This is a genomic window from Helicobacter canadensis MIT 98-5491, assembly GCF_000162575.1.
GTDB classification, from domain to species: domain Bacteria; phylum Campylobacterota; class Campylobacteria; order Campylobacterales; family Helicobacteraceae; genus Helicobacter_D; species Helicobacter_D canadensis.
The window spans coordinates 182,292-412,977 of record NZ_CM000776.2 but is presented as its reverse complement, the minus strand read 5'-3'; the positions used below and the strand labels follow the sequence as shown (position 1 = coordinate 412,977).

Below are 230,686 nucleotides of genomic sequence, written 5' to 3'. Positions count from 1 at the left end.
CATTGGTCCCATTGTAAGATTAGGGACAAAATGCCCATCCATAACATCAATATGTATAAGATCACAACCCGCCTCACAAATCGCTTTTATCTCTTCATTAAGTTTACCAAAATCTGCAGAAAGAATGCTTGGAGCTACTAACATAATTTACCTTTGTTTAAAAATAAGTAATTTTAGCAAAAAAGTAGAAATATCTTTCTAAAATGCCGATCAATAAGCCACAAAAAACATATTTTTAGATATAATGGAGCATTATTATTTTGGAGTTTTAGAATGCAAAAACAATTGCAGCAAGATTTAGAAAGTATTTTTGCAATCATAAAAAATGCCTCATTAAAAGTGTATGAGGTGCTTAAAGAAAGTATGGGTGAATACACACAAACCACAAATAAAACAGGCGATTTACAACTGCAAGCTGATGTATTAGCCGATAAGATTTTCCAAGATTCTCTAAAAGATTTAAAAATTATCAAACAAATATGCAGCGAAGAACAAGAAGAAGCAGTAAAATTTCACGATGAGGGCATTTATAGCATTGCCTATGATCCGCTAGATGGATCTTCACTAATGGGAGCAAATTTAAGCGTTGGTAGTATTGTTGGAATCTACAAGGGAGATTTTTTACCACAAAATTTAATCGCTGCTGCCTATGTTGTCTATGGAATGGTAGTGGGGATTGGATTTGCTTCCGCACTTAAAGAAGGCGTGGATTATTATATCTTTAATGGCAAAGATTTTGAACTGCAAAAGATTCTAAAACTCAAAGAAAAAGGCAAACTCAATGCCACAGGTGGAACTCAAAAATATTGGAGCAAAGAACACAAAGCTAAAATAGAATCGCTCTTTAATCAAGGCTATCGCTTACGATATAGTGGCGGAATGGTGCCAGATTTACATCACATTTTAATCAAAGGAGGTGGGTTATTTTCCTATCCAAGCACCCAAGATTCACCCAAAGGAAAATTGCGAATGCTTTTTGAAGTTTTTCCTTTTGCTTTTATTTTTAAAAGTGCAGGTGGAGAAGCTATTGATGGAAAAAATGATCTTTTAACACTCACTCCAAAACACTTGCACGACACAACACCTTGTTTTTTAGGAAGCAAAGAGGAGATAGACTTTGTCAGAAGTTATTGAAAATGCAGAAATAGCACTAAGAGATTTAAAAGAATGCCAAACTCGGCACAATATTTCTAGTTGCGAATTTTGCAGAGAAGCGCCAAGATGTGAAAAAAAAGAAAATTTTGAACAAATGGTAATCTTAAACCTTCAAGAAAACACTAAAATATTACAAGAATGCCAAAGGGAGCAAAATTTTTCAAGTTGCTTACTCTGCCAAAAAGTTTTAAATTGTGCTATAAGAAATCGCTATGTTAATGCAGTCTATTTAAGTATGAACAAAGGAAATGGAGGAAATTTTGAATTCTAAATTTTATATAACAACCCCAATTTATTATGTTAATGATGTCCCTCATATCGGACATGCTTACACAACGATTATCGCTGATACCTTAGCACGATACCATAGAATACAAAATGAAGAAGTTTGGTTTCTAACAGGCACGGATGAACACGGACAAAAAATTCAACAATCTGCAGAAAAAAATAATAAAAATCCTAAAGAATATGTGGATGAAATTTCTGCAAAATTTAAGAATCTTTGGGATAGTTTTGGTATTAGCTATGATGCGTTTATTCGCACAACAGATTCTTACCACAAAGAGAGCGTGAGAAATGTATTCTCCAAAATGTTTAAAAAAGGAGATATTTACAAAGGCGAATACGAAGGAAATTATTGCATCTCTTGTGAATCATTTTTTGCAAAATCTCAACTCATCAATCACAAAAATTGTCCTGATTGTGGCAAGGAAACAAATCTCTTAAAAGAAGAAAGCTATTTTTTCAAATTAAGTGCTTATGAAGATAGATTATTACAATGGATTGAATCCAATCCTGATTGTATTTTGCCAAGAATGCGTCGCAATGAAGTCATTAATTTCATCAAAGAAGGTTTAGAAGATTTGTCAATCACTCGAACTAGCTTTGATTGGGGCATTAAACTACCCAGTGAAATTGAAAGCAATGATTCTAAATTTGTTATGTATGTATGGCTTGATGCATTAGTTAATTATCTTAGTGCCTTAGGCTATGAAAACTCTAAAGAAAATAAAATGGAATTTTGGCCAGCAAATTATCATCTTGTTGGCAAGGATATTTTACGATTCCACGCGGTGTATTGGCCAGCATTTTTAATGAGCCTAGAATTGCCTTTACCAAAGCATATTGCTGCACATGGTTGGTGGACTAAAGAGGGCGCAAAAATGAGCAAAAGCATCGGCAATGTCGTCAATCCAAAAGAAGTTGTTGATCTTTATGGTATAGATTGTTTTAGATATTTTGTATTGCGTGAAGTGCCTTTTGGACAAGATGGAGATTTCTCACAAAAAGCCTTAATCGAAAGATTCAATGCAGATTTAGGGAATGATTTAGGTAATCTTTTAAATCGTCTTTTAGGAATGGGGGCAAAATATTTTAACAATTCTTTACAAGTTGATTTAAAAAGCTATAAACAATCCTTTGAAGCAGAATCCACAACAATAAAAACGATCTTAGGAAGCCTTAAAAACTTTATGAATGAAGTGCAAATTCATCGCTATTTAGAGGAACTATGGAAGATTTTTAGTCTAGGTAATGGAATCATTGCTAAAAAAGAGCCGTGGAAACTTATTAAAGAACAAAAAGAGCAAGAAGTAGCAGAGCTTTTGGTGTTTATTGCTAATTTATTAATCAAAGGTGCATTGTGTTTATATCCCTGTATGCCTGATTCTGCAAAGAAAATTTTAAGTGTTTTTGGGCTTGAAGCTAGTGCGCAAAACTACTTAAATTTTATCTTAGATGACAAAATCTTAAGTCAAGTCTCTCTAAACCCTATTCCAGCACTTTTTCCAAAGATTGAAGAAACTCCTATAGAAACAAAAGAAACAAATCTCAAAACCAATAACAAACAAACTTCAAAAGAAACTCTAAAAGCCTTAACAATAGAAAATCCCATCTCAAAAGAAGATTTTGCAAAAATAGAAATCAAAATAGGAACAATCATAGAAGCAGAAGCTTTACCAAAAAGCGAAAAACTTTTAAAATTAAAAGTGGATTTAGGAGAAAGTCGCACAAGGCAAATCTTAGCAGGTATTAAAGCCTATTATGCACCACAGGATTTAATAGGCAAACAAGTCTGTGTCTTAGCGAATTTAAAACCCGCTAAATTAATGGGGGAAATTAGTGAGGGAATGATTTTAGCCGCTAAAGATAGTGAGGGATTATCCTTTATTATGCCACAAAACCCTAGAGAAAATGGAACCCAAATTAGTTAAAGGATTGTCGTGAAGAAAAAAGGAGTCCAAATTAGCGTTAATGAAATTGTTGAAGTTGCATTTGGAACACTTTTAAATCAACCTAGCATTTCATTTTTTAATCAAATCTGCGACGATGTGGAAAAAATCAAAAAGGGAGATTTATTTGTTGTCAAAGATCCAAAAGATATTCAAAAAGCTATTAATCTAGGTGCTTTTGGGATTCTCTTTAGCGGTGAAATCGCAATGGAGGATTCAGAAGTCGCTTGGATTAGTGTAGAAAATTTAGAAGAATCACTTCTACGAATCTTAAGGCATTATTTAATTATCAACAACAAAATTTTATATTCATTAAACAATGAAGAATATGAATTAAGCCATCAGATTTTAATCCCTAAAAAAAATTTTGCTTATTGTGAAGGCTCTTTAGTAGAACTCATTGCCTTTGTGCTAGAGAATGGAGAATTTGCATATATTCTCTACCATAATCAAGACAAAATAAAATTTGAAAAGCTACCACAATTTCAACAAGAAATCAAAGCTCTTGATACTCAAAAAATACCCGATGAATCATTGCCTTTTGCCACAAATTCCTTTTCACTCTTTGGAATCAAAATATTTTATCAATCCACAGATTATTCCCTACCTTTGCCAAAACTATTTATTCAACCTTTGGCAAGAGTGATAAAATTTGCAGAAGAACATTTTCTTAATGTAGATTTAGAAAAATTAGAAGGAATTTCAAGTTTTAAACCTTTATATTTGGATGAAAGAGGTTTCATCTCAAAACCTGGTGCCACCAATAAAGTAGTGCTAACTTGCGTGGAAATTCATCTTTATGAGCAATTTTTAGCATATTTTAGTATGTATGCCAAATGGGCAAAGTTAATGCTTTTTATTCCAAAAATTTACCAAGAACTTTTTACGCCTTATGCAGAAGTTAAAACTTATGAAACCAAAGAAGAACTTTTCTCTTTGGTTTTAATGCAAAAATATAATTTTGCTCTAGTATTTGGCGTTAATCTTGAAGAATTTGAAGAGCGATTTAGCGCTAAAGAAAAAGAACAAAATTTATTTGATTTACTTGATGAAACAAAAAATTAACAAAGGATAAAGAATGAAAATAGCAATACCTGTTTATGATGAAGATTTAAAAATTTTTGGAAATACCGGACATACTCCATTTTTTGCAGTTTTTGAGCAAAAGGGAAATGGAATGTTTAAACATTTTGATTTATTAGACTTGCGAAAAAACCCACGCGGAAATATCCAAGCTAGTGAAGGTTGCTCACATAAAGATGAAGAAATGAGCCAAGAAGAGCAAATAGCACACAAGCTCGAACATAATGTGTTAGGGGAGATTATCAAAGATTGCCAAGCAGTTTTAGTTAAAAAAGCTTGCAAAAACACTGCAAAAGTATTTCAAGAATACGGAATCAAAATCTGCAAAGTCGAATTAGATTGCCAAAATGCAAAGGATTCTTTTAAATACCTTAAATAACTCCGAATTTTACTTAGCCTTTAAATAATGGAACACCTTTTGCTTTTTTAGCATAAAGATTGCTAAAAAGGAATAAAATGCAAGGTGGCTATTATAGTTCAGTAGGTGGAATGGTAACGCAAATTAACCGCCTAGATGTCATTGCTAATAATATCGCAAATGCCAATACAACAGGATTTAAGCGGGATGATGTTGTGATTGGAGATTTTATGCGACTTTATGAGCAACACAAAGAGTTTTTGCCCATCAAAGATCAAACCAAAGATGCGGCGAAATTTTACAATCGATCCTTAAATCGTGTTCCACAAATTGTAGAGGAATTTACCGATAGAAGCGTAGGTGGTATCACACAAACAGATAACACTTTTGATTTTGCACTAAGCAGAGAAAATGCTTATTTTATGATTGAAACTCCCGAAGGAATAAGATTCACCCGCGATGGTTCTTTTGTTTTAAATCAAGAAGGACGACTAGTCAATAAAGAAGGCTATGCTGTTTTACCACGAGAATATATCGAATCCCCACAATATATTGAAATTATTGATGGATTTCAAATTGAAGTTGATAAAGATGGGAATCTTTACAATCGCTCCTTAAATAATGAAGAATTAAATGAGACTATCTTAACTGCCAATATTGCTGTGGTTTCTTTTGAAAATCCAAAATTCCTTCAAAAAATCGGAGATAATCTCTACAAATACCCAAATGAGAGAATGAATGAAATGGAAGTTTTAGAAAGAAGCGGAGCCGTTAGACAAGGCTATTTAGAAAAAAGCAATATTAATGTGGTTTATGAAATGACAGGATTGATTGAAACCAATCGCCTAGTAGAAGCCTATTCTAAAGTATTAAAAACCCATATGGATGATCTTAACACAGAAGCTATCACAAGAATAGCAGCAAAAGCTTAAAAGGATAAACAATGATGCGAGCACTATACACGGCAACAACAGGAATGCTAGGACAACAATTGCAAATTGATGTTACTTCAAACAATATTTCTAATGTTAATACTTTTGGCTACAGAAAAGAACGAGCGGAATTTGCAGATTTATTCCACCAAGTATTACAATACGCGGGTTCTAGCACTTCAGAGACAACACTCTCACCAACAGGTATCGAAGTAGGGCTTGGTGTGCGTCCTACTTCAGTTCAAAAAATATTCTCACAAGGTAACTTTAAAGAAACAGAAAACAACTTAGATATTGCCATCACAGGAAATGGATTCTTCCAAATTGAGCTTCCAGATGGCACCATTGCTTACACAAGAGATGGTTCTTTTAAACTCGATGATGAAGGAAATGTTGTCAATTCTCAAGGCTACTTGCTAGTGCCAAATATTACCATTCCAGATGATGCAACACAAATTAATATTGGAACAGATGGCACTGTAAGTGTAGTGCAAGGCAATGAAACAGAAGTCAATGAATTAGGGCAAATTGAAACAGTGAATTTTATCAATCCTGCTGGTTTGCATGCATTAGGAGATAATTTATATCTCAATACAAATGCATCAGGGGATCCAATCGTTGGCACACCAGGATTAAATGGGTTTGGTCAGCTAAGACAGGGATTTGTAGAAACAAGCAATGTAAAACTAGTAGAAGAAATGACAGATTTGATTGTGGGGCAAAGAGCTTATGAAGCAAACTCAAAATCAATACAAACAGCCGATTCGATGCTGCAAATAGTAAATCAGCTTAAGCGTAACTAATTAAACCAATAAAATTAGCAACGCTTAAAATATTTAAATTTGCAAGATGAAATAACCTCACTCCTACATTTGGTTATTCATCTCTACTACATAAAAGATTCCAATGATTCCTAGACTTCCCTATTTTAAATTAAATTTTTCAAGTTACCTGATAAAAAATAATTTTAACCAATTGATTCTAGAGATTTAAAACTGCAAAAGGGTAAAGTCAATAATTGGAATAATATTTGCTTTATATAGTTTAATTCACTTATTCAAGGAGTTTTAATGAGCATTTTTAATTTTAGTCAAGCTCGTGGTTTAGCCCAAGAAGCATTAGATTATCGCTCCTTAAGACGCGATATGATTGCTGGAAATATTGCTAATGTCTCTACTCCTATGTATCGCCCAAAAGATATTAATTTTGAGCAAATGATGGCAAACAAAGCCGATGAAATCTTTAATCGCAATAGAAAAATGGAATTAGATTTAGCCTTGACTAATTCTAATCATCTCCTTCCTTTAGAAGATCTAGATAAGAATCGCTCGACTTTCTTCTATCGCGATGGGCATTTAGCAAGAAACGATGGTAATAGTGTGGATTTAGATATAGAAACAAGTGAAATGGCAAAAAATGATATTATGTATCAAGCTTTGGTTGGTGCTTTAAGAAAGCAAGGTGGGATTTTCTCTAATGCTATTGATTCAACAAAGAATATATAAGGGGCAATTAAATGTTTTTATCTAGCTTTGATATTAGTGGTTATGGACTATCTGCACAACGACAAAGGGTCAATCTAATCTCAAGTAATATTGCCAATGCAAATACTACAAGAACCGATGAGGGAGGACCTTATAGAAGGCGAGAATTGATTTTAAAAGCATTTGATTTTGATAAAGTTTTGAATCAAAAGTATCAAAAAAGCAATAATTTGCTAAAATATGAAGATCCATTGGATGAAATGGATAGTTTTAATGAGCAAAGAGAGCCAAAACCTGCACTAATGAGCGTATATGTGGATAAAATCGTTAGGGATGATTCGCAGCCCAAAATGAAATACGAACCAAATCATCCAGATGCAAATTCTGAAGGATATGTGGCTTATCCCAATATCAATGCTGTTGTGGAAATGGCAGATTTAATTGAAGCTACAAAAGCTTATCAAGCCAATGTAGCGGCTTTTCAAAGTGCAAAAAATATGGCAAACAATGCGATCTCAATGTTCCAGGCATAAAGGATTATAAATGGAAATTAACAAATATGGAATAGACGCAGAAAAAATCAATTCTCAACTCAAAGATGTTCCAAATTTATCACCAAACCACAATTTAAACCCGCCAAATAAAAGCTTTGAAAATATGCTAAAAGATGCTTTTGAGGAAGTTAATGAACACCAAAAGACAACTGAACAAGCAATGGCAGATATGGCAACAGGACAAATAAAAGACATTCATCAAGCTGCTATTGCCATAGGCAAAGCCGAAAATAGTATGAAACTTATGCTTGAAGTGAGAAATAAAGCTATTAGTGCTTACAAAGAATTAATTAGAACACAAATTTAATGAATGACGCAGATTCTAAAAAAGCAGGAAAAATCCTGCTTATTTTCTTAATGATTATAAGCGGATTCTGTATTTTTTTAGGCACAATCTTTTATCATATCTTTGCAGAAAGAAAACTTCCAAATCTCCAAGCTAAACGCATTGAAAATGCCATTAGAGGTTCAATTTATAGTAACGATGGTTTTGTTTTAGCCTCTAGCAAAAAGGTTTATAAAGCTGTAGTCAATACTTACAATATTGATCCTCAAAAAAAAGATTTATTTGTTAATCTCTTTAGCATTTATAGCCAAATTCCAAAAAATGAAATCATCCATAAATTGCAAGAAAAAGGTAATGTTGTTCTTTCTTATGAAATTGATTCAAAAACAGCAAGCTATCTTAAGCAACTCAATATCAAACTCAATGCCCTTGATGTTTTTCGTGCTTATGAAAATGAGAATGGATATGTTTTTAAATATGGCTTATCAGTAGTTGAGAGTGGAGAATCACGAGATTATCTCTACAACGACACAATGGAGCCAATTTTAGGCTATATCAACAAACAAAATGAAGGGGATTTTACTCTTGTAAATGGAGTAAAAGGAATTGAAAAAAGCTTCAATGAGGAATTAGAGCCTTTAAATGATTTGCTAATGATTGGGGAACGCGATATTAGCTTTAATGTAATATTAAACAAAAATTCTACTTTTCAAGAAAGAAAAGATGGCTACAATGTTGTTTCAAGCATTCCATTAAAATTGCAAAAAAAAGTCGAGCAAATTATTGATGAAAATCAACAACAACTCAACGCCAAAGAGATTATTGTTGGAATTATGGAAAGCAAAAGTGGGAAAATTCTAAGTCTTGCAAGTAGCGCTAGATTCAACCCCAATGCCATTACCAAAGAGGATTATCCATATCTCAATGCAAGTGCCATTGAATATTCTTATGAGCCAGGCAGTATCATTAAACCAATTATTTACTCCATTTTATTAGACAAAAATCTCATTAATCCCAATGAAAAAATCTTTTTAGAAAATGGGCGTTATAAACTACGCAATTTCTATATTACAGACACACGGCGTTTAGGAGAAGCGAATCTTGAAGATATTTTATTATATTCAAGCAATATTGGTATGGCAAAAATCTCTCAACGACTTACTCCAGAGGAATATTATTCAAATTTAAAGGCTTTTGGGTTTGGCGAAAAAAGTGGCATTGATTTGCCCTATGAAAAAATTGGAACGATTCCAGAAATTAGACGCCTAAGAAGTGAGGTTTATAAAGCCACCGTGGCTTATGGATATGGCTTAAGGACGACTTTTATCCAAATGCTAAAAGCTTATAACATTATTGTAAATCAAGGGGTTGCTTACACACCTTATTTAGTGGAATATCTTTATGATTCTAAAGGAAATCGCTACAAGCTTAAACACGAAGATCCTCTTAGGGTTATCAATAACAATACAGCCAAAAAGGTCAAAGAAACACTTATTAAAGTCGTTACTCAAGGTGGAGGACGAGGTGCCCAAGTTTCGGGGGTTATTGTGGGGGGAAAAACAGGAACAGCACACATTGCACAAGGTGGGCAATATGTGCGTAAATACAATAGCTCTTTTTTTGGATTTGCAGGAGATAAGGATGGGAGAGAATATACCATTGGAATTTCCGTTTTTGAACCCAATGAAGAAAAAGCTTACTTTGCTGCTACAACTGCCATACCCCTTTTTAGACAAATCGTAGAATTATTAATTAAAGAAAATTACCTTTATGCAGAAAAGGCAAAATAATTTTACATTATTAGTCTTTTAATAAAATTGCTATAAAATAAGAATGTGAATTTCAAATCCAACAAATAATAATCTTATATCGCAAGATGAGGCAATGAAAAAAAAGATTTTTGGAACTTCTTTAGAAGCAAAAACTAGGATATTAGTTTTTAATATTGCATGTGGATTACTTTCTTTAGCAGTTGTTTCATATATATTTTTTTATAGTTTAAAATACGATTACAATACACTTTTTGCCGAACACCACCAATCTCTTGTTGAGCTTGAAGAATTACGACAGATTCTAAACAACACAGAAAACCATTCAAACGACACAGCACTTAGCCAAACTCAAATTTCAAAACTACAAGATGAAATCAAAAAATATTGGGATTCATACAAAGCAAATGAAACCAAAAACTCTCAAAGGAGTAATTTGATTTTATTGGCATTGAAAGTTTATGATTTTTTTGACAAACATGACACTATCCTAAAGGAAAAAGAAAAACTATTAAACAAACAAAAGGATTTTAACAAGCTTGATTCAAGCATTCAAACCTTTTTAAAAAATCTAAACACACTCAAAGAAAATCCATTTGAATTTAAAAATCAAATCGCAATTTTAAATCAAGACATTTCTAATATCATTTTAAGTAGCCTTAATCTTGTTGAAATTAAAAAAGACAGAAATAGCGCACTGCATAATCTCTTGCACATTTTAGTTTTGGTTATTATGTGCCTTATTATGATGATTACAATATTACTTAGCCACCTCGTTTTAAGCAATATTAAACACCTTCACAATACACTAGAAACTAAAATCAAAGAAAAAACCAAAGAATTGCAAGATTTAAATAATTCCTTGCAAGAAACTATCAAAAAAGAAGTTTTAGAGAGTCGCAAAAAAGATCAAATTATGTATCAACAAGCAAGACTTGCTAGTATGGGAGAAATGATAGGAAATATTGCCCACCAATGGCGACAACCGCTTAATGCATTAATGTTGCTAATCCAAGCCTTTAAGGTAAAATCTCAAAATGGCAAACTCACTCAAGAATTTATTAACACACAAGTTGAGGATGGCTTAAAAATTGCAAAAAAAATGTCTCAAACCATTGAAGATTTCAGAAACTTTTTTCACTCTTCTAGCCACAAAGAACCTTTTAATCTCAAAGAAAATATCAAAGATTCTGTATCTTTAGTTGAAATTTTTTTAAAACAAAATGAAATAGAACTGAACATTGAATGTCCAGAAGATATTGTAGTTTATGGATACAAAAGCTCTTTTTCTCAAGTCTTACTAAATCTCATTAAAAATTCTGAAGATATTTTAAAAGAACGCCAAATCACACCTGCTAAAATTAGAATCGCCGCTTCCATTAAAGAAACTAAAATTGCACCAAAAGATACAAAACAAGAAGAATATGTGCAAATTCTTTTTATGGATAATGGTGGTGGAATTAGATTAAAAGATATTCAAAAGATTTTTGAACCCTATTTCACTACTAAACATAAATCCGTTGGGACGGGAATTGGGCTTTATATGTCTAAACAAATTATTGAAAAACAAATGCAAGGAAGCATTGAAGTCAAAAATGCAAAATGGAATCTAGATGCCAAGCTCTCTCCCACAATAGAATGTTTGCAAGACTGCCCTACTGAAAACAATCAATGTGGAGCATTATTTATCATTACCATACCACTTAAAGGCGAAGAATAGGAGGAAAAATGCTATCAAAAAATGATGAAGCCGTGATGAAAAAAATCAAAGTTTTGTATGTTGAAGATGAAGAAGACATCTTAAAATTTGCTTCTATAGTCTTAGAAGACTATGTTGATAAACTTTTTATCGCACACAATGGCAAAGAAGCACTAGAGATTCTAAAACAAGAAGACATTGATTTAATTATTACTGATATTTTAATGCCAAAACTCAATGGAATCGATTTAATTAGAGAAATCAAAAAAAATCCTCTATGGGATATTGCAGTGATTGTAGCAACAGCCCATACTGAAACACAATATTTATTAGATTGCATTGAACTCAAAGTTGATGGCTATATTTTAAAGCCTATTGATGTAGAAGAGCTTTTAAAAACGATTCTAAAGGCGGTATTGCCAAAATTTCAAGCCAATGAATTACGAGCCAAAAATGTTCTTTTAAATGCCATTTCGGTTTTTGTAGGGGGCAAAAAAATAGAAATCATTAAATACCTCATTGAAAATAGCGATTCAGAAAATATCTTTTATGGTTCTTATGAAGATATTGTCCAAGAACTTGGAGTTAGTAAGCCAACGGTAGTGAAAACTTTTAGGCAGCTCATTGATACAGGACTTTTAATCCGCCTCAAAAATAAAATTTATAAAATTCAACCAGACATCTCTCATTATAAAGAGTAATTTAATAAGTATTAGAGGGGATTTGTTGTAGAATCATTACTTAATTTCTAAAATAGGTGGGATATGGAACACAATGAAGCTTTAGCCTTGAAATATCGTCCAATGGACTTTGATGAACTTGTTGGACAAGAATCGGTTAGCCGCACTCTTTCTTTAGCTTTAGAGAGCAAAAGATTATCCCACGCTTATTTATTTTCAGGGCTTAGAGGAAGCGGAAAAACTTCTAGTGCTAGAATCTTTGCACGCGCCCTTCAATGTGAAAAAGGACCAAAGGCAAAGCCTTGTGGTGTTTGTGCAAATTGTATTGCAGCAAACCCTCACAAAATGCGTCACATTGATATTATTGAGCTTGATGGAGCTTCTAGCCGCAAAATTGATGACATTCGAGATTTGATTGAACAAACCAAATATCATCCCAATATGGGGCGGTATAAAATCTTTATCATTGATGAAGTGCATATGCTTACCAAAGAAGCCTTTAATGCACTGCTAAAAACCTTAGAAGAGCCTCCAGAATATGTTAAATTTATCCTAGCCACCACCGATCCTTTGAAACTACCTGCAACTATTCTTAGTCGCACACAGCATTTTAGATTCAAAAGAATCTCTGAAAAAAATATTTTTGAGCATTTAAAAAATATTTTACATAAAGAGAACATCACCTATCAAGATGAGGCGCTTAATATGTTAATCCGTAGTGGATCTGGTTCTCTAAGAGATACTTTAACGCTACTAGATCAAGTGATTATCTATTCTAACTACAATATTACTGCTGATTCTTGTGCCAATATGCTTGGACTTATTAATCCTCAAAGCCTTAATATGCTTTTTGAAGAGATTTTTAAAAAAGACAAAGAATCATTGCTTAAGCACATTGAAGGGTTTTCTGAATATGAATGTGAAATGCTTTTAGATGAAATGGCAATCTTTTTAAAAGAAAAGCTTCTAAGGGGCGAGGATACACGCTATAGCGCAACAATTATTGATCGATTCTTTCGAATCATTACCCAAGCCAAAGAACTTTTATCTCTAGGAAGCGATGATAGCTTTGTGCTAACCTTATCCATCTTTAAAATGCTTGAAGCTTTAAAGATTCAAGAAATTGACAAAGCCATTGAAACACTAGAAAAAGGATTAACACTCCCTAGCAAAGAAAATCAAACCAAAGAATCAAAACAAACTTTTGAAAATACTCCAACTAATCCCACCAACACAATCAAAGAAAACCCAATCAAACCCCTTGAAGAAACCCACACAAATCACTTTACTCCAACTCCAAATGGTGCGGATTTATTTGCCCTACTTGTGCAAAAGATTTATGAAAGAAATTTTGAATTGGGGGAAATTTTTGAGAAAAATATTCATTTTGTTTCTTATGAAAATGGAATTTTAGTGTGGGAAACTACAGCTCAAGATTCTGATAAAGAACGGCTAAAAAATAGCTATACTAATATCATTAAAGGATTTGTTTTAGAAATTTTTGGGATGCAAACTCAAATCAAACCCATAGCCAAAGAACCCAAAATCTCCCAAACACCTTTAACCAACACCCAAGAATCAATACAAAAGCAAGAGATACAAAAGGCTTCTGATTCTATAAACACGCCAAATACCAAACCCCAAAATACCAATTCCACAGAATCATTAGAATTAAACACAACACTAAGCACTCCTAAAACAACCACACAATCCGCAGAAACACAACCCACTCACAAAAGCATTCAAGATGAAGTTAATGAAGCCTTAGGGCTTCCTATTTTGCAAGATGTAAGGCAACTCTTAGAAATTAAACAAATCAAAGTTCGCCCCAAAAGTGAAGAATAGATGAAAAGCTTAATGTTAGATGAAAATTCACTCCATCAATTGTGTGAGGCTTTGGATCTAAAAAACCAACGCGGTATTTATTTACTAAAAGGAGATTTAGCAAGCGGAAAAACCACTTTAGTTAAAGCAATGGTGCAATATTTGGGCAATTCTAGCGTGGTTAGTTCACCTACTTTTTTATTAGCTCAAGATTATGGGGAGGGAATCTATCATTATGACATTTATCAAAAGAATCTAGAAGAGCTTTTAGAAATTGGATTTTTAGAAGAACTTGAAAAAGAAGGTTGGCATTTTGTGGAATGGGGTGATGAAAAATTAGCTAAAATATTAAAACAAATTGGAATGGATTTTAAAAAGATTGAAATTCTTTCAAAACAACACTTAAGGGAATATAGAATTGATGCATAAGCTAGAAGCAAAAAACTTAGTTAAAATTATTAAAAAAAATAAAATTATTTCTGATATTTCTATAGAAGTAAGAAGTGGTGAAGTTGTTGGACTTCTAGGTCCCAATGGAGCAGGAAAAACAACAAGCTTTTATATTATTTGTGGGCTTTTGTTGCCAAGTAGCGGAAAAGTCTTTTTTGACAACAAAGATATTACAGCACTAAGTTTGCACAAGCGTTCTCAATTAGGGATTGGGTATTTACCTCAAGAATCAAGCGTATTTAAAGATCTAAGTGTGGAAGAAAATTTAATGATTGCTGCTGAAATTTGCTTAGATAATGAAGAAGAACGATACAAACGCACTGAAGAATTATTAGAAGAATTTAATATTGAACCTATTCGCAATCGTAAAGGTGTCAATCTAAGCGGTGGAGAACGAAGACGCGTAGAAATTGCTAGGGCACTTGTCAAAAAACCAAAATTTATTTTGCTTGATGAGCCTTTTGCGGGAGTGGATCCTATTGCTGTTTTAGACATTCAAAACATTATCAAAAAACTCTTAAAATTTGGTATTGGAGTTTTAATTACTGATCACAATGTTAGAGAAACTCTAAGCGTATGTCATCGCGCTTATGTCATTAACAAAGGAATGCTACTTGCTAGTGGAAATTCAAATGAAATCTATGAAAATGAACTTGTAAGAAGACATTATTTAGGAGATCATTTTAGAGTATGAAATTAAGAACCCAAACCTCCGCTACTCTAAAGACAAAACTTTCATCCACGCTAAAAAGTTGGCTACCTATACTTCAAAGCAGCACTTTAGAGCTTGAAGAAACGCTAGGAGAATTTGCAAAAGAAAATCCCTATGTTGAAGTCAAATCTGGAATGACAACTGATTTTTCTTCTGAAAGAAAAAAACGCAAAGAAGGTCCAAGAGGGCTTCGAAGTGCTGAAAATGATGGGATTGAAAAATTTTGCATCCAAGAAGAAAGCCTAGAAGAAGTGCTAAAATCCCAAATAGTTCCACCCCTATTTCCTACAAAAACTTCACAAGCTATTGCTGAAAAAATTATCGAAAATCTTAATGAAGAAGGCTATTTTGATGGCGATAAAGAAAAAATTGCCAAGGAATGCCAAAGCAATAGTCTAGAAGTCGAAAAGATTCGTAAGCGATTTGCGTATTTAGATCCTGCTGGAATCGCGGCTGAAAATCTCATAGAATCTTTTTATTTTCAATTAGAGAATATGGATATTGCCGATTCTGTTTATAGCGTATGCTTAAAGCTTATTGGAGATCTAGAAAATCACACAAAATACAAAGAAGATAAAAACTATACCCAAGCAATGCGTGTGATTTCTAGTTTCAAAAATCCACCCGCTTTGGATTTTTATCAAAAAGAGGCGGCTATTATTCCAGATATTTTAGTGATTCAAGAATCAAATAATATTCAAGTGCAAATCAATGAAAAATACTATCCAAGCATTGAAATTGAAACACAAAAAAAAGATTCCAAAGAAAAAATCAAAGATGAATTTATTAAAAATAAAATTAAAGATGCGAGAGATTTAGTTGATGCCCTAGAAATGCGTAAAGCCACGCTTTATAAAATTGGTTTAATGATTGTGGAATATCAATATGACTTTTTTATGGGTGGAGAGATAAAGCCAATGAAGTTAAAAGATTTGGCAGAAGAATTTGGACACGCACCAAGCACAATTTCTAGAGCCATTTCAAATAAATTTTTAGAATGTGCTAGAGGAATTTTTCCTCTAAGGAATTTCTTTGCCACAGCCCTAGATGAAGACACCGCCAACACAACCATTAAAGAATTTGTAAGTGAGCTTATCAAAAATGAAAATAAGCAAAAGCCTCTTAGCGATAATAGAATCTTAGAACTCATTGAACAAAAATTTAATCTCAAAATTGTGCGAAGGACAATCACAAAATATCGCGCACAACTCAATATAGCAAGCTCTAGCGAACGCAAAAAACTTTATAAAATGTCTCTTTAATTCACATTGACTTTAGGTTTGTGTTTTATACTTCTGTCACAAAAAAATTAAAGGAGCTTAATATGAAAGCAAAAACTATAATTTCTTTTTTAGTTGGCACCGCCTTAAGTGCTTCTGTAGCCTTAGCAGCAGATTTTTCAAAAAAGAGCAATGATGAACTCATTAATCTTTCAGGAAAAGTAACCCCTAAAGACTATCCTGATTATAAAATGGAGATTCATAAAAGAACACAAGGAATGACACTCCAAGAAGCAAGAAATTTTAGAGAACAATTAAGAGACAAAAGGCAAAGCGTTTATGATCAAATGACATTAAAAGAATATCGAGAATATCGAGATGCAATCGCCAAAGAAACAGCTAAAAGAATTGATTCAATGAGCGAAAAAGAAGCCTATGAAAGTGGGTTATTAAGAAAACATCATAAAAATAAAAACAAAGGGTATAGAGGGCAAAATAGAGGCGATTGTCCAAACAAAGGCAAAGATTGCCCAGTTGGACCAAGACCATAAAACTTGTGCAACTCTTAGTTGCACAAGCAAGGAATACTTATGAAAGCAAAAATATTATTACTAGAAGATGATATGGCATTACAAGAAATTATTGCAGAATGTCTTATTGAAGAGGGCTATGAAGTAGTTTGTTGTAATGATGGAGTAGAAGCATCTTATAAAGCATATGAAGAAAATTTTGATTGTTTATTGCTTGATGTGATGGTCCCTAATATGAATGGATTTGAAACTTTAAAAAATATTCGCGAAAGCGGCAAACAAACACCTGCAATCTTTATTACCGCTTTAAACAGCATTAAAGATTTGGAAGTGGGATTTAAAAGCGGTTGTGATGATTATTTACGCAAACCATTTGAACTTTCAGAATTGCTTTTGCGTCTAGAGGCATTACTCAAGCGAAGCAATCGAGTTAATTTATATGACTTTGAAAATGGTTATAGTTTTGATTGCAAAGAAGGAATTTTATATTTAGAGGGAAAGCCTTATAGACTATCCAACAAAGAACGAGAATTGCTAAAAATCCTTTTAATCAACGAAAATCATTTTGTTCCTTTAGAAGAAATCTTTAATACCCTTTGGAGCTATGGAGAAGAACCAAGTGAGCTTAGCTTACGCGTGTATATCAAAAATTTACGACAAATTGTAGGGAAAGATAATATTCTTACACGCAGAGGCGAAGGGTATTGCTATAGAAAGTCTATCGAATGAATGAAAGCAGAAAAATTGCCTTAAAAATTAGCTTACTTTACACCATTACAAGCTTTATTTTTTTAATCTTCGTATTTTATGGTTGGTATCAAAAAGAAAAACAATCTCTTATTGAAGAAAGGATATTGCAACTCCGAGAATCAGCCCATAATCTAGCAATATATCTACAAGAAAAATTACAAACTAGCCCTGATAATCTCTTTGAATTATTGCAAAAAAGCGCTAAAGAGCTTGATATAACTTTTTCTTTAAACAAAGAAAATGGGGAAGTAATTTTTAACGCCCTAAAAGAATCCATTCAAATAAAGGATTTCCAGAATATTTTAAAAAGAAAAGGAATTCCCATTAGCTTTAAAAAAAATCATAAACATATCGATAAAATTGTTATTATTGAAGACAATGTTTATTTAGTAACTCAAAGAGTGGGAGGGAGATTTTGGCGCTTAGTCAATTTAGAGCTTCGCAAAAAAAATCTGCTGAATTTTCCGCATCAACGCGATGATTTTTTTATGATTATCCAAGATAATGGCATCTTAAATGAGATTCACACTTTATGGCTATTTATTGGCGGAAGTTTTTTATTGGCTCTTTTTGGAATGAGTGTAATAGCTTATTTCTTAGTTCGCTTAAGCCTAAAGCCTTTAGAAGAAAAAATAGAAATCCTTAATCGCTTTATCAAAGATTCCACGCACGAAATCAACACTCCTTTAAGCATTATTCTTATGAGCATTGAAAGAATCAAGAAAGAAAATCTTAAAGAACAAGATTTGCAAAAATTACAACGCATTAAAATGGCAGCCAACACGCTAGAGCAAATTTATCAAGATTTGGTTTTTTATAATTTTTCTCATATTCAAGAAAATACTTTAGAAGAAATCTCTATGGAAAATTTATTAAAAGAAAGGATTTCTTATTTTGAACCTTTTTATAAGAAAAAAAATATCACCATCACTCTAAAATCAAATCCTAGTCAATTAAAAGCTAATAAAAATCGCATTATTCGGGTGATTGACAATTTATTAGATAACGCCCTTAAATATACCTATAATGGAGGGAAAGTTGAAGTTATAGTCGATAAAAACACTTTAACCATTAAAGACAATGGTTGTGGGATACCCAAAACGCATTTGAAACGAATTTTTGAGCGATATTATCGTTACAACAAAGATCAAGGTGGCTTTGGAATAGGATTAGCTCTTGTTAAAAAAATTTGTGATTCTTATGGGATAGAAATTCAATGTCAAAGTCTAGAAAAAAAGGGAACAACTTTTATTTTAAAATGGTAAAGAATAAAAAAATCTGTAAAGTTTGCATAAGCTAAATAAATTTTAGCTATAATCTAGGATTTAATAAAGAAGGTTGGTAGATGCTAGATAAAATCATTAAAAATGCCTTCAAACAGGCAATTGAAGATACTTTAGGCAAGACTCCACAAGTTTTAGATGAAAAAATACTTGAAGGTTTTTTGTCTGGCATTGACATTGTGTATAATGATGGAGACAAAAATACTATCACTTTCATTAGCACAAGGGAATTTTTAGAAAAATTTGGCAATGGATTGCTAGGGGAAGAAGATTTTGATGAACTAGCCCTAAAAGATTTATCTCAAGAACTCGCTAATCTCACCATTGGGTTAGCTAAAGTTTTAGCAGTAACAGAGGGGGTAAGATTCAATATCTCAACCCCTAAAGTTTATGGCTTTGGAGAATTTAAAGATTCATCTTCTAAAAGCCTTAATTTTGCTTTAGAGGGTGCAAGATGCTCCCTTTTTATCCATATTTAACCACAAAGTAGAGAAAAAATGCCAGCAGATGAATTTACTTTAGCCAAGATACAAGCACCAAAACAAGAGGATTTAGCACGCTATCTTGAAGGAATTATGAATAATTATGGTGGATTATTAGATATGAAAGTTGCCTTTCACGCTGAACTTGGTTCTGCAAAGATTCCACTCTTAGAGATCTTGCGTTTTGAAAAAGGATCTATTATTGATCTGCAAAAACCAGCAGGAGAGAGTGTGGAGATTTATATTAATGGTAGAATCGTGGGTAAAGGTGAAGTTATGGTCTATGAAAAGAATCTTGCCATTAGGGTGAATGAAATTTTAGATTCTAATGCCATTATTTATTATCTTACACGAGAAAGCATTAGTGCAGTATGAAAATATTATTTTGGATTTTATTTTGCGTAGCAATTAGCATTGCACAAGACAAAATAGAATCAACTAAAATCTTAGAAGAAAGTAGCAAAGCCTTTCCTTTTGAAATGGCTAAATCACCTTTAGAGAGCATTAATTTATTCCAATATAGCGGTGTAATTCTTATCTTAGTTGGACTTTTAGTGCTACTATGGTATGTTCGCAAAAGGGTTTATTATAAAGATTCCAACAATAACTTTTTAGATTTTTTTAAAAAAAATCCAAAGGATTTTCCCATTACAATTCTCTCTAACACTCCTTTATCGCTTAATACCAAATTGGTAGTTTTTGAGCTTTACAAAATGCGCTATATTGTGATATTAAACCAAAATGGAGCCACTTTAGTTGATAAATATCCTTTGGAAGATTTTGGGGAATTATTGAAGCAAGAAAAACACTAAATGAAAAACAATCTCATTGCGTTTTTTTTATCGCTCTTAATTCACTTCATTATTTTGCTATTGATTTTTATCAAATTACCCCAAGATGATGCCTATAAACCACCCAAACACGGAAGTAAGGAAGGGGAACGCATTAGTATTAAAAATTTTAAATTTTCCCCTCCTACACAAAATTTTACACAAAATCCCCCCAATCCTATGCAAACTCAAGAATCATCTGCTTCTGTTGCCAAAGAAGAACCCAAAATAACCAAAAATGACAAACCAACTCCCAAACTAGAAACTCAAAACAAAGAATCAAAACCCAAAACCACAAAAGATTCTAAAACAAAACAACCTACTCCCAAGCCCACTCCCCAAAAAGAAGCCCAAAAAACAAGTAAATCAACTCCAAACCCCCTTGCCTCCTCTCTTAAAAGCAATCCCACTTCAAAGCTCTCTTCACCTTCAATTTATGATTATGGCAAAAATATGGCAAATCAAGAAATTAAAGAACTATATGGTGAAGATTTGTATTCTTTAAATTATGAAGAAAGAAAATTTATAGAAGATAATCTAAGCAGTATAGGCAAAATCACACAACAATATCTCAAATACCCACAAATTGCCGGACAAATGGGGCAACAAGGCGATAATATTGTGGAATTTTATTTGCATCCAAATGGCGATATTTCTGATTTAAAACTACTCACGCCAAGTGGCTTTAGACTTTTAGATGACAATAGTCTCCATACTATTGAAATTGCCTACAAAGACTATCCCTATCCTGCAGTTAAAACTAAAATTCGAATCCGCGTAATGTATCGAATCTATTGATTTCTAAAGTCTTTATACTCCCTAGGTATCAAACAATCATTAACATCAAGAATCTGCGGACATAATTTATAATCAAATCCAAGTTTAAAAAGCATATTAATCGCTTTGAGTTGCTTATCGCTTAGCGAGACTGAATCTTCATTGGCATAAAGATTGAGATAATGCTCAAGCTTCTTTGAATCAACACGAACTAAATTTCTCTCTAAAAGCATTTTAGAAAGGAGTGATTTGTTTTTTAGCGCGACCCTAACAGCTTGAGTGAGTATTTCCTCACATTCTATGGCAACACTAAGTGGCAAGGATCGGCGAATACACATTCCCCCTAGTGGCAAAGGGAGATTTTGGCGATTTAAATCATTCCAAATATCCCAAATTTCACATTCAACTTCAAGATTAGAATCATATTGTAAAATAGATTCGTGAATTAAAACACCCGCATCAACCTCATCTTCTAAAACCGCTTTTTCAATTTCCAAAAAATTTTTATAATAGATTCTTGCTTGAGGATAGGCGATTTTAAAAATCATCGCATTAGTCGTGTGTTTGCCACTTAAAGCAACTTTAAAATTCTTTTTAAGTGTTTTACCTTTTTTTTTAATCAATTTAGGTCCATACCCCTCACCAAAGCTAACACCCGTTCTCAATAAGGCTTGTTCTTGAGCCAAAAAAGGATATACCCCAAAAGAAATAGCCGAAATATCTAATACACCCCCCAATGCCATTTCATTTAAAGTTTGTATATCTAAAGCTTGATTTTCAAACGCAATAGTATTACCTACCCAGCCAAAAGCAATGGCATAATACATAAAAAGATCATCGGCATCTGGTGAATGCCCTATTTGTATTGTCCTCATAGTCTTACTTTGTATAAAATTTAATATTAATTTTAATGGAAACTAACTTATAAGGGAATGAATTTTTTCAATCACCCATTGTGGTTTTAATTCTCGCATACAAGCGTGATAAGTAGCAGAATCTTGTGAGATAGGGCAGGAGCGTTTTTTGCAAGGTTGGCACGAAAGTGCTTTGTGAAAGGTTTGAAGAGAAAGAATATAAGAATGCTCTGCATTAAAGGGGCAAGTTTCCTCTTGGTTAGTTGGTCCAAAAAGTGCAATAGTGGGAATATTTAAAGCTGCGGCAATGTGCATAGGACCGCTATCATTGGTGATAAGAATGTGAAGTTTTGAAAAATACGCCATTAATTCTTGAAGATTGGTTTTTCCACTTAGATTTAATATTTTATTGCTTTGTTTAAGATAAGAGAGAATCTTTTCGTTAATAGGGTTTTCTGATTCTACGCCAAAGAGAATCACACAAAAATCGTGCTTTAATAAATCCTCTATCACAGCAGCAAAATATTGCTCCTCCCAACGCTTAGCACTTCCAAAAGCCGCACCCGCATTGATTCCTGCAATTTTTAAATGATTAAAATGCATAGGAAGTGTTATGGAGATTTTAGGTGGTTTTAAATAGAGTTTTGGCTCAACGCAATGATTAGGAATAATAGCTTCTACAAGTTTGGCAAACCTTAGAGATTCGTGGAGTTTTTTGGGCTTTTTTAAGGCAATATTTAAAAGTAAAGAACGCAACTCATTGGCATAACCAATGCGTTTTTTAGCACGATTAAAAAATAAGAAAAGTGCGGAGAAAAAGTTATTTTGAAAAGTCAAAGCAATCTCACAAGGAGGAATAGCTTTAGCAAGTCTATAAAGTGCTAAAATTCTAAATTTAGCTTGTTTGCTATTATCAATGATAGTCGTGATATTAGAATAATGGCTAAAAAGCGCGCAACTCACCTTACTTCCTACAAAATAAAAATGAGCATTTGGATAAGTGCGATAGAGAATCTCTAAGGCAAATGTCGCCATCACCGCATCACCTAGCCAATTTGGAAGACGAACAAGAATATTCATAATAATCTCTCAAAACTTCTAAAATACTTCAAGCACCCATCTTAATTATTTCATTGGCAAACAATCTAAAATTTCCTGCGTAATTTCTGGAATACTGCGATTGGCATTAATGCAAAAATGTGCAGAATCTTTATAAACTTGATAGCGTTTTTGATAAAGCTCTAAAGCTGCTTTTTGATTTTTAAAAAGTGGTCGTTTAAGTCTCTCTTCTTTGCTAAGACGCAAAAGAATATCTTCAAAACTAAGATCCAAAAAAAACACTTTTCCCATTTGTTTAACATCACAAAACATAGGCATTCCACCTCCTGTTGAAATAATGCAATGGCGGATATTTTGGGATACAAAAAGACAAAATGCTCTCTCAAGATCTCTAAAATATTGCTCGCCTTTTTGAGAAAAAATTTCAGGAATTGTCATGTTTTCATTATTTTCAATCATTAGATCACTATCAAGTATCAAGGAGCGAGTATGTTGATAAAGTGCTTTGGCAACGCTACTTTTTCCACTTCCCATAAATCCAATCAAGACAAGATTAGTAGAATGCAATTTCCAAACCCTCTTTTGTATTTTGCAAAGAATATTTATATTGTCCATCTAAATTGAGCGTGATTCGGTAAAAATCCAAATGAGTCTGCAACTCTACTTTATTCACAACTGGCAAATGCGTTGTCATTGAATCTTTCAAACTTTGTTTGCTATTATTTTTAAAATCAAGAATCAATCGTGTTGGAGAAGCAAGTGTAAAATCTCTTATTAACTGCAAAGGTGTTTTTAAGGTAATCTTTTTATCTTTAATATGAAAATCAAAAAGTTTATGGAAGTTAAAATCACTCATAGTAGGTAGGGTCGCATTTGCTTGCACTTCTTGACTTAACACAAGTGGAAAATGCCAATCAATATCCCCATCAAGTTCTTTCTCAATAACACTAATAGAACCATCAAGATTTTGGTAGGAAAGAGTAATTTTTTTAATCTTTCGTGCCGTAGAAGGGAGATTTAAAGCTGTTTGAGTAAATAAATCCAATTTAGGTGGATTTGAAATCTGCCCACTCTCCTTTGGTGTCATCACTGATTCAAATGGATTTCTAGTAACTTTTGTGCTATTGTTTTCACTCACTGACTGCACTTTTTGCACTTCTATAGGAGCTTGAATATTAAGTTCTGGAATCTTAGGTAATGCTTTGGGCTCATTAGCAAACACACTCAAAACAAAGATAAACAATACACTCAAAATCTTCATTGTGGCTCCAATCCTTTCAATTCAAAAAATTCTTTTTGGAATTTTGCATTTTCATCCATAAGATGCTTTACTTCTTGGGACATTTGCCTTTCTTTTTCTCTAAGTTCCAATAAAACCTTTAAAGAATTATTACCAAAGAGTAAATTCCCAAAATAAACTCCTGCGATACAAATCACCAACAAAAGGCTCAAAAAGGGAAGTAGCTTATAAAACCCTCCCTTTTGGTAGCCAAAATCTTCTTCATCCATCATTATTTTCTAAAAAGACTTTTTCCTAAATATTCTGGATAAGCCAATTCATTTTCAATTGCTAAAAGTCGATTGTATTTTGCCATTCGCTCACTCCTTGCTGTTGAACCCGTTTTGATCTCCCCTGTATTAAGTGCAACAGCAAAATCAGCTATAAAGCTATCCTCACTCTCTCCGCTACGATGACTCATAATGCAACGATAATTATTGCGTTGTGCTAGACGCACAGTTTCCATAGTTTGACTTACCGTTCCTATTTGGTTAGGTTTAATAAGCACGGCATTAGCAACATTTTGCTTGATTCCTTGAGCAAGAATCTTAGCATTTGTAACAAACAAATCATCGCCCACAAGCTGAATCTTATTTCCCAACTTTTGTGTAAGCTTTTCCCAACCACTCCAATCATCTTCGCTCAAACCATCTTCAATTGAAACAATAGGATATTTTGCAATAAGCTTTTCATAATATTCAATCAATTCTTCGCTGCTAAGTTCACGCCCTTCGCCTTTTAGGCAATAGATTCCTTTTTCATTAACAAACTCGCTACTAGCAACATCAAGCGCTATTGCAATTTGATCCCCTTCTTTATAACCTGCTTTTTTCACAGCTTCTAAAATAACTTGAATAGGTTCTTCATTAGTCTTTAAATTAGGAGCAAATCCCCCCTCATCACCGATGCTTGTAATGTGTTTAGAATCTTTTAAAATCTTTTTTAAATATTGATAAATTTCTGCACTTGCACGCATTGCTTCACCAAAAGTATCAAATCCAACAGGCATAATCATATACTCTTGAAAATCCACAGTGTTATCAGCGTGACTCCCGCCATTAATGATATTTAACATAGGCACTGGAAGCACTAAGGCATTTGCACCACCCAAATAACGATAGAGAGGAATATTTAAACTCTTTGCTGCGGCTCTAGCTACCGCCATAGAAACTCCAAGTGTAGCATTTGCACCAAGTTTAGAGAAATTTTCTGTGCCATCTAACTCAATTAGTGTCTTATCAATATCGCTTTGATCAAAAGGACTCATACCGCAAAGTGTATCAGCAATACTGGTTTGAACATTTTCACAAGCCTTTAAAACACCCTTACCTAAGAATCTCTCATCTCCATCGCGTAATTCCAAAGCCTCTCTTTTGCCCGTGCTAGCACCACTTGGGACAATCGCACTCCCCACACTTCCATCGCTCAATAAAACACTTGCTTGAATTGTAGGATTCCCACGACTATCTAAAACCTCTTGTGCTTGAATTTCATCAATATAAACCATTGTTTTCTCCCTATTCTTCTAAATTTTCATCATCATCTGCAGATAAATCATCTGTTACACTAATAGAAGCCTTGATTTTTTCCTCTATTTCCTGTGCAATTTCTGGGTTTTCTTTAAGGAATATCTTGGCGTTTTCCTTACCTTGACCCAACTTCTTATCTTCATAACTAAACCACGCTCCACTTTTATCAACAATATCAAGCTTTACACCATAATCAATTAATTCACCTTCCTTGCTAATTCCCTCACCAAACATAATATCAAATTCTGCCCCTCTAAAAGGTGGTGCAACTTTATTTTTAACAACTTTTGCCTTAACGCGATTCCCAATATTTTGCTCACCTTGTTTTAAAGTCGCAATGCGTCTTACATCAATCCTTACACTCGCATAAAATTTTAATGCATTCCCACCTGTAGTGGTTTCTGGGCTTCCATATCCCATCACTCCAATTTTCATACGAATTTGATTAATAAAAATCACCGTCGTATTCATTTTGTGAATCACACCTGTAACTTTTCTTAAAGCTTGGCTCATAAGCCTTGCTTGAAGTCCCACATGCTGATCACCCATATCCCCTTCAATTTCACTTTTTGGAGTAAGCGCAGCAACAGAATCAATAATGATCAAATCCACGCCCCCACTTCTTGTAAGCGTTTCTAGAATCTCCAAAGCTTGTTCTCCAAAATCCGGCTGAGAAACAAGAAGATTCTCCACATCAACACCAAGTCTTTTAGCATAGGTTACATCAAGAGCGTGTTCTGCATCAATAAAAGCACAAATTCCACCTTTTTTTTGACATTCTGCTACTACTTGCAAGGCAAGTGTTGTTTTACCTGAACTCTCTGGTCCATAAATCTCAATAATTCTGCCCTTTGGAATCCCACCAATTCCAAGAGCAATATCCAACCCTAAAGAACCTGTGCTAATTGCATCAATTTTTTCTACAGGTTTATCTCCAAGCCTTATTAAAGCACCTTTTCCAAAGGCTTTATCAATTTGTTTAATAGCTAATTCTATCGCCTTTTGTTTATTCTCATCTAATGCCATTCTTTCTCCTACAAGAAAATAAAAACTAAATTCTAACGAATTAAAATAAAATAGACCCTTATTCTGAATAATTTTACTATATTTTTTGCCTAATGTTTTTTTAAAATTAAAAGACTAAAATTTCAAATTCATTTCAAATATAGCCAACAAGGGAGACAATGCAATTCTTATCTAGAATCTTTTACCTTTATTATGATGGTTTTAGAAATATGACTTTAGGGAGAAGTCTTTGGCTAGTCATCATCCTTAAGCTTCTCATTATCTTTGGTTTTTTAAAAATCTTTATTTATGACAAAAGCCTAAAAACAAACTTCCAAACACAAGAAGAAAAAAGCAAATTTGTTAGCAAAAATCTCACAGAATTTTAAAGGAATAAAATGGAACAAGAATTACTACAAAGAGCAGCAAGTGTCGATTGGAGTAGAGCGCAATTTGCCTTGACAGCACTTTATCATTTTTTATTTGTGCCTTTAACTTTAGGGCTTTCTTTTATTTTAGCAATTATGGAAAGCATTTATGTTAAAACTAAAAATGAAGAATGGAAAAAAATTACACAATTTTGGCTAGGAATCTTTGCAGTTAATTTTGCTATTGGTGTAGCAACAGGCATTATTATGGAGTTTGAATTTGGGACAAACTGGGCAAATTATTCGTGGTTTGTTGGTGATATTTTTGGCGCACCATTAGCCATTGAGGGCATTATGGCTTTCTTTTTAGAAGCTACTTTTTTTGCTGTAATGTTTTTTGGATGGAATAAAGTCTCCCCTAAATTTCACTTACTTTCCACCTGGCTTGTTGCAATTGGTTCTAATTTAAGTGCCTTTTGGATTTTGGTGGCAAATGGCTGGATGCAATATCCTATTGGAACAACCTTTAATTTAGAAAGCGCTAGAAATGAAATGACAAACTTTTTTGAAGTGGCATTAAGCCCTGTAGCAATTAGTAAATTTTTGCACACCATTTCAAGTGGCTATGTTATTTCTGCTTTACTTGTAATGGGAATCTCTGCTTGGTTTCTCTTAAAAGGGCGTGATGTTATAGCGGCTAAAAAATCGCTCATTGTAGGAGCAAGTTTTGGGCTTATCACTTCAATCTTTCTCTTTGTTAGTGGTGATGAAAGTGCCTATCAAGTTACCCAAAAACAACCAATGAAACTTGCTGCAATGGAGGGAATCTACGAAGGTGAGCATCGAGCAGGACTTGTAGCCTTTGGTATTTTAAACCCCAATAAACAAATTGGAGATGATCAAAATACCTTTTTATTTAATATTACTATTCCTTATGCACTTTCAATTTTAGGAAATCGCTCTCGTAATAGCTTTGTTCCAGGAATCAATGATTTAGTGTATGGTAATGCAGAAAAAAACATTATGAGTATTGAAGAGAAAATCCAAAAAGGTCATCTAGCCCTAGAAGCCTTTAGAGAATACAAAAAAGGTAGAGAATCTGGAATTGCTGCAAATGATTTAGGACAATATTCTCAAATTGTCAAAGAAAATATGCCTTATTTTGGATATGGCTATTTAAAAGATGCTAAAGAAGCCGTGCCACCAATTGCCCTAACCTTTTACACTTTTCACTTAATGGTGGCATTAGGAAGTTGGTTTTTTGTTTTATTTATTGTAGTGCTCTATCTTGCAATGGCAAATGAAATTACAAAATTTAGAAAAATTCTATGGATTGCTTTATGGACAATTCCGCTTGGATACATTGCTGCAGAATGTGGCTGGATTGTCGCAGAAGTAGGTAGGCAACCTTGGGCGATTCAAGATTTAATGCCTGTTGGAGTGGCTGCCACCCATTTAAGCAGTGTTAATGTGCAAATTTCTTTCTTTATCTTTTTGGTTTTATTTACCGCATTGTTAATTGCTGAAATTGGCATTATTTTGCGACAAATCAAAAAAGGCTTTGCACACTAAGGAGAGAAAATGTTTTTTGGATTAGAATTACTGGGATTACAAATTTATTGGTGGGGTATTTTAAGTCTTTTGGGCGGACTTTTGGTGTTTATGTTTTTTGTCCAAGGCGGACAAGGAATGCTTTTTGAACTTACTAAAAATGAAGAAGAAAAAGCACTTATTATTAATTCTTTAGGTAGAAAATGGGAACTTGGATTTACCACTTTAGTGCTTTTTGGAGGGGCTTCATTTGCTGCTTTTCCTTTATTTTATAGCACTAGTTTTGGTGGGGCATATTGGGTTTGGCTTATTATCCTTTTTTGCTTTATTATTCAAGCTGTTAGCTATGAATACCGCAAAAAGGAAGGCAATTTACTTGGATCAAAGACTTATGAAGTTTTCTTGTTTATTAATGGAATCTTGGGAGTTTTTCTTATAGGCGTTGCGTTAAGCACCTTTTTTAGTGGAGCAAATTTTAGTTTAGATTCTTCTAATTTTGTAACTTGGCAAAATCCTGCCAAAGGCTTAGAAGCCTTACTTAATCCTTGGAACTTCCTTCTAGGTTTTGCCTTGGTTTTTTTAAGTCGAATCTTAGCTTGTGGCTATTTTTTAAACAATATTGATGATGAGACTTTAAAGCCTAGATTCCAAAAAAAGATTCTGCCAAATAGCGTTGCATTCTTGGTTTTTTTCCTTGCTTTTTTATTTTGGATTTTTACTAAAGAGGGCTTTGCTCTTTTGCCAAATGGAGATATTGGCTTACAAAAATACCTTTATTTGCAAAACTTCTTAGATTTTCCTTTTTTAATTGGAATCTTGCTAGTTGGTGTTGTATTTGTCTTATTTGGAATGCTAATGACTTATAAGGGTTGCAAAAAAGGAATCTTTGCCTTAGGCATTGGCAGCGTGTTAGCCGTTTTTGCTATTTTGCTATCCATTGGGATTGGCAAAAGCGCCTTTTATCCAAGCTTAGTTGATCTACAAAGCTCACTTACAATTCAAAATGCAAGCTCAAGCTATTACACACTAAGCGTAATGGGCTATGTAAGTTTGCTTGTTCCTTTTGTTTTGGCTTATATTATTTATGTGTGGAATCTAATGGATAAAGTCAAAATTACCAAAGAAGAATTAAGAAAAGATTCTCATCAATACTAAAGGATTAACAATGACAGAATTTTTACTCATTATGTGGCCCGTAGTAATTTACATAGCCTATAAGTTTGTATGGCTTAATATTAGCCACATTGAAAAAAGCAAAGAATCAAGTGCAAATCCAAAATAGCTTTGATTTGTTTTGTCTTTTAAAAAATCTTGGATATTTAAAAAATCCTCCCCATAACCTTTGGTGGCCCAATGCGGGAAGATTTGAAGTCATTATAGGGGCAATTTTGGTGCAAAATACGCGTTGGGAAAGTGCTTTTAATGCAATTAATCGCTTGAGGACAAAAGATTTGCTTAGCCTAGAATCCTTAGCAAACATTCCCCTAACCACTCTACAAAACCTTATAAATGATGTGGGATTTTTTCGGCAAAAATCGCAACGAATCCTTTGGTTATGTCAAAATATTTTAGTAGAATTTGGAGATTTTGAGAGTTTTTGTGAAAATGTCAGCAGAGAGTGGTTGCTTAGCCAAAAAGGCATTGGCAATGAAACTTGCGATGCAATTTTATGCTATGGTGCTTTAAGAGAAGAAATGGTAGCTGATCAATACACTTATAAACTTCTCAAAAGTTATGGTTATGAATTAGAAAATTACGACGATATTAAAGAATGGCTGGTGAGTGGAATAATAGAAAATTACGAAAAAATATGCAAACTCTATGGATACCCCATTCCACTTAATGTGCTTTATGCGAGATTTCACGGAAAAATCGTGGAATACTGCAAAGAAAATAAATTCAAATAAGGATAAACCTTGAAAGAAAATTTTGAACCCTTAGAATTATTTTTAGAAATTTGTAAGATTCCTCACCCAAGCAAAAACTGCTCTAAACTCAAAGAATGGATTATCACAAAGGCAAAAGAAAATGGAGCGACTACAAAAGAAGATAAAGCTGGAAATTTACTTTGCACAAAAGGTAATCCAAGAATCTGCTTACAAGGGCATTATGATATGGTGTATGTGGGAGAATCAAAAGATTTTAAAGTGCAGCCTAAATTTTTAGATTCCAAATGGCTTAGTGCTTTAGATTCTAGCCTTGGAGCGGATAATGGAGCAGCATTAGCTTGTATGATTCTAGCCTTAAGGGATTTTGATAATATTGAATGCTTATTTACAAGTGATGAAGAAGTGGGAATGATTGGGGCTAATCATTTGGAATTAGAAATCCATTCGCCCTATATTGTAAATTGCGATAGCGAAGACATTGATGAGGTTATTTATAGTTGTGCGGGTGGATATGATTTAGAAGCCAAGAAAGGATTTGAAATTTTAGCAATCCCTCAAGATTATAAATGTTTTGAAATCAAAACTCAAAACTTCAAAGGCGGACATAGCGGAATTGAGATTCACAAAAACATTCCTAATGCAATCTTAGAATTAGCCAAAATAGCTAGAGACTTAGAGGGAATTATCATTGAGTTTTGGGGTGGGGAAAAGCGCAACTCTATCCCTGTAAATGCAACCTTAAAAATTGCCCTTAAAGATTCTCAAGCTATTCAACTCAAATCATTATCAGAGAATTTTATCATCACCCCTCTAAAACAAGCAAAGTATGGCTATGCTTGCAAAGATCTACTCACTGCTATCTTGGGGCTAAAAAATGGCGTCATTAAAGCCAAAGATGATTCTCTACTACTTTCAAGCAATTTAGGAATCTTAAAGCAAAATAATGAGAATTTTACATTTTACGCAATGGGAAGAGGCAATCAAGAAGAATTAATGCAAGAAAATATTGCTCTAAACCAAACCTTTTTGAAATCTTTAAACTTTGAAGTAAATATATTAGATTATTATGCACCTTGGTTAGAAGAAGGAGGAAAATTACTAAAATTAGTATGGGAAATCTACCAAAAACACAACAAAAATGCAAAATTAAAAAGCATTCACGCTGGACTTGAATGCGGAATCTTAAAATCAAAATTCCCTAAAGTAGAGTTTGTCTCCATAGGACCAACCATTCTACATCCCCACTCTTTGAATGAAAAATTAGATTTGGAAAGCTTTAAGAAATTTTGGATAATTTTGCAAGAAATTTTACAGAAGAATCATAATTTTTAGAAAATACCCAAAAAGTTTTTGCTAGAATCTTAAAAAAATTGTAGTGAGAAAAAATGAAAAAATATCTTTTAACAAGTTTATTGAGTTTTGTGGTGATAAGTCATGCATTTGGTGCCCCTTCACTAGTGAATGGAATTGCTTTTTTTGTCAATGGCAATCCTGTAACCCTACTTGATGTCTATAAAGTGCAACAAAGGGATAAAGTGGAACAAAATCTTGCTGTAGATATTCTCATTAATGAAAAACTACACGAAGAAGAAATCAAAAAACATAAGATTGTTGCGACAGAATTAGAGCTAAATGATGAAATTAGTGCCATAGCAAGACAAAATCAAACCACTCCCGAGCAGCTTGAATCCTATATTCGCACCAATGGTGGAAATTGGGAGAATTACAAAGAGGAGATCAAAAAAAGAATCTTAAAAAGAAAGCTTTATCAAATTATCTCCCAAGAAAGCCTAAAAATGGTAGATGAAAACCAATTACGCAGTTATTATGACACGCATAAAGAAGAATTTTCAATCCCACAAAGCATTGATGTAACAAAGTTTTTTAGCAAAGAAGGTGCAGCATTAGAAACACTTATCAAAAGTGGGGGCAAGGATATCCCAAAAGGTATCGGACAAGAAAATGAAGTTTTACAAACTACTGCCTTAAATCCACAAATTGTTTCTGCCTTTACACAAGGAAAAATAGGCTCTTTCACCCCTATCTATCCTATTGGAGAAGACTTTGTTACTTTCTTAATTAAGGCTAAAAACAATCCAACCCTTGCACCTTTTGAAAATGTTAGAGATATTGTTTTACAAAAAATTATGTCTCAAAAAGAAGACTATTTAATTTATGAATATTTTGAAAAATTACGCTCTAACGCCAAAGTTAGTATTATTCGCTTAAACTAAAGGAGAAAAAATGAAACAAATTATCTTAGGCACCATTCTTGGAATTGCGATGTTATTAGCAGGATGCTCAAGCAAAAATCCAAATACAAAAGAAATGGCACAAGACTCTATCCATCAAACCCTACAATCCAAACAAGAATGGAAAATTCATAGCTTTAAACTCAATAATGCAACAGAAATCTTAACCTTTGAAAAAGAATACCCATTTTTCATTGGCTTTAAAGAAAAGGGGGTTTTTGGCACTTTTGGTTGCAATAATTTCTTTGGGAGCTATGACTTAAATAATGATAAATTAAAAATCTCCAATACCGGTATGACCCGCAAAATGTGCGAACCAAGAATTATGGAGCTTGAATCAAAATTGACAGAAAATGCTTTAAACAATGAAAATCGAGTAGAAGTTCTTAATGATGGGAAAATTTTGATATTCCGCAATGATTTTTATTTATTAATCCAATAGTTTAAAGATATTTTTACCTAAAATACAATAGATTTAACAAAAATTAAAAAGGTTATTTATGTGGATAACAAAAAACTATAATGAAAAATTTCAACAAGAATACAAAATTGAGAGCAAACTTTTAGAAGCAAGTGGAATTAAACACCATTTAGAAATTTTCAACTCTCAAGCATTTGAAAATATTGCTTTAATTGATGATAAAATTCTACTCAAAACTATGCTTCCCTTACAAAGTGAGCTTTTAGCGCATATTAGTGCTTGTTCTCACAAAAATCCCAAAAAGATTCTGATTGCTGGGAGTTTCAATTTAGAAATAGCTTTTGAATTTTTACGCCATAGTGATCTAAAAGTGGATTTCTTACAATTTGATCTAAAAATCCTTGAATCACTAATTAGCTTTTTCCCTCATTATCAATCAGTAATGCAAGATAAAAGATTCACCCTTATCCCTCAACAAAAAGAAGAATTTTTACAACAAAATCAAACCAAAACTAATTTCTATGATATTATTATCCTTGAAAATAAAACTGATTTTAAAGCCTATGAATCATTATTAGGGGAAGATGGAATTTTAGTAACAAAATCCCCCCACTTGATCCTTGAAACAACAGAAGTTAAAAAACAATTAGAATTACTTGATGAGAGCTTTAGGGTTAAAATGCCCTTTTATATTCCAATGTCTTTAGATATACAAGACTTCTATCTTTTTGCTTCCAAAAGATTTCATCCAACTGCCGATATTATGCTACAAAGAGCAGATATGCTAGAAAATTTAGAATATTATCACGCCAACTTGCATTTGGCTGCTTTTGTGATTCCCAAGGAAATGAGAAATACTTTATTTGGAGCTATTAGGAATTGAGTTTTAAATATGCCATTGTTTTAACCGGTGGAATTGGAAGTGGCAAAAGCACGATTGCTTCATTTTTAAAACTCTATGGATATGAAGTGGTTTGTGCTGATAGTATCGCACACACCATACTTGATCAATCCACTAAAGAAGTGGTTGAAATTTTTGGCAAAGAAATTTTAGAAAATAATAGAATCAATCGAAAAAGGCTTGGCGAAATTGTCTTTAATGATAAAAAAAAGAAAGAGATATTAGAGAAAATTTTACACCCAAAAATCAAAGAAGAAATTTTAAAACAAGCCAAAGCCTTGGAAACCAAGAAGATTCCCTATTTTTTAGATATTCCCCTTTTTTATGAAACAAAAAACTATCCTTTCAAAGAGGTTTTGCTAGTCTTTGTGCCAAGGGAAATTCAAATCCAAAGAATCCAAAAACGCGATCATCTTGAATTACAAGCCATTCAAGCACGAATCTCATCGCAAATACCCCTTGAAGAAAAAAAGCAATTAGCAAGTTATGTCATTGATAATTCAGGAGACTTAGAAAACTTACAAAAGGAAGTGGAAAAATATTTACAAGATTATCTTCCAAAGGTTTTAGAGGAAAATTAAGTTTTATTTGGTATAATTCGCTTTTTTAAGGGGTGTTAGCTCAGCTGGGAGAGCGCAACGCTGGCAGCGTTGAGGTCAGGAGTTCGATCCTCCTACACTCCACCAATATGTGCGTCCGTAGCTCAGCTGGATAGAGCAACAGGTTGCGGTCCTGTAGGTCGGGGATTCGAATTCCTCCGGGCGTACCACTTACTTTTCTTTTTGATAAATCAACTTCTCACTTAAAAGCAATCCATTATCGGTATATTTTATCCACAAAAGCTCTAATGCAAAAATCTCTCCACTAGCAAGCTTTGCAAAGGGAAATTGAGAATAATAAAGGCTTTTTTGCTCATTTGTAGCTTGTTTAAAAAGTGCTTTTATCTGCACCCCTTTGATTAAAATAAGCTTCTTACTATCCTTAGTAATAGAAATTCCAATATGAGGATTTTGAGTAGCTAATTTAATATGTTTAGAATCTAAAGCACTTTTGATTAATAAACAATAATCTTTTTCATCTAAAGCATAATAGCAGTTTGCAATATACACTCCCTCATCTTCATCTCTAACGCTAAAGGTAAGCAAATGATTCTTAGCAATGAAATTTAATATTTTCTGATCCATATTAATCCACTTCTACAATCCAAGCTTTAAAAGATTCCAAAGCTTCTCCACTTCTTCATCTTCTAAAAACTCGCCCCTAGAATCTAGCCATTGCTTGATATGTACTTTGTTAAAAACTTCTCCTTGCAAACAGCCCTTATGACCGCAAACAACTCCCCTACCCAAAACTATCTCTTCTTCCAATTCTCTCTCACAAACAAGACAACTTGAAAGCGGATTTTTTCTGCCTTCAAAATCAAGTAATCTTGCATAAAGATTTAAAATACAACGCTTAGGTTCTTCTTTTTGAAGGTATTTTGCACCTTTTTGCAAATGATCAAAATAAAAAGAATCCAAACGATTAACATCACGCAAATGTTGATTGAGTAATTTAAGATATTGTTGCCAATAATAACGCTTATTTGATTCACATTCCCATTGAAATGCCAAATGAATAGGCTCTCTTAACTTACCTATCTCCCTTAAATCTTGTTCAATCACAAAATCAATTTTATTGCCTAAATGGATAATACTATGTCTTGCACCATAGAATCGATAAAGCGTATAAAGATGAGTGCAAGAGAGGATTCTTACAATCAAATCCTCATCCCTTACCCTTTGGGTATGGAGTATAAAACCTTGCAATTTTAAACCTTAAAACTCTAAAAGCCCTTCTGTTGGAGAACTTGCAGTAGCATAGGGTTTTTTAGGAATTCTACCAGCAAGATAACTTTTTCTTCCTGCTTTGACTGCCTCACACATTGCCTCTGCCATTAAAATAGGATTCTTAGCTTGTGCAATAGCCGTGTTAGTAAGCACACCATCAGCTCCAAGCTCCATTGCAATAGCTGCATCAGAGGCACAACCTACCCCTGCATCAACAATCACAGGAATCTTAATAGCCGATTTAATAAAGGCAATATTGTAGCGATTTTGAATCCCAAGCCCACTACCAATTGGTGCTGCAAGTGGCATTACTGCACTTGCACCGGCATTTTCTAAATGCTTTGCCATAACTGGATCATCATTGCTATAAGCAAGCACTACAAAACCCTCTTTAGCAAGCACCTCGCAAGCTTTAAGCGTTTCTAGGACATCAGGATAAAGCGTTTTTTGTGTATCACCAATAATCTCTAGCTTAATAAAATCAATCCCTGTTGCTGCCTTAGTAAGTCTAAAAAGCGTAATAGCTTCATTAGCATTCACACAACCAGCAGAATTTGGAAGAAATTGCACAGAAGAATCTTTAAAATAATCCAAAAGATTCTCTTCATTAGGATTTGTGATATTCACGCGTCTCACCGCCACGGTAATCATCTCTGCTTTTGAGGCAAGAGTGGCTTCATAAGTGGTTTTAAAATCTTTATATTTCCCACTACCTACAATCAAACGACTTTCAAAAGTTTTATTACCAATGATTAAAGAATCATTCATTTTATATCCTTAATTAAATAATTTTTCTTAAAGATAGCGAATTTGAGTAATTAAATCAAGGGGGCTTAAAGAAAAATCTGCATTTTTTTGGGTAAATTTTTGTGCACAAAGGCTATGGGCTAAAACTCCTTGAATACAAGCTTCCAAGCTAGAATAATTTTGTGCCAATAACCCTGCAACAATCCCTGCTAAAACATCTCCACTTCCCCCTTTTGCTAAAGCATTGCTTCCAAGAGGATTAATATAAACTTCCCCATTTTTAGCAATAAGACTATTAGCTCCCTTTAAAATTAGCGTGGTATTAGGGTATTTACTAGAGAACTCTTGTGCTAGGGCAATACGATTTTTTTGAATCTCATCCACTGCCATTTCCTTGTTTTCTAAAACTTCCAAAATTACACTAAATTCTTTTGGGTGAGGCGTTAAAATAACTTTTGAGAAATTTTGTATCAAATCTTTAAAAACTTTGTGATAAAAAATATCCGCATCAAGCAAAATAGGCAGATCCAAAAAATTATTCAAAGATTCCAAAGAAAAAGTATTTTCTCTGCCAAAGCCCATTCCAAGTGCAATTGCCGTAGTGTTTTTGGGGATAAAGTTTGCATACATAATTTCATAAGGAAGATTAGAAGGAGCAGCACGGCTAACAAGACTAACAAGCCCTACCCCTATTCTAAGCCCTGCTAGAGCACTTAACAAACTCGCTCCACTCTTCTCACCACCCAACACACTTAAATGCCCAAAACTGCCTTTATTGCAATTTTGCAAATCGCGTTTTGGAGCTTTGAAATCACTGCTTTCTAAAAGTTTAAAATTAGAATTAGGCACAAAAACACTCTCACTAATTCCTAATTCCAAACAATAAACTTCACCCACAAAATCTTTTGCATAATCACTAAAAAGTGCGTTTTTTAATGCGCCCATTGTCAAGGTAAAATCAGCCCTAAAGGCAAAAGGAATTGCTCCAAGAAATCTTGGATTACCATAAAGATCAATTCCACTTGGAATATCACAGGCAATTTTAATAGCCCTAGTTTCATTAAGCTGTGTGATAAGATTCTGCATTTGCAAAGAAAATTCACCCCTAAAACCAATCCCAAAAAGTCCATCAACAATCACATCAAAACTAGAGAGATCAACGCCCTCAAGGTTTGAGAGAAAAACTAAAGAATCACAAGCCTCAAGTCGTTTGAGTTGGATTTGAGATAGAGTGCTTTTAACTCCCAAAGGCAAAAAAATCTTTAAATTGTATTTTCCAACAAGCATTCTAGCCAAAGCTAAGCAATCTCCACCATTATCGCCACTCCCACAAACCATAAGAATTTTACTCCCCAAAGGAAATTTCTGCGCTAAAAACTCCGCCATACCCCTTGCAGCATTTTCCATTAAAACTTCAGAAGATAGAAAAAATTCTTCCCTTGCCCGATTATCAAGCTCTCTTGTATCAAAATATAAATGGCGCATTTTACCTCCCTTAAGAATAAAACTCTTTTGTCTTATTATTTTCTTTAGAATCTTAACAAAATATGCTATAAATTCAGGATTATTTTATAAACAATGGGATTTAAACTTAAAATGAGACATTGGATTATTGCATTAAGTTTAATATTATTTTGTGGTTGCGACAAGGGAGATTCCAAAAAAGACAATCCTAGTGAAAATAACTCACCCAAAGTCACACCTAAAAAACTTGAAGATTCTACAGACAAAGAAGATGACAATCACACAAAAAATCCAATCAAAGGCAAATTAAAAAAACACCTAGAAGAACTTAATTTACAATTACAGCAAAAAAGCTTAAATAATCTGCAATTCAATCAAGGCACCAAGGAACATATTAGACACTTTGAAAGTCTTTATAATCGCCAAGATTTACCAAAGCAAAGAGATTCCACCCAACAAAATCCCAATGAGATTTTAGAAAAAGCATATGAAATCCAAAATCAACAATTAAAAAAATTGCAACAGAAAAATGATGAAATTTGGTAGAACACACCAAATCTTTACTTATTCGTAAGTATCTTTTGAATATAATTAAAAATTTCAAAAGTTTTAAAAAGGGCTTAATTAATGGCAAAAAGAGTTTTAGTAAAATTTTCTGGGGAAGCTTTGGCAGGTGAGAGTGGCTTTGGGATTGAAAGTGGGATCCTTGATTATATTGCAATGGAGCTTAAAACATTAGTCAATAGCGGGATTCAAGTTGGAATTGTTATTGGTGGGGGTAATTTTATCCGAGGTGTAAGTGCTTCACAAGGCGGAATCATTAGACGCACAAGTGGTGATCATATGGGAATGCTTGCTACCATTATCAATGGAGTAGCTATGCAAGAAGCACTAGAATACCACGGAATAAATGTAAGAGTGCAAAGTGCTTTAGAAATCAAAGAAGTATGCGAAACTTATATTAACCGACGCGCAATGCGACATTTAGAAAAAGGGCGTGTCGTTATTTTTGTTGCAGGAACAGGAAATCCCTTTTTTACAACAGATACCGCGGCTACTTTAAGAGCTGTTGAAATTGAAGCAGAAGTAATTATCAAAGCCACAAAAGTCGATGGCGTTTATGATAAAGATCCGGCAAAATACGCAGATGCAACAATGCTCAAACACATTAGTTACGAACAAGCATTAAAAGACAATATTAAAGTAATGGATGACACTGCCATTGCCCTAGCAAAAGACAATGCACTACCTATTGTGGTGTGTAATATGTTTAAAAAAGGAAATCTTTTGGCTATTTTAAAACAAGAAGAAAATGCCATTTACTCTAAAGTTTCAAATTAAAAAAGGATAAAAAATGAGAATAGAACAAATTGCATCTAAAGCATTAGAAAAAGTTAATTTTGATAGATATTTACTTTCAAATATCATTTTTGCAAGAATTGATGAATTAAGTCGTGGTGCTAAACCATTGGTCAATAAAAATCCCAAAGTTGATAAGCTCTCTGATATTGCTTTATTGGAGATTGCTGAAGGAAAAATCGGATTAGAAAGAGTAGAGGAAGCACAAAAGTAATTTTGTATTTTTAATTTTTCTAAATTTAAGGCAAAAAGTGGAATTTCTTAAAAAAGTCACTACCATCACAACACCCCAAAAGGCAATAGAATTACTCTATGGTATGCTAGAAGTTACTCCAAGCATTGAACGAGCTATTGCTTTTGCAACCGAGGCACACAAGAATCAAAAAAGACGCAGTGGAGAGCCTTATATCGTGCATCCATTGCTAGTTTCTTGCATTGTTGCACATTTTGGCGGTGATGAAGTAATGGTTTGTGCAGCACTTTTGCACGATGTAGTAGAAGACACAGACTACACTTTAGAAGATGTTAAAAAAAACTATGGCGAAGATGTGGCTTCATTAGTTGATGGGCTAACAAAAATCGTTGCCATTCGCGCAGAAGAACTGCCTGCTTCTCACTCCAATGAAAAACTAGTAGTCGCGGCTTTGAGCTTCCGCAAAATGCTAATTACTTCGGTTAAAGATGTGCGAGTTTTGGTTGTCAAGTTGTGCGATAGGCTACATAATATGCTAACTCTTGGGGCTTTACCACCCAATAAACAACGCCGAATCTCAGAAGAAACCCTAGTCGTTTATGCGCCTATTGCTCATAGACTTGGAATCTCCACACTAAAAAATGAATTAGAAGATCGAAGTTTTTATTATATTTTTCCAGAAGAATACCGAAAAATTCAAGATTATTTTCTCAATCACAAACAAGCTATTCAGCTCAAACTCAATGCTTTTATGCAAAAGGTTAAAAAAAGCTTGATTCAAAGTGGAGTGCCTGAGGGCGACTTTATCCTTCAAAGCCGAGTAAAACGCCACTATTCTATCTATCTTAAAATGCAACGCAAAGGCATTTCAATTGAAGAAGTCTTAGATTTACTTGCTATAAGAGTGATTGTTAAAAATGAGTTAGATTGCTACAAAGTGCTTGGAATCTTGCATTTAAAATTCAAACCCATTATGTCACGCTTCAAAGACTATATCGCCCTGCCTAAAGAAAATGGCTATCAAACAATCCATAGCACACTTTTTGATGATTCGGCTATTTTTGAAGTGCAAATTCGCACCGAAGATATGCATCGCAGTGCTGAATATGGGATTGCTGCTCATTGGATTTACAAAACCGGTGGAAATAGCGGACCTAGTCTTGATTGGCTTAACAAATTGCAATTCCAAAACAATTCAGTTGAAGAATTTTATGAGCTTGTTAAAAACGATCTTTATCGCGAAGACATTGTTGTTTTTTCGCCCGATGGAGACAATTACTCCTTGCCTATAGGTGCTGTTGCACTCGACTTTGCATATGCTGTGCATACAGACATTGGGAATCGCGCCAAAGAAGCCTATGTTAATAACCAAAAAACTTCGCTTTTAACCGCCCTAAAAAGTGGCGATATTGTCAAAATTATTACTGCAAAAGAAACTATTTTGCGGTGTTCTTGGATGGATGCTGTCAAAACTTCTCGTGCTAAAAATCAAATCCGCATTAATTGCGCTTCGAGAATCAAAGAAATTGAGAAAAAAAGTGCGATTAATATTATCGCGACTATTTTTGACAAAAGTGCTGAAGAAATCGAAGGATTTGTCAAAGAAAGCGGACTAGATGAATCTATTCACAAAGCAACCACCGATATTGCTTTTTTAAAAGATATTAAAAATCGTATTAAAAACTATTACACACAAAAAGCAGGGTTTTTAACACAAATTAAAATACGCATTTTAAAACTTAGAGAACTGCATTTTGATAATCTTGTGATTCAAACCAATCACACTCTCAATCAAGCGGTTTTTGATTATTGTTGTCACCCAAAATTTGGCGATGGCATTATCGCTTTTAAAAATGGATCTAAGGCATTTGTTCATCATAAACTTTGCGATAGAGCGTATTTAGAGATTCAAAAAGGCGTCAAAATGCTTTATGTCAATTGGCTTGGAGACAGACTACAAACCTATAAACTCATCGTAGCCTTAGAGAATCAAAAAGGGGTTTTGGCAAATTTCTTGCAATTTTTAGCAAAATGTGATATTAATGTTTTAGGTGTTGAGCTAGGTTCGCAAAAAAGCACTTATGCCACACATTGCGAAGTGCGTTTTGAATCGCATATTGCAGATGTCAAAGAGCTAAAAACTCTATTTGGAAATCATTATAAAATTATTGATGTTTATGCACTCAAAGATGCGTATGCAAATTAAGGAGAAAAAATGAGCGTAGAATCGCAAGTAAAAACCGCTTTAGCAGAAATCCAAAGAGGCACTCAAGAGATCATTGGATTAGAATATATTGAAAAACTCATAAGAGACTATTTTGAAAATGGAAAAACTTTCAAGGTTAAAGCAGGATTTGATCCAACTGCACCTGATTTACACTTAGGACACACCGTGCTTTTGCAAAAACTTGCCACTTTTCAAAAATATGGTGGTATTGTGTGTTTTCTTATCGGCGATTTTACAGGAATGATTGGAGATCCAACAGGCAAAAGTGAGACTAGAAAACCCCTAAACAAAGAACAAGTCTTAGCTAATGCAAAAACCTATGAAGAGCAAGTTTATAAAGTGTTAGATTCTTCAAAAATGGAGATTGCTTTTAATTCAAAATGGCTTGATAATTTAGGCACACGCGGAATGATTGAGCTTGCTGCAAAATTTTCTGTAGCTAGAATGCTCGAGAGAGATGATTTTGAAAAACGCTTTAAGAATCAAAACCCCATTAGCATTGTGGAGTTTTTCTATCCTTTGTTGCAAGGCTATGATTCTGTGGCTTTAGAATGCGATATTGAATGTGGAGGAACAGATCAAAAATTTAATTTGCTTATGGGTAGGCACTTACAAAGAGCCTATGGAATCCCAAAAGAGCAATCAGTGGTTATGGTCCCTCTTTTAGAAGGCTTAGATGGTGTGCATAAAATGAGCAAAAGCCTGGGAAATTATGTGGGAATCACACAAGAACCAAAAGAAATGTTTGGGCGATTATTAAGCATTTCAGATACCCTAATGTGGAGATATTATGAACTTTTAAGTTCCAAAAGTCTAGCAGAAATCCAAGAAATCAAAGAAAGCGTAGAAAAAGGCAATTTACATCCAAAAACAGCCAAAGAAAATCTTGCACTAGAAATCATCACACGCTACTATGATGCACAAAAAGCCAAAGAAGCCAAAGAAGAATTTGACAAAGTCTTTAGCAAAGATGAAATGCCAAGCCAAATGCCCACTTTTGAAAAAAACAGCGGAATTTGGATAGCGCAACTTATGAGCGAATGCGGTTTGTGCGTCTCAAACTCCGAAGCATTACGCCTTATTAAACAAGGTGGAGTAAAGGTCAATGGACAAAAACTAGAAGATTCTAAATTAAATTTACAAATAGGCGAATATGTCATTCAAGCTGGGAAAAGAAAATTTGCCCGCGTAATCATCAAATAAAAAGGGAATTTATGCTATCTAAACTACAATTAAAACCTTTAAAAATTGGAAAATACACAATTCCATTCCCCATTATTCAAGGAGGAATGGGAGTTGGAATTAGTTGGGATAACCTTGCAGGTAATGTTTCAAAATATGGAGCACTTGGGGTAATTTCTTGCGTAGGAAGTGGATATTACAAAAAGAGTGCTTTTGTGCAAAAAGTCATCAAACATCGTCCTTTTGATACTATTAATTTTTACTCCAAAGAATCTTTGTTTGAAATTTTTAAAAATGCACGAAAAATTTGTGGTAATAATCCGCTTGGAGCTAATGTTTTATATGCCATTAACGAATATGGGCGTGTAGTGCGTGATGCTTGTGAAGCAGGAGCAAATATGATCATCACAGGTGCAGGATTGCCGACTAATATGCCAGAATTCACAAGTAATTTCCCCAATGTAGCACTCATTCCTATTGTTTCTTCAGCTAAAGCTTTGAAAATTTTATGTAAGCGTTGGGAAGGAAGATACAAAAAAATCCCTGATGCAGTGATTGTAGAGGGACCACTTAGCGGCGGACATCAAGGTGTGAGCTATGAAGATTGCTTTAAACCCGAATATCAGCTTGAAAGCATTGTGCCTGAAGTGCTAGAAGAGAGTAAAAAATGGGGCGAGATTCCCATTATTGCTGCGGGGGGAATTTGGGATAGAAATGATATTGACAAAATAATGGCATTAGGTGCAAGTGGAGTGCAAATGGGGACAAGATTCTTAGGTTCTGAAGAATGCGATGCACTCTATTATAGAGAATTGATGCCAAAAATCAAAAAAGAAGATATTGAGCTTATTAAATCGCCTGTTGGCTACCCTGCAAGAGCCATTGTTACAGGTGTTATTAAAGGATTACGCGAGGGTAGAAAACCAAAAATTGCTTGTATTAGCAATTGTGTTTCACCTTGCAATCGCGGACAAGAAGCAAAAAAGGTTGGCTATTGCATTGCTGATGGCTTGGGTGATGGGTATCTTGGTGATCCTATCAATGGATTATACTTTACAGGAGCCAATGGATACCGAATCGAAAAAATCCAAAGCGTCAAAGAAATCCTTGATGAATTAACGCAATGCTAAAAATCATTATTTTATTTTTCTGCTTTTTTCATTTTGTTTGGGGTAATAATTTAGAGATTCATTCTATTAAGCAAACTGCAAATGGAATCACGCTTGGTTTTAACCAAACTATTGAAAAAAAAGATTTTAAAAGTTTTGTGCTAGAAAGCAAAGAAGGATTGCGTTATGTCTATGATATACCCGCAGTTCTTATGGGTAAGGCAAAATTATTAAAATTTGAAGGAGAGATTAGCCTAAGAATCGCACAAAATTCTCCAACAAAAGTGCGCTTAGTTATCCAAAGCCCAAAGAAACTAACTATCTCTTTAAATACTTCTCAAAAACAAGCGCATTTTTCCTTTCTTAAGACAATCTCTATCTCATCGTTGTTTGAAAATAACACACAACAAGAAACCTTACAAAAAAACAATAAAATCATTGTGATTGATCCTGGTCACGGCGGAAAAGATTGTGGAGCCATTGGGGTTAATAAAACTTGCGAAAAAATTATTGTTCTAAATATTGGGAAATATTTAAGAGATGTCTTACAAGCGCGTGGCTACAAAGTCTATATGACAAGAAGTAGCGATAAATTTATCAAACTACGAGAGAGGACAAGTTTTGCCAATGATAAAGAAGCAGACTTGTTTATTTCAATCCACGCTAATGCCATTGTTGATAATAAAAATTCACTAGAAGGAGTGGAGAGCTATTTTCTCTCCACTGCAAGAAGTGAAAAGGCAAAAAATGTCGCGGCACTAGAAAATAAAGATGATATTGAATCAATGAATTACTTTTCTAAACAATCTGTTTTAAACACTCTAAACACGCAAAGAATTATCGCCTCAAATCGACTTGCTATTGACATACAATATGGAATGCTACAATCTCTAAGAAAAAATTACAAAATTGTTGATGGCGGAGTGAGAGAAGGTCCTTTTTGGGTTTTAGTGGGAGCTTTGATGCCATCAGTTCTACTAGAAGTTGGTTATATCACACACCCAACAGAGGGCAAACGACTAGCACAAACCGCATTCCAAAAAAATATTGCCAAAGGGATTGCCGATGGCATTGATAATTATTTTATAAAAAATCCATAGGGGCAAAGATGCGTAAAATCACCTTACAAAATACTCTCTTTTCATCCTTATTTTTTATTTTAACTATTTTTACTCTTTTGACATTGCTATTGAGTGGAATTGTTTGGGATTTTCGGCAAATGTTTAGGTTAGTTACTCAACCTTATGGTGTGTATTATTGCGTTGGAATCACATTTCTAGCTTGTGGAATCATCATAAGCCTTTTTCATATAGCACGAATCTATTCTAGTCATTTACCAAAATTCTATAGTGCTACAATTTTAATAGCTTTATGTCTCTTTGTCTGGCTTTTGTATTATGAATTTTTTGAGCTTAAACGATTTACTTATGATATTTTTTCACTAGAAGATTCTTTAAAATTTACTAAAGAAGATATTTTCAAAAAAAACTCTTATCAGCTTTATTTAGATTATGGCATTTATTGCTTCTTTATTATCTTTCCCTTTGTGGTTTATTTCTTTCAACTCAATTTTGACAAAAGCACAAAAATTGGCAGAATCTTACAACTCACGCAACCTAATTTAAATACAATCATTATTGCTTTATTTGGCTTTACTGTTACTCCCTTTTTTAAAAATGGCGTGCTAGGCTATATAGACTTAGTGCTTATGTTAGCTGGATTAGCAATGGTAATGTTTCTTTGTTGGAAACGAAAATACCTTGTTGGCTCTTATGAATTCTTTAATCTACTCCTTTTGTGGATAGTCTGTCTTATTATGCTCTTTATCTCTCACACTTTTGTTGATGGAGAATCATACTTTGAAGTGCGAAAGGCGTTTTATTTTCTTATGCTTTTTGGGTGGTGTAATAATTGGATGACAAAGCTTACTACAAAGATTCCTGCTTAATTTAAATTGATACAGACTAAAAACAAAATTTTAAATTTGTCTTGACATTTAGATTAAATAAGTATATAATTCTGGCTTTTAATCCGGATTAGCTCAGCGGTAGAGTAGGCGGCTGTTAACCGCTTGGTCGTAGGTTCGAATCCTACATCCGGAGCCATCATTAATCTCTTTCAATAGCTTCTTTACATAATCAAAAATCAAACCTTGAATCTTTAAAAGTTTTAAAAATAAAAGAAATCAAACTATCAATTATTAGGTAAGTTACCCCCTACTTAAAAAGTAAGAGTTCCCAAACTAATGTTAGCTAACACGAAAGACTTTTTGTTTATAGGCTAATTCCTAACCCAAATAACTGCAGAGAATTTGCCATTACACCTTACTTTTATATTCTAAGTATTGAAAGAATGGATAGAATGAAGCATTAAGAAATGTAGATATTTAAATCAACTCCTACACAAGAATCTATTTAGCTTTTAAATAGATTCTCTCTTTCTTTTCTGGGTCTTTGTTTTTATTTTATATAGCAAATATAACTAAATTTAATTATAGAATGTTATATTTTAAAGTAATTTTTTATACAGCCAAAGTGGTGGTGCAACTCATCTCCTACCTAAGAGGCAAGAGTTTTCTTGCTTGTGGTTTGAAAAACCTATAAATACCCCAAAAAATTAATTATTTTATTTATTTGCTCCAAGTCCAAGTCCAAACACCTTGATTTGTGTTAATTGTAGTTTCCAAGACTGAATCCATACTGCAACCAATTGGCAATTTAATCTCTTCAGAAAATGCCATTTCTTTTGGCAAATCTTTTTCTAGGGTAAATTTGGGCAACAAACTATCAACAAGTGCAATGCCCAACATATTACCATAGCCTAAAAGCATACTCATTTCGCCTGTTAAGGCAATCTTGCAATTTCCCCTATTAACACTTACAGAATTGATAACAATATCATTTTTTGCTTGAATTTTAAGTGTAGGTTGCGAAATATTCTCATAACTTTCATATGTAAGCTCAAGTGCTAAATACTCATCTGGATTTTTTTCTCCACAACCACTTAAAAATGTAACCAACGCCAAAGCACCTAAAGCTATCTTGAAATTAATTTTTTTCATTCTTTTCCTTAAGGTTATAGCTAAAATTATCATCATTTGTGATGAGTTCAACTTGTTTAATTTCTTTGCAATTTGTCATAAATCGTACTTTTTGATTTTGATGTATTGTTTTAGGAAAGACTGCATCATAAAATGATTGTATTTTTTCACTTTCGGCTTCAAAGTCCTTTTGATTATAAAAAAATTCAGGAAATTCCTTGCCAAGTCCTGCTTCTTTTGCTATGGCTTGTTTGCTCATTAAGGCACCAATAAACAAAACTTCTGGCTTCTCTGCTTGAAGTTTATTCCAAAATTTATCTACATTAAAAACATATCTTATAGGCTGACATTCTCCACTATTAATAATAATATCATTAATCGATAATTGCCTCTTTATCGCTAATGGTTAATTCAAGCTGATTGCCTTTAATTTCCAAAATTGGTTTTTCTCCACAGCCACCTAAAAATACCACTAACGACAAAGCACCTAAAGCCATCTTAAAATTAATCTTTTTCATTTACCCTCCTTATTTTAAATTTTCTTTACCATACACCCAAAGCATATGATCCATTTGCCTATTATTAAATTCCTCCAAACCATAAAAAGTTCTAATTTCTTTAATAGCCTTTAGCAGATTCTCATAATTTTTTAAGCTATTTTGACTAAGCTTAAAAGAACAAAATTTATCTTTATTATTAAAATGAATTAAGCTCTTTTGGACAAAGCTATCAAAAATAACATATTTATCTTTATTGTGATGAAAGCAATATTTACTCGCAAAAGAATATAAAAATGCTTGTTTGCCTTTAGAGTTTGTAAAATTTGCAATTTTTTCAATAACGCCCGTATCGCCCACTTTTAAGGCTTTATCAATATTTAAATTTAGGATTTGCTCAACAACCTCATGTATTCCATAAATTTTTAAATTTGTGCTATAAAAGCTGTCCAAAACACAAACCTTTAAAAGCACAGATTTTTTATCATTATTGCTTGGATATTGTGAAAAAATATCCACAATCACTTCTTCTTGATCTCTATAATGTTCATATTCCTTAGAATTATCATATTCTGCTAAAGCTTCAAGTAAAGCTTGTTTAGCATTCTCTCTCATTTTACTCCTTTTTGCTAAAGAGAAAAATTTTACCCCCCCCCCCCCCATTAGAAAATGCTTAAATTAAAAATTTTATCAATAATATTGTGAGCGAGATTTCTATTTAATTATTTTTTATATTTCATAATAATATTTATTATCATTTTTATTTTATTTTAAACAAATTGCAAATAGAATTCAATCTCATTATTAATTTAAAAAGGAGAATCAATGATATGCAAAAAGAGTTTGGGCTACACTTCCATAACCCTATCTTTAATACTTAGCACAACTAATGCAAATGCTGCCGAACAATACTTGCTTGATACTTCAGTAGTAAGTGCTAGTGGTTTTTCTCAAGACATTAAAGATGCACCAGCAAGTATCTCAGTCATCACCAAAGAAGACTTAGAAAATCGCCCCGTTCAAGACATTGCAGATGCCATTAGCGACATTCCAGGTGTCAATATTACAAGGGGGAAAACAGGAACTTATGACTTCACTATCCGTGGATTTGGGACAGGATATACTCTTGTGCTTGTGGATGGAAAGCGTCAAAATACCGTAAATGGATTCCACGAAAATGGCTTTAGTGGTGTGGATAATAGCTATTTGCCTCCCATTTCGATGATTGAGCGTATCGAAGTTATTAAAGGACCTGCTTCCACTCTATATGGAGGAGATGCGATTGGTGGGGTAGTTAATATCATCACTAAGAAAAATCCCGATAAATTTACCGGATCAGTCTCCATTGAAACTCAAGCCCAACAACACTATAACCTTTATGGTAATTCAAGAGGTGTTACTGGCTATATGGCATTCCCACTCATTAAAGATGAGCTTTCTCTTGCCCTAAGAGGAAAATATTTTGGTAAAGATCCAAGCAATTTAAAATGGCCTGATAGAAGCTTAACTAACCAATATGCAAGCCATAGTCCGGGCGAATATAAAATAGGAAATGTAGGAGCAAGACTAAATTGGACAATTAATGATCAAAATAATCTTTATTTAGATGCCGAACATTATTACCAATATTCCGACACAATGAATACAAGCGGTAGGCAAGTTCGATCAATTTCATCCTATAATCGTGATGGAGTAGTTTTAAATCACGATGGTTACTACACTTGGGGGACAACCAATACTTATCTTCAATACCAATACACCGATCAAACTAGCAAATCAAGCACCCCAGTAGCTAATGAAAGCACCGTCTATGTAGCAGAAAGCAAAGCTACAATGCCATTTGACTTCAACTCTTTTGGAAGTGTAATGCTAACAACGGGCGCACAATATCAATGGGAGGGATTTAGAAATGATAGCGGAACCCCACAAACTAATATTTATATCGGACAAACACTAGAACAAAATATCATCGCTCCTTATGCAGAAGCTGAATATTCTATTACAGAAAATCTCATTCTCACAGGTGGTTTGCGTTACACTTATAGCGATTTATTTGAAGGAGAATTTATCCCTAGAGGCTATTTAGTTTATCATCTCACTAACTGGGTTACACTCAAAGGTGGTGTAGCAAAAGGTTACAAAACTCCACAAGCAAAACAATTAGGAGATGGAGTCTATCGCGTAGATAATGGTGATATTCACGGAAACTCTAAACTTAGCCCTGAAACTAGCACTAACTATGAAATTGGAGCAATTTTTGATGTTTGGGATTATGGGAATCTTAGCGTTACAGCTTTCCAAACAGACTTCAAAAACTCTATTGACCAAGATCCTTATGCCAATGGTGAATTAATGCCAAATGGACAAATTTGTGCTGGGGGAACTGATGGTTGCCAACTTATTGTCAATCGCGGAAAAGACAGGGCAAGGGGTGTTGAAGTCGGAATGGACACAGCTACTTGGAATGGCTTTAGTGCAAATCTCTCTTATACTTATATGGAAAAATACGATAGATCTGGAGACTATAAGAATCCTTGGGGAGGAAGCCGATATACCAATCTACCGCGTCATATTGCTGTTGTGAAGCTAAACTATACTCAAGGCAAATTTAGTTCTTTTCTCAAGGCAACAGGGCGTTATGATACCCTAGCTCAAAGCAAAGGTGGAGGAGCAAGTGCGATTCCGGGTCTAATGAAATATGAAGATTTTTATATTTTAGATTTAGGAATTAGCTACAAAATGACAAAAAACTCAACAATCAATTTTGTGATTAACAATCTTTTAGACAAAGATTTCTTTGAACCTTATCGCTATGAAAGTAGCAGAGGTATAAGCTATGCCAATAGATACCAAGATTACACAGAAGGAAGAAATTTTTGGGTGAATTATAAATTAGACTTTTAAATTCACAAAACCCTATATTACTGCGATTCTTAATAATAAATTTCATTCAAAGCTAGATTCATTTATCTAGCTTTCTCCTTAAAATTTCGCCAAAAACCATAGCCCAAAAACTCTCACTTCAACCAACAAAACAAGAATCTTTTCTTTAGCTCTATAGACTAATACCTAATTAATTATAATATTGAGTGTATTTTAATATAAAGTATAATTTATAAATATAATTTAATCAAACAAGTTATAAAATTTTTAGATAACTCTTACAAAAAGGCAAAATTATGTCAAAAAGCTCTAATTCACTGATTATGCGGGGGGGGGGGGGGCAATAACCCTTTAAACGCAAAAAAACATTTCTTAAATTACCCATCTTGCTTAGCAAGGTATTTTACAAAGTCATCTAAATCCCTTGTAAGTATTTCTATTGTTGCAAGCTTAGCATTATCACCTAGTCTATCTGCTGCAAATTTACCTACAATCAGCAATAATCAATTACCAAGTGGGGGTAAGTTTGTTAATGGGACAGGAAGTATTACCACAAATAATAATACAATGAATATCGCAGGTAATAAAACACACAATGTGATTGCTTGGGGTGGTGGATTTAATATTGGTAAAGATGCAAGTGTTAATTTCACTACAGAACAAAAAAATTATTTAAACCTAGATTATACTAATAAAGCTTCACAGATTCTAGGAAAATTAAATGGTGGAACTAATAATATTTATCTAGTAAATCCAAGTGGTGTATTAATAGGCAAAGATGCAAGTATCAATGCTAATAAATTTGGTGTTTCTACTTCACCTATGGATATGACTGCAATTAATAATTTTTCAACTAATGGTTCTTTCTCTCCTGTTTTTAAAGCTAACAAGGGTGATGTAGTTAATATGGGAGCTATTAAGGCTAATGAAGTAAGCTTGATAGCTAAAGAGGTAGGACATGGTGGCGTTATAAATGCTGATAAGATCACATTAAAAGGTAATGTGATTGCTAATGTAGGAAACTTTAGTGATGAAAATAGCAATAAACAATTTTTAGTTGGATCTTTTAACGGAATAGATGGAAATAATATCCAATCTCTAAACCTTGAAGGTGATACAATAAAATTCCAAATTGATAATACTATTGATAAAGTTAATACAATCTCAATCAATGCTTCAACTCTAGCAGAGATTAGTCAATCTACTACTGACATTAAAAACAATGGATATAAACTTAATGATTCTAAGCTTTCAAGTATATCAGCAGTCAAATTAGATAAATTTGCTTCTATTAAAGATACTACAGATTGGAGTAATTTTGCAAGTATCATCAATACTGGCAATGCTAACAACATAGATACTTTCAAACTTATTAACGATATTGATTTTAATAATACATTGATTGATCCTGTAGGAGATGATGCCAATCAATTCTCAGGTAATTTCTATGGAAACAACCACACACTTTCTAATCTACTAATTAATGCAGAGGGGAAATTCTATGTAGGATTATTTGGATATATCAATAATGGAAATGTGCAGGATTTAACCATTAATGGATTAAATTTCCAATACAACAATTCAAATCCACTATATACCGGTGGCTTTGCTGGACGGATAGATAATGGAGCTTTTTCCAATATTGTTTTAAATCATATAGGGGATATTAGCGGTGGTTCTTATACCGGTGGTTTTGGTGGGTTGATAGAGATTGGAGATTTTTCTAATATTATTTTAAATAATATAGGGGATATTAGTAGTAGCGGTGGTTATGCTGGTGGTTTTGGTGGGGATATAGAGAATGGAACTTTTTCTAATATTGTTTTAAATAACATAGGGGATATTACTGGGAATTATGCTGGTGGTTTTGCTGGACGGATAGATAACGGAGCTTTTTCTAATATTGTTTTAAATCATATAGGGGATATTAGCGGGAATGTTGCTGGTGGTTTTGGTGGGTGGATAAGAAGAGGATCTTTTTCTAATATTGTTTTAAATGATATAAGGAATATTAGTAGCAGTAATAGTTCTTATGCTGGTGGTTTTGCTGGGCGGATAGGAAGCGCATCTTTCTCTGACATCTATTTTTATGGAGCTTTAACTTCTGGTGCTAATCAAAATAATATAACCCAACATGACTCAACAGCCCTTGATCTTGCTAATGGTGGTTTAACAACAATTCAAGATCATATGCAAACAGATAGCACTCTAAAAAACCTAGAATATGTTGTAGGAACAAATGGTAATTCCTATCTTCATATGGTAAGTAATGGCAAGATAGGAGATAATGATTCTAACATTGTGTTTAATAAGGATGATAACACTTATAATCTTGAAGTTAGCAATAATCCAACCTCCCCCACACTCCCTTCAATCTCTAATGGAGACACTCTCTCATCTGTAACTTTAGATAAAAATGACTTTGCAGTAGAAATCTTACAATCTATCATTGAAGATATTTTAAGTCAAGATTTTATGTTTGATTTAAATAATTCAAGCTCCCTTGAAACTATCCTTAGTGGAATGGATTTAAATAATCTCACAACTGAAAATATTCAAACTATCTTAGAGGCTTTGTTAGATAATGTAAATGAAGCAGATAAAAAGGAGGTTTTAGAATCCATGAAACAATCTTTAGAATTCTATGCAGAATTTAATCAAGGTGAGAAAGATGGATTGAAAAGCTTGTTTAAATCTTGGTATCAAGATACTAAAGACACCTATAACACCTCTATGAATAAATACACATACTTAATTACAAAACTCCAAGAGATACCTTCTGTTATTGAAGAATTTAAAAAGATTCAAGGAAGCATTGATGATTATAATAACAAGATAGATTCAAGCAAAAAAGAACTTCAAGAAGCCATTAATGCTTATGAGACTTTATTAAAAGACTATAAGGAGCTTTTAGCTTCTTATGATAGCGATGATTCTGAATTTAAAAATAATTTTAATGCTCTTTATAATACTTTTCAAGATAATCTCAAAGCTTTTAATACTCAATTAGCAGATTATGATGCTATGCTAAAGGATTACAATAATGGAAGTGCTACTTATAATGATACTCTAAATGCCTATGAAGCACTAACAGAAAAATATGAAGCACTAATGGATTCTCACAATAGCGTTAAAAAAGCAGCACTTGCTTATCAAGATAAGAATAATATAGCCAAAGGAGAATATGCAGTCCTAGAAAATAAAATCAATGCACTCAATGAGGCTTTTAATGTAATCTCTAATAAAAACTATGATTTTACAGAAACGCATACAGAATTAACTACACAAGGGGATGAAGTTAAAAATAAATACTCTTTAGGAAATAAAACCAACTATGAAGGAATGAGTAAGGGTGGATTTACCTTTAATGGAACATTGGCTAATCTCTTAGATTCAACATCAAATATAGATATTCCCTCACAAGATGATAAGCCATTATTGGGAGATATAGAGATGCCTAATGATTTAGACTTAGCAGGATTTGATCCTAATTCTAATCTTAGTGTAAAATTACCTGAAACTCCAGAGTTTAAACCAGAACCAGAAATTCCAGAGAATCTACCAAGCTCTGATGATGGTGCTGGAGAAGTGCATATAGATATTACTAAACTTGTAAATGTTTCTAAAGAATCTATGCCTTCTTTAGGAAGTCCTGTCTTTACCCTTCCTGCTCAAGAAGAGATTAAAGAAGAAGTAATAACACAAGCAAATGAGATTAAAGAAGGATCGTGCATTGTAAGTGGTAATATAAAAACTAGCAATCCTTGTTCGCAAGCTAGAGACAATGAATAGGAAATAAGAAGAGTGAGAGTGATAAAGAAATCTAAAGAAATCAAGCAAACAAAATTTTAATAAAAAGGAAACTTGTGGAAAAACTTATTTTGAAAAATATCGTTTTAGCTTCTTGTCTTTTAACAGGAGTATTTGGAGAACAAAACAAAGAAAACGCAGAAGCTTTAGAGCAAATGATAGAGATTTCTCCTTATAAAAATGTCCCTCAAAACAAAAACATTCAAAATACTCTAAAAAATAAACAATCCCCTTTAGATATTAAAATGAATAAACAAGATTCTTTACAAAAAGATTCCAAAGAAACCCCAAATAAAGAGGGATTGGTAGCACCAAGTAATGAAGAATTTCGCTTTAAATATAAATTCATTGTAGATACTAAAGAAGATGGAAAAACACTCACTTTAGAAGATCTTGGAATTAATGAATTGCAGCTTAAAAAAGCCATTGACTCACAAAAGAAATCAAAATTAAATGTGGAAACCTTACAAGAAATTGCTAATATCGTTTCTTATTATTTTCAATATAATGGCTACCCATCAGCAACTGCCTATATCCCACAACAAGAAATCACAGATTCAATCCAAATTAATATCTTAATAGGCAAACTTGGGGAATATCAAGTTAAAAATTATTCTAAGCATCTAAAAAAGAGTGCTATTAGCTCTAAATTGAGCCAATCTTTAAAGGGAAAGGTTTTAAGAACTAAAGAATTAGAAGATGTGATTTATAAAATCAATGAAATGTCAGGAATTAAAGCAAGTGGAAGTTTGATTGCAGGAAGCAAGTATGAAACTACAGATGTGATTATTACAATAGAAGATTCTAACAAAGCCAATGCGATGCTTTTCTTTGATAATTATGGAAGCAAGGGTTCTGGTGTTTATAGAGCGGGTGTGAGTGGTGCTTTAAACAATCTCTTAGGATATGGGGATTCTCTTAATTACTTTGCACAACTTTCTGATGAAATACAAAAGAGTTATGGAGTAACTTATAATGCCTTTTTAGGAAATCTTAAAATCTCTCCTAGAGTGCTTAGGAGTAATTATGAATTAGGGGGAGAATATGAGAATTTAGATGCCTATGGAAATTCTCTAGATTTAGGAGTAGATTTATCCTATCCACTTTTTATTAACACCACTAATTCTCTATACCTTACTGGAGGTTATGTTTATAGAAAGCTTGAAGATATTTATGGAAGCTTTGAAGTTAATTTTAATAAAGAAAGTAATGCCTTTTATTTAGGAACTGAAGGAACCTTTGGTTTAATCCCCAATAATATTCTAAGCTACAATACAAAAATAACTTATGGAGAAGTTAAGCCTAGAAGCTCCTTTTTAGAATCAAGTCCTGCTATGGGAGATTTTTGGAAGTTTAATGCCTCTTTAAATAACTCTTATTATTTTAATGATAGCTTGACACAAATTCTTAATCTTAATTTGCAAAAAACATTGGGAAATTATCAATTAGATTCTAGTGAAACTGCATCTCTAGGAGGACCTTATGGCGTTAGGGCTTATCCTAATGGATTTGGAGAAGCTGATAGTATGATTTTAGCTACATTTGGATTGCGAGCAAATCTTTTAAATCCTAATTTTTATCTTACGCCTTTTTATGAATTTGCGTATGGTTGGAATGAAAACTATCAAAACAATTCAATTAATATGTTAGGCAGGGGAGATAAAAATGATGTCTTTGTGGATGCAGCAGGATTAGAACTGCTTTATCTTATGGATAATCGCTTTTATGTTAAAATGGACTTAGCTAAAGCCGTGCATAAATATGTAGCAGATGGAAAAAGAAGAGATAGACTTTATATAAGCACAGGATTCTACTTCTAATTAATTCCAACAAAACTCAAAGGATAAGAAACCTTTGGGGTGGAATTGTATATGAATATAAATGAGTAGGAAATCTTTAAACATAGCAACACTAAAAGTATAGTAGCAGGATTTCTTACAACCTTTTTTTAATTAACAAGATTTTCTCTAGGAAAAAACTCTGCAATCCAATCGCGTTGCTTATCATCATAATCTTCTAATGCCTGAATCTTGAGGCGATTGTTATCTTCTATAACTTCAAAAAATCTTGCTGGATTCTCTTTGCTAAGCAATGCTCTAAGCAAAACTTCTTCTTCATTATTATAAAACTTGAATCTAATTATTGTTTCTGCCTCTCCAATCTCTCCACAAATAACAACTTTGGCTCCTAAAATAGCCTTATCAATATTCTCTAATAGCCTTTCATTATGATAATTAATATTAACAATATCCCGATATTCTTCTAAAAGATCTTGATAATTCTTAAGTGATTTATCATATTGATCTAAAATATTTTGAAGACTTTTTGGAATAGTTTTATCTTGAAAGTCATAAACGATTTTATGCACTTTGCTTTGCATAGCAAGCAAAAAAGTATAAACCTCATCCATTCTCTTTCTTAGATGCTTAAGGCTAACTTGCAGTTTATTTTTTAACACCAAATATTCTGCCCTATCCTTTTTGCTAAAAGCAAATTTAGTAGGGTTGTATTCAAAAAGATTGTGTTCTCCTAAGATATTATCCACCACCAAAGAATGGCGGAAATAAATTTCATTATAAGAGCGGATATTTTTAACATAAACATAATCAGCGATAATCTTCCCACCAAGCATACTCTCCACATAAGCCACTTTAGCCTCTACAATGCCTTTTTCTAAAACATTAATCACTACCATATCAGCTTTAATGTTGCCTTTGTGCGATTTAATATAGGCAATTTTGGCTTCAATCCTTGAATCAGTATGTGTCAAACCATTAATTTTTAGTATTTTTAAAGAATTAGCAGTTTCTTGTTTTTTGGCATTCAATTCATCATCAATAATAAAATAAAGGGGGGCTATTTCTTTTAAAAATCCATCTTTTCTCGCACAAAATTTAATATGCGTAGAATCTTCTAAGGCAACAATACTTGAATCATTTCTAATTTGATGCGATTTAATAGGTTTAATTGACAGAATCTCTCCCTTTAAATCCCTGCCAATATGCCCTTTAATGGCTTTGGTATAGTCTAAAAGCAAATCTCCTTTATGCACAGCTTTCAAGCAAATTTTAGGAATAAATTTAGTTCTCAAATCACAAGCCGCACTTTCATCTTGCATTTTATGGTAAATTTCAAGCTTCTCGCTTTCACCCTCACAACTTGCTACTCCAGAGGCAACTTTAAAGGTAATTTTTGGGGCAATACTATGAGCTTTAAGATTCTCAATAAAAGCATCAATTTGTAAATTCAACTCATTAAACTCTCTAATTCCAATAAGATAGCCTTCTAGCATCATTGCTCGGTAAAGTTCTTGATAAATATCAGACTTCAATCTTTCATAACGCTCTATTCTAACCATCGGAATCAAAGTTGCCATTAATATTGTATCCACTTGAGGCATTAACTCAATTTTAAAGGGCAGATTTTCTCTTTCTTTCTTCTTACACACCTCAATCTTATAAAGCTGCTTAATATCAACTTTAGCAATGTAATTAGTGTCTTTATCAAAAAGATTGAGCGTGCTAATGCTTTTGAAATTATCTTCCCCTTGGCGACTACAAAGAGTGATAAAATCTAAAAGATAGAAATCCATTTCTTCTTGATGAATTTGACTTTGCTCTTTTAAAAAACTTTTAACATCTCCAATCTTTTCAAAAATCTTATAGCCTCTTGAGGCAAAAAGCATTTTACTATTCCTTATTGAAAATATTTTTTAGTGAGTGTTTCATAATATTGCTCTTCTTGCAATCTCTCATCAATTAAAACTAAAGGTTGCTTACACGCCTTGCAACGCAAAAAAGTCTGTTTTGTCTGCATCATTTCGTGCAAAGAATCACAAACTTCAAAGACTTTTGTGGGGCAGAGACAAATATAATTATGGTGTTTTTGCTCTTCAATCTTATGAATATTTTGACTAAGTGCCATAATTTTGGTTTGCTGCTCTAAAGAATAAGGAATCTCACCAGCATCTACCAAACAACTATGATATGCTTCTAGTCGCTTATCTTCTTTTAAGATATGATTAATCAACCAATTTTTTGAAAAAACATAAAATTTCTCACAACTTTTTTGAGTGTCTTTGGAATCAATTTTAAAATTTTGCAAGATATTAACTAAACCATTATGGGATCTTTTATGTTGTTCTGCAAAAGGAAAATAAACTCGCTGCATATGGTTTTCCTCATCTTTAAAATGAGTGATAGTGTATTCCAAAAAGCGATTAATAAGTGCTAATAATAATTTCTCTTTATTTTCAATAGGAGAATTTGCCAAACGATTAGCAATTGCCAAACATTGAAAAAGGTATTTATGTTCATCATCTAAAAGTAGATTTTTAATACTAAATTCTTCACTCCACTCTAGCATAGAACTACTCCCATTGGTTATTCTATAAATTCACTATAGTGCATTAATTATAATACCCAAAACTTTAATTATGTTTAAAAATTAGTTTTCCAAATTAGAATAAAATTTTTGATAGAAATCTTGAAACTCACCCTTTAAAATAGCTTCCCTAGCCTCTCTAACTAAATCCAAATAATAAGCTAGATTATGAATACTCGCAAGACGGAAATAAGTCATCTCTCCTGCTCTAAAAAGATGATGCAAATAAGCTCTTGAGAAATTTTGACAAGTGTAACAATGGCATTTAGAATCCAAAGGCATAGTATCAAGCTTAAAGCGAGGTGATTTGATAGAGAGTTTGCCAAAATGAGTAAAGATTGTGCCATTACGCGCATTTCTTGTGGGCATCACACAATCAAACATATCCACACCCCTTGCAATGGCTTCTACAATGTCTTGTGGTGTGCCAACTCCCATTAAATAACGAGGTTTATCCTTAGGCAAAAGCGGAGTGGTGAATTCTAGCGTTTCATACATTAATTCATTAGGCTCTCCCACTGCTAATCCTCCAATAGCATAACCATCAAAATCCGCCATTGAAGTCAAATCTTTTGCACTTATCTCTCTAAACTCTCTATCGGTTCCGCCTTGATTGATTGCAAAAATATGATTGGTAAATTCCCTGCCCTGCTCTCTTGCTTGAATCTTTTGAGCATTGTGAAAAGTGATTGCCTCATTAGCCCATTTACTCGTGCGATTAATAGATTTTAAAATACGCTCTTTGCTTGCTGGCAAACCCACTAAATCATCTAAAATCATCATAATATCACTATTTAAATCATATTGAATCTCCAAAACCTTTTGGGGAGTAAAAAAATGCTTACTTCCATCAATATGGCTTTTAAATAAAATTCCTTCATCAGAAACTTTAACATGATCACTCAAACTAAAAGCTTGGAATCCGCCACTATCGGTCAAAAAATTTCTTGGGAATCGGCTAAAATGATGCAATCCTCCTAACTGCTTTACAATCTCCGATCCTGGTCGCAAATAAAGATGATAAGTATTGCCTAAAATAATAGGGGCGTTAAGTGCTAATAAATCATTAAAATCCAAAGCTTTTACACAAGCTTGTGTGCCAACAGGCATAAAAATTGGTGTTTGGATTTCTCCGTGTGCAAGTTTGAGAACACCTGCTCTTGCTTTGCCATCAATTTTTTGCAAATTAAATTCCATTTTTAACCTTTTTTTGTTACATTTTTAAAAATTTATCTAGGGTTTGCTATGCGAAAAGTGCTTTTAATTTTAGATGGAATTGTAGCAAAAGAATTTGCCACCACCATTATGAATAAATATTTTGATGAAAATTATTATATTTTTGTTTCCATAGATAAAAACCTCTTGCCTAAAAACCAAACCGAATATCACGAATCCTATCAATTTGATCCTTGCTCTTCGCGAAAATTAAGAGAGATTCTAAGCCCACAAATCACAGATTGCTACATTGTAACTGAACAAAAAGAAGATAGAGAGATTATCTACAATACTTTACGCGCTTATAGCAAAAACATCCAAATCACCATACTTGGAGAACTCACTCTCACTGAAGAATCCAAAGAAGACAAACAGCTTAATTTAATCAATAAATCAAGTGTGCTAAGTGCTAAACTTTTTGAAAAATTCCCCAATGTCCCACGAACAGCTAAATATATTGGCTTGGGGCAAGGCGAAATTATGCAAATTAGTGTGCCCTTTGGCAGCCCTTATGCTTATCGCAGTGTTGGAGTTATTAAACAAAAAAAATGGAAAATTGCTGTAATTTACCGCAATAATGAAGTAATTTTGCCCAAATACTCCACAACTATTTTCCCTAATGATTCCTTGCTTTTAGTCGGAGATCCTACCACACTTTGGGATATTTATCACCGAATCAAAGAGGAAATAGGACAATTCCCAACGCCTTTTGGACGCGATGTGGTTTTATATTTTGATTTACTTAATCCAGAGAATTTAGAGATATGCCTAGATCAAACTTTATGGCTTTTTAGCAAATTTAAAAACAAACGATTGCATTTGTGTTTTTATAATCCTTCCTCACTCCAAGATCTTGAAATTATCAAAAATCATCCTAATTTAAACCAAGATAATATTTCGTGGCATATTGAATTTTATGAAACCTCACTTAAAAATATTATTCTAAGAGATAAAAATAATAAAAATATTGGGCTTATTTTGATTGACAAACATATTTTTGAAAGTCATAAAAACTTCCTTTTTGATTTAGGGATTCCATTGCTCAAATTCGGAAATTCTCCGCTTAACTCACTCACACATAGTGCTGTTATAATCCCCAAAAAAACTGAAGAAGCCGAAAAAATATCCTCGGTAGTTTTTGATTTTTCAACTCAAATAGGCTTAAAAATCTTACTTTATGATTTTGATCCTGACAAAAATTACCACGAACAAGCTATTGATTATTACTACCATATTGAAAAAGTTTTTGACAAAAAAATTGAACTTATTAAGTCTGATACGCTAAATCCTATCATTTGGCTCAATAGGCAAAAGCAAACCTTGCAAATCCTACCGCTTAAAAAAGAAACGCTCCAAAAACCTCTATGGTTTTCACTCGCAGAAATAGAAAACTTAAGCACACATCTCCCTAGTGTGCCACAACTCTTTATTCCTCTCTCTGTTTAAGAATCTGATATTTGATCTCGGCTTCTTCCCAATCTTCTAGCGTATCAATATCTTGAACTTCTCTCCTTGAGAGTAAAAAGCTCTTTGAATCTTCAAAGATATTCTCCCTATTCTGCCATACTTTTGCCCTAGCAAAGTAAAATTGCCCTGCATCGTGATAAATTTTTTCCAAATCTTGAGAACGCTTGGTGAAATGTTGAACAAAAAGCATTTTATTTTTATTTTCTTCTATTCTAAAGGCTCTAAAGGGAGAATAATCATATTCTACGGCTGATAAAAGATAACACGAATCATCACGGCATAAAAATGCCTCTTGCAATCTCTTTGCATTTAAAAGTGGTGCTGTTGCATAGAGACAACACACCCATTCATCTTGTAATTTTAGCTTTTGGATTCCCTCTATAATCACTTCTCTTGTCCCTATAAAATCTCCACTCAAAGCCTCTGCTCGCTCAAGCGGCAAAGCCCCAAACTGCTTTGCACACTCCAAAATCTCACCATCTTCGCTAGAGACATAAATTTTAGAAAAAATTCCACTATCCTTTGCATTTTCAATGCTATAAGCAAGAATTGGTTTGCCTAAAAAATTTTTAATATTTTTTCTTGGAATCCTTTTACTACCTCCACGCGCAGGAATAATGCAAATACATTCTACTTGCATACAATCCACCTCCTTAAAGCTTCAATCACTTTTTCTTGTTCTTCAAAAGTTAGTGTTGGATACAAAGGGAGTGTTAGGGTATTTTTATAATATTTTTCTGCATTTTTAAAATCACCTTTTTTAAATCCAAATCGTGCATAAAAAGGTTGTAAATGAATGGGGATATAATGCACTTGTGGAGCAATGCCCAACTCAAGCAAACGCATATAAAGTTCCCTGCGTTTGATTCCAGAATTTTTGTTTAATAAAATCACATAGAGATGAAAAGCACTATAATTGTGCGATTCCACAAAAGGCAAAGTGATTTCTAAATCTGCTAATCTTTCATTATAAAACTTAGCCAATTCATTGCGTTTTTGGACATAAGTATCTAATCTTTTTAATTGAGAGATTCCTAAACTTGCATGCAAATCACTCAAGCGATAGTTATAGCCTAGAATCTGTTGCTCATAATACCAAGGTACTACATTTTTTTTATTTTCAAACTCCTCTTTTTCTTTGGTGATTCCATGGCTTCTTAATTTTTGCATTTTTTCTGCGTATTTGAGATTATTTGTAACTGCCATTCCGCCCTCTGCAGAAGTAATAATTTTCACCGGATGGAAGCTAAAAACTACAATATCGCTAAACCTACAATTTCCAATAGGATAGGTGCGATATTTACCACCCAATGCGTGAGAAGCATCCTCCACAATTTTAAAACCATACTTTTGAGATAACTGCCAAATCCTTTCCATTTCACAACTTTGCCCTGCAAAATGAACTGCTACTAACACTTTAGGTAATTTACTTTTCTTGGTTTTTTTAAGCTTTTCTTCTAGCAAATTTACATCAAGATTATAGGTTTTTTTATCAATATCTACAAAATCCACTTTTGCCCCACAATAAAGTGCGCAATTACTTGATGCCACAAAACTAATAGGAGTAGTCCAAAGCCAATCTCCCTCACGCAAACCCAAAGCCAAAATCGCACAATGCAATGCTGAAGTAGCACTATTAACTCCCACAGCATACTTTGCACCTACCTTTGCTGCAATTTGCGATTCAAACTCTGTAACCTTTGGTCCTTGAGTGATAAAAGGCGATTGCAAAACTTCTAGCACACTTTGTATGTCTTCTTGAATAATTTCTTGTTTCCCATAAGGTATCATTTTAATCTCCTAGAAGCTTTAAAAATGCTTCTGTGTTAAGCCATTGAGTATTAGAGCCAGAATTGTATTCAAAACCTCTTTTGACTAATTTTCCCACTTCCCCTAATGCATTAGTGCTAAAATCCGTAATAAAATTAAATTGAATTGTTGGAGCAATCACAAAATGATCACTAAATTCATAAGTGATATGACTATCATCACTTGGGCACATTGTCTCATGGATTTTTTCTCCAGGGCGAATCCCAATAATCTTATGAGGTAAATTTGGAGCAAGAGCCTTAGCCACTTCAGTGATTTTCATTGAAGGAATCTTTGGAACAAAGGTCTCTCCACCTTTCATTCTCTCAAAATTTTTCAAAACAAAATCCACCCCTTGCTGCAAAGTAATCATAAACCGCGTCATCTCTGTATCTGTAATGGGTAATTCTTTAGCGCCTTGTGCAATTAATTTTTGGAAAAATGGCACAACAGAACCTCTTGAACCAATAACATTCCCATAACGCACAACAGAAAAACGAGTTTTTCGACTTCCTGTCATATTATTAGCCGCTACAAAAAGTTTATCACTAGCAAGTTTTGTGGCTCCATAAAGATTGATAGGATTGGCAGCTTTGTCTGTAGAGAGGGCAATTACTTTTTCTACTCCATTAGCCAAGGCTGCACTAATCACATTTTGCGCCCCATAAATATTTGTCTTAATACATTCTGTAGGATTGTATTCTGCAGCAGGGACTTGCTTAAGTGCTGCTGCGTGAATAATAAAGTCAATCCCATTTGTAGCTTCTTTTAATCTTGCCTCATCTCTCACATCACCTAAAAAATACCGCATACAAGAATCATTATAAACTTGTGCCATTTCATATTGCTTGAGTTCATCACGAGAGAAAATTACAATTTTTTGAGGCTTGTAACGCTCTAACAGAGTTTTGGTATATTGCTTCCCAAAACTACCCGTTCCGCCTGTAATTAAGATATTCTTACCATTAAACACAACTTCCCCTTAAGTTTAGATACCTTATTTTGCCATAAAACCCTTTAATTATTCAAAAGTATCTTTATAAAATGATTATTTAAGTAAAAAAGGTATATAATTAACCATTTTTCTAAAAAGTTTAAGGGTAAGATTATGGATATTAAATTAGTTCGCGAACACATCAATGAAAAACCTCAAAAAGTTACAATCAAAAAATTAGAAGAAATGCTAGAAACCAAAAAAATGGATATTTTTTATTGCGATAAAGAAAATTCCCACAAAGATATGATGGCATTAATGGATTACTTTGAAAAAAAAGGTAAACATGTTTATTTTAGAGAAGTTAAATATGGGCTAGATGAAGGCGATTATATGTATGAATTTCATATACTATAATTTTAAATAAAAGAGCTAAACTTGAATAAAAAACTCTATATTGAAACTTTAGGTTGTGCGATGAATGAACGCGATAGCGAACACATCATCGCTGAACTTGAAGAAAAAGAGAATTACACTCTAACAGAGGATCCAAAAGAAGCCGATTTGATTCTTATTAACACTTGTAGTGTGCGTGAAAAACCTGAAAAAAAACTTTTTTCTGAAATTGGACAATACGCAAAAATCAAAAAAGAAGATGCAAAAATCGGTGTTTGCGGCTGCACTGCAAGCCACTTAGGCAATGAAATTTTAAAAAAATCCAAAGCCGTTAATTTTGTGCTTGGTGCAAGGAATGTTTCTAAGATCTCGCAGATTCTACACAAAGATCGCGTGGCTTGGGTGGATATTGATTATGATGATAGCACCTATGTTTTTAGCTCTAAACACAATTCAACGCTCAAAGGAATGATTAACATCTCGATTGGTTGTGATAAACAATGCACCTATTGCATTGTCCCACACACACGAGGCAATGAAATCTCAATTCCTGCTGATTTAATTCTAAAAGAAGCTAAGAAGCTTGTAGATAATGGCACAAAAGAGATTTTGCTTCTAGGGCAAAATGTGAATAATTATGGTCGACGATTTTCCAATGATCATCGCAAAATTAACTTCACACAACTTTTAAATGAAATCTCACAGATTAATGGTTTAGAAAGAATTCGCTTTACTTCTCCACACCCTTTGCATATGGATGATGAATTTATCAACGAATTTGCAAATAATCCAAAAATTTGCAAAGCAATCCATATGCCCTTGCAAAGTGGTTCTACGAAAATTTTACAAAAAATGAAACGAGGATACTCTAAAGAATGGTTTTTAGATCGCGTTGCAAAAATGCGTGCTTTGATTCCTGATTTAAGTATCGGAACTGATATTATTGTAGGCTTTCCAACAGAGAGTGAAGAAGATTTTTTAGATACCTTAGATGTGTTAGAAAAAGTGCGCTTTGATACACTTTATAGCTTTATTTATTCTACACGCCCACACACACAAGCTGCGACTTGGCTTGATAATGGTGAAATCCAACTCCTTGATGAAGAAATCGCCAAAAATAGATTAATGATTCTAAAAGACAGGCACAAAGAAATCTTAGCACAAGAAAATGCTAAACAATTAGGAAAAATCCACCCTGTGTTATTTGAAAGCTATGATGAAGAAAACTTTCTCTTAGAAGGTAGAAGCGATACTAATAAACTCATAAGGGTAAAAGCAGGGAGAAATCTTATTGGAGAAATTTGCAATGTAAAAATCTCTGAAATCAAAGGCGCACAACTTATTGGAGAACTCCTCTGAAATCTTAAAAATGAAAAATCTTAAAAGAAAACTCATTCTTTTTTTTTCTCCCCCTTTGATTTTTTTTCTCATCAAATTTCTTTATAAAACCTGCAAGATTCAATATCAAATTAATCCAAAAACACTAGAATTACTCCAAAAACAGCAAAGTTTTATTTTATCCTTTTGGCACGGGAATTTACTTATGCAGCCTTGCCTTTTTGGAAAAATTCTAAAAAATAGCCCACAAAAAGCCCATGTGCTTATTAGCCAACATTTTGATGGGGATATTATTAGCCGTGCAATCAAACTTTTTGGAATTGACTCCTTGAGAGGATCTAGCTCCAAAGGAAACATTAAAGTTTTACTTCTAGCTCTAAGAAAACTTCAAGAAAATGATTTTGTAGTGATCACTCCAGATGGACCAAGGGGACCTTATCATAGCGTTGCAGATGGAATCGTATTGCTTTCTCAAAAATCAAAAAAACCTATTGTCTCTTCACAAGTTCATTATCAAAAATTTTGGGAATTCAAAAGTTGGGATAGATTCCAGATACCAAAACCTTTTAGCCGCATTACCTATATCCTAAAAGAACCTTTGTGGATTGAAAATTTAGAACTAGATGAAGCAAAAACTCAAATTCAACGCTTTATGGAAGCTTAAAATTGAAAAATATTTTTTTATATTTACTCTTAGGTCTAGCACTTTTATTGGTTTTAGGATATTTTTTCTCACCTTCATATTCTCTAAGCTCTCAAGCCAAAAAAGAATTCGCCAAGGGAAATTATCAAGAATCTTATCATCTTGCCACACTCGCACTCAAAGAAGATCCATACAATCGTTCAGCCTTTAGCATTGCTAATCAATCCAAACAACGACTAAATCTCCAAAAATTTTTACAAAAAGCACAAACTTATTATGAAAAAATCTCAAAACTTCTCCAAAATCCTTCCTTAACCCCACAAGAATTTTTAGAAATCCAGTGGATTTATGATGCTTTTAGCAAAGAATATGCAAGTCTTTATTTTTTCAATAAGCCAACACAAACCGAAAAAGAAGCCATAGAAAATTACGCACAATGGTTTAAACAACTCAAAGAAAAAATTGATCTTGCAAAAAAAACAATCATTATTAAATAAATCTTAAATTTAAGCGGATTTTTTATCAAACTTTGTTAAAATTTAAGAAAAGGTTTCATAAAAAATCAATAATAATTAAATAAGGCATTGAATGAAAATTATTCTCACTTTACTTTTATCTTTCAGTTTTGCTTTATCGCAGTTTAATTCCACCGCCTATGATCTCAAAAGCGAAGAAGTGCTAAAAACCTTTGATGTCAATCCGGACTTTTTAAACAATCCTTATTTTATTAATGTCAAAAACTCTTTTTTAGAAGAAATCAAACAAGATTATTTACTCAAAAAATTTAAAGACAATTATGAATTTATCCCGACTTTAAAAACTATGTTTTTAGAAGAAAATATCCCTCAAGAATTTCTCTATCTTGCAATGATTGAATCAGGCTTTTCACTTTCTGCAAAATCCAATAAACGCGCTGTTGGAATGTGGCAATTTATACCAAAAACCGCTCAAGCCTTAGGGCTAGACATTAATGCACAAATTGATGAACGCAAAGATCTTATCAAATCCACCAAAGCCGCTATCATTTATCTAAAAAGTTTAAAAGAGCAATTTGGGAAATGGTATCTTGCAGCTATCGCTTACAATTGCGGAGAAGGACGACTTAAAAAAGCCATCAAAGAGGCTAATAGCGATTCTCTTAGCATACTCCTAGATACAGAAAAAAAATATATTCCTCTTGAAAGCCGTATGTATATCCGAAAAATCCTTTCACTCTCACTCTTGTTTCACAATATCAATATGCTTAAAACCAATGATTATGATTATTTTTTAAACCGCGGAGCTAACTCTCTTTTAGCCACAATTCAAGTTGCACCTGCTACTCCTCTTGCAAAAATCGCAAAAGATGCCAATCTCCCTTTAAATAAACTCAAAGCGTATAATCCGCAATTTAAACGCAACATTACTCCTACATACGCTAAAATCTATTCTGTTTATTTACCCTATCAGTTCTTAGCCACTTACAAAGCAAATACGATTGATAAAGTTGCCATTCAAAATAGACCTTATCTGCTCCATCGTGTCAATAAAGGCGACACAATCTATTCCATTTCTAAACACTATGGAGTTTCCTCAAAAATCATCACACAATACAACGCTATCAAAAATGCCAACGCTCTTTCTATCAATCAAGAGATTGTGATTCCCTTGGAACAAGGATAAACTATGAAAAAAACTTTTCTCTTTAGCTTAGTATTTGCATTCTTTTTCTTTGGTTGCGGCGATAGAAGCAGCAATCTTTACTACAATAAAACTCCTCATTATGGCACAATGAATAGCAGTCAGCAAAGCCAAAAAGCCACAATGCGTCCCTATCAAATTAATGGCAAATGGTATTATCCAACAATGGTTGCCTTAGGTGAAACTTACGATGGAATAGCAAGTTGGTATGGACCAAAATTTCATGGCAAAAAAACCTCAAATGGTGAAACCTATAGCATGTATGCTCACACAGCAGCCCATAAAACTCTACCAATGAACACCATTGTGCGTGTTACAAGCAAAGAAAATGGGAAATCAACTATTGTTAGAATTAACGATCGCGGACCATTTATTAGTGGCAGAATCATTGATTTATCTAATAGTGCAGCGCGTGATATAGATATGCTCCAAAAAGGAACCGCAAATGTTAGAATCGAAGTAATTGGCTTTAATGGTGCTATTTCTAATTCTATGCCGCTTACCAAAGAAGCACTTGCTACAAGCGAATATAAAGTTGCCACAACGCAAACAAGCGTTCAACTTTCAAAATTCCTTGTGCAAATTGGAGCATTTAGAAATAAAAATGGGGCACGAAGATTCCAACAAACTCACGCAAATTCTCATGGATATAAAGCCATTATCAAAGAATATTCTCTTAATGGCTCACCTATTTATCGCGTTATGCTAAGTGGATTTAAAAGTGAAGCCGAAGCGAGAGATTTTATTTCTCTTCAAAAAATTGCTGGTGCTTTCATTACTACCGAGTAAAATGGAGTAAAATATGGAAACTTTAACAAGAAATACCAAAGAAACTCAAATCACTGCAAGTTTGGAAGTCTATGGTGCAGGTATCGCAAATATCCAAACAGGAATCGGCTTTTTTGATCATATGCTACAATCACTCTGCAAACACGCTTCTTGGAATCTAAACTTGGAATGCAAAGGGGATTTAGAAGTAGATTATCACCATAGCGTTGAAGATTGTGGAATTGTCATTGGACAGCTTCTTAAAAACTCTCTTTTTCCTATCCAAAAGGTTGAGCGCTTTGGCAATAGTGCTGTAGTAATGGATGAAGCGTGTGTAGAGTGCGATTTGGATCTTAGCAATCGCCCTTTTTTAGTTTTTGAAGTCAAAACAGAGGGTAAAGTCGGCAGTTTTGATTGTGAATTAATTGAAGAGTTTTTTAGAGCTTTAGTCTTTAATGCCGGTTTATCAGTGCATATCATACAAAAAAGAGGCAAGAATCGTCATCACCTTATTGAAGCTAGTTTCAAAGCCTTTGGTGTAGCTTTGCGTCGTGCTTGTGTCAAAAATGAAAAAATAGGAATCCCAAGCACCAAAGGCGTCTTATGATAAAATTAATCGTGCTTGATGTTGATGGCACCCTAACTGATGGCAAAATCACTTATGATAATGAGGGAAATGAACTTAAAAGTTTCAATGTCAAAGATGGACTTGGGATTGCTGCTTGGATTAAGCTTGGCAAACAAGTAGCAATTATTACAGGCAGAAAATCACAAATTGTAGAAAATCGTGCCAAAGAGCTTGGAATCACCCATATTAAACAAGGAATCTCCAACAAAGCTAAGGCACTTTATGAAATTCTAGAACAATCCCAAATCCAAATTAATGAAGTTGCTATTATTGGTGATGATTTAAATGATTTATCAATGTTTAAGATTGCTAAACACACTTTTGCTCCTAAAGATTCTGCCAAAGAAATCCAAAAAATTGCCCACACAACCCTAAGCAAAAAAGGTGGCAAAGGTGCAGTGCGAGAAATGATTGATATTCTTATTAAACAAGAAAACTTAGAGGCAAAGCTCTATGAAATTTTCTAAACTCAAAAGCCAACAAAAAATCCTTTCAAAGCCAAAAAGCGGCAGAATCGTAACAGGTTTTTTTATATGTCTTTCACTCTTTAGTATTGCAATGGTTTTTGCACTCAATAAACAACAAGAAGCCAAAAAACAAGCCCTTGCAAATATTTCACGCTTTGAAGCTTTTGACTTTGAATACTACAAAATCTCATCATTAGGTGTTGAGACTTATGCCATAGGCAAAAATGTCAAAGAAACTAGCAAAGAGAGTGGTATTTTAGAACAAATTAGTGTCAATCATTATTTATTTGAAGAGCAAAAATCTGAACTTTTGCAGTCTAGCTTGGCTTTTTTCAATAGTCAAGAGATTTTCTTTCCCAAAGGAGTAAATTACACACGCGATACCATTAAATTTTGGAGCCAAGAGGCTAACTATTCCATTCCGACAAAAGAAATTCTAGGCAAAGGAGACTTTGTGGTTTTTAATGAAAACTACAATATTAGAGGCAAAAATATCCTTTATAAAAACGGCAAAGTCTATGCCGATAATATCCATGGCACTCTCACAACGGATAAAAAATGAAAATTTTTATTTTAATACTCACCTTTTTATTCCCTTTAATTGCTGATGAAATCATTATTGATGCACAAGAGCTCATTGCTGATGAAAAAAGTAAAGTTACCCAATTAAGAGGAAATGTGCAAATTACAAGAATAAATGATAAACTTAATTGCGATGAAGCTTATATTTTCTTAGACAAAAACAATAAGCCCAATAAAATGCAGGCACTAGGAAATGTAAAGTTTTGGCTCACTTTGGAAAATAATCGCAAGATTCAAGGTAAAGCCAATGAACTTATCTATTTTCCAAATCTTCAAGAATACCAAATCATTGGCAATGCTTTTGTAGAAGAACCTGCTAAAAAAAATGAAGTCAAAGGGGAAAAAATTATTATCCGTTACAAAGAGGGCTATATTAATATTGTTGGCGACAATAAAGCTCCAGCGCGCCTAATATTCAAACTCGATAAAGAAGCAAAACAATGACTTACACTCTCTCTAAGGCTAGTTTTTTTACCTCCGCACAAAATCTCTCCCAATGCCCCCCACCACTTCTAAGTGAAATTGCCTTTTTAGGGAGAAGCAATGTAGGAAAAAGCACTTTTATCAATCTTCTTTGCAAACAAAAAAATCTAGCCAAAAGCTCTCAAACTCCAGGCAAAACGCAACTGATTAACTTTTTTTTAACACATTGGAAGCAAAAAGATAGCAATGAGATTTTACAAATTTATCTAGTTGATTTACCCGGATTTGGTTATGCCAAAGTTTCCAAATCCCAAAAAGAACTTTGGAATAAGAATCTCATTGAATTTCTAAAAAAACGCGATAGTATCCGACTTTTTGTGCATTTACGCGATAGTCGCCACCCTTATTTAGAAATTGATTCTAATCTCATTGAATTCCTAACTCCATTTTTAAGAAAAGATCAAAAAATTTTGCAAATCTTTACTAAATTTGACAAACTCAATTCCACACAAAAAACCAATCTTAAAAAAGAATTTCCCAATGCACTTTTTTCTAGCTCTTTGCAGAAAAATAACCTCCAAGAAATAAGCGATTTCATTCTTAATCATACACTTGGAATTCAAACAAAACTTGGAGAGGCAAAATGATTATTACACAACCAACACTAAAAAATATCCCGCAAATGCGCGAGATACTTAAGCCTGAAATTGAACGCGGAGTGATTTTAGAGAGACCTTTAGATGTAATGGCAAATATGATTCGATCTTATCATATTGCTTGGGAAGAAGCAGAAACCCTAAACTCCCAACAAAAACTCGCTTTAGAAAATAAAAAGCTAGAAGATTTAAAAAATCCCACAATGCTAGGCTTTTGTGCATTGCATATCCATTCTTTGGAGTTAGCAGAGATTCGCAGTCTTATTGTCGCACCTTTTGCACAAAGAAAAGGTGTGGCTAGTGCTTTGATAGTTGATTGTCTCAAAGAAGGCAAAGCTCTAGGCATTAGCAAAGTTTTAGTTTTAACCTATAAAAGGGTTTTGTTTGAAAAATTAGGTTTTAATGAGATTAGCAAAGAAAAGATTCCTAATCAAAAAATTTGGGCAGATTGTATTTTATGCAAGCATTTTCCTCTATGCGACGAAATCGCACTGATAAAAAAAATCTAAGAATCCTTTTCTTAGTTATTGGCATTGTTGTTTATATTTCTATTAGTGATATTTATTATCTTTTGCCTCCACTTTTTGGTGTTATTTATGTATTGGCACAAGAAAGATTTGAAGCCAATGATATTAATGCTTTTTATTGGTTAATCCCTCTTTTTATCTTTCTAGAGACAAGCAAAGGATTGCCTTTTTTAAGCACTCTTTTATTTATGGCTTTTTCCTTTAAAATTATCTTGCCAAAATTTAGAAAGTTTTTTGGCTTTAGCAAAATTTTTATCCCACTCTTTATTATTTATGCTTATTTTGGATATTTTATATTTTTAAATTTTATGGGATTTTTATTTGATTATGATGTGCCACCATTTTCTTGGATTCTTGGTTTTTATGCTGGAGTTGAGATTGTGTTAATTTGGTTATTTTTATGGGTATTTTAAATGCATAAGCGTCTGTATTTTGTCTTTTTTTGCTTTGTGGTGTTTTGGTTAATTTTATTAATTAGAATCTTTGATTTAAGTATTCTCAAAAACGAGCAATATCAAGAACAAGCCACAAAAAATATATTGCGTGAAGAAATCATTGCTCCTATTAGGGGAGAAATTTTTGATCGCAATGGAGAACCATTAGCCACTAACAACATAGGTTTTACAATTTCACTTCCGCCTAACTTATCTTTGCGATCTAATTTACCTATCTTAGAAAAAGAAATTGAATATCTTTTGACATTTTTTCCACAATACACTAAAGAAGAATTGATAAAAAAATATCGTCAAAAAGATTCGCCTTATAATCACGACTTTATTCCCATTATTGACTTTGTAGAACACGACTTTATTTTGAAATATTATCCACAATTTGCTCAAAATGAACTCTTAAGAATCACGCCTCTAGCAAGACGCTATTATCCTCACCACCAAAGTGCTTCGCATATTATTGGTTATGTTAGCAGGGCAAATGAAAGGGATATAGAACTTCAGCCTATTTCTAATTACACTCAAAATATTGGAAAAGAGGGATTAGAGAAGCAATATGATGACTTTTTGCAAGGAAATCTTGGCAAACGCATTATAAAAGTTGATGCACTCAATCAAGAGATTCAAACTCTCTCTCACCAAGATTCTAAAGAGGGCGATTCTTTAATCACTACTTTAGATATTAAATTACAAAAAGCAATGGATCAAGCTTTTGAAGGTAAAAATGGTGCAGCTATCATTATGGATGCCACTAATGGAGAGATTCTTGCTGCGGGAAGCTATCCTGAATACGATCTAAATCAATTCATTGGCGGAATCTCACACGATAATTGGAATGCCTTGCGTGATAGCCCTTACAAACCTCTTATTAATAAATTTGCAAATGGCTTGTATCCACCAGGATCAGTTATTAAAATGGGAATGGGATTAGCCTTTTTAGAATATGCAGACATCGATGAAAACAAAGAACTCGACACTCCGCCTTTTGTTGAATCAGGCGGACGAAAATTTCGCGATTGGAAAAAGGAAGGACACGGAAAATCCGATCTTTACAAAGCTTTAAAACGAAGTGTGGATGTGTATTTTTATCTCCTTTCTCAAAAAGTTGATTTTGAAGATATTGCCAATGTTTTAAAGCAAATGGGATTAGGCGAAAAAACCGGAGTTGATTTACCTAGTGAATCTCGAGGGATTGTCCCTTCTCCTAACCTAAAACTCAAACGCTTTAAAGACAAGTGGTATGAGGGTGATAGCATTATTAGCTCCATAGGACAAGGTATGTTTCTCACTACTCCTTTGCAAATTGCAAACTACACAGCTCTCATCGCAACAGAGAAACTCCCCACTCCTCATTTTGCCAAGCAAATTCAAAATGAAGTCCAATCTTATCCGCCCAAAGATGTCCTTAATGATTTTCAAAGAAGCAAAATGGGAGTTTTAAGAGAAGGAATGCGACAAGTTTGCAGTGAAGTTGGTGGAACCGCCTATTATGCTACACGCGCTAGTAGAGTTAAACTAGCTTGCAAAACAGGGACTGCACAAGTTGTTGGGATCTCACAACAAGATGAAGAAAGAATTAAAGAAGAAGAATTGGATTATTTTCATCGATCACAAGCTTGGATTACAGGATTTTTACCCATTGATAATCCCAAATATGTGATTACAATTATGGTAGAGCACGGCGGTAGTGGTTCTGGTGCTGGAGGACCTCTTTTAGCAGAACTCGCCAATGCCTTAATAGATTGGGGTTATGTCAAAGAGACACGCAATAAAAAGGAATAACAATGGCTTTAGATTATCTCTCAAAACTCCTTACAAACAAAAAAATCATTCTAGGAATCTGTGGTAGTATCGCCATTTATAAATCTATAGAAATTTTACGAAATCTCCAAAAACTTGGTGCAAGCGTGCGCGTTGTAATGAGTGATGATTCGCAAAAATTTATCAATCCGCTTTTATTTGAAGCACTTTGCGGTTATCAAGTGCTAACCACGCAATCCCAAAATTGGGGAGAAATTCCACACAATCACATTGAAATAGCCTCGTGGGGAGATATATTTTTAATAGCCCCCATTAGTGCTAATTCACTTAATAAAGTCGCTTATGGAATTGCAGACAATATTCTTTTGGAGAGTTTTTTGGCTTTTGAAGGTCCTAAGCTCATTGCCCCTGCTGCTAACACCAAAATGCTTAAAAATCCAGCCACCCAAAGTTCCTTAAACCTTCTTACTCAAAGAGGAATCACCATCATTCCCTCACAAAGCAAAGAACTTGCTTGTAAAACTATAGGTGATGGTGCGTTAGCCGAGCCTTTAGAAATCACTTACCAAATTATTCGCACATTCTATCAAGAAAAGTTTTGGGAAAACAAAGCTCTCTGCATCACAAGTGGAGGAAGCAAGGAAAATATCGATAATGTCCGCTATCTCTCAAACCACTCTAGCGGAAAAATGGGTGCTTCCTTGGCTTTAGCGGGTTATTTTTTAGGAGCTAAGGTTACTTATATAGGCAGTCTATGCCCCTACCCTCTTCCACTTGGTATCAATTATAACTCCGCACAAACTACACAAGATTTTCTCCAATCTATCCAAAAATGGCAAGAATCTAATGCTTTTTCTAAAGATTCTTTTTTATTAATGAGTGCAGCCATTAGCGATTATATCCCCAAAGAATCCTTTCAAGGCAAACTCAAAAAAGAAACCATAGGACAAGAATGGAATCTAAGCTTACAAAAGAATCTTGATATTTTAAGCACTATTAGCAAAAAACAAACCACAATCGGCTTTAAACTAGAAAGTCAAAATGGATTAGAAAATGCCCTCAAAGCACTACAAAATAAAAATTTAGATGCAATCTGCCTTAATGAAATCACCCCCTCTTTAAACCCTATGAATGCTACAGAAAATCAAATTATATGGATTAGCCAAAAATCTCAAAAAAATTTAGGCAAAAACGATAAACTAACCCTTGCATTCCAAATTCTCAATGAGGCAAAAAATCTATGATAAAGCAAATGGGGCAACTAAAACAAGTGCAAAATCAAATCCAAAATGCAGCAGGCAAAACCACACAATTTAATGCTGCATTGCCTATGAAACTTGAAGTAATGGAAAAATTGCAAGGAATCCGCTATATGATAAAAGTAGGCAATATTGCAATGGAGACAAAAAGCATTAAAGACTTGGAAGTTGGCGGTAAATATTGGGCAATGATGGGGAAAAATACGAGTGGTTCTATCACACTTTCAAATCTAATTAAACAACCAAAGCTTCTTAAAGATGATAATATTCCATTGAAATTAAGCAATGAAGCAATGCAACAATTTTTACAAGGAGAAAACCCCTTTGAAGTCATGCGTGGATTTTTAACCGAACGGCTTGGAAATGCCGAGAGTAAATGGGAATTTGCCTTTTTAAGCCATATGCTAATGTCACTCAAACACAAAGTTTTAACACTTCCTTTACATTATGATGATGAAAAGAAAAATGGCTTTATGCAATTGCGTAAAAAGAAAATAGCCAATCAAAATGCCTTAGAATTTTATTCAGTTTTTGCAAATCTTGGAGCAACTTGGGGCGTTTTGTATAATCTTGATTCGGGAATTAGGCTTGATATTTATGTTATGTATGAAAGTGTAGCTAGAATCCTAAAAAACAATCTTAGTGAGCTAGAATTTATCACACAAGCCCATATTAATGTGGATAGCAAAATCACTCCGCTTTATGATTTTAGTGATTCTTTATTAGATTTAGAGGGTTAAATGTTAAGGCATCTTGCAATTATTATGGATGGCAATGGAAGGTGGGCGAAAAACCGATTCAAACCTAGATTTTTTGGACACCAAGAAGGGGCAAAAACCATTCATTCTATTACTGAAACTTGTGTAAAAAAAGGTATAAAATACCTAAGTCTCTATGCTTTCTCCACAGAAAATTGGAATCGCCCTAAAAAAGAAATTGATTTTTTAATGAATTTGTTAGAAAAATATCTACACGAACAAACTCAAACTTATCTTGATTCAAATATTATCTTTAAAGTCATTGGCGATATTTCTGTTTTTAACTCAAAACTACAAGAAAAAATCCACCATTTACAATCCATTACCGCAGAATCTTGTAATGGCTTAACACAGATTCTCGCCTTAAATTATGGTGCAAAAGATGAACTAAGGCGTGCATTTTTAAAAATCCAAAATAAAAATCTCCCCATAACACAAGAATCAATCACGCAAAATCTTGATACAGCAGGAATCCCTGAAGTAGATATGCTAATTCGCACAGGTGGAGAACAAAGACTCTCAAACTTTTTGCTTTGGCAAAGTGCTTATGCTGAACTCTTTTTTACCAAAACTTTGTGGCCCGATTTTGGAAGCGATGAGCTTGAAGCAATGATAGAAAAATTTGCAACAAGGCAAAGGCGTTTTGGTGCAATTTGATAATTTTTGTCCCACTGCATAGCCTTTCACAAAAAACTTTCAAAAATATCAAATCCTAATTTGAATAATGCTTTAATATAAACTTTAAATTAAAAATTCTATAAAAAACTTCCTTTTATCAATAAATGCAATCAATAGTTGCATTTATTGAACTTTATAGCTACAAAACTCAAATTTGGAATAATATTTGCTTTATTTTTTGCAAAATACTTTTTTAAAAAGGATTGCAAATGTTACGATCTCTATGGTCAGGTGTTAGCGGTATGCAAGCTCATCAAGTCGCTCTTGATGTAGAATCAAACAATATCGCCAATGTAAATACTAATGGTTTTAAATATTCTCGTGCGGATTTTTCAACAATGGTTAGCCAAACTAAACGGGCTGCTACGATTCCTTATGCAGGTTATGGTGGGGTGAATGACTATTCTGTAGGACTTGGAACAGGGATTGAAACCACAACAAAAATCTTCTCACAAGGTTCTTTGCAAAATACTGATAGAAAAGCAGACTTAGCCTTAGAAGGCAATGGAATGTTTGTCGTGAGCAACAATGGTGGTTTTACTAATATGTATACAAGAGATGGTGCATTTAGCTTTGATGCTGTAGGTAACCTTGTAACTACAAGCGGTTATATTGTGCAAGGTTGGGTGAGAGATTTATCTAAGCTCAACTGCGATTGTGGAAGTGGAAATATAAACCGCGTTGATTCAACAGGACCTATTGGGAATATTACTATTGATCCACGCCTTACTATCCCTGCAAAGGCAACTGAAACTGTAACAGGAAATATCAACTTAACAAGCGGAACCAAAACAGAAAATACTACTTGCCCAAGCCCACTAGATAGCACTTCAGCTAACAATTACATTGCAGGTGGTTTAGATAGACTCTATGATACTGCAGATAGACAACTTGAAGTCGCTCAAGATATGGGCGTAATGTTTAATGACGCGGGAGAAGCAATGCAACTCCAAGAAGGGCAAGGGATTTGGGTTAGCTACCAAACTGCAACTACTACACCTTTACACATTAATGCCGCTGCAGTTGGAGCTTCAAGCATCACTATTAATGGTGTAACTATCACTTGGAATAATGATCCAACTGCTACTGGATCTTCTAATCTCCTTGCTGCCCAAGTTGCGATTAATAATCTCAAAGACACTACCGGAGTAGAAGCACTCACAAGAGGAGACACGCTTATTTTGCAAAACACTAACCAACTTGATGGAGATGGTAGCAATAAAAATATTCGTGTTACAGCGATGAATGGTGCTCTAGAAGGATTTGAAACACAAGCAGGGGGTGCTGCAGGTCCATTTGTTCAAACCACAACCGTTACTACTGCTTTTAAGTATAACTATACACTCCAAACCGATGCGGATTCAACTTCAGGACAATTTAGAACCACAGAAGACTTAAGAGCACTCATGCAACAAGATGCCAATAAAGTCAAAGAGTTTGGTGGGGATTCAGCAGCTGCTGCCGCAGGAATGACAGGACCTAATCCTACTTTCCTTCAAAGTAACTACACCGTGAGCGTGAAGCTCAATAGCAATGGACAATTTGAAATCAATAACCGCGATGATGGGGTCAATGTCGCAAATAACCAACAAGGTGCTGCTTATGATAACCTTAATATCTTTGTTTCAGCCTATAATGATACTCTCACTACTACCAATGTGCTTTTCAAAAATCAAATGAAAGCAATGAATACAGGAGTGTTAGTAGAAGGAGGAAATATCACAAGCACCGCAGGTTTAAGAATGGCAACTTATTCTCAAACACTTGATATTTATGATAGTCTTGGTAATAAACACGATTTCACCATACAATTTACCAAAGTTGCTGGAAATCAATGGAATTGGCGTATCATCGTGCCAGAACCTGCTGAACTCATCGGTGGAACTGCACAAAGACCTAATATCCTAGAAGGTGGAAGCGTAACTTTTGGAGAACAAGGTGAGATTCTAGGCTTTAACCCCTCAACTATTCAATTTAAGCCAAACAATGGTGCTGCATTCCCACAAAGTATTGACTTAGATTTCGGAACAAGCGGAGGATATGATGGACTAACAAGCACTGCTGCTGAATCACAAGCCAATAATATTGATGGTGATGGTTACACTGCTGGAATGCTCCAAGACTTCTACTTTGATGCCACAGGAACAATGATAGGTAAATTTGATAATGGACAAACTCTTGCCTTAGCACAAGTTGCTGTAGCAAGTTTTGCCAACTATGAGGGCTTACAAGAATCAGGTAGCAATCTCTTTGCCGAATCTCCAAACTCTGGAGGACCTACAATCGGAACTGCTGGATCAGGCGGAAGAGCAAGTATTCAAGCCTCTAAACTAGAAATGAGTAATTCTGACTTAAGTCGTGGTTTAACTCAACTTATCGTTGTGCAAAGGGGATTCCAAGCAAGCTCAAAATCTATTACCACTTCCGATCAAATCCTCAATACACTCCTTGGATTAAAACAATAATTCTCCCACTTTGGGGGAATTTTCTCCTTAAGATTAAAATTGCTTAGAAATTTTCTCCTTGTAAATTTAAAATAAACTCACCAAACCCTATCACAACAAATCACAAACTCCTTGTCTTATTATTCTATAAATTAATATTAACAATTTTACCTTTTTGTGTTTTAATCAAGCCTTCCTCTTTGAATTCTCTCAAAACTCTAGAGAGCGATTCAGGGCTTGTGTTAAGCTTTTGAGCGATTTGCCTTTGAGTGAAATTTGACAAATCTTCTTTATTTTCCACTAAAAACTCTTTAACTCTTTCCTTAAGACTTTGCGAATACCTTGAAATATGATTCTCTAAGATTCTAATCTTTTGACACAAGGAAGCAATAAAAGAAAAGCAAAAGTCTGCATTTCCCACACAATGCTTTTTAAATATTTCTAAATCAATCTCCAAAATCTCACATTCCCCAACACAAACCGCACTTGCAGGATAAGGAAGTTTCAGAAAACTAGGCATTTCAGCAATAAAACTCGGAGCAAGGATATAATGAAAAGTTTCCTCTTTATTTTGATTAGTTTTATAAATTCTCACTTTTCCACTCAAAAGCACCAAGATTTTCTTAGGAATCTCCCCTTCAAAAAATAAAAATTCATTTGCATTATAAAAACGCTTATAGCCAACCGAATAAAGCATTTTAATGTAATCTTGCATAATCTCTCCAAAATTTTTTAACAAGTATAGCAAACTTAACCCATATCAATTTTTATTTTTTAAAGATTTGCTATGATTTTATTAAAATCAAAGGAGTATTTATGGAAGCACTTTATCCTTATTTTTTATTAATTCACCTTATTTGTGCGATTATTTTTCTAGGCTTTATTTTCACTGATGTAGTGCTACTTACGCCCATTAGAAAAATTTTAGGCGATGAGTTTGCCAACAAAATGTTTAGCATTATCGGCAAAAGAGGTGGTAAAATAATGCCTTTATGTCTGCTTCTTTTGGTTCTTAGCGGAGGAGCAATGATTAGCCAATACATTGGAAGTGATATAGGATATTTTAGCACTCACTTACAACAATTTTTAGTTTTAAAGACCTTTTTAGCGCTTATTATTGTCCTTGCAGTCATCACTTCACTCACTTTCCACTATATCCTAAAAAAGCCAAATCCACTTGCTAAAATCATTCATCCTTTGGCTTTGATTTTAGGGTTATTCATTGTTATCTTAGCAAAATTTGCTTTTTATTTCTAAGGAGTTTTTATGCGATACCAAACAATTTGCGTCGAAGGAATCAATCAGCTAATGGATATTTTTTATGCCAAGATTCGAGCCGATAAAAATGGCGTGGGGGATGTCTTTAATAAAGCTATTGGCACAAGCGATGCACAATGGGAAGCCCACAAAAAGAAGATTTCAAATTTTTGGCAAGGAATGCTTTTGGGGATTGGAGATTATAGGGGACAACCAATGAAAGCACATTTGGATTTGCCCCCATTTCCTAGAGAATTTTTTAATATTTGGCTTGGACTTTTTGAAGAAAGCCTTCACAAAGTCTTTAGTCCTGAAATTTCTATGCAAATTTTACAAAGAGCTCAAATGATTGCTGGGAGATTCCAATATATGCTTTACGAAAGTGGGCATTAAACTTTTTGTAGTTTTATTATTTATAAGCAATTGGATCGCACTCTCCTGCGAGTTTAAATCCCCTCAAACGCAGCTTACAGCTCTCACACACGCCACAAGCTTTGTCTTCATTTTGATAACAACTCCAAGTTAAATGCAATGGGGCTTTAAGCAAAATACCTTGATGAACAATCTCTGCCTTATTTAAATGAATAAGTGGCGTGAGAATCTCTACATTGTTTTGCGGAAGCAGGGCAACTTTTAATAATTCATTAAATTTCTCATAAAAAATTTCCATACAATCTGGATACCCACTTGAATCTTCCTCCACTGCCCCCACATAGATTTTTTTAGCACCAATGACTTCTGCCCAACTCACTGCAATAGAAATCATATTGGCATTTCTAAAAGGCACATAAGTCATAGGAATCTGCCCTGTAGAGCTTGGAATCGTCTCTTGCTCAATAGGTATTGAAGAATCCACAAGCGAAGAACCACCAATTTGCCGCAAATAATCAATATCAACAATTAATTTATTTTGGATTCCATAGTAATTTGCAATATCATTAAAGGCTTGATTCTCACGCTTTTGGGTTCTTTGCCCATAGTTAATATGCAAAAGGCAAACTTCATAACCATCCTTAATAGCACAAGCAACACTCACGCAACTATCAAGCCCACCACTTGCTAAAACTATTGCTTTATCCATTTTTAAAAAGCCCTATTTTAGTATAGCACCACATACACTACGCGTGGTCCATGCACACCAAACACTGTTTGTAATTCAATATCAGCGGTGCGTGAAGGACCTGCGACAAAGATAATATTTGTTGGCAAAATCTCGCTTCCACTGCGATTTTTCTCATATGCTTTGATACATTCAATACCAGCATAGAGATTTTCCACTATATGCTCTTTTTTGAGTAGATAAATGCAATTATTAGTGATAAGTGAAGAAAGTCTAGGGGCTTGTGGATTAGCGCTTAGCCCCACAATGCCTAGATTTGCTACACCACATCGCGCTTCCACGATAGAAGTATCAATCCCAAATAATTCCCCACGCATAGAATCTACACTTTGTGTGTATGGGATAAATTTGGCTTCCATACCCTTAAAGTCTAATGACACATCAGTGTTATACAGCACTTCTTTAGCCTTGACTTCTCCAAGGATTTCTGCGATTGTAGATTCTAGAGTATCAAGACTAGATTCACGCACGATAGCCTTATTATTGCTTTGATTGAGTTTGTATTCTTCCAAAAGTTCCTTATGCGTGTAATTCATAGGGTTAGCATACTGCACCTTTGGGTTTGGAATATGTGTATTAACTTTAAGAGAATCTCGCACACGCCCTAAAATATCTGCCTTACTCATAAATTACTCCTTGCATTTGAGATACTTTTTTGTGGAGATTGCCATTGATTTTTGGGAATTCACGATACTTCACCCAATTTTTTAGCAATGGCGTAAAGGGCGCAAATATCTTGCCAAGCGGTGCAAAGATATTTGCCATAGTAAGCGCAAATCGCCATTTATTAGGGCTTGTTGCCAAAGTGGCAAATTGACTCATTGCCTTGATTTCAGCAGGATTTTGTGTGCTTGAATCTGTGCCTACCACACTTTTTCGCCCTTGCCCTACGCGCTCACTTCGCAAATCTCTAATAAGCTCTGCAAGAGGGATTTTCACAGGGCATACTTCAGAGCAGCGCCCACACAATGAGCATAAATCTAGCATAGGACTAAATTTGTTTAATCCAAAAAGTTGGGGTGAAATCACCTCACCAATAGGACCAGGATAGGTGCTAAGATAAGCGTGTCCGCCGATTTTGTCATACACAGGGCAGTGATTAAGGCAAGTGCCACATCGAATGCAGCTTAATGCGCGGTAATAATGCGAATCGCTAAGCATTTGTGAGCGATTGTTGTCAAGCAAAATAATATGCACTTCCTTTGGTCCATCAAGTTCGCCTTCTTTGCGAGGGGAAGTGATGATATTGTTATAGCAAGTTACTGCCGCACCTGTAGCAGAAGGAATAAGCAAGGCATTAAGTGTAGAGGCATCTTCAAAGCTTTCAATCACTTTTTCAATCCCACAAAACGCAATATGAATATCACAAGCCGTGGTGCTCATACGCCCATTTCCCTCATTTTCTAAAAGCCAAATTGCTCCCTCATTGGCGATGGCAAAATTCACGCCACTAAGACCGAGTTTGAATTCTTGGAATTCTCTGCGTAAATGCGTGCGTGCAATTTCGTTAAGTTTTTCAGGCTCAGATTCAAGTGGCGCACCGAGTTTTTGATGAAAAATTTCGCCAATTTGATAGCGGTTTTTGTGGATAGCAGGTGCGACGATATGCACAGGTGGCTCATCAATGAGTTGGATAATAATCTCACCCAAATCTGTTTCAATAGGTTCTAATCCTTTGGCTTTGAGAAAAGCATTAAGGTGGGTTTCCTCACTCGCCATAGATTTACCTTTAAGAATCTTGGTGATATGATTTTTTTGCATTACCTCAAGCACGATGTTGTTAGCTTCCTCACTATTTTTTGCCCAATGCACAATAAAGCCATTTTTACGCGCATTAGATTCAAAAGTTTCTAACAATACATCAAGCTTGGAGAGATTTTTTTGTTTAATTTCTTTGCCTTTTTCTCGCAATACTTCCCAATCCAAAAAACGCGTAGAAATAAGCTTTTTGCGATTGCCTTTTAGCGTATCCATAACGCTTAGAAGGTTTTTGCGTAATTGTGCATCTTCAAGTTTAGTATGTATCACATCATGGTATTGCTGTTTGATATTTGCACTCATTTTTATCTCCTTATAATAATCCGATTCGTTGTGCAAGGAAGTCATATAAGTGCATTGGCTTGACATCTACGCCTTGCTTTTTCATCGCACCAGAGATATTGAGCAAACACCCAGAATCTGCACTTAAAAGGTATTCTACACCTCTTGATGTGATATCTTGCACTTTTTGGGTAACCATGGCATTAGAAATTTCAGGTTCTTTAACGCTAAAAGTTCCACCAAATCCGCAACACTCTTCCTCACGCTCTAGCTCGATTAATTCCACATTGCTAAGGCTTCTTATAAGATTTTTTGCAGAATTAATACATTTTGCTACGCGCAATGCGTGGCAGTTGCTATGCCAAGTTACTTTAGTAGGCACTCCCTTGTCTTCATAGCGCACCTTTAAGACATTATCTAAAAACTCGCTTAGCTCATAGATTCTGCTACTAAAATCTCTTGCTTGAGATTCATAGGGTGTGCCTTCAAAAAGCTCGATATAATCTACTTTCATCATTCCTGCACACGATCCACTTGGTAGAATAATAGGCTCACTACCTTTAAATAGATTCATATTATATAGGGCAACTTTTTTGGTTTCCTCATAATATCCGGAGTTAAAGCTGGGTTGCCCACAACAGGTTTGATCTTTTTTGAAGACTACTTCAACGCCTTCTTTTTGTAAGAGTTTTATGCTATTGACACAAGTGTCAGCAAAAGCTGCTGCACCAATACAAGTCGAGAAAAAATATACTTTCAAGATTTGCTCCTAAACTTTTATAAAAATTCATTTGAAAATCTATCACAAAAAAGTTTTTTTCAAAATTAAAACTAAAGCGGTATGAATTATTTTCTTCTGTATAGAATGAAAATTTGTAACATATTTAGTTAAAAATATCTTGCATTTTTTATAAAACTCTACAAAATTTTTAAAATATTTTTTATAATTTAGTCTAATTCATTTTTAATATTTATTTTAGGAGTTTATATGGAATGGACGCAAGTTTATGATCCACTAAACAATCTTTGGTTAAGTGCCTTAGTAGCATTCTTACCAATTGCTCTCTTTTTTCTTTCATTGGTTGTTTTTAAAACCAAAGGACATACCGCAGGATTTTTAACGGTAGTTTTAGCGGCTATCATCGCCGTATTTGTATATGGTATGCCATTTAATAAAATGCTTTTTAGTTTTGTTTATGGCGCTGTATATGGAATTTGGCCCATTGCTTGGATTATTGTCGCAGCGATTTTCCTCTACAAGCTCACAGTAAAATCAGGTTACTTTGATATTTTGCGTGAATCTATTATTTCTATCACGCCTGATCAAAGATTACAAGTAATTTTGATTGGTTTTTGTTTTGGTGCATTCTTGGAGGGTGCGATTGGTTTTGGAGGTCCTGTGGCTATTACTGCAGCATTGCTTGTGGGTATGGGCTTAAGACCACTATATGCAGCAGGATTGTGTCTAATTGCAAACACAGCACCTGTAGCTTTTGGTGCAGTAGGGATTCCAATTATCGCTATGGCGGGTGTTGTTGGCGTTCCTGCCATTGAAATTTCTTCTGTTGCTGGACATATGCTTCCACCACTCTCACTTTTTGTTCCATTTTTCTTGGTATTCTTAATGGATGGCTTCAAAGGTATCAAAGAAACTTGGCCAGCACTTTTTGTTGCAGGCTTTAGCTTTGCTCTTGTGCAATATCTCACTGCTACACATCTTGGACCAGAATTACCAGATATTGCTTCAGCAGTTGTTTCAATTGCGGCTACAACAATCTTTTTAAAATTTTGGAAACCAAAAAACACTTTCAAATTTGATTCAGAAGTAGGTGGCAAACAGACACTTGAAGCCAAACAATATTCAGCATCTCAAATTACACTTGCTTGGACACCCTTTGTTATCTTAATTATAATGATTATTATTTGGACACAAGGTTGGTTCAAAGAAGCTCTAGCCTTTACAACTTTGAAGTTCAATTTTGATAGTCTCAATGGATTATTCCAAACACCTCCAGCTGTCAATGAAACAAAAGCAGTCAATTCTGTTTTCTCATTACCCCTTGTCTTAAATGCAGGGACTTCAATTTTCATTACTGCCTTAATCACAATGGCACTTTTAAAAGTCAAAGTCTCTACTGCTATAACAACTTTTGGCGAAACCTTAAATGAGATGAAATTCGCACTTTTAACGATTGCTCTAGTTGTTGGGTTTGCATACATTTCAAATTACAGCGGTTTATCTGCTACTCTTGCTCTTGCTTTAGCAGAAACAGGCGATGCTTTTGCATTCTTCTCACCTATTGTAGGTTGGCTTGGTGTATTCCTTACAGGTAGTGATACAAGCTCAAATCTTCTCTTTGGGACACTACAACAACTCACTGCTAGACAACTTGATATACCAGAAGTCTTATTCCTTGCAGCAAACTCTGTGGGTGGTGTCGTAGGGAAAATGATTTCTCCACAAAGCATTGCTATTGCATGTGCAGCGGTAGGATTGGTAGGTAAAGAATCTGATCTCTTTAGATTCACCGTTAAATATTCAATTATCTTTGTTATTATCATTGGGATCTTCACTTACGCATTAGCTTTTATCTTCCCTGATGCAATCCCAATGTCAAGATAACTTCGCTCTCCCTTTAAGGGGAGTGTTGCAATTTAACTTTACTTTTAAAATCTCATAAGCCAATAAGGAATATTTTCTTTCTCTTGTTTAAAAGTTGTCTCTCTGCCGTGTCCAGGAAAAATTAATATATCTTCTTTTGATTGTATAAAAGTCTCTAAACTCGCTTTCATTGTTGCACTATCTGAATAAGGAAAATCACTGCGTCCAATAGATCGATAAAACACAAAATCTCCACTAAACATTACTTTTTGATTGGGAATTTTTTTGTGGTTTAATACAATCACACTGCAACCTGGAGTATGTCCAGGATAACAAATAAACTCTATTTCAAAATCTCCATAATTAAATTGATTTTTTCTACCCAAATTAGAAACATTAGAATGAAACTCTACAATAACAGAATCACAATCAGCACCCACTAAAATATTTGGCTTAGATTCTTGCAATCCTGTATTAAAAAAATCTTTTTGCAACATAAAAGCATCTTCAAAAGGACATAATAAAGGAACATTTGGTAATTTCTCCTGCAATGCAGCATTACTCCAAACATGATCAAAATGTCCGTGCGTGTTTAAAATAGCGAGTGGATTTTTGGCATTTTCCAAAACCCAATTAGTCGCTCCAATCCCAGGATCAATCACTAACGATTCAGTTTCATCTTGCGAAATTGCAAGATAACAATTTGTTTGATATTCCCCAAAAGGCTTCCTTAAAATCTTAAAAAAATCATTTTCAAAAACAACCATTACCATTTCCTTAAATTTTTTGCAAATCTTAGCACAAGATGATAAAATAACAAAAGCATTAAATTATTTTTAGGCTTATTATGAATCCACATCACCGCTTTTTTCCAGTCAATCCCGATTTTAGAAATCCCTTTAGAAGAGATAGAGATAGAATCTTGCATAGCTCATATTTTAGACGCTTAGAATACAAAACACAAGTCTTTTTGAATCAAAGTGGAGATTATTTCCGCACGCGTCTCACGCATTCACTAGAAGTTAGCCAAATTGCAAGAACACTTGCAGAATATTTAAAGCTCGATGAAAACTTAGCTGAAGCCATCGCTCTAGCTCACGATTTGGGACATACACCTTTTGGACACGCAGGAGGAGATGAACTTGATAAAATAATGCGACATTACGGATATCATTGCGGCTTTGATCATAATTTTCAATCCTTTAGAGTAGTGACTAGCCTAGAGAAACGCTATAAAGAATTTGATGGCTTAAATCTCACTTTTGCTACTTTAGAAGGCATCTTAAAACATTCCTATCCCTATGAAAAATCATTTTTAAATCCGTGGCATAAAGAAACTTTTAAGCCCGAATTTCATCCAAGCCTAGAAGCGATCATTGTTGATTTATCTGATGAGATTGCTTATATTAGTCACGATATAGATGATGGTGTCAAATATGGACTACTCCACTTTGAAGACCTACAAGATAGCAAACTTGTAAGCGATTCAATCCATTATGTCAAAACAATTGAAAAAATTTCCCAAAATGATCCGATTTTCCGCTATCGATTCACTTCAAAACTCATTACACTACTTGTTTATGACATTATAGAAAACAATAAGCCTTGTATGCAAGACAAAGTGCAACACTTTATCTACAACGCTCAAGAATCACTCCCCATTAGTCATACACCAGCCATACAAAAAGAAATCAAGATTCTAAAAAAGATTCTCTTTAAAAAACTCTATCGACACGAGGAAATTTCAAGAAAAATGTTTATGGGCAAACGATGTGTGAGAAAACTTTATGAATGTTTTAATAATGATATCAATCTTTTACCCAACCAAATGCGTAATAAAATTGAAAAAGGTGCTAAGATTCACCGCGTATGTGCTGATTATATTGCCTCTATGACTGACCGATACGCTATGGCGCTTTATCACGAATTAGGATTCTAGCACCACCTAGCAAAAGCTCTATACAAAGCCTTTGCTTTAGTAGCTTAATGCTAAAAGATTCCGCTAATTTGAGTTGCTATTTTATCCTCTAAAACAGGAATTGCCTCTTCTAGCTTAAGATTCAACTTGGTAGCTTCCGCAAAAAGAGTAGTTTGTTTTTCGGAATAATCGCTAGTATAAACTTGCTCATTATAATTGGCTCTGTTGTCATTGAGTTTGCCTGTTTTTTGAGTGCTTGCCACATCTCCTGCAAAACTATTTAAAAAACCTGCCCTTCTTTGATCATTCACTGAAGCCTGTCTTGAAGAACTTGCATTGGTATTGATTGTCCCACCAGTGATTTTTTGACGAATATTGATATCTACTTGCATTTGAAAAATCGTGTCTTCTGTGAGTTTTCCTGCTATTCCACCAACTGCTGCGCCAATTAATCCACCTACAACACCACCAGTTGCTGAAGAGTGGTTATAAAGTCCTACTCCAGCTCCCGTAACTGCTCCTACTCCAGCTGCCGGAGCCGCATTATTTTCTTGTTTAATATCACAATACAAAACATTGGCTTGTAAAATAAAAGTTGCTTCTTTTGGATCATCAACAATTCTATAACCCTTGCCTTGAAGCAAACTAGTTACTTTAGGCGATAAATTAATATTCTGTCCGCTAGTGTTTCGCATCGCAACAAAAATAGTTTGTTCAGATTTTGCCACCGGATCAATAAAAATGCTTTGAGACATTGTTGTGGTGGTTTGCAATGAAGTTGTTACACAACCACTTAATAAAAAAGCTGAAACCAAGGGTATCAATAAACATTTTTTCACAAATTCTCCTTAAAATTAATCAATTAGCTTGGATTTTAAATCAAATTGGTATTGAGCAGAATCAATAAGAGACATATTGAATATAATATTAATGTATCTATGTTGCATTTATTTAATCATCAAAAAGTAAATTTATTTTCATAACTTTGATTCCCAAAAAGGAATCAAGACTTTTTATGCAAGCTGTGCTTTTATCATCCAAATTGCTTTTTCTAAACTTGCGATTTTTTCATCAGCCAATGCAGTAGTCGCCTTATCATTAGCTTCACTAGCTGTGTCAGAAAGCTCTCTAAAAGCCTTTAAAAAATACTCATATTCAGGCAAAATCGCTTGGATGATTGTTTTAGAATCAAAGCTTGTGCCACTCTCTTCTTTGATTTTACTAGCTGCTAACATATCCTTAATAGTTACATATGGTTTTTGCCCGATTTGCAAAACGCGTTCTGCCATATCATCCATTAAATCCGCCATTTCATCATACATACTTTCTAACGCCGCATGAACGGGATGAAAATCCATTCCCTTAACATTCCAATGATAGTTATGTAATTTAATATAAAAAACTGCACTATCTGCTTGAATTTGTTTAAGTTGTTGAACGATCTTTTCCATAATCTTCTCCTTTAAAAATTAATATTTAGTGAATTATACACTTTTGCTTCCAAAAAAGCTAATGGAATTATATATAATTATTCTTAAAAGAAAATTATTATTATTTAATAATTTATCCACCTGTTTTGTAAAAAGCTCTCGTTGAAATCTCATTTAGATTCCAATCATTCTTTTCAGGCTTATTTTGGATACAGAGATTAAGCCTACGCAAAATCTCACTAGTATCCCCATAAAGCATTGCTTCTTTAATATCCACGGCATTTTCATGATAAAGGCAAGGTATTAACTTCCCTTCACTACTTAAGCGGATTCGATTGCAAGTTTTACAAAAATCATCATTATGGGGAGCAATAATACCAAAAAGATAAGAATCTCTTTGTGGTATTTCAAACAAAGTTGCTGGTCCAAATATTTCTTTTTTCAGAAGTCTAAACTCAAATTTTTCACCAATCCTTTGTAAAATCTCCTCACTTCTAAGACCAATAGTCCCACCTTTAGCGTGTGTATTTTCCATATATTCTATAAATCGCACACCCACACCAAGATTCATTCCATATTCTAAAATATCCACTACCTCATCATCATTAATTCCCTTTAGGGGCACCATATTTAGCTTAACAATCAAGCCTTCATCGGCAGCTTTCTTAATACCTGCTAAGATTTTTTCTAAGCCATCGCGTTTAGAAATGCAAACAATTCTCTCTTTTTTAAGCGAATCAAGAGAAATATTAATTCTCTTTAAACCTGCCTCTTTTAAATCTTTCACAAGGGGTTCTAAAAGATAAGCATTGGTGGTTAATGCAATATCAATGTTAGGATTATAGCGATAAATCTCTCCTATAAATCCAGCAATACCTCGCCTAAGCAATGGCTCTCCACCTGTGATTCGGATTTTTTTTACCCCCTCATCAATCACAACTTTAATAAAATTCAATACACTCTCTAAAGGCACATCATCTTCCTCTCTACCTATATCCATAGGAGTATTTGGCATACAATAAAGGCAACGAAAATTACATCTCTCTGTAACACTTACGCGAATATAATCAATCACACGCCCAAAACTATCAATCAACAAAAGCTCTCCTTTTGGGGCAAAATTTTTGCAATCATACCCAAGCTAAGCAAAAAAAGCTATAATTTCACTCTAACTTTAAAGGTTTATATATGGAGAGTTGTGTAATTTTGTGTGGTGGCAAAAGCTCAAGAATGGGTCAAAAAAAAGAAAATTTAGATTTTTTGGGTGAAAGCTTGGCGGATTTTCAAGCTAAAAAAATGCAAAAAATCTTCTCTCAAGTCTATTTTTCTAGCAAAAAGCCTATATCTAACTCAAGTCATCTCCAAACCCTTTTGGATTTGAATGCAGAATTTGCTCCTATTTTTGGTTTAGAGAGCGTTTTAAAAACACTAAAAAAAGATATTTTCATCCTTAGCATTGACACTCCCTTTTTAAGTGAAGAAAGCATTAAAAAACTCATCGCTTCCTACCAAAAAGCTAAAAAGCCAACCTTTGCAAAGAATCAAAAAATTCACCCACTTCTTGGAATTTACACTTATGAAGCCCTAGCCCACATTCAACACCAAATTGCACAAAAAAATTATCGCCTGATGGATTTATTAGGGCGTTTAAATGTTGATTTTGTGGAAATTCCAGAATCCCAAACTCAAAATCTCAACACCCCCAAAGAATACCAAAATGCCTTACAAGGATATTTAAATGGCTGATGAAGAAGAAAAGACCGAAGCCCCTTCTGCACGCAAAATAGAAAAAGCTCGTGAGGAAGGGAATGTCATAAAAAGCCCTGATGTTAATGCTTTTTTGGGATTAGTTGTAGGACTTGTTTTAATCTTTTTATGCTTTAATTTTTGGGTGGATGGCTTAAGTGCGATCTTCTTTGAAGTCTATCACATTTTTAACCAAGATCTCACACGCTCTAATGCCATTTCTCTGACAATTTCTTTAGTTTTTAAAATCCTTTATTTACTTGCACCCATTTTTGGCGCCTTAATGCTTATAGGGATTGTTGCCAACATTTCCCAAAGTGGTTTTTTATTAACCACAAAAGCCATCCAACCCAAACTCCAAAAACTCAATTTCATTAGTGGCTTAAAAAATATCATTTCTCTTAAAAAATTACTTGATGGATTCTTGATTACTTTTAAAGTTTTAACGGCTTTTATCATTGCTTTTTTTGTATTTTTAGGCTTTATGAAAGAGCTAACTACCGTCTCACTTTTTCCTATTGGTGATCAAATGATTTGGTTAAAAGACAAGGCTCTCATTCTCATTGCCATATTATTAGCCTTTTTTTTAGTGATGGCAATTACTGATTATCTTATCAAGCGTTATCAATATTTCAAATCCTTGCGTATGAGCAAACAAGAAGTCAAAGATGAATTTAAAAATCAAGAAGGGGACCAACAAGTCAAAGGAAAAATACGCTCCTTGATGTTTCAAGCCGCCAAAAAACGAATGATGCAGAATATCCCTAATGCGGATGTTGTGGTTACCAACCCAACTCACTATGCTGTAGCTTTGCGTTATGATTCCACTAAAGAAAGAGCGCCAAGAGTTTTAGCTAAGGGAGTGGATTTTCTTGCTCAAAGAATCAAAGAAATTGCTAAAGAAAATGAAATTCCAATCATTGAAAACCCTCCTCTAGCAAGAGCGCTTTATAAAGATGTTGATATTGACAAAGAAATTCCTGAAACTCTCTACCAAGCTATGGTAGAAATCCTTATTAAAGTCCAACAAATTAATGAGGAACGCAAAAAAAGCATCAATTTCTAATCTATGTATATCAAGAGAATTTAAGTAAAAATTCGTTAAATTGACAAATTTACTTCTTTAATTTTATGCAAAACAATTGGAGGGTATATGTCGCTGGTGGGCATCGTGGGCTTCAAACCCATTTGAGTGGATAGGTGTCTATTTGCTGGGGAGTTCGATTCTCTCACCCTCTCGCCATTTATTGAATATTTTTTAAGGAATCAACATTAAAACAAATTTTTTAAAAATTAATCAAAAAATATTACTCGTAGAAATTTTAGCATTGTTGGGAATTTTATCCATTGTTGGAGAATTTGGTCTATTAGGTGCCATAGGAAAAGCTTATGCTCATCTTCACTTTAATCTTTTTGGCTACTTTGGGTATATTTGGCTTTTAATACTTGCTTACTTATTTTACAAAAATACCGCCGACACCAAAGAACGCATTATTGAAAAAACACTTGGAATTGTTATTATAGGATTGGCTCTCTTAATTTTACAAGGGCTTTTTATTAGCGATGCAGGATTCTTTAGCAACGCATTTAGCAGTATTTTAAAGTCTTTTATCAATCCACTTGGTATCTTTGGGCTTACTCTTATTTTAATCCTACTTGGCATTATGCTCTACACTGGAAAATCAGCAAAAACATTGCTACATAGTTTCATTAAAGGGCTTAAAGATGATTTACAAAAAACCCCAAAAGAAGAATCAAAGCAATCCAAAAAAGAGAGTTTTTTTCTACGCTTAAAAGCTTTTTTCACTCCTCCCAATAAAATATCTCAAAGAAGGAATCCGCATTCCCTAACACTAGAGGAATTAGCCAGTCTTAGCAAAAATGCCCCTAGCACACCAAATATCATACAAGAAACACAAGAAACAAAGCGAGAATCAGAACTTGATGATTTAAGCTCAACAAAGCCAACTGAAGAAAAGTCATTAGAAGAAACTCCCAATCCATTAGAAATCAAAGAAATAGAATCTTCATCTCTTCCTTATCCAACAGATATTCCAAAAATTGAAAATGAGCTTCAATATACGCCAAATTCTACAGCCAATGAAGAATCAAAGATCAGACTCATTCCCACACAAGAAGCCCAAGGACCAAAAAACCATAATTTAAAGCAATTCCAAATGGAATCTATAATGAGTTTAGAGCGGTTTAAAAACTTTGAAAAAAGTATTTTTCTACAAGAAGAAAAGGAAGAAAAAGACGAACCCATTAAATTAATCAAAAAAGACCAAACTGAAAATTCTACTTCACAATCCACGCAAGATACATACAAATTTCCCATACCACAAGAATCACAAAATCTGCAAGAGCCTAACCCTGAAGTGCTTAGCTCCAAAGAAGATTTATCACCCAAAGAATCACCCAAGCCTATCAAAGCCTATCCTAAAAAACTTTACTCTGCCACACCCTTTAGCGCTTATTACGACAAAGATCCAACCGATGCAACGCGTAATTGTCTTGTCCCTAATAATCCAGAATCTTCGCAAAATCAAGCTCCAGCAGTCAATGAAGTTGAAGCCATAACCAAAAATGAAGCCCAACAAGCTTCAGAAGATGAAGATATAAAAGCCATTCAAACTGCCATCAAAGAAGAGCTACAAAAAGCACAAGATTTCTTACATTATCAAACCCAAGAATCATCACCTCAATTTGTAGAAGTAGAAAATGAAATTGTTCAACAAGAAACACAAGCAGCGATAGAAGAGAAATCTGAGGACAAAAAGGACATAACACCAAATTTAGATCACTTAGCAAAAACAAATCCGCAAACAACCTTTGAAGAATCCTCTCTACAAGAATCGCCAATTAATCCCATTCCACAAGAAGCTCCTCTTTTGAAAAATATTAACTTTCCCGTTTATGGCTATGGAAATACCTTTAATCAAGCACCACAAGAAATAAATCCAAACTCTACCCTGCAAGAATTACCACAACAAAAATCGCAAGAAAATGCACCTACACCTATCACTCCGCAATCCCAACAAGAAACTTTAGAAATTTTACAAAATGCCATTAGGGAAAAGAGAGATTTAACCCTACAATTTAAAGAAGAAATCACCCTAACCCCCACAAAGATTCCTCTAGAATCTAACCAAAACCAACAAAACCAATCCACTCCAAATGCCCAAGAATCTATAACCCAAACAACTCCCCAAACGCCACAACCTCAAACCAATACCACCCAAGTTAAAATCCTTGAAGAAAATCAAAATCTCCTCAAAGAAATTGAAACAAACACAGAATTAAAGCCTATTCAAACCGATTTTATTTTGCCTAAGCTTGATTTTCTACAAACTCCCCAAGAAGAGAGAATCGAGATTGATGAAGATGAAATTGATAAAAAAATTAATGATTTACTCAACAAACTTCGTATGTTTAAGATTGAAGGCGATATTGTTCGCACTTATTCAGGACCTATTGTTACAACTTTTGAGTTTAGACCAAGCCCCAATGTTAAAGTCTCGAGAATCCAAACACTTCAAGATGACCTAGCAATGGCTTTAAGGGCAAAAACCATTAGGATTCAAGCTCCAGTCCCAGGGAAAGATGTTGTCGGCATTGAAATTCCAAATAGTCAAATCCAAACCATTTATTTGCGTGAAATCCTAGAAAATGAAATTTTTCAAAATGCAGCTTCTCCGCTTACCTTGGCTTTGGGCAAAGACATTGTGGGGAATCCTTTCGTTACCGACCTTAAAAAACTCCCCCACTTACTCATCGCAGGAACAACAGGAAGTGGAAAAAGCGTGGGAATTAATGCAATGATTCTCTCCTTGCTTTATAAAAACTCTCCTGATACGCTAAGATTACTTATGATTGATCCAAAAATGCTTGAATTTAGCATCTACAATGATATTCCACATTTACTCACCCCAGTGATCACGCAACCCAAAAAAGCAATCATCGCACTTGATAATGCAGTCAAAGAAATGGAAAGACGCTACACACTAATGAGTGAAGCACGAATTAAAAATATCGAAAGTTACAACAAAAAAGCTGAAATCGAAGGCTTTGAACCTTTCCCTTATATTGTAATTGTAATTGATGAGTTAGCAGATTTAATGATGAGTGGGGGCAAAGAAGCCGAACTTTCTATCGCACGCTTAGCACAAATGGCGCGTGCTAGCGGCATTCATCTTATTGTTGCCACACAAAGACCAAGTGTTGATGTTGTTACAGGCACCATTAAAGCCAATCTACCCTCACGCATTAGCTATAAAGTGGGGCAAAAAATTGATTCTAAAGTGATTTTAGATAGTTTTGGTGCTGAATCACTTCTAGGGCGTGGCGATATGCTTTTCACACCACCAGGTGGAGGAATAGTAAGACTTCACGCACCATGGAGCACAGAAGAAGAAATCGAAAAAATTGTAGAATTTATCAAATCGCAACGACCTGTGCAATACAATGAAAACTTTATGCCTAATGAAGATGAAACTTTAGGGCTAAATTATGAAGGCGAGACAGATGAACTCTATGAAGAAGCCAAAAGAATTATGTTAGCTGACAACAAAACTTCTATTAGCTATATTCAAAGGCGATTAGGAATTGGCTACAATAAAGCGGCCAACATTGTAGAGCAAATGACTGCTAGAGGCTTTTTAAGTCAGCCAAATTCTAAGGGAGCACGTGAAATCATTGGCGAATAATGATTAATCTACTCTAAAAATATGTAATTTTAAGTAAATTTTTGATAGACTTATTTACTTTAAGTATTTTTATTTTTGGAGTAGAGAAAGTATGAATCCGAGTTTAAAGGTCAATAAAATCAATAGTGCAAATGCAAATGCACAAGCTACTATCGCACTTAGCGAACTAGATAAAAAAATCGATCAAGTTACTAAAGCTGCCGGCAAGAATCTCAAGATTGATGGTTTTAGAAAAGGAAAAATTCCAGCAGCAGTTATCAAATCGCGTTATGGCAAACAACTAGAAACAGATGCGCAAAGAGAATGTGTGCAGGATTTATTACAAGAAATCCTAAAAGAACTCAATATTAAACCCAATGCTCTTATAGGTGATCCAAGAATTACAAAATTTGAAAAAAAAGAGAATGGAATTGAACTAGAAATTGAATTAAGTTTAGCACCAGACATTCCATTAAATGATGTAGAAAGCTGTATCCCAGAAGTCAAGATTCCAGAAGTTACTGAGGAAGAAATCAATCAACGATTAGAAGAAATTGCTGATGCAAGAGCTCCACTTGTAGGCATAGAGGATGCCAGAAGAAAACTCAAAGATGGCGAATATGCAAAAATTGATTTTGAAGGCTTTATTGATGGAAAACCTTTTGAAGGCGGCAAAGCAGAAAATTATCTTTTGAAAATCGGTAGTAAATCTTTCATTGAAGGCTTTGAAGATCAACTCATTGGAATGAAAAAAGATGAAGAAAGAGAAATACAAGTCACTTTCCCAGAAAATTACCACGCTGCAAATTTAGCAGGAAAACCAGCAACTTTCAAAGTCAAACTCAATGAAATCCAAACTAAGGGCAAAATAGAAATTGATGATAATTTTGCCAAAACACTCTTACCTGAAGAAAAAGAAGCCAATGTAGCATTACTCAAAGAAAAAATCAAAGATCAAATTGCCGCAGAAAAAAAACAAGCACTTTATAACAACGAATTAAAAGCAGTTTTAATTGAAAATCTCCATAAAGCTATTGATTTTGATTTGCCTAATCTCATTGTTGAACAAGAAATGGATTTACTCTTAAAAAACGAATTCGCGAAACTTCCAAAAGAAGAGCAAGAGAAACTCGCTAAGGATACCGAAGCACTTAAAGCCAAACGCGAAGAACAAAGAGATGCAGCACAAAAAAGTGTCAAATCTACTTTTATTATTGATGCAATCGCAAAGCGTGATAATATTGATATTAATGAAAATGAAATCCTTAATACTATCTATTATGAGGCAATGGCAATGCGTCAAGATCCAAAAATGGTTTTAGAATACTACAAAAATAACAACCTTATTCCTGCTATCAAAATGGCAATGCTAGAAGACAGAATCTTAACTAATCTACTCAATAAGAACGCCAAATGAGTTATTATGTCCCTATTGTCATAGAAAAAACTGGGCGTGGTGAAAGAAGCTATGATATTTATTCAAGACTTCTTAAAGATCGAATTATTATGCTAAGTGGGCAAATTGATGATGGAGTTGCAGCTTCCATTGTCTCTCAACTCCTTTTTCTAGAGGCAGAAGATCCACAAAAAGATATTTACCTTTATATTAACTCTCCAGGCGGAGTCGTTACAAGCGGACTTAGCATTTATGATACTATGAATTACATTAAACCTGATATTTGTACAATTTGTATCGGACAGGCAGCTAGTATGGGTGCATTTTTGCTAAGCTGTGGGACAAAAGGAAAGCGATATTCTTTGCCTAATTCAAGAATTATGATTCACCAACCTTTAGGCGGTGCACAAGGACAGGCTACAGATATTGAAATCCAAGCAAAAGAAATCTTACGCCTAAAAGCAACTTTAAATGAAATTCTAGCAGATAACACTAATCAATCTTTAGAAAAGATTGCTAAAGATACGGATAGAGATTTCTTTATGAGTGCCAAAGAAGCCAAAGATTACGGCTTAATTGATAATATCTTAACAAAAAGTTTAAAATAGGGCTTTAACAATGAAAGAAGATTTAGAGGGTGCGAATTTACCTAATTTTGAATCTAATGGAATTGAAGAAAAACCTTCTAGCTTTGATTCCATTCCTTCTTTTGATTCAACTGATTCGAATAGTAGCATTCAAAGTCAAGAAGAATTAAAACCCGCAAATGATGATTCTATAGAATCTTATGGAACACAGGTAATTCAAGCACTTCTCTCTAATGGCATTCCCCCCACACCTTGTAATTATAAAATCTATTTTGAAAAACTCTTAGAAGACAAGCCTCAAGACTTCAAAAACAATGCTATGCAATTCCTTCAAGCCGAATTCATCCCTTCTGAAAAACAAGCATTACTTGAAAATAAAGTGCTTAAAGCTCAAAATTATATGGTTAGCACTCTACGACTTGTCGGTGCTCTTTTTAGCAATTTTCAATTACTTCAAAATATCCTCAAAAAACACGAAAGAGAAATTGATTCTGTTCAAAATGCTAATATTCTACAGAATGTCATTACCCTTTTTGAAAAAGAACTCAAAAAGATTGGTGAAATCTCAACCAAGCAACTCAAAGATATCAAAATGTCATATGATAAAACTGCTATGGCAATCGACAATATCACTCAAGAGATTATTTGTGATAGTCGTTATAATATTTACAATCAACGCTTCTTAGAAACCAAAGTCCAAATGGAATGTCAAGAATCAGCTATCGACAAACATAAATCCTCTCTGCTTTTACTCAAAATTACAAAAAATCTAGAAAAGAAAGTAACCTCGGAAAAAAATGCAATTTTAATTAATAAAACCATCACTAAAATACTTCAAAAAATAGCCAATCGCAGCGATATACTTGCCTATTATGGAGAAGGCATATTTGGTCTTTTGCTTAATCACAGAGACAAAGAGAGTGCTAAACGTTTTGCTAACAACCTTTCTGAAAAAGTTGTAGAGACTAACATTTATCTTGGAGATGAAGAATTATCTTTAAGTATTTGTAGTGGAATCTGCGAAATCAATGAAAAATCAAAATCCAAAGAAATTCTTAAAAATACTCTTGAAGCCCTCAAAAAAGCTTCAAGCAATAATCTTTCCTTTGTTGTTTATGGAGAAAAATAATGTTAGAAGTCATCACTTATCCAAACCCCATTTTACGACAGATTTCTCAGCCTATTGAAGTGTTTAATGAATCATTGCACGAACTTTTAGATTCGATGTATGAAGTTATGCTTCAAAAAAATGGAGTTGGTATCTCTGCAATCCAAGTTGCCAAACCCATTCGTGCATTACTCATTTGTCTGCCTGATGAAGAAGGAAATCAACATAAAGAAGATTTATTAGAAATTATCAATCCACAAATTTTAGAAAAAGATGGTGAAATAATCTTCAATGAAGGTTGCTTAAGTGTCCCCGAATTTTACGAAGAAGTCAAACGTGCTTCTTCTTTAAAAGTAGCCTATCAAGATCGCTATGGAAACCCAAAAGAAATGGAAGCTAAGGATTATTTAGCAGTTGCCTTGCAACACGAAATTGATCATTTAAATGGTATTTTATTTATCGATAAACTCTCTATTCTCAAACGCAAGAAATTTGAAAAAGAACTTAAACAAAAAAGGAAAGGGTGAAAAATGGCACTAAACCTTCTGTATTGTGCCGCACAAGAAGGTTTAGAAGCTAAAAAAGTGGAGGTGGAAGTAAGCTTTACAAAAGCACTTCCCTCTTTTCAGATCACTGGATTAGCAGGTAATGCAATCCAAGAATCACGCCAAAGAGTCCAATCTTCCCTACTTTCTAATGATTTTAAATTTCCTCCTTTAAAAATAAGTGTTAATCTCTCACCATCAGACTTGCCCAAACAAGGTAGTTTTTATGATTTACCCATTGCACTTTTGATAGCACTTTATGGACATTGCGATTTCACATTTGATGACAAAAAACCCCAAAAATATTTTGCCTTTGGAGAGTTAGGACTTGATGGAAGGGTTAAAGACACCCCTTCTATTTATCCTTTACTCTTTTCTCTTTTAAGCCAACAAGAAAACCAAGATAGCATTTTTATACTTCCAAAAAGCGCAAAAGATTTTTACTCCACATTACCTAATTTAAGAGCCTATTTTGTAGAAACACTCAAAGAAGCCATTGAAATTTTAAAATGCCCACCACCTTTAGAATCCACAACAACTAATCTGCCCTTTGATTATGAAACAATTGGTGATGAAAAATATTACTTAAACACCCACTTTCCATTAGATTTTAAAGACATTATTGGGCAAGAAAGAGCTAAAAGAGCAGCACTCATAGCCGCTTGTGGCTTCCATAATATTTTATTTGAAGGCAGTGCAGGAAGTGGAAAAAGTATGATTGCCTCTAGAATCCCTTATATCCTACCTCCACTTACCCTATCTGAAATCTTACAACTTGCCTCAACCACCTTAAAAATCTCCGCACAACGCCCCTTTAGAAATCCCCATAATAGTGCCACAAAAGCAGCGATTCTAGGAAGTGCTGTTGGTCAAAATGTCAAATATGGAGAAATTAGTCTCGCACACCTTGGAGTTTTATTTTTTGATGAGTTACCCCATTTTCCAAAAAATCTCTTAGAATCACTAAGGGAGCCCTTAGAAAACCATCATTTCACTATCTCACGCCTTCAAGCAAAAATCACCTGTCCTACAGATTTTATGTTTGTTGGCGCAATGAATCCCTGTCCTTGTGGAAATTTGCTAAGCGTCTCAAAAGAATGCCGTTGCAACCAAAAAGAAATCAATGCTTATAAAAATAAAATTTCCGATCCCTTTTGGGATAGATTAGATTTATTTGTATCCATGCAAGAAGGTATGCAAACTAGGCACACCATCACTTCAAAAGAAATGCACACTCAAATCTTAAATGCTTTTAGATTCCAAAAAACACGCAATCAAAAATGCTTTAATGCGAGATTAGAAGGGGAAAATCTAAAAAGTTTCTGTATTTTAGGTGATCAAGAAAAAGAAATCTTAAAATTAGCAAAAGAACGCTTTTCTCTCTCTTCTAGAGGAGTAGATAAAATATTAAGAACTGCAAGAAGTATTGCTGATTTGGCTCTAAGTGAAAAAATTTCCAAGGAACATTTACTAGAAGCTTTGAGCTATCGTAAAGTTTCCTAATTTGTTACCAAAATTCACAAAAATTACAAACTCATAATATTTTCCAATAAAAATATATTTAACTTTTCTGTTAATATTAAAACACATTTCAAATATTAGGAGAAAAAATGAAATTACTTGTTGCACTTTTTTTGGCTCTATCTTTTTTATTTGGAGCTGTTGATTTAAATAAAGCAAACAAAGAGGAACTTATGAGCATCAAAGGAATCGGAGAAGCAAAGGCACAAGCTATTATTGACTACCGCGAGAAAACACCTTTTAAATCTATTGATGACTTAAAAAATGTAAAGGGATTTGGCTCAAAGAGTATTCAAAAAATTCGCAAGGATCTTGTAGTAGAAACACCCAAAGAATAATAATTCAAAAGGCTTTGATTAAGATTATTTATCAAAGTTTCTACTAAGTTTGCAAAGAATATAATTTTAAATTCTTAATTTATATTTAACGAGGTTGGAAATGGCATTACAAGTGTATTACGACAAAGATTGTGATTTAGGGTTAATCCAAAAGAAAAAGGTGGCAATTATCGGTTTTGGGTCTCAAGGACACGCACACGCGGAAAACTTACGAGATTCTGGAGTAGAAGTTGTTATTGGGCTTTATAAAGGTGGCAAAAGCTGGGCAAAAGCAGAAGCAAAAAACTTCAAAGTCCTTGAAGTAAGTGAAGCCACAAAGTGGGCTGATGTAGTGATGATTCTAATCCCTGATGAATTACAAGCCGATGTGTTTGAACGCGACATAAAAGCAAATTTGAGTGAAGATAAAATCATTGCTTTTGGGCACGGATTTAATATCCATTTTGGACAAATCAAAGCACCAAAAGGCGTAGGCGTGATTATGGTAGCACCAAAAGCACCCGGACACACAGTGCGAAGCGAATTTGTAAAAGGTGGCGGAATCCCTGATCTCATCGCGGTAGAGCAAGACACAAGCAAAGGCGATGCAAAGGCGATTGCACTAAGCTATGCGAGTGCGATTGGCGGTGGTAGAAGTGGGATTATTGAAACGACTTTTAAAGATGAAACTGAAACCGATCTTTTTGGTGAGCAAGCCGTGCTTTGCGGTGGTGTAAGTAGTCTTGTTAAAGCAGGATTTGAAACACTTGTAGAGGCTGGATACCCTGAAGAAATGGCGTATTTTGAATGTTTGCATGAGCTTAAGCTAATCGTGGATTTAATCTATGAAGGTGGCTTGGCAAATATGCGATATTCTATCTCAAATACCGCAGAATACGGCGATATGGTAAGCGGTCCTAGAGTGATTAATGCTGAATCTAAAAAAGCGATGAAAGAGATTTTGAGCGACATTCAAGAAGGACGCTTTGCAAAAGACTTTATTTTAGAGCGTAAAGCAGGTTATGCGAGAATGAATGCAGAACGCAAAAATCTAGCCAACCATAAAATCGAGCAAGTGGGCGAAAAACTTCGCGCTATGATGCCTTGGATTGGCGCAAACAAGCTTGTCGATCAAAACAAAAACTAATTTTTATAAACTCCCAAATTTCTAATTGGGAGTTTTGTATTTCAAGCAAACAAACTCTAGCTTTTTACATACATTCCACAAAAGCCCCTAAATTTTACAATGTTAGAAGCTTTCTGTAGTGATTAATTTATTTTTGTGCTTTATACATTTCTTCTTCTATATGGATATAAAAATCTGCAACTTCTCCATAAGCTTTTCCCCAAGCCTCAATTACCTCATCATTAGCTGCATCACCTAACACTTCTTTGATAGCTACAAGCAGACATTCCCCTACAAGTGGATAATGTTCAGGCAAAACATTCAAACTTACATGAGTTTTTCCAATGGATTCTACAGAGCGGCGAATCTTTTCTAGATCATCAATATTATTAGCCGCATTTAAAATCGCCATTGCTAAGGCTTTTGGCTGTTTTCCATTTTTTTGTTTTTCCATATCGAACATTCCTTGCACTTGTGGGTAACGACCAAAAAGCTCACGATAAAAAACTTTTGTAATATCCTCTCCATATTGTTTGAGCGCTGGAATCGTGCTTTTTACAATCTCTTTAGTGTGTGAATCTAACATTACTTATCCTTTTATTTTAAATTAAAACCGATATTGTAAGAAAAAATCAAAATAAAAAAATTGATTCAAGTTAATTTTACGCCATAAAAAATACTTTTTTTTAGCTAAACACTCAAAAGAATAAAGACAATCAAAGTTTTAAGGTTTTTTGTGTAGAATTTCAAGCAGTTAATCTTTATTTTTGGAGTGAAATATCAAAAAATTCTTGTTTTATTTTCTAAAATTTCTGCCATTTTTACTGCTTTCGCCACTTTTTGGGCGTGAAATCACAAGTGCTTGGGCGATGAATGCTGGAAATCTCAATCCTCATCTTTATTCACCCAACCAAATGTATGCTCAAATGATGCTCTATCAATCTTTGGTGCGTTTTGATGGTAAAAAATTTGTAGGCGAAATTGCTAAGTCTTGGAAAATCTCCAAAGATGGTAAAACTTACACTTTTTTTCTCAAAGACAATCTTGCATTTTCTGATAGAAGCCCACTTGATGCTTATGCTATAGAGGCAAATTTTAATGCTATTTTAGATAACAAAGCACGGCATTTGTGGCTTGGAATCACACAAAAAATTGCCTATGCCAAAGCACTTGATTCCAAAACCTTTGAACTCAAACTCACAACTCCCTATATTGCTACTCTTAATGAGCTTAGTCTCCCACGCCCTTTTAGATTTATCGCACCAAGTGCAATGATCAACAATTCAACTAAAAATGGCATAAAAGCCCCCATTGGAAGTGGCGCTTGGATATTAAAAGAAAGCAAACTAGGTTCTTATGATATTTTTATTCCAAACCCAAATTATCAAGGCAAAAAATCTGAAATTTCAAAACTCACAATGAAAATCCTACCCGATCCAAACTCTAGAATCTTAGCTTTTGAAAGTGGATCATTGGATATTTTAGTAGGCAAAGATTCACTCTCACGAGAAAACTTTTTACGCCTTAGCAAAAATCCTAAATACCAAACCATCACTTCTAGCCCACAAGGCACTTTTCACCTTGTTATTAATGCTAACAATCAACGCCCCACTCACGATATTAATTTACGCCAAGCTCTATTAGAATCAATTAATCGCCAAGCCATTTGGGAGAAGATTCTACTCCAAATTGACAAACCAGCCCATAGCCTTTTTAACCCTCAATTAGAATTTTGTAGCACACAGCCACAAGCTCCTGCCTTTAACCCAAAAAATGCTCAAAACTATCTCCTAAAAAGCACTTACAAGCAAGAAGCTCTTAATCTTGTGTATATTGCAAATAATCCCATTCAAAAAACAATTGCCGAAGCCATCCAAAATGATTTAAGTAAAATTGGTATCAAAATTAAACTCAATGCCACAGAGCCAATTTATTTCTTTCAAAGGCAGAAAAATGGCGATTTTGACTTGATCTTTAATGAAACTTGGGGGAATCCTTATGATCCACATTCCTTTATTGCTTCAATGCTAACCCCCTCTCACGCCGATTTTGCCGCACAAAAAGATTTAGATTCTCGCAAAGAAATAGAAACACTTATCCACACTATCCTTAGCCAAACTAATCCTGATATTCTCCAAGCAAACTACACAAAATTACTCAATCTCCTCAATGAAAGTGCAATTTATCTTCCTTTTAGCTATGGAGTGGTGCTTGGAATTTACAACAAAGAACGCATCAAATCCTATCAAATGGGCGTTATGGAAACAGAATTTCTCTTTGAGAATATGGAATTTTAATGCTTCTATTTCTTTGTAAAAGAATCCTACTTTTAATTCCTATTTTATTAGCCGTTTCTTTTATCGTCTTTGGAATCTTACGCCTAAGCCCTATTGATCCTGCTTTTGCCTACCTTACACAATCCCAGATTCCACCCACCAAAGAAGCCCTAGAAGCCACTCGAATCGAGCTTGGTTTGAATCTACCTTTTTTTGAGCAATATTTTCTTTGGCTAAAAAATCTCTTGAGCTTAGATTTTGGAATCTCCTATGTTACCAAACGCCCCGTGCTAGAAGATATTCTATATTATCTCCCCACTACTCTAAATTTGGCTTTGCTTTCTATGCTTGTTGTAATATTTTTTGGGGTTTTCTTAGGCATACTTGGCGCAGTCAAAAAAGGAAGTTGGGTAGATAAAAGCTTGAATGCTTTTGCTTTTTTTGGTGTATCAATACCAAGCTTTTGGTTTGGATTTTTGCTAATCTATCTCTTTACTTTAAAACTAGGGATTCTCTCTCCCTATGAGGATTTTTCACTCAAGAGCTATATCCTCCCTGTCATTACCCTAAGCCTAATGTCTATTGCCATTAATATGAAATTAGTGCGAGTAAGCTATCTAGAGCATCAAAGTCAAAGAAGTGTGTTATATGCCTATGCGAGAAATCTACCTAAACAAACCATTCAAAAACACATCTTAAAAAATTCTCTACTCCCTATTGTTACTTCCTTGGGTATGCACTTTGGAGAGATTTTAGGCGGAGCAGTAGTTGTAGAAATTCTCTTTGGCTTACCTGGCTTTGGAAGATATGCAGTGAATGCAATTTATAGCCACGATTACCCTGTCATTCAAGCCTTTATGATGATTATGGTTGTTATTTTTGTGTCTTTAAATCTCTTAGTAGATATTCTTCTCGCTTATCTTAACCCAAAAATCCGCTATGAGAATGCCTAATGCGTTTAAAAATTGCTCTTTTTCTTGCTTTGTGTTTGATTTTTATCGCACTCTTTGCACCTTGGATTTTTCCTTATGATCCCACCCTTGGAGATTTAGAACAAAAATTCTTACCCCCTTCAATGCAACATTGGTTAGGCACAGATCACTTAGGCAGGGATGTTTTAAGCCGTTTGGGTTATGGAGCTAGAATCTCCCTTTTTAGCGTTTTTGTCATTTCCCTATTAATCGCTCTAAGCTCTTTTTTGATTGGAATTATTGCGGGATACAAAGGCGGTTTCCTTGATAGTATTTTAATGCGAATTTGTGATGTATTTTTGACTTTTCCTACTTTTATTTTGGCACTTTTTTTCATTGCCATTTTTGGGGTTGGAATCACCAATGTTATTTTAGCCATTGTGCTTACGCATTGGGCTTGGTATGCTCGAATGATAAGAAGCATCACGCTTGAAATAAAAACTCAAAACCATATTCAAGCTGCTAAAATGCTTGGAGGAAATGATTTTATGATTATCATAAGACATATTTTGCCTGTTGTTTTTCTACAAATGATTATTCTTATTACACTTGATTTTGGGCATATGCTTTTACACATTTCGGGGCTTTCTTTTCTAGGGCTTGGTGTGCAAGCACCTATGCCAGAATGGGGAGTGATGATTCAAGATTCCGCACCTTATATTATGGAACATCCTATTTTAATGCTTTATCCAGGGCTTTGCATTTTTATTTCTGTGGCTATTTTTAACACCCTAGGGGAAGCCTTAAGAGATAAATATTCACTACCAATGGAAAAACAATGATAAGCCTTCAAGACTTTAGCCTTTTTGCTCACAAGAAACAAATATTGCACCACCTAAACCTAAATCTCAAAAGCAACCAAAGAGTCGCCCTTTTAGGTGAGAGCGGAAGTGGAAAAAGTCTTTTAGCAAGGGCTATTTTGGGGCTTTTACCCCAAGATTTTACAAGCTCTGGCACTCTCCAAAGTGATGAAAGATTCGGAGTAATCTTGCAAAATCCTGCAAGTTGCTTTGATTCAATCTTTACTTTAAGGCAACATTTCCTAGAAACACTCAAAGCTCATCATCTAAACACCCTAAAAGAAGATTCTTGGGGACTAAAGGAAGTGGGATTAAACCCTAACATTTTAGATTCTTATCCTTTTGAGCTAAGTGGTGGAACACTTCAGCGATTAATGATTGCCCTTAGCATTTGCATTCAGCCTAGCTTTATTATCGCAGATGAAATGACAAGCAATCTAGATTGCTTAGGCACACTTCAAATCTCCAATCTCTTGCTTTCCTTGCAGAAAAAAATGGGCTTTGGATTGCTTTTTATTACCCACGATCTCTCATTAGCAGCCAAAATGGCAGAAACAATCATCGTGCTTCATCAAGGGATAATTATCGAGCAAGGCGATAAAAATCAAATTTTAACCAATCCAAAACACCCTAAAACACAAGAATTACTAAGAGAAAATCAAAAACTTCTAAACACACCTTGGGGGGATTTCCGTGGAAAAATTACTTGAAGTCAAGCAGCTTACTCAAAGCTACAAAAAGGGGAGTTTTTTTTCTCAATCAAAAGAAGAGGTGATTCTAGAAAATATTAGCTTTTCGCTAACACAAGGCAAGAATCTAGGCATATTAGGTGAAAATGGTGCTGGAAAATCAAGCTTGGTAAGAATCTTACTTGGATTGAAAAAAGCTAAGAGTGGAGAAGTTATCATTATGGGTAAAAGGTATTTTAAAGGATCAGATCAAGAGATTCGCCAAAATATACAAGGAATCTTCCAAGATCCTCAAAGCTCTCTCAATCCTAGATGGAGTGCAAGAGAATGTATTTTGGAAGGATTAGAAAATTACCATTGCATCACCAACAAAAAACAACAGAGTGAAGAATTGGCAAAATTTGTAGGAATAAACCCCCTTGATCTTGATAAAAAAAGTCTCCATTTTAGCGGTGGGGAACAACAAAGAATCGCTATTGCACGCACCATAGCCTTAAAACCTAAAATTCTCATTTTAGATGAAGCATTTTCCAATCTTGATGTGCATTTACAAATGCAAATGATAGAGAATCTCAAAAAAATCCAACAAGAACTCACCCTAACGCTTATTGTCATTTCTCACGATTTAAGGGTTATTTTGCAATTATGTCAAGAAATTATTTTGCTCAAAAAAGGAAAAATTGTCTTCCAAACCTCCAAGCAAGAGGGCATTGAAAAAGCAATGTTACGCGATAAAACAGGAGTTTTTAAAGAGTTTTTAGAAGCAAGTTTTCAAAATACCTTTTTGCAAGTGGAATTATGATATAATGAACTTTATTTTCTAAAAGCAAAGGACTAAAATGGGACCAAGTGTTCAGCAATTATTAATCATTTTATTAATTATTATTGTGTTGTTTGGGGCTAAAAAGATTCCAGATTTGGCAAAAGGTTTGGGTTCAGGAATTAAGAACTTCAAAAAAGCAATCAAAGATGATGAAGAAAATACAGATATTCACACCACAGAAGCCAAACCCGATAAAATCCAAAATGATTCTAATACAAAAGAAACAACCGCTTCCACAAATAATAACGAAACTACAAAAGTTTAACAATGTATTATAAAATCAAAAAAATTGTTGATGAAACACTTGGAATCACAAGTGTTTTAGAACAACCTCGCGATAAGAAGTTTGGGCATTTTGCCCTGCCGACTTTTAGTTTTGCAAAAAGCTTTAAAAAATCTCCCCAAGATATTGCACAAGATTTTGCAAAAAAGCTCGAATCCCTACCAGAAATTTCTAGTCTCAATGTTGTTGGTGGTTATGTTAATTTTTTCTTAAGTGATCTATTTTTAGAACAATGCACACAAGATTTCTTAAAACCACATCAAAAAAATGGAGAAAAAATTCTCCTAGAATATGTGAGTGCTAACCCCACAGGACCTTTGCATATTGGACACGCAAGAGGGGCAATTTTAGGTGATAGTCTATGTAGAATCGGGCGACATCTGGGTTACTCCATCACAACAGAATATTACATCAATGATGCAGGCTCACAAATTGAAAATTTAGGCAAATCCATTTATTATGCTGGAAGGCATTTGTTTTTTGATGATTCTTATGATTTACCAGAGGGCTGCTACAAGGGCGAATACATTTTAGATTTAGCCAAGGAAGCGAAAGATTGCTTTGGAATAGAATGTTTTGAAAATGAAAAATTCATCGAAAAACTAAGTCTTTTTGGCAAAGATAAAATGCTAGAAGAAATCAAAAGCAATCTTGCGGAAGCAGGAATCGTATTTGATAATTTTGTGAGCGAAAAAGAGCTTTATAAACAATGGGATGGCACACTAAAATCTCTAGAATCACACAATGGGATTTACAAACAAGAAGGTAAAATTTGGATTAAATCTACAGAATTTGGCGATGAGAAAAATCGCGTTGTTGTGCGTGAAAATGGTGAGCCAACTTATCTAGCTGGAGATATTATCTACCATAAAAATAAATTTGAACGCAAATTTGATAGATATATCAATATTTGGGGAGCTGACCACCACGGATATATTCAGCGAGTAAAAGCTGCCATTGAGTTTTTAGGCTATGATAGCAATCAATTAGAAATTTTACTCTCTCAAATGGTTGCCTTATTAAAAGGCGGAGAATCTTATAAAATGAGCAAAAGAGCGGGTAATTTTATCTTAATGAAAGATATTATAGAAGATGTAGGATCAGATGCATTGCGTTTGATTTTTTTAAGCAAAAGAGCCGATACGCATTTGGAATTTGATATTGAAGATCTAAAAAAACAAGATTCTTCTAATCCTGTTTATTATATTAATTATGCACACGCTAGAATTCACACACTTTTTTCAAAATCCAATTACACGCTAGAAACGCTGCAAAAAGACTTTAGCAATCTTAGCGAATCTTTGCGAGATTTACTTGTTTTAGCACTTAATCTCTCAAAAACACTTGAAGATTCTTTTATCCAAAGAAATCCTCAAAAAGTCGTAGAATATTTACGCACTCTCTCAAGTGAATTTCATCGATTCTATAATGAAGAAAAAATTCTCAACACTCCCAATGAAAAGACAATTCTAAGCGTCTTAAGTATGGTTGCACAATCGCTTAATGCCGGATTAGATTTGCTTGGAGTTAAAGCCAAAAAAAGTATGTAAAGGAAAACAATGAATAAAGCCGTTATATTCCCTGGACAAGGTTGTCAAAGCATCGGAATGGGAAAAAGCCTTTTTGAAAATAGTCAAGAAGTTAGAGAACTTTTCGAAAAAGCAAGCGATCTTTTAAAAGAAGATATGCAAAAACTCTGTTTTGAAGAAAATGATAAACTTAATCTTACACGCTATACACAACCTGCTATTTTACTTGTAAGCTATAGCGTTTTCCATCTCATTAAACCCAAAATTAATGGAGAAATCAATTTAGCATTAGGACATTCTTTGGGAGAATTTAGCGCACTTTGCGCAAGTGGAACTCTAAGCTTTGAAGAAGCCATAAAGCTAGTAAGCCAACGCGGAAGCCTTATGGAAGAATCTTGCAAAAAACAACAAGCAGGAATGATGGTGGTTTTAGGTTTAGAAGATTCTATGCTTGAAGAACTTTGTGAAAAAAAACGCAATGTAGGCTTAAAAGTTTGGTGTGCTAACTACAATGGCGATGGACAAATGGTTTTAGCAGGCAGCAAAGAAGATTTATCTGAACTTGAAGTGGAACTAAAGGGGCTTGGTGCTAAAAGAGCTTTAATGCTACCAATGTCTGTTGCAAGTCATTGCCCTATTTTAGAAAACATGTGCAAGGAATTTGAAATGCTTTTAGAAAAATCCTTACAAGAATCATTTGCATTCCCAATTGTTTCCAATGTTACTGCACGCCCTTATAATACTAAAACACAAGCCCTAGAACTACTCTCTAAGCAATTAATCTCGCCTGTGCTTTACAAACAATCCATTAGAGAAAACGATTCTAAAGTAGAACTCTTTATTGAATGTGGAGGAAATGTTCTCAAAGGCTTAAATAAACGCTTAACACAAAAAGAAACACTTTCTTTACAAACTTATGATGAAATCCAAAATTTCTTACAAAAGGACTAACAAATGACCATTGGTATTTTAGGTGCTATGCAAGAGGAAATCTCTCCTCTTTTAGATCATTACAAAACTTATGAAACTATTGCTTTTGGAGGCAATACTTTCTACAAAGTCTCTCTTGGTGATAAAACACTCATTATTGCGTGCAGTCGCATTGGTAAAGTGCATTCTAGCTTGAGTGCAGCCACAATGATTCTTTATTTTGGTTGCAATAAAATAATTTTTAATGGCGTGGCAGGCGGAATCAATCCAAACTACAAAATTGGCGATTTAGTCATTGGCGAAAAACTCTGCCAACACGATGTAGATATTACGATTTTTGGGCATCCTTTTGGGTATTTTTCTGAGGGCAAAATTTTTACACAAACCAATGAAGCACTCAACAAACTCGCTAAAGAAGTCGCCAAAGAATCAAACATTACCATTCACCAAGGAACAATTGCCACTGGCGATCAATTTGTGAGCAGCAAAGAAAGAAAAGAATGGATAAAAAAAGAATTTAACGCTGATGCAATTGAAATGGAAGGAGCAAGTGTGGCTGTAGTTTGCGATAATCTCAATACGCCTCTTTGTGTGATTCGCGCTATTTCTGATAATGCTGGTGATGAAGCACTTATTAGCTATGAAGAATTTTTAGAACATTCTGCCAAACAAAGTGCAGCACTTGTAATTAAAATGATTGAAAAAATCAATTAAGGGGAAATTATGCGTCTTATTTTGGTGCGTCACGCAAAAGCAGAGGATAGAAAACAATGGGAAGGGGAAGATGATTTAAAGCGACCACTTACCCTAAAAGGCAAAAAACAAGCCAAAAAAATCGCAAAATATCTCCATAAACGCTACCCAGAAGTGGATGCCATTATCTCCTCTTTAGCCCTACGTGCTTGTGACACTGCAAAATACATTGCCAAACTTCAAAAACACAGTACTTTTTTTCTAAGCCCATATTTGAATCCAGAAGTTGGTATTGATGGCTACAATAAACACCAAGATGAAATTGAGGAAGATTGGCAAACTCTTGTAATCGTTGGACACGAACCTACTATTAGCGAATTTGTCAAAAATATTTGCTCTAAAGGCGAACTAAACATCAAAATTCACAAAGGCTGTGTGATAGAACTAGAGCGTGAGGGCAATGAAAATTGGGCTTTAATTGGGCTAAGAAATTTTTAGGGAGGCGGATAAATGTTTGTAGGTTATCTTCCAGATATCATCAATAAATTCAAAAAAAATGAAGTTTTAACAAAGGTTTTTGGCTATCTTTGGGAAGCAATTGATGAAGAAAGTGAAGTCTTTGCAAGAATCTCCAATCTAAAAGCAGGTGAAAGCTTTGAAGTATTTTTTGATGGGGGAGCCAAAGCCATAGAACAAGCTTATCTCACCAAAACCCCACAAGAAGCCTTTTATGAAAGCCACCAAGCAATGGTTGATTTCCAAATGCTAGTTAATGGAAAAGAAATCTTTTTTGTCTCTCCACATAGCCTTTGTGAAGTCAAAACACCTCTAGATTCTACAAAAGATCTTATTGAATATCACAAAAGCCCTTATACCTCAAGCATCTTGCTTTTTAGGGGAAATCTAGCTGTTTTTGAAAGTATTGATGTCCATGCAGGAGGAATTGCTGTCAATACAAGCGAACTTGTTCAAAAAGTTGTTGTTAAAATCCCCAAAGAACTCATTAAATTGAATTTTTAGCGGATTGAAATATATTCAATCCACTATTTCCCATACTGCTTTATTACTACCTAACAAACTCACTCCCAATACCCGCACTAGTAAAAAGCTCTAAAAGCAATGAATGTGGGATTCTTCCATCAATAATATGGGCTTTTTCCACACCATTTGTAATACACTCCAAACAAGCCTCCACCTTAGGTATCATTCCCCCACTAATCACACCCTCATTGATTAGCTGCTTTGTTTCTTGCAGATTCAAGCTTTCAATAATATTTTTATTTGCGTCCAAAACACCTTGGGTATCTGTTAAAAAAATAGCCTTTTTAGCTTTTGTAGCAATAGCAATCGCACTTGCCGCACTATCAGCATTAATATTAAACCCAGGATGTCCTGATTCTTCCCCATAAGCAATGGGGGCAATCACTGGAATCAAATTTTGTGCTAAGAGATTGTCAATCACTTCACCTTTTGTTGCGATAATCTCTCCCGTGTAACCATATTTCCCATTCTCTTTTGGCTTAGCTAAAAAAAGTGAAGCATCTTTCCCACTCATACCCAAAGCACTCACTCCGTGATGATTTAAAAATGCGGTAATTTCTTTATTTATCTCTCCGCTTAATACCATTTCAACCACTTTTAAAGCATCCGCACTTGTTACTCTAACACCATTGACAAATTCACTCTCTATATTTAATGCCCCTAGTAATTCATTAATCCTTTTTCCCCCACCATGCACAATAATAGGCTTAATGCCAAGCATATAAAGCAACACAATATCCATAGCAAACTGCTCTTTTAACTCCGGATTAATCTGTGCAGCCCCCCCATATTTAATCACAATCTTTGAACCACGAAAAATTTTAATATAAGGAAGCGCATCAAGCAAAATAGAAACAATTTTTGAATAATTATGCATTATTTTCCTTTTTTCTTGTAAAATGTTTATGAAATTATAACTCAAAAAAGGAATTCAAAAATGCAAAATAACATTGTTTTTTTAGATGCTTTAAGTCTTGGCGAAAATAACATCAAAGAAAGCTTACAAAGCATCGGACATTATACAGAATACCCTACTACAAGCCCCAATGAAACTCTCAATCGTTGCAAAGGAGCTAACATTATCTTAACCAATAAAGTAGTTTTAAATAAAGAAATCTTAATGGCTCTAAAAGATACTTTAAAATTAGTTTGTATCACTGCTACAGGAACCAATAATGTTGATTTACAAACTGCTAAAGATTTAGGAATCGAAGTAAAAAATGTCGCGGGCTATTCTACAAAAGGTGTTGCCCAACACACTTTAATGATGGCATTAGCTTTGAGTGCAAAATTACCCTTTTATGATTCTTATTGCAAAAGTGGCGCTTATGCTAAAAGCCCGATTTTCACAAACTTATCCACACCACTAGAACTACTGGATAACAAAAAATGGGGAATCATTGGACTTGGAACTATCGGCTTAGAAGTAGCAAGACTAGCTAGTGCATTTGGCACTCAAGTGAGCTATTATTCCACAAGTGGCAAGAATCAAAACCCAAATTACCCTTGCATTACTTTAGAATCGCTTCTTAAAGAAAGTGATGTTATCTCCATTCACGCACCGCTAAATCCCTCCACGCAAAATCTATTAAACAAAAACAATTTATCTCTTATTAAAGAGGGCGGAATCCTCATTAATGTAGGCAGAGGCGGAATCGTGAATGAACTTGAATTAGCAGAAGAAATGCAAAAGCGTAAAATTTATGCTGGATTTGATGTTTTTAGTCAAGAACCTATGGTAGAAAATCATCCATTTTTAAACCCCAAAATTGCCGATCAATTTATTCTCACTCCACACAATGCTTGGGGCTATGAAAGCAGCAAAGAACTCCTTATAAAAGGCGTGTTAGAAAATATCCAAAACTTCCTAAAGGCTTGATACCGCCTTTAGATAAGCCCCATTTTCTCTTTGGCTTCTTGATAGGTTTTTTGAGCGATTTCTCTAGCTGTCTCTGATCCCTTTTGCAAGATCTCTTGCAAATAAGCAAAATCGCTAAAAAGCCTTTCATATGATTCTCGAATAGGGCGTAATCCCTCAATCACAACTTCTGCCACTTTTGTTTTTAATTCCCCATAGCCTTTCCCTACAAAGAACTTTTCAATCTCTTCTTTTGATTCTTTACTAAAACATTGATAAATATTCAAAAGATTATAAACTCCCGCACGATTCTCATCAAACGCAATAATGCCTTCTGAATCAGTTGTTGCTTTTTTGAATTTTCTCATAATTTCATCGGGGCTGTCTAAAAGCGCGATTAAATGGTTTGGCTTGTCTCCTGAACTCTTACTCATCTTTTTTGTTGGATCATCTAATCCCATAATTCTTGCACCCTCTTTTTGAATCAAAGGCTGGGGAACAACAAAAATCTCACCATAATCACGATTAAACCGCATTGCTGTATCGCGCGCTAATTCAATGTGTTGTTTTTGATCCTCACCTACAGGCACAAACTCGCTTTTATAAAGCAAAATATCTGCACTCATCAAATTTGGATAATTAAAAAGTCCTGCAAAAATACTTTTTGGATTCTTTTGGCTTTTATCCTTAAACTGCGTCATACGACTTAAATCGCCCATTGGCGTAATACAAGTTAAAAGCCACGCCAAAGAAGTATGCTCTTGAATCTCTGATTGAATAAAAAGCGTAGATTTCTGTGGATCAATACCGCAAGCAAGTAGCATCGCACAAAGCTCAAAAGTTTTTTCACGCAAAATCTTTGGATTCTGTGGAATCGTAATAGCGTGCGAATTAACCACACAAAAAATATTTTCATACTCTTCTTGGCGATCCACCCAATTTTTCACTGCACCCAAATAATTCCCCAAATGAATATCTCCTGTTGGCTGAATCCCAGAAAAAACGCGTGGTTGCTTTGTGGTTATTTTGGTTTGCATAGCAATCAATCCTTCAAAAAGTGTAATTTAAAGTGCGAATTATAACAAAACTTAAACTTTTTTGTTAAAATTTTACCCAAAGAATCTCACAAAAGGAGCACGATTGGATTTAGCCAAACCAACACTCACAAAGCGAATCATTCCCTGCCTTGATATTAAAGATGGACGCGTAGTCAAAGGTGTTAATTTCGTTGGTTTGCAAGATGCCGGAGATCCCATAGAAGTAGCAAAACGCTATAATGATGAAGGAGCGGATGAAATCACCTTTTTAGACATTACTGCCACCCACGAAGGGCGAAACACCACCATAGAAATGGTAAAGCGTGTCGCCAAAGAAATCTTTATCCCTCTAGCTGTGGGAGGTGGGATCTCTAGTCTAGAAGATATTTACAAACTGCTTAATGCTGGGTGTGATAAGGTTAGCTTAAACTCTTCTGCCATTGCAAATCCTAACTTCATCACACAAAGTGCAAAACGCTTTGGCTCACAATGTATTATCGTTGCCATAGATGCTAAGAAAAAAGCCACAGGAAAGGGCTGGGAAGTCTATACGCACGGCGGTAGAAAAAACACTGGAATCGACTTAGAAGAATGGGCACTAGAAGCTTACAATAGAGGTGCGGGAGAGATTTTACTCACTAGTATGGATTGTGATGGCACCAAAAATGGCTATGATTTAGTCCAACTCCAAAAAATCTCAAAATTAGTCCATATTCCACTTATTGCAAGTGGTGGCGCAGGAAGCAAGGAGCATATTTTAGAAGCCTTTTTGAATGGAGCTGATGCAGCACTAGCTGCTTCAATTTTTCATTATCAAGAAATCCAAATAGCAGACTTAAAGCACTTCCTTAAATCCAAAGGCATTCCTGTAAGAATCTAGCACAAAAACCAATGCAAACTTTAGAATCACTTGGCTTATTTGGGCTTTTTTGCATTTGCTTTATTTCAAGCAGCCTTTATCCTTTGGGCTCTGAAGTTTTTGTTAGCTTTTTTACCACTTTAGATTACCCCTTGTTTCTTGTGTGGAGCGTTGCTACTATTGGCAATACTCTAGGCTCTCTTAGCACTTATGCCATTGGCTATTGGGGAGAAAACTTTATTTTAGCTAAGCACTTCACAAAACCAAGAAATCTTGAAAAATATCTCATTTTTATCAATAAATATGGTTTTATAGGGGCATTTTTTAGCTTTTTGCCCTTTTTGGGAGATATTTTTGCATTTGTTTTGGGAGCTACTCGCTACCCTTTTTTAAAAGCCACCTTTTTTATTTTTCTTGGCAAAGGCTTACGATATTATCTGCTAATCTACCTAACCAAACTTTTCTATTTTTAACTATGTCAGAGTAAAGTAAGAATTCTTTATGTAAAATTTAAACATAAGCAAAAAATCCAAGATTTCTTTTGATAATGTATAGCATTATCTCTAGGCTACCAAGCAAGACAAAGCTAAGAATAGAAAGCAATATGCCACTTATAAACTATTGTTATTTTTTTACAAGGGAGGTTAAGATGCAATTTGAATCCAAAAAAGAATATGTAGCAAAACTACTTGGCGAAGAAGATACGATATTTATTATACCTGATTATCAGCGTCCTTATAGTTGGGGACAAGATGAATGTGAGCAGCTTTGGACTGATATAGTTAATGTATTTGGAGATGGAGAAAATATTGATGAGTATTTTTTGGGTTCTATTGTAACTTACAAAAATGATCAAAAGTTGCTTGAAATTATCGATGGGTAACAAAGAATTACTACATTGACTTTGCTTTTTAGAGCATTTTATGAGCACTTTAAAAATGAGGGCAAAAATGTTAAACAAGGTTATTTAAATGGTTTTGGAAGGTGTATTTGGAAATTTGATAGTGCTGATGAAGAATTATATTTTGATGAAATGCATTTGCGTAGTGAAGTGGAGTTTGATGACAACAAAGAAGAATTTGCAAAGCTTTTAAGCCAAGATATAGAGAATCTTGGGGATTTAAAATCAAAATATGCTAAAAATTATACTTTTTTCTATGACAAAATTTCTTCTTTCAAACAAGATACCGCCACCCAATGGGAACCATTTTGTAAAATGCTTTTAGGTAAAAAGCTTTTTGTATTGTTTATTACATGTGATAGTCAAGAATCGGCTATGACTATTTTTAATACTCTAAATTCTCGCGGTATGCCTTTATCTAATGCAGATATTTTAAAGGGTTATATTTATAAACACAAAAAGACAGACAAGGATAAAAAAGAGTTTGCTCAAAGCTGGAAAAATTTATATTCTAAAGTTGATGATGACAAAGAAATCAAAAGCTTAGATTTTTTATTTTTGCAATTTATGCATATTATTCGCGCTCAACACGAAGATTTTGATACAACAACCCAAAGCGTTTTAAACTTTTTTACAAAAAAAGATAAAAAAGTGTATTATGGAGCTTTTGGGAATTGGTTATATAAAGATGAAACTATGCCTTTTATTTTACATTTGGCTGACTTTTGGCTTAATCCGCAAGATTATCTTAGTAGGAAATCAACAAACTACCTAAAAATCTTAAATCTTTTTCAAAATGATGCTTGGAAAAGCTTTGTAAGTTGCTTGGTATGGAAAAATCATCATAAATTTAATCAGGATGATTTTAATATCGCAAAATTTAGCGAAGATTTTGATAAATACTTACCAAAATTAACAACAATATCAAGCTTATTGCTTTTGAATAATAATGCCACCATTAATACCACTAAAGAGATAATCTTTAAAATGAATGTAGCCCTAAAAACTAATGATTGGAGTAATATTCAAATCAAGCAACAAATGCCAAATTTTGAAACCTTTTTGCAAAACCTAGAAAATATGGATAGCAGAAAAATAAAATTCATACTCTTTTTATATGCGAATATTTACGCTGATTTTACTGAAAATGTCAATACAGCTAAGCTTCAAATAGAGCATATTTTGCCAAAACAATGGCAAAATGCAAATTTCAATGGTTGGAATGAGAATCTACACAACCAATATTTAGAACAAATTGGTAATAAGATTCTACTTCCTGATAAAATCAACATCAAATGCTCCGATCACTTTTTTGCAAAAAAGCAAGATGGGTATAAAAAAAATCACAGACTTAAAAGAAGTTTATGACTTAAGCACAAGAGAGAAAAAAGAGTGGCTAAAAGAAGATATTGAATCTAGAAATAAAGAAATTTATCAAAGATTATATGAGTTTTTCACCAAGCATATCTAAACGCATTCACTTAAAATAAAAGGCAAAATCTAGCTTTACGCTTCTCTGCCTTTTATCACTAAACCTTATTCAGTCTTTTACTTATAAGCTGCTTGCAAAGCTCTTTTCTTAGCAAATCCAAACGCTATCTCCTTCTATCTTTATTTCTTTCTATATTTCTATATTTATTCCACCCAAATACCTTAAAACATTTCAACCCATTCCTTTCTTAATCCTATTAGCTTTCTTACTTCATAGTCATTCTTTAATTTATTTATTAACTTAACTTCATTAATTTTATTTACTTCACATTATAAAATTCTTTAACGATAATTATCTTATTCTATCTTTATTTCTTTCTATATTTCTATATTTATTCCACCCAAATACCTTAAAACATTTCAACCCATTCCTTTCTTAATCCTATTAGCTTTCTTACTTCATAGTCATTCTTTAATTTATTTATTAACTTAACTTCATTAATTTTATTTACTTCACATTATAAAATTCTTTAACGATAATTATCTTATCTACAATAAACACAATCAACTACTTTAAATCTCTAAAATATTAAAAAATAGAATAAATTAAAAAAATTTAAACCAAGTAACAAAGTATAAAAACCAACAAACAAAGATTACAAAAAACTATATAATACTCTTTATAAATAAAATACACCAAATTTACTTACTCTAGCAACTCTTTATTATCCCACCCTTTCCCTTTTACACTAGAATTTCTATCTTTTATTTTTTCAGTTTCTCCCCAACAATCCTAATGTTAAAAATTACAAAGCTCATCATCAAACACCCACAAACCTATACAAAAACCTATACAAACCTTAAATTTACCATTTTAAAATATTTATATTTTATTCTATTACCTTCCAATACACAACTCACACATTATTGATTAAGCAACCTATTTGCATATAATAAGACTATTTAAAAATATAAAATAATATTATTATCTTTAAACCAAATACTATTTCTCTTTTTTAAGACAAATTTACCGCTAACAATAAGCAATATCTCTTATATTAAAATAACTTTTTTCTTTAATAGTTTTCAAGTATTTTTATTTTTATTATCTAAATCTTATATTTCTTATATCCATTCACACACTTATTATCTATATTATCTTATAATTCTTTTCTATCTATTCAATGATTTAGTTAATATAAGTTTTACAAGGGAGAAATAAAAAGCAGTTTAACTCATTTTCTTTTACACTCTCATCTCCGCACCGTCCTACTTTACCACATCTGAAAGTTGCAGTATCATCAGCGAAGAAGAGCTTAACTTCTAGGTTCGGAATGGAGCTAGGTGGAACCTCTTCTCTATTAGCACGAAGATGACAATGTAAAAAAAGCCTATTAGTATCAATCACTAACTAAGATTTAAGAGTGCTTTACACTCATTAAGGCAGTGGCTTAAAGTCTTTATATTAAGCCAATCGGTCTATTAGTAGTAGTCAGCTAAACATATTACTATGCTTACACCCCTACCCTATCAAGCAGGTAGTCTTCCTGCGACCTTCAGGGATTGTTCATCTTGGAGTTGGCTTCACGCTTAGATGCTTTCAGCGTTTATCACATCCATACGTAGCTACGCTGCGATGCCCATAGCAGGACAACAGCTACACCAGTGGTATGTCCATCCCGGTCCTCTCGTACTAGGGACAGATCTCCTCAACAATCCTACGCCCACGGCAGATAGGGACCGAACTGTCTCACGACGTTCTGAACCCAGCTCGCGTACCGCTTTAAATGGCGAACAGCCATACCCTTGGGACCTGCTCCAGCCCCAGGATGCGATGAGCCGACATCGAGGTGCCAAACCTCCCCGTCGATGTGAGCTCTTGGGGGAGATCAGCCTGTTATCCCCGGGGTACCTTTTATCCTTTGAGCGATGACCCTTCCACACAGAATCACCGGATCACTATGACCGACTTTCGTCTCTGCTTGACTTGTTTGTCTTACAGTCAGGCTGGCTTATGCCATTACACTCTACAAATGATTTCCAACCATTTTGAGCCAACCTTTGCAAGCCTCCGTTACTTTTTAGGAGGCGACCGCCCCAGTCAAACTACCCACCAGGCATTGTCCTACTAGAGGATAACTCTAGCTAGTTAGCAGACAGAAACATTAAGGGTGGTATCTCAACGATGGCTCCATCTCTACCAGAGTAAAGATTTCATAGCCTCCCACCTATGCTGCGCATAATGCTCCCATCGGCAGTGCCAAGCTGTAGTAAAGGTCCACGGGGTCTTTCCGTCTTGCCGCGGGTAGGAGGAATTTTCACCTCCACTACAATTTCACTGAATCACTCTTTGAGACAGCTCCCATCTCGTTACGCCATTCATGCAGGTCGGTATTTAACCGACAAGGAATTTCGCTACCTTAGGACCGTTATAGTTACGGCCGCCGTTTACTCGGGCTTCAATTCAAAGCTTCGCCTTGCGGCTGACTAATCCTCTTAACCTTCGAGCACCGGGCAGGCGTCACACCTTATACTTCCTCTTACGAGTTGGCAAAGTGCTGTGTTTTTGGTAAACAGTCGGGAGGGACTCTTTGCTGAGACCTAATTGCTTAGGCACACCTTATCGCGAACTTACGGTGTTAGTTTGCAGAGTTCCTTAAAGAGAGTTCTTTCACGCGCCTTAGAATACTCATCTCATCTACCTGTGTCGGTTTGCGGTACGGGCAACATTAGCTAAACTTAGAAGCTTTTCTTGGCACGACGATCTTAACAATTCTCTCATCCATCCGAAGACTTCAGAAAGCCTGTTGGGTTTGGGATACGGGAGCGGATTTGCCAATCTCCTAACTTGCACCCTTCGGCTAGCATTTCTATCGGCTAGCTTGTCTTGACCCTATGCGTCCCTCCATCGCACACTAATGTTGGTATTGGAATATTAACCAATTTTCCATCGACTACCCCTTTCGGACTTGTCTTAGGACCCGACTAACCCTACGATGACGAGCATAGCGTAGGAAACCTTAGATTTACGGCGAAGTGGATTCTCACCACTTTTATCGCTACTCATTCCTGCATGCTCACTTCACACCGCTCCACCACTCCTTACCGGTATGGCTTCAACGCTGATGTGAACGCTCTTCTACCACTGTGCATCAGCACAATCTACAACTTCGGTGTCTATCTTAGCCCCGTTATATTTTCAGCGCAAAATCACTAGACCAGTGAGCTGTTACGCTATCTTTAAAGGATGGCTGCTTCTAAGCCAACCTCCTGGTTGTCTAAGTAACTTCACATCTTTTTCCACTTAGAATAGAACTTTGGGACCTTAGTTGGTAGTCTGGGTTGTTCCCCTTTAGACGATTGATTTTATCACCCACCGCCTGACTCCCAAGATACGGTAATAGGTATTCGTAGTTTGACAGGGGTTGGTACCGCGGTGAGCAGCCCTAGCCCAATCAGAGCTCTACCCCCTATTACTATCACTTGAGGCTATACCTAAATATATTTCGAAGAGAACCAGCTATCACTGAGTTTGATTGGCCTTTCACCCCTATCCACAGCTCATCCCAACCCGTTTCAATGGGTACGAGTTCAGTCCTCCGGTGGGTGTTACCCCACTTTCAACTTGGCCATGGATAGATCACTCAGCTTCGGGTCTGCAGCATCTGACTTAAGCGCCCTTTCAGACTCGCTTTCGCTACGGCTTCACATTAGTTTAACCTTGCCAGATACCACAACTCGCAGGATCATTATGCAAAAGGCAGTCCATCACCCTGATAAATCATAGGGCTCTGAATGATTGTAGGCAAATGGTTTCAGGTTCTATTTCACTCCGCTCACTGCGGTTCTTTTCACCTTTCCCTCACGGTACTGGTTCGCTATCGGTGTAGTAGTAGTATTTAGGGTTGGAGGGTGGTCCCCCCAGCTTCAGCCCGGATTTCACGTGTCCTGACCTACTCTGGATCCTGCTACCTAAAAATACTCTTTCATATACGGGACTATCACCCTCTATGGCTATCCTTTCCAGAATGTTCTATTAGAGTATTTTAGTGGATATTGCAGTCCTCAACCCCGAATGCAAGCATTCGGTTTGCCCTATTCCCCTTTCGCTCGCCGCTACTAAGAGAATCTCGTTTGATTTCTTTTCCTCTAGTTACTGAGATGTTTCACTTCACTAGGTTCGCTCCATTTAAGGTAATATGTATTGCTACATATTGGGTTGCCCCATTCGGAAATCTAGGGATCAAAGTTTCTTGACAACTCCCCCTAGCTTATCGCAGTCTAGTACGTCCTTCATCGCCTCTACTACCCAAGGCATCCACCATTTGCCCTTCACAAGCTTAACTGACTTTATTCTAACGCCACTGCCTTAAAGAATGTAAATCTCTAAGATTAACAATCTTTAGGCAAATCTTTAGTTATTTGTTTGCGTGATTGTAGTTATTTACTTATATAGGCTTTAACAATGAGTTTTTAAATAACTTTTAGACTTAAAAAGTCTAATGTGAATCTTAAGATTAAAAAAACTCACATTAAACCTTTTAATGGTGGAGAATAGCGGGATCGAACCGCTGACCTCCTGCGTGCAAAGCAGGCGCTCTCCCAGCTGAGCTAATTCCCCAATGGTGGGCTTAGGAGGACTTGAACCTCCGACCTCACCCTTATCAGGGGTGCGCTCTAACCACCTGAGCTATAAGCCCCTACTCTAAAGCTTGGATGATCTCTGAAAACTAAGCAGGAAAAAAGACTTCCTTATTCAACTAAATAAATGAATATTTAGTGATGTCTCTTGAAAGGAGGTGATCCAACCGCAGGTTCACCTACGGTTACCTTGTTACGACTTCACCCCAGTCGCTGCATCCGCCGTGGGCGGTAACTAGTTTAGTATTCCGACTTAAGGCGAATACAACTCCCATGGTGTGACGGGCGGTGAGTACAAGACCCGGGAACGTATTCACCGTGACATGGCTGATTCACGATTACTAGCGATTCCAGCTTCATGTAGTCGAGTTGCAGACTACAATCCGAACTGAGAGATGTTTTAGAGATTGGCTCCACTTCGCAGTATTGCTTCTCTTTGTGCACCCCATTGTAGCACGTGTGTAGCCCTAGGCGTAAGGGCCATGATGACTTGACGTCATCCTCACCTTCCTCCTCCTTACGAAGGCAGTCTCCTTAGAGTGCTCAGCCAAACTGCTAGCAACTAAGGACGAGGGTTGCGCTCGTTGCGGGACTTAACCCAACATCTCACGACACGAGCTGACGACAGCCGTGCAGCACCTGTTTTCAAGCTCCCTAAAAGGGCACTCCACTATCTCTAGTAGATTCTATCAATGTCAAGCCTAGGTAAGGTTCTTCGCGTATCTTCGAATTAAACCACATGCTCCACCGCTTGTGCGGGTCCCCGTCTATTCCTTTGAGTTTTAATCTTGCGACCGTACTCCCCAGGCGGAATGCTTAATGCGTTAGCTGCATTACTGCAAGGACAAGCCTCACAACAACTAGCATTCATCGTTTAGGGCGTGGACTACCAGGGTATCTAATCCTGTTTGCTCCCCACGCTTTCGCGCATCAGCGTCAGTAATGTTCCAGCAGGTCGCCTTCGCAATGAGTATTCCTCTTGATCTCTACGGATTTTACCCCTACACCAAGAATTCCACCTACCTCTCCCATACTCTAGAGTAACAGTTTCAAATGCAGTTCTATGGTTAAGCCATAGGATTTCACATCTGACTTGCTACCCCGCCTACGCGCTCTTTACGCCCAGTGATTCCGAGTAACGCTTGCACCCTCCGTATTACCGCGGCTGCTGGCACGGAGTTAGCCGGTGCTTATTCGTTAGATACCGTCATAATCTTCTCTAACAAAAGGAGTTTACAATCCGAAAACCTTCATCCTCCACGCGGCGTTGCTGCTTCAGGGTTTCCCCCATTGAGCAATATTCCCTACTGCTGCCTCCCGTAGGAGTCTGGACCGTGTCTCAGTTCCAGTGTGTCCGATCACCCTCTCAGGCCGGATACCCGTCATAGCCTTGGTGAGCCATTACCTCACCAACAAGCTGATAGGACATAGGCTGATCCTTTAGCGAAAAACTTTCCCCCGTAGGGAGTATCTAGTATTAATCACCGTTTCCAGTGGCTATCCCAGACTAAAGGGCACATAACCTATGCATTACTCACCCGTGCGCCACTAATCCACTTCTAGCAAGCTAGAAGCTTCATCGTTCGACTTGCATGTATTAGGCACGCCGCCAGCGTTCACTCTGAGCCAGGATCAAACTCTCCATAGAAAATGGGGAGTTAAAAATCTTAATAAAAAGACTTAAACTCTCCATAAAAATAAATTGGATTGTTTGTCCTAAAATCTCAAAATCTCTGTTTTATAGATTTGTGGTTATAAAACTACAAAGTCATAAATGAGTTTATGTTGTATGATTTTAGAAATATAAAAAGAATAGAAATAATTTCTAGGTTGTCTTTTTTATATTCCTGCTTAGTTGTCAAAGATCATTTTAACTTTAAATCAATGTTTATGTATATAAAGCCAAAAGAACACTTTTTTTATGCAAAAAAGGAAGTGGAATTATAGCAGCTTAAGCTTAAGGGGAGATTAAAGGGGGAGATTATATATTATTTTTTGGTGAGTGAAAGCATATACTAAAGTAGAGAGCTCCAAATAATTCTAAAAATAAATCCAAACCAACAACCAATGATTTTGCCATTATTTTTAGTATTTTATGCTAAAATTCAAACCAATACTATAAAAATTAAAGTCAATCTATGCTATTAAAACTTAAAAATTTACTACATAACGAAGCTTTTGGGGGCATTTTACTTATTGTTTGCATATATTATTTTTTGGTGAGTGAAAGCATATACTAAAGTAGAGAGCTCCAAATAATTCTAAAAATAAATCCAAACCAACAACCAATGATTTTGCCATTATTTTTAGTATTTTATGCTAAAATTCAAACCAATACTATAAAAATTAAAGTCAATCTATGCTATTAAAACTTAAAAATTTACTACATAACGAAGCTTTTGGGGGCATTTTACTTATTGTTTGCACCGCACTTGCTTTGCTTATTCAAAATGGTCCTTATAGCTCACATTATAGAGCCTTTTTAAATCTTGACGTGGGCTTTAATATAGGAAATTTTGTGCTTAATAAGCCTTTTTTATTGTGGGTTAATGATGGTTTAATTTCTATTTTTTTCTTTGCAATCGGTTTAGAATTAAAAAAAGAATTCACCCAAGGAGATTTTAAAAATCCCAAAAATATCACACTTCCTTTTATAGCAGCATTAGGCGGAATCATTGTTCCTGCTTTAATATTTGCTTTTATTAATTTTAACGATTCTTATGTCTTAAAAGGATGGGCTATCCCAACTGCGACTGACACTGCCTTTGCTTTAGCTATTTTAATAATGTGCGGCAAACATATTCCAAGTAGCCTCAAGGTTTTTTTGCTCTCTTTGGCGATTTTTGATGATGTAGGAGCAATTTTGATTATTGCGCTTTTTTATACCACTAAACTTTCTTTAGCTGCTTTAATTGTTGCAAGTATTGCTATTTTATTAATGTTGTTACTCAATATTTTTGGTATCGCTAAAAAATCTTTTTATTTTATTTGCTCAGTGATTTTATGGGTTAGTGTGCTAAAAAGTGGAGTGCATGCAACTTTGGCTGGAATCATCACTGCTTTTTTGATTCCAATGAATACCAAAGAAGGCAATCCCTTTTTAGAAGAAATTCACGAAAGTTTAAGATTCTGGATCACCTTTGTAATCCTACCTCTTTTTGCCTTTGCAAATGCTGGAGTTAATCTCTCTAGAATCACACCTGAAATGCTCTTTTCTGGCGTAAGTATAGGCATATTTTTGGGACTTTTCATAGGCAAACAAATTGGGGTATTTTCTTTTGCTTATCTAGCCATCAAATTAAAACTAGCCAAACTCCCACAAAAAGCAAACTTCAAACAACTTTATGGAGTTTGTATTCTTACCGGAATTGGCTTTACAATGAGTTTATTTATCGATGGTCTAGCCTATGAAGTGAGTGATATTTTTGACTATGCAGATAATCTATCCATTCTACTTGCTTCCTTTTGTTCTGGCATTTGTGGCTTTATTTTCTTACGCTTTTTTGCCAAGTCCTAAACTTCCCAATCCCCAAAACTTAGCGGCTCTCCCCTCTTTAAATCTTTACTTGCTTTTTTACCTATTACTTGCGTTTTCATCTTAGGAGGAATTCCAAAACCTGGTCGAATCGAACGAATTTGATTAGGCTTAATAATTTCTCCTTTTGCAATATCTTCTACTACAAAAAGTGATCGCATAAATACTCTACCTTCTTTGGATTTTTTACTTAATTCATAAGTTTCTTCACCCAATAATTCTTCAACTTCCCTAATCGCTTTTGCCATAATACTAAACTCTTTTGGCTCCATACTAAAGGCACTATCTGGACCACCTAGATTCTTATCTAAAATAAAATGCTTCTCAATAACACTAGCACCAAGACTTGCAGCAACAATAGCGGCTGTTATCCCTAAAGTATGATCAGATAATCCAACTTTCACTTTAAAATCCCTTGCCATTTTGGGAATTAAAGATAAATTTGCTTCATTAAGTGGTGCAGGATAAGAACTGGTGCATTGCAACAAAGTAATATCTTGAGCTCCATTTTCTCTGCACACCTGAATAGCTTCTTCTATTTCCTCTTTGCTTGCAATGCCTTTAGAGAGAATCATTGGCTTTTTTTGTTTAGCCATATAGGCTATAAGTTCTAAATCCACGATTTCAAATGAAGCTACCTTATAAATAGGGTTCTCCAAAGTTTCCAAAAAATCAACTGCTTCTTTGCTAAAAGGGCTTGAAAAACATATCATCCCCAATTCACGCACATAAGAAAAAAGCTCTCTATGCCATTCCCAAGGTGTCATAGCCTCTTTATAGAGTTGATAGAAATTTTTTCCTTCCCATAAAGTCCCTTGAATCTTAAAGTATTTCAAATGACTATCTAAAGTCAAACATTCTGGCGTATAAGTCTGCAATTTTATCGCATCTGCACCACTTTCTTTGGCAGCTTTTATAGTTTTTAGAGCAATTTCTTTGTTTTGATTATGGTTTGCAGAAAGCTCTGCAACTAACAACACTTTATTTTTATGCATTTAATTTTCCATTTAAAAATTTTTGCTAAGATTATAGCTAAAAATACACAATTAAGGCTGCAAAATGAAAAAATCTATTTTTAATATTCTTTGTCTTTTATTGCTTTGTGGCTGCGATGAAATCGCCCAAAAGGGTTCGCAAACATTACAAGAAACATTAGAGAATTCTGGATTAAAAGATACCTTAATTGATAAAAGTGAAAAACTAAATGATTTCAACAATCAAGCAAAAGATTTTCTCCAAGAGCAAGGCGAAATTCTCCAAAAAGAAATAGAAAAAGCTTTGGAAGATAATAAAACAAAAGAACTCTTGGAAGAACAAATGAAAAGTCTCAATAATCTATTAGAAGGTAAATCTAAAAACAAAACCCAAGATCAGAAATCCGATACGCCCAATGAAAAAGAATTCTCTCCTTCTAATACCACAGAAGAAATTTTTAGGCTATAGCTACATATCTTCTTCTTTGAGCATTGCACGAGATTCTTCACGCACTCTATCCATACCAATATAAAATTCTTTCATCATTGATAAAAAAAGATATTTACCCTGTGTTGTTGGATAATAATCCCCATCTTTTTTATAAATATTGCCGGTTAATTTCAAAAATGCTAACTCTTTAAACAAATCCCACTCTAAATTTGCATTATATTTTTGCTTAAAATCCTTAGCACTAGCTTTACCACCAAAAAGCTCCACCATTAAGCGATATTGCAATTGTGCCTTTTTAGAATATTTTCTCTCTCTTGCAACTCCCATATTACCGCTATTAATTTTATGTGCATATTCTTTGAGTGAAAAAGTATTCACATATAAAGTGCCATTTAAAAAACTAAAAGAACCCGAACCAATCCCCACATACTCATCATTATCCACGACATATTCATCAAAAATTGCACTGCCTTTATGCGAAAAAGCCCAACTTGATAAAGGAGAAAAATCATCTTTTAAGGTTTCTAGAATCTGCCAATAAAGCTGTGCTTCATTCTTTAAACTAACCTCCCCAATAGAACGCTTTAAAATACTTTTAACCGATGGAGAAGACATTAAAGGATAAAGTGTAACTTGTTCAGGTTTTAACTCTTTAATGATCTCTAAATCTTTTGCCAACATTTCTTTAGTTTGATTAGGAAAATTAAAAATCAAATCTACATTTAAAATAGGTAACACTCCAATAGCTTTTTGCAATTTTTTAATCACTTCTTCGCCACTACCAAATTTCTCATAACGCCCCACTTTTCTTAAGATTCCATCATCAAAACTCTGCACTCCAACAGAAAGTCTATCAATGCGACCTTTAAACATTTCTAACTCTTCTAAATGAAGATGGTTAGGATCTGATTCGCACGATACTTCTTTAATGCTAAAAAGACTCTTTGCTAAATCCAAAGTTTCACACAACTCTTTTGGCATAATCGAAGTTGTCCCACCACCCACATAAATAGCATTAAAATCATATCCCAATTCTTTAACCATTAACATTTCTTTACGCAATGATTTAAAATAGGCTTTTGCCTTGTCTTCTTGAAACAAAAAACGATTAAAAGAACAATAAGTGCAAAGCGTCATACAAAAAGGTATGTGGATATATAACAAATAAGATTTTTCCTTCACTTTATTAGGGTTTGGAGGGGGCAATTGAGTAAGATGTGAAGGCTTTAAGGTAAGGTATTTATTGGTTGCATAACGCATAATCAAATTAACTATTTTAGTAGAAAAATTTTGCTGTATCATTGCTCTTCCATTTTATTTTTAAAGATTTTAAAGAAATGGAATTGTAAAGAAAAATATTTAAAGCTAGAATAAATTGTAAAAATTTAAATCTTAAGCACCCAAATGGTGCTCTAAGATTAAGCCATAATATCCAATTTAGAACTTGATTGGCTTGGAGTAGCTGGAGCAGATTGAGTAGGAGCTTGAGAAGTTTGCATTGTTGTTTGCACACCTTGCATTCCATTAATAATAGAACTCATCAAAGCTTCTTCTGTATCCATTGCTTTTTTAAGCACATTTAGGTTTCCACTTACTGCTACTGAACTACTATTGATACTTGAGATCATAACAGACTCCTTTCTGTTTTGTAAATTCTTTTAATTTCAAAAAAAGAATTTCAAAATTTTATATCGGATTTTTTTATAAAGTCTTAAATTATAAAATTTTTATTCTTTTTTGGTATCCCATATCTTTTTAAGAATTTATATTCTTTTAACTTAAATCAAATTAAAATTTCAATATATGATTTCTAAAAACACTCATCACAAAACAAGGAATATCGTGTGAAAAAATTTTTTAAATACCTTGGAATCTTCATTGTTGTCATTGTTCTTGTTGTTATTGGAATTGCAATGTGGCTCTTTTCTGCAAGCGGAAATGAATTTCTTAAAAATAAAATCACTCAAATTGCTAATGAAAAAGCTCCCATTGGAATCGAATTTACATACTTTAAGCTTGATTCTAGCTCTTATGCCTTTGGAATCACTGATAAACAAAAATCACAAATAGCCATCAACGGAAAATATTCCCTTTTAACTCTTAACACGGAAGCTCAAATCAATGGAATCATTAAGGATCTAAGTCCCTATGAAAACCTTATTGGAATCAAACTAAATGGGGGAGTAAGTCTTAATGGTAATGTCATCAAAGATTCAAGTAATCTTGCTATTAAAGCAGATATTACTGCTTTTAATAGTGCGATTCACACTGATATAACCTTACAAAACTTCAACCCCAAAAGATTATTTGTCTCTAGCAAAGAAGGTGTTGATATTGCCTCACTCCTACATTTTCTAAACCAACCAAATTATGCCAATGGAAAAATTCTCCTCAATGCTGATTTGGATATTTCTAATCTTACTGCTCCCAAAGGTGGTTTCAAAATTGCCTCTAATGCAATCTCACCAAACACCACCCTTTTAACCAATGATTACAATCTCATTCTCCCTACAGATCCCATCAAACTTGCTATTAATGGAGAAGCTAAGGGTGAGAACATTCTAGCAACAATCCTTGCAACCTCTAGCTACCTAAATCTTAATTCCAACAACCTTGCCTTAAATCTCAAAGACTATTCAAGCAATGGAGATTTAAAACTAACTTTACAAAATATTGTCGCAAGTGGCTTTTCTCTAAAAAAACCTATCAATGCTAATCTAAATTTAAAATCCACGCATATTGCCAACCAAGAAGCCAACTTGATTTTAAATATCATTGCAAATCCAATCCTAGCAAACTTATCCCTTCCAAACTATACACCCAAAAATCTTACGCTTAATGCCAAAGAACTTAATTTAAAAGAGATTCTAGAATTTGCTTCTTTGCCTTATGATGCCAAAGGCACACTCAATCTTGATGCTAAAGTCAATGAAATTGATCTTGCAAACCTTAGCTACAAACTCACTGCAAACCTTAATAGCAATATCCAATCTATCGTTTTTAATAATCTTAATCTTGCAAATAACAATACTTTAAATGCCAACATTAAGGGCGATTCTAAAACACTAGAGATTCTTGCTAATAGTGATTTATTTGATTCTAAACTCAAGGCTAATGCACTCTTAGAAAATTATGCTCCACAAACGATTTCGCTAGATTTACAAAACCTCAACCTCCAAAAACTTGCCAAACTTTTCCAATACAATGCCGATGGTTTTTTAAATGCTAAAATCAATCTTAAAAACTTCAAAGATTCCAACTTTGATGGCAACTTTAACTTATACTCTCAAAATATCACTATTGCCAAAAATACCCTTAATGCCCTTAGTGGAATGACTTTTAAAAAAGATATTGCATTTTCACTCAATGGGGATGGCAAATTTAGCAATGGTGCTGGACAAGCCGAACTAAAAGCTAATGGACAAGACATTAATATAGAAATCACAAATACAAAAATCAATCTTAAAGACAATGCCTATAGCACTGACTTTTTTATCAATACTCAAAATATTGCCAACATTAATCCCATTGCTATGGAATTACAAGGTCCATTAACACTCAAAGGCAAAGCAGCTTTAGAAAATAATATCCCGACTTTCTATCTACAAAACCAAGATTTTGGAAATCTCACTATAGATCTTGCTAACGAAAAGCTTAAGCTTACTGGCGAAAATCTTGATATTAAAAAGATTGCTAACTTTACAGGTAATGGCAAAATTATCAAAGGCGGAATCATCAATACAAATGCCAATCTAACTTTCAAAGGAATGGATGCACCAACGATTCTTAGCAATCTCAATGGACCATTCTCTCTAAGCGGGAATAACATTGAAATTTATAGCATTGACATTGATGCCCTTGCAAAAAATCTTGAAAAAAGCAATGAAATTAATCTTTTAGATATTGGAGCATTTGTGCTTGCAGGACCTATTGGAATTGCAGCCACTAAAGGGAGTAATGTAGGAATGCTTGGGTTAAATACACTCATAGATACTAAAACGGCTATCAAACAATTAGAAATGCAACTTGATATTCAAAAGGGAATTGCTTATGCCAAAGATGTTGCCTTTGCTACAGGCAAAACTAGAATTGCCGCTATTGGAGCTATCAATCTCAATAACAATGCCTTTGAAAATTTCTCTATTGGAGTTTTAGATTCACAAAATTGCGCCAAATATTCTCAAGCTATCAAAGGAACTCTCACAGATCCTAAAATAGAAGTTACCAAGACTGCTATTTCTACTGCGGTAAATCTTGCAACTTCCTTACTTGGAAAATTTAAAAAAGGCGCTGAAAAAATTATTAACACTCAAGACAAGTGCAAACCTTTTTACAATGGCGTTGTTAAACAACCCTAAATACTTAAGATTCTTATTGGAATCTTAAAATAAATTATTTGGAGTATTAATGAAACTTATTTCGTGGAATGTCAATGGGCTTAGAGCCTGTATGAATAAGGGCTTTATGGATTTTTTTGAAACAGTTAATGCTGATGTATTTTGTATCCAAGAATCCAAAATGCAGCGCGAACAAGCCACCTTTGATTTTCCTAATTATGAAGAATATTGGAATAGTGCCGAAAAAAAGGGGTATTCTGGAGTAGCAATTTTTAGCAAAACTAAGCCCTTAAGTGTCGCGTATGATATGGGCATAGCACACCACGACAAAGAAGGGCGCATTATTTGTGCAGAATATAAGGATTTTTATCTTGTCAATGTCTATACGCCAAACTCTAAACGCGAACTAGAGAGATTGTCATATCGTATGGAATGGGAAGATGATTTTCGCGCCTATCTCAAAAATCTCGAAAAAACAAAGCCTGTGATTGTGTGCGGAGATCTCAATGTCGCTCACCAAGAAATTGATCTTAAAAATCCAAAAACAAACCGCAGGAATGCCGGTTTTACTGATGAAGAGCGTGAAAAAATGACACAGCTTTTAGATTCTGGATTCACTGATACATTTAGGCATTTTTATCCCACACTAGAGGGAGCGTATAGCTGGTGGAGCTATATGGGCAAAGCGCGAGAGAATAACACAGGGTGGCGGATTGATTATTTTCTCTGCTCTAAGGCTTTAGATTCAAAACTCTTAGATGCTAAGATTTATCCTGAAGTTTTTGGTAGCGATCATTGCCCTGTAGGCTTAGAAATCAATGCACAATAAAATTGATTTTGACAACCAAACTGATTTTAAAATCAGCGATGATCTGTTTTTATTTTTAGAAAAGGTTTTTGATAAGATTCTACTGGATTTAGGGCTTAAAAATAAACAATGCGAATTGCTCTTGGTAGATAATCCAACCATTCAAAACTTAAATAAAATCCACCGCAATAAAGACAAGCCCACTGATGTGCTATCATTCCCATTAGAATCAGATTTTTCTCCTTTACTTGGAAGCATAGTTATTTCGCTTGATTTTATTAAACAAAATAGCGAAAAATACCATCACACACCTAATGACGAAATGGCTTTATTATTTATTCATGGAATCTTACATTTACTTGGCTTTGATCACGAAAAAGACAGGGGAGAGCAAAGGCAAAAAGAAAAAGAATTGATTGACTTTTTTCATCTACCACCAAGCCTCATTATTCGGAATCAAGAATGCTAGGAAAAACCCATTTAGCTTTTGGGCTTGGCGTAGCTTCTTGCGGAATCTATGCGATTAATTTTCTAGGACAAACACAACTATCCTCGCAAGATTTAATTCTTTTTTATAGTGCCATTGGCATTGGTGTGTTATTGCCCGATATTGATGAACCTCAATCTCTCATCGGCAGAAAAACTCTTGGAATCTCTAATCTCATTAAATTTTTCTTTGGGCATCGCGGATTCACACATAGCCTTTTATTTATCCTTTTACTAGCCATAGCATTAGGGGCTTTAAATTATTTTAAGATTCTACCTTTGATTTTAGCAATAGGCTTAGTTTTAGGCTGTATTTTGCATCTAATAGGCGATATGATGACACCTAGTGGAGTGCCACTACTCATGCCTTTTAACCTCAAAAACTACCACATTTTACCCAAAGCCTTACAATTTAAAACAGGTGGAATCTTTGATTATTTAATTGGAATTATTAGTTCAAGTGCCTTTATTTATTGCAATGCTAAGCCATTGCAAAAATATTTTTTGATATAATCTAAATCATTCAAAAATCTTAGGATAATTAATGCTAAACCAACTCAAAACCCTAGAACCAAAACGCCTATACACTGCATTTTTTATGCTCATTGCGGTTGTTTTAATCATTTTTTTTCACAATCCTTTCTTGCTTTGGAGTGTTTTGGGGATTGCTTATGTAGTTGCTTTTTATGAAGCTTATAAACTCTATAACAAAGAATCTCCCAAGTGGTTTTTTTTACTCTTTTGTGTTTTGATTTGGATTAGCATCTTTTTCTACCCCTCTTTAAATGGGCTCTTTGTTGTTTTAGTTCTCTTAGCATCCTATCAAGCCTACACCAAAAAGGGTAAAATCGAGCAAATGATGCCCTTTATCTACCCTACCATTCCCTTTATTTTGCTTTATTTTCTTTATTTGGAATACACCATTAATGCCATTGTTTGGCTAATCTTTATTGTCGCCCTAACCGATAGCTTTGCCTATTTTGGAGGGAAACTTTTGGGAGGGAAACTCTTTAGTAATAGCACTTTTTGTGTTACTTCTCCTAATAAAACCAAAGAAGGTGTTTTGATTGGAATGAGTTGTGCGGTTATTGTTGGCACTCTTGTAGGGCTTGGGGTATGCGAGTTTTTCACCTCTTTTATCTTTAGCGTTTGCGTTAGCATAGCAAGTGTTTTTGGCGATCTTTATGAAAGCTATCTCAAAAGAAAAGCGGAAGTCAAAGATAGTGGAAATATTTTTCCTGGGCATGGCGGAATGTTAGATAGACTTGATGGGTATTTCTTTGGCTCAATCATTCTTTATACGCTTCTTACAACTATTCAAAGGTAATTTTATGATTATTTTAGGCTCCACAGGATCTATTGGAATCAACGCTTTAGCCATTGCCAAACGCTTTTCATTAGAAATAGAAACACTAAGTGCGGGTAAAAACATCTCCCTTCTTAATGAACAAATCCTTGAATTTAACCCTAAAAACATTGTTATTGCCAACAAACAAGATATTCCTAAAATCACAAAAAAATTTAGTGGAAAAATCTATTATGGCAAAGAGGGAATCTTAGAAGCCATTTCAACCTCTAAAAGTAGCCTAGTTATCAATGCTCTTGTTGGATTTTTAGGTTTAGAACCTACATTACATTCCCTAAAAGAAGGCAAAAAAGTTGCTTTAGCCAATAAAGAAAGTCTTGTTGTTGGGGGTGATTTTATCGACACTTCCAAAATTATTCCTATTGATAGCGAACATTTTAGTCTTGCTTATCTTATGAATTTTAATTCTCAAATCCGCCCATTTAAGAATCTTTATATCACTGCAAGCGGTGGTGCTTTTAGAGATACTCCTTTAGAGGAAATCCCCTTACAAAATGCCACCAACGCGCTCAAACATCCCAATTGGAAAATGGGCAAAAAAATCACCATTGATTCAGCAACTATGGTTAATAAACTCTTTGAAGTTCTAGAAGCTCATTGGCTTTTAAAAACTCAAAATATTGATGCATATATTGAGCGAAATTCACAAATTCACGCACTAGTAGAGTTTTGGGATGGAAGTATAGTGGCACATTTTGCTAATGCTAATATGCAACTCCCTATTGCTTATGCCATTACCTATGGACTTGGCTTAAAAGAAGAGTTTTTACAATCTTTCTCTCACTCACCCCTTATTCCAAGTATTAATTTTGTAAATCAACACTATACCCTAGAACCTATCTGCACCAAACGCTATCCCCTATGGAATCTCAAAAATTCTCTCTTAGAAAATCCTAAATTAGGTGTAATTTTAAACGCCGCTAATGAAGTTGCTGTTGAAGCTTTTTTATGTCATACAATTCCTTTTGGAGAGATTGTAACAATCATCCAAAAAACCCTAGACTATTTTCATCAAACACTACCAAATTCCCTAAATGAAGTCTTTGTGCTTGATTTTGAAGTGCGAAAATTTGCTCAAAACCTTCTTTAACCAAAAAAATAAACTTTACTTATTTCCTGTAATTATGCTATTATCTCTAAAATAATTATTATTATAAGGAGTTTTCAATGCTTAAAAATTTCAAAAAAGTTTTAACAATTTGTGCTAGCACTTGTTTGCTTGGAACTTTCGTTAATGCTCAAGAAACCATTTATGATCCAGACAAAATTGCAGAAATTTTCTACAGACTCAATGGTGATCCAAATGATAGCAAAGCAAGGGTGAATCACAAAAAAGGATTTTGTGCCAATGCGACTTTTATCGCTGATAAAAATTTCAATCTTTCTAATTTAAATATTCCACTTTTTAATCAAGCAACCATTCCTGTTCAAGTTCGATATTCTTTAGGAGGTGCTATCCAAGATGACAGAAGCAAACAAAGAGGTATGGCACTTAAATTTATGGGAAATGAAGATTCTTGGACTATGGTAATGCTTAATACAGAAATTAACTTTGCCAAAAATCCGAAAGAATTTGGACAATTCTTTGAAATGAAAATTCCAAATCTTATGGATCAAAAAACCATTGATGATCTCAATAATAATGTAGATTCTTATAAAAATTTTAGTGCATATTTAGATAAAATTGGCATTTCAAGTCTAGAACACACTCCTTTTTATAGTATTCACACTTTTTGGTTCAAAGAAAAAGGAAAAGACAAAACTATTCCTGCTAGATGGAAATTTATTCCCAAAGATGGCATTAGCTATTTAAGCCAAAGTGAGCTTAAGAGTGCTTCTAAAGATTTTTTAAAAGAAGATTTCATTGCTTACACGAAAAACAAACCCATTGAATATCAAATGTATCTTGAATTCCCAAATAAAGGGGATGCAGTTGATGATACAACCGCTTTATGGACAGGAGATCACAAGACTTTATTAGTTGGAACACTTAAAGTAGAAAAATATGATGGTGAAGCGTGTAATCAAGATGTTTATTTCCCATCAGAACTTCCAAGTGGAGTAGAAGCACCTATAGATCCTCTTTTTGATCTTAGAACACCCACTTATGCAATCACTTTTGGAAAAAGGCAATAAATATTGCCTCTTCTAATCCACTTAAATTTTAAGTGGATTATTCCACTAAAGCCATTTTTTCTTTTTAAAGTAGAGCAGTGGTAAAATAGTTGAAACAATCATTACCGCAAGCACAATTGGATAAGAATAAGCCCATTCTAACTCCGGCATATGTTTAAAATTCATTCCATAGATTGTTGCAATAAGCGTTGGAGGCATCATAGCCACAGTTACCACGGTGAAAATTTTGATAATTTTATTTTGCTCAATATTAATTTGACTAGCAAAAAGTGTTTGAATATTATCTAAAATATTCATATTGACATTAGTAAATTCTACCAATGAATTAATATCTTTTAAAACAATTCCCAAATCCTTTTTAACTTCGCTATCAGCTTTATTAGTCCTAAGCAATGCCGTAATTGCAAGTCTCTTATCAAACAAACTATCTCTCAAACTCAAATGCATTTCTTGCAAAATAGAAAGCTTCTCTAAAACCTCATCACCTAGCTGCTTATCAAAAACAACCAAACGCCTCAATAACCTTGTCTCTTTTGCAATTCCCTCAAGCATATCTGCATCTTTTTCAACACGCAATTCAAAAATTTTTGAAATTAAATCAAAGCCATCTTCAAAATGTTTTGGACTTGCCAAAACACGCTGTTGAATTTCATCAAAAACTTTAAATTCACTATAACGCACCGTAAAAAGAATGTTGTGCGTAATGAGAAAAGTAATAGTTTCATTATGAAAAATTTTTTCTTCATTAGGGCGTGTAAGGAAGTAAGTATTAATCGTAACTGTTTCACTATCTTCCCAATACCTTGCTGATTCTTCAATTTCTTCTCTTTCTTCTTTGGTAGGTATGTCTAAAAGATAAGTTTTAGAAATATAAGCGATCTCTTCTGCATTGGGATGCAAAAGATCGATCCATAAAATATCTGCATCAATTTCAATATTTTTTACAGATGCAATGGTTTCTCGAACAACCATTCCATTGCGTTTAGTAAAAAGATTCAGCATTACAACCCCTCTAAATGAAACTTCAGCAACCTTTCTTATCTAACACTTCAAAAGCCGGTAAGACTACACCCTCTAATAACTCTAAACTAGCTCCTCCACCTGTGGAAGTGAAACTCATACTATCTTTATTTCCTGCTTTATCAACTGCATCTGCGGTGTCTCCACCACCAATCACGCTATAAGCATAAGTATCAGCAATAGTGTGTGCAATGCTAAAAGTTCCTCTTGAAAATTTTTGTTGCTCATAAACCCCCAAAGGTCCATTCCAAATAATAGTCTCACTCACTCGTATGACTTCATTAAAAAGCTTCACCGTAGCAGGACCAATATCTACTACCATTAATCCATCTGGAATATCTTGAGCTGGAGTGATTTTTATCTCTTTAGGATCTTTTACATTATCTGTTGCCACAACATCCACAGGCAAATAAACTTTAACACCCTTTTCTTTTGCACTTCTTAAAATATCTTTTGCCTCTTCTAGCAAATCATTTTCTACTAAAGAACTTTTAGTGTCATAGCCAATTGCCTTTAAAAAAGTGTTGCTCATCGCTCCACCAATAATAATTTTATCAACCACTTCCAAAATAGATTTTAATAGCGTTAATTTTGAAGAAACCTTAGAACCTCCAACAATTAACAACAAAGGACGCAAAGGATTAGACAAAGCAACCGCAAAAGAATCGATTTCTTTTTTAAGTAACAATCCCGCTACTTTTTCTTTGGCATATTCAGCAATTCCATAAGTTGAAGAATGTTTTCTATGTGAAGTTCCAAAGGCATCATTCACATACACATCACATAAATTAGCTAATTTTTGAGAAAGCACTGAATCATTTTTCTCTTCACCCTCATAGAAACGGATATTTTCCAATAACACAATGCTTCCATCAACCAAAGTATTTAAAGTTACTTGTGCGTTTTCTAAACTCTCCACAAAAACAACATCTTTAGCAAGTAGCCTTTCTAGTCTTTTTAGAACATGCTTCAATGAAAACTCATCACTCTTGCCTTTTGGTCTGCCAAGATGACTTACAAGAATAATGGATTTTGCACCATTATCAATGCAATAATTAATAGTTGGAATCGCTTCTCTAATTCTTGAATCATCGCTAATATTCAATTCATCATCCATAGGCACATTAAAATCCACGCGAATCAAAACTCGCTTGCCTTTAATATCAACTTCGCGAATACTCTTTACATTTTGCATTAATTGGATATTTTTACTCATATTTAATCCTTTTTATGTTTTAGTAATACTAACAAAAAACGACTTAATCTTTAATGTAATTCAATACCCTTTAAACACTTTGTGGCAAAATAATCTCAAAACCTTTTTTATTTCCTGCTAATAATTCAATGCTGCCTTCGTGTGCTTGAATAATCTGCAAAGACAAAGCAAGTCCTAAGCCATTCCCCTTAAGTTTAGTGCTTTTAAAAGGCTCAAAGAGTATTTGCGGATTCTCTATGGGTTTGCCATTATCAAAGATTCTAAAGACTGCTTCCTTGTCTGTTTTTTGATAACTTATTTCCACCACTCCTTCTTCCTCTTCACCCTCTTCAATGGCATCAATGGCATTAAAAAGAAAATTTTGCAAGACAATACAAAGTAAATCAAAATCCGCCTCAAAAAATTCTCCATTCAAATCAAAAGCAAAATGAATATTTTTAGAATAAGTATAGTAATTCAAAGATTCTTGCAATTCATCTTGCAATTTTTGGGGATCAATTTCACTTTTTTGGATATGCACCCCTTTTGAAAAAAGTAAAGTTGCTTTAATGATTCTCTCCACTCTCCAAATTGATTTTTTAATTTCCAAAACCAAAGTTTTATTTTTAATATCTACTCGCTTTAAGAGTGTGGAAGCAAGTAGTGCTACAGAACCAACAGGATTGCGAATTTCGTGTGCTAGATGCGCAGAAATCTGCCCCATAGAAGCTAATCTTTCGCGTCGCTTTTCACTTGTAATATCGGTAGCAGAAATAATAATCTTATTTAGTTTTTGGTTGGTTTGCACCAAATAAACTTTTGAATCTAGCTCAATTTCTTGACGCTTAGTCTTCTGCAAATCAAATGCCTCTAAAAGCTCTGGGATTTCTGATGCAAGACTATTTTGATAAAAAATCTCACCCCCCTGCTCCAAAACCCAAACAGCAGTTGGCAAAATATCAAGGACTTCTTCAAAAAGTGCTTTGAGCTCAACAAATTCTTTTTCAACTTCATAAGTTTGAGTGATAAGCTCCTTTAAACCCTTAGCAAACGATTCTTTATCGCTACTGCTTAGCGATTCAAGTAAATTTTGATCAATCACTTGCTTCCTTGTTTGCTTTGTAAATCTTTTAAATAATCAAAAAGTAAATCACTAAAACCAAAGCTCCCACTTAAACTCTCTGATAAAGTATCGCGATACATTGATTCATAAATATCGTGTCCTGGGGCTTTTGGATACAAAGAATCATCCATTTTTAAAGCCGTATCAAGCATATTTTTAATAATCAATGCTTCAAAAGCATCCGTTTGTTCCCTCAATCGCGTATCATCATCGGTTTTTTGGATAGTCGGAGCCTGCTTTGCTGCATCTAAAATATCCTTAGAGTATCCATTTAAATGATTAAAATTGATTTCCATAATTTACCCCCTTAGATAATCTCTAAATCCGCATTAAAAGCACCGGCTTTTTTCATTGTCTCAATAATAGCAATCATATCTTTTGGGGTAGCACCCATTCTTTGCAATGCTCTTGTAACACTTGAAATTGTTGGATTATTAGGGCTTGTAACCATTGCTTGTTGTGGGCTAAAGACTGCTCCTGATCCCATATCCACTGCTTCTGGATCATTGGTGGCTTCATTAGAAACTTTAATAGTAATATTATTGTGTGTTACCACCACAGGAGAAACTTCAACTCCCATTCCCGCAATAACCGTCCCAGTTTTTTCATTAATAATAATTTTATCCTCCCTAACATAATCCACATCAATTTCTTGAACGCGTGCCAAAAATTCCACCATACTTAAATTTTCCGGTCTTTGGAGTTTGATAGTTCGTGGATCAATGGCTGTAGCAATAGGCTTATTTTCAGGATTAGCACCAAAAGTCTCATTAATTCGTGTTTGAATCCGCATAGCATTTTGGAAATTAGCTTCTTTTAGACTTAAAGTTGCATTGACTTTGTTATACAAGTCATACACGACTTCTCTCTCAACAATCCCTCCATTTGGCATTGTTGCTGCAAGAGAATGATTAGCACTTCCTCCCCTTTCATTTTTTCCTCCAATCCCTACTGCTCCTTGAGCTACTGCATAGATTCTACCATCTAATCCACTTAGTGGAGTTAAAAGCAAAGTCCCCCCTTCAAGCGATTTGGCATCGCCAATACTAGAGACTAAAATATCAATTGTATCCCCCTGTCTAGCAAAAGGAGGTAGCTTAGCGGTTACCATTACTGCTGCGACATTTTTGGATTGTATATCATTAGGATCAATTTTAACATTCACACTCTCTAACATATTTGAAATAGATTGCATCGTAAAAGTAGAAGTCGTTTTATCCCCACTTCCATTTAATCCAACTACCAAACCATAACCAATAAGCTGATTATCCCTTACACCAACTATATTTACTAAATCACTCACTTTGGCAGCAAAAATCGGAGTAACCAAAAAAAGACTAAAAAGAAGAGGTATTATTTTTTTCATAGCTGCTATATCCTTATTTTCGCTAAAATATTTAGATTTCAAAAAAGCAAAAAGTATTCCAAAAATATTTTTGTGGTTTCAATATTATTTTAATCATTTTTTGATACAATCCCACTTTCAAATTATACTACATTTTCGGAGTATAGCGCAGCCTGGCTAGCGCACACCCTTGGGGTGGGTGAGGTCGTGGGTTCAAATCCCGCTACTCCGACCATTGCTTCTCTTTAATAACCAAATATTTCAAACTTATCAACCGCTTAAAATTTAATTTAAAAACTTAAATGTTACTAAAATCCAAAAACTAAGCATAATCTAAAAGATTTTTTGGATAGAATTCTATTTATAAGAATTGTTTTTATTTTCTTAAAAATTAAAATTTTAGGCATTTTATGAAAGATTACTCAAAAATTATCACAAAGCTAGTAGAATTCTTACAAACAGAAGTGCAAAAAAGAGGATTTAAATCTGTCGTCTTTGGGCTAAGCGGAGGGATTGATTCTGCAGTCGTTGCTGTTTTGTGCAAACAAGCTTTTGGTTTAAATCATCACGCGATTTTAATGCCCTCTTTACAATCTTCCAAAAGCAGTCTTGAAGATGCACTAGAACTTTGCAAAACCTTTGATATTTCTCACTCCATTCTCCCCCTAGAAAAACCCCAAAAGGGCTTTTTAGATACACTAGAAGGGCTTGAAAACAATCCAGCTAGAATGGGAAATTTGTGTGCTAGAATCCGTATGATTTATTTGTATGATTATGCTTTTGCCAAGAACGCTTTAGTTATTGGAACAAGCAATAAAAGTGAGATTTTGCTTGGGTATGGGACGATTTTTGGAGATTTAGCTTGTGCGATTAATCCCATTGGCAATCTCTATAAAACAGAAATTTTTGAAATTGCCAAGCTTTTAAATCTTCCCCAAAGCATTCAAACCAAAGCCCCTAGTGCAGATTTATATGAAGGACAAAGTGATGAAAAAGAACTTGGATTTTCTTATCAAATTTTAGATAATATTATGCAACTCTTAGAGCAAGGATTTTCTAAACAAGAAATCCTAGATAAAAACTTACCAAAAAAGGCAGTTGATATAGTTATACAAAGAATAAAAACAATGGAATTTAAAAGAAAAATTCCAGAAATTGCACCCTTATAAAAGGATTATAAATGCTAAAGATTCCCTATTTTATCCCTGATATCACTGAAAGTGAGAAAAAGCTAATTAACCATGTGCTTGAAAATCCAAGCTACAACATCACTCAAGATTTAGAGGAAGCCTTTAAAAACTACACTGGAATCAAATATGCAATCTCTGCAAATAGCGGGACAGCGGCTTTTCATCTTTGTCTTTTTGCTATGGATATTAAACGCGGCGACAAGATTCTTTGTTCTGTGAATTGCCACCCAAGCTTCCCAGAAATCATTCGACATTTTGATGCTGAACCCATTTTTGTAGATATTATGGAAGATACTTTTGAAATTTCTTATGAAAAATGCAAAGAAACATTAGAAAAAAACAATCTTAAAAAAACTCGTGCAATTATTGTTAGCCACATTGCAGGACAATTTTGCGATACAGAACCCTTTTATAAGCTTGCAGAACATTATAATCTTAAAATTATCGAAGATGCAACAATGGCACTTGGATTAACTCATAATGACATAAAAATAGGGAATCAAAAAAGTTATGCTACAATCTTTAGCATTGTCCTTGATTCTTCTAGTCCCGTAGCACAAGCTGGAATCCTTGCTACACACGATGAAAAACTAGCTAATCAAGCCACTTTATTACGCTATCACGGAATCGTAAGCGAAAAGGTTACAAGTGTTCGCCCACAATATCTCTATGATGTCGTAGGCGTTGGTAATAAATACAATTTAAGTTATTTAGACGCAGCCCTCTGTCTTAGCCAATTACAAAGAATGGATTATATTATCAAAAGACGCAAAGAAATCGCTTCTTATTATATGCAAAACCTAGCAAACACTCCCCATATTTCTATGCCTGTGGTTAAAAATGAGCATATCTTTTTTCACTTTATCATTAAAATTGACAAGAATCGCGATCACTTTGCCAAAGAACTTAAAGAAAGCGGAATTGAAACTGCCCTGCATTTCGTGCCTCTACATCTTTTAACTTATTACAAAAGTAAATATAAATTCAAAATTAGTGATTTTCCTATCGCTCTTAAAAATTACCAACAAATCTTAAGTTTGCCTATTTATAGTGCGATGAAAAAAGAAGATATTGATTATATTTGCAAAGAAATTTCAAGACTTGCAACTCACAGGGTATAAAATGAGAACTTTAGAAAAATACTTTTTTGCACCAAGTTTACCTCAAAAAATTTTAGCTTACTGCCTCTTGCCCATTAGCTTGATTTATTGCTTTATCGCAACACTAAAGCGAAAAATATCCCTCCAACAAGACTTTCAAATTCCCATTATTAGCGTCGGGAATCTCATTTTGGGCGGAAGTGGCAAAAGCCCTTTTGTCGCTGAAATTGCAAAAGATTATGAACTAAGCTGTGTCATTCTAAGAGGTTATGGGCGTAAAAGTAAGGGATTAAAAGTCATTAGTCAAAATGGCAATATTCTTGAAACTCCAGAAGTTGCCGGCGATGAAGCAATTATGCTTGCCAAATTACTTCCCAATGCTTCAGTGATTGTTAGCAAAAATCGCACAAAAGCTATCCTAAAAGCCAAAGAAATGGGAGCAAGAATCATCTTTTTAGATGATGGTTTCCGTTTTAATTTCAAAAAACTCAATATTTTATTAAAGCCAAAATTGGAGCCTTATTTTAGCTTTTGTATTCCAAGTGGCGGCTATCGCGAATCCAAAAGAGCCTACAAAGAAGCTGATATTATCGCCAAAGAAGGACAAGATTATACTAGAAAAGTGGAACTCCTCTACCCTACCCAAAGAATGCTTTTGCTAACAGCCATCGCAAATCCATCTAGGCTTGATTCATACTTACCCAATGTAGTGGGAAAAATTATTCTCAAAGATCATTCTTATTTTGACAAAACAAAGATTTTAGAATCTTATGCCAATCTTAATGCCACTTCACTACTTATTACTCAAAAAGATGCGGTTAAACTAGAGGATTTTGGATTGCCACTTTCAATTTTACATCTTGAATTAAGTATCTCGCCTAATATCAAAGAAAAAATACAAAAATACATCCAAAGTTATTCTTAATGAATAACTTTAACAAACAATCTCGCAATCTTAAGTTAAAACATATTGGATAGGAATTTGAATAATCACATCATTTTTAGGTGTTGGGAAATCTCGCCCAGCGCTTAGAATTGTTTTAATAGCCGATTCATCCAAAAGCGTATGCTTAGAAGGCTGAATCACTTTTACATTACCCAACTCCCCATTTTTAAAAAGTTTAAACTCCACCATTACAATCCCTGTCATTCTTAACATTCTTGCTTTTCTTGGATATTGGAGATTCTTATCAATTGCTTGCTTCACAGAAAGCAAAAAGGGATCATTTACCTTGCCAAATGTCAAAGTAGATGAAGCCTGATTAGCTTGAGTATTAGAAATATTAGGAGTATTAGTTGGCGGTTGTGTCTTAGCCATTTGATTGGTAGTAGGCTTAGGTTTTGGCTTTGATATCGGCTTTGAATTTTGGACAATCTTTTCTTTAATAGGCTCTATTTTTTTAATCTCCTTTGGTTTCTCCATTACTTTAGGCTTTTGAGGAGTTTTAATTTCTTCTTGCATTGGAGGTGGAGCACTCTTTTGCACCGCAGGACTTTGTGTGAAATGCGTAAGAGAAATTGCCATAGTTTGAGTTTGCAAACCTATGTCTTTTGGAAGAAAATAAGATGAACCATAAAAAAGACTTAAAAAAATTATGGCATAGATTCCACTTGCAACCAAAAAAGATTGTAAGGTGCTATTGTTTAGCTTGTGTTGCGATGCTAAAGTTTTCATGTGCCTTTCCTTTTAAAATATCAATAATTTGAATAAAAGTTTCAAATTTTGCATCCTTATCACTACGCAATTCTACTAGTGTTTTAGAATCCAGCTTTTCTAACTCCACTTTCAAAGCTTCCAAGCTAATTGCCTTCTCATCTAAATAGATTTGATTATCCTTATCTACGACAATTTGCACCTTTTTTTCATCTTTTTGTTGTTCTTGATTGGTGCTTTGTGGAAGCTCGATTTGAATTTTACCTTGTGCGATAAAAGTTGAAACACTTAGCACAATGGCTAAGAGAACCAACATAATATCAATAAAAGGAACGATATTGAGCGATTCATTTTTAGGAATCTTGACCATAAGTTTCCTTTGTTTTATAAAGGTTGCTTAAAAGAGTAATTTTTCGATACAAAGCGTTATAAGCAATCAAAGTTGGAATCGCCACTGCAAGCCCTAAAGCCGTTGCTTTTAGTGCAAGGGATAAACCTGTCATAATCTCTTTGGTATCAATGCTACCACTCATTCCCATATCATAAAAAGTAATCATAATCCCAATCACCGTTCCCAAAAGCCCGACATAAGGTGCATTGGAATAAATAATATAAAGCGTAGTGAGATGTTTGGTAATTGCATCATCAAAAGATTCTTGTGTTTTGTAATCACTAAACTTAATTTTAGAAAAAAAGATCACTCGTTCTATCGTAAGCCACAAAGCTATAAAACCCATAATTCCTAAGATTCCAAAGATAATATAATCAATTGTTTCTTTAAGAATTTCCATTGTTTTCCTTTGATATTGAAAATAATTATCAAAATTGTATCATAAACAAATTAATCTATTTTTAAATAGAAAAACGGATAGCCAAAACATTTGGTAGTTTTGTAAAGCTTAGCTAACCCGACCAAAATCTAATTTATGGATACAAATAGCATTAAAAACAAGAATTAAAAATACCCAAAGACGCCAAAACAACAAGGCTCTAAATTAGATAAAGATTATCTTCATTAGGCTTAAAAATATTGCTCAATATTTTAGCTCTTAGTTTAATCGTAAAAGAATTATAGTAGCGGCTAATCTACCTATAAATTTATTGTTTTTCTATTCTTTTAATTCTTTACTCTTTTATATTATGCTCCTTAGCATAAGCTTGTATCTTAGCTCTTAAATCTTCAGGGAAGTTAGCCCTACAAATAGCAGGTATTCTTGGATCAAGGAGTCTATCAAGTTTATGTCTTTTATAATACCATTCTAGGTTTTCAGGGGTAAAATAATAAGGAGCATTAGGATAGCTTTAAGGAGAAGTTAGGGCTGCGAGTTTGGCATGTAGTATTAAAGTATCATTAAAGAGTTGTTCCTTTTCTTCGCTCCAATCATTGGGTGTATCGGTTCCATAACCTTGTGCCATACCCTTTCTATATCCAACCATATAATAATCAAATTTCCTTCTGCTTTCATCTCTGCAACATGAGCCACACCACTTGTAATATTTTCTAATATTCTTACATCAACACCAGCTTTTCTAAATTATTCGAATCTTGCTTTGCTTTCAATGACTTACCACATTCTAGCATCATAGATTCTTTTAATTGCATATCTAAATTTTTTTACTCTAAAATCCTATGGATCCCTTTTGTTCGGCACTTCTATATACAATATTTATCTTGCCTATTATTTATTTTTTTAAATGGTGGGAACTATGGCTTGTAATTGGGTTTATTTTTTATCATATTACTATGGAAGCTTTTAAAAACAAGTTTCTCTTAAAAGACTTACTATAATATGCCTTTTTAATAGAAAATAAAATAGATAAGATAAAATATTGTAATGGTGACTATAACAAATAATAAAAGATATCAAAATGAGATTCTACACCTTTACTTTACAAAAATCTTGTCTTTCTTTTCATTTTTTTACTTTAGAATCACTAAGTTTGTTTTACTTAAAAAGTAGTTTTGTCAAAGTATTTATATCATCTCTTTGAAGTAGAATCTTTAATACCTATCACTAAAAAATAAGATTAAAAGATTCGGTTTTAAAAGGAATTTTAATCCTGCGTGGCTTACCGAAAACCACTTATTTTAGTCCCTTTTTAAATTTCTCTAGAAAGATTTTAGCATATTTTTTACTAATTTTTCTACTTAAATCCCTAAATTTCTTGGTTTTTTAGGTATCTATTTTACCATAAAGAAATTTAAGAAGGGACTAAAACTGTTATGGAATTTGCCCCAAAGTTTCTATAATTTTACCATAAAGAAATTTAAGAAGGGACTAAAACTTGCTTGAGTTCTAACAAAAAAGGGCGAAAATTTTACCATAAAGAAATTTAAGAAGGGACTAAAACATAGGGAACGATCAAGACGAATTCAATTTGTGTTCTTGCATATCAGCATAGCCTCTTAGGCGAGTTTGTAAAAAAAGCTAAAATTACAAAGAATTTTCCAAATATAAATGGTTTGCTTGTGAATTACAACTCATTTGTATATTGTTGCTTGTAGTTGTATTTTAGATTAATGCCTGTTGAAATCTCACCAATCTCAATGACATCTTCCAAACAATAATCTAAACGCAAAAGCAGTATTTCTAATTCTTTGCGGAATTTCATTTTTGTAGATTTATTATGAAAAATTTCATTTCTTGCCTGTCTAATTTGACTAAGTTTAGTTAGTAGATGTTCTTTTGTGCCATAACATGGCAATTCTTTCCCTTTATAATTTTTTTATCTTTAAAAATAGGTGCAAAAATATCCCAATGAGAGCTAATAATATCTTCCAAATCCCTAAGGTAAAAACAATCAAAAATTTCCCATGAATTTTTAGCTTTTTTATTTTTTAGATGTTTTCTTCTTATTTGAATAAGCTTGACAACGACTTTTGAGCTACTAGAGTTTGAAGTTTGGTCTATAAACCACGAATCGCCATTATCTTTGTTGTAAAAATTTGCAATTTTAACGCACAATGTGCTACGCAATGCATTTTCAAAATAATGCAAGAGCAAAAAATTAGCCTGATGTGTTTTGATTCTTTTTATATACAATTGCATAATAAATTCATACAAGTCATCTTTTTCATATTTTGCTAAAGCTTTTTCTGCTTCCCTGCAAGCACCCCATAAATAAGCAAAGTGCAATACACTTAGCGCTTTTTTCATACGAACTTCAAAGTTTTTATTTAATAAATTTGGAAAATCACAAAACAAAGCCTTAATCTTTTCATATTCAAGATTCTGCAAAGAAAAACCCATTTTGCACCTTTATTTAATTTTATTTAATGTTTTGTCTGCTATAATTTAGCTAGTTTAGAGGGCTAACCTGCCGATAGCTGTGGGGTACTCCTAGCGAGAGGCTGCTCTAAATTCCCTTATTATAGCTTTCATTACTTATTTTATCCAAGAATTTGAACATTACGCAAAAGCATTAAATAGAAATTTTCATCAATCTTTTACTTCAGCAAACCAAGTATTTTGCAATTTCTATGGATTTAAAAATCCATAGAATCTATATAGTTTATAATTCCGTTTTTAGCACTGCGCCATTTGCAGCATTGCTAACAAGCAATGAATAACGCTTAAGCCATTTGCTTGTGATATTTTTGTTAGTCATAATTGTCTTTGCGACACCTTGTTGTTGCCATTTTGCCTTTCTAGATTCTAATTCTTTAGAATCTACAAGCAGATTTAACTCTCCCCTTGCAACAGAAATTTCTATTTCATCGCCATCTTCAATAAGCGCGATAAGCCCTCCCTCTGCTGCTTCTGGGCTCACATGTCCTATACATGCACCACGAGTTGCCCCGCTAAATCGCCCATCAGTGATAAGCGCCACGCATTCGCCTAGTCCCATTCCCATAATCAAACTTGTAGGGCTTAGCATTTCTTGCATTCCTGGTCCTCCCTTTGGACCCTCATAGCGGATCACAACTACATTTCCTGCCTTGACTTTACCACCTGCTATACCTTTAATCGCTTCAGCTTGGGAATTAAAACAAATCGCTTTGCCCTTAAATTCTTTCATAGATTCTGCCACGGCTGCCACTTTAAGCACCGCACCTTGCTCTGCGAGATTCCCAAAGAGAATCTTTAGCCCACCAACTTGTGAATAAGCATTTTCGTTGGTATGGATAATATGCGTATCAGTGATTTCTTTGCCCTTAATTCTTTCGCCTAAAGTCTCTCCTGTAATCGTTAGAGCGTCTAAAAATAAAGTTTGTGTATCTCGTTTGGCTACTTCATTCATCACCGCACTTACGCCACCTGCGCGATTAATATCTTCCATATGCACACTGCTAAGTGCTGGAGCAATTTTGGCGATATGAGCGACATTTTTGGCAATCTCATTGATATTTTGGAGGTTAAACTCTACCTCTGCTTCTTTGGCAATAGCAAGCATATGTAATACCGTATTTGTGCTTCCCCCCATTGCCATATCCACAACAAAGGCATTATGCACGGCTTTGTGATTGAGGATATTACGGAATCTAAACTGCTCACTCTTTTGAGAATCTAGGGCAATTTCTACTATGCGTCTTGCAGCCTTTCGCAACAATTCCTCGCGTTCTTTTGTAAGCGCTGGGATTGTTCCATTACCCATCAAGGCTACCCCCATAGCCTCACAAAGTGTATTCATAGAATTTGCCGTAAACATACCGCTACAACTTCCGCCACCAGGACAGGCGTTGCATTCTATTTCGTGCAAGCGTTTTTCATCGATTTTGCCACTTTCAAACGCACCCACTGCCTCAAAAGCAGAATTTAGATCTAGCACGCTTCCATCGCTTAGCTTCCCTGCCATCATCGGTCCGCCACTTACAAAAATCGTTGGCACATTGACACGCAATGCCCCCATAAGCATACCAGGCACGATCTTATCGCAATTTGGAATACAAATCATCGCATCTAGGCTATGCGCATTCATCACCGTTTCGATACAATCAGCGATTAACTCACGACTAGGGAGGGAATACAGCATACCATTATGCCCCATAGCAATACCATCATCCACGCCAATAGTATTAAACTCAAATGGCACACCACCAGCTTTGCGGATTTCCTCCTTGATAATCTCTGCGTATTTGTTTAAGAAAAAATGTCCGGGGATAATGTCTATATAACTATTTGCCACACCAATAAAGGGCTTATTAAAATCCTCATCTTTAAGCCCTGTAGCACGCAACAAACTCCTATGTGGAGCCCTTTGATAGCCTTGTTTGATAATATCACTTCGCATTAAATCCTCCTTTAATTGTTGATTAATATACTAGAATCTTTGGATGAATAATAAACATCTAATCGAAAAGAAAAAACAAGCATTCCATTTTCCTTTTCAATATGAATAGGAAAATTAAACCGCATAATTGCATTGAAATTTTGTGTCAAGTTTAACGCGTTCTTTAAAGTTTCTATTGTTTTAACTTTTCCACTTACCACATAACGCTGCTTGAAATATTCACCCTCTTTTATTGGCTCTCCATCTTGCACAACTCCAGAAGTATCAAAGATAATTTTTAACTTCTCTTCAATCTCTTGCAATGTGGTAGGCGTTTCAAAGGCTCTTAAAATTTCAATATTTTGCTTCTGATAATCCAATAATTCTTGCTTTTGAGAATCGTGTTGGCTTTGAATTTGATTTAAAGCAAAAACTTCTTTTCGGTAATTAGCATTTGTCTTTTTAAAAACATCTAATTGGGGTTTAATGATTGCTATAAAAATAACCATCACCAAGAAAAAATAAAATACGAAAAAGAAAGTATTTCTTACCCAATCAATTTGCGCAAAAAAAGCTTTCATTTCGTTTGCTCCTCTTTATTTAGCTTACTCACTGAAACAAAATTATACCATCCATTAGGCAATAAATAAAAATCCGCCCTGCTTTGATGAAAGATAGAACGCAAAGGAACTTCAAGCAAAAAAGTATAAATTTGTTTTGAAGGAGTTGCACCATATAAAACAAGCTGATATTGTTCCATTTGAATCTTATTTAGTGTAATTTGCTCTGGAATCAAATCAAATAGATTCTCTACGCTTTCTTTTAACATTACATTTTGATTAGCAATAAACTTTCCAAATTCCACTCTTTGTTCTTCTTGAAGTTGAATTTCTTGAAATTTTTTAATCTCATCTAAAGCTATTTTTTGTGCTTCTAGTGCTTCTGTTGTTTTCATTTCCATAAAATACCCTTGAATCTTCAAAGTAACAACAAAGCCAAAAAAGATAAAAAGTGTTAAAAAAATATAACCCCACCAAATGCGAGAAACTTTTTTTAGTAATGTTTTTTTATTAGGCGAGATAAAACTATAATTCATCACACTTCTCCCCTTGCTTCAAAAAATTGATAAGATTCAAAACCCAAATCAACAAGTGTTTCTGCAATATTACAAGGCATAATTTTGACTTCTAACATTGTAAAATTTTGAATTTGTTTAAGTGTCTCTGTTGAAATATTATTTGGATTAAAAAGCACAATTTCAGTAATAAATTCACTCTTATAAATATCATTACTATAAAATTCACTCATCGCAGATTGAATAAATTTAGTCGCCATATTCACTCTTGAAAAATCATCTAAATCATCATTATCTTGCTCCAAATTTTCATCCTTTATTTCCTCCTCTTGTTTGTCCTCACCTTTTAAGATTTCAATGAGTGCATCATCTCCTTCTTCATTGTCTAAATCTACATCGCCAATTTCACTAAGTTCTTGCTGAATATCCTTTGTAATATCTGCACTCTCTTCCTCTTCTTCTTGATTGAATGAATTTTTAACAATTTTTAATTCTGAATCAATCTCACTCTCTAAGGCATAATAACCGCCAAATAAAACTCCGCTATTTGATTTTGTTACAATCATCGTCATATTAGAACGCTGAAATAAAATATAAAGCTTACAATGATTTTCTTGGAAAGTATCTTTAGCTAAATGATAAAGCACCAAAAAAGGAGAAATGATAAAATCCACACCCAATTTCAAAAATCTCTTCTTAGTTTCTGCTATACCTTCTTTAGAGACATATACAGACCATCCATCGCTAAAACTTTTCTTCACAACCTCATCGGCATTGATGCCATATTGACTAAAATCTTCTTTGCGATTAGTGTTAATTGCACCTTGAATAATGGAAGAAGAAAGTGCCACAATGTAAGTAAATGGATTTTTTGCATAGATTTTTCTAATAAACCACACGGCTTGTGCGGGTAATTCTCCAGGAATAGTTTTAAATGTTTTTGTTTGTGTGCGAATATGCTTACCACCGCGATAAAATTTGACAACTACATTACAATTTTTGTTGTCAATTTCAATTCCAACAATTGCTGTTGAAAAAAAATGGTGGATAATTTTTGTAAGATTCATTGTTCTTTTAACCTTAACGCTTCTTTTATTTTTTATATAGTATGCAATTTTGTCTTAAACAATAGACTTATTCTTATAAAATTTGATATTTTAAAACACAAGTCCCCCTGAACCCTTCCAAAATTTGCCATAAACCTAGCTTATTTAAAATCTCCTAATATCAACATACTCATATGCATTTTATGTCCCATATTTGGATTCTGCAAAAACTTGACACCTTTTTGCACCATTAAACCACCAAAAATTATAATGGCAATTGCAGCAAGATTCATCAAAATTTTTCTAAAATTTGGCTTATAAAAAAGAGTGTTAGCCAATACCCCAAAGAAAAATAAAGGGAAAATAGTCGCAATCCCAAAAACCAACATCACAAGCATAGCACTTACCATATTGGCACTTCCAGCAGCACTAAACAAAAATGCATACACAAATCCACAAGGCAAAAGTCCATTTAATAATCCTAGTAAATAAATACTTTGCGGAGTCCTTAAATTCAAAGCAGTTTGAAAACTTTTTTGATACCATTTGGCATTTTGTAGTGAATGCTCTAATTTTGTCAAAAATCGCATTTTACCAAAAAGAGACAATCCTGCTAAAATCATAGCAATCCCTGCGATTAAAAACAAGATTCCACGCAAAGTAGCATTCAAATTAAACATACTGCCTAAAGCCCCCACAATCGCCCCTAAAATCACATAAATAGTTACACGCCCCAAACCATACAAAATATGATAAAGTGCCAAAGTGCTTTTATTGGTTATCCCATTATTTGTTAGCCTTCCACTATAAGCCAAAACAATACCACCACACATTCCAATGCAATGCCCAAAACTACCAATTAATGCAATAACAAAGAGACTAAACAAACTCGTATATTCCATAAATCTCCTTTTTAAGCTAAAAGACTTAAAATTTCTCCCACACGCAACCCTCAAAAGTATCCATAATCTCAATTCCCATTTTGCGTAATTCCTCTCGAATCTTATCGGCTTCTGCGTAATCTTTTTGTTTTTTGGCTTCATTTCTTTTTGCAATCAAAGTTTCAATCTCATTTTTCTGTTCTTCACTCACTCCAAGTTGAAAATATGCAAAAGGATTCTTACTTCCAATCCCCAAAAGTCGCTCTATTATCACTAAATTTCCAGCAATCATTGGTGCCTTATCTTTTTGCTTTTTATCCAAAAGCTCATTTGCCTTTGCTACAAACTCATCTACTACGCTCAAAGCCTTTGAGACATTTAAATCATCATTCAAAGCTTCCAAAAATGCTTCTCTAAACTCGCAACATTCCCCCTCATCAATTTTTTGAATTGGATAAATACGCTTCTTTAAACGATAGATTCTATCCAAGCGTTTCTTAGCTGTTAGCAAATCTTCTTCTGCAAAGTTTAATCCAGCACGATAATGTGTCCCCAAAAGATAGAATCGTAAAATTTCGCCATCATAATTTTTTAATGCATCTTTAATAAAAAAGCTATTCCCCAAAGATTTTGCCATTTTTTCGCCATTGATGGTTACAAATCCATTGTGAATCCAATATTTTGCAATAGTTTGATTATCCGCACAACGCGTTTGAGAAGCTTCATTTTCGTGGTGAGGGAAGAGCAAGTCTGCTCCACCTCCATGAATATCAATCGCATATTCTCCACTATAAGCAAGGTGTTTTTTAATCATCGCTGAACATTCAATATGCCACCCAGGACGCCCTTTCCCAAAGGGAGAATCATAACCAATATCACCTATTCCTTTATAGCTTTTCCATAGTGCAAAATCTCTTGCATCTCTTTTTTGTTCGCTATTTTGGATTCTGCTTTGTGTTTCAAGCTCGGCAACTCTCCCACTTAAAGAACCATATTGCGGATCTTTCTCTACTGAGAGATAAATATCTCCATTGGGCGTTTGATAAGCAAAACCTTTCTCTAGCAACTTTTCAATCATCGCACAAATACTCTCCAAACTCTCTGTAGCTTTAGGCTCAATATCGGCTCTCTCTACCCCTAAAGCTGCCATTTCATCAAGATATTTTTGCGTATAAGTCTGTGTAATTTCTGCAACACTCAAACCACTTTGCAAAGATTTATTAATAATCTTATCATCAATATCGGTGAAATTTTTTGCAAAAAGCACTTCATAGCCATTCTCTCTTAAGATTCGGCGCAATAAATCAAAAACAATCGCACTCCTTGCGTGCCCCAAATGTGAATCATCATACACTGTTGGACCGCAAACATAAAGTCTTACTTTTGGAGGATTAATGGGGAAAAAATCTACTTTTTCTTTTTTGATGCTATCATAAATTTTAAGCTGCATTCATTTCTCTTTCGTCTAGAATGTAATTTTGGATTTAAACTTATAAGTATAGCAAATTTACTCTATAATTATTGTAAATTTACAACCCTAAGATATCTTTAATAATTTTAAAAAATGTAGATTCTGCAGCGCTTTATGAAGATAAAAAGAAACAAAGAAATCCAATCTAGGATTCTTTGTTATTTAAGAAGATTATTGTAATGTATAAAGGATATTTGAACCATCTTGATAACTTTGAATTCTAATATCCCCTTTTTCATTAATAAGTAAGCTTCTAGCATTTTTGATTGTTTCTGGATAAGCAATAGTTTTTGTAACTTGTTCTGCTTTAGGATCAATCACCACAATCACATTATGATTTTTGCTAAGTGCATAAAGCTCACCATTATAATAAACCATAGAAGTTATATAAAGATCGCCTAGAGTTTTACCTTCTTTAAGATTTGCAGATGGGATAAACTCTCCTGATAATTTTCTATCACTCAATAAAAATTTACTAATTATAAGAGTTTCAGCACGTTTATTGTTTGGAGTTGTAGCTAAATAAAAATATTTTCCATCTGTTGCCATACTTGCAACATGATAAAACTTAGATCTTACGCTAACCAAACGCCCTCTTCCTAAGCCCTCACCTTGCCCTTCAAATTTATCTGCACCTTCAATAAAATCTGCATATTGCTTTGCATCATCTGCATTTGGATTTTGTTTAAATCGCAAGAAAGATTTATTAGAGCCCATTAAAAGATATTTATCTTCCATATAAGGAATAATACCGATGATAGGATCAATAGTTGCAGAAAAATAAGGGTCAAGCTTAAAGCTAGATTTTACTTGGAAATTATCATCCATCACAGCTACATCATGTTTCGAACTTGCTAAATACTCTCCACGAATATAACTTAGGGTATTAATAGGCAATGGGAAATCAATTTTTTGCTCATTAACAATTTCAAGAGTCTCATCAACATTCAAAGGTGCATTGGTGCTATCATTATCAAAGGTAACTCCAAGTTTTGGACTTGCTGGTGCAAAAGCATAATCAGGCGCTTTTACATCTCTTGGTCCCAAGAAAGAGAAGCCATTAAATTTACCTTTCCAATAATCTGTGCTCCAAATAATATATTTTGGATTAAGGCTAAATCTAACTGGATCTCCTTGTCCTGCATATGGTGGAACACCTGTGCTAACAAAGGCTTGAAAAACATTTGAAGCAATGATTAAAGTTACAACAACAACAGATGCAAAAGAAAGTTTAGTCCATTCTCTTACCTTTTTTCCTGCCATTTCTACTTCAAATTCACTGAATTTTGGTGCAAATGCAAAGATAACTCCTAGTAACAACACAACTGCCCAAAATACAATTTCTGCCCAAAAATAAGTGTGAAGCCCAAATACTGCTAGACCAAATCCTTGATCTAAATCGCGCATTGCGTGCATTCCATATTGTGCAAAAGATTGATACAATCCAAATGCAGCCATTACTAAAATAGCAGCAACATATTTGCCTTTAAAGCCATAACGAACAATAAATAACGCCATTACACCAATAAAAATCATAGCCTCTCTTTGCCCCCAGCATAGTGTGCAAGGGCTATCGCCTAAAATATACCCAAAAACAACATTAGCAATACCAACAGGCAATAAAATAATCAACAATCCTGCTAAACACATCAATGTGTAGAAATTTTTTACTTTTGTATTTTCATTCATTTCACAAGCCTTTTACAGATTCATATTTGTGAGAATTCCACCTGCCTTATGCCACACATAAAGCACAATCATAATCACCCACGAAATCATTACAAGATTAAAAGCCAATTTTTCTTTTTCTGGTTTTTTAATGATTAAAATCATTGCAATTAAAACCATTAGAAGCTCTAAAAACTCCATATTCTCTCCTTCATTTCAAACTTAGATTGCAAAATTACTAGATTTTTGCAAACAGCGAGCGGAATGCTACCAAAAAAATATTTTCATAAAACTTAATTAATTATACACGCTTGTTTTAATTTTTAAAAATAACAAAAATTGTTACGACAAGACACATCATAGCTCAATAATATATTATTTTAAGTTGAAAGACAAATCATTTGATCCTAAAAAATTTCCAAAATATGCCATAATTTTAAGAAAATTAAATGTATAATTAAGCCTTTATTTTTCACTTATATTTTACATTTAAGGTGCTTTATCCAATGAAATGCCTAAAGATTAAGCTTTTTATTTTTACTTTATTTTTTAGTATTACAACATTTGCTTCACCTTTTGGTAACAAACTCATCGTTCCTATCATTGAACTTGATACCGATTCTGAACATTTTGCTTATGTCCCTGCGTTTGATTTAAAAGTTGGAGAAAGCGGAGAAATTGTGCGTTGGTTTGACAAAGATCATTCTGGAATCATAGCAATGGCTGCAGTCGTAGAAATAAATGATAATAGAGCAAAAATTGCCTTTGAACCTTTTGTAGCACTAGAACAAAAGGCTTTCCCTACTCCACTTTTAAAACCACAAAAAAACGATGAAGTTATTTTCCGCAGCTTTAATGATCGAGCCTTTTTAATCGCGCCCACTCAAGATATCTATGATAAAGTCAAAAATGCTTATCCTGAAGTCACTTGGCTTCATCCTGATTTATTTGCTGCTTATTTAATGGAAGTTGGGCATACTGCACCTGTTAAAGCGGACTTTAGAAAGATTTGCTCTCAATATGCCGCAGGGATTGTTTATATTGTTAATCTCAATGAAGGACAAGCTTTAGATTGCCAAACTTTTAGCCTTATCAAAAAGGATTATATTACAGGAAGAGCCCCTATTGAAGAGAGAATGTTGCCCTTTTTCTCGCGTATTGGTTCTATTAACCAAGAATGGTTTTTTTACTTAATTAATGACCAAAGAACACAAGATTACTATCTCTATTTTGATGCCTTACTCAAAGGAGAAATCAAAGATAGCGATGCAACCTTCTTTGGCAGAGTTACCAACTATTTTACCCAAAGCCTCAAAAATATTTTTTAAGGAATTCATAAAATGACAGAACAAAATATTCGCGACTTAAAAGAGATTGTTGGAAACGAAGATTGTTATAATGATAAGGCACACTTAAGTGCTTACTGCTATGATGCTACCAAAGATCGCAAATATCCCGAATGTGTCGTATTTCCTCATAACGAAGAAGAAGTAAGCAAGATTCTAAAATATTGTAACACACATAAAATACCAATCGTCCCACGCGGTGCAGGGAGTGGATTTACAGGGGGCGCTTTACCAATAGAAGGCGGAGTGGTATTGGCTCTAGAAAAACATATGAATCAAATTTTAGAAATTGATATGGAAAATATGGTGGCTAGAGTCCAACCTGGAGTTGTCAATATGCAACTTCAAAAAGCTGTCGAGGCTGTTGGCTTATTTTATCCACCCGATCCTGCAAGTGAGCATTACTCCACATTAGGTGGGAATGTTAGTGAAAATGCCGGTGGAATGCGTGCAGCCAAATATGGAATCACTAAAGATTTTGTAATGGCTTTACGCGCTGTTTTGCCTAATGGCGACATTATCTGTGCGGGCAAAAAAACCATCAAAGATGTTGCGGGTTATAATATCGCAGGGATCTTGATTGCTAGTGAGGGGACTTTGGCAGTCATCACTGAAATCACCTTAAAACTACTTAGCAAGCCAAAATACAAACAAAGTGCAATGGGTATTTTTCCAAGTATCCAAACTGCAATGAATGCAGTTTATAAAACTATGGCAAGTGGAATCACACCTGTAGCAATGGAGTTTTTAGACAACCTTAGCATTAAAGCCGTTGAAGAAAAATTTCACAAAGGATTACCCACTGATGCTGGAGCGATTCTTATCACAGAAGTCGATGGAAATTTACCTGAAGAAATTCAATACCAAATTGCCAAAGTTGAAGAAAAATTCTATGAAAATGGTGCAACTCAATTCATTAAAGCAACTAATGAGCAAGAAGCGGCTGATTTATGGTTTGCTAGAAAAAATGCGAGTCCAAGCATCACAATTTATGGTAGCAAAAAACTCAATGAAGACATTACCGTGCCACGCTCCAAACTCCCAGAATTATTAGAAAAAATCCAACAAGTCTCTCAAAAATATGGTGTTATAATCCCTTGCTTTGGACATACAGGCGATGGAAATGTGCATACCAATGTTATGGTTGATGGCTCCAAAGCCGAAGAATTAGAGAAAGGACACAAAGCCATTGAAGAGATTTTTAAAATCACCATTGAACTTGGCGGCACCCTAAGCGGAGAACACGGAATTGGCATTTCTAAAGCCCCTTTTATGAAACTTGCATTCACCCAAGAAGAAATGAATCTCTTTAGATCAATCAAAAAAGCCTTTGATCCAAACAACATTTTAAATCCGGGCAAAATGGCATTATGAAAAAGAATTTTAATTTATGCTACAATACGAAATTTCAATAATTAAAGGTATCTTATGATTTATGATGTGCAAAAAATACGCGAGATTCTACCTCATCGCTATCCTTTATTGCTTGTAGATAGAATCACCTCAATCACTCCCAACCAGACCATTGAAGCTTATAAAAATATTACCATTAATGAAGAAGTTTTTAATGGGCATTTTCCCGTGCAACCCATTTATCCTGGAGTTTATATTATTGAAGGAATGGCACAAGCAGGTGGAGTGTTAGCCTTTATGAGTATGTTTGGCGAGGATTCAAGCAATAATGGTGATAAAATCGTATATTTTATGAGTATTGACAAAGCCAAATTTAGAAATCCCGTAACTCCTGGCGATAAGCTAACCTATAAACTTGAAGTTATCAAGCAAAAAGGTGGTATTTGGGTTTTGCAAGGCTATGCCTATGTAGAAGAAAAATTGGTAGCAGAAGCTGAACTAAAGGCAATGATAGTTGATAAAAATAAAGAAGGGACAAACAAGTGAATATCGCAAAAACCGCTAAAATCGCTCCAAGTGCAATCATAGAAGAAGGGGCAATTATTGGGGAAAATGTTGAAATTGGGCATTATTGCATCATTGGTAAAAATGTCAAAATAGGTGATAATTCAAAGCTATATAACCATGTAACAATCCTAGGCAACACAACTTTAGGAAAAAGCAACACGATTTTTCCTAATGCAACCTTAGGCACAGAACCTCAAGATCTCAAATATCATGGCGAACCCAATGAGCTTATTTTTGGCGATAATAATAAGATTCGTGAATTTACAATGATTAATCCTGGAACTGAAGGTGGCGGAAGCAAAACCATTATTGGAAGCAATAATCTACTAATGGCTTATGTGCATGTAGCTCACGATTGCACTATCGGAAATCATTGTATTTTGGCTAATGGAGCTACACTTGGTGGGCATATTGTTATGGGAGATTATATTAATATTGGCGGATTAACCCCTATACATCAATTTGTCAAAATTGGAGATTATGCAATGATTGCTGGTGCAAGCGCACTCTCTCAAGATATTCCTCCCTTTTGTATGGCAGAAGGGAATCGTGCAGTGATTCGGGGACTTAACCTTCACCGCTTAAGAAAAAATTTCGAACATTATCAAGTAGATAAAATTCATTCTACCTATAAACGACTTTTTTTTGGTAATCAGCCTATTAAAGAAATTGCCCAAGAAATTTTAGATGAAAACCCAAATGATGAAAATGTCACAAAAATGTGCCATTTTATTCTTAATTCCACAAGAGGAATCCCATTTATAAGGAAAAGTCTATGAACGAAAGAATCTGCGATTTTTGCAAATCAAAGGAAACTCACAAGAATCCTTTAATCACTGGAAATAATGTCTGCATTTGTAAAAATTGTATCATTGCTTCTTATAATCTACTTTTTGGGACAGAAAAACATTTTGAAGAAGCTGAAGCTACTCAAGAAATGGATTTAAAAATCATACCCCCCAAAGAATTAAAAGCAATTCTTGATGATTATGTGATTGGTCAAGAAAAAGCCAAAAAAGTTTTTAGCGTTGCAGTGTATAACCATTACAAACGCATTTTACAAAATCCTAAAGAAGACGAGACAGAGATCTCTAAATCCAACATATTGCTTATTGGACCAACAGGAAGTGGAAAAACACTTATGGCACAAACATTAGCTAAAGCACTTAATATCCCCATTGCAATCTGCGATGCAACAAGCTTAACAGAAGCAGGATATGTAGGGGAAGATGTAGAAAATATCCTAACAAGACTCCTGCAAGAAGCCAATGGCGATGTTACAAAGGCACAAAAAGGAATTATTTTTATTGATGAGATTGACAAAATTTCAAGACTCTCTGAAAATCGCTCAATCACGCGTGATGTTTCTGGCGAGGGTGTGCAACAAGCACTTTTAAAAATCATTGAAGGAAGTGTCGTTAATATTCCACCAAAAGGAGGCAGAAAGCACCCCAATCAAGATTTCATTCAAATCAACACCAAAGATATTCTTTTTATCTGCGGTGGTGCTTTTGATGGATTAAACGAAATCATTGAAAGACGCATTGGGGGCAATGTCCTTGGATTCCACCACACAAAAAATGCCAAAACAGAATCAAAAAATCTACTTGATGAAGTGGAACCTGATGATTTAGTAAGCTTTGGGTTAATTCCCGAACTCATTGGGCGTTTGCATATGATTGCCACTTTAGATGAAATTACTAAAGAAGCGATGATAACTATTCTCCAAAAACCAAAAAATGCGCTCACCAAGCAATATCAAAAACTTTTTGAACTTGATGATGTTATATTGACCTTTAAGCCAGAAGCTCTAGAAGCCATTGCCGAACTTGCAATTCAAAGAAAAACTGGCGCAAGAGGATTGCGTTCAATTATGGAAGAAATTATGCTAGATATTATGTATGAATTGCCTGAGCTTAAAGGGTATGAAGTTATCATTACTCAAGAATCAGTAACCAAAAAAGAAAAACCTATACTCATCAAACAAAAGAAAAGCAATAAAAAAAGTGCTTAAAATTTTACTAAAAAGAGGGAGAAATGCTATTAGATAGAATAATTGGTTGGTTTTCACATGATATTTCAATTGACTTAGGAACTGCAAATACAATTGTAATTGTAAAAGGGCAAGGTGTCATCATCAATGAACCCTCTGTAGTAGCTGTAAGGAATGATAGATACGGCAGAAATAAGATTCTAGCAGTGGGACATGAAGCCAAAGAGATGGTAGGAAAAACTCCAGGCAGTATCCTAGCCGTGCGACCTATGAAAGATGGTGTTATTGCAGATTTTGATATGACTGAAAAAATGATTCGACATTTTATTGAAAAAGCTCACCGAAGAAAGGCTTTAATGCGTCCTAGAATTATCGTTTGCGTGCCTTATGGTCTTACAGGAGTTGAACGCAAAGCCGTTAGAGAATCTGCTATGAGTGCTGGGGCTAGAGAAGTATTTTTAATCGAAGAGCCAATGGCTGCTGCTATTGGAGCTGGATTGCCTGTCAAAGAGCCTAAAGGTAGCTTGGTAGTTGATATTGGTGGTGGAACAACGGAAATTGGCGTAATTTCATTAGGAGGTTTGGTTATTTCAAAATCCCTAAGAACCGCTGGAGATAAACTTGATAACGCGGTTGTAGAATATGTAAGGCGTAAATATAGCTTATTAATTGGAGAGCGAACTGGTGAAATCATTAAAATAGAAATTGGTTCTGCTGTTAGCCTTGATGAACCTTTAAGTATGCAAGTTAAAGGGCGTGATCAAGTAAGTGGATTACTTAACACAATCGAACTTACAAGCGAAGATGTTAGAGAAGCAATGAAAGAACCCCTAAAAGAAATTTCTAATGCCCTAAAAGATGTGCTAGAGCAAATGCCACCTGATTTAGCCGGAGACATTGTTGAAAATGGTATCGTTCTAACCGGAGGTGGTGCGCTTATTAGAGGGCTTGATAAATATTTATCCGAAATTGTAAAACTCCCTGTATATGTGGGTGAAGAACCACTTTTGTGCGTTGCAAAAGGAACAGGTAAGGCATTAGAGGAAATTGATATTCTTCAGCAACTTTCTTATGAGTAAAAAATGAAAAAACTCTTTCTTTGGATTCTTTTTATTGTGATAGTTTTCTTTCTATCCATACAAATTTCCAAAGAAATACACTCTAAATTTCTCTATCTTAGCGATAGTATTAAAATTGGAATCTTAAATCTTAATCAAAACATCACTAACGCTATCACAAGACATTTCAATCAAGCCCAACAAATCAAACATTTAACCAATGAACTAAAAGAAAAAGAAAGCTTACAATATGCCCTTGAATCTTTAAAATACGAACACAATGAGCTTTTAAACTTACTTCAAAACAATGATTTTGGATCACCTAATTTTCATCTTGTCCGCACAATTTCTTATGCACACATCAATGATCACACAAAAATTTGGCTTAAAGGCAATGATGAGACTATCTCTCAAAGTGAAAAAAATAAAATTTTTGGACTTGTCACTAATAATCAAGTAGCTGGGATTGCAATTTTTAGAAATAACCGCCTAATGGGCTTTTTAAATGGCGATGAGCAATGCAATTATAGTGTTATTGTGGGAGAAAATAAATCTCCAGGAATCGCAAAATACGATATCAATAAAGGTTTTATTGTAGATTACATTCCATTCTACCCAAAAATCAAAGCAGGAGATAAGATTCAAACAAGTGGATATGATGGTATTTTTTACCCAGAGATTCCTGTAGGAGAAGTCCAATCTGTTGAAGAAAGACAAGGTTATCAAATCGCTATCATCAAGCCCTTTTTAAATAAAATATCACAATTTTATTGGATCATTAATACCAATCAAATCAAAAATGACCAAAAACAAAGCGATGATTCTTTCAATTTCGATTAATTTTCTTGCATTTTAAGAAATAATCTGCAAAAAAGTGATAAAATAACGAACTTTAAAAGTCAATTTTTTCTTAAACTTACTAAGATTGACTCTTTAAAAGTTTTTTAGAGGTTAAAAATAGTTTTATTTTTAATACATTTCTTCAAGGAGGATTAAGTTGGAAAGAGAAGAACTTTTACTTCAAAAAGCACAAAAAAGACTAAAAGAGATTAGCAAATTCCCAGCCTTAAAAGAAGGAAATAGCATTAAAAAAATGTTGCAAGAAAAGGGAGTTTCAAGAAGAGATTTTCTAAAATGGGCAGGTGCAATGACTGCAATGCTTTCACTTCCTGCAAGTTTCGCACCGCTAACTGCAAAGGCTGCTGAAGTAGCAGATCGCTTACCAGTTATTTGGCTCCATTTAGCAGAATGCACCGGTTGCAGTGAAAGCTTACTTAGAAGCGATGGACCTGGTATTGCGAGTTTAATTTTTGATTATATCTCTTTAGAATATCACGAAACCATTATGGCAGCATCTGGCTTCCAAGCCGAGCACAATCTTGAATCAGCTATGCAAAAATACAAAGGACGCTATGTTTTAATGGTAGAAGGCGGTGTCCCAACTGCACTAGAAGGACAATATTTAACCATTGGAGCACACGGCAAAACAGGCTTAGAAACTGCTAAAGAAGCAAGTGAAAATGCAGCCGCTATCTTTGCAATTGGAACCTGTTCTAGCTTTGGCGGGATTCAAGCAGCTAATCCAAATCCAACTGCTGCTAAACCACTTAGTGCAGTTACCAATAAGCCTGTTATTAATGTCCCAGGCTGTCCTCCAAGTGAAAAAAATATTGTTGGAAATGTGATTTATTTTATTCTTTTTGGAACTTTACCAAGTCTTGATGCTTTTAATCGTCCAAAATGGGCTTATGGACTTAGAATCCACGACCTATGCGAAAGAAGAGGACATTTTGATGCAGGAGAATTTGTCCAAAGCTTTGGCGATGAGGGTGCTAAAAGTGGATATTGTCTCTACAAAGTTGGTTGCAAAGGACCTTATACTTTTAATAACTGCTCCAAACTCCGCTTTAATTCCCATACAAGTTGGCCTATCCAAGCAGGGCACGGCTGCATTGGTTGTAGCGAACCAAATTTTTGGGATACTATGGGACCTTTTGAAGAGCCACTTGGAAACAAAGTCTATAATGTTCCTTTCTTTAGTGGCAAAGATAGGACAGCCGATAATATCGGTATCACGCTATTAGGGGTTGCAGCTATTGGTATGGCAGCACACGCCGTTTTATCTAGTATGAAAAAAAACAAAGACTAATTCACAAGGAAGAATAAATGACAAAAAGAATTATTGTTGATCCTATTACAAGAATCGAAGGACATTTAAGAATCGAAGTCATTGTGGATGAAAATAATGTCATCACCGATGCTTATTCAAGCTCAACTTTGTGGAGAGGTATTGAAGTGATTGTCAAAAACCGCGATCCACGCGATGTTGGTTTTATGGTGCAAAGGATTTGTGGGGTTTGCACCTATTCTCATTACAAAGCAGGAATTACAGCGGTTGAAGATGCCTTAGGTATTCAAATCCCTTTTAATGCACAAATGGTGCGTAGTCTTATGAATGTCTCTCTTGTGCTACACGATCACTTAGTGCATTTCTATCACCTACACGGATTAGATTGGTGCGATATTACTAGTGCCCTTAAAGCTGATCCAAAAAAAGCTTCTGAACTTGCCTTTAAATATGTTAAAAATCCTATTGCAACAGGCGAAGATGAACTTAGATCCGTGCAAGAAAGAGTTGCCAAATTTGCAAGCGCCAAACAAGGCTTAGGACCTTTTGCAAATGCTTATTGGGGACATAAAACTTACCGATTCTCACCTGAACAAAATCTCATCGTGCTTTCCCACTATCTAAAAGCACTTGAAGTGCAAAGAGTAGCTGCACAAATTATGGCGATTTTTGGTGCAAAACAACCACACCCACAAAGCTTAACCGTTGGTGGAGTAACTTGTGTAGCCGATATTTTGGATCCTTCAAGACTTGGAGATTGGCTCACCAAATACAAAGAAGTTGCTGATTTTGTTAATCGTGCTTATTATGCTGATGTAGTAATGGCAGCAGAAGTCTATAGAAATGAACCCAGTGTGCTTAAAGGTTGCGGAGTAAGAAATTTCCTAAGCCACGCAGAGATTCCTGTTAATCGCAATGAAACACTCTATAGCAGCGGAATCGTTCGCAATGGAGATATTTCAAAACTCATTGAAATCAATGAAGAATTAATTACCGAAGAAGCTACCCATTCATGGTATAAAAACGACAAAGCTCTTCATCCTTACGATGGAGACACAACACCTAATTACACCGGATTTGTTGATGCCGATACAATTGGACCTGATGGAACTCCAATCAAAACAAAAGCTCTAAACTTAGATGGAAAATATAGCTGGATAAAATCTCCTCGCTACAATGGCGAACCTATGGAAGTTGGACCTCTAGCTGCTATCGTTGTGGGATTAGCAGCTAAAAATCCAAGAATCACAAAAATTGCTACACAATTCTTAAAAGATACAGGATTGCCTGTTGAAGCACTTTTCACAACTTTAGGTAGAACAGCAGCGAGAGTTTTAGAGTGCAAACTTTCTGCGGATTATGGAATCGAAGCCTTTAACTCTCTCATTGAAAATCTAAAAACCGGCGACCAATCCACTTGTGCTCCTTACAAAATAGATAATACCAAAGAATACAAAGGACGCTACATCGGAAATGTTCCACGAGGTATGCTAAGCCACTGGGTTAGAATCAAAGATGGAGTGGTTTCAAACTACCAAGCAGTAGTCCCAAGCACTTGGAATGCAGGACCAAAAGATTCTAAAAACCAAATGGGACCTTATGAAGCTTCTTTAGTGGGCATTAAGATTCAAGACACTACTCAACCTTTAGAAATTATCCGCACAATCCACTCTTTTGACCCTTGTATTGCTTGTGCGGTGCATTTAATGGACACTAAAGGTAATGAAATTGGACAATACAAAATTGACCCAATCGCGATGAATTGCAATATCTAAAAGGGGAAACTATGGAAACAAAATACAAACCCGTCTTTGAGTTTTCAAAATTAACAAGGATATTCCATTGGATTAGAGCCATTACGATTTTTGCACTGATTGCAACTGGATTCTACCTTGCCTACCCTTTTTTGAGTGCTAATCCAAATTACAATGTTTATTCTCTATCAAGAATTTGGCATGTATCCATTGGATTTTTGCTCATCGCAGTTTCAATTTTTAGAATCTACCTTTTTATTTGCACGAAAGAATGCCAAGTAGAACGCCGATCATTCTTAGATTTTATTAATCCTATTGTATGGTTTCAGATTCTAAGAACTTACCTTTTGCTTGGAGGACATCCACACAATAAAGGCGCTTACAATCCCTTACAGCTTGTAACTTATATTGGTGTAATGCTTCTTATTGTTCTTATCTCGCTTACAGGGCTTATTCTCTATACACATGTTTATCACGAAGGACTTGGGGGATTCCTTATGCCAATTATGAAACCCCTAGAAGTGCTTTGTGGTGGGATTGCAAATGTTCGCTTATTTCACCATATCTTGACTTGGGCATTTATCATCTTTATCCCTATTCATATTTATATGGCTAGTTGGAATGCTATAAAATTCCCTGGATCTGGAATCGACACAATCGTAAGCGGATTAAAATTTGAAAAAGATGAACAATCTTAATGAAGATTCTTATCTTAGGCATTGGAAATATTCTTTTTGGCGATGAGGGGATTGGAGTGCATCTCTCCAATTTTCTCAAAGTCAATTACACTTTTAGCGGCGAACATTCGCTTGATATTGTTGATGGTGGGACAATGGCACAACACCTAATCCCTATTATCACCCAATATGATCGCGTTTTGATTCTTGATTGCATTGATGCAGATGATGCCAAAATCGGAGATGTGTATTTTTTTGACTTCAGTGCTATTCCAAATAATATTACTTGGGCAGGTAGTGCGCACGAAGTAGAAATGCTACAAACCCTAAAGATGATTGAAATGTTAGGCGACTTGCCACCCACCAAAATCTTAGGTGTGAAGCCTGTCATTATCGGAAGCGATCCAACATTTGAATTATCTCCTGAGATCTTAAAAGCTGCAAAAATTATGGAAGCACAAGCCATTAAATACCTCCAAGAACTAGGGATTAAAGCAGACAAAAAAGATCAAAAAGATTTACAAAAAATCGCCAATCTCTCTTACAAAGGTTTTTAATTTGCTACTTGCACTTGACTTTTTGCTTATCCAAGATTTACAAAACGCACCCAAAATCAAAAACTTTCTTTGCAAAACACTCACTCAAACCGCTCATACTTTTGAGCTTGAAACACAAATTCTCCAAACTAATACAAGCTTCACCCTAGAAGCCAAAGGCGAAGAGCAAAACCTACTAGATTTTACAAACGCTCTGTCTAAAAATCTCCCACTCTCTTTGCAATGGACTTTTAAAGAGCTAAGAATCCTAGAATCACTCTCCCCTACCCACTCTCTCCCAAACCCACAAGAATCTTCAAACCTACTCACCCCCCTTGAACTAGAAAAAATTAGCCAAAAAGATTCAAGCGCTTTTTGCGACCTATGGGGAAGCTTCATCGACTTCACACCCCAAAAAATCACTTTTTTAAAAGACAATCAAAAGCTCCCCCTAAACAGCAAAAAAGAACTCCAAGAAGCACTCCAATATCTAAGCACACTTCTCAAAAATCAGCAAAGCATTTTTCTAAAAACCCCCCTAGGCAAAAAAGAAATTATTCTCTTTGATGAAAACAATCCACCAAAAATTCAATCCCCCTATATTTTTATGCCATTTTGCCTAAACAATGCCCAATCTCTTTTTAGAATTAGCGCTGAAGAATGTCAAGCATTAGCCACATTAGAAAAGCCCCTCATCACACTCAAGCCCAAATCCATTCTAAAAGCACTTTTTCCAACGCACGAAGTGCCTTGCATTCTCCCCTTTGATCCTATTTTGCTACTACTAAGCAAATTCTTGGAATCCCACAGCGGCTTTTATCTCCTAGAACCTACAAAAAAGCTAAATAACGGAATCTGCCAATTTTTCAAAACCGATGACACTCCCTTAGAAATTAGCGTTGGCAAAAACTCTCTCATCTTAAAACATCACTTTGAAACCACTCCCGCCACAGCCACTTATCCAGAGCTTCTAGCCTTTAAAAATACAATAAAATCCCAAAACCTAACCCAAACAAACGCACTCTACCTAGGCAACCACCCCACGCATTTTATGCTCTATTTTAACCAAAGCTTTAAAACCCCTATAGAATTCATTTTCCAAAGCAATCTAACCCAAATCCTAGAGATTCTAAAAGTCCAAAACACCACCACCAAGTCTCTACTAAAAAACTTCACCAAAAGCAACGAATCCCTTATCGAACAACTACAATCTTTTCCTACTCACGATAGATTTTCAAGCAATCTTTTAGACTTATTAGGCTTATGCGGAATCTTACTTGATTTGCACGCACCATTTCCCCTTACACTAGACTTTGATTCAAATCTCAAAGCCGCCACAAAAGCAGTCTTACAAAAAGCAGGGGAGTTTGTCGGCGCTAAAGGACCGCGAATCGACTTTAGATTAGAAAAAGACAAAGAAGGCAAAATCTACCTTGACACTCTACGCACCTTGCGATCGGTAATGAGCTTCAAACTTGCAGGAGTAGAGAGTGAATTGCTTTGCTTTGGCATTTTAGATTCGATGGCAGAATTCTTTGCCAACCTAAGTCGCGATATGGAGGAAAACTATAGCACAAAAGGCATCATCATCTGCGGAGAAATGTTTTTAAACAAACAATTCCTAGATCAATTCATCCACTATCTCCCAAAAGATTCTGAAGTGCTTGGCTGTGAAATAATGGACTTCATCTAAGCCCACGCATTCCAAAGCTACCATTTAACTTCCTACCTTACTCCAAGCACTTCAAATCCACTCAAAAAATAATTTAAATCATAAAACATAAATATTTTTTAATTTAAGCAAAAAATAAGGGGGGGGGGGGGGCATAATAATATCTCATTTTATTATTTTAAGGAGAATGAATGAAAATTTCAATCGCAGCAAGTCGAGTTTTGACAAGCTTAGGTGTAGTCGCTGCTTTATCAAGCAGTGCTATAGCAGCCGCAGATACTGCTGGTAACACAGACTTTACTACAAAGTTTAAAGAAAATACAACAGGAAATTGGGAATACAAAAACACAGCTAATGATTTAACTCTTAATGTTGATCCAACATCGGTAACCACAGGCGAAGGGGTAGATATTAAGCCAATAGAACTTAATAATCTCACTATTGATGCCAATTCATTTACTGGAGATACTGCTGTAACGCTAGGTGGAACTAAAAATCAATTCAATCCAACAGATCCACTTGCAAACACTTATTCTTTTAATATCAATACTAAAAATGGTGTTACACAAAATGGTGCAACCAATGTTTATCACAACTCTAGCATCAAAAGCAGTGAAGGAGCAGTAACTTTTGGTGATGCAGTAAGAGTTGATGGTGCAAACCTAGATGTTACAAGTAAAACAGGGACTGCTTTTAATGGTGCGCTTAATGCATTAACTATTAGCAACAAAGGAAATGTAAATGTTACAGGTGATGCTAATCTTGGATCAGGTGCTATAGCAGTAGAATCTGGTAAATTAAATGTTACAGGAAAGCTAACTTCAAATGGTAATGCTTTCACTTTTGGATCATTGAATAATAGCTGGAATAATAACAATCAAGGAATCTACGCAAAAGGAGATGTAACACTTAACAATGGCACATTAAATATCCAAAGCAGTGATTTGCCACTTGGACAACTCAATCTCATCACTTCTGGTGGAAAAATCACCAATACAGGAGCTACATTAGGCAGTGTTAGTTTTGCACAAGATGTTTCTGAATATCTAAGCAACCAAAGCCTTCTAACTCCATACCTTAATACTGGAGATTATGACTTCGCTATTGATGCCAATGCCGTTGGAAGTCATTATAAAGATTACATTGCTTATGATGTTAAACTTTCTACAGACAACAAAACCCTTTATGTAGATGGGCAATTAAAAGATACTTTCAAAAATATTTTCAATGAAAAACAAACTTTTGCTAGTCTTCAAGGTTTTGCAAACAAACTTGTAGCTACAGAGCAAACAAATATTGATAGTGCACTTAAAATATTAACTGATACTACAACAACTCCTGGACAAGATATTGGTGTAAAAGGACAAGTTACTACTCAAATTACAACATTCACACAAAACAAAACTGCTACTGAGAGTGCAATCAAAACAGCAGAAGAACAAGTAAAAACACTTAACGATCAACTCGCAGCAGAAACAGATGTGACAAAAAAAGAACAATTACAACAACAAATTGATGCTTTAGACACTCAAATTACTGCATCCAAAGAAACACTTAACCAAATCACAAGCGATCTTAACGCAGCTAATGCTGAACTTAAAGCTATTGAAGCCGCCATTAAAGATTTAACAGCTAGAAACAATGCATTTGCAACCCTTCAAACTGAAATTCAAAATTTACAAGATGGAACTACTGATGCTGAAAAATCACAAAAACTTAATGAGCTTAAAAACCTTATGTTAGAAGCTCTTGCACCTAGCATTAATACAGGGGATTATTCATTAGCTAACAGCATTCTAGAAGCAGTAAAAACTCGCACAGATTATACTCTATTAGGTGGAATTGTGCTTGGTGGTATGAATGATACACTCACCCCAATCGTTTCTGCAGCAAAAGCTTCAGGAAATACAGGTGAATCACTTGGAATCTTATCTAGTATTGCAGGCTCTAACATTCATAATCAACAAGTAATGCAAGTAATTACTAACCAAAGATTCTTTAAAGACACAAGAGATGCTGCTAGAAGTGCTACAAGCTTTGCAGATGCTTCTTCATCAGCAATGACTGCGGTTAATGTTTCTAATGATATGGCAATTGGTTCTAGAATCGCAAGAGCTAACAATCCTTTCCAATCACTTTCTAAAGAAAGATTTGCTTCTATCCAAAGCGATGCACCTTATAAATACTATGAAACTTACAATGCAGCAGTATGGGCAAATGCTTTTGGTGGTGCTAATATCATTGATGGAGAATCAGGTGGCGTATATGGAATTAGCGTAGGTGCTGATAAAAATATCACTGATGATATTTTAGTGGGTGTTTATTTCACTTATGCAAATGCAGAATTACAAGACAAACTCTTAAAACAAGATTCTGATAACTTCCAATTGGGTATTTACTCTCAAATTAAAATTGCTCCAACTTGGGAATTAAACTTAAAAGCTTATGGACAACTAGGTAAAACTGATCAAGATGTTACAAGCATTGCTGGTATCAACACTTCAGACTTTGATCAAAAATTCTTTGGATTAAGTGCAAATGTAGGTAAAGTATTTGATCTTAGCAATAGCTGGTTCTTAAAACCATTTGCAGGAGCAAATTACTATTATTCTTATACACCTGATTATACAGAGAAAGGAAGTATTTTAGCTCAACATGTTCGATCTAATACTAACAACTCTGTAAGCTTAGAAGTAGGTTTAGAAAGTAGAAAATACTTCAGTGAATCATCTTACTTGTTTATCACTCCAAAAATTGAACAATATGTAATCAATAATGGAGATGATTATGTAGGTAGATTTGCTGGTTCAACTACAAGCTTTAGAATCGCTTCTGCTGAGAAAAAGAAAACTTATGGACAACTTATCGTTGGTGGTAACATCGCTATCAATGATTCTTTATCTTTAAATGCAGGAATTGGTGCTAAACAAATCTTAGCAGGTAAAGTAGATTCTAAAAATGAAACTTATCTCAATGGTAACATTGGAGTAAAATATAGATTCTAATCAACTACCAAGTAAGTTTTAGTTTGGAGATAGCTACTTAAGCTTCTCCAAAAAATCTAAATAGTTTTAAACATATAGTTAATGCAACGCAATAAAAGAAGAATTAAAAAAAACTTCATTCCTTCTATGTAGAATTAATTTAAAATTTCATTTTTATCTCTAGCTTAGGCTAGGGATAACTCCGCTGGTTAATACATAGTTAATCTTAAAAATACTACAATTACAGCTTTAAACGCAAATTACAATCGAGGTTGATATGGGAAGAGCATTTGAATATCGAAGAGCAAGTAAAGAGAAGCGTTGGGATAAAATGTCCAAACTTTTCCCCAAATTAGGCAAAGCAATTAGCATTGCTGTCAAAGAGGGCGGAAGTGGCGATCCTGATATGAACTCCAAACTCCGCACCGCCATTATGGCAGCAAAAGCCCAAAATATGCCAAAAGACAACATTGAAGCAGCTATCAAAAGAGCCTTGGGCAAAGATGGGATTCAAATCACTGAAGTGAATTATGAAATCAAAGCACCACATGGTGCGTTATTTTTTGTTGAATGTGCCACAGACAACACCACGCGCACGGTGGCAAATCTCAAAAGCTATGTCAATAAACTAGGCGGACAAATGCTAACTAACAATTCACTAGAATTTATGTTTTCACGCAAAGCGCATTTTGAAGTGAATAAAGAAGGCTTAGGGGATTTAGAAGAGCTAGAGCTTAATCTCATTGATGCAGGGCTTGAATCGCTAGAAGTTGAAGAAGATATAGTGCATATTTATGGAGATTACACAAGCTTTGGAAGTCTTGCAAATGCCTTAGAAACAATCAAAGCCGATGTCAAAAAAGCCGCACTAGAAAGGATTGCCAATAATCCTGTAGAATTTAGCGAAGAGGAGCTTGCAGATATAGAAAAGCTACTTGATAGAATCGAAGATGATGATGATGTCCAAGCAGTTTTTACCAATATCGCCTAAAAGTGACAAAATCACTCAATAGATGATAACTTTTGATTTTTTAAGCTAAATTATTTCAAAATTTCTAATGTAAATTTTACTAAAAGGATTTCAAATGATGAATCAATTAACTAAAGAATCTTTTGCTAACGAAACAAAAGAAGGAGTTTGCCTTGTAGCTGTGGGTGCACCTTGGTGTCCTGACTGCAAAAAAATCGAACCTATTATGGGAATGCTTATGCAAGAGTATGTTGGGAAAGTAAAATTCTGTATGGTAATGGCAGATGAACAAGAAGCACTAAAAGATGAGCTTAATGTTCGCCGAATCCCAACTTTGATTTTCTTTAAAAATGGTGTTGAAGTGGGTGAGAGACTAGTTGAGCCAAACTCTAAACCAATGATTGAAGATGCACTTAAAAAAGCCATTGAAGCTTAAATAACCTTGCCTTTAAGGCAGGGTTTATCAAAAAACTCTCATAATTTTAACATAAGCACTTTTTAGCTAGAATCTCCACATTATTAATTTTACTTAAGGCTATAGCAATGCAAAATCCACATTCTAAAGGCGGTTTTATTAAAATTTTAGGTTTGATTCTAATCATTGTATTTGTGGGAGCAGGTATTTTTATGCTTACTTCTGAATCTTTTGAAAAAGAATCTCCACAAATTAGCCTAAGAGATACTCCTGCGTGGAATCTTAAAGATTTTTTCCCAATTCAAATTCAAGATAACGCAGGAATTAGCAAATATAGTGTTACTTTATTACAAAATCAAGAAAAGATTCCGCTCCAAACCAAAATCCTTACTTCTCAAAATTGCCTTAGCCCCGATGCAGAATTAAGCGAATCTCAAGAAATCCCGACCAATCCAAAAATACTCTGTATTGGTATCCAAAAACCAAATAATATTAAAAATTCTACTCCTGAGCTAGAGTTAGAAATCTCTGCTACAGATACAAGCCATTGGAATCTCTTCAATGGAAACACCACAACAAAAACTTTAAAAATCCCTATTGATACCAAGAAACCTCAACTAACCATTCTTTCGCATTCTTACAAAATCACGCAAGGTGGCAGTGCACTTGTCATCTTTCGTGCAACCGATGATAATCTAAAAAACATTCGCATTAGCAATGGCACTTATGATTTCTATCCACAACCTTTCTACAAAGAAGGCTTTTACATTTCGCTGATTGCGTGGAATAAAACTAATCCTAATTTTAGTGCTAAAATCTATGCGAGTGATTTGGCTGGTAATATTAGTATTATGCCTATTAATTTTTATCTTCAAAAAAAGCAATATCGCGATTCAACCATTCCACTTAAAGATTCATTTATTGATGGCAAAATTTCTACTCTTGTGCAAGAAATTGGAGAAAAAAATTTAGAAGATTTCCCCAATAAACTTGCTATTTTTAAATACATTAACGAAGATGTGCGAAAACAAAGTGCTAATCGTGTCTTTGAAGTGGCTTCACAATTTGATAGAGAAACTTTGGTAAAAGACTTCCCTATTCACGCTTTCTCTCCACTTAAAAATGGTGCTGTAATGGCAAATTTTGGAGATCATAGAACTTTTAGCTATCAAGGCGAAAATGTTAGCGAATCAAATCATATGGGACTTGACTTAGCAAGTATTAAACAAGCTCCTGTTTCACTTGGCAATCCAGGAGTTGTTACTCTAAGTGAATTTGTTGGCATTAATGGAAATACCATCATAGTTTATCACGGACTTGGTCTCTCTACACTCTATGCACACCTAACAACACAAAAAGTTAGTGTGGGTGATTCACTTAATACAGGAGATATTATTGCTAATACCGGAAATACAGGCTTAGCTTTGGGAGATCATTTACATTTTAGCGTTTTAGTCCAAGGGCACGAAGTTTGGACAACAGAATGGCTTGATTCTGCTTGGATTAAAACCAATATTGATGAAGTTATCAATGAAGCCAAGCTCATAATGGATAGATTATAGGAAAAATAATGGTAGAAGCACGACAAAGAAGTCTTAGGTCATTTATCTTTGTAACAGGTCAAGAGGAAGAAACCATTGCCTATATCCAAAAACATTTCATCTTAATAAAAGATTTTTTGCTTGTCTTTGCCTATCCTATCACGAACAAACTTTTAGAATTCTTGCAATCACAAGATCTTACTTTTATCGAACAAAAAAATTCTCAAAAAATTCTCTCTAAACTACCTGAAACTCAAAAATCACAAGAAACTTCTATAAAAACAGAATCCACACAAATACTCCCTAAAGACAATCAACCCACAAATCAAACGCTAATTCTCCACAGAACAATCCGTAGTGGAGAAGAAATTATCACAAAAGGCGACATTACTATTTTTGGTCGCGTTAATAGCGGGGCTATGATTCATGCACAAGGTAATGTCCAAATCTTTGGCGAAATTAGCGGCAATGTTTTTTGCAATGGTAATTATATGATTCTAGGTCCTATTAAAGAGGGAAATATTCTTTTTGATGGCGAAATTATAGAAAAAGATAAGCTTTTGCAAAACTATCAAAAAATCTATAAAAAGAATAATGAAATCATTATCGAGGATTTATTATGAGACAACAAACACTCACTAAACCAATCGAATTAGTTGGAATTGGACTACACAAAGGTGTCCCTGTAAAAATGCGTTTAGAACCTTTAGAAGAAAATAGCGGAATCCATTTCTTTAGAAGTGATGTTGGAGTAAATATCCCACTAAAACCAGACAATGTCGTGGATACCACAATGGCAACAGTGATTGCCAAAGAAGGACATAAGGTTTCTACTATCGAACATTTACTCTCTGCAGTCCATGCCTATGGAATCGATAATCTACGAATCGTGCTTGATAATGAAGAAGTGCCTATTATGGATGGGAGCAGCATCGGATATTGTATGCTACTTGAAGAAGCAGGAATCACGCAACAAAATGCACCCAAAAAAATTCTCAAAATCAAATCACCCATTGAAGTCAAAGAGGGAGATAAATTCGTAAGGCTAGAGCCAAGTAAAGAATGTATTTTCGATTTCTCCATTCATTTTCCTCACCCTGTTATTGGCACACAAAATTATAAATTCACTTTTTCTACCCATAATTATAAAGAAGAAATTGCCCGTGCAAGAACTTTTGGGTTTTTAAGTGAAGTCCAATATCTCCGCTCAAAAGGACTTGCATTAGGTGGATCTTTGGATAATGCAATTGTGCTTGATGAAACAACGATTTTAAATAAAGATGGATTGCGCTACAAAGAAGAATTTGTCCGACATAAAATCTTAGATGCTATTGGCGATATGTGCTTACTTGGTATTCCCTTGCTTGGAACTTATGTTTCTTATGCCGGAAGTCACAAGCTCAATCATCTCTTAACTAAAAAAATTTTTGAAGAAAATAGTGCTTATGAGATTATCCAATCATTCCAAGAAAATGATGATTACGCATTAGCCTATCAAAACGCCTAAAATGTATCAAATTTTTATTATTCCCACTAGCCAACCTATTCTTATTGGGATTTATAAGGATTATGAATTAGAATCTAGCCATTCATTGCCCTCACAACTCTCTGAATCGCTTATCCCCTTTTTTGTCAAACTCAAAGCACAAGGAATCGCTGCAAATAATCTCTATTTTGTCCGCGGTCCAGGAAGCTTTATGGCATTAAAACTTATTTATTTATTCGCTAAAACTATGCAAATTACGCACAATTCAAATCTCTTTGCCACTCATGGTTTTTACTTTAATTCCAATTCGCCCATTAAAGCTTATGGAAACTCTTATTTTGTGCTAGAAAATAATGAAATTACACTAAAAACCTACCCTACCCCGCCCAAAATTGCACCCTATACCCTACCCCAAAGACTTAATAAAAGTCTTTTTACAGAAACAATTAACCCACTTTATCTCTTACCGCCGGTGTAAAATGACTATTCAGAAAAAAGCAACTCTCATTTCTAGCCTTGTCGCCTCTCTTTTAATTTGTGTTAAATTTATTATAGGAATCTTAAGTGGTTCAGTGGCTATCTTGGCTTCTGCCATTGATTCTTTATTGGATTTATGCATTTCTCTTTTTAATCTCTATGCTATCACCAAATCCGAACAACCCGCTAATTCATCTTTTAACTATGGCAAAGGAAAGATTGAATCCCTAGCAGCAGTTATTGAGGGCAGCATTATTTCTGCTTCAGGGGCTTTTATCCTCTATGAATCCTTTAAAAAACTTCTCTTTGGTAGTGAGTTAAATTATCTCACTTATTCTGTATGGGTGATGGTATTTTCTATTGTAGTTACGACTTCACTTGTCCTTTATCTTAATTTTGTAGCCAAAAAAAGCAATAATCTTGTTATCAAGGCAGATGCCTTACACTATAAAACCGATATTTTAAGCAATATGGCTGTTCTTATTGCTTTAGTCTTGGTTTATTTTACAGGTTTTAATGAGCTTGATGCACTCTTTGGAATTGGGATTGGAATCTACATTATCTATTCAGCTTGGACTCTCTTAAAAAGCGGTGTTTTAATCCTCTTAGATAGAGCATTAGATGCTAACATTATCCAATCTATCGAAAAAATACTCAATGAAGCACCCATTAATAGTTATCACGATTTAAAGACAAGACAAAGTGGAGAGATTTATTTCCTTGAAGTGCATTTGGTTTTTAATCCCGAAATTTCTCTATTAGAAGCCCACGCCATTGCTGATTCCATAGAAAACAAAATCAAAGCCTTAGAGGGCAATTGGATTGTTATCACTCACTTAGATCCTAATGATGATGAAGGTCACTAATGCAATATTTACTTGATTTTTTACAAACAACTCCTATTACCAAAACAAAAATTTATCCTTTTTTGCGATGTAGTGAGGAAGAAGCACTTATCTTACATTATTTTTGCCGAGAAATTTTAAAAGGCAATGAAGAGATTCTCTGTCTTGATACCATTAATGCTCTTTTTATGCCAACAAACGATGAAACGATTTTAAAATTTCTCCCCTTGTTTAAAAATCTCCTTGATTTGGGCTGGTTAAGTCAGAATCTTTTTTTAAAAAATTTAAATAATGAAGTGCTTTATTTAAAGCTACTTAACTCTCCTTTTTCTTTAAGTAATAATTTTTTAAAACTCATTCAAGAAGGTGGGATCTATCCTAAACTCCCAAAAATCTCTGCCTATTCTGATCATTTAGATTATCTTAAAGATCAATTTTTAGTGATTGACATTCTCTCTAGTTTGCTTCCTTATAAAAAAGACAATCTTTCTTCACCCTTTCTTGCTAAAGGCGAACAAAAAATCAAAGCCTTGCAAGATAGAATCAAACAAAGATTAAATCTCACCAAAGAAAAGCCAAGTTTAGAAAAGCTTTTTGAAGAATATAGCCTTAATGCACAAGAAAAAATTATTTTTCTAGCGCTTTTAAAAGAAGAATATTCAGGTAGAGAATCACAAGCAAGGGAACTCAATACCCTCATTAATCTTGTGAGCTTAAATGATTATGAGAGAATTAAAAATCGTGCCTTATTAGATGACAGAAGCAAACTTGTCCAAAAAGGTTTGGTGGATTATGATGAAATTTTAAGCACTTTTGAAGGAATCAACCGCACTTTTTTTATCCCTGATGAGATTTTAAAAAAAATCACACACCCTAACAATGAAGAAAAAAAACAAAAAATTAGCCTCCAAACTTTAATTGATAATCAAGATATTTTTGAATTTATCCAACCAAAAACTTCCCTCAATAATGTCGTGCTAAACCCACGCACAAAAGAAACTTTAGAGACACTTTTAAAACAAATGGATTCAAAAGTTCTCCAAAATCTTAAAAATTGGGGCATCAAAGATAAAAAACGCGGCATTGATGCAAAAATTATCTTTTATGGAGCTGCTGGGACAGGCAAAACAATGACTGCATTAGCTCTAGCCAAATCCCTTAAAAAAAGCATTTTAAGCTTTGATTGCTCCAAGATTCTCTCTATGTATGTAGGCGAGAGTGAAAAAAATGTCCGAAAAATCTTTGATACTTACAAAGAGCTTTGTAAAGAAAGTAAAGAAAGCCCTATTTTACTCCTTGATGAAGCCGATCAATTCCTTAGTATGCGAAGCACAAGTGCAAGTGGTGCAGACAAAATGCACAACCAAATGCAAAATATTTTTTTAGAACAAATTGAAAAATTCGATGGAATCTTAATTGCTACAACCAATCTTTTAGAAACTATTGACACAGCATTTTCAAGACGCTTTAATTATAAAATTGAATTTAAAAAACCTAATTTAGAAGAAAGGCTTCTATTGTGGGAAAAACTCTTGCCCAAAAACGCCCCTTATGAAAAGGCATTTAACCTACAATCTCTCGCGGAATTTTCTCTTACTGGAGGACAAATTTCTCTTGTTATTAAAAACGCTGCTTTTTTAGTTGCCGCACAAAAATCCCCTCTTTTTACCACACAAATTTTCATTGAAGAGATCAAAAGAGAATTAAATTCAAACTTTGATGGACAACGCGAAATGGGATTCCACACTTAAGCTTTGCAATTTCAAAGTTTTTTGTTAAGATATAATTTTTTGTTTATAAGGTAATATAATGAATCGTTTTTCAAAAATCGGCTTTATTTTGGCAACCGCAGGAAGTGCCATTGGATTAGGTGGCATTTGGAAATTTCCTTATATGGCGGGGCAAAATGGTGGCGGTGCCTTTGTGCTAATGTTTATTGTAACATTTTTGGTATTTGGACTGAGTGTTTTTATTGTTGAAATGATCTTAGGTCGAGCAAGTGAGCGCGATTGTTTTAGCACCTTTGAAACTCTCGCACCCAAAGGACACAAATACCTTAAATACGGCGGAATAATGGTCTTTACAGGCTTAGTAATTTTCTCATTTTATGCAGTTGTATTAGGATGGCTTATGCATTATATGGTGCTAAGCCTTATAGGCTTACCCAAAACGCTTGAAGCCACGCAAAACTTTTGGGGAAATTTTATAAGTAATCAAGTGGGCTATCAACTTCTGTGGCATTTTGTTATTATCGCACTTTGTGCTTATGTCTTAAACCAAGGAATAAAAAAGGGTATTGAAAAACTCAATCTCATCCTTATGCCTTTATTGTTAATTATATTTATTGGGCTTTTAGTGTATGCAATATGCCAAGATTCTTTTTGGGCTTCTTTTAGCTTTTTGTTTGCTCCAGATTTTAGCAAACTCACCCCTAAAGTAATCGTTGATGCAATCGGACAAGCATTTTTTGCTCTCTCTTTAGGCGTTGGCGTGATTCTCACTTACTCTAACTCTCTACCTAAAAAAGGTAACTTTATCCGATCTGCTCTCATCATAGCTTTGCTTAATTTTGTTTTTTGCATTGTCGCAGGACTTGTAATCTTTACTTTTATCTTTGGCTATGGAGCAACGCCTGATAGCGGACCTGGATTGGTCTTTATCTCGCTACCACTTATTTTTGCTAATATGGGCTTAAGCGGACAAATTATTGCATTTCTCTTTTTTATTGCTTTAATTTTTGCAGGGATTACTTCAGCTGTCTCTATGCTTGAACCCCTTAATACCTATCTTATCGATCGCTTTTCGTTCTCACGCACTAAAGCAAATCTTACAACTATTGGCATCACCTATTTTCTAGGGGTAATACTGCTATTTAGCAATATCGCAATATATCAAGAGGATTTAAGCTTTTTTGGCAAAAATCTCTTTGGTTGGTTTGATTACATTAGTGCATCTTATATGCTACCTCTAGCAGGAGTATTTTTGTGTATTTTTGTAGGCTGGATACTTCCAAAATCACAAGTCTATGCAATGTGTGAGGGAAATCTCACAGGAAAGATTTTTCAAATATGGTATTTTATTATTAGATACATCGCACCAATTGGTATCATAGTCTCTATGATTACCCTAGCTATTGAAGGTTTAAAATAAATTATTCTGCTTCAAAGATTCCATTTTGGATACTTCTTTGAAGCTCTTGGGCTTTTTTAAGTAATTCTTGCTGATCTTTTTTGGAATCATTTTCTTTTTGCATATCTATTTCTTTTGTTTGCGAATGGGTTGAATTTTTGCTTGGATTTTTATCAATAATCCCCATTTTTACAAAGGTATCTTCATAATTTTTGCCACCCTTTTTTACGCGAATATAAACTTGTCCGCTTGCTTGATCATACAAATAAGTATCATCTAAATCATTAAACATTACCCAAGGTTGTGCTTTTAAACTATAAGCCATAAGAAGAATTAAAAATATTTTCATACTATTCCTTTTGTGCTTGGAATTGTATCCAAAACAAACCCATTTTATAGCAACTTTATTTCATATTCTATCTTAGAAACATCAAGCTTTTCTTGTAAAATTGCAGTGCTTTCTACCTCAAAATAGATTGCAATCCCACAATCACTAGAAAATTCCCTTGGAGTAGGTACAAGTTTAAAATGTATCTTTGTAGTTTTTAGTAACATTTCTGATTCAAATGCACTTGCTGTGGTAAAAAAAATCAAATAACCGCGTAACATTCTAAATACTCTTAACTTTTAGCGATTTTACCAAGAGCTTCAAGGCAAGATTCTATCTCGCTATGTGTATTAAACACCCCAGCACTCACTCTCACACTGCCACCCTGCTCAAAACTCCCTAGTATTTTGTGTGTCGCTGGATTACAATGCAATCCAATACGCACACAAATTCCAAATTCTCTATCAAACCTCAAACCCACTTCTGAAACACTTTTACCCTCAATACTTAATGAAAGTGTTGCATTAGCCCCTAGCTTCCCTAAGCTCTCACTAACCCCATAAAGTTTCACACCCTTTATATTTTTAAGCCCTTCTATAAGGTGATTGCGCAAATTTAACTCGTGTGCGTGGATCTCTGCTACACCTTTAGCATTAATCCATTCTATCCCTGCATACATTCCTGCAATCCCATGCATATTTGGCGTGCCACTCTCAAATCTATCGGGCAAAAATAGCGGCTGAATCTCCTCTTCACTTGCACTTCCGGTACCACCAAAAACAAGTGGTTCTAACCGCTGCATTTCAAAGCTATCATTTACAAGTAATGCTCCTACGCCCATAGGAGATAAAAGCCCTTTGTGCGCACTCAAAGCCAAAAAATCAACCTGCTCCATCACATCAAACATTTCTACACACCCAACACTCTGTGCTCCATCAAGCAAAAATGCTACACCTTCACTTCGTGCTAATGCACTAAGTTCTCTAATGGGTATCATTATACCGCTGACATTATTAATATGCGCACACGCTAAAAGATCAGCACCTTTTAATAATTCTCTAGCTGCTTCTAAATCCAACTCACAAAATGGTGTGCATGGAATCTGTCGTATTTCAAGATTCAAACGCTCTTTTAAAGCATTAAGAGGACGCATTAAAGCATTATGCTCCATTTGTGTAGTTACCACTACACTATTAGGGCGCAAAAACCCTTGCAAGACGACATTAATTGCCATTGTGGTATTGTGAGTAAAAAACACTCTTTTGCAATCTTTTAACCCTAATAAATCTGCTAAAAGTCGCCGTGATTGGTATAAAATTCTTCCTGATTGTATAGAAAGCGTATGGGCACTACGCCCAGGACTAGCCCCTATATCTTCCATAAAAGCACATACAGCTTCCTTGACTCCTGGAGCCTTAGGAAAACTTGTAGCCGCATTGTCTAAATAGATTCTATGATTCACACCCTCATCCAAGCTTTTTGTGTAATTCATAGACAATCTCACCTTGATCTTCAGAGATTTTTTTCACCTCATAACCATAATGACTTGCCATTCGCTGAATATTATCACTCGCAGCACCACAGCTACAAAGCACCTTAATAAATTCTTCACCTTGTTCGCACAAAGGCTTTAAGTTTAGCACAGGCTCTGGACAACTAAGCCCTCTAACATCAAGCTCCTTCATTTTATCTCCTCTCTTTTGCAAAAATCGCAACAAGCAAACAAAATGCAATTCCTACAAAAACCGCAACAGGGGCATTTACTCCAATTCCATTTGCCGAACTTGCAAGACCAAAATTATGTGCAAATGCTGCTCCCATAAGCAATCCAAACACAAACACACCTGCATCACTATCGCCCTCACCACTTAGCACAAGCTGCCTACCTGGACAACCACCTGCCAAACTAAAAGCAAATCCAGAGAGTAACATTCCAAGGAAATTCCACACCCAATCATTATGAGCAATAGGTTGCCCACTAAATCCTGGATTAAAATACCCCAATGCTAAATTAGTTAAAAACGCAGCCACGACAAGTGCAATCACACCCTGTAAGATATGCGTGTCTTTTAATAACACACTATCACGCACTGCAGCAATCATACAAAATCGGCTTTTTTGGAATATTGCACCCAAAAACAATCCGGCTATAAGCGAAATAACAAGTGGTGCGTGTTGTGAACCAGGACCTTTTTGGGAAAATTTCACTGGAGCTTCTGCATCTAACATACCCCAAATTAATAACCCAAAGAGCCCTATCACAAAAAGAGGAAAAATAAAACCTACAATTTTACTAGTAGCATAAGATCGCCCAAGCGAAAAACCCCGCTTAAGAAAAAAAATGCCTATTAATATCCCACACACAAGACCAAAAATACCTGCTATGGCAGTAAAATCCCCTGCACTAAATCTAAGCCACATTCTCCAAGGACAGCCCAAAAACACTAATGCCCCAATCATAGCAAAAACACCAAGCATAAAACGCACCACAGGCGCACTCCCAGCACGCGGACGAAACTCTCCAAATACAAAAGATGCCACAAGAGCACCAATCACAAGTCCAATAATTTCAGGGCGAATATACTGCACAATTGAAGCTTGATGAAGATTTAATCCTCCTGCAATATCACGCGTAAAACACGCTGCACACACACCCATATTGCCCGGATTCCCTAAAGAAACCAAAAGAGGGGCTATCACACCCAATGCTATACCTGCCAAAATAGGCCAAATTGCTAATCGCATACAAACTCCTAAAAACAATAAACTTGACAGCTTTATGAATAATAAAGAAGAGCTGTGTGCTTAATCCTTAAGCCAAAGTAGGGCGTAATCGTAATGTAAAATGACTTAAAAAGATATAAAATAAAAACTGCAAAACTTTACTATTTTCTCTTAAATACTGCTTCTTAAGATAACATCATCTTTTGCAATTCCAATACTCTTATACATTAGATTCTATTTTATAAAAAATATAAACCAAAAGACTTTCATAAATATTTTGAGTAATTCTAAAAAAGTAATACGCTCATTAAGCTATCAAAAGATAAAACCTATTGAATCAAAGATAAAGGCTCTCAAGGTTATTTAAGTTAGCTTATTTTTTATAGTGCTTTAAAAATTTTGGAAAGATTCTAAAAATTTTAATTAAATTAGCAGACTTTTAATTTGAAGAAATTATTGTATATTTTTTTAATTTAGCTAAGCTTTTAAAGCTTAGCCATTTCTTTTTTCCATAATTTCTTTAGAAATATTACTTGGCACTTCACCATAGTGATCAAATTCCATTGTATAAGTTCCACGCCCTTGAGTAGCTGAACGCAAATCTGTAGAATAACCAAACATCTCTGCTAATGGAACAAAAGCATTAACGATTTTCAATCCCATTCTATCATCCATTGAGTTAATTTGACCTCTTCTGCGGTTTAAGTCACCAATAACATCACCCATATATTCTTCAGGCACTTCAACTTCTACTTTCATCATTGGCTCTAATAAAACCGCTCCAGCCTTACGACAAGCATCTTTAAATGCCATAGAACCTGCGATTTTAAACGCCATTTCTGAAGAATCCACATCATGGTAACTACCATCATAAAGAGTAACTTTAAAATCCACCACTGGATAACCTGCTAAAACACCATTTTGCATAGCTTCTTGAATACCTTTATCAACAGCAGGAATATATTCTTTAGGAATCACACCACCTGAAATGTTATTTACAAATTCATAACCTTTGCCTGGCTCTTGTGGTTCTAAACGAATAAAGACATGTCCGTATTGTCCTCTACCACCAGATTGTTTAGCGTATTTGCATTCTTGTTCAACACTTTGGCGGATTGTTTCACGGAATGCAACTTGAGGTTGTCCTACTTCTGCTTCAACTTTAAATTCACGCTTTAATCTATCAACAATAATCTCTAAGTGCAATTCTCCCATACCCGAAATGATAGTTTGCCCTGATTCTTCATCTGTATGCACTCTAAAACTTGGATCTTCTTCTGCAAGTTTTGCTAAGGCTAAAGCCATTTTTTCTTGATCTGCTTTTGTTTTTGGCTCTACTGCGATAGAAATAACTGGATCTGGGAATTCCATTCTCTCTAGAATCACAGGCTCTTTTTCAGAACAAAGTGTATCCCCTGTCAAAGTTTCTTTCAAACCAACAAAGGCACAAATTTCCCCTGCATAGACTTCTTTGATATCTTCACGCTTGTTAGAGTGCATTTTTAACAATCGCCCTACGCGTTCTTTTTTACCTTTTGTAGAGTTAAGCACATAGCTTCCTGATTCTAAACTTCCACGATAAACACGAACGAAAGTTAGTTGTCCCACAAATGGGTCTGTCATAATTTTAAATGCCAATCCTGCAAATTCACCATCATCGGTTGATTTTACGCTCACTTCTTTTTCTTCATCTTTTGCATCAACACCGCGAATATCTGCCACTTCAGTTGGTGCTGGGAGATAATCAATTACAGCATCTAGCAAGGTTTGAACCCCTTTGTTTTTAAAACTAGAACCACATAGCATAGGAATAATTTCCATTGCCAAACAACCTTTTTTAATCGCCGCTTTAATCTCTTCAACGCTTAACTCTTCACCACCAAGGTATTTTTCCATCAAAGCTTCATCTTGTTCAGCGGCAAATTCCACCATTTTTTCACGATATTCATTAGCTTTCTCTACTAAATCTGCAGGAATTTCTTCAATATCATATTTCGCACCCATTGATTCATCATTCCACACAATCGCTTTCATTTGGATAAGATCAACGACCCCTTTAAAAGTATCTTCTGCACCAATTGGAATCACAAGTGGAACTGGACGAGCTTTAAGTCTTGTTGCAATTTGTGATTCTACATTATAGAAGTTTGCACCAATTCTGTCCATTTTATTAACAAAAACAATTCTTGGGACACCATACTTGTTGGCTTGTCTCCATACAGTCTCACTTTGTGGTTGCACACCACCCACTGAACAAAACACTGCCACAGCACCATCTAATACACGCATTGATCTTTCTACTTCAATAGTAAAATCCACATGTCCGGGAGTGTCAATTAGGTTAATTTGGTGATCTTTCCAAAAACAAGTTGTCGCAGCAGAAGTAATTGTAATACCTCTTTCTTTCTCTTGTTCCATCCAATCCATTGTAGCAGCACCATCATGCACCTCACCAATCTTGTGGCTAACTCCAGTATAAAACAAAATTCTCTCTGAAGTTGTTGTTTTACCTGCATCAATGTGAGCTGCAATACCAATGTTTCTAATTCTATTTAATGGGGTTTTTCTTGCCATTTTATAATCCTTTGGGATAACATATTTTTATAAAGAAATTGCAGAAATCTTAGAAGGAAGTTCCCTTCTAGATATTAAACTACCAACGATAATGAGCAAATGCCTTATTAGCCTCTGCCATTTTATGCACATCTTCTTTTTTCTTAAAAGCCGCTCCTCTCTCATTAGCAGCATCAATAAGTTCGTTTGCCAAACGCTCAATCATTGTTCTTTCATTTCTTTTACGCGCTGAATCAAGTAACCAACGAATTGATAAAGATTGTTGTCTTGCTGGTCTTACTTCTACAGGCACTTGATAAGTAGCACCACCTACACGACGACTTCTTACTTCTACCAAAGGCTTAACTTTTTCTAACGCTTTTTCAAAAGTCTCAATGCCTTTTTCTTTTGTTTTTTCTTCAATTTTATCAAAAGTTGCATAAATGATTTTTTCTGCAACACTTTTCTTACCATCATACATCATTTTGTTAATGAATTTTGTTACAACGATATTATTATAAATTGGATCGCCTAAAACTTCTCTTTGAGGAGCTTTTCTTCTTCTCATTTTTTACCTCACTTATTTTTTAGAATCGCCAGATTTAGCTTTTTTAGCACCATACTTACTGCGTGAAACGGTTCGTTTTGCTACACCTGCAGTATCTAATGCACCACGGATAATGTGATACTTCACACCCGGTAAGTCTTTTACCCTACCACCACGAATTAGCACAATAGAGTGCTCTTGAAGATTGTGTCCTTCTCCAGGAATATAACTAATCACTTCAAAACCACTTGTTAATCTAACTTTAGCTACTTTTCTTAAAGCTGAGTTAGGCTTTTTAGGTGTTGTAGTATAAACACGGGTGCAAACTCCTCTTCTTTGAGGACAAACTACCAAAGCTGGAGACTTTGATTTCTTAATAACTTTCTTTCGTTCTTTTCTAATCAACTGGTTAATAGTTGGCACTTTGCATTCCTTCTTTAATAAATAATTTCAATAGAGAAAATGAAGCGGATTATATTCAAATCACACTTTACTTTCGCTTAAATCAAGGTTACAATAACCTTAATTCTCCTTAATTCTAACCTTCTTGCCTTTATAGATTCCTGTTCCAACAGGTATCATACGACCCAATACGATGTTTTCTTTTAAATCCTCTAAATAATCGATTTTAGCTGCAATACTTGCTTCAGTTAAGACTTTAGTTGTCTCTTGGAAAGAAGCTGCTGAAATTACCGAATCACTTCCAATTGCTGCTCTTGTGATTCCTAACAACACCGGCTCTGCAATGGCAGGGATACCACCCATTTTAATAATTCTTGCATTTTCTTCCCTAAAATGACGCTTACTAACTAAATCACCTTCAATAAACTTCGTATTTCCACTATCATAGATTCGCACTTGCCTTAACATTTGTGAAACAATAATTTCAATATGTTTATCGGCAATGCTTACCCCTTGGCGTCGATACACTTGTTGCACTTCACTTACAATATATTTGTAAAGTTCTTTTTCTCCACCAATTCGTAAAATATCTTGACTTGCAATCACACCATCAGTAATTGCTTCTCCTGCATGCACAAATTCGCCTTCATGCACCAAAATTTGCTTAGATTTATCAATGAGATACTCCACCATTCTTCCATCATTAGCAGTAATAACAATTCGTTCCTTACCTCTTACTGGCTTACCAAAACTTACAATACCATCGATTTCTGCTAAAACAGCTGGATCTTTTGGTTTTCTTGCTTCAAAGAGTTCAGAAACTCTTGGAAGACCTCCAGTAATATCTTTTGATTTAACCAAGGCTTTTGGAGTTTTAGCTAAAACATCCGCCATTTCCACCTTTGCTCCATCTGCGACAAAAATAGCAGTTTTTGGATCTAATGAATAACGAATCAATCCACCTTTTGCTGTTGATAAAACCAAAGTCGGCTTATACGCACTAGAGATATATTCATTAACTACCAATCTTGTTTGCCCTGTTAATTCATCGGTTTGCTCTGAAACGGTAAGTCCAGGAATAATATCCTCAAACTTAATAGTTCCTGCTTCTTCTGAAATAATTGGATTAGAATAAGGATCCCAATCTGCAATTACAACTTGCTCATCACTTTCTGGACTTGCAATGAGTGTATTTTTTCCAACTTTTTGATTGTCTTCTATCTCAATAATTGAATCCCTTGCAATATAATGCCGTGCTGCCTCTTGATCATATTCATCAGCAATCACAGCAAATACACCTTTTTCGGTAATCTTTTCACCTTTTTTTAAGGCTCTATAGCGTTCTAAATGATCACCTTGCAAGTAGTAATACTTCACAATTCCTTCTTCTTTAGCATAAATTTTTTGAGTAATAGGTGCGTTATCTTCAACTTTTAATTCACTAGCATAAGCGATTCGATTAGGAATATTCCAACTATCTTTAATAATATCTACAATACTTCCCTCATCTCTCACATAGTGCCCACTTGGATAAGGAATATAGAATTTCCCTTCAATTTTTCCTGTTACCCCTGCTAATTCGTTTGGTTTTGCTACATCACTTTTTCGGAGTGTGAATTTTGCTGTTTCTTCTTTGCCCACAACAGAAATAATCACTTCATCATGCACAATATCAACTTTTAATTCACCCTCAAAAGGAGCTTTGATTTTTGGCTCCACTAGCAAAATCGCTGCATTTCTTCGGTTAGAAATGATTCGCTTCCCTTCCCTGTTTTTATAAGTTTTAACATTATAATAGCGAATAAATCCTTCTTTATCAGCCACAACTTGACGCTCTTCTTGGCTTCTACTTGCTGTTCCACCAATATGGAATGTCCTTAGTGTAAGCTGTGTTCCAGGCTCACCAATAGATTGTGCTGCCACAACACCTACAGCCTCTCCCATTTTGGAGATTCTTGATTCACCAAGATTAAGCCCATAACATTTAGCACACACACCTTTTTCAGCCTTACAAGTTACAGGGGTTCGGATAATTACAGATTTGACACCTGCTTCCTTAACTTTTCTAGCCTTTTCTTCATCAATTAATGTGCCCTCACTAATTAAAACTTCATTAGTAATTGGATCAATGATATTCTCAGCTATCACACGCCCAAAGATTCTTTCATCAAGCGACTCGATAAGCTCACTACCTACAGTAATATCGGTAATCTCAACACCTTCATTAGTTCCACAATCATCCATTACAATTTTGACATTTTGGCTCACATCAATGAGTTTTCTTGTAAGGTATCCAGCATTAGCTGTTTTAAGTGCAGTATCTGCAAGACCCTTTCTTGCTCCGTGTGTTGAAATAAAATATTCTAACACATTCAAACCTTCTTTGAAGTTTGAAGTAATTGGAGTTTCAATAATTGTTCCATCAGGTTTTGCCATCAAACCACGCATAGCTGAGAGCTGTCTAATCTGTCCTGCACTACCTCTAGCACCCGAATCAGCCATCATATAAATCGAGTTAAATCCAGATTTATCACTCTCAATGAGCTTCATCATTTCATTTCCTAGTGCATTGTTGGTATCTGTCCAAACGTCAATAATCTTGTTATAACGCTCTTGTTCAGTCAATAAACCTGCTCCAAATTGCGCTTGAATGTCTTTAACCTTTTTCTTCGCACCCTCAATAACTTTGTTTTTATTGTTTGGCACGATAATATCATCAGCGGAAATAGAAATACCTGCTCTAGTTGCGTATTTAAATCCTAGATTTTTAAGATTATCTAAGAAACTAGCCGTTACTCCAACTCCACCTTCTTTATAAACATAATCAATCAAGGCTGCAATGTCTTTCTTCTTTAAGATTTTATTCCACAAATGCATTGGCACAAAATCCGGTAAAATAGACTTAAGAATCATTCTACCAATAGTTGTATTAATGATTCTATCCTCTACAAACACCCTTACTTTAGAGCTAATCTCTACCACTCCAGATTCTAATGCGATATGGATTTGATCAATATTAGAGAATAGCTTATGCTCTCCTTTAGATCCATCTTTCTCCAAAGAAAGATAATAAAGCCCTAAAACCATATCTTGGCTAGGCACGGTTACAGCTTTACCACTTGCAGGAAGCAAGATATTCATTGAACTAAGCATTAAAAGCTTACATTCTGTAATAGCTTCTTGAGAAAGTGGCACATGCACCGCCATTTGATCCCCATCAAAATCCGCATTAAAAGCGGCACAAACTAAAGGATGCAATTGAATTGCTTTACCATCAATTAACTTAGGATGGAAAGCTTGAATGGATTGCTTATGCAAAGTTGGCGCACGATTGAGCATCACTGGATAATCCTGAACAATTTCTTGCAAACACTCCCATACTTCGTTACTTTTACGCTCAATCATCTTTTTGGCTTGTTTAAGCGTTGTAGCATAACCCTTTTCTTCAAGTTTTGCCAAAATATGCGGTTTAAACAATTCCAAAGCCATATTTTTAGGCAATCCACATTGATCCATTCGTAAATTTGGACCCACAACAATAACAGATCGTCCTGAAAAATCCACACGCTTTCCAAGTAAATTTTGACGGAATCGCCCTTGCTTTCCTTTAATAATCTCAGAAAGTGATTTAAGTGGGCGTTTATTAGCCCCCTTAACTGCATTGGCATTGCGACCATTATCAAAGAGTGCATCAACTGCTTCTTGCAACATTCTTTTTTCATTACGCACAATAATTTCTGGCGCATCAAGCTCAATTAAGCGTTTCAAGCGTTGATTACGATTAATCACTCTGCGATACAAGTCATTCACATCGCTTACTGCAAATTTACCACCATCAAGTGCTACTAAAGGACGCAAATCTGGAGGCAATACTGGTAGAACGGTTAGCATCATCCATTCTGGGCGATTCTGACCACCAGAAACCACAAAACTTTCTACCACTTTTAAACGCTTAATGATTGTTTTCTTTTTGGCTTCAGAATTGGTAGTTTTAATTGCTTCTTTTAATTCTGCAATTAAATCCACCAAATCAATCCCTTCTAAAAGCTCTTTTACAGCCTCTCCACCCATCTGTGCAACAAATCCTGTATGTTCAAATCTTTGTGAAAGATTTTGGAATTGCTCCTCATTTAAGACATCATATTTAGCAACAGGCTTTGTGCCTTCATTGTCATAATAAGCTTCTCCTGGTTGTTTAACAATATAAGCCTCATAATACAAAACGCGTTCTAAATCTTTCATCTTCACACCCAAAAGCGTTCCGATTCTGCTTGGCAAGGAATTAACATACCAAATATGTGCTACAGGTGTTACTAGCTCAATATGCCCCATTCGAGATCGACGCACTTTAGAGCTTGTTACTTCTACACCACATTTTTCACACACAATTCCTTTGTAACGCATTTTTTTGTATTTACCACAAAGGCATTCATAATCCCTCACCGGACCAAAAATCTTAGCACAGAATAAACCATCGCGCTCTGGCTTTAATGTGCGGTAGTTAATGGTTTCAGGCTTTTTGACTTCTCCATAACTCCAACTACGAATCTTCTCTGGACTAGCTAAAAGAAGCTGGAAAGCATTGAAATCGCTTGGGCGATTATCTTCTTTAATCACAATTGGCTCACTCATACCCTCTTGATTATCCGCAAACACATTCACATCTAAAGCCAAACTTTGCAATTCTTTGGTTAAAACATAAAAAGTTTCTGGAATCTCAGATTCTTTAACTGCTTCACCTCTTGTAATAGCTTTATAAGCTTTCACACGCCCTTCTACATCATCTGATTTAATAGTTAGCATTTCTTTAAGTGTATGTGCTGCACCATAGGCTTCCAATGCCCACACTTCCATTTCCCCGAATCTTTGCCCACCAAAGAGTGCTTTACCGCCTACTGGTTGTTGCGTTACAAGACTATAAGGTCCTGTGCTTCTTGCATGCACCTTTTCATCAACAAGATGGTGGAGTTTGAGCATATACATATATCCCACATTCACTCTCTCCATCATTTTTTCACCAGTTCTACCATCATAAAGCTCAGTTTTTCCATCGGTATCAATCTTAGCTAAATTGAACAATTTTTCAAACTCTTGAGCATTCACCCCTTCAAAAACTGGTGTGGCAAACTTCACTCCCTTGCTCCAATCTCTCGCATAAGCAAGTAATGCCTCATCATTTAATGAAGCTAAGAACTCTTTAGTTTCTTTCATTCCTGAAACTTCTGCAATCTCTTGCATTTTTTCTCTTAGTTGGCTTATCCATTGGCTTTTTTCTTGCTCAAAAACAAATGCAATTTGCTCACCTAATTTTTTACCCACTAAGCCCAAATGCACTTCTAAAATCTGCCCTATATTCATACGGCTAGGCACACCAAGTGGATTAAGCACGATTTCCACAGGACGCCCATCTTTGGTATAAGGCATATCCACTTCTGGAACAATATTTGAAACAATCCCTTTGTTTCCGTGTCTTCCTGCCATTTTATCGCCCACTTTTAATTTGCGTTTAGTGGCAACATAAATTTTAACAAGCTTCACAACTCCACTTGGTAAAATATCATCTTTTTCAATAATGGAAAGTTTTTCTTCGTGTTCTTCACTAAGGCTTTTCTTTTGCTCTAAAAAGTTAGCTTTAAGCAGATCATATTGACTTTGAATCTCTTTAGAATAGCCCTTGATGATTGTTCCCATTACAAAGCGATTAACATTTTCTAGCTCTTCTTTAGGAATCACGCTACCTTTTTTATATTCTTTATCACCCACTTTGACATTGGCAATAAGTTTTTCTTTAGCAAGAATGGATCCGATTCTCAAGCTTTCTTCACGATCAAGCATTAACAATTTATCGTGGTGTTCTAAATCTAAACGCGCCTTTTCTTCTTCATAAGCTATCACAGCACGTCTATCTTTATCATAACCTTTTTTAGTAAAAATCTTAACATCAATAACCGTTCCTTCCAAGCTTGGAGGACAATAAAGGGATTTATTGACAACATGTCCTGCTTTTTCCCCAAAGATTGCTCTTAATAATCTTTCTTCTGGAGTTGGCTTCACTTCACCTTTTGGAGAAGCTTTTCCTACAAGAATCATACCGCCTGTTACATAAGTCCCAATTTTAACAATTCCACTCTCATCAAGATGAGCTAATTCTTCTTCGCGAATATTTGGAATATCACGAGTAATCTCTTCAACTCCGTGTTTTAGCTCTCTAGCTTCAATCTCTTTTTCATAGATATGGATTGATGTAAAGGCATCATTGCGAATAAGTTTTTCACTTACAACAATTGCATCTTCAAAGTTATAACCATTCCAAGGCATAAAAGCAACGCGGATATTTTTACCCAATGCAAGCTCACCTTGATCCATATTAGGACCATCTGCAATCACATCTCCACTCTCAATCACATCCCCTGCTTTTACAATTGGCTTTTGAGAAAAAGAAGTGTTTTGGTTAGTTCTTAGATTTTTTTGAAGAGAATAATGATCAATAAAAGCACCATTTTCATCTTCACCTAAGATATAAATATTTTTTGCATCCACTTTTTCTACAATACCGCCGCGTGTAGCCTTAAGAGATTCCCATGAATCGCGTGAAACAATCTTTTCAATTCCTGTTCCAACCACTGGAGCATCAGGGCAAAGTAAAGGCACTGCTTGGCGTTGCATATTTGAACCCATCAAGGCGCGGTTAGCATCATCGTGCTCTAAGAATGGAATCAAACTTGCTGCAACCCCTACTACCATTCTTGGGCTAAGGTCAATTAGCTCAACTTTGGAAGATTCCATAAGGATAATCTCTCCATCTTTTCGCACCTCAATAATATCTTCTTTAATCATATTGTCATTAGTTAAAATCGTGCTTGCAGGTGCGATCACTGCCCCTTCTTCTTGCGTAGCAGTCAAATACACAATTTCATCGGTAACTTTTTTATCCACAACTTTACGATAAGGTGCTTCAATGAATCCTAAATCATTAACTTTAGCATAAGTAGAGAGTGTATTAATCAAACCAATATTTTGACCTTCTGGAGTTTCAATTGGACAAATCCTACCATAGTGTGTTGGATGCACATCACGCACTTCAAACCCTGCACGCTCTTTCACTAAACCGCCTTCTCCAAGTGCAGATAGGCGTCTTTTGTGAGTCACTTCAGAGAGCGGATTGGTTTGATCCATAAATTGAGAGAGTTGTCCGCCTGTAAAAAACTCTAAAATAGTGCTTGTAATCATTTTAGAATTTACTAAATCGTGTGGCATAAGCTCTTCTAAACCGCTACTAATCGTTGAAAGCTTATCGCGAATAGCTTTTTGCATTTTAACTAATCCTGTATGCAATTCATTAGCTAAAAGCTCTCCAATAGCACGGATTCTACGATTTCCTAAATGATCTCTATCATCAATTCTACCTTGCCCATTTTTCACATGGATAAGGTAACGCACAGTTTTAATAATGTCTTCGTGAGTTAGAATCGTAACATAATCAGGAACAGAAATATCAAGCTTATGATTCATTTTCATACGCCCAACTCGTGTTAAATCATATCTCTCTGGATCAAAAAACAATTGTTGCACAAATTGTTTAGCAGCTTCTTTAGTAACAGGTTCTCCTGGACGCATTACTTTATAGATACGAATAGTTGCCAAATCATTTTCATTATCAATTTTTTCAGTTTGTTTAAGAAGCTTTAGCGATTCAGCATCAGCAATAAAAGCATTAATAATAGAAGAATCTACACCATTAGCTAAATCATTAGCGATTACAAACTCATTAATACCCATTTCTGCAAGCTTTTTAAGTTTGGAATCATCCATTAAAGTTAAAGTATCAAAAATAACTTCACCACTCTCTTTATCAATGATAGGCTCTGCCAAATAGCGATTCACTAAAGTTTCAACAGGATATTCAATCATATTGATTTTTTCTTCTTTTAACGCTTTAGCTTTTTTAGCAGTCAATCGTTTCCCAGCAGCAAGAATCAATTTTCCTTTAGAATCTTTAATGTCAAAATCCACACGACCAATAAATTCCTCAGGATCAAAAGCGATAAAATATTTTCCACTCTTAGCTTTAACGCTTAAAGAAGGGTAGAACATTTTTAAAATATCTTGCTTAGAATACCCCAAAGCTCTAAAAAGAATCGTTACAGGAATTTTTCTTCTCTTATTAACACGCACAAAAAGTGTATCTTTTGCATCATATTCAAAATACAACCAAGAACCTCTATCGGGAATAATTTGACCTGTATAAACAAGCTTGTTGGAAGTTGTTGATGATTCTTCTTCTTTAAAAATAACTCCAGGACTTCTATGGAGTTGATTAACCACTACCCTTTCTACTCCATTAATAATAAAGCTTGTTCTTTCTGTCATCAATGGAATCTCGCGAACAAAAATATTTTGCTCTTTAATATCTTTAATACCTAACTTTTCGCCTGTCTTTTCATCTCTCTCCCAAAGCACCAAGCGGATTTTTATTTTCAAAGGAATTGAATAAGTCAAACCTCTCTCCATAGCCTCTCTTACGGTATATCGTGGCTTTCCATATTCACAACCTGCGTATTCAAGACTAATTCTATTTTGAGTATCATGAATAGGAAAAATAGACTTAAAAACTTTTTCAATACCAGATTCATTGTTTTCTTTTGATTGCAAAAAAGCTTCATAACTACTTCTTTGTAATTGAAGTAAATTTGGAACGGCTATATTTTGCGGAATCTTAGTAAAATCAACTCTTAATCTATTTCCGGATTTTAAATTTACTGGCATAATCATTACCTTTTATTAATGTAGAATTTTGGAAGAAAAATGAAAATTTCGGAGGGTTAAAAAAACCCTCCTCTTAAATTACTTAATTTCGACTTTAGCACCAGCCTCTTCAAATTTTGCTTTCATAGCTTCAGCGTCTTCTTTTTTCACACCTTCTTTAACGGTGAATGGAGTTTTCTCAACTGCATCTTTTGCTTCTTTTAAGCCAAGACCTGTTACTTCCCTTACAACTTTGATAACATTGATTTTCTTATCACCGCTATCTGCAAGAATAACATCAAATTCTGTTTTTTCTTCTGCAGCAGCACCAGCACCTCCAGCAACTGCACCTGCAACAACAGTTGGCGCAGCAGAAACGCCGAATTTTTCTTCAAACGCTTTTACAAGCTCTGAAAGCTCCATAACAGAAAGATTGCCAATATACTCTAATACATCTTCTTTTGAAATTGCCATAATTTATCTCCTTAAATTTATTAATTATTCACTTTCTTTTTGTTTGCGTAAGTTATCCAATCCTGTAACGAAATATCTCGCAGGTGCAGTCCAAACAGACAACAACATACCAATAAGCTCTTCTTTTGAAGGTAGTTTTGAAACTGCTTCGATATGTTTTGAATCAACCAACTCTCCTTCAAAGTAACCAGATTTGATCACTAATTTTCCGCCCACAGAATTTGAAAATTTACAAACTACTTTTGATAAAGAAATTTGATCTTCGCTCCAAAGAAAAATATTATTTTCTTTTAATTCTAAACCTTCAATATTAGAATTTTTTAATGCAATAGAAGCTAGAGTATTCTTAACAACTTGCACTTTTGCACTTTGAGCTCTCATTTCTGCTCTTAGAGTTTCTAATTCCTTAACTGTAAGCCCTTTGTAATCACAAACTACAATTGCTTTTGAAGCTTGAAATTCAGCACTCAAACTTTCAATTAAAGCGTTTTTTTCTACTTTTGTCATTTTAACCTCCTTTCCGACGAAAGACTTATATAGGGTAAATTTTAAGCAAAGCCCCTATAGTCATTAGTCTAAGATAAAAACAAGAATAAATTATTTCATATCAATGAGTTCTTGTGCATCAAGTTTAAGTGATGGACTCATTGTTAGCGATAAAGTTGCATTTTTAATATACTTACCCTTAGCAGTTGCCGGCTTTTGCTTGTTGATATTTCTAACAAGTGCGATGATATTTTCTTCTAATTTTTTTGCATCAAAGCTAACTTTTCCAACGGGTGCGTGGATAATCCCTTTTTTATCTACACGATAATTAACTTGTCCGCTCTTAGCATTGCTCACTGCTTTTGAAACTTCCATAGTTACTGTTCCAGTTTTTGGGTTTGGCATTAATCCTTTTGGACCTAAGATTCGACCCACTTTTCCTACCAAAGCCATCATATCTGGAGTAGCAATCACCATATCAAAATTGATTTCTCCACCTTTGATTTGTTCTGCTAAATCTTCATCACCCACAACATCAGCTCCTGCTGCTTTTGCTTCATCAGCTTTTACACCTTTTGCAAAAACCGCTACACGAACATTCTTTCCTGTTCCATTAGGCAATACAACAGCACCACGAATCATTTGATCGGCATGTCTAGGATCAACTCCCAAACTCAACGCAATCTCAACGGTTTCATCAAATTTAGCAGATGCTAAAGATTTCACTGTTGCAGAAGCGGTTGTAATATCGTATATCTTTTTACAATCTACCTTTTCTAGTAGTTTTTGCATTCTTTTAGTAATTTTTTTTGCCATATTTTATACTCCAACGCGTCTATTTAATCTACAACTTCAATGCCCATACTTCGAGCACTTCCCTCAACAATTTTAATTGCTGCTTCTTCTGAATTTGCATTCAAATCATCCATCTTTGTTTTAACAATTTCTAAAACTTGCGCTTTAGTTAATTTTCCCACTTTATTTTTCAATGGATTGTCAGAACCTTTTTGGATTCCTGCTGCTTTTTTAATAAGATCTGTAACAGGTGGTTTTTTAGTTACAAATGTAAAGCTTTTATCTTGATAAACAGTGATTAATACAGGAATATTAAAATCGCCCATATCTTTTGTTTTTTCGTTGAATGCTTTACAAAATTCCATAATATTAACACCACGCTGCCCTAGAGCTGGACCAACAGGAGGAGATGGATTAGCTTTGCCCGCAGGGATTTGAAGCTTAAGTTCGCCAATGATTTTCTTTGCCATAACTTATCCTTGTCTTTAGTAATTAAACTATTTTTTCCACTTGTGAATAAAGTATTTCAATAGGAGTGCTTCTACCAAAAATAGAAACATTTAATTTGAGCTTTCTGTGTTCCATATCATATTCTTCAACCGTCCCAGTAAAATTCGCAAAAGGACCCTCAATAATTCGAACAACTTCTCCTGTTTCAAAAATCACTTTTGGTTTAGGAGCAGCACGATTTTGAACTTTTTCAATAATATGATTAATGTCTGCTTCACTCAATGGAGTTGGCTTTTTAGCCTCACCAATAAAACGACTAACTTTCGGTAAAGATTGGATTTTATGCCATAATGCTGTATCAAGATCAACTTTAATAAAAACATATCCTGGATAAAGGCTTCTTTCGCTTATCTTTTTTTTGTTATTTTTCACTTCAATAATATCTTCTGTTGGAACAACAATATCTGTGATTCTTTCTTCTAAGTGATGTTCTCTTACAAGATTTTCAATCCCACGCTTTACTGCTTGCTCACTACCAAAATATGTTTGAATCGCATACCAATACAACGCCATAGATAAATCCTAAAAATTATAAAATACTTGAAACAAAACTACCAAGAATGAAATCAACCAATGCCAAGAATAAAGCAATTATTGTTACAACGATAACCACAGAAATAAATGCATTTCTCACTTGTTCTTTTGTGGGGAAAATAACCTTTGATAATTCTTCTCTTGATAATCTATAATAACTTATTAGTTTTTTCATCTCTTTGCTTGTCTCTCTTTATTACAAAATGGCAGGCCAGGAGGGACTCGAACCCCCAACACTCGGTTTTGGAGACCGACGCTCTACCATTGGAGCTACTGACCTACAAAAAGCAAAAAGCCAAGAGGAGGAATCTTAGCTTTTTAGTTTTACTTCTTTATGAATTGTGTGTTTATTTAATCTTGGGCAGAACTTTTTTAGCTCCAGTTTTTCTGTTTGGGTTTTTGCATTTTTTACAGTGCTGTAATTAATGTCACCACACTCAGAACATTTGAGTCCAATTTTTACGCGATTACCTTTAGCCATTTTTTAAAGCCTATTCGATAATCTTTGTAACAACACCCGCACCTACAGTTCTACCACCTTCACGGATAGCAAATCTTGTTCCCTCTTCAAGTGCGATAGGGTTGATTAATTCAACGGTGATTTTAATGTTATCACCAGGCATTACCATTTCTACTCCTTCTGGCAACGCAATAGAACCTGTAATATCTGTTGTTCTTACATAGAATTGTGGTCTATATCCATTAAAGAATGGAGTGTGTCTTCCACCTTCTTCTTTTGAGAGAACATAAATTTCACCTTCAAATTTTTTGTGAGGAGTGATTGAGCCAGGCTTACAGAGAACCATACCTCTTTCTACTTCTTCTTTTTTAGTTCCTCTTAAAAGCACCCCAACATTATCACCGGCTTCACCTTGATCTAACTCTTTTCTAAACATTTCAACGCCAGTTACGGTTGTTTTTTGAGTTGGTCTAATACCTACGATTTCAATTTCATCACCAACTTTTACAACACCTCTTTCAATTCTTCCTGTTACAACTGTTCCACGACCTGCAATTGAGAAAACATCTTCAATTGGCATAAGGAAAGTTTTATCAGTTTCACGAACAGGAGTTGGAATGTATTCATCTACCGCATCCATAAGCTTCATGATTTTCTCACTCCACTCACCTAGATTTCCAGATTTTGCTTCTTCAAGTGCTTTTAATGCAGAACCAGCAATAATTGGAGTATCATCCCCTGGGAATTCATAGCTTGATAAAAGCTCTCTAATTTCCATTTCAACTAATTCTAACAATTCTGGATCATCTACCATATCTTGTTTATTCATAAATACTACAATGTAAGGAACACCTACTTGGCGAGATAACAAAATGTGTTCTCTAGTTTGTGGCATAGGACCATCTGCAGCAGAAACAACCAAAATCGCTCCATCCATTTGCGCAGCACCTGTGATCATGTTTTTAACATAGTCAGCGTGTCCAGGACAATCTACGTGTGCATAGTGTCTTTTTTCTGTTTCATATTCAATGTGTGAAGTTGCAATAGTGATACCACGCTCTTTTTCTTCTGGAGCATTATCAATATTGTCATAGTCCTTCATTTCTGCTAAACCTTTAGTTGATAGAACAGCAGAAATCGCAGCACTTAAAGTTGTCTTACCATGGTCAACATGCCCGATAGTTCCAATATTTACATGGGGTTTTGATTTGACATATTTTTCCTTAGCCATAAGCTTCTCCTAAAATTTAAAGTTTAAAATAGCTGTAATTTTACACTATTTTTACCAATTTTAAAATTAAGAATCGTAACATTTTCTACAATTCCATCATAAACTCTGAAAAACTGGAGCCCATAAGCGGGATTGAACCGCCGACCTCTTCCTTACCAAGGAAGTGCTCTGCCACTGAGCTATATGGGCAAAAATAACAATACATAAGTGTTGGGCTGATTTAAAAAAACTACAAGTAGAATCAGCTCCCAGTATATGGAGCGGGAAACGGGGCTCGAACCCGCGACCCTCAGCTTGGAAGGCTGATGCTCTAGCCAACTGAGCTACTCCCGCAAATAGCTATTAATGGTGGTGAGACGTGGATTCGAACCACGGAAGGTAGAACCAGCAGATTTACAGTCTGCCCTCGTTGGCCACTTGAGTATCTCACCCCAATTATAAACTGGTCAAACACTGAAATAAAAATTTAAATGGAGCTGGTAAAGGGACTCGAACCCCCGGCCTGCTGCTTACAAGGCAGCTGCTCTACCAACTGAGCTACACCAGCAAAATTTAAAAATGAGATGAAATTCTACTCTCTTTTTTAAAAAATGTCAATACTTTACAAAATTATTGTAAAATTCTTTTTGGCTTCTTAAAATCTCTAGCAATGCTCACTTTAATTTTATTCAAAGTATTAATTGCTGAATTTTAAAAATGCCAAATCTCAAATTAATTTAGGAAAACTTAGAATGCAAAAACACAAAAACCTACAACCCAAGGGATTTAGAAAAAAATATTTTTCTTTGGCTGCAATTTTAGCTTTAAATAGCACTTTACTTGCACAAAGTCAAAATATTGCTTTGAATGAAAAATCTTCACAATCTCAAGATTCTCAATCTTTAAAGCTTTCTATTATCCATGCAAATGAGTTTGTAGAGAATGCAGACTTCAAAGAAGAATTTAGTGCAGAGGAAATTTCACAATCCAATGCTCAAAATGTCTATGAATTCTTAAATCTTCATTCTCTGCTTAAAACCACTTCCAGTTATGGCAATCCTTATACACAAAACATTGATTTACGCGGTTTTGGACAAAATGCACATAAAAATCTTGCGATTATTGTTGATGGGGTTAGAATAAACAATATTGATTCAGCGCCTGTTTCACTAAGCTCTATTCCACTTGATTCAATTCAAAAAATTGAAATTATCCGCGGCAAAGGTATGACAAAATATGGTAATGGTGCAGTGAGTGGAATCTTGAAAATCACCACCACACGCAAAGAAGGTGGAACTATTAATCTAGGCTATTCAAGCTATGACACGCTCAATTCACAAATGACTGCGCGTTATGTTGGAGACACTTTGAATATTGGATTTTATGGTCAATATCAACATTCTCAAGGTGCTAGAAAAATCACACAAGGATCTGATGAAAAAGATGGAAATTACAACAAAAATAGCGGAATCTCACTTTTTTATTACCCCAATGATTCTTTAATCTTAAAAGCTAGTGCTAATTATTCCAAATATGGAATCAAATACGCTGATCCACTTACCAAAGAGCAGTTTGACAAAGATCCAAGCCAAGCGGGAGATTCCTTTAGTCATCAAAAGCGATGGGATTTGTATCATAATATTGGCTTAACCTATTTTGCACAAAATGGCGTTACCACTGATATAAATTTTGGTGGGAATCGCAACGAAAGCAACTATGTCAATTCTCCCAATGCACTTTATGTCGGAAAAGGTTTATATGGTAATTTTAATACTGCTTACAAAAATGATTCCTATCTTGCAGAAATAGGGGGAGAGATCAAACAAAATCAACGCACAAATAACAATGTCAAAGCTGAAGTGAGTGAAATGTTGCTTTATCTTAGTGGAGAAAAATATCTAGGAAACTCCACACTCAATCTTGGAATCAACACACAAAGAGTCATCAACAAACAAACTAATTCTTATAGCAGGGATGAAAATCTTATTGGTGGAGAACTTGGCTATCATTACCAAATCCACCCACAAATTAGCGTTTTTACTTCCTATTCTCGCACCTTTGTTACTCCAAATGTTGATTGGCTACTCCGCATATTTGCCCCTTTGCCTAACACACTCATTGAACCAGCCACTTTTGATACTTTTCAAATTGGAACAGATATGATTGTGGGGATTCACAAGCTTAGTGGAAGTGTGTTTTATATCCAAGGGCACGATGAAAACTATTTTGGACTAAACAAAATCACAGGCATTTATGATAACCAAACTCTAGGAAAAACAAGAAGAATCGGTGGTGAGGTTAAATTAACTACTTATTTTTTACAAAATCTCTATTCAACTTTAAGTTATGCTTATGTTGATGCGGCAATGCAAAGCGATGAAGGCTATAAAGGCAATACAATTCCCGGTGTCTCTAAGCACACTTTTGTAACAAGCCTTAATTATCTCCCTATTCCTAATCTTAATCTTGGAATCTCTTATAAATATGGCTCTAGGGCTTATGATTATAATGATTATGATAATGTGCTTACAAAAATGCCAAACTATCAAAGTCTCAATGCCACATTAAGCTACACACTTAAAGATTTTGAAATTTATGCCTTTGCAAACAATCTTACAAATCATAAAAATGCTTTAGTTGTCAGTGAGGCTTATTATCCTTATGAATTTGAAACAACCTTTGGTGGAGGAGTGAAATATAAATTCTAATGCAAAACTTTTCACTTCGCAACTATCTCATTTATAAATTTTTAAACTCCCTTTTTGGGGGAGTTGCTTTGGGAACAATCTTTACTATTTATGCACTTTTACCCCCCAAAACTTTCTCCATTGGCGGAATCATTTTGGCACTTGGAGCTTGGATTCTAAGCTTTTTTTACACACAACTTCTCCAAACCAAACCTTATAAAATCATTCTTATTTTTATAGAGATTCTACCCTTTGGCTATTTACTCTCTTATTTACTTTTTCCACAAACTTTCTATGGTGCGCTTTTAGTCTATGGGCTGTATCAAATAGGCTTTATTTTTGGAGATTATCTTGTGCGTAATGAAACCTTGATATTCCATTCAAAAAGTTTTCTTTCCAAGATTGATAAAACAAGACAAATTGGGTATTTAGGTGGTTTAGTCTTGAGTTTTATTTTTTATTTTGGATTAGAGCAGTTTGGAATCTTGCTTAAAGAATTACAAGTCTATTACATTCATTTTCTTTTACTTTTGCTACAATGCTTAGTGTTTATTACTCTTATCTTTTCATTCAAAGGAACTCCTTGCAAAACCTAAAAGAATCCTATCGCCAACGCTACAAAGCTAATCTCAAAAAAATCCAAGATTCTAAACACTCTAGATTCTTGGATTATCGCTTAGAAAAACGACTTGATAAACTCCTAAAAAGCCTAATTTATGCTCACAAAAAAACTTCTAAAGCACCTATTTCTATTTTATTTTATTATCCTTTAAAAAGCGAATTTGATTGCAGGAAGCTACTTAATTCTTACCGCAAATCTAGAAATATTCAAATTTTTATCCCTTTTATGTGTGGTATCAGCTTTAAAATTGTAAAATATCGCTTACCATTGCAAAAAAAGGCATTTGGTATTTATGAAGCCAAAAATTCAGCATTTTATTTTAAAAAAATTAATATTGCAATCATTCCCACACTTGGAATGGATAAAAATTTCAAACGCATAGGATTTGGCAAGGGTATGTATGATAGATTTTTTGATACTTTAAAACACAAACCTACTAATATTTTTATTTGTCGTGGCATTCATTACACTCATCAAACTATCACAGAAAAACACGATGTGCAATCAAATTTCTTCATCACGCCCTTTGCTAGTCTCAAATTAGAGGATCAAAAATATGATAACTTGGATTATTGTCAGTTCCGCTTTATCAGCCTTAGTCGCTGGCGGAGGAAGCTACCTTATTTCACGCAGACTTTCTAGGGCTAATGTAGAGATTCTGCTTGAACAATCAAAGGCTAAGGCAAAGGCTATTGAATACGAAGCAGAAAAAGCACTTCAAGAATCAAAAATCAAAGCCAAAGAAATAGAGCTAGAATCAAAGCAAAAATACGAAAGAGAAACAGCTAAAATTGTAAAAGAATATGAAAACAATCTCTTAGAATTTGAAAAAGTAAAGCTAAGAGAGAATCAAAAGCTAGAACATAAGCAATGCGCACTTGATCACGAAAGACAACTCATCAACCGAGATAAAAATATTTTACTCCAAGAGCAAGAATCACTTAAAAAACTCAAAGCAAACTACCAAGAAAAGCTCAAGGAACTAACTCAAGAATTAGCCACTATTAGCACTATCACAAAGAGCGAAGCCAAAAAACTTCTTTTTGAAAAAATGCAAGAAGAATCAAGCCAAGAAATTGCACAGATTCTAAGAAAACAAGAAAAAGAGCTTAGAGAAGAAGCCAAAGCCAAAGCCGCTTATATTCTAGCCCAAGCCGCTTCTCGCTTTGCTGGAGAATTCGCCGCTGAGAGACTTATTCACACAATCATTCTCCCTAATGATGAAATGAAAGCTAGAATCATCGGCAAAGATGGACGCAATATCAAAGCACTTGAAATGATTTGTGGGGTAGATATTATTATTGATGACACGCCCGGTGTGATTGTTGTTAGCTCACACAATCTCTACCGCCGATCCATTGCCGTTCAGACTATCCAAAGATTAATCGAAGATGGTAGAATCCAACCCGCTAGAATCGAAGAAATTTATCAAAAGTGCTTTGAAGAATTTGAACAAAATATTTTTGATGAGGGGGATAAAGTTACTCTTGATTTGGGTCTTGGAAATATCCACCCTGAAATCAAAAAACTCATTGGAAAATTACGCTATCGTGCAAGTTATGGACAAAATGCACTAGCCCATAGCCTAGAAGTAGCCAACCTTGCTGGAATCATTGCCGCAGAATTAGGCGGAGATTGCTTGCTTGCAACAAGAGCGGGACTCTTGCACGATATAGGAAAGGCAAGGACGCACGAATTCAAAGGCACTCATGTGGAGCTTGGAGCAGAAATCATACGGCGATACAATGAGCACCCTGTGGTTTTAAATGCGATTCTCTCTCATCACGGCGATGAAGAAGCCAAAAGCATAGAAGCCGCGGCTGTGTGTGCAGCCGATGCACTCTCTGCTGCACGCCCTGGAGCAAGACGAGAAGTGCTAGAAAACTACCTAAGACGCGTGAGTGAAATAGAAAAAATTGCACTCTCAAAAATGGGCGTTTTACACGCCTATGCGATTAACGCAGGGCGGGAAGTGCGAGTGATTGTCAAAGCAGAAGAAATTGATGATGATGAATCCTATCTACTTGCCAAAGAAATCGCTCAAGAAATACAATCTAATGTCCAATACCCCGGTGAAATCAAAGTAAGTGTAATACGCGAAACAAGAGCTTGTGCAATAGCGGAATAAAAGCGAAACAAAACAAGTTTAAAATTCATTCAAAATCTGCGCAATATAAAAAGCTTCTTCTTTATTCATTACTGGCGAAATAGGTAGAGATAGCACTTCTTTGTGAATCTTCTCTGTAATAGGAAAACTAAGATTATTCCACTCCTTATAAGCATTCTGCTTATGTGGTGGAATAGGATAGTGAATTAGTGTTTGAATGCCTTTAATCTTTAAGTATTCTTGCAATTTATCCCTATCTTTCGTGCGTATAACAAACAAATGCCAAACATGCGATTCTTCCTCATATGGTTTTGGCAAAATAATTTTCTCATTTTTAATATTTTCTCTATAAATTTTAGCGATTTCTCTTCTTTGCTGATTGTCTGCATCTAAAAATTGCAATTTAAGATCCAATATAGCAGCTTGAATCTCATCAAGCCTAGAATTTAAACCTTTATAAATATTTTCATATTTTATTAAAGAACCATAATTTGCTATTGCCCTAATCTTTGTTGCCATTTCTTCATCATTGGTAGTAATGCACCCACCATCACCTAATGCCCCTAAGTTTTTACCAGGATAAAAAGAAAAACACCCTATATCCCCTAGATTCCCAACTTTTTTACCTTGGTATATTGCTCCATGAGCTTGTGCGCAATCCTCAATAATTTTTAAATTATATTTTTTAGCAAGTTCCCAAATTTTCTCCATTTCAACTGCTTGACCATACAAATGAACAACCACAATAGCTTTTGTCTTCTCTGTAATTTTAGCTTCAATCAAATCCGCATCAATATTATAAGTCTCTAAATTTGGCTCTACCAAAATAGGCTTCAACCCACAATTGCTAATTGCCAAAATTGAGGCAATGTAAGTGTTAGCTGGTACTATTATCTCCGAATCTTTGGGGAAGTCATAAGCTCGGATAGCTAAGTGTAATGCATCAAGACCATTTGCGCATCCCACACTAAATTTTGTCTCACAATATTTAGCAAAGTTTTCTTCAAAGGCTTTATTTTTCTCTCCCAAAAGATACCAACCGCTCTCCAAAACCTCCCTAATGGCTAAGTCAATTTCACTCTTAAAACGCTGATTAATTTTATGTAAATCCAAAAATTTAATCAAGATCTACCTCCACAAAATAATTCCAACAATTACCATTATTAAAATACCACAAAATACAAGACTACCTTTAAATAGCTTCCTGTATTTCCTGTATTTTTTAATCATCATATCACTATCACATAGCTCCGCTAATCCTAACAAGTCTTTGAAATTAAAATTATATCTTGTCTTTAGAATATTGGAGTTATTACTCTTATTATAAAACTCTAAAATTTTATGATAACCCCAATATTTTCTCACTCTTTGAGAAGAATACATAGCCATTCTTCCTAAGAAAAATTCAATTGTATCTTCATAAGGCATAATCCCTGTATTTTGAATCTCGTTTTTAAAAATTTTTTTCAAAAGTTCAATATCTTTAACGCGCAAAAAACTATCCATTAAAGATTCTATTTCAAGGTTTTCTCTAGTGAGAGTAACATTTTTTCGCGCACTAATGCTTGTTTGATCACCTGCCATTCTATACAAAATCACCTCATCTTGTAAAAATAAAATCTTTGCTCCATTAAGCAATAAATTAATGTGCATAAAGGTATCTTGATGATTACAAAGCCCAAGTGGCAAGGGATAAATATCTCTAAATGCTTGCCTTTTTATAGACATTCCAACAGACATCAAGCAATTACCCTCAAAAAACATATAATTAAGAATTTCCAGAGGCTCTTTATATCGCATTTCTATCTTTTTTGATTGCGAAATCATATTGTTTTCATCTATCACTTTAACGCCAGGATAAACTACATCAACATGTGTCTCTTCAAAAGCTTGATAAATCTTTTCTAAAGCATCTCTCTCTAGCATATCATCACTAGCACAGAAAACCAAAATTTCACCACTAGAATTTTCAAAAGCAGTATTTAAGGCAGCATTGATTCCTTTATTATAATCATGCCTAATGAGCTTTATTCTTTCATCTTTAAACTTTTTAATTTCTTCTAAATTTTTATCCCAAGAACAATCATCCACAATAATAAGTTCAAAGTTTTGAAAAGTTTGCCCTAAAACACTCTGCAAGAAGAATCCAATGTATTTCTCGTGATTAAAAGAAGGTGTTAGAATAGAAATTTTAGGATTCATTAACTGCCTTAATTATAATAAATTTTAAATACATCAAACAAAATCCAAGCTTTATAGCCTCTTCCCCTTTCTCTTCTTAATATAGAGTCTATCCAAAATGCTTTATAAGGCTTTAATAATTCTTCGTATTTATCAAATTTTGCTTCAATACTTTTTTGTTCTTCATTAGTAAAAATATTTTTATTTTCAAGATATTCCTGCCATAGATTATGAATTTGTTGGTATCTCTCTCTATTTATCTTTTTTATCAAAGATTTTTTCAGCTGATTTCTTTTAGCTACTTCTTCTAACTTTAAAAAAACAAGAAATATATCAAACTTTTTGGGACTCATTTTCTTAGTAACACTTGTAGGTACTTGATGATATAAATACTTACCTTTTTTAGAAAATGCTACCTTTTTAGAATTTAGAAAAAAAATTCTTACGGCATACTCATCTCCATTCATGCAATCCTCTAAAAATTTATGTTGCTTAACAATGTCAGCTCTAAAGAGAGCAAATCCAGCTATATTCCAAAATATGCTAAATTCAAAAGCCTCAATACCGCTCAATATCCTATTTTTACTTTTTAGATCATTTGAAATACCTATAATACTTTTTCCACTTGTATTGTCTGGATACACAAAATAACAATCAGGTATAATAGCATCAAGCTCTTCCCCAACTTCATAATATCTATCTACGCAACCTTGCAAGCAATCTCTGCTTATCTCATCATCATGTCCTAGCACAAATATAAAATCACCACTACATTGCTCTAAAGAAACATTCAAAGAAGCGGCACATCCTCCATTTATCTCTCTTTTAATAGCTTTTATGCGAGTGTCTTTGCTAACATATTCTTGTAATTTCTTATAAGTATCATCTTTTGAACAATCATCTACACAAATTAATTCCCAATTTTCATATTCCTGTTGAAGCACAGAATTTATACTTCTTTGCAAAAATTCCTCCGAATTATAACAAGGCATTAAAATTGAAATTTTTAACATCTCTAAAAACCTTTTATATTTTAGAATAATAAGTTACATGTGATAATACATCTTTTGTGACAATAGCCCCAGCCCCTATCATAGCATTTTCTCCTATAGTGATACCCAGCAATATAGTCGCATTTGCCCCTATACTCGCACCTTTTTTAATAATTGTTTTAGAGAATTCTTTAGGATATTGCTTAGATCTTGGGTATTTATCATTGCAAAAAGTTACATTAGGACCTATAAAAACATCATCCTCTATTTCTATCCCATCCCAAATTTGAACTCCGCATTTAATTGTAACATTATTTCCAATTTTTACATCATTTTCTATAAAACAATGCGAACAAATATTGTAATTTTCATCTATAATCGCTTTGAACAAAACTGTACAAAAACTTTACTCTGCATTATATTTTTGCGCTATAATTTTAAATCCATCAATTCCTGAAATCATAAAATATTCCTCAAATTCTTCAAACATATTATATCCTATAAATTCATTTGTTAAAGTTGATTTGATAATTTTTGTTTTATTTATACTTGGAAGTTGGTACTCTTTAAAAATAAAAGCCCTAATTTGATTGTGTATTTCAAAGCTTGTTTTTTTAAAGTTAATTTTATGATTTATATTTATATCTTGTCTTGAAAAGTAACTTGAGCTTATATTATTTTGTTTGAAATTCTCATAAGTATTATTTATTATTCTTTGAATATTTTTCTTAAAAAGGTATTCTCCATAACTCAAATAATTAAAATAAAGATCCCTTGCTGTGTCGTTTATATTTATCGGAAAAATATACTGATCTATTATATTTCCCGTATCAATTCCATTGTCTATACAGTGCAATGTAACACCAGATTCAACTTCATTATTTAAAATTGGCGTAATAGAAGTAAAAACACCTTTGTATTTAGGAAGGGCAGAAAAATGCATATTAAACAATTTATCTGATTTAAATTTTTCCACTTTAACTATTCGATCAAATTCCAAAGAAAAAAATATTATTTGTTTTAATTCATATGCTTCTTCTAGAGTTATAACTTTTATATGATTATTAAAAGCATAATGCAATAGTGACTTTTGCCATGAATCAACACCAAAATCATTTTTGTTTGGTATGACCGCAACTTGATCTGGCTTAAAATGATTTTTCAGAATATATTCCAGTGAATTAACTGCAATGTTATTTTTTCCTGCTATACACAATTTAATCATTTACATAACTCTTTAAAACAATTAATTAATTTTAATAATACTTTGGATTTACTAGAATGCGAACAAATATTGCAATTTTCACCTATAATCGCATTAGGCAAAACTACGCAAAATTGCCAAATTCTTGTGCCACTCCCTATATTTTTACTCTGAACATCTGCTAACTTATGTATCATTTACCATCCTCAAAAATTCATCATAATCCCTAATATATTCATTCTCATTGTAAAAATCACTTGCCAAAACTAAAAGTTTAGCCCCATAAGAAAAATTTCTCATCTCACGCCACATATTCTTACCTATAAAAAGCCCTATATTTGGACGATTCAAAATTATGCTTTTGTCATTTCTCCCATCATTTAAGACAATCTCACAACTTCCATCCATCATAATTAAAACTTGCTCCAATTCTTTATGAGCGTGAGCTCCTCTTGGAAAATCAGGCTTGGTATCATAAATATAATAAATCCTTTTAATCTCAAAGGGAATTTCTTTTAAATTTTCTAATGCTATCAAACTTCCTCTATTGTCATTTTTTGCATCAAAATTTAATATTTTATAATCCATAAACTAAACCTTCATACTCCCTAAGATACCAATCGATGGTCTTCAAAATCCCACTCTCAAAACTTTCTTGAGGTTGCCAATTGAATACTTTGTAAATCTTACTTGAATCAATAGCATATCGCCTATCATGCCCCGCTCTATCTTGGACAAAACCTATCTGTTCTTTATAACTTCTATTTTGCGGTTTCTTTTTGTCGAGAATATCACAGATCAAAGTCGCAATTTCTAAATTATTCTTTTCATTATTTCCCCCTATATTAAAGCTCTCTCCAAAAAATCTAGAATGAAAAACAAGATCAATAGCCCTACAATGATCTTCCACATAAAGCCAATCTCTAATATTCTTACCATCTCCATAAATTGGAATCTCACTCCCCCTCAAAGCATTTCTAATAATTGTCGGAATAAGCTTCTCATCGTGTTGTTTAGGACCATAATTATTAGAACAATTAGTAATGAAAGTATTAAGCCCATAGGTGTGATGATAGCTACGCACTAACATATCACTAGAAGCCTTAGAAGCACTATAAGGAGAATTGGGTGCATAAGGAGTGGTTTCGCTAAAATATCCGCTCTCTCCCAAACTTCCAAAAACCTCATCGGTGCTAATATGATGAAACACGCAATCTTCTTTGCCCGTTTTTGGTTTATTAGGAGAATCAAACCAATTTAAATATGAATGATGCAAAAGGTTAAAAGTCCCATTAACATTTGTTTGAATAAATGCTTGAGGATTAAGAATAGAATTATCCACATGCGATTCAGCTGCAAAATGAATCACATCTGTAATTTCATATTCACTAAAAATTCTTGCCACAAGCTCACTATCGCAAATATCGCCTTGGATAAAGGTATAATTCTCATTACACCCAATTTCTTTTAGATTCTCTAGTTTTCCAGCGTAAGTCAATAAATCTAAATTAATGATTTTATAATAAGGATATTTACCAAGAAAATAAATAATAAAATTGCTTCCTATAAATCCAGCACCACCTGTTATTAAAATATTTCGCCTCAAATATCCTGCTCCAAAATCTTATTCAAATAATCTCCATAGCCACTTTTTTTCAAAAGACTTGCTCTCTCTAAAAGTAGCTGCTCTCCAATCCAGCCATTATGATAAGCAATCTCCTCCAAACAAGCCACCTTATAACCCTGCCTAAGCTCAATAGTCTGCACAAAACTAGAAGCTTCAATAAGATTATCATGCGTTCCAGTATCAAGCCAAGCAAATCCTCTACCCAAACTTTGTGCATACAATTTACCCTGCTTCAAATAGACATTATTAACATCCGTAATTTCTAATTCCCCACGCGATGAAGGCTTTAGACTTTTTGCAATACTAATAGCTTCATTATCATAAAAATAAAGTCCTGTAACTGCAAAATTACTTTTAGGATTCTGTGGTTTTTCTTCTATGTTTAATACCTTGCCTTTAGAATCAAACTCTACAACTCCAAAACTCTTAGGATTTTTAACACGATAAGGGAAAATAGTTGCCATTCCTTCCTTTGTTCTTTGTTTTGCTTCTAAAAGCATAGGTGAAAACCCTTGCCCATAAAACACATTATCACCCAAAATCAAAGCTATTTCATCTTTTTGAATAAAATCTTCTGCCAAAATTAACCCTTGTGCTAAACCATCTGGAGATTTTTGCACACAATAGCTAATCTTCATCCCAAGCCAACTTCCATCCCCAAATATTTCTTCAAAACGCGGAGTGTCTTTTGGGGTAGAAATAATCAAAACTTCCTGAATCTGTGCTAACATTAAAACAGACAATGGATAATAAATCATTGGCTTATCATAAATAGGAAGAAGTTGCTTTGAAACTCCTAAAGTTGCTGGATACAACCGAGTCCCACTTCCTCCTGCTAAAACAATACCTTTCATAATGCCCACCATTATTCAAAACATTTAATAGATACAAATTTCATTTAACTTTAATTGTAATTCTACCATAACATATTTTACCCATAATTATACGCTATAATTCCTTATTTAAAGGTTGAATATGTTTCATATTTTCTTTAGCGCTGATAAAAACTACATTCCCTACACTGCCGTTTTAATTACAAGCATTATTAAAAACACCAATCCACAAAAAAGCTTCAAAGATTTTTGCACCACCCCAAGCGATTCTTTGCCAAGCTTAGATTATCCAAGATTACAATACGACAACTTAGATAAACTAGACAAAAGCGAAGGTTATGTCTTTCATATTTTAAGCGATTCAATCCCCAAAGATTTACAAACCAAACTTCAAAACTTCATTCAAGAGCTTAGTGCCTTTTACCCCTGCACTCTTCAAATTCACATTATTAATGACATAGATTTTGCTCACTTCCCTATTTCAGGTGCTGCCCATAGTAGCCACCTACCCTATTACCGCCTAAAATGGCAAGATTACATCAAACCCGCTCCGCAAAAATGCCTTTATTTAGATTCAGATATGCTTGTTTTGTGTGATTTAAGGGAATTATTTGCCCTAGATTTGAAAGATAATATCGCTGGAATCATCGGCGATTGTGGTTCCAAGAATCGAAAAATCAAATACCAAGAAAATAACTATAAAAAAACTTTTTATTTTGATGAAAATTACTTTAATTCTGGATTTTTACTGATAAACTCCAAGCAATATATTAAAGAACAAATTTGGGAGAAATGTGAGAATCTAGCCAAAAAATGCACCTATATTAAAGCCGCCGATCAAGATTTACTTAACTTCACAATCCCTATAAACAAACGCTTGAAACTCCCCTTTGCATACAATTTTCAATGCATTACCCTGCTTTATGTCCTTTGCAAAGATGAATGCAAGAATCGCCTAAACTACACAAGAGAAGCCTTTAATAAAAGTTTTAAAAACCCAAAAATATTGCATTATGGAGAGAAGCCTTGGCGATATCTCCAAAGCTATCAAGATTACAAAGGAAACAATATTAATGATATTTGGTGGGAATATGCCCAACAAACCCCTATTTTTGGAGACAAACTGCTTAAACAAAAATCACAAATAAGCGATTATAAACTCTTTGCTATTTTAGGCTATTATGCACTGCTATACACCACTAACTTTTTAGGTTATTTTAATCTCTCCAAACTCCTAAAAAGCGATAATGATTCTAAACTTTTACAAGAAGTCTCCAAGATACCTGATTCGCAATTTGGGCTTTGTTGTGTGCTTGGGGAAGTGATTTTATATGCTAGAAAACACAATAAAAATCTCTTAAACATCATCCCAAAAATCTATAAAATCAAGAAACACTACAAAAAATATGCCACCCACAAACAAGCAATAAAATCCTAACTTAAGGATTTTTGTTTTTTGGCTTTTATTTTTCAAGCGATTCTATTTTTATTTTTTAAAACTTTAAATAATTCTTCCCATTGCTCCAAAACTTTGCGTTTAGAGAATTTTTCCTCCACGATTTCTTTAGCCTTAGATCCCATTTTGTGCCTTAGCTCTTCATTTTCCATAAGCTTCTGCATTGCTCTTGCATAGCCTTGTAAATCTCCATCTTGCACCAAAAATCCACTCACCCGATTTTCAATAATATCACTTGGTCCTGTATTAATATCAAAAGCAATGCAAGGTAGCCCACAACTACTTGCCTCCACAAGCACCATAGGGAGACCTTCTGCATAGCTTGTCATAGCATAAAAACTTGCTTGTAAGTATTCTTTGTAAATCTCATTGCTAAAGGGCTTAAGAATCACAGAATTTTGCAAGTTTTTTTGAATAATTTTACGCTCTAGCTTTTCTTTAAAAGGCTCTTCTTTTGGTGATTCGACTCCTGCGATGATACACAACTTCCATTCTTTGTTTTTAGAGTTTTGTTGCACAATCTCCCAAATATCTACAAGTCGCAAAAATCCTTTTTCATCATTTGGGGTAATCCTACCAACACACAACACTCTCTTTTGATTTAAATCTGAAGTTTGATCTAAAAATGCTTTAATAAAATTTGGAATCACCACAACATTTTGATGATATTTTTTCCAAATCTCAATTTGTCTGCCACTCAAAACCACCAAAGCATCAAAAGAATTAAATCGCTTCAAAAAACGCTTAAATGCAGAATGCACAAATTTAATATAGCAAGTTTTAGGATTTTTAAAAAAAGGAAAATGGGGAGAATTGTTAAAAATAATCACATCAGCATTAGGATACATTTTATTTAAAAGATAGCTTTCATAAATCTTATAATAAAGTTTATATAATGGCTTTTTTCGCATAGAATCTTGTGATTTTTTATGCATAAAGCTAACTTTAATCTGCGGTGAAATCGCATAGGGCAATGTTTCATTAGAACGATAAAAACTCAAAATCTCAACCCTATGTCCATTCTCATAAAGTGTCTCAGCGAAATTCACCACCACGCGTTCTGCACCACCTCGTATGCTAAGATCCCCAATTGTCAAAACAATCTTCATTTTTGCTATCTCACTTTCAATTTCTCCCAACCCATTACCATAGAATCTTTTTTTCTTTGATAGTTTGCAAATAAATTTTATGGTTAGATTCTAGCATATCACGCGTATTTTCAGGGTGATAAATATGATAAGCCACTGCGGCAAACTTCAATCGTCTAAACACTCCACCATTAAATAAAAATCGGGCAACAAACTCACTATCCTCACGCCCCCAACCCACAAAATTTTCATTAAAGCCCTTAATGGCTTCACAATCGGATTTATAAAAGCTCATATTGCATCCTCGGATACCCTTAATAAAATCTTTTTTATCAAAAAACTTCGAATCTAAATGCGAAAATTCAAAAATAATTCGTGCTAGAATCCTACATCGCTTTGCTTTGAATCCTCCCAAATTAAAAGCACTTTCATAAGCCTTTATTTGATTATTTTGTCTTGCTTCTAGCATTGCTTGTGAAGCAGGAGAATCCAAAATCACGCGCGAGCCTTGCAAAAATACCTTTGGTGTAGCAAAAGCCAAATGATCTGCAACAAATAATGGATGAAGAATCATATCACCATCAATGATAATGATATACTCCCCTTTTGCTGCCTTTATGGCTTGGTTACGAATCGCACTTAACATAAAACCCCTATCTTCTTGCCAAATATGCCTAAGCGGACAAGGAAAGGTGCGTGCATAGGATTCTATTAGCTCTCTTGTGTCTTCTTTGCTACCATCATCGGCAATCAGCACTTCTGTGGGCAACACAGACAAATCCCTTACAGAATCTAAAACTAATGCTAACTTTTCTTTTTGATTATAAGTAGTGATGATGAGCGAAACGCTTTTGGGTTTTTGAATAGTATTTTCATAAAGTTTCATATATTTAAAAAAAGCACCAAGTCCATTACACACCGAAATCACAAAGCCTTTGTAACCATATAAAAAGCCTTTTTTAAAGATATAATTCCTAAAGAATGTCCAACTTCCATGAATGATTGCTTTTAATGGGCTTGAAGCTTTGTTGGCATTTTGCTGTGCCCAAAGAGTCGAATAACGCTGCATTTTCTCAAGCAAATGGGAAATGCCATTAAAAGCATAATGCTTAAGTCCAGAATCTAGCTTAAGCACTTTTGCATCCTTAGGTATCACAATACTTTCATGCACAATATTATCATTAAAACGCGTGTAATTCTTGCAAAACACGCGTGTTACAAAATCAGGATACCACCCACAAGCCTTAATCCACTCGCCATTATAGAGATTTTTGCGTGGCATTGCAATAAGAGTGCAAGAAGGAGGAAAATCCTCTAAATTACTAAAAAGTTTTGCAAGTAACTCAAAGGTATTAGATTCTAAGACCTCATCTGAATCAATGCTAAAAATCCAATCATTACTCGCATAACTCACAGCAAGATTTTTCAACGCACCAAACCCAATAAATTCACTTGTATAAATCTTAAGATTCTTATGCAATACATTAAAATCTTGTGCGATTTTTTGTGTATTATCGCTACTACCATTATCAAGCAAAATAATTTCATCAAAGTTTTGCAAAGAATCTAGGCATTCTTGTAGTGTCGCTTCTGCATTTTTGACAATCAAAACCGCACTAATTTTTATTTTTTTCATCTCTTTTAATCATCTCTACTTATTACCTCTAACACTGCTAAAGGATACAAATAATGCTCCAAGCAGTGAATTGCTGCTTCATACGCCTCCAAACTCTCAAGCTTAGCTATCACCCCTTGTGCGATTATCTCTCCGCTATCTAGCTCCTCACTCACCCAATGCACGCTAACCCCACCTAACTTCATCTCCGAATCAAAACTTTCTTTGATTCCATTAGCCCCTTTAAAGAGTGGCAAAAGCGATGGATGAATATTAATAGCCCTTATAGCAGAAGTAAAAACTGGAGTTAAAATGCGCATAAATCCTGCCAAAACGCATAAATCCAACTCATATTCTCTTAAAATCCCAACAAGTTCTTTATCAAAATCTTCACGCTTAGCAAAATTCTTGCTCTCTAGCACCCGTGTTTTGACACCCAATCTCTTGGCACGCTCCAAACCATAAGCTTCTGCCTTATTACTTAGAGCTAATACAACTTCAACCCTAAATGCACCTTGATCCTCTTTTGTTGCCTCTACAAACTCAAACTCTAATCCCCCAATCAAAAATCCTTGCGAATCTTTGGGAGTAAATTTTCCCTGCTTTTTGAAATATTTCCCATTCAAGCTACGAATTAAAGCTTCTAAATTGCTTCCATTTCCACTAAAGAGAATCGCAATTCTTTTGATTCTAGATTCTAAAACCACACCATTTTTTGTAACTTTTGAATCTAGCATTACTTTTTTCCAAAAAATTCTGGCTTATTTTTTTTAAGCTTTTCAATATTTTCTAAAATTTCCTTCACTCCATATTCCAAGCTCTCCTCATCAAGCCCATCAATATAAGCATCTAACGCTTCTTGCATTTTGGCTTCAACCACACCTGAGAGCTTAAGTGCCACACAAAGCATATCACTAAGTTGAATAGAAAGCTCTTCAATCTCTTCTTCTAATTCCTTAATTCTCTCTTTGCTCATTATCTTCTCCCTTTTGCTTGGCTATTTTTGATAGCCTTAGTGCTTATTTCTCTAATATTTTTGAATCTTTTACAATATTAATTAGCGGCGTTAAATCATAATCTTGGATTTTTTGCTCAAAAATATCAAAATAAGATTCTATATTATCAGGCGTTAAAATATGCTTTTTATTTTGTATTGAATCAAGCTCCAAAGAATTCATATCATTCTTATAATGAATAGTATCTCCTGCATAATTTCCTATATCATCTGCGTAATCTAAAGTATCAAATCCATAGATTGTAACATTTTTTAAATCTTTTGTTTGCTCAAGCAACCAATAAGTAATTTTTTTTCGCTCTATAAACGCTTTAGGATTAATTTTAAAATGAAGTCTTGAATAAGGGGGTAAAATCAAATGAAATTGGGTATTAGGATATTTTTTTATAAAAGAAAGGAGAAAAGTTTCTAATAGCTCTTGCTCCTTACTTACATCAATGCGATTAAGATCAAATTCTACAGGCTTACTTTGCGGAAGGCTTTTTAATGACTCTTGCTTAAAAATATCTGGATTGTATTTGATCCAATTCTCAAAACCACCCAATCTTTTTTGGTGCTTCTCTTCCCTAATCCATTGCAAAAGCGTTTCTAGGTTTTCTTTTCCAATGCATTTTTCTTTTTTGCTAAAAGTTAAAGTGCAGATGATAAATCTATCATTCAAATAAGCCTCAAAGTCATTTAAAAAGGATTCATCATAAAGAAGTCGAAAATTTGGCTTAGTTGAAACTTCATCACCAAAAGCATCCAAAGAATAAATAAGAGTCTTAGGGTTTTGATACCTAAATAAATAATTCAAAATAATTCCTCTCTCTTTGGTAGTGCTAGCAGCAGGAGAAATATTAACCCAATTACCTCCTAATTTCCTATTAGCTTCTTTTGCAGAGGTATTTTGGAGCATTGAAGTTCCCAAAATATAAGAATCAAAATCATAATGCTTAATAATAGCCCTAGCTCCTAATCGCATCTCACCAAAAAATCTTTCTTCCTTTAAAAAACTCTTATGGAAGATTTGCATAGGATCATAAAAATAAATTAACCCCAAAGATAAAAAAGACAATAAAATAAAAAATGCAAACGAATAAACAATAAATCTAAAATAACTCATAAAATCCCTAAAAATTAAAATAGATAAACTCTACATAAGGAGTTATACTAAGCGTAACAATAGAAACATAAAATAAAATTCCCGCAAAAAGAACATTCTTCCATGAGGGCTTAAAATCCTCTAAAAGCTCAATGCTATTTTTTGCACATAAAATCACAATAAACCCAATGATTAAATAAAATAATGTTTCATTTCTTCCCTCAATCTGTGCTAGAAGTTTGGGGATATGTCTTGCTTTTTCTGGTAATTCTACCCATACAATTCCAAACATTCCTTGCAATAAATTCAAAGCACCTTGTAAATTCTCTGCTCTAAAGAATATCCAAGTGAGATTAAGAAAATTAAAAGTAAGAAACCAACAGAGAATCTTATAAAAACGGCTTTGCAAAAATGCGCTTTTTTGCCAATTAAAAGATTCTAACAAATATCCATAAGCTCTATGCAAACACATTGCAATCCCATGCAATGCACCCCAAATCACAAACCCAAAACCAGCCCCATGCCAAATTCCACTTAAAAAAGCAACAATAAAAAGATTCCTAAGCGTAAGAATCTTTGAGCCCTTATTCCCTCCTAGCGGGATATAAAGATAATCTTTTAAAAACTTGCCCAAAGTGATATGCCATTTTCTCCAAAACTCCGTAATATTGAGTGATTTATAAGGCGAATTAAAGTTAATTGGTAAAAAGATTCCAAAAAACAATCCCAAACCTATTGCCATATCGCAATATCCACTAAAGTCAAAATAAAGCTGAAAGGTATAAGAAAGCGAAGTTACCCAAGATTCTGCCATATTTAAAAATCCGCCATTTTCTACTATGCTAAATCCATTATTCGCCCATTTTGCAAAGCTATCTGCAATAAAAACTTTTTTAAACAAACCTATAGAAAAGATAAACACACCTTTTGCAATCTTATCCCACTCTATCCAAGTATTGCAAAAAAGCGTTTGGAATTGCGGCATCATTTCTTTATGATGCACGATAGGACCTGCAATAAGTTGCGGAAAAAAACTAACAAACAAACAATAATCTAAAAAATCAATCCTAGAATCGCCTAAAAAAGTATCTTCTTCTAAATCTTTAACATCAATTTTCTTGTAACAATCCACCAAAAAAGCAATCTGCTGAAAAGTAAAAAACGAAATGGCAAGTGGCAAAAGAATGTGAGGCAAAGGAATACTAAAATCTAATTGAAAAATTTTAGAAAATAAATTAAAGTTTTCTAAGAAAAAGTCTGTGTATTTAAAAAATCCAAGCAATGCAAGATTAAAAAAGATTCCAAAATAAAGATAAAATTTAGCTTGATTATTCTTTTTAGAGTTATTTTTAGAAAGGCTCTTTAGGATTAATAAAGCAATTCCATAGTTTGCAAAAATTGAAAACAAAAGAATTCCAAGATATTTTATCTCCCAAAAAGCATAGAAAAACAAGCTACCAAGCACCAAAAAAAGTTTTGCCAAAAAATTTTGATTAAAATATTTTAAGCCATAGAATCCTGCAAGCATTACAGGCAAAAAAGCAAAAATAAAAATATAAGAACTAAATACCATCAAACATTCCTAGCATTTTTAACAATCTTTAAAGACCTGCTCAACAGAATCTTTAATATCCTCATAAATAAAGCTCTCTTTAAAATCCTCAATTTTTCCTCCACTTGCGTTTGGATGTCCGCCTCCATTGAAATATTTCTTAGCTATTGCACTCACATCACAATTCCCATTGGCTCTCAAACTCACATTTCCCCTTGCACTCACATCAAGAAAAAAATCAAAATCTGCGTGTGTTTTTAAAAATAAATTTGCCAAAACTGAAATATTACCAATCCCATAACTTAAAAACCCTCGATATTTCCCACAATACAAACTGCATTTATCAGCCTTTTGCCCTAAAAGCTCATTTTGAAAACGCGAGACAAGATTATCTAGTGTATCACTAAGCAAACTCCCTTTTAAATAGCATTTTTTCATCTCCAAAATCGCATTATCTAGTAAAATATGCCCTCTCTCATCTCCCAAAAAACGGCTTGATTCTCGCAAAAGGGCAAGTTTATATGCTCTATCCTCATCATCAAACATAAAACGATTGACTTCCTTGCATTCCACGATTAACCGCATTGCAACCTTACCAAACTCAAAGGCAAAACCCTCTTCATTCCACAAATCAATGCTATTAATCATCTCCACCATAGGCTCTAGCCATACCCTCACACTCTCATCAATCCCAAATCTCTCCAATAATGTCTCATAAACTATTTTTGTGGCACAACGCTTCGTATCTAGCACATACCACTCAAATTTATTCGCACACTCTTGCCCACTTTTATGATGATCAAGTAATTCATAACTCACTTGATAACCATTTAAATTAAGCTCCAAAATCTCTTTTTTTAACTCTTCACATTCATTCAAAGTCAAGTTTAAATCACTAATTAAAATATGTGATTCAACCTTATTTTTCCTAATATCTCTAAAAATCTGCTCCAATCTTGCCAAAACTTCCTTGCCATAATTAGCATTATAAAAAAAGATTTGACTAGCTTTGTTTTTATAAAATTCATTGCTCACAAGCTGACAACCATAGCCATCTAAATCAATATGTGAGAGGTGAAAAAAGTGCATTTCTTTCCTTTAAACTGGAAAATCAATACTTCCCAAAATTTCAAATTTGCTTTGATAATCAATCTCTGCAGTGCTTAAAACTACGATATTACGCCCAAAACCATATTGCTCCAAAAAGATTGCCAAAGGCTTTCTAAGCACCATAGGCACACCGCCAATAATAGTTGGCACAGCCCCCATAGAAACGCCTTTTTGATAAGCCACATTAATTGCATCTAAAAGGCTTTGTGATTCAGTAGGACTCAAACGCAATCTTTGACCGATTTTTTGTTGATCGGGCAATTTTTCTAACAAAAACTGCTCCATAGTAGGTGAAAGCACAAAATACCGCAAGATTCCATCATCACTTTGAAAATTATGCGTAATTAGGCGTTTTAGACACGCCCTTACATATTCGCTCAAAGTCGGCAAATCCGCCTTATATGCTGGATAACCATCGGCAATAGCTTCAGCAATACTTAGCATATCTTTAATAGGAATCTGCTCGTGTAATAATTCTTTTAAAATATGCTGGATGCTCCCAATTCCTACGCCTTTAATCTCTTCTGCCAAAATCGGATAATCTTGCCCAAGCTTACTAATGAGATTAGCAACTTCTTGACGCGTGAGTAATTCTTCGGCATATTGTTTAATTAGCTCTTGAATGTGCGTTGAAATCACCGTGGCACCATCGATGATTGTATATCCTTCAATGATTGCATCTTCTTTTTTGTCTTCATCAATCCAATAAGCATCTAACCCAAAAACTGGCTCTTTGGTAGGAATCCCATCGGGCAATTCTCCCACAAATCCACTTGAAGCAATCGCTAAATATTTATCAACCATAATCTTACCCTTACCGATTTCAATCTCTTTAAGCAAAATTTGGTATTCATCAGGTGCAAGATTCAAATCATCTCTTAAATGAACCATAGGCACTAAGATTCCATACTCTGTTGCCATAGTTTTACGAATTGCTCGAATCTTATTGACTAATTCTCCACCTTGTGCAGGATCAGCAAATTTAATTAGTTGATAACCAAGCCCTACACGCAAGATTTTTACTTTCAATGCTTTATCAATTTCGGCTTCTTCTCTTTTTTTGCGTTCTTCTTCACTTTCTTGGGGTTGTGGTTTTGGTGCTGCTTGTTGTGCATTTTGAGGAGTTTGCCCTCCTCTTTTAGCCTGTCTTTGAGGGAGTGTAGTTTGCTCACTTGGAGTTTCTTTTTTACGCACTTTTTGGAAAAGTGATTCAACATATTTCCACACTTCTCCATCTTTTTGTTTATTTAAAAGCAACGCTAAAGATAAAAATATCAACCCAACAAAACCCAAAGAAAGCGTAGGCAATCCAGGAACAAGAGCAAACATTAATAAAATACAACCTACAATCATTAGAGTTTTTGATTCATTAATGAGCTGATCAATGATTCCAGAGGCGAAATTTTCTCCCTCTTTGCTAAAACGCGTTACAATAATACCTGTTGCTGTAGAGACAATTAAAGCAGGAAGTTGAGAAACCAATCCATCTCCAATCGTCAAAATAGTAAAAGTGGAGGCTGCATCTGCTACACTCATATCACGCTGAAATACCCCAATTAAAAAACCACCAATAATATTAATAAGCGTGATGATGATTCCTGCAATAGCATCACCCTTTACAAATTTATTAGCACCATCCATAGAACCATAAAAATCCGCTTCCGCTGCCAATTCATCACGCCTTGCTTTAGCTTCCTCTTGCCCAATTAATCCTGTATTTAAATCCGCATCAATTGCCATCTGCTTCCCTGGCATTGCATCAAGCGTAAAACGAGCTTTAACTTCTGAAACCCTTGTAGAACCATTGGTAACAACCATAAAGTTAATAATTACCAAAATGATAAACAAAATGATTCCAATAACATAATTTCCACCCACAACAAACTGCCCAAAAGCCGTAATAATATCACTCACCGCCTCTGGTCCTAAATGCCCATTACTTAAAATCATTCTTGTTGTGGCAATGTTCAATGAAAGCCTAAAAAGCGTAACAATCAAAAGTAAAGTAGGAAAAGCCGAAAAATCCGTAGGTTTTTTAACATAAAGGGCTATAAGGATAATCAAAGCAGAAAGTGCAATGGAGATTGCTAAGAAAAAATCAAGTAATGCACTTGGAAGTGGAACAATAATAATCGCCAAAATTGCCACAATAAAGAAAACAACGGTTAAATCTTTAGAACCTGTTAATTGTGATAAAAAAGGCGAGATTTTACTAAAAAAAGATGCTTTTTGTCCTGCTTGTGCCAAACCCACTCCAAACTTAATCTAATAAAAATAATAAGTCTGTAATTTTAATCGTTTTTACCCAATAAAATCAATATAAATTTAAAAAATTTTATCTTTTTTCAAAAAAATTATGCTAGAATCACAGCTTTTAAAATTACCAATCAGGAGGTCTTATTATGGCTCAAGATTCGGCGAAAAAAAGAGAAATTACTTCTGCTTTTGCTAGAAATCCTAAAGATACAGGTTCAGTTGAAGTGCAAGTCGCACTTTTAAGCGATAGAATCAAAACCCTAACAGAACATTTAAAAGTGAATAAAAAAGATCACTCTAGTCGTTTAGGTTTAAGAAAAATCGTTTCTCATAGAAAAAGATTGCTTAGCTACCTTAAAGGAAAAGATTTCAAACGCTATGCAACCCTTATTGAAAAACTAGGACTAAAAGACAGAGGTTAATTTCTCTGTCTATTTTCTTGATTCATCTTTTTTAACGCTACTTTAGCAAGTTCAATCACTTTTTCATCACTCCCCAAATTAATCCACTCAAATTGTTTGCCACTTTGTTGTTCTCCACTTAGCAAATCACCACTATTGCGATACTCTAAATCCATTTGAGCCACTTCAAATCCGCTTTGTATTTGACAAAATCGCTTTAAACGCTCATTGTTAGCTTGATTAGAATATAAAAAACAATACCCCTTTAATCCATTCCTACTCACTCTCCCACGCAATTGATGCAATGTCGCCAATCCCAAGCGTTCTGCTCCAACAATCACAATCGTAGAAAGTTTTGGCAAAGAAATTCCAACTTCCACCACCGTGGTTGCTAACAAAATATTTCCTTTATCTCTAAATTCTTCTAATACCTCTTCTTTGAGCTTGTCTTTGCCGTGAGTTACATAAACTCCACTAAAATGACGCCTCCAAAACTCTTCACCTTCTTTTAGTGAAACATAATCCATTGCTTTACTCTCTTCTACCAAAGGATAAATAATCAAAACTTGATGTTGAAGGGAAATTTCTCTTTGAATATGTGCTATAAGCTCTTTAAAATCCGCTTTAGCTATCACCCTTGAAGTAATGTCTTTTTTAAAAGGTAAATCCAAAATAAAGCTAAAATCCAAGAATTCTGATTCAATCATTGCCAAAGTTCTAGGAATTGGAGTTGCAGAAAATTGTAAAATATGAGGTCTTTTTTGATTTTTCTCAAACATTCTCTCCAAAGTATTCCGCTGTGCCGTCCCAAATCGATGCTGCTCATCAATCATCACTAAAGCAAAATTTTGTATTTTTTGATAAAGCAATGCGTGTGTGCCTATCACAAAATCACTTTGCTCCAAATCCCCCTTTTTAGCCCCTTGTGTCCATAATGCCACCTTAAGATTTTTGGGCAGATATTTTTGACTTTCATTATAGATTTGCTTGGCTAAAATCGAAGTTGGAACCATTAACACACTTCTTTTGGGGTAAGCTATAAGCACACTAGCAAAAATCACCATCGTCTTGCCACAACCCACATCACCCACAATAACTCGTCTTGCAGATTTTTGAGAATTCAATGAACTAGCAATCTCCAAAATCGCTTTCTCCTGTCCCTTAGTAAGCTTAAAAGGCAAACTATCTTGCCATTGCCTAAAATCTCCTCTCAAAGCACAAATACTTGGAAATTCAACTTTCTTAGTCTGCAATTGCCGCATATATTCATAAATTTCTACAAACTTCAATGCTTCTAAATTTTTTCCAAAAAATCCACGATTCTTGCTATACTCTACAAAAAATTCTAAATTAGGTTGAAAAATCAGCAGTAATGCTTCTAAAATCTCTAAGGGAATATTAGGATAAACTTGAGAAAGCAAGTCTAAATCCAAACTCCCCACAAACTCTTGTAATAACAAAACTCTAGCACCCTTAGCATGAAAATTTGGCAGAATCTTTCCTGTTTGCTTAAGCACTTTTGGCTGAATCACACTAATAAAACTACCTTGAATCTGCACTTTTCCACTTACAATAAGTCTCTCACCAACTCTAAAAATAGACTTATGATAAGTTTTAGCATTAAATATCATCAACTCAATCTCTTTATCGAGTAATGGGGCATAACACAATACTCTTGCATTTTTAAAACTAGAATATCTTAAAACTTCAACTTCTAAGACTGCTTGAGCATTGGCGATTAATTTAGGCGATAAAATTGTATTGGAATAATCTTTTGGGGTAAATTTTAAACAAAAATCAAAAAAGTTTTTTACACCAAGTTTTTGAATATTTAGCGGAAGCAGGGTTGGCAGATTCAATCTGCACTCACCACACTAAAAGTAAGTTTTGTAATTTCTTTATGGGATTTAATATAATCATTCACTTCTTTTAAAGTAAGATTTTGAATTTCTTGCAAAACCTGTGCGTTAAAATCCAAAGGAAGACCTTTATAATAATTATTAAATGCACTTCCTAATCTTTGAGAAAGCGTTTCATTGCGCAAAGGCTCACTGCCTAGCAAATATTGCTTTGCTTCTTGCAATTCTTGCTCACTAATCCCTTTTTCCACAAATTCATTAACCACTTCTTGCACAAGTTTTTGGGCTTCTTTTTCATTTTTTAAACTCGTTTGCAAATATCCTCTTGCATAAGAAAATGTTTTCCCTGCTTCTAATCGCATTACTGCAGAATAAGCTAAACCTCTTTTTACACGCACCTCTTCCATCATACGACTCCCAAAGCCACTACCCCCAAGCACAAAAGAAGCCACCTTAATTAACGCACTTTCTTTTTGAAGATTCTCCACATTAAGCGGCGATCCAAAATAAATATAAGCTTGCTTAGTTTCCTTAATCTGACGCTTTGTTTGAGGCTTATCATTAGCACTAAATGGCTTAATCTCTACAGAATCTCCTACTGGAAGAATTGCTAAAAGATCTGCTAAACTTCGAGTTATTTTAGCATAATCCACATCACCGCCCACAATCACAATAGCAGACTTCAAATTTACATATTTATGATAAAACTGCTCTATTTCTTCTAAAGACATTTGCGCTAAAGTTTCCTTAGTCCCACTTAATGGATTTTCTAGCACACTGCCTTTAAACAACATAGCACTCAAAGCACGATTAGCTTGATAATCAAAGTCATTTTCTTTCTCTAAGATTCCAATGAGTGAATTTTCTTTTACTTTTTGTAAAGCCTTGGGAGTAAAATTTGGATCTTGCATTAAATCTTTTAAATATTTTAATCCACTTTCTTGCTCTTTGCTCATTCCACTTAATGTAAAACTCATTGTCTCTAGCCCACTTCCCACACTTAAACTTAAGGCTTTCTCCTCTAACTTTTGTGCAAACTTAGTTACACCAAGCTTTTGTGTCCCTTCATTTAAAAGTGAGCTTACCACATCAGATAATCCATAATTTTTTTGATTGCTAACTCCACCTGCACCCTTAAAAACAATTTGAATAAAAAATAAAGGAAGTTGTGAATTTTTCTCACATAAAATAGGAATCTCCACCCCTTTAACTTCCATTTTTTTTAATTCCACTGCCATTAAAAATCCTTTGAGAAATAATAAATTTAAAAAAATCACTAAAATTTTCTTCATTGCTAAAAAGTCTCCAAAATATCATAAGCTGTATTGCGTTTAGCTGGAATCTCGCCCACATCTTTAATCAAAGCAATCATTTCGGCTTGATTCATTGAGTTTCTAGCACCTGCTGCAGCGACAACATTTTCTTCCATCATCGTGCTACCCAAATCATTAGCCCCAAAAAGCAATGCAAGTTGCCCAATATAAGAACCCTGTGTTACCCAACTACTTTGAATATTTTGAAAATTATCCAAAAAGATTCGACTACAAGCTAAAAGCCTCAAATAACGATTTGATGAAGCTTTATGAATTGTTGGAAATTCCTTTTGTAAAGGCGTGAAAGCAGGTTGAAAACTCCATAAAATAAATGCTCTAAAACCATTAGTCTCATCTTGAATATTACGGATTCTCTCCCAATGCTCAATAATATCTAAATCATTCTCCACACTTCCAAACATCATTGTAGCAGTGCTTCTCATTCCAATTTTGTGGGCTTCTCTATGCACCTCTATCCATTCATCGCTATCTAGCTTTTTAGGTGCTATGACATCACGCACTCTATCGCTTAAAATCTCTGCTCCTGCACCAGGAATTGAAGCTAATCCACATTTTTGAAGTCTTTTCAATACTTCACTAATAGGAATTTTAGAGATTTTTGCAATGTAATTAATCTCAATAGCAGAAAACCCATGCACCGTGATTTGAGGGTATTTTTGCGAAATATGTGAAACCAAATCTTCATACCATTCTATTTTAAGACTTGGATGCACCCCACCTTGAAAAAGTATTTGTGTCCCACCAATGGCAAGCAATTCTTCAATTTTCTTATCAATTTCTTCAAAACTAAGGATATAAGTCTCACTTTCATTAATTTTACGCTTAAAAGCACAAAACTTACAATCCACCCAACAAATATTAGTGTAGTTAATATTTCTATCCACCACAAAAGTTGTAATATTATCTGGGTGCAAAACCTGCTTTACTCTA

General features: G+C 34.6%; 222 protein-coding genes, 12 tRNA genes, 3 rRNA genes and 6 pseudogenes (2 of these 243 only partly in view). 138 read left to right on the top strand and 105 right to left on the bottom strand.

The window, feature by feature from the left end; all coding sequences use genetic code 11:
* Positions 1-144, bottom strand: the 5' portion of a protein-coding gene (gene rpe, locus HCAN_RS02135) for a ribulose-phosphate 3-epimerase (protein WP_006655089.1). It extends 492 nt beyond the left edge of the window; only the first 144 of its 636 coding nucleotides appear in the window; it begins with the start codon at positions 142-144; its stop codon lies beyond the left edge, outside the window.
* A 129-nt stretch (positions 145-273) separates the two neighbouring features.
* Here rpe and HCAN_RS02130 point away from each other — a divergent pair, with 129 nt between their 5' ends.
* The 24 genes from HCAN_RS02130 (at position 274) to HCAN_RS02015 (ending at position 21,110) form a co-directional block, all read left to right on the top strand.
* Entirely contained in the window at positions 274-1,134 is an 861-nt protein-coding gene (locus HCAN_RS02130; protein WP_006656750.1) for a class 1 fructose-bisphosphatase, read from the top strand.
* Positions 1,118-1,426, top strand: coding sequence for a hypothetical protein (locus HCAN_RS02125; RefSeq protein ID WP_006656749.1), 309 nt, complete (start codon positions 1,118-1,120; stop codon positions 1,424-1,426). Before HCAN_RS02130 ends, HCAN_RS02125 begins: the two co-directional genes overlap by 17 nt.
* Complete coding sequence (metG, locus tag HCAN_RS02120; RefSeq protein WP_006656748.1) at positions 1,404-3,368, top strand: methionine--tRNA ligase; 1,965 nt, start codon at positions 1,404-1,406, stop codon at positions 3,366-3,368. The genes HCAN_RS02125 and metG overlap by 23 nt, the downstream gene beginning before the upstream one ends.
* Positions 3,369-3,377: 9 nt before the next feature.
* Positions 3,378-4,451 carry a hypothetical protein gene (locus tag HCAN_RS02115; RefSeq protein WP_006655085.1) on the top strand — a complete coding sequence of 358 codons (1,074 nt, stop codon included), beginning with the start codon at positions 3,378-3,380 and terminating at the stop codon, positions 4,449-4,451.
* Between the two features lie 13 nt (positions 4,452-4,464).
* On the top strand, positions 4,465-4,848 hold the full coding sequence (locus HCAN_RS02110; protein WP_006655084.1) for a NifB/NifX family molybdenum-iron cluster-binding protein: 384 nt from the start codon (positions 4,465-4,467) through the stop codon (positions 4,846-4,848).
* Between the two features lie 77 nt (positions 4,849-4,925).
* Positions 4,926-5,759 (top strand): flagellar hook-basal body protein, encoded by an 834-nt coding sequence (locus tag HCAN_RS02105; protein WP_006655083.1) that lies wholly within the window; start codon positions 4,926-4,928, stop codon positions 5,757-5,759.
* A gap of 11 nt (positions 5,760-5,770) precedes the next feature.
* Positions 5,771-6,562 (top strand): flagellar basal-body rod protein FlgG, encoded by a 792-nt coding sequence (gene flgG / locus HCAN_RS02100; protein WP_006656747.1) that lies wholly within the window; start codon positions 5,771-5,773, stop codon positions 6,560-6,562.
* A 267-nt stretch (positions 6,563-6,829) separates the two neighbouring features.
* Positions 6,830-7,264 carry a flagellar basal body rod protein FlgB gene (gene flgB / locus HCAN_RS02095; protein ID WP_006655081.1) on the top strand — a complete coding sequence of 145 codons (435 nt, stop codon included), beginning with the start codon at positions 6,830-6,832 and terminating at the stop codon, positions 7,262-7,264.
* Between the two features lie 11 nt (positions 7,265-7,275).
* Positions 7,276-7,776: a flagellar basal body rod protein FlgC gene (gene flgC / locus HCAN_RS02090; RefSeq protein ID WP_006655080.1), complete on the top strand. Its 501-nt coding sequence runs from the start codon at positions 7,276-7,278 to the stop codon at positions 7,774-7,776.
* A gap of 10 nt (positions 7,777-7,786) precedes the next feature.
* Positions 7,787-8,104, top strand: coding sequence for a flagellar hook-basal body complex protein FliE (gene fliE, locus HCAN_RS02085; RefSeq protein WP_006655079.1), 318 nt, complete (start codon positions 7,787-7,789; stop codon positions 8,102-8,104).
* A complete protein-coding gene (locus HCAN_RS02080; protein WP_006655078.1) occupies positions 8,104-9,873 on the top strand; it encodes a peptidoglycan D,D-transpeptidase FtsI family protein in 1,770 nt (589 codons plus the stop codon). The genes fliE and HCAN_RS02080 overlap by 1 nt, the downstream gene beginning before the upstream one ends.
* Positions 9,874-9,967: 94 nt before the next feature.
* Positions 9,968-11,572, top strand: coding sequence for a sensor histidine kinase (locus HCAN_RS02075; protein WP_006655077.1), 1,605 nt, complete (start codon positions 9,968-9,970; stop codon positions 11,570-11,572).
* A gap of 8 nt (positions 11,573-11,580) precedes the next feature.
* Entirely contained in the window at positions 11,581-12,252 is a 672-nt protein-coding gene (locus HCAN_RS02070; protein WP_006655076.1) for a response regulator, read from the top strand.
* 63 nt (positions 12,253-12,315) lie between these two features.
* Positions 12,316-14,076 carry a DNA polymerase III subunit gamma/tau gene (locus HCAN_RS02065; protein ID WP_006656746.1) on the top strand — a complete coding sequence of 587 codons (1,761 nt, stop codon included), beginning with the start codon at positions 12,316-12,318 and terminating at the stop codon, positions 14,074-14,076.
* Positions 14,077-14,484 (top strand): tRNA (adenosine(37)-N6)-threonylcarbamoyltransferase complex ATPase subunit type 1 TsaE, encoded by a 408-nt coding sequence (gene tsaE, locus HCAN_RS02060; protein ID WP_006655074.1) that lies wholly within the window; start codon positions 14,077-14,079, stop codon positions 14,482-14,484.
* Positions 14,477-15,199, top strand: a complete 723-nt coding sequence (lptB, locus tag HCAN_RS02055) for an LPS export ABC transporter ATP-binding protein (protein WP_006655073.1) — start codon at positions 14,477-14,479, stop codon at positions 15,197-15,199. The genes tsaE and lptB overlap by 8 nt, the downstream gene beginning before the upstream one ends.
* A complete protein-coding gene (locus HCAN_RS02050; RefSeq protein WP_006655072.1) occupies positions 15,196-16,479 on the top strand; it encodes an RNA polymerase factor sigma-54 in 1,284 nt (427 codons plus the stop codon). Before lptB ends, HCAN_RS02050 begins: the two co-directional genes overlap by 4 nt.
* Positions 16,480-16,541: 62 nt before the next feature.
* Positions 16,542-16,988: a DUF1104 domain-containing protein gene (locus HCAN_RS02045; protein WP_006655071.1), complete on the top strand. Its 447-nt coding sequence runs from the start codon at positions 16,542-16,544 to the stop codon at positions 16,986-16,988.
* Between the two features lie 39 nt (positions 16,989-17,027).
* Positions 17,028-17,696 carry a response regulator transcription factor gene (locus HCAN_RS02040; RefSeq protein WP_006655070.1) on the top strand — a complete coding sequence of 223 codons (669 nt, stop codon included), beginning with the start codon at positions 17,028-17,030 and terminating at the stop codon, positions 17,694-17,696.
* Positions 17,693-18,982 carry a sensor histidine kinase gene (locus HCAN_RS02035; protein ID WP_006656745.1) on the top strand — a complete coding sequence of 430 codons (1,290 nt, stop codon included), beginning with the start codon at positions 17,693-17,695 and terminating at the stop codon, positions 18,980-18,982. Before HCAN_RS02040 ends, HCAN_RS02035 begins: the two co-directional genes overlap by 4 nt.
* A gap of 80 nt (positions 18,983-19,062) precedes the next feature.
* The gene (locus HCAN_RS02030) at positions 19,063-19,479 is read left to right on the top strand and encodes a hypothetical protein (RefSeq protein ID WP_006655068.1); all 417 of its coding nucleotides are present in this window, start codon (positions 19,063-19,065) and stop codon (positions 19,477-19,479) included.
* A gap of 18 nt (positions 19,480-19,497) precedes the next feature.
* Positions 19,498-19,857, top strand: a complete 360-nt coding sequence (fliN, locus tag HCAN_RS02025) for a flagellar motor switch protein FliN (protein WP_006655067.1) — start codon at positions 19,498-19,500, stop codon at positions 19,855-19,857.
* The gene (locus HCAN_RS02020) at positions 19,854-20,294 is read left to right on the top strand and encodes a hypothetical protein (protein ID WP_006655066.1); all 441 of its coding nucleotides are present in this window, start codon (positions 19,854-19,856) and stop codon (positions 20,292-20,294) included. The genes fliN and HCAN_RS02020 overlap by 4 nt, the downstream gene beginning before the upstream one ends.
* On the top strand, positions 20,295-21,110 hold the full coding sequence (locus HCAN_RS02015; RefSeq protein ID WP_006655065.1) for an energy transducer TonB: 816 nt from the start codon (positions 20,295-20,297) through the stop codon (positions 21,108-21,110).
* On the opposite strand, the gene HCAN_RS02010 is transcribed toward HCAN_RS02015, so the two are convergent.
* Genes HCAN_RS02010 through recA form a run of 7 tightly spaced genes read right to left on the bottom strand, consistent with a single transcriptional unit; the run spans position 21,104 to position 26,836 of the window.
* Positions 21,104-21,964 (bottom strand): menaquinone biosynthesis family protein, encoded by an 861-nt coding sequence (locus HCAN_RS02010; RefSeq protein ID WP_006655064.1) that lies wholly within the window; start codon positions 21,962-21,964, stop codon positions 21,104-21,106. The genes HCAN_RS02015 and HCAN_RS02010 overlap by 7 nt on opposite strands.
* Before the next feature lie 42 nt (positions 21,965-22,006).
* Positions 22,007-23,023, bottom strand: coding sequence for a lipopolysaccharide heptosyltransferase II (gene waaF, locus HCAN_RS02005; RefSeq protein WP_006655063.1), 1,017 nt, complete (start codon positions 23,021-23,023; stop codon positions 22,007-22,009).
* Between the two features lie 45 nt (positions 23,024-23,068).
* On the bottom strand, positions 23,069-23,569 hold the full coding sequence (locus HCAN_RS02000; protein WP_006655062.1) for a shikimate kinase: 501 nt from the start codon (positions 23,567-23,569) through the stop codon (positions 23,069-23,071).
* Positions 23,556-24,263, bottom strand: a complete 708-nt coding sequence (locus tag HCAN_RS01995) for an AMIN domain-containing protein (protein ID WP_006656743.1) — start codon at positions 24,261-24,263, stop codon at positions 23,556-23,558. The genes HCAN_RS02000 and HCAN_RS01995 overlap by 14 nt, the downstream gene beginning before the upstream one ends.
* The gene (locus tag HCAN_RS01990) at positions 24,260-24,511 is read right to left on the bottom strand and encodes a hypothetical protein (RefSeq protein WP_232049077.1); all 252 of its coding nucleotides are present in this window, start codon (positions 24,509-24,511) and stop codon (positions 24,260-24,262) included. The genes HCAN_RS01995 and HCAN_RS01990 overlap by 4 nt, the downstream gene beginning before the upstream one ends.
* A 2-nt stretch (positions 24,512-24,513) precedes the next feature.
* Complete coding sequence (gene eno, locus HCAN_RS01985; protein ID WP_006655059.1) at positions 24,514-25,788, bottom strand: phosphopyruvate hydratase; 1,275 nt, start codon at positions 25,786-25,788, stop codon at positions 24,514-24,516.
* Positions 25,789-25,798: 10 nt separating this feature from the next.
* Positions 25,799-26,836, bottom strand: a complete 1,038-nt coding sequence (gene recA / locus HCAN_RS01980; RefSeq protein WP_006655058.1) for a recombinase RecA — start codon at positions 26,834-26,836, stop codon at positions 25,799-25,801.
* Between the two features lie 158 nt (positions 26,837-26,994).
* Here recA and HCAN_RS01975 point away from each other — a divergent pair, with 158 nt between their 5' ends.
* The 11 genes from HCAN_RS01975 to HCAN_RS01925 all read left to right on the top strand — a co-directional run bounded on the left by HCAN_RS01975 (position 26,995) and on the right by HCAN_RS01925 (position 34,966).
* The gene (locus HCAN_RS01975; RefSeq protein WP_006655057.1) at positions 26,995-27,204 is read left to right on the top strand and encodes a DUF4492 domain-containing protein; all 210 of its coding nucleotides are present in this window, start codon (positions 26,995-26,997) and stop codon (positions 27,202-27,204) included.
* 9 nt (positions 27,205-27,213) lie between these two features.
* Positions 27,214-28,755: a cytochrome ubiquinol oxidase subunit I gene (locus tag HCAN_RS01970; RefSeq protein WP_006655056.1), complete on the top strand. Its 1,542-nt coding sequence runs from the start codon at positions 27,214-27,216 to the stop codon at positions 28,753-28,755.
* Positions 28,756-28,764: 9 nt separating this feature from the next.
* The gene (cydB, locus tag HCAN_RS01965) at positions 28,765-29,889 is read left to right on the top strand and encodes a cytochrome d ubiquinol oxidase subunit II (protein ID WP_006655055.1); all 1,125 of its coding nucleotides are present in this window, start codon (positions 28,765-28,767) and stop codon (positions 29,887-29,889) included.
* 110 nt (positions 29,890-29,999) lie between these two features.
* Positions 30,000-30,641, top strand: coding sequence for a 3-methyladenine DNA glycosylase (locus HCAN_RS01960; RefSeq protein ID WP_006655054.1), 642 nt, complete (start codon positions 30,000-30,002; stop codon positions 30,639-30,641).
* Between the two features lie 9 nt (positions 30,642-30,650).
* The gene (locus HCAN_RS01955) at positions 30,651-31,955 is read left to right on the top strand and encodes a M20/M25/M40 family metallo-hydrolase (RefSeq protein WP_006655053.1); all 1,305 of its coding nucleotides are present in this window, start codon (positions 30,651-30,653) and stop codon (positions 31,953-31,955) included.
* A 53-nt stretch (positions 31,956-32,008) separates the two neighbouring features.
* Positions 32,009-32,857, top strand: a complete 849-nt coding sequence (locus HCAN_RS01950) for a peptidyl-prolyl cis-trans isomerase (RefSeq protein ID WP_006655052.1) — start codon at positions 32,009-32,011, stop codon at positions 32,855-32,857.
* A gap of 10 nt (positions 32,858-32,867) precedes the next feature.
* The gene (locus HCAN_RS01945; RefSeq protein ID WP_006655051.1) at positions 32,868-33,317 is read left to right on the top strand and encodes an META domain-containing protein; all 450 of its coding nucleotides are present in this window, start codon (positions 32,868-32,870) and stop codon (positions 33,315-33,317) included.
* Positions 33,318-33,375: 58 nt separating this feature from the next.
* The gene (locus HCAN_RS01940) at positions 33,376-34,179 is read left to right on the top strand and encodes a spermine/spermidine synthase domain-containing protein (protein ID WP_006655050.1); all 804 of its coding nucleotides are present in this window, start codon (positions 33,376-33,378) and stop codon (positions 34,177-34,179) included.
* On the top strand, positions 34,176-34,778 hold the full coding sequence (coaE, locus tag HCAN_RS01935; protein WP_006655049.1) for a dephospho-CoA kinase: 603 nt from the start codon (positions 34,176-34,178) through the stop codon (positions 34,776-34,778). Before HCAN_RS01940 ends, coaE begins: the two co-directional genes overlap by 4 nt.
* Before the next feature lie 29 nt (positions 34,779-34,807).
* Positions 34,808-34,883: transfer RNA gene (locus HCAN_RS01930), tRNA-Ala, on the top strand.
* A gap of 6 nt (positions 34,884-34,889) precedes the next feature.
* Positions 34,890-34,966, top strand: a tRNA-Arg gene (locus HCAN_RS01925).
* A gap of 1 nt (position 34,967) precedes the next feature.
* Here HCAN_RS01925 and HCAN_RS01920 read toward each other — a convergent pair.
* Genes HCAN_RS01920 through HCAN_RS01905 form a run of 4 tightly spaced genes read right to left on the bottom strand, consistent with a single transcriptional unit; the run spans position 34,968 to position 38,258 of the window.
* Positions 34,968-35,381 carry a hypothetical protein gene (locus tag HCAN_RS01920; RefSeq protein WP_006655048.1) on the bottom strand — a complete coding sequence of 138 codons (414 nt, stop codon included), beginning with the start codon at positions 35,379-35,381 and terminating at the stop codon, positions 34,968-34,970.
* A 12-nt stretch (positions 35,382-35,393) separates the two neighbouring features.
* Positions 35,394-36,005, bottom strand: coding sequence for a recombination protein RecO (gene recO / locus HCAN_RS01915; protein ID WP_006655047.1), 612 nt, complete (start codon positions 36,003-36,005; stop codon positions 35,394-35,396).
* A 9-nt stretch (positions 36,006-36,014) separates the two neighbouring features.
* On the bottom strand, positions 36,015-36,794 hold the full coding sequence (locus HCAN_RS01910) for a thiazole synthase (protein WP_006655046.1): 780 nt from the start codon (positions 36,792-36,794) through the stop codon (positions 36,015-36,017).
* A 27-nt stretch (positions 36,795-36,821) separates the two neighbouring features.
* Positions 36,822-38,258 carry an NAD(P)H-hydrate dehydratase gene (locus HCAN_RS01905; protein WP_006655045.1) on the bottom strand — a complete coding sequence of 479 codons (1,437 nt, stop codon included), beginning with the start codon at positions 38,256-38,258 and terminating at the stop codon, positions 36,822-36,824.
* 93 nt (positions 38,259-38,351) lie between these two features.
* On the opposite strand from HCAN_RS01905, the gene HCAN_RS01900 reads away from it, so the two are divergent.
* The 9 genes from HCAN_RS01900 (at position 38,352) to HCAN_RS01860 (ending at position 46,412) form a co-directional block, all read left to right on the top strand.
* Positions 38,352-38,783, top strand: coding sequence for a hypothetical protein (locus HCAN_RS01900; RefSeq protein ID WP_006655044.1), 432 nt, complete (start codon positions 38,352-38,354; stop codon positions 38,781-38,783).
* 81 nt (positions 38,784-38,864) lie between these two features.
* Positions 38,865-39,578, top strand: coding sequence for a UMP kinase (gene pyrH / locus HCAN_RS01895; RefSeq protein ID WP_006655043.1), 714 nt, complete (start codon positions 38,865-38,867; stop codon positions 39,576-39,578).
* 13 nt (positions 39,579-39,591) lie between these two features.
* On the top strand, positions 39,592-39,810 hold the full coding sequence (locus HCAN_RS01890; RefSeq protein ID WP_006655042.1) for a DNA-directed RNA polymerase subunit omega: 219 nt from the start codon (positions 39,592-39,594) through the stop codon (positions 39,808-39,810).
* A gap of 37 nt (positions 39,811-39,847) precedes the next feature.
* Positions 39,848-41,995: a RelA/SpoT family protein gene (locus tag HCAN_RS01885; RefSeq protein ID WP_006656741.1), complete on the top strand. Its 2,148-nt coding sequence runs from the start codon at positions 39,848-39,850 to the stop codon at positions 41,993-41,995.
* Positions 41,996-42,004: 9 nt separating this feature from the next.
* Positions 42,005-43,219 carry a tyrosine--tRNA ligase gene (tyrS, locus tag HCAN_RS01880; protein ID WP_006655040.1) on the top strand — a complete coding sequence of 405 codons (1,215 nt, stop codon included), beginning with the start codon at positions 42,005-42,007 and terminating at the stop codon, positions 43,217-43,219.
* An 11-nt stretch (positions 43,220-43,230) separates the two neighbouring features.
* Positions 43,231-44,328, top strand: a complete 1,098-nt coding sequence (locus tag HCAN_RS01875) for a nitronate monooxygenase (RefSeq protein ID WP_006655039.1) — start codon at positions 43,231-43,233, stop codon at positions 44,326-44,328.
* Entirely contained in the window at positions 44,322-45,407 is a 1,086-nt protein-coding gene (locus tag HCAN_RS01870) for an N-acetylmuramoyl-L-alanine amidase family protein (RefSeq protein WP_006655038.1), read from the top strand. The genes HCAN_RS01875 and HCAN_RS01870 overlap by 7 nt, the downstream gene beginning before the upstream one ends.
* A gap of 8 nt (positions 45,408-45,415) precedes the next feature.
* Positions 45,416-46,255 carry a hypothetical protein gene (locus HCAN_RS01865; RefSeq protein WP_006655037.1) on the top strand — a complete coding sequence of 280 codons (840 nt, stop codon included), beginning with the start codon at positions 45,416-45,418 and terminating at the stop codon, positions 46,253-46,255.
* An 82-nt stretch (positions 46,256-46,337) separates the two neighbouring features.
* Positions 46,338-46,412: transfer RNA gene (locus HCAN_RS01860), tRNA-Asn, on the top strand.
* 524 nt (positions 46,413-46,936) lie between these two features.
* Here HCAN_RS01860 and HCAN_RS01855 read toward each other — a convergent pair.
* The 4 genes from HCAN_RS01855 to HCAN_RS01845 form a co-directional block, all read right to left on the bottom strand.
* Positions 46,937-47,368: a hypothetical protein gene (locus tag HCAN_RS01855; protein WP_006656740.1), complete on the bottom strand. Its 432-nt coding sequence runs from the start codon at positions 47,366-47,368 to the stop codon at positions 46,937-46,939.
* A complete protein-coding gene (locus HCAN_RS01850; protein ID WP_006656739.1) occupies positions 47,355-47,606 on the bottom strand; it encodes a hypothetical protein in 252 nt (83 codons plus the stop codon). The genes HCAN_RS01855 and HCAN_RS01850 overlap by 14 nt, the downstream gene beginning before the upstream one ends.
* A 115-nt stretch (positions 47,607-47,721) precedes the next feature.
* Positions 47,722-47,865, bottom strand: coding sequence for a hypothetical protein (locus HCAN_RS08200; RefSeq protein WP_006655034.1), 144 nt, complete (start codon positions 47,863-47,865; stop codon positions 47,722-47,724).
* A 9-nt stretch (positions 47,866-47,874) separates the two neighbouring features.
* On the bottom strand, positions 47,875-48,459 hold the full coding sequence (locus tag HCAN_RS01845) for a hypothetical protein (protein WP_006655033.1): 585 nt from the start codon (positions 48,457-48,459) through the stop codon (positions 47,875-47,877).
* A gap of 210 nt (positions 48,460-48,669) precedes the next feature.
* Here HCAN_RS01845 and HCAN_RS01840 point away from each other — a divergent pair, with 210 nt between their 5' ends.
* Entirely contained in the window at positions 48,670-50,748 is a 2,079-nt protein-coding gene (locus HCAN_RS01840; protein WP_006656737.1) for a TonB-dependent receptor domain-containing protein, read from the top strand.
* A gap of 356 nt (positions 50,749-51,104) precedes the next feature.
* Here the strand turns inward: HCAN_RS01840 and HCAN_RS08395 are convergent, their stop codons facing one another.
* Positions 51,105-51,227, bottom strand: a complete 123-nt coding sequence (locus HCAN_RS08395) for a hypothetical protein (protein ID WP_006655031.1) — start codon at positions 51,225-51,227, stop codon at positions 51,105-51,107.
* A 40-nt stretch (positions 51,228-51,267) separates the two neighbouring features.
* Between HCAN_RS08395 and HCAN_RS08375 the strand changes: the two are divergent.
* Positions 51,268-51,735, top strand: a pseudogene (locus HCAN_RS08375) (filamentous hemagglutinin N-terminal domain-containing protein); the annotation flags it as partial.
* A gap of 2,858 nt (positions 51,736-54,593) precedes the next feature.
* Positions 54,594-56,357, top strand: a complete 1,764-nt coding sequence (locus HCAN_RS01830) for a ShlB/FhaC/HecB family hemolysin secretion/activation protein (protein WP_006656736.1) — start codon at positions 54,594-54,596, stop codon at positions 56,355-56,357.
* A 128-nt stretch (positions 56,358-56,485) separates the two neighbouring features.
* Here HCAN_RS01830 and HCAN_RS01825 read toward each other — a convergent pair whose 3' ends face one another.
* The 3 genes from HCAN_RS01825 to tgt all read right to left on the bottom strand — a co-directional run bounded on the left by HCAN_RS01825 (position 56,486) and on the right by tgt (position 60,117).
* On the bottom strand, positions 56,486-58,222 hold the full coding sequence (locus HCAN_RS01825; RefSeq protein ID WP_006655028.1) for a flagellar assembly protein A: 1,737 nt from the start codon (positions 58,220-58,222) through the stop codon (positions 56,486-56,488).
* An 11-nt stretch (positions 58,223-58,233) separates the two neighbouring features.
* Positions 58,234-58,902 (bottom strand): bacteriohemerythrin, encoded by a 669-nt coding sequence (locus tag HCAN_RS01820; RefSeq protein WP_006655027.1) that lies wholly within the window; start codon positions 58,900-58,902, stop codon positions 58,234-58,236.
* 81 nt (positions 58,903-58,983) lie between these two features.
* A complete protein-coding gene (tgt, locus tag HCAN_RS01815) occupies positions 58,984-60,117 on the bottom strand; it encodes a tRNA guanosine(34) transglycosylase Tgt (RefSeq protein ID WP_006655026.1) in 1,134 nt (377 codons plus the stop codon).
* 48 nt (positions 60,118-60,165) lie between these two features.
* Here tgt and HCAN_RS01810 point away from each other — a divergent pair, with 48 nt between their 5' ends.
* On the top strand, positions 60,166-61,581 hold the full coding sequence (locus HCAN_RS01810; protein WP_006655025.1) for a hypothetical protein: 1,416 nt from the start codon (positions 60,166-60,168) through the stop codon (positions 61,579-61,581).
* Here the strand turns inward: HCAN_RS01810 and pseF are convergent.
* From pseF to pseB, 3 genes are read right to left on the bottom strand one after another with little or no spacing between them, the layout of a single operon-like run.
* Positions 61,562-62,242, bottom strand: coding sequence for a pseudaminic acid cytidylyltransferase (gene pseF, locus HCAN_RS01805; protein WP_006655024.1), 681 nt, complete (start codon positions 62,240-62,242; stop codon positions 61,562-61,564). The two genes, HCAN_RS01810 and pseF, sit on opposite strands and share 20 nt — an antisense overlap.
* Complete coding sequence (gene pseC, locus HCAN_RS01800; RefSeq protein ID WP_006655023.1) at positions 62,233-63,393, bottom strand: UDP-4-amino-4,6-dideoxy-N-acetyl-beta-L-altrosamine transaminase; 1,161 nt, start codon at positions 63,391-63,393, stop codon at positions 62,233-62,235. Before pseC ends, pseF begins: the two co-directional genes overlap by 10 nt.
* 1 nt (position 63,394) lies before the next feature.
* Entirely contained in the window at positions 63,395-64,384 is a 990-nt protein-coding gene (gene pseB, locus HCAN_RS01795; protein ID WP_006655022.1) for a UDP-N-acetylglucosamine 4,6-dehydratase (inverting), read from the bottom strand.
* Positions 64,385-64,519: 135 nt separating this feature from the next.
* Here pseB and HCAN_RS01790 point away from each other — a divergent pair, with 135 nt between their 5' ends.
* The 18 genes from HCAN_RS01790 (at position 64,520) to flgE (ending at position 79,823) form a co-directional block, all read left to right on the top strand.
* Positions 64,520-64,762, top strand: coding sequence for an HP0268 family nuclease (locus HCAN_RS01790; RefSeq protein ID WP_006655021.1), 243 nt, complete (start codon positions 64,520-64,522; stop codon positions 64,760-64,762).
* 21 nt (positions 64,763-64,783) lie between these two features.
* Positions 64,784-66,100: a tRNA (N6-isopentenyl adenosine(37)-C2)-methylthiotransferase MiaB gene (miaB, locus tag HCAN_RS01785; protein WP_034556387.1), complete on the top strand. Its 1,317-nt coding sequence runs from the start codon at positions 64,784-64,786 to the stop codon at positions 66,098-66,100.
* Positions 66,084-66,743 carry a lysophospholipid acyltransferase family protein gene (locus HCAN_RS01780; protein WP_232049075.1) on the top strand — a complete coding sequence of 220 codons (660 nt, stop codon included), beginning with the start codon at positions 66,084-66,086 and terminating at the stop codon, positions 66,741-66,743. Before miaB ends, HCAN_RS01780 begins: the two co-directional genes overlap by 17 nt.
* Positions 66,744-66,745: 2 nt before the next feature.
* Positions 66,746-67,219: a hypothetical protein gene (locus HCAN_RS01775; RefSeq protein ID WP_006656617.1), complete on the top strand. Its 474-nt coding sequence runs from the start codon at positions 66,746-66,748 to the stop codon at positions 67,217-67,219.
* 91 nt (positions 67,220-67,310) lie between these two features.
* Positions 67,311-68,384, top strand: a complete 1,074-nt coding sequence (locus HCAN_RS01770; RefSeq protein ID WP_006656616.1) for a lytic transglycosylase domain-containing protein — start codon at positions 67,311-67,313, stop codon at positions 68,382-68,384.
* A 108-nt stretch (positions 68,385-68,492) separates the two neighbouring features.
* Positions 68,493-69,191: a septal ring lytic transglycosylase RlpA family protein gene (locus tag HCAN_RS01765; protein WP_373973609.1), complete on the top strand. Its 699-nt coding sequence runs from the start codon at positions 68,493-68,495 to the stop codon at positions 69,189-69,191.
* 13 nt (positions 69,192-69,204) lie between these two features.
* A complete protein-coding gene (hisB, locus tag HCAN_RS01760; protein WP_006656614.1) occupies positions 69,205-69,777 on the top strand; it encodes an imidazoleglycerol-phosphate dehydratase HisB in 573 nt (190 codons plus the stop codon).
* Entirely contained in the window at positions 69,774-70,265 is a 492-nt protein-coding gene (locus HCAN_RS01755; protein WP_006656612.1) for a KdsC family phosphatase, read from the top strand. The genes hisB and HCAN_RS01755 overlap by 4 nt, the downstream gene beginning before the upstream one ends.
* A complete protein-coding gene (locus HCAN_RS01750) occupies positions 70,252-70,827 on the top strand; it encodes a hypothetical protein (RefSeq protein WP_006656611.1) in 576 nt (191 codons plus the stop codon). The genes HCAN_RS01755 and HCAN_RS01750 overlap by 14 nt, the downstream gene beginning before the upstream one ends.
* Positions 70,824-71,291: a lipopolysaccharide transport periplasmic protein LptA gene (gene lptA / locus HCAN_RS01745; RefSeq protein ID WP_006656610.1), complete on the top strand. Its 468-nt coding sequence runs from the start codon at positions 70,824-70,826 to the stop codon at positions 71,289-71,291. Before HCAN_RS01750 ends, lptA begins: the two co-directional genes overlap by 4 nt.
* Entirely contained in the window at positions 71,288-71,917 is a 630-nt protein-coding gene (gene yihA, locus HCAN_RS01740; RefSeq protein WP_006656609.1) for a ribosome biogenesis GTP-binding protein YihA/YsxC, read from the top strand. Before lptA ends, yihA begins: the two co-directional genes overlap by 4 nt.
* Entirely contained in the window at positions 71,914-72,435 is a 522-nt protein-coding gene (locus tag HCAN_RS01735) for a GNAT family N-acetyltransferase (RefSeq protein WP_006656608.1), read from the top strand. Before yihA ends, HCAN_RS01735 begins: the two co-directional genes overlap by 4 nt.
* On the top strand, positions 72,402-72,866 hold the full coding sequence (locus HCAN_RS01730; protein ID WP_231232596.1) for a hypothetical protein: 465 nt from the start codon (positions 72,402-72,404) through the stop codon (positions 72,864-72,866). Before HCAN_RS01735 ends, HCAN_RS01730 begins: the two co-directional genes overlap by 34 nt.
* Positions 72,867-74,684 carry a penicillin-binding protein 2 gene (mrdA, locus tag HCAN_RS01725; RefSeq protein WP_006656606.1) on the top strand — a complete coding sequence of 606 codons (1,818 nt, stop codon included), beginning with the start codon at positions 72,867-72,869 and terminating at the stop codon, positions 74,682-74,684. It begins immediately after the preceding gene.
* 2 nt (positions 74,685-74,686) lie between these two features.
* The gene (gene coaBC / locus HCAN_RS01720) at positions 74,687-75,907 is read left to right on the top strand and encodes a bifunctional phosphopantothenoylcysteine decarboxylase/phosphopantothenate--cysteine ligase CoaBC (protein WP_006656605.1); all 1,221 of its coding nucleotides are present in this window, start codon (positions 74,687-74,689) and stop codon (positions 75,905-75,907) included.
* Entirely contained in the window at positions 75,904-76,662 is a 759-nt protein-coding gene (locus HCAN_RS01715) for a hypothetical protein (protein ID WP_006656604.1), read from the top strand. The genes coaBC and HCAN_RS01715 overlap by 4 nt, the downstream gene beginning before the upstream one ends.
* Entirely contained in the window at positions 76,663-77,337 is a 675-nt protein-coding gene (uppS, locus tag HCAN_RS01710) for a polyprenyl diphosphate synthase (RefSeq protein WP_006656603.1), read from the top strand.
* 230 nt (positions 77,338-77,567) lie between these two features.
* Positions 77,568-79,823 carry a flagellar hook protein FlgE gene (gene flgE / locus HCAN_RS01705; RefSeq protein ID WP_006656602.1) on the top strand — a complete coding sequence of 752 codons (2,256 nt, stop codon included), beginning with the start codon at positions 77,568-77,570 and terminating at the stop codon, positions 79,821-79,823.
* Positions 79,824-79,947: 124 nt separating this feature from the next.
* On the opposite strand, the gene HCAN_RS01700 is transcribed toward flgE, so the two are convergent.
* Positions 79,948-80,517, bottom strand: coding sequence for a Crp/Fnr family transcriptional regulator (locus HCAN_RS01700; protein WP_006656732.1), 570 nt, complete (start codon positions 80,515-80,517; stop codon positions 79,948-79,950).
* Between the two features lie 101 nt (positions 80,518-80,618).
* Here HCAN_RS01700 and HCAN_RS01695 point away from each other — a divergent pair, with 101 nt between their 5' ends.
* Both HCAN_RS01695 and HCAN_RS01690 read left to right on the top strand, forming a co-directional pair.
* Positions 80,619-81,059: a hypothetical protein gene (locus tag HCAN_RS01695; protein WP_006656600.1), complete on the top strand. Its 441-nt coding sequence runs from the start codon at positions 80,619-80,621 to the stop codon at positions 81,057-81,059.
* 9 nt (positions 81,060-81,068) lie between these two features.
* On the top strand, positions 81,069-81,452 hold the full coding sequence (locus tag HCAN_RS01690) for a group III truncated hemoglobin (protein ID WP_006656599.1): 384 nt from the start codon (positions 81,069-81,071) through the stop codon (positions 81,450-81,452).
* Between the two features lie 16 nt (positions 81,453-81,468).
* On the opposite strand, the gene queC is transcribed toward HCAN_RS01690, so the two are convergent.
* The 4 genes from queC to HCAN_RS01670 are packed head-to-tail and all read right to left on the bottom strand — an operon-like array spanning position 81,469 to position 84,979.
* Entirely contained in the window at positions 81,469-82,140 is a 672-nt protein-coding gene (queC, locus tag HCAN_RS01685; RefSeq protein WP_006656598.1) for a 7-cyano-7-deazaguanine synthase QueC, read from the bottom strand.
* Positions 82,141-82,157: 17 nt separating this feature from the next.
* Entirely contained in the window at positions 82,158-82,805 is a 648-nt protein-coding gene (locus HCAN_RS01680) for a LutC/YkgG family protein (RefSeq protein WP_006656597.1), read from the bottom strand.
* The gene (locus tag HCAN_RS01675; RefSeq protein WP_006656596.1) at positions 82,798-84,240 is read right to left on the bottom strand and encodes a LutB/LldF family L-lactate oxidation iron-sulfur protein; all 1,443 of its coding nucleotides are present in this window, start codon (positions 84,238-84,240) and stop codon (positions 82,798-82,800) included. The genes HCAN_RS01680 and HCAN_RS01675 overlap by 8 nt, the downstream gene beginning before the upstream one ends.
* Before the next feature lie 10 nt (positions 84,241-84,250).
* On the bottom strand, positions 84,251-84,979 hold the full coding sequence (locus HCAN_RS01670) for a (Fe-S)-binding protein (protein ID WP_006656595.1): 729 nt from the start codon (positions 84,977-84,979) through the stop codon (positions 84,251-84,253).
* A gap of 228 nt (positions 84,980-85,207) precedes the next feature.
* Here HCAN_RS01670 and HCAN_RS01665 point away from each other — a divergent pair, with 228 nt between their 5' ends.
* Complete coding sequence (locus HCAN_RS01665) at positions 85,208-86,842, top strand: L-lactate permease (protein ID WP_006656731.1); 1,635 nt, start codon at positions 85,208-85,210, stop codon at positions 86,840-86,842.
* Positions 86,843-86,886: 44 nt separating this feature from the next.
* Here the strand turns inward: HCAN_RS01665 and HCAN_RS01660 are convergent, their stop codons facing one another.
* Positions 86,887-87,588, bottom strand: a complete 702-nt coding sequence (locus HCAN_RS01660; protein WP_006656592.1) for an MBL fold metallo-hydrolase — start codon at positions 87,586-87,588, stop codon at positions 86,887-86,889.
* Positions 87,589-87,668: 80 nt separating this feature from the next.
* On the opposite strand from HCAN_RS01660, the gene HCAN_RS01655 reads away from it, so the two are divergent.
* Entirely contained in the window at positions 87,669-88,760 is a 1,092-nt protein-coding gene (locus HCAN_RS01655) for a deoxyguanosinetriphosphate triphosphohydrolase family protein (protein WP_006656589.1), read from the top strand.
* 50 nt (positions 88,761-88,810) lie between these two features.
* On the opposite strand, the gene HCAN_RS01650 is transcribed toward HCAN_RS01655, so the two are convergent.
* The 3 genes from HCAN_RS01650 to moaA form a co-directional block, all read right to left on the bottom strand.
* Positions 88,811-89,578: a complement resistance protein TraT gene (locus HCAN_RS01650; RefSeq protein WP_006656588.1), complete on the bottom strand. Its 768-nt coding sequence runs from the start codon at positions 89,576-89,578 to the stop codon at positions 88,811-88,813.
* Between the two features lie 174 nt (positions 89,579-89,752).
* Complete coding sequence (locus HCAN_RS01645) at positions 89,753-90,190, bottom strand: Dps family protein (RefSeq protein WP_006656587.1); 438 nt, start codon at positions 90,188-90,190, stop codon at positions 89,753-89,755.
* A 112-nt stretch (positions 90,191-90,302) separates the two neighbouring features.
* Positions 90,303-91,268, bottom strand: a complete 966-nt coding sequence (gene moaA, locus HCAN_RS01640; protein ID WP_006656585.1) for a GTP 3',8-cyclase MoaA — start codon at positions 91,266-91,268, stop codon at positions 90,303-90,305.
* Between the two features lie 89 nt (positions 91,269-91,357).
* Here moaA and HCAN_RS01635 point away from each other — a divergent pair, with 89 nt between their 5' ends.
* The 11 genes from HCAN_RS01635 to ilvC all read left to right on the top strand — a co-directional run bounded on the left by HCAN_RS01635 (position 91,358) and on the right by ilvC (position 103,221).
* Positions 91,358-91,915 carry a molybdenum cofactor guanylyltransferase gene (locus tag HCAN_RS01635; RefSeq protein WP_006656584.1) on the top strand — a complete coding sequence of 186 codons (558 nt, stop codon included), beginning with the start codon at positions 91,358-91,360 and terminating at the stop codon, positions 91,913-91,915.
* On the top strand, positions 91,908-92,981 hold the full coding sequence (gene flhB, locus HCAN_RS01630) for a flagellar biosynthesis protein FlhB (RefSeq protein WP_006656583.1): 1,074 nt from the start codon (positions 91,908-91,910) through the stop codon (positions 92,979-92,981). Before HCAN_RS01635 ends, flhB begins: the two co-directional genes overlap by 8 nt.
* A gap of 78 nt (positions 92,982-93,059) precedes the next feature.
* Positions 93,060-93,158 (top strand) — tRNA-Sec (locus HCAN_RS08155).
* A 1,114-nt stretch (positions 93,159-94,272) separates the two neighbouring features.
* On the top strand, positions 94,273-96,621 hold the full coding sequence (locus tag HCAN_RS01625; protein ID WP_006656582.1) for a DNA translocase FtsK: 2,349 nt from the start codon (positions 94,273-94,275) through the stop codon (positions 96,619-96,621).
* Between the two features lie 91 nt (positions 96,622-96,712).
* Complete coding sequence (tig, locus tag HCAN_RS01620) at positions 96,713-98,017, top strand: trigger factor (protein ID WP_006656581.1); 1,305 nt, start codon at positions 96,713-96,715, stop codon at positions 98,015-98,017.
* Positions 98,014-98,604: an ATP-dependent Clp endopeptidase proteolytic subunit ClpP gene (clpP, locus tag HCAN_RS01615; protein WP_006656580.1), complete on the top strand. Its 591-nt coding sequence runs from the start codon at positions 98,014-98,016 to the stop codon at positions 98,602-98,604. The genes tig and clpP overlap by 4 nt, the downstream gene beginning before the upstream one ends.
* Before the next feature lie 10 nt (positions 98,605-98,614).
* Positions 98,615-99,712: a GGDEF domain-containing protein gene (locus tag HCAN_RS01610; RefSeq protein WP_006656729.1), complete on the top strand. Its 1,098-nt coding sequence runs from the start codon at positions 98,615-98,617 to the stop codon at positions 99,710-99,712.
* Positions 99,712-100,218: a peptide deformylase gene (gene def, locus HCAN_RS01605; protein WP_006656578.1), complete on the top strand. Its 507-nt coding sequence runs from the start codon at positions 99,712-99,714 to the stop codon at positions 100,216-100,218. The genes HCAN_RS01610 and def overlap by 1 nt, the downstream gene beginning before the upstream one ends.
* A 3-nt stretch (positions 100,219-100,221) precedes the next feature.
* The gene (locus HCAN_RS01600; protein ID WP_006656577.1) at positions 100,222-101,739 is read left to right on the top strand and encodes a YifB family Mg chelatase-like AAA ATPase; all 1,518 of its coding nucleotides are present in this window, start codon (positions 100,222-100,224) and stop codon (positions 101,737-101,739) included.
* A gap of 107 nt (positions 101,740-101,846) precedes the next feature.
* Positions 101,847-102,095, top strand: coding sequence for a ComEA family DNA-binding protein (locus tag HCAN_RS01595; protein ID WP_006656728.1), 249 nt, complete (start codon positions 101,847-101,849; stop codon positions 102,093-102,095).
* Positions 102,096-102,195: 100 nt separating this feature from the next.
* Positions 102,196-103,221 carry a ketol-acid reductoisomerase gene (gene ilvC, locus HCAN_RS01590; RefSeq protein ID WP_006656576.1) on the top strand — a complete coding sequence of 342 codons (1,026 nt, stop codon included), beginning with the start codon at positions 102,196-102,198 and terminating at the stop codon, positions 103,219-103,221.
* 127 nt (positions 103,222-103,348) lie between these two features.
* Here the strand turns inward: ilvC and HCAN_RS01585 are convergent, their stop codons facing one another.
* Entirely contained in the window at positions 103,349-103,786 is a 438-nt protein-coding gene (locus HCAN_RS01585; protein WP_006656573.1) for a globin domain-containing protein, read from the bottom strand.
* 205 nt (positions 103,787-103,991) lie between these two features.
* Between HCAN_RS01585 and nikA the strand changes: the two genes are divergently transcribed.
* Genes nikA through HCAN_RS01530 form a run of 11 tightly spaced genes read left to right on the top strand, consistent with a single transcriptional unit; the run spans position 103,992 to position 113,214 of the window.
* A complete protein-coding gene (gene nikA / locus HCAN_RS01580) occupies positions 103,992-105,497 on the top strand; it encodes a nickel ABC transporter substrate-binding protein (RefSeq protein ID WP_006656572.1) in 1,506 nt (501 codons plus the stop codon).
* Positions 105,497-106,429, top strand: a complete 933-nt coding sequence (locus HCAN_RS01575; RefSeq protein WP_006656571.1) for an ABC transporter permease subunit — start codon at positions 105,497-105,499, stop codon at positions 106,427-106,429. Before nikA ends, HCAN_RS01575 begins: the two co-directional genes overlap by 1 nt.
* A complete protein-coding gene (gene nikC / locus HCAN_RS01570) occupies positions 106,429-107,229 on the top strand; it encodes a nickel ABC transporter permease subunit NikC (protein WP_006656570.1) in 801 nt (266 codons plus the stop codon). The genes HCAN_RS01575 and nikC overlap by 1 nt, the downstream gene beginning before the upstream one ends.
* Complete coding sequence (locus HCAN_RS01565) at positions 107,226-107,957, top strand: ATP-binding cassette domain-containing protein (RefSeq protein WP_006656727.1); 732 nt, start codon at positions 107,226-107,228, stop codon at positions 107,955-107,957. Before nikC ends, HCAN_RS01565 begins: the two co-directional genes overlap by 4 nt.
* On the top strand, positions 107,941-108,738 hold the full coding sequence (locus HCAN_RS01560; protein WP_006656569.1) for an ATP-binding cassette domain-containing protein: 798 nt from the start codon (positions 107,941-107,943) through the stop codon (positions 108,736-108,738). Before HCAN_RS01565 ends, HCAN_RS01560 begins: the two co-directional genes overlap by 17 nt.
* A gap of 37 nt (positions 108,739-108,775) precedes the next feature.
* A complete protein-coding gene (locus HCAN_RS01555; RefSeq protein WP_006656568.1) occupies positions 108,776-109,024 on the top strand; it encodes a twin-arginine translocase TatA/TatE family subunit in 249 nt (82 codons plus the stop codon).
* Positions 109,025-109,026: 2 nt separating this feature from the next.
* Positions 109,027-110,592, top strand: coding sequence for an arginine--tRNA ligase (gene argS / locus HCAN_RS01550; RefSeq protein WP_006656567.1), 1,566 nt, complete (start codon positions 109,027-109,029; stop codon positions 110,590-110,592).
* A 9-nt stretch (positions 110,593-110,601) separates the two neighbouring features.
* Complete coding sequence (gene fabD / locus HCAN_RS01545; protein ID WP_006656566.1) at positions 110,602-111,522, top strand: ACP S-malonyltransferase; 921 nt, start codon at positions 110,602-110,604, stop codon at positions 111,520-111,522.
* Positions 111,523-111,525: 3 nt separating this feature from the next.
* The gene (locus tag HCAN_RS01540) at positions 111,526-112,215 is read left to right on the top strand and encodes a 5'-methylthioadenosine/adenosylhomocysteine nucleosidase (RefSeq protein WP_006656565.1); all 690 of its coding nucleotides are present in this window, start codon (positions 111,526-111,528) and stop codon (positions 112,213-112,215) included.
* Between the two features lie 9 nt (positions 112,216-112,224).
* Positions 112,225-112,692, top strand: coding sequence for a phosphohistidine phosphatase SixA (gene sixA / locus HCAN_RS01535; RefSeq protein ID WP_006656726.1), 468 nt, complete (start codon positions 112,225-112,227; stop codon positions 112,690-112,692).
* Positions 112,693-112,704: 12 nt separating this feature from the next.
* Entirely contained in the window at positions 112,705-113,214 is a 510-nt protein-coding gene (locus HCAN_RS01530; protein ID WP_006656634.1) for a YhcH/YjgK/YiaL family protein, read from the top strand.
* Between the two features lie 46 nt (positions 113,215-113,260).
* Here the strand turns inward: HCAN_RS01530 and argB are convergent, their stop codons facing one another.
* On the bottom strand, positions 113,261-114,112 hold the full coding sequence (gene argB / locus HCAN_RS01525) for an acetylglutamate kinase (protein WP_006656725.1): 852 nt from the start codon (positions 114,110-114,112) through the stop codon (positions 113,261-113,263).
* Positions 114,113-114,172: 60 nt separating this feature from the next.
* Here argB and HCAN_RS01520 point away from each other — a divergent pair, with 60 nt between their 5' ends.
* A complete protein-coding gene (locus tag HCAN_RS01520) occupies positions 114,173-115,114 on the top strand; it encodes a D-2-hydroxyacid dehydrogenase (RefSeq protein WP_006656564.1) in 942 nt (313 codons plus the stop codon).
* A gap of 8 nt (positions 115,115-115,122) precedes the next feature.
* Here the strand turns inward: HCAN_RS01520 and trpS are convergent, their stop codons facing one another.
* Positions 115,123-116,130, bottom strand: a complete 1,008-nt coding sequence (gene trpS, locus HCAN_RS01515; RefSeq protein WP_006656563.1) for a tryptophan--tRNA ligase — start codon at positions 116,128-116,130, stop codon at positions 115,123-115,125.
* Between the two features lie 103 nt (positions 116,131-116,233).
* Between trpS and hisF the strand changes: the two genes are divergently transcribed.
* From hisF to HCAN_RS08355, 4 genes and pseudogenes are all read left to right on the top strand, one after another.
* A complete protein-coding gene (gene hisF, locus HCAN_RS01510) occupies positions 116,234-117,010 on the top strand; it encodes an imidazole glycerol phosphate synthase subunit HisF (protein WP_006656562.1) in 777 nt (258 codons plus the stop codon).
* A gap of 11 nt (positions 117,011-117,021) precedes the next feature.
* Positions 117,022-117,462: a YqaA family protein gene (locus HCAN_RS01505; RefSeq protein ID WP_006656561.1), complete on the top strand. Its 441-nt coding sequence runs from the start codon at positions 117,022-117,024 to the stop codon at positions 117,460-117,462.
* Positions 117,463-117,536: 74 nt separating this feature from the next.
* Positions 117,537-118,277 (top strand): annotated as a pseudogene (locus HCAN_RS08240) (DUF262 domain-containing protein); the annotation flags it as partial.
* Positions 118,266-119,258 (top strand): GmrSD restriction endonuclease domain-containing protein, encoded by a 993-nt coding sequence (locus tag HCAN_RS08355; RefSeq protein ID WP_309473208.1) that lies wholly within the window; start codon positions 118,266-118,268, stop codon positions 119,256-119,258. The pseudogene HCAN_RS08240 and the gene HCAN_RS08355, both read left to right, overlap by 12 nt.
* Positions 119,259-120,577: 1,319 nt before the next feature.
* Here HCAN_RS08355 and rrf read toward each other — a convergent pair.
* The 5 genes from rrf to HCAN_RS01475 form a co-directional block, all read right to left on the bottom strand.
* Positions 120,578-120,693 (bottom strand): 5S ribosomal RNA (gene rrf / locus HCAN_RS01495).
* 90 nt (positions 120,694-120,783) lie between these two features.
* Positions 120,784-123,666, bottom strand: a 23S ribosomal RNA gene (locus HCAN_RS01490).
* 200 nt (positions 123,667-123,866) lie between these two features.
* Positions 123,867-123,942 (bottom strand) — tRNA-Ala (locus tag HCAN_RS01485).
* Positions 123,943-123,944: 2 nt separating this feature from the next.
* Positions 123,945-124,021: transfer RNA gene (locus HCAN_RS01480), tRNA-Ile, on the bottom strand.
* A gap of 92 nt (positions 124,022-124,113) precedes the next feature.
* A 16S ribosomal RNA gene (locus HCAN_RS01475) occupies positions 124,114-125,610 on the bottom strand.
* The 16S, 23S and 5S rRNA genes sit together here with 2 tRNA genes alongside, the layout of an rRNA operon.
* Positions 125,611-126,321: 711 nt before the next feature.
* Here HCAN_RS01475 and nhaA point away from each other — a divergent pair.
* Positions 126,322-127,479: a Na+/H+ antiporter NhaA gene (nhaA, locus tag HCAN_RS01470; protein WP_006656724.1), complete on the top strand. Its 1,158-nt coding sequence runs from the start codon at positions 126,322-126,324 to the stop codon at positions 127,477-127,479.
* Here the strand turns inward: nhaA and pseI are convergent.
* On the bottom strand, positions 127,476-128,492 hold the full coding sequence (pseI, locus tag HCAN_RS01465) for a pseudaminic acid synthase (RefSeq protein ID WP_006655886.1): 1,017 nt from the start codon (positions 128,490-128,492) through the stop codon (positions 127,476-127,478). The two genes, nhaA and pseI, sit on opposite strands and share 4 nt — an antisense overlap.
* Positions 128,493-128,556: 64 nt before the next feature.
* Between pseI and HCAN_RS01460 the strand changes: the two genes are divergently transcribed.
* The gene (locus HCAN_RS01460) at positions 128,557-128,940 is read left to right on the top strand and encodes a hypothetical protein (protein WP_006655887.1); all 384 of its coding nucleotides are present in this window, start codon (positions 128,557-128,559) and stop codon (positions 128,938-128,940) included.
* Here HCAN_RS01460 and HCAN_RS01455 read toward each other — a convergent pair whose 3' ends face one another.
* Positions 128,941-130,224, bottom strand: a complete 1,284-nt coding sequence (locus HCAN_RS01455; RefSeq protein ID WP_006656723.1) for a coproporphyrinogen III oxidase family protein — start codon at positions 130,222-130,224, stop codon at positions 128,941-128,943.
* Positions 130,225-130,340: 116 nt separating this feature from the next.
* On the bottom strand, positions 130,341-130,550 hold the full coding sequence (locus tag HCAN_RS01450) for a hypothetical protein (RefSeq protein WP_006656624.1): 210 nt from the start codon (positions 130,548-130,550) through the stop codon (positions 130,341-130,343).
* 216 nt (positions 130,551-130,766) lie between these two features.
* On the opposite strand from HCAN_RS01450, the gene HCAN_RS01445 reads away from it, so the two are divergent.
* From HCAN_RS01445 to HCAN_RS01415, 7 genes are all read left to right on the top strand, one after another.
* Positions 130,767-133,280 (top strand): hypothetical protein, encoded by a 2,514-nt coding sequence (locus HCAN_RS01445; protein WP_034556385.1) that lies wholly within the window; start codon positions 130,767-130,769, stop codon positions 133,278-133,280.
* 49 nt (positions 133,281-133,329) lie between these two features.
* On the top strand, positions 133,330-134,088 hold the full coding sequence (locus HCAN_RS01440) for an exodeoxyribonuclease III (RefSeq protein WP_006655889.1): 759 nt from the start codon (positions 133,330-133,332) through the stop codon (positions 134,086-134,088).
* Positions 134,078-134,536: an rRNA maturation RNase YbeY gene (gene ybeY / locus HCAN_RS01435; RefSeq protein ID WP_006655890.1), complete on the top strand. Its 459-nt coding sequence runs from the start codon at positions 134,078-134,080 to the stop codon at positions 134,534-134,536. Before HCAN_RS01440 ends, ybeY begins: the two co-directional genes overlap by 11 nt.
* Positions 134,530-135,066 carry a metal-dependent hydrolase gene (locus HCAN_RS01430; protein WP_006655891.1) on the top strand — a complete coding sequence of 179 codons (537 nt, stop codon included), beginning with the start codon at positions 134,530-134,532 and terminating at the stop codon, positions 135,064-135,066. The genes ybeY and HCAN_RS01430 overlap by 7 nt, the downstream gene beginning before the upstream one ends.
* Positions 135,067-135,097: 31 nt before the next feature.
* Positions 135,098-135,880, top strand: coding sequence for a phosphatidate cytidylyltransferase (locus tag HCAN_RS01425; protein ID WP_006655892.1), 783 nt, complete (start codon positions 135,098-135,100; stop codon positions 135,878-135,880).
* Between the two features lie 4 nt (positions 135,881-135,884).
* Positions 135,885-137,009, top strand: coding sequence for a 1-deoxy-D-xylulose-5-phosphate reductoisomerase (dxr, locus tag HCAN_RS01420; RefSeq protein ID WP_006655893.1), 1,125 nt, complete (start codon positions 135,885-135,887; stop codon positions 137,007-137,009).
* Between the two features lie 77 nt (positions 137,010-137,086).
* Positions 137,087-138,055, top strand: coding sequence for a catalase (locus tag HCAN_RS01415; RefSeq protein WP_006655894.1), 969 nt, complete (start codon positions 137,087-137,089; stop codon positions 138,053-138,055).
* A 45-nt stretch (positions 138,056-138,100) separates the two neighbouring features.
* On the opposite strand, the gene corA is transcribed toward HCAN_RS01415, so the two are convergent.
* The 5 genes from corA to HCAN_RS01390 all read right to left on the bottom strand — a co-directional run bounded on the left by corA (position 138,101) and on the right by HCAN_RS01390 (position 142,759).
* Complete coding sequence (gene corA, locus HCAN_RS01410) at positions 138,101-139,057, bottom strand: magnesium/cobalt transporter CorA (RefSeq protein WP_006655895.1); 957 nt, start codon at positions 139,055-139,057, stop codon at positions 138,101-138,103.
* Positions 139,058-139,079: 22 nt separating this feature from the next.
* Positions 139,080-140,291, bottom strand: a complete 1,212-nt coding sequence (locus HCAN_RS01405) for a phosphoglycerate kinase (RefSeq protein WP_006655896.1) — start codon at positions 140,289-140,291, stop codon at positions 139,080-139,082.
* 70 nt (positions 140,292-140,361) lie between these two features.
* The gene (locus tag HCAN_RS01400; RefSeq protein WP_006656721.1) at positions 140,362-141,372 is read right to left on the bottom strand and encodes a sensor histidine kinase; all 1,011 of its coding nucleotides are present in this window, start codon (positions 141,370-141,372) and stop codon (positions 140,362-140,364) included.
* Complete coding sequence (locus HCAN_RS01395) at positions 141,369-141,689, bottom strand: rod-binding protein (protein ID WP_006655898.1); 321 nt, start codon at positions 141,687-141,689, stop codon at positions 141,369-141,371. Before HCAN_RS01395 ends, HCAN_RS01400 begins: the two co-directional genes overlap by 4 nt.
* An 11-nt stretch (positions 141,690-141,700) precedes the next feature.
* A complete protein-coding gene (locus HCAN_RS01390; protein ID WP_006655899.1) occupies positions 141,701-142,759 on the bottom strand; it encodes a flagellar basal body P-ring protein FlgI in 1,059 nt (352 codons plus the stop codon).
* Positions 142,760-142,895: 136 nt separating this feature from the next.
* On the opposite strand from HCAN_RS01390, the gene HCAN_RS01385 reads away from it, so the two are divergent.
* The 4 genes from HCAN_RS01385 to HCAN_RS01370 all read left to right on the top strand — a co-directional run bounded on the left by HCAN_RS01385 (position 142,896) and on the right by HCAN_RS01370 (position 145,953).
* Positions 142,896-142,973: transfer RNA gene (locus HCAN_RS01385), tRNA-Pro, on the top strand.
* 175 nt (positions 142,974-143,148) lie between these two features.
* Positions 143,149-143,907 carry an NAD+ synthase gene (locus HCAN_RS01380; RefSeq protein ID WP_006655900.1) on the top strand — a complete coding sequence of 253 codons (759 nt, stop codon included), beginning with the start codon at positions 143,149-143,151 and terminating at the stop codon, positions 143,905-143,907.
* 11 nt (positions 143,908-143,918) lie between these two features.
* Positions 143,919-145,049, top strand: coding sequence for a DegT/DnrJ/EryC1/StrS family aminotransferase (locus tag HCAN_RS01375; RefSeq protein ID WP_006655901.1), 1,131 nt, complete (start codon positions 143,919-143,921; stop codon positions 145,047-145,049).
* 1 nt (position 145,050) lies between these two features.
* Positions 145,051-145,953, top strand: a complete 903-nt coding sequence (locus HCAN_RS01370) for a tetraacyldisaccharide 4'-kinase (protein ID WP_006656720.1) — start codon at positions 145,051-145,053, stop codon at positions 145,951-145,953.
* A gap of 30 nt (positions 145,954-145,983) precedes the next feature.
* Here the strand turns inward: HCAN_RS01370 and HCAN_RS01365 are convergent, their stop codons facing one another.
* The 15 genes and pseudogenes from HCAN_RS01365 to dba all read right to left on the bottom strand — a co-directional run bounded on the left by HCAN_RS01365 (position 145,984) and on the right by dba (position 158,235).
* Positions 145,984-146,703, bottom strand: coding sequence for an energy transducer TonB (locus HCAN_RS01365; protein WP_006655903.1), 720 nt, complete (start codon positions 146,701-146,703; stop codon positions 145,984-145,986).
* The gene (gene exbD, locus HCAN_RS01360) at positions 146,666-147,052 is read right to left on the bottom strand and encodes a TonB system transport protein ExbD (protein ID WP_006655904.1); all 387 of its coding nucleotides are present in this window, start codon (positions 147,050-147,052) and stop codon (positions 146,666-146,668) included. Before exbD ends, HCAN_RS01365 begins: the two co-directional genes overlap by 38 nt.
* Positions 147,036-147,473: a TonB-system energizer ExbB gene (gene exbB, locus HCAN_RS01355; protein ID WP_006655905.1), complete on the bottom strand. Its 438-nt coding sequence runs from the start codon at positions 147,471-147,473 to the stop codon at positions 147,036-147,038. The genes exbD and exbB overlap by 17 nt, the downstream gene beginning before the upstream one ends.
* A 334-nt stretch (positions 147,474-147,807) precedes the next feature.
* Positions 147,808-148,146, bottom strand: a pseudogene (locus tag HCAN_RS01350) (hypothetical protein); the annotation flags it as partial.
* Positions 148,119-148,310 (bottom strand): annotated as a pseudogene (locus HCAN_RS08370) (hypothetical protein); the annotation flags it as partial. The pseudogenes HCAN_RS08370 and HCAN_RS01350, both read right to left, overlap by 28 nt.
* 847 nt (positions 148,311-149,157) lie before the next feature.
* Positions 149,158-149,388: a hypothetical protein gene (locus tag HCAN_RS08060; protein ID WP_050748910.1), complete on the bottom strand. Its 231-nt coding sequence runs from the start codon at positions 149,386-149,388 to the stop codon at positions 149,158-149,160.
* A complete protein-coding gene (locus tag HCAN_RS01345) occupies positions 149,355-149,933 on the bottom strand; it encodes a hypothetical protein (protein ID WP_006655908.1) in 579 nt (192 codons plus the stop codon). Before HCAN_RS01345 ends, HCAN_RS08060 begins: the two co-directional genes overlap by 34 nt.
* Before the next feature lie 262 nt (positions 149,934-150,195).
* Positions 150,196-151,914 carry a dihydroxy-acid dehydratase gene (ilvD, locus tag HCAN_RS01340; RefSeq protein WP_006655909.1) on the bottom strand — a complete coding sequence of 573 codons (1,719 nt, stop codon included), beginning with the start codon at positions 151,912-151,914 and terminating at the stop codon, positions 150,196-150,198.
* Positions 151,915-151,925: 11 nt separating this feature from the next.
* A complete protein-coding gene (locus tag HCAN_RS01335) occupies positions 151,926-152,474 on the bottom strand; it encodes a hypothetical protein (protein ID WP_006655910.1) in 549 nt (182 codons plus the stop codon).
* A complete protein-coding gene (locus HCAN_RS01330) occupies positions 152,471-152,989 on the bottom strand; it encodes a hypothetical protein (protein WP_006656719.1) in 519 nt (172 codons plus the stop codon). The genes HCAN_RS01335 and HCAN_RS01330 overlap by 4 nt, the downstream gene beginning before the upstream one ends.
* Positions 152,989-154,035 carry a hypothetical protein gene (locus HCAN_RS01325; protein WP_006655912.1) on the bottom strand — a complete coding sequence of 349 codons (1,047 nt, stop codon included), beginning with the start codon at positions 154,033-154,035 and terminating at the stop codon, positions 152,989-152,991. Before HCAN_RS01325 ends, HCAN_RS01330 begins: the two co-directional genes overlap by 1 nt.
* 140 nt (positions 154,036-154,175) lie before the next feature.
* Entirely contained in the window at positions 154,176-154,916 is a 741-nt protein-coding gene (locus HCAN_RS01320; RefSeq protein ID WP_006655913.1) for a sulfite exporter TauE/SafE family protein, read from the bottom strand.
* A 25-nt stretch (positions 154,917-154,941) separates the two neighbouring features.
* The gene (gene cysS, locus HCAN_RS01315; RefSeq protein ID WP_006655914.1) at positions 154,942-156,345 is read right to left on the bottom strand and encodes a cysteine--tRNA ligase; all 1,404 of its coding nucleotides are present in this window, start codon (positions 156,343-156,345) and stop codon (positions 154,942-154,944) included.
* Positions 156,346-156,537: 192 nt separating this feature from the next.
* Positions 156,538-158,055 carry a disulfide bond formation protein DsbI gene (gene dsbI, locus HCAN_RS01310; RefSeq protein ID WP_006655915.1) on the bottom strand — a complete coding sequence of 506 codons (1,518 nt, stop codon included), beginning with the start codon at positions 158,053-158,055 and terminating at the stop codon, positions 156,538-156,540.
* Between the two features lie 12 nt (positions 158,056-158,067).
* Positions 158,068-158,235 carry a disulfide bond formation protein Dba gene (gene dba / locus HCAN_RS01305; protein ID WP_006655916.1) on the bottom strand — a complete coding sequence of 56 codons (168 nt, stop codon included), beginning with the start codon at positions 158,233-158,235 and terminating at the stop codon, positions 158,068-158,070.
* 305 nt (positions 158,236-158,540) lie between these two features.
* Between dba and HCAN_RS01300 the strand changes: the two genes are divergently transcribed.
* The 22 genes from HCAN_RS01300 (at position 158,541) to HCAN_RS01195 (ending at position 182,986) form a co-directional block, all read left to right on the top strand.
* Positions 158,541-159,362: a plasminogen-binding N-terminal domain-containing protein gene (locus HCAN_RS01300; RefSeq protein ID WP_006656718.1), complete on the top strand. Its 822-nt coding sequence runs from the start codon at positions 158,541-158,543 to the stop codon at positions 159,360-159,362.
* Between the two features lie 12 nt (positions 159,363-159,374).
* Entirely contained in the window at positions 159,375-160,754 is a 1,380-nt protein-coding gene (gene glcD / locus HCAN_RS01295) for a glycolate oxidase subunit GlcD (RefSeq protein ID WP_006655918.1), read from the top strand.
* Between the two features lie 54 nt (positions 160,755-160,808).
* On the top strand, positions 160,809-161,279 hold the full coding sequence (gene fabZ / locus HCAN_RS01290) for a 3-hydroxyacyl-ACP dehydratase FabZ (protein ID WP_006655919.1): 471 nt from the start codon (positions 160,809-160,811) through the stop codon (positions 161,277-161,279).
* The gene (gene lpxA / locus HCAN_RS01285) at positions 161,276-162,079 is read left to right on the top strand and encodes an acyl-ACP--UDP-N-acetylglucosamine O-acyltransferase (RefSeq protein ID WP_006655920.1); all 804 of its coding nucleotides are present in this window, start codon (positions 161,276-161,278) and stop codon (positions 162,077-162,079) included. The genes fabZ and lpxA overlap by 4 nt, the downstream gene beginning before the upstream one ends.
* Positions 162,076-163,314: an ATP-dependent protease ATP-binding subunit ClpX gene (gene clpX, locus HCAN_RS01280; protein WP_006655921.1), complete on the top strand. Its 1,239-nt coding sequence runs from the start codon at positions 162,076-162,078 to the stop codon at positions 163,312-163,314. The genes lpxA and clpX overlap by 4 nt, the downstream gene beginning before the upstream one ends.
* Before the next feature lie 23 nt (positions 163,315-163,337).
* Positions 163,338-164,372, top strand: a complete 1,035-nt coding sequence (locus tag HCAN_RS01275; protein WP_006655922.1) for a rod shape-determining protein — start codon at positions 163,338-163,340, stop codon at positions 164,370-164,372.
* A gap of 3 nt (positions 164,373-164,375) precedes the next feature.
* The gene (gene mreC, locus HCAN_RS01270) at positions 164,376-165,191 is read left to right on the top strand and encodes a rod shape-determining protein MreC (protein WP_006655923.1); all 816 of its coding nucleotides are present in this window, start codon (positions 164,376-164,378) and stop codon (positions 165,189-165,191) included.
* A 157-nt stretch (positions 165,192-165,348) separates the two neighbouring features.
* Positions 165,349-166,500 carry a hydrogenase small subunit gene (locus tag HCAN_RS01265; RefSeq protein WP_006655924.1) on the top strand — a complete coding sequence of 384 codons (1,152 nt, stop codon included), beginning with the start codon at positions 165,349-165,351 and terminating at the stop codon, positions 166,498-166,500.
* Positions 166,501-166,517: 17 nt separating this feature from the next.
* Positions 166,518-168,254 carry a nickel-dependent hydrogenase large subunit gene (locus tag HCAN_RS01260; protein ID WP_006655925.1) on the top strand — a complete coding sequence of 579 codons (1,737 nt, stop codon included), beginning with the start codon at positions 166,518-166,520 and terminating at the stop codon, positions 168,252-168,254.
* An 11-nt stretch (positions 168,255-168,265) separates the two neighbouring features.
* A complete protein-coding gene (gene cybH / locus HCAN_RS01255) occupies positions 168,266-168,931 on the top strand; it encodes a Ni/Fe-hydrogenase, b-type cytochrome subunit (RefSeq protein ID WP_006656717.1) in 666 nt (221 codons plus the stop codon).
* Complete coding sequence (locus HCAN_RS01250; RefSeq protein ID WP_006655927.1) at positions 168,931-169,467, top strand: HyaD/HybD family hydrogenase maturation endopeptidase; 537 nt, start codon at positions 168,931-168,933, stop codon at positions 169,465-169,467. Before cybH ends, HCAN_RS01250 begins: the two co-directional genes overlap by 1 nt.
* 1 nt (position 169,468) lies before the next feature.
* Positions 169,469-171,139 (top strand): hypothetical protein, encoded by a 1,671-nt coding sequence (locus HCAN_RS01245; RefSeq protein ID WP_006656716.1) that lies wholly within the window; start codon positions 169,469-169,471, stop codon positions 171,137-171,139.
* Positions 171,140-171,309: 170 nt separating this feature from the next.
* Positions 171,310-174,123: an autotransporter family protein gene (locus HCAN_RS01240; RefSeq protein ID WP_006656715.1), complete on the top strand. Its 2,814-nt coding sequence runs from the start codon at positions 171,310-171,312 to the stop codon at positions 174,121-174,123.
* Between the two features lie 256 nt (positions 174,124-174,379).
* Entirely contained in the window at positions 174,380-175,093 is a 714-nt protein-coding gene (locus tag HCAN_RS01235; protein WP_006655930.1) for a YebC/PmpR family DNA-binding transcriptional regulator, read from the top strand.
* Between the two features lie 94 nt (positions 175,094-175,187).
* Positions 175,188-175,508: a thioredoxin family protein gene (locus HCAN_RS01230; protein WP_006656714.1), complete on the top strand. Its 321-nt coding sequence runs from the start codon at positions 175,188-175,190 to the stop codon at positions 175,506-175,508.
* Positions 175,509-175,615: 107 nt separating this feature from the next.
* Positions 175,616-177,049, top strand: a complete 1,434-nt coding sequence (locus HCAN_RS01225) for a M23 family metallopeptidase (RefSeq protein WP_006656713.1) — start codon at positions 175,616-175,618, stop codon at positions 177,047-177,049.
* A gap of 8 nt (positions 177,050-177,057) precedes the next feature.
* On the top strand, positions 177,058-177,651 hold the full coding sequence (locus tag HCAN_RS01220) for a septum site-determining protein MinC (protein ID WP_006655933.1): 594 nt from the start codon (positions 177,058-177,060) through the stop codon (positions 177,649-177,651).
* Positions 177,648-178,535, top strand: a complete 888-nt coding sequence (gene lpxC / locus HCAN_RS01215; protein ID WP_006655934.1) for a UDP-3-O-acyl-N-acetylglucosamine deacetylase — start codon at positions 177,648-177,650, stop codon at positions 178,533-178,535. The genes HCAN_RS01220 and lpxC overlap by 4 nt, the downstream gene beginning before the upstream one ends.
* Position 178,536: 1 nt before the next feature.
* A complete protein-coding gene (locus HCAN_RS01210) occupies positions 178,537-178,992 on the top strand; it encodes a hypothetical protein (RefSeq protein WP_006656712.1) in 456 nt (151 codons plus the stop codon).
* Between the two features lies 1 nt (position 178,993).
* A complete protein-coding gene (locus tag HCAN_RS01205) occupies positions 178,994-179,857 on the top strand; it encodes a cation diffusion facilitator family transporter (RefSeq protein WP_006655936.1) in 864 nt (287 codons plus the stop codon).
* Complete coding sequence (locus tag HCAN_RS01200) at positions 179,857-181,587, top strand: ATP-binding protein (protein WP_006655937.1); 1,731 nt, start codon at positions 179,857-179,859, stop codon at positions 181,585-181,587. The genes HCAN_RS01205 and HCAN_RS01200 overlap by 1 nt, the downstream gene beginning before the upstream one ends.
* Positions 181,588-181,645: 58 nt before the next feature.
* Positions 181,646-182,986: a sodium-dependent transporter gene (locus HCAN_RS01195; RefSeq protein ID WP_006655938.1), complete on the top strand. Its 1,341-nt coding sequence runs from the start codon at positions 181,646-181,648 to the stop codon at positions 182,984-182,986.
* Between the two features lies 1 nt (position 182,987).
* Here the strand turns inward: HCAN_RS01195 and HCAN_RS01190 are convergent, their stop codons facing one another.
* The 22 genes from HCAN_RS01190 to HCAN_RS01085 all read right to left on the bottom strand — a co-directional run bounded on the left by HCAN_RS01190 (position 182,988) and on the right by HCAN_RS01085 (position 203,301).
* Complete coding sequence (locus tag HCAN_RS01190; protein WP_006655939.1) at positions 182,988-183,314, bottom strand: hypothetical protein; 327 nt, start codon at positions 183,312-183,314, stop codon at positions 182,988-182,990.
* A 44-nt stretch (positions 183,315-183,358) separates the two neighbouring features.
* Entirely contained in the window at positions 183,359-183,574 is a 216-nt protein-coding gene (locus tag HCAN_RS01185) for a putative Se/S carrier protein (protein WP_006655940.1), read from the bottom strand.
* An 11-nt stretch (positions 183,575-183,585) separates the two neighbouring features.
* A complete protein-coding gene (locus HCAN_RS01180; RefSeq protein WP_006656711.1) occupies positions 183,586-184,785 on the bottom strand; it encodes an aminotransferase class V-fold PLP-dependent enzyme in 1,200 nt (399 codons plus the stop codon).
* Entirely contained in the window at positions 184,760-184,978 is a 219-nt protein-coding gene (locus HCAN_RS01175) for a sulfurtransferase TusA family protein (protein WP_006655942.1), read from the bottom strand. The genes HCAN_RS01180 and HCAN_RS01175 overlap by 26 nt, the downstream gene beginning before the upstream one ends.
* Before the next feature lies 1 nt (position 184,979).
* On the bottom strand, positions 184,980-186,038 hold the full coding sequence (gene yedE, locus HCAN_RS01170) for a YedE family putative selenium transporter (RefSeq protein WP_006656710.1): 1,059 nt from the start codon (positions 186,036-186,038) through the stop codon (positions 184,980-184,982).
* Between the two features lie 471 nt (positions 186,039-186,509).
* On the bottom strand, positions 186,510-188,591 hold the full coding sequence (gene fusA / locus HCAN_RS01165) for an elongation factor G (RefSeq protein WP_006656709.1): 2,082 nt from the start codon (positions 188,589-188,591) through the stop codon (positions 186,510-186,512).
* Between the two features lie 79 nt (positions 188,592-188,670).
* A complete protein-coding gene (gene rpsG / locus HCAN_RS01160; protein ID WP_006655945.1) occupies positions 188,671-189,138 on the bottom strand; it encodes a 30S ribosomal protein S7 in 468 nt (155 codons plus the stop codon).
* 12 nt (positions 189,139-189,150) lie between these two features.
* Complete coding sequence (rpsL, locus tag HCAN_RS01155; RefSeq protein WP_005021361.1) at positions 189,151-189,540, bottom strand: 30S ribosomal protein S12; 390 nt, start codon at positions 189,538-189,540, stop codon at positions 189,151-189,153.
* Positions 189,541-189,639: 99 nt separating this feature from the next.
* Positions 189,640-198,291 (bottom strand): DNA-directed RNA polymerase subunit beta/beta', encoded by an 8,652-nt coding sequence (locus HCAN_RS01150; RefSeq protein WP_006655947.1) that lies wholly within the window; start codon positions 198,289-198,291, stop codon positions 189,640-189,642.
* Between the two features lie 72 nt (positions 198,292-198,363).
* Positions 198,364-198,738: a 50S ribosomal protein L7/L12 gene (rplL, locus tag HCAN_RS01145; RefSeq protein ID WP_006655948.1), complete on the bottom strand. Its 375-nt coding sequence runs from the start codon at positions 198,736-198,738 to the stop codon at positions 198,364-198,366.
* A 24-nt stretch (positions 198,739-198,762) separates the two neighbouring features.
* Entirely contained in the window at positions 198,763-199,245 is a 483-nt protein-coding gene (gene rplJ / locus HCAN_RS01140) for a 50S ribosomal protein L10 (RefSeq protein ID WP_006655949.1), read from the bottom strand.
* A gap of 90 nt (positions 199,246-199,335) precedes the next feature.
* Positions 199,336-200,040: a 50S ribosomal protein L1 gene (gene rplA / locus HCAN_RS01135; protein WP_006655950.1), complete on the bottom strand. Its 705-nt coding sequence runs from the start codon at positions 200,038-200,040 to the stop codon at positions 199,336-199,338.
* A gap of 23 nt (positions 200,041-200,063) precedes the next feature.
* Positions 200,064-200,489: a 50S ribosomal protein L11 gene (gene rplK, locus HCAN_RS01130; RefSeq protein ID WP_006655951.1), complete on the bottom strand. Its 426-nt coding sequence runs from the start codon at positions 200,487-200,489 to the stop codon at positions 200,064-200,066.
* Between the two features lie 22 nt (positions 200,490-200,511).
* Positions 200,512-201,036, bottom strand: coding sequence for a transcription termination/antitermination protein NusG (nusG, locus tag HCAN_RS01125; RefSeq protein ID WP_172617264.1), 525 nt, complete (start codon positions 201,034-201,036; stop codon positions 200,512-200,514).
* A gap of 22 nt (positions 201,037-201,058) precedes the next feature.
* Complete coding sequence (secE, locus tag HCAN_RS01120) at positions 201,059-201,238, bottom strand: preprotein translocase subunit SecE (protein WP_006655953.1); 180 nt, start codon at positions 201,236-201,238, stop codon at positions 201,059-201,061.
* 29 nt (positions 201,239-201,267) lie between these two features.
* A tRNA-Trp gene (locus HCAN_RS01115) sits at positions 201,268-201,343 on the bottom strand.
* 30 nt (positions 201,344-201,373) lie between these two features.
* A complete protein-coding gene (gene rpmG / locus HCAN_RS01110) occupies positions 201,374-201,544 on the bottom strand; it encodes a 50S ribosomal protein L33 (protein WP_005021381.1) in 171 nt (56 codons plus the stop codon).
* A gap of 10 nt (positions 201,545-201,554) precedes the next feature.
* Positions 201,555-202,754 carry an elongation factor Tu gene (gene tuf, locus HCAN_RS01105; RefSeq protein WP_006655954.1) on the bottom strand — a complete coding sequence of 400 codons (1,200 nt, stop codon included), beginning with the start codon at positions 202,752-202,754 and terminating at the stop codon, positions 201,555-201,557.
* 114 nt (positions 202,755-202,868) lie between these two features.
* Positions 202,869-202,943, bottom strand: a tRNA-Thr gene (locus HCAN_RS01100).
* A 67-nt stretch (positions 202,944-203,010) separates the two neighbouring features.
* A tRNA-Gly gene (locus tag HCAN_RS01095) sits at positions 203,011-203,087 on the bottom strand.
* 13 nt (positions 203,088-203,100) lie between these two features.
* Positions 203,101-203,185, bottom strand: a tRNA-Tyr gene (locus HCAN_RS01090).
* A 40-nt stretch (positions 203,186-203,225) separates the two neighbouring features.
* A tRNA-Thr gene (locus HCAN_RS01085) sits at positions 203,226-203,301 on the bottom strand.
* Between the two features lie 184 nt (positions 203,302-203,485).
* Here HCAN_RS01085 and HCAN_RS01080 point away from each other — a divergent pair.
* The 4 genes from HCAN_RS01080 (at position 203,486) to rny (ending at position 208,170) form a co-directional block, all read left to right on the top strand.
* Positions 203,486-205,441, top strand: coding sequence for a TonB-dependent receptor (locus HCAN_RS01080; RefSeq protein ID WP_006655955.1), 1,956 nt, complete (start codon positions 203,486-203,488; stop codon positions 205,439-205,441).
* Between the two features lie 68 nt (positions 205,442-205,509).
* Complete coding sequence (locus tag HCAN_RS01075) at positions 205,510-206,016, top strand: hypothetical protein (RefSeq protein WP_232049073.1); 507 nt, start codon at positions 205,510-205,512, stop codon at positions 206,014-206,016.
* Positions 206,004-206,684 carry a 5-formyltetrahydrofolate cyclo-ligase gene (locus HCAN_RS01070; protein WP_006655957.1) on the top strand — a complete coding sequence of 227 codons (681 nt, stop codon included), beginning with the start codon at positions 206,004-206,006 and terminating at the stop codon, positions 206,682-206,684. Before HCAN_RS01075 ends, HCAN_RS01070 begins: the two co-directional genes overlap by 13 nt.
* Positions 206,599-208,170 (top strand): ribonuclease Y, encoded by a 1,572-nt coding sequence (gene rny, locus HCAN_RS01065; RefSeq protein ID WP_006656707.1) that lies wholly within the window; start codon positions 206,599-206,601, stop codon positions 208,168-208,170. The genes HCAN_RS01070 and rny overlap by 86 nt, the downstream gene beginning before the upstream one ends.
* An 18-nt stretch (positions 208,171-208,188) precedes the next feature.
* Here rny and HCAN_RS01060 read toward each other — a convergent pair whose 3' ends face one another.
* The 9 genes and pseudogenes from HCAN_RS01060 to rfbA form a co-directional block, all read right to left on the bottom strand.
* The gene (locus HCAN_RS01060) at positions 208,189-209,274 is read right to left on the bottom strand and encodes a DegT/DnrJ/EryC1/StrS family aminotransferase (RefSeq protein WP_006655959.1); all 1,086 of its coding nucleotides are present in this window, start codon (positions 209,272-209,274) and stop codon (positions 208,189-208,191) included.
* Between the two features lie 3 nt (positions 209,275-209,277).
* A complete protein-coding gene (locus HCAN_RS01055) occupies positions 209,278-210,351 on the bottom strand; it encodes a glycosyltransferase family 2 protein (RefSeq protein WP_006656706.1) in 1,074 nt (357 codons plus the stop codon).
* 8 nt (positions 210,352-210,359) lie between these two features.
* Positions 210,360-211,343 carry a glycosyltransferase family 2 protein gene (locus tag HCAN_RS01050; RefSeq protein WP_006655961.1) on the bottom strand — a complete coding sequence of 328 codons (984 nt, stop codon included), beginning with the start codon at positions 211,341-211,343 and terminating at the stop codon, positions 210,360-210,362.
* A gap of 13 nt (positions 211,344-211,356) precedes the next feature.
* Positions 211,357-211,725: pseudogene (locus HCAN_RS01045) on the bottom strand (acyltransferase); the annotation flags it as partial.
* Positions 211,726-211,728: 3 nt separating this feature from the next.
* Entirely contained in the window at positions 211,729-212,547 is an 819-nt protein-coding gene (gene wlaRD / locus HCAN_RS01040) for a dTDP-3,6-dideoxy-3-amino-D-glucose N-formyltransferase WlaRD (protein WP_006655963.1), read from the bottom strand.
* A gap of 56 nt (positions 212,548-212,603) precedes the next feature.
* Positions 212,604-212,723 (bottom strand): annotated as a pseudogene (locus HCAN_RS01035) (hypothetical protein); the annotation flags it as partial.
* The gene (locus HCAN_RS01030; protein ID WP_006655965.1) at positions 212,713-213,114 is read right to left on the bottom strand and encodes a sugar 3,4-ketoisomerase; all 402 of its coding nucleotides are present in this window, start codon (positions 213,112-213,114) and stop codon (positions 212,713-212,715) included. The gene HCAN_RS01030 and the pseudogene HCAN_RS01035, both read right to left, overlap by 11 nt.
* Entirely contained in the window at positions 213,104-214,132 is a 1,029-nt protein-coding gene (rfbB, locus tag HCAN_RS01025) for a dTDP-glucose 4,6-dehydratase (RefSeq protein ID WP_006655966.1), read from the bottom strand. Before rfbB ends, HCAN_RS01030 begins: the two co-directional genes overlap by 11 nt.
* The gene (rfbA, locus tag HCAN_RS01020) at positions 214,129-215,007 is read right to left on the bottom strand and encodes a glucose-1-phosphate thymidylyltransferase RfbA (RefSeq protein WP_006656705.1); all 879 of its coding nucleotides are present in this window, start codon (positions 215,005-215,007) and stop codon (positions 214,129-214,131) included. The genes rfbB and rfbA overlap by 4 nt, the downstream gene beginning before the upstream one ends.
* A gap of 121 nt (positions 215,008-215,128) precedes the next feature.
* Between rfbA and HCAN_RS01015 the strand changes: the two genes are divergently transcribed.
* The gene (locus HCAN_RS01015; protein ID WP_006655968.1) at positions 215,129-216,424 is read left to right on the top strand and encodes a glycosyltransferase family 8 protein; all 1,296 of its coding nucleotides are present in this window, start codon (positions 215,129-215,131) and stop codon (positions 216,422-216,424) included.
* A gap of 32 nt (positions 216,425-216,456) precedes the next feature.
* Here the strand turns inward: HCAN_RS01015 and HCAN_RS01010 are convergent, their stop codons facing one another.
* Genes HCAN_RS01010 through flhA form a run of 8 tightly spaced genes read right to left on the bottom strand, consistent with a single transcriptional unit; the run spans position 216,457 to position 226,153 of the window.
* A complete protein-coding gene (locus HCAN_RS01010; protein ID WP_006655969.1) occupies positions 216,457-217,551 on the bottom strand; it encodes a glycosyltransferase family 4 protein in 1,095 nt (364 codons plus the stop codon).
* Positions 217,552-217,585: 34 nt separating this feature from the next.
* On the bottom strand, positions 217,586-219,166 hold the full coding sequence (locus tag HCAN_RS01005; protein WP_006655970.1) for a glycosyltransferase family 2 protein: 1,581 nt from the start codon (positions 219,164-219,166) through the stop codon (positions 217,586-217,588).
* Positions 219,167-219,171: 5 nt separating this feature from the next.
* A complete protein-coding gene (gene purN / locus HCAN_RS01000; protein ID WP_006656704.1) occupies positions 219,172-219,882 on the bottom strand; it encodes a phosphoribosylglycinamide formyltransferase in 711 nt (236 codons plus the stop codon).
* The gene (locus HCAN_RS00995; RefSeq protein ID WP_006655972.1) at positions 219,882-220,121 is read right to left on the bottom strand and encodes a hypothetical protein; all 240 of its coding nucleotides are present in this window, start codon (positions 220,119-220,121) and stop codon (positions 219,882-219,884) included. Before HCAN_RS00995 ends, purN begins: the two co-directional genes overlap by 1 nt.
* Before the next feature lie 43 nt (positions 220,122-220,164).
* Positions 220,165-221,265, bottom strand: a complete 1,101-nt coding sequence (locus HCAN_RS00990) for a hypothetical protein (RefSeq protein ID WP_006655973.1) — start codon at positions 221,263-221,265, stop codon at positions 220,165-220,167.
* Between the two features lie 7 nt (positions 221,266-221,272).
* Complete coding sequence (locus HCAN_RS00985; protein ID WP_006655974.1) at positions 221,273-222,817, bottom strand: MBOAT family O-acyltransferase; 1,545 nt, start codon at positions 222,815-222,817, stop codon at positions 221,273-221,275.
* A gap of 18 nt (positions 222,818-222,835) precedes the next feature.
* Complete coding sequence (locus HCAN_RS00980) at positions 222,836-223,885, bottom strand: DHH family phosphoesterase (RefSeq protein WP_006655975.1); 1,050 nt, start codon at positions 223,883-223,885, stop codon at positions 222,836-222,838.
* A gap of 9 nt (positions 223,886-223,894) precedes the next feature.
* Positions 223,895-226,153: a flagellar biosynthesis protein FlhA gene (flhA, locus tag HCAN_RS00975; RefSeq protein WP_006655976.1), complete on the bottom strand. Its 2,259-nt coding sequence runs from the start codon at positions 226,151-226,153 to the stop codon at positions 223,895-223,897.
* Between the two features lie 155 nt (positions 226,154-226,308).
* Between flhA and rpsO the strand changes: the two genes are divergently transcribed.
* Entirely contained in the window at positions 226,309-226,584 is a 276-nt protein-coding gene (gene rpsO / locus HCAN_RS00970) for a 30S ribosomal protein S15 (protein WP_006655977.1), read from the top strand.
* Here the strand turns inward: rpsO and recG are convergent.
* The 3 genes in view from recG to HCAN_RS00955 are tightly spaced (at most 56 nt apart) and all read right to left on the bottom strand, a layout consistent with a single transcriptional unit that may run on beyond the window.
* Positions 226,581-228,422, bottom strand: coding sequence for an ATP-dependent DNA helicase RecG (gene recG, locus HCAN_RS00965; RefSeq protein WP_006655978.1), 1,842 nt, complete (start codon positions 228,420-228,422; stop codon positions 226,581-226,583). The genes rpsO and recG overlap by 4 nt on opposite strands.
* The gene (locus HCAN_RS00960; protein ID WP_006655979.1) at positions 228,419-229,660 is read right to left on the bottom strand and encodes a M16 family metallopeptidase; all 1,242 of its coding nucleotides are present in this window, start codon (positions 229,658-229,660) and stop codon (positions 228,419-228,421) included. Before HCAN_RS00960 ends, recG begins: the two co-directional genes overlap by 4 nt.
* Before the next feature lie 56 nt (positions 229,661-229,716).
* A protein-coding gene (locus tag HCAN_RS00955) for a dehypoxanthine futalosine cyclase (RefSeq protein ID WP_373973608.1) crosses the window boundary here: on the bottom strand, positions 229,717-230,686 show its 3' portion. The gene runs 152 nt beyond the window's last position; the window shows 970 of its 1,122 coding nt (coding positions 153-1,122); its start codon lies off the right edge, out of view — the gene reads right to left on this strand; the stop codon is at positions 229,717-229,719.

What these genes read in the sequence shown, in the direction of transcription:
- HCAN_RS02130 (WP_006656750.1), top strand. Translation starts at nt 274, where the DNA reads ATGCAAAAACAATTGCAGCAAGATTTAGAAAGTATTTTTGCAATCATA.
- metG (WP_006656748.1), top strand. Translation starts at nt 1,404, where the DNA reads ATGGAGGAAATTTTGAATTCTAAATTTTATATAACAACCCCAATTTAT.
- HCAN_RS02110 (WP_006655084.1), top strand. Translation starts at nt 4,465, where the DNA reads ATGAAAATAGCAATACCTGTTTATGATGAAGATTTAAAAATTTTTGGA.
- HCAN_RS02105 (WP_006655083.1), top strand. Translation starts at nt 4,926, where the DNA reads ATGCAAGGTGGCTATTATAGTTCAGTAGGTGGAATGGTAACGCAAATT.
- flgG (WP_006656747.1), top strand. Translation starts at nt 5,771, where the DNA reads ATGATGCGAGCACTATACACGGCAACAACAGGAATGCTAGGACAACAA.
- flgB (WP_006655081.1), top strand. Translation starts at nt 6,830, where the DNA reads ATGAGCATTTTTAATTTTAGTCAAGCTCGTGGTTTAGCCCAAGAAGCA.
- flgC (WP_006655080.1), top strand. Translation starts at nt 7,276, where the DNA reads ATGTTTTTATCTAGCTTTGATATTAGTGGTTATGGACTATCTGCACAA.
- fliE (WP_006655079.1), top strand. Translation starts at nt 7,787, where the DNA reads ATGGAAATTAACAAATATGGAATAGACGCAGAAAAAATCAATTCTCAA.
- HCAN_RS02080 (WP_006655078.1), top strand. Translation starts at nt 8,104, where the DNA reads ATGAATGACGCAGATTCTAAAAAAGCAGGAAAAATCCTGCTTATTTTC.
- HCAN_RS02075 (WP_006655077.1), top strand. Translation starts at nt 9,968, where the DNA reads ATGAAAAAAAAGATTTTTGGAACTTCTTTAGAAGCAAAAACTAGGATA.
- HCAN_RS02070 (WP_006655076.1), top strand. Translation starts at nt 11,581, where the DNA reads ATGCTATCAAAAAATGATGAAGCCGTGATGAAAAAAATCAAAGTTTTG.
- HCAN_RS02065 (WP_006656746.1), top strand. Translation starts at nt 12,316, where the DNA reads ATGGAACACAATGAAGCTTTAGCCTTGAAATATCGTCCAATGGACTTT.
- tsaE (WP_006655074.1), top strand. Translation starts at nt 14,077, where the DNA reads ATGAAAAGCTTAATGTTAGATGAAAATTCACTCCATCAATTGTGTGAG.
- lptB (WP_006655073.1), top strand. Translation starts at nt 14,477, where the DNA reads ATGCATAAGCTAGAAGCAAAAAACTTAGTTAAAATTATTAAAAAAAAT.
- HCAN_RS02050 (WP_006655072.1), top strand. Translation starts at nt 15,196, where the DNA reads ATGAAATTAAGAACCCAAACCTCCGCTACTCTAAAGACAAAACTTTCA.
- HCAN_RS02045 (WP_006655071.1), top strand. Translation starts at nt 16,542, where the DNA reads ATGAAAGCAAAAACTATAATTTCTTTTTTAGTTGGCACCGCCTTAAGT.
- HCAN_RS02040 (WP_006655070.1), top strand. Translation starts at nt 17,028, where the DNA reads ATGAAAGCAAAAATATTATTACTAGAAGATGATATGGCATTACAAGAA.
- HCAN_RS02035 (WP_006656745.1), top strand. Translation starts at nt 17,693, where the DNA reads ATGAATGAAAGCAGAAAAATTGCCTTAAAAATTAGCTTACTTTACACC.
- HCAN_RS02030 (WP_006655068.1), top strand. Translation starts at nt 19,063, where the DNA reads ATGCTAGATAAAATCATTAAAAATGCCTTCAAACAGGCAATTGAAGAT.
- fliN (WP_006655067.1), top strand. Translation starts at nt 19,498, where the DNA reads ATGCCAGCAGATGAATTTACTTTAGCCAAGATACAAGCACCAAAACAA.
- HCAN_RS02020 (WP_006655066.1), top strand. Translation starts at nt 19,854, where the DNA reads ATGAAAATATTATTTTGGATTTTATTTTGCGTAGCAATTAGCATTGCA.
- HCAN_RS02015 (WP_006655065.1), top strand. Translation starts at nt 20,295, where the DNA reads ATGAAAAACAATCTCATTGCGTTTTTTTTATCGCTCTTAATTCACTTC.
- HCAN_RS02010 (WP_006655064.1), bottom strand. Translation starts at nt 21,964, where the DNA reads ATGAGGACAATACAAATAGGGCATTCACCAGATGCCGATGATCTTTTT.
- waaF (WP_006655063.1), bottom strand. Translation starts at nt 23,023, where the DNA reads ATGAATATTCTTGTTCGTCTTCCAAATTGGCTAGGTGATGCGGTGATG.
- HCAN_RS01995 (WP_006656743.1), bottom strand. Translation starts at nt 24,263, where the DNA reads ATGAAGATTTTGAGTGTATTGTTTATCTTTGTTTTGAGTGTGTTTGCT.
- HCAN_RS01990 (WP_232049077.1), bottom strand. Translation starts at nt 24,511, where the DNA reads ATGGATGAAGAAGATTTTGGCTACCAAAAGGGAGGGTTTTATAAGCTA.
- eno (WP_006655059.1), bottom strand. Translation starts at nt 25,788, where the DNA reads ATGGTTTATATTGATGAAATTCAAGCACAAGAGGTTTTAGATAGTCGT.
- recA (WP_006655058.1), bottom strand. Translation starts at nt 26,836, where the DNA reads ATGGCATTAGATGAGAATAAACAAAAGGCGATAGAATTAGCTATTAAA.
- HCAN_RS01975 (WP_006655057.1), top strand. Translation starts at nt 26,995, where the DNA reads ATGCAATTCTTATCTAGAATCTTTTACCTTTATTATGATGGTTTTAGA.
- HCAN_RS01970 (WP_006655056.1), top strand. Translation starts at nt 27,214, where the DNA reads ATGGAACAAGAATTACTACAAAGAGCAGCAAGTGTCGATTGGAGTAGA.
- cydB (WP_006655055.1), top strand. Translation starts at nt 28,765, where the DNA reads ATGTTTTTTGGATTAGAATTACTGGGATTACAAATTTATTGGTGGGGT.
- HCAN_RS01950 (WP_006655052.1), top strand. Translation starts at nt 32,009, where the DNA reads ATGAAAAAATATCTTTTAACAAGTTTATTGAGTTTTGTGGTGATAAGT.
- HCAN_RS01945 (WP_006655051.1), top strand. Translation starts at nt 32,868, where the DNA reads ATGAAACAAATTATCTTAGGCACCATTCTTGGAATTGCGATGTTATTA.
- HCAN_RS01940 (WP_006655050.1), top strand. Translation starts at nt 33,376, where the DNA reads ATGTGGATAACAAAAAACTATAATGAAAAATTTCAACAAGAATACAAA.
- HCAN_RS01920 (WP_006655048.1), bottom strand. Translation starts at nt 35,381, where the DNA reads ATGGATCAGAAAATATTAAATTTCATTGCTAAGAATCATTTGCTTACC.
- HCAN_RS01910 (WP_006655046.1), bottom strand. Translation starts at nt 36,794, where the DNA reads ATGAATGATTCTTTAATCATTGGTAATAAAACTTTTGAAAGTCGTTTG.
- HCAN_RS01905 (WP_006655045.1), bottom strand. Translation starts at nt 38,258, where the DNA reads ATGCGCCATTTATATTTTGATACAAGAGAGCTTGATAATCGGGCAAGG.
- HCAN_RS01900 (WP_006655044.1), top strand. Translation starts at nt 38,352, where the DNA reads ATGGGATTTAAACTTAAAATGAGACATTGGATTATTGCATTAAGTTTA.
- pyrH (WP_006655043.1), top strand. Translation starts at nt 38,865, where the DNA reads ATGGCAAAAAGAGTTTTAGTAAAATTTTCTGGGGAAGCTTTGGCAGGT.
- HCAN_RS01890 (WP_006655042.1), top strand. Translation starts at nt 39,592, where the DNA reads ATGAGAATAGAACAAATTGCATCTAAAGCATTAGAAAAAGTTAATTTT.
- tyrS (WP_006655040.1), top strand. Translation starts at nt 42,005, where the DNA reads ATGAGCGTAGAATCGCAAGTAAAAACCGCTTTAGCAGAAATCCAAAGA.
- HCAN_RS01875 (WP_006655039.1), top strand. Translation starts at nt 43,231, where the DNA reads ATGCTATCTAAACTACAATTAAAACCTTTAAAAATTGGAAAATACACA.
- HCAN_RS01870 (WP_006655038.1), top strand. Translation starts at nt 44,322, where the DNA reads ATGCTAAAAATCATTATTTTATTTTTCTGCTTTTTTCATTTTGTTTGG.
- HCAN_RS01865 (WP_006655037.1), top strand. Translation starts at nt 45,416, where the DNA reads ATGCGTAAAATCACCTTACAAAATACTCTCTTTTCATCCTTATTTTTT.
- HCAN_RS01855 (WP_006656740.1), bottom strand. Translation starts at nt 47,368, where the DNA reads ATGAAAAAAATTAATTTCAAGATAGCTTTAGGTGCTTTGGCGTTGGTT.
- HCAN_RS01850 (WP_006656739.1), bottom strand. Translation starts at nt 47,606, where the DNA reads ATGAGCAAACAAGCCATAGCAAAAGAAGCAGGACTTGGCAAGGAATTT.
- HCAN_RS08200 (WP_006655034.1), bottom strand. Translation starts at nt 47,865, where the DNA reads ATGAAAAAGATTAATTTTAAGATGGCTTTAGGTGCTTTGTCGTTAGTG.
- HCAN_RS01845 (WP_006655033.1), bottom strand. Translation starts at nt 48,459, where the DNA reads ATGAGAGAGAATGCTAAACAAGCTTTACTTGAAGCTTTAGCAGAATAT.
- HCAN_RS01840 (WP_006656737.1), top strand. Translation starts at nt 48,670, where the DNA reads ATGATATGCAAAAAGAGTTTGGGCTACACTTCCATAACCCTATCTTTA.
- HCAN_RS01825 (WP_006655028.1), bottom strand. Translation starts at nt 58,222, where the DNA reads ATGCTTTTTGCCTCAAGAGGCTATAAGATTTTTGAAAAGATTGGAGAT.
- HCAN_RS01820 (WP_006655027.1), bottom strand. Translation starts at nt 58,902, where the DNA reads ATGCTAGAGTGGAGTGAAGAATTTAGTATTAAAAATCTACTTTTAGAT.
- tgt (WP_006655026.1), bottom strand. Translation starts at nt 60,117, where the DNA reads ATGGAATTTAATTTGCAAAAAATTGATGGCAAAGCAAGAGCAGGTGTT.
- HCAN_RS01810 (WP_006655025.1), top strand. Translation starts at nt 60,166, where the DNA reads ATGCGAAAAGTGCTTTTAATTTTAGATGGAATTGTAGCAAAAGAATTT.
- pseF (WP_006655024.1), bottom strand. Translation starts at nt 62,242, where the DNA reads ATGCAAGTAGAATGTATTTGCATTATTCCTGCGCGTGGAGGTAGTAAA.
- pseC (WP_006655023.1), bottom strand. Translation starts at nt 63,393, where the DNA reads ATGATACCTTATGGGAAACAAGAAATTATTCAAGAAGACATACAAAGT.
- HCAN_RS01790 (WP_006655021.1), top strand. Translation starts at nt 64,520, where the DNA reads ATGGATATTAAATTAGTTCGCGAACACATCAATGAAAAACCTCAAAAA.
- HCAN_RS01770 (WP_006656616.1), top strand. Translation starts at nt 67,311, where the DNA reads ATGAAAATTATTCTCACTTTACTTTTATCTTTCAGTTTTGCTTTATCG.
- HCAN_RS01765 (WP_373973609.1), top strand. Translation starts at nt 68,493, where the DNA reads ATGAATAGCAGTCAGCAAAGCCAAAAAGCCACAATGCGTCCCTATCAA.
- hisB (WP_006656614.1), top strand. Translation starts at nt 69,205, where the DNA reads ATGGAAACTTTAACAAGAAATACCAAAGAAACTCAAATCACTGCAAGT.
- HCAN_RS01755 (WP_006656612.1), top strand. Translation starts at nt 69,774, where the DNA reads ATGATAAAATTAATCGTGCTTGATGTTGATGGCACCCTAACTGATGGC.
- HCAN_RS01750 (WP_006656611.1), top strand. Translation starts at nt 70,252, where the DNA reads ATGAAATTTTCTAAACTCAAAAGCCAACAAAAAATCCTTTCAAAGCCA.
- lptA (WP_006656610.1), top strand. Translation starts at nt 70,824, where the DNA reads ATGAAAATTTTTATTTTAATACTCACCTTTTTATTCCCTTTAATTGCT.
- yihA (WP_006656609.1), top strand. Translation starts at nt 71,288, where the DNA reads ATGACTTACACTCTCTCTAAGGCTAGTTTTTTTACCTCCGCACAAAAT.
- HCAN_RS01735 (WP_006656608.1), top strand. Translation starts at nt 71,914, where the DNA reads ATGATTATTACACAACCAACACTAAAAAATATCCCGCAAATGCGCGAG.
- HCAN_RS01730 (WP_231232596.1), top strand. Translation starts at nt 72,402, where the DNA reads ATGCGACGAAATCGCACTGATAAAAAAAATCTAAGAATCCTTTTCTTA.
- mrdA (WP_006656606.1), top strand. Translation starts at nt 72,867, where the DNA reads ATGCATAAGCGTCTGTATTTTGTCTTTTTTTGCTTTGTGGTGTTTTGG.
- coaBC (WP_006656605.1), top strand. Translation starts at nt 74,687, where the DNA reads ATGGCTTTAGATTATCTCTCAAAACTCCTTACAAACAAAAAAATCATT.
- HCAN_RS01715 (WP_006656604.1), top strand. Translation starts at nt 75,904, where the DNA reads ATGATAAAGCAAATGGGGCAACTAAAACAAGTGCAAAATCAAATCCAA.
- uppS (WP_006656603.1), top strand. Translation starts at nt 76,663, where the DNA reads ATGTTAAGGCATCTTGCAATTATTATGGATGGCAATGGAAGGTGGGCG.
- flgE (WP_006656602.1), top strand. Translation starts at nt 77,568, where the DNA reads ATGTTACGATCTCTATGGTCAGGTGTTAGCGGTATGCAAGCTCATCAA.
- HCAN_RS01700 (WP_006656732.1), bottom strand. Translation starts at nt 80,517, where the DNA reads ATGCAAGATTACATTAAAATGCTTTATTCGGTTGGCTATAAGCGTTTT.
- HCAN_RS01695 (WP_006656600.1), top strand. Translation starts at nt 80,619, where the DNA reads ATGGAAGCACTTTATCCTTATTTTTTATTAATTCACCTTATTTGTGCG.
- HCAN_RS01690 (WP_006656599.1), top strand. Translation starts at nt 81,069, where the DNA reads ATGCGATACCAAACAATTTGCGTCGAAGGAATCAATCAGCTAATGGAT.
- queC (WP_006656598.1), bottom strand. Translation starts at nt 82,140, where the DNA reads ATGGATAAAGCAATAGTTTTAGCAAGTGGTGGGCTTGATAGTTGCGTG.
- HCAN_RS01680 (WP_006656597.1), bottom strand. Translation starts at nt 82,805, where the DNA reads ATGAGTAAGGCAGATATTTTAGGGCGTGTGCGAGATTCTCTTAAAGTT.
- HCAN_RS01675 (WP_006656596.1), bottom strand. Translation starts at nt 84,240, where the DNA reads ATGAGTGCAAATATCAAACAGCAATACCATGATGTGATACATACTAAA.
- HCAN_RS01665 (WP_006656731.1), top strand. Translation starts at nt 85,208, where the DNA reads ATGGAATGGACGCAAGTTTATGATCCACTAAACAATCTTTGGTTAAGT.
- HCAN_RS01660 (WP_006656592.1), bottom strand. Translation starts at nt 87,588, where the DNA reads ATGGTTGTTTTTGAAAATGATTTTTTTAAGATTTTAAGGAAGCCTTTT.
- HCAN_RS01655 (WP_006656589.1), top strand. Translation starts at nt 87,669, where the DNA reads ATGAATCCACATCACCGCTTTTTTCCAGTCAATCCCGATTTTAGAAAT.
- HCAN_RS01645 (WP_006656587.1), bottom strand. Translation starts at nt 90,190, where the DNA reads ATGGAAAAGATCGTTCAACAACTTAAACAAATTCAAGCAGATAGTGCA.
- HCAN_RS01635 (WP_006656584.1), top strand. Translation starts at nt 91,358, where the DNA reads ATGGAGAGTTGTGTAATTTTGTGTGGTGGCAAAAGCTCAAGAATGGGT.
- flhB (WP_006656583.1), top strand. Translation starts at nt 91,908, where the DNA reads ATGGCTGATGAAGAAGAAAAGACCGAAGCCCCTTCTGCACGCAAAATA.
- tig (WP_006656581.1), top strand. Translation starts at nt 96,713, where the DNA reads ATGAATCCGAGTTTAAAGGTCAATAAAATCAATAGTGCAAATGCAAAT.
- clpP (WP_006656580.1), top strand. Translation starts at nt 98,014, where the DNA reads ATGAGTTATTATGTCCCTATTGTCATAGAAAAAACTGGGCGTGGTGAA.
- HCAN_RS01610 (WP_006656729.1), top strand. Translation starts at nt 98,615, where the DNA reads ATGAAAGAAGATTTAGAGGGTGCGAATTTACCTAATTTTGAATCTAAT.
- def (WP_006656578.1), top strand. Translation starts at nt 99,712, where the DNA reads ATGTTAGAAGTCATCACTTATCCAAACCCCATTTTACGACAGATTTCT.
- HCAN_RS01600 (WP_006656577.1), top strand. Translation starts at nt 100,222, where the DNA reads ATGGCACTAAACCTTCTGTATTGTGCCGCACAAGAAGGTTTAGAAGCT.
- HCAN_RS01595 (WP_006656728.1), top strand. Translation starts at nt 101,847, where the DNA reads ATGAAATTACTTGTTGCACTTTTTTTGGCTCTATCTTTTTTATTTGGA.
- ilvC (WP_006656576.1), top strand. Translation starts at nt 102,196, where the DNA reads ATGGCATTACAAGTGTATTACGACAAAGATTGTGATTTAGGGTTAATC.
- HCAN_RS01585 (WP_006656573.1), bottom strand. Translation starts at nt 103,786, where the DNA reads ATGTTAGATTCACACACTAAAGAGATTGTAAAAAGCACGATTCCAGCG.
- HCAN_RS01575 (WP_006656571.1), top strand. Translation starts at nt 105,497, where the DNA reads ATGCTTCTATTTCTTTGTAAAAGAATCCTACTTTTAATTCCTATTTTA.
- nikC (WP_006656570.1), top strand. Translation starts at nt 106,429, where the DNA reads ATGCGTTTAAAAATTGCTCTTTTTCTTGCTTTGTGTTTGATTTTTATC.
- HCAN_RS01565 (WP_006656727.1), top strand. Translation starts at nt 107,226, where the DNA reads ATGATAAGCCTTCAAGACTTTAGCCTTTTTGCTCACAAGAAACAAATA.
- HCAN_RS01555 (WP_006656568.1), top strand. Translation starts at nt 108,776, where the DNA reads ATGGGACCAAGTGTTCAGCAATTATTAATCATTTTATTAATTATTATT.
- argS (WP_006656567.1), top strand. Translation starts at nt 109,027, where the DNA reads ATGTATTATAAAATCAAAAAAATTGTTGATGAAACACTTGGAATCACA.
- fabD (WP_006656566.1), top strand. Translation starts at nt 110,602, where the DNA reads ATGAATAAAGCCGTTATATTCCCTGGACAAGGTTGTCAAAGCATCGGA.
- HCAN_RS01540 (WP_006656565.1), top strand. Translation starts at nt 111,526, where the DNA reads ATGACCATTGGTATTTTAGGTGCTATGCAAGAGGAAATCTCTCCTCTT.
- sixA (WP_006656726.1), top strand. Translation starts at nt 112,225, where the DNA reads ATGCGTCTTATTTTGGTGCGTCACGCAAAAGCAGAGGATAGAAAACAA.
- HCAN_RS01530 (WP_006656634.1), top strand. Translation starts at nt 112,705, where the DNA reads ATGTTTGTAGGTTATCTTCCAGATATCATCAATAAATTCAAAAAAAAT.
- argB (WP_006656725.1), bottom strand. Translation starts at nt 114,112, where the DNA reads ATGCATAATTATTCAAAAATTGTTTCTATTTTGCTTGATGCGCTTCCT.
- HCAN_RS01520 (WP_006656564.1), top strand. Translation starts at nt 114,173, where the DNA reads ATGCAAAATAACATTGTTTTTTTAGATGCTTTAAGTCTTGGCGAAAAT.
- trpS (WP_006656563.1), bottom strand. Translation starts at nt 116,130, where the DNA reads ATGCAAACCAAAATAACCACAAAGCAACCACGCGTTTTTTCTGGGATT.
- HCAN_RS01505 (WP_006656561.1), top strand. Translation starts at nt 117,022, where the DNA reads ATGCAAACTTTAGAATCACTTGGCTTATTTGGGCTTTTTTGCATTTGC.
- HCAN_RS08355 (WP_309473208.1), top strand. Translation starts at nt 118,266, where the DNA reads ATGACTATTTTTAATACTCTAAATTCTCGCGGTATGCCTTTATCTAAT.
- nhaA (WP_006656724.1), top strand. Translation starts at nt 126,322, where the DNA reads ATGCTATTAAAACTTAAAAATTTACTACATAACGAAGCTTTTGGGGGC.
- pseI (WP_006655886.1), bottom strand. Translation starts at nt 128,492, where the DNA reads ATGCATAAAAATAAAGTGTTGTTAGTTGCAGAGCTTTCTGCAAACCAT.
- HCAN_RS01460 (WP_006655887.1), top strand. Translation starts at nt 128,557, where the DNA reads ATGAAAAAATCTATTTTTAATATTCTTTGTCTTTTATTGCTTTGTGGC.
- HCAN_RS01455 (WP_006656723.1), bottom strand. Translation starts at nt 130,224, where the DNA reads ATGATACAGCAAAATTTTTCTACTAAAATAGTTAATTTGATTATGCGT.
- HCAN_RS01450 (WP_006656624.1), bottom strand. Translation starts at nt 130,550, where the DNA reads ATGATCTCAAGTATCAATAGTAGTTCAGTAGCAGTAAGTGGAAACCTA.
- HCAN_RS01440 (WP_006655889.1), top strand. Translation starts at nt 133,330, where the DNA reads ATGAAACTTATTTCGTGGAATGTCAATGGGCTTAGAGCCTGTATGAAT.
- ybeY (WP_006655890.1), top strand. Translation starts at nt 134,078, where the DNA reads ATGCACAATAAAATTGATTTTGACAACCAAACTGATTTTAAAATCAGC.
- HCAN_RS01430 (WP_006655891.1), top strand. Translation starts at nt 134,530, where the DNA reads ATGCTAGGAAAAACCCATTTAGCTTTTGGGCTTGGCGTAGCTTCTTGC.
- HCAN_RS01425 (WP_006655892.1), top strand. Translation starts at nt 135,098, where the DNA reads ATGCTAAACCAACTCAAAACCCTAGAACCAAAACGCCTATACACTGCA.
- dxr (WP_006655893.1), top strand. Translation starts at nt 135,885, where the DNA reads ATGATTATTTTAGGCTCCACAGGATCTATTGGAATCAACGCTTTAGCC.
- HCAN_RS01415 (WP_006655894.1), top strand. Translation starts at nt 137,087, where the DNA reads ATGCTTAAAAATTTCAAAAAAGTTTTAACAATTTGTGCTAGCACTTGT.
- corA (WP_006655895.1), bottom strand. Translation starts at nt 139,057, where the DNA reads ATGCTGAATCTTTTTACTAAACGCAATGGAATGGTTGTTCGAGAAACC.
- HCAN_RS01405 (WP_006655896.1), bottom strand. Translation starts at nt 140,291, where the DNA reads ATGAGTAAAAATATCCAATTAATGCAAAATGTAAAGAGTATTCGCGAA.
- HCAN_RS01395 (WP_006655898.1), bottom strand. Translation starts at nt 141,689, where the DNA reads ATGGAAATCAATTTTAATCATTTAAATGGATACTCTAAGGATATTTTA.
- HCAN_RS01390 (WP_006655899.1), bottom strand. Translation starts at nt 142,759, where the DNA reads ATGAAAAAAATAATACCTCTTCTTTTTAGTCTTTTTTTGGTTACTCCG.
- HCAN_RS01380 (WP_006655900.1), top strand. Translation starts at nt 143,149, where the DNA reads ATGAAAGATTACTCAAAAATTATCACAAAGCTAGTAGAATTCTTACAA.
- HCAN_RS01375 (WP_006655901.1), top strand. Translation starts at nt 143,919, where the DNA reads ATGCTAAAGATTCCCTATTTTATCCCTGATATCACTGAAAGTGAGAAA.
- HCAN_RS01370 (WP_006656720.1), top strand. Translation starts at nt 145,051, where the DNA reads ATGAGAACTTTAGAAAAATACTTTTTTGCACCAAGTTTACCTCAAAAA.
- HCAN_RS01365 (WP_006655903.1), bottom strand. Translation starts at nt 146,703, where the DNA reads ATGAAAACTTTAGCATCGCAACACAAGCTAAACAATAGCACCTTACAA.
- exbD (WP_006655904.1), bottom strand. Translation starts at nt 147,052, where the DNA reads ATGGTCAAGATTCCTAAAAATGAATCGCTCAATATCGTTCCTTTTATT.
- exbB (WP_006655905.1), bottom strand. Translation starts at nt 147,473, where the DNA reads ATGGAAATTCTTAAAGAAACAATTGATTATATTATCTTTGGAATCTTA.
- HCAN_RS01345 (WP_006655908.1), bottom strand. Translation starts at nt 149,933, where the DNA reads ATGGGTTTTTCTTTGCAGAATCTTGAATATGAAAAGATTAAGGCTTTG.
- ilvD (WP_006655909.1), bottom strand. Translation starts at nt 151,914, where the DNA reads ATGCGAAGTGATATTATCAAACAAGGCTATCAAAGGGCTCCACATAGG.
- HCAN_RS01335 (WP_006655910.1), bottom strand. Translation starts at nt 152,474, where the DNA reads ATGAAAGCTTTTTTTGCGCAAATTGATTGGGTAAGAAATACTTTCTTT.
- HCAN_RS01330 (WP_006656719.1), bottom strand. Translation starts at nt 152,989, where the DNA reads ATGAATTATAGTTTTATCTCGCCTAATAAAAAAACATTACTAAAAAAA.
- HCAN_RS01325 (WP_006655912.1), bottom strand. Translation starts at nt 154,035, where the DNA reads ATGAATCTTACAAAAATTATCCACCATTTTTTTTCAACAGCAATTGTT.
- HCAN_RS01320 (WP_006655913.1), bottom strand. Translation starts at nt 154,916, where the DNA reads ATGGAATATACGAGTTTGTTTAGTCTCTTTGTTATTGCATTAATTGGT.
- cysS (WP_006655914.1), bottom strand. Translation starts at nt 156,345, where the DNA reads ATGCAGCTTAAAATTTATGATAGCATCAAAAAAGAAAAAGTAGATTTT.
- dsbI (WP_006655915.1), bottom strand. Translation starts at nt 158,055, where the DNA reads ATGAATGAAAATACAAAAGTAAAAAATTTCTACACATTGATGTGTTTA.
- dba (WP_006655916.1), bottom strand. Translation starts at nt 158,235, where the DNA reads ATGGAGTTTTTAGAGCTTCTAATGGTTTTAATTGCAATGATTTTAATC.
- HCAN_RS01300 (WP_006656718.1), top strand. Translation starts at nt 158,541, where the DNA reads ATGAAATGCCTAAAGATTAAGCTTTTTATTTTTACTTTATTTTTTAGT.
- glcD (WP_006655918.1), top strand. Translation starts at nt 159,375, where the DNA reads ATGACAGAACAAAATATTCGCGACTTAAAAGAGATTGTTGGAAACGAA.
- fabZ (WP_006655919.1), top strand. Translation starts at nt 160,809, where the DNA reads ATGATTTATGATGTGCAAAAAATACGCGAGATTCTACCTCATCGCTAT.
- clpX (WP_006655921.1), top strand. Translation starts at nt 162,076, where the DNA reads ATGAACGAAAGAATCTGCGATTTTTGCAAATCAAAGGAAACTCACAAG.
- HCAN_RS01275 (WP_006655922.1), top strand. Translation starts at nt 163,338, where the DNA reads ATGCTATTAGATAGAATAATTGGTTGGTTTTCACATGATATTTCAATT.
- mreC (WP_006655923.1), top strand. Translation starts at nt 164,376, where the DNA reads ATGAAAAAACTCTTTCTTTGGATTCTTTTTATTGTGATAGTTTTCTTT.
- HCAN_RS01260 (WP_006655925.1), top strand. Translation starts at nt 166,518, where the DNA reads ATGACAAAAAGAATTATTGTTGATCCTATTACAAGAATCGAAGGACAT.
- cybH (WP_006656717.1), top strand. Translation starts at nt 168,266, where the DNA reads ATGGAAACAAAATACAAACCCGTCTTTGAGTTTTCAAAATTAACAAGG.
- HCAN_RS01250 (WP_006655927.1), top strand. Translation starts at nt 168,931, where the DNA reads ATGAAGATTCTTATCTTAGGCATTGGAAATATTCTTTTTGGCGATGAG.
- HCAN_RS01240 (WP_006656715.1), top strand. Translation starts at nt 171,310, where the DNA reads ATGAAAATTTCAATCGCAGCAAGTCGAGTTTTGACAAGCTTAGGTGTA.
- HCAN_RS01235 (WP_006655930.1), top strand. Translation starts at nt 174,380, where the DNA reads ATGGGAAGAGCATTTGAATATCGAAGAGCAAGTAAAGAGAAGCGTTGG.
- HCAN_RS01230 (WP_006656714.1), top strand. Translation starts at nt 175,188, where the DNA reads ATGATGAATCAATTAACTAAAGAATCTTTTGCTAACGAAACAAAAGAA.
- HCAN_RS01225 (WP_006656713.1), top strand. Translation starts at nt 175,616, where the DNA reads ATGCAAAATCCACATTCTAAAGGCGGTTTTATTAAAATTTTAGGTTTG.
- HCAN_RS01220 (WP_006655933.1), top strand. Translation starts at nt 177,058, where the DNA reads ATGGTAGAAGCACGACAAAGAAGTCTTAGGTCATTTATCTTTGTAACA.
- lpxC (WP_006655934.1), top strand. Translation starts at nt 177,648, where the DNA reads ATGAGACAACAAACACTCACTAAACCAATCGAATTAGTTGGAATTGGA.
- HCAN_RS01210 (WP_006656712.1), top strand. Translation starts at nt 178,537, where the DNA reads ATGTATCAAATTTTTATTATTCCCACTAGCCAACCTATTCTTATTGGG.
- HCAN_RS01205 (WP_006655936.1), top strand. Translation starts at nt 178,994, where the DNA reads ATGACTATTCAGAAAAAAGCAACTCTCATTTCTAGCCTTGTCGCCTCT.
- HCAN_RS01200 (WP_006655937.1), top strand. Translation starts at nt 179,857, where the DNA reads ATGCAATATTTACTTGATTTTTTACAAACAACTCCTATTACCAAAACA.
- HCAN_RS01195 (WP_006655938.1), top strand. Translation starts at nt 181,646, where the DNA reads ATGAATCGTTTTTCAAAAATCGGCTTTATTTTGGCAACCGCAGGAAGT.
- HCAN_RS01190 (WP_006655939.1), bottom strand. Translation starts at nt 183,314, where the DNA reads ATGAAAATATTTTTAATTCTTCTTATGGCTTATAGTTTAAAAGCACAA.
- HCAN_RS01185 (WP_006655940.1), bottom strand. Translation starts at nt 183,574, where the DNA reads ATGTTACGCGGTTATTTGATTTTTTTTACCACAGCAAGTGCATTTGAA.
- HCAN_RS01180 (WP_006656711.1), bottom strand. Translation starts at nt 184,785, where the DNA reads ATGAATTACACAAAAAGCTTGGATGAGGGTGTGAATCATAGAATCTAT.
- HCAN_RS01175 (WP_006655942.1), bottom strand. Translation starts at nt 184,978, where the DNA reads ATGAAGGAGCTTGATGTTAGAGGGCTTAGTTGTCCAGAGCCTGTGCTA.
- yedE (WP_006656710.1), bottom strand. Translation starts at nt 186,038, where the DNA reads ATGCGATTAGCAATTTGGCCTATTTTGGCAGGTATAGCATTGGGTGTG.
- fusA (WP_006656709.1), bottom strand. Translation starts at nt 188,591, where the DNA reads ATGGCAAGAAAAACCCCATTAAATAGAATTAGAAACATTGGTATTGCA.
- rpsG (WP_006655945.1), bottom strand. Translation starts at nt 189,138, where the DNA reads ATGAGAAGAAGAAAAGCTCCTCAAAGAGAAGTTTTAGGCGATCCAATT.
- HCAN_RS01150 (WP_006655947.1), bottom strand. Translation starts at nt 198,291, where the DNA reads ATGATTATGCCAGTAAATTTAAAATCCGGAAATAGATTAAGAGTTGAT.
- rplL (WP_006655948.1), bottom strand. Translation starts at nt 198,738, where the DNA reads ATGGCAATTTCAAAAGAAGATGTATTAGAGTATATTGGCAATCTTTCT.
- rplJ (WP_006655949.1), bottom strand. Translation starts at nt 199,245, where the DNA reads ATGACAAAAGTAGAAAAAAACGCTTTAATTGAAAGTTTGAGTGCTGAA.
- rplA (WP_006655950.1), bottom strand. Translation starts at nt 200,040, where the DNA reads ATGGCAAAAAAAATTACTAAAAGAATGCAAAAACTACTAGAAAAGGTA.
- rplK (WP_006655951.1), bottom strand. Translation starts at nt 200,489, where the DNA reads ATGGCAAAGAAAATCATTGGCGAACTTAAGCTTCAAATCCCTGCGGGC.
- secE (WP_006655953.1), bottom strand. Translation starts at nt 201,238, where the DNA reads ATGAAAAAACTAATAAGTTATTATAGATTATCAAGAGAAGAATTATCA.
- rpmG (WP_005021381.1), bottom strand. Translation starts at nt 201,544, where the DNA reads ATGGCTAAAGGTAATCGCGTAAAAATTGGACTCAAATGTTCTGAGTGT.
- tuf (WP_006655954.1), bottom strand. Translation starts at nt 202,754, where the DNA reads ATGGCTAAGGAAAAATATGTCAAATCAAAACCCCATGTAAATATTGGA.
- HCAN_RS01080 (WP_006655955.1), top strand. Translation starts at nt 203,486, where the DNA reads ATGCAAAAACACAAAAACCTACAACCCAAGGGATTTAGAAAAAAATAT.
- rny (WP_006656707.1), top strand. Translation starts at nt 206,599, where the DNA reads ATGATAACTTGGATTATTGTCAGTTCCGCTTTATCAGCCTTAGTCGCT.
- HCAN_RS01055 (WP_006656706.1), bottom strand. Translation starts at nt 210,351, where the DNA reads ATGAATCCTAAAATTTCTATTCTAACACCTTCTTTTAATCACGAGAAA.
- HCAN_RS01050 (WP_006655961.1), bottom strand. Translation starts at nt 211,343, where the DNA reads ATGTTAAAAATTTCAATTTTAATGCCTTGTTATAATTCGGAGGAATTT.
- wlaRD (WP_006655963.1), bottom strand. Translation starts at nt 212,547, where the DNA reads ATGATTAAATTGTGTATAGCAGGAAAAAATAACATTGCAGTTAATTCA.
- HCAN_RS01030 (WP_006655965.1), bottom strand. Translation starts at nt 213,114, where the DNA reads ATGGATTATAAAATATTAAATTTTGATGCAAAAAATGACAATAGAGGA.
- rfbA (WP_006656705.1), bottom strand. Translation starts at nt 215,007, where the DNA reads ATGAAAGGTATTGTTTTAGCAGGAGGAAGTGGGACTCGGTTGTATCCA.
- HCAN_RS01015 (WP_006655968.1), top strand. Translation starts at nt 215,129, where the DNA reads ATGTTTCATATTTTCTTTAGCGCTGATAAAAACTACATTCCCTACACT.
- HCAN_RS01010 (WP_006655969.1), bottom strand. Translation starts at nt 217,551, where the DNA reads ATGAAGATTGTTTTGACAATTGGGGATCTTAGCATACGAGGTGGTGCA.
- HCAN_RS01005 (WP_006655970.1), bottom strand. Translation starts at nt 219,166, where the DNA reads ATGAAAAAAATAAAAATTAGTGCGGTTTTGATTGTCAAAAATGCAGAA.
- purN (WP_006656704.1), bottom strand. Translation starts at nt 219,882, where the DNA reads ATGCTAGATTCAAAAGTTACAAAAAATGGTGTGGTTTTAGAATCTAGA.
- HCAN_RS00995 (WP_006655972.1), bottom strand. Translation starts at nt 220,121, where the DNA reads ATGAGCAAAGAGAGAATTAAGGAATTAGAAGAAGAGATTGAAGAGCTT.
- HCAN_RS00990 (WP_006655973.1), bottom strand. Translation starts at nt 221,265, where the DNA reads ATGAGTTATTTTAGATTTATTGTTTATTCGTTTGCATTTTTTATTTTA.
- HCAN_RS00985 (WP_006655974.1), bottom strand. Translation starts at nt 222,817, where the DNA reads ATGGTATTTAGTTCTTATATTTTTATTTTTGCTTTTTTGCCTGTAATG.
- HCAN_RS00980 (WP_006655975.1), bottom strand. Translation starts at nt 223,885, where the DNA reads ATGCACTTTTTTCACCTCTCACATATTGATTTAGATGGCTATGGTTGT.
- rpsO (WP_006655977.1), top strand. Translation starts at nt 226,309, where the DNA reads ATGGCTCAAGATTCGGCGAAAAAAAGAGAAATTACTTCTGCTTTTGCT.
- HCAN_RS00960 (WP_006655979.1), bottom strand. Translation starts at nt 229,660, where the DNA reads ATGGCAGTGGAATTAAAAAAAATGGAAGTTAAAGGGGTGGAGATTCCT.